This is a genomic window from Pseudoroseomonas sp. WGS1072 (assembly GCF_049340465.1).
In the GTDB taxonomy this organism is placed as follows: domain Bacteria; phylum Pseudomonadota; class Alphaproteobacteria; order Acetobacterales; family Acetobacteraceae; genus Pseudoroseomonas.
Genome location: NZ_JBMPSU010000001.1, coordinates 163,215 through 388,057, shown reverse-complemented (window position 1 = coordinate 388,057; position 224,843 = coordinate 163,215). Strand labels below are relative to the sequence as shown.

Sequence of the window (224,843 nt, the reverse complement as noted above, 5' to 3'; positions counted from 1 at the left end):
GAGATCTGGGTCACGGACGGCACCCGCGACGGCACGAATCTGATGCTCGAGATGACGTCAGGCGCCGAAGGCACGCGCTTCTACGGTCCGATCCATGCATGGCCGGACGGCCGGTTCGTCTTCAGCACCCTCGAATCCACGACCGGTCCGGCCACCAAGGCCACGCTCTGGGTGAGCAACGGGACCGCCGAGGGTACGGTGGCCCTGTCGGACCTGCGGGAGCAGAGCGTCATGCTGGCGGATGGCCGCCTGTTCCTCGATAACGGCAGCCACATCACAGTGACGGACGGGACGCCCGAGGGCACCCGGATCATGGAGGGCACACCTGGAACGGATGGCGCCAGGCTTCTGAACCCCATCGGCGAGGACGGGATCCTGTTCCGTATCATCGCCGAGGGTGCCTCGGCCACGAATGCAACAGCCAGGGACGCCGTCAGCTACTTCGTGACAGACGGAACCAGCACGCATCTCCTTCTCAAGGTTGACCTGACAGCGAATCTGAGCAACGCCGTTCACGACCTCGGCGATGGCAAGACCCTGTTCAAGGTGACCGTCGACGGCGCGGAGCAGATCATCGTCACGGATGGCAGCGCGGAGGGCACGGGGACGCTCCTGTTTGGCCAGGAGGCGAGCCAGGTCGGCAACGTGGCTTCCCTCGGCGATGGCCGCGCGCTCATCATCAAGGGATATTCGGAGGAGACGCGCAGTCTCCTGCTGGTCGATGGCATGGGCACGACCGAGATCCTGAGTGGGAGCGACGTACCGAGAAACCTGTCCGCCGACAGTGTCACGAAACTCGCCGACGGCAGCTTCATTTTCCAGGAAGCCGCCTGGGGGATCTCGGACGCCGTGATCTGGCGCACCGACCTGACAGCCGAAGGCACCCATGTCGCACCCGAACTGGCGGGCATCCAACTGGGCAAGAACTTCCTTGAGCTCGGCACCGCTCCGGTTGTTCCCGAGACGCCAACTGACCCGCAACCGCCGACCCTGCCGCAGCACGACTGGTCATCCGTGTTGCCGCTGTTCGATGTGGCCTACTACCTGAAGAACAACGGTGACGTGGCGGCCTCCGGCGTCGATCCCCTCCAGCACTTCCTGCAGTTCGGCGCCGCCGAGGGGCGCGATCCCAACAGCCACTTCGACATCTCCTTCTACCTCAACCAGAACCCGGACGTGCTGGCCGCCGGCGTCAGTGCCTTCGACCACTACATGGCCTCGGGCTGGAAGGAAGGCCGCGACGCCAGCTTCTCCTTCGACGGCGCCGCCTATCTGACGGCGAACGACGACGTGGTGAGGGAGGGCCTGAACCCCCTGCTGCACTACCTGCTCCATGGTGAGGCCGAGGGGCGCGACGCCATCCAGGCGACGCCGCACGCGACCGGCGCGCAGAACCCCCTGGTCGATGCCACCTTCTACTACGCGACCTATACCGATGTGGCGAAGGAAGGCGTGGACGCCACGCAGCACTACATGGACTTCGGCTGGCAGGAGGGGCGCGACGCCAACGCCTTCTTCGACACCGACTGGTATCTGGCTCGGTATGATGACGTGCAGAAGGCGGGGGTGAACCCCCTGGAGCACTACCTGCAATTCGGTGCGGCGGAGCACCGAGGCCCGAGCGCGGCCTTCGACGGGGACGCCTATCTAGCCCGTCATGATGACGTTGCCCAGGCCGGCCTCAATCCGTTGGCCCACTACATCCAGCACGGCCAGTTCGAAGGGCGGGATATCTTCCCGGCCTGACCTCTGAAGACAGGGCCGCTCCGCCTCGTCGGCGCAGCCCTGTCCTCATCCTTCAGCGGAAGCAGGTGAGGCGCAGCGAGGCAGTTTGGCGCAGTCATGACCGAAGCGGTCCCTGTATTCATCTGACGTGATTCAACTGTGGAAGGGCACAGGTGAAGAGGCGCGGCGTGACCGTCTTGTCGTGCGCAAGCAGCACGATGGTAGTGTCGTCGCCGGGCGCTCGACGACCGGGACATGCACCCTGATAAGCGCATGGACACTTCGAAGAACCTCGTTCTTGACGCGCCAATCTGATTCTCTGGCTCTGATCAACGGAGGCGGTAGGAATGGCGAGGCAACCCGGCTTCTTCGATGTTGATGAGCGGTATGCGGCGCTATCTGCTGCGGGTGATCCGCTGGAGCGGCTTGCAGCGGTGGTCGACTTCGAGATCTTCCGCCCCGTGTTGGATGCAGCCCTGGCGCGGTCGGACCGTAGCCGCGGCGAGCGTCCGTCCTATGACGCTGTGCTGATGTTCCGCGTCCTGGTGCTGCAGGCGCTCTACGGTCTCTCGGACGATCAGGCCGAGTTCCAACTGCGGGACCGGCTATCCTTCATGCGCTTCGCGGGCCTTGCTCTGCACCAGGCGGTGCCGGATGCCAAGACGATCTGGCTCTATCGCGAACAGCTCAAGCAGGCCGGTGCCATCAAGGGCCTGTTCCGCCGCTTTGACGAGGTGCTGGCGTCCAAGGGTTATCTGGCCATGGGCGGGCAGATTATCGACGCTACGATCATTGCCGCACCGCGCCAGAGACTCAGCATCGAGGACAAGGCGACAATCCGGGAGGGCGGTACACCCGAGGACTGGTCGCCAGCCAAGCGGGCGCAGAAGGACCGGGATGCCCGCTGGACGCTCAAGCGCGGCAGGACCAAACCCAAATCAGAAGGCCATCAGCGGCAGGCCATCCAGATCGCGGTGCCTATCTTCGGCTACAAGAGCCACATCGGCATCGACCGACGGCACGGGCTGATCCGTTGCTGGACGGTGACCAATGCAGCCCAACACGACAGCCGCAGCTTTGCTGGCCTGCTGGACTCCTGAGAACACCGCCAGCCGCGTCTGGGCCGACACCGCCTACCGCACCAAGCGCAATCTGGAAGCGCTGGAACGGCGCGGCCTGAGCAAGCGCATCCTGTTCCGCCGACCACCTCGGCGCGAACTCTCTGAGCAGCAGGCGAAGGCCAATGCCTCACGCGCCCGGATCCGCTCGGGTATCGAGCATGTTTTTGCTGCTCAGAAGCACCGCATGGCGCTGTTCGTCCGCACCATCGGCATGGCCAGGGCGCGGGTGAAGATCGGCATCGCCAATCTGGCCTATAACTTCACCCGCCTCGCCTGGCTCAACAGCCGAACTGCGCCCGCATAGCCCGGCGGCTCCACAAAGAGTGGCGCCAGCGGCGCCAAGCCCATCATCCAGCTCCATCAGCAGGGGCGCGTCACGACCGGACACAACCATCCCGCTCCCAACGGCCATGCAGCAGCGGATATTTCGAGGTGTCCATCTGCGAACGGACAAGTTCAAAAATGATGTCTTTTGAATACAGTATTACAACATTGCTTTGTTTGACTGTCGCCCCTGATAAAGCGGAGGGCTAATAAACCAGATCAGCCTCTAGGACCTTACAAATCCTCGGTGAACTTCGTGATCGGCTAGAAAGTCCCTGTGGCCCCATTCTCCGGCGCCCGGATGGAACCGCATTTAAATCCGTTGACGAGTTCGGCAGCCTCATGAACCAGCAGCTAAGGCTCACGGCGGAAGCTGCTGGGCTGCCTAAACCCGAGGAGATTAGCCTTCACGTTCTGAGGCACTCCTGTGCAAGCTGGCACTACGCCTTCGAGGAAAAAGGAGAGTACGTCCGGCATAGGATGGATTGGAAAACCCAAAGAATCCTCATGACGTACATCCACCCGATACCCAGGAAAGTTATTTCTGAGATTCTGGCATATCTCGGCATGAGCACGGACTGACCCATAGAGGGTCCACATTGGACGATTCTGACACAGAGTGCGGTGGAGCATTCCCTTGAGGGACGGCTTTAGCCTTCCGAAACAAGGGGGTAGATGGTGCTGCTGGACAGGATTGAACTGTCGACCTCTCCCTTACCAAGGGAGTGCTCTACCACTGAGCTACAGCAGCGGGCGCCGGGAAAGCGAGGCGGTTCCTAGGGGGATGCGCGGCCCCGCGCAAGCCCCTTTGTGCCGCGCGGCGGCGGAATCCCGCGTCGCGCGGCCGGCCCGTCTCAGCGCATCGGCCAGGCGTAGAGCAGGCCGCCCTCGGTCCAGAGGGCGTTCATGCCCCGCTCCAGCCCGAGCGGCGTCTTCGGGCCGATGTTGCGGTCGTAGATCTCGCCGTAGTTGCCGACCTTGCGGATGGCGTCATAGGCCCAGTTCTGCGGCAGCTTCAGGTTCTGCCCGGTGTCGGGGGTGACGCCCAGCAGGCGGCGCACCTCGGGATTGCTGCTCTCGGCCCGCATCTTCTCCGCGTTGGTGCTGTTCACGCCCAGCTCCTCCGCCTGCACCACCGCCATGGTGACCCAGCGGATGACGTCGAACCATTCCGGGTCGTCGCGGCGGACCACGGGGCCGTAGGGTTCCTTGGAGATCCGCTCGGGCAGGATGACGTAGTCGCCCGGGTTGGGGGCGGTGGAGCGGGCGGAGGCGAGCTGCGTCGCATCGGTGCCGATGGCGTCGCAGCGGCCGGAGAAGAAGGCCTGGGCGGCGACGTCGATGCGGTCGAACAGCACCGGCTGGATCTGCACCCCGGCGGTGCGCGCCCAGTCGGCCGTGACCACCTCGTTCGTGGTGCCCTGCAGCAGGCAGACGGTGGCGCCGCCGAGTTCCGCGATGCCGCCGAGATTGGCCGCCTTCCTCACCATGAAGCCGTGGCCGTCATAGAGGTAGGGATGCACCATCCGCAGGCCGAGGGTGGTGTCGCGCGACAGGGTCAGGGTGGTCTGGCGGATCAGCACGTCCACCTCGCCGGCCTGGGCGGCGGTGAAGCGCTGCTGCGCCGTCAGCGGCAGGAAGCGCACCTTGGCCGGATCGCCGAACAGGGCGGTGGCGACGAAGCGGCAGAGATCGGCGTCGAGCCCGCGCCAGACGCCCTGGCTGTCGGGCTGCGAGAAGCCGGCGCTGCCGACGTTCACGCCGCAGTTCAGGGTGCCGCGCGCCTTGATGGCATCGAAGGTCGCGCCGGCGCGGGCGGCCCCGGGCAGGGCGGACAGGCCGAGCAGCGCCGCGGCGGCGAGCAGGCCGGCGCGGAGGGATCGCAGGGACATCGGAAGCCTCGTTGTTCTTGTCTGGGGACGATCCTTCCGGTCCGCGGGCGAGGCGTCAATCGGGTGCATCCTGAAAAGGCCGGCGCGGCAGGGCGCCGCGCCGGAGTGCCTGCCGGCTAGCCGCCGGCGTCCGGCCCGGCCCGGCGCGCCGTCACCTCCCGGCGCAGCGCCTCGTAGAGACCCAGCGCCGCGACGGCGAAGTTCGGCAGCGCGCTCTGCAGCTCCGGCGAGAGGGTGATGCCGAAGCCCGAGGCCATGATGAGGAACAGGCCCCGCCAGGTGCTGGGCTGGGCGATCTGGTTGCGGATCCATGCGCTCATGGGGAAGGCGCTCCTGCTGGAAGGGCGGAGGGTCAGAGGCTGTCGATGGTCAGGGCGTTGGCGGCGACCGTGACGGTGCCGGGGCCGGTGATCGCGGCCGGCTGCGCCAGGCTGCCATAGGCGAGGGGGTTGCCGCCCGAGAGGGCGTCGTAGAGGCAGAGATGCGTCAGGTTGAGCGTCGTCGCCACGCCGTTCACGGTGAAGCTGGCATTGAAGACGAAGCGGATGACGTCGGCGTTGCGCTGCAGCCCGGTGCCGGTGAAGGTCACGCGCTGGCGGGCATAGCCGTTGCCCACGGGCTCGCCGCTCAGGCCGGCGGCGGTGGCGCCGGTGCCGAGCGCCAGATAGACCGTCGAGGGCAGGCTGGGCGAACGGGCGCAGAGCGCGCGCGCCAGCATGTTGCGGGCATAGTCGGTCAGGGTGGGCATGGGTCTCGGTCCTTGTCGGGAGAGGGGGGACGGGAGGCCGCGCTCAGGCCGCGGCGGTCAGGGCCTGGAGCGCGGCGTCGGGCAGGCGCACCGGCCGGTGCTCGATGGCCTCGATCTCGCCATTCGCCGCCCGGTCGAGGGCGGCGGCGGCATGGCCGGCGAGCAGGCGGCCGAGGCCGCCCGGCAAGGCCGCCGTGGCGCCGGCGACGACGCCGCCGTTCAGGCAGGCGGCGAGGCCCGTGGCCGACCAGGCGAGGCCCAGCCGGAACGGCACGCCCGGCGTCATCTCGCCCAGGGCCAGGCTGGCGAGCGTGGCGCCGCCCGCCTGCGCCAGGGCGCGCAGCGCGGTGCCGCCGGCGGGGTTGAGCAGGGCGAGGCGGTTGCCATCGGTGCCGTCGTCGAGCTGCAGCAGCCCCTGATCCGCCAGGGCGTTCGTGGCCGGCAGCAGGGCGCGCAGCAGCACCGTGCCGGCGCCGCCGAGCCCGCCCTGCGGCGTCCAGGAGGGCTGGTCGGCCGCGCGCGCGGCGACGCCGGGCTGGCCGGCCGGCGGCAAGACCGGCGTGGTGGCGCGCCCGCCCGCCTCGAGCTGCGGCGCGCCCAGGCGCAGCGTCACGTCGAGCGCCACGCCCCCCTCCACCGACAGGGTGAATTCCGGCGTCACCTGCGTGGTGGCGGCGAGGGCGACGCTGTGCTGATGCACCGACCGCTGCCCGGCCAGCGCGCCGGGGCCGGGTGCCATGGCCGGCCCCGTCGTGCTGGTGAGGAAGCCGCCGCCGCCGCTGCGCTCGACGATCTGCGTGCGGGCGACGGAGGTGCCGAGATTGCCGGCGAGCAGCCGCAGGAAGCAGGAGAGCGTCCAGCCCTGCCCCTGCGCCGCCGCCGCGTTGGCGGCTTCCATCGACAGCCGCACGGCGCCGGTGGCGGTGGGGGTGCCGTAGAGGCGGAGGTCCATGCAGGGCAGGCCGTCCTCGCTGCCGACATCCATCACCCCGATCCGCAGGCCGAGCGAGATGACGGTGGCCCAGAAGCTGGGCAGGCTGGCGCCGGCGCCGAGCTGGCTGCCCACCGCCGCGCCCTCCATCCGCGGGTTGCGGATGGCGTTGCCGCCCGCCGCCTCGACCAGCAGGCGCCCGGCGGGCCCCTGGAAGCGCGGCTGGTTCGCCGCCACCGGCCGGAAGGCGCCGGAGGCATCCGCCGCCAGCGCGCCGCCGGCGCGCAGCGTGGCGAGCCGGCCGGCATAGCCGGGCCCGAGCAGGCGCAGCCCGCCCGGCCCGCCGAGCAGGCCCGGCATGACCATCCCCGGCGTCATCAGGGCGCCCCCGCCCCGGCCAGGTGGCAGATCCGGGTGGCGCCTCCGTCCGGGGAATAGGTCATCAGCGTGGCGACGCCGCCGGCGCGGATGCGCGTGTAGCCGTCGCTGTTGGTGGGCGCGGTGTTGCCGGTGAAGCCCGCGAGGCTCAGCGCCAGGTCCGCGCCGGTGCGGTTGATGACGCTGCAGCTGAAGCCGTCGCCGGTGTTCGCCCAGCTCAGCGACAGGGCGGCGCCGGGATTGGCGATCAGCATCCGCCCGTTATGCGCGGCATGGGTCAGCACGGTGGTCGTGGCCAGCGCCAGGGTGGTCATGCGCCGCGCGGTGAACTGGCTGTCGACATACTGCTTGGTGGCGGCCTGCAGGGCCGATGTCGGGTCGGCCGGCAGGACCACCGGGCCGGCGACCGTCAGCGTGCCGTTGCCGGCCAGCCGCAGGCGCTCCGCCACGCTGCCGCCGGAGCGCGTCTCCAGCACCAGCGCGCCCGATTCGCTGCCCGCCGCCACCGTCTCGGCGACCGCGACCAGCCGGCCGAAGACCTGCTCGCTGCCGCCGCTGTTGTTGCCGCTGGCCTCCAGCACGGCGAGGCGGTCGTTCGCCGCCGGCGTGGTGGAGAGGCGGCGCAGGCGCAGGGTCTGTGCCGCGGTCATGCCGCTGCCGCCGAAGATGAAGGACGGGTTGAGGTTTCCGCTGTCGCCGGCGAAGACGCAGTCGTTGCCGCTGACGGCGATGCTCGCCGCCGTCACCGCCGCGGTGGCGGCGCCCGCCTTGTACAGCCGCAGCTGGGCGCCGGCGGAGGTGCCGCGCTGGTGCAGGTTGACGGCGCCGTCGGTATCGGCCGAGAGCCGCGTCTCGATGGCGCCGGCCGCGCTGACAGAGGCGAGCTCGACGCGCCCGGCGGCGATGCGCTGCGTGGTCTGCACCGCGCCGCGGTTGCCGAGCAGCTGCAGCCGGCGCATCGCCGCCGCGCTGTCGGCGGTGAAGGTGACGGCGCCGGTGTCGCAGCCGGCGACGATCACCGGCCCGGCCGAGGCGCCGAGATGGATGGTGCTGCCGGTCACGTTGCTGGTGCCGGGAGGGCCGGTGAAGTCGCAGCCGATCAGCGAGACCTGGCCGGACAGCACCTCGGCGACGCGGCGCGCGCCGCCGGTGACATTGACGCCGATCACCTCATGCTGCTCGGAGCCGGTGGTCATCACCTGCAGCGAGCAGCCCTTGGAGGAGATGAAGCCGCCCATCCACTTGTTGCGCAGCGCGGTGCCGCGAATGCGGATGCCGATCGTCTGCGGGTCGGCCATGTCCACCCAGGCATCGGTGCCGGTGTTGATGAAGCTGCAGGAATGCACCTCGTCGCCGATGTCGAAGCCGATGTCGTGGCCGTACTCGAAGCAGTTCTCGAAGCTGGCCATGTCGCAGTCATAGGCCTGGTAGGCGATGCCGGGGCGGCGGTTCGCCGTGAAGTAGACCGCGCCGCCCGAGGTCCAGCCCGCGGTGAAGCTGCTGCCCTGCAGGTCGAGGGTGGTGGCGTCCACCGCCGTCACGGTCCAGCGGCCCCAGAGCGAGGGCGCGCCGGAGGCGCCGACCTCGGCGATGTTGACGAGGTCGCCGGTCGCCAGCCCGTGCGCCGTGGCGGTGGTCACGCGGAACAGCCCCGCCGGGCCGGCCGCGATGCCGGCGACGGGGACGCGCTGCGCCGACCAGCCGCGCGAGGCGGTGACCAGCGGGTGCCAGTTCACCTCGCTGATGCGCGAGACATCGTAGGAGCGGCCGAGGTAGAGGCCGTTGGTGCAGTCCCCGAGCACCTGCTCGACGCGCAGGCGCGCGTTGCCGTCGCTGCGGATGCCCCAGTCGAAGCCGAGGATGAGCAGCCGCGAGAGCAGCGCGTCGGCGCCGTTGCCGGCGGAGTTGCCGCTGCCGCCGTCGCCCACGGTGATCGCCGTCCCGGTGAAGGCGGCGGCGGCGGCGAAGCCCTCGCGCAGCGTCCGCGGCGCCGTCAGCCCCTCGCGCAGCACGGCGATGCCCTGCAGCCCGGCGTTGCGGCGGATGCGGATGGTCCGCGCGGGGCTGAGCAGGATCGCGTAGCCGAGGGTGGTGAAGTCGCCGTCCTGGCGCCAGCCGCCGCTGCCCGGGCGGCCCTGCAGGAAGACGCCGTCCTTCACCTCCAGCTCCGCCGCGGCCACCCGGTAGCGGCGCGGGCCGAGCAGGACGGCGCCGCCGCCCGCCGCGGCCGCGGCATCGAGCGCGGCCTGGATCGCCGCCGTGTCGTCGGTGAGGCCGTCGCCCACGGCGCCGTAGTCGCGCACATGGCGGGCGCGTTCCACCAGGATGCCGCCGCGCAGCTCCGCGATGCTGGCGCCGCGCGTCTCGGCCAGCGTGGCCGCGCCCTGCACCACGGGCGTCAGATCGGCGTCGCTGAGGGTGGCGGCGGCGGGCAGTTCGCTGATCTTCTTGTCGGACATCGGGAGATCCTTGGGGGGAGGGGCGGGAAGGGCGTGCCGGGTCAGAGCAGGAGTTCGCCGCCGCTCTCTCCGGAGATGCTCGCCCCCGTCTCGGTCAGCAGGGCGAAGGGCTCGGTGACGACGAAGCTGGCGGAGGTGTGCGTCGCCAGCGGCTCCAGCGGGTCGCGGACGCGGATGCGGTAGCCGGTGCCGGGCGCGGGGGCGGTGAAGCTGGCCGAGGCCGCGCCATTGGCGACGCTGCTGGTCACGGGCCCGGCCACCACGCCGCCGCCGGCATCGAGGATGCTGAACTCGAGCGCCGCGATCGGCCCGCCGACGCGCGCGCTGACGGCGAAGCCCCGGCCGATGTAGAGGCCGGCCGGCACCGCATCGAGCGCCACGCTGCGCGTCGCCGCATCGACCGGCGGCAGGCTGAAGGCGAGGCCGAGGGCGGAGGAGGCGGCCAGCCGCAGCGGCGCCGCCGAGGCATCCAGCACCACGCCGTTGCCGACCCGGCCGCTGCTCTGCACCGGCAGGAAGTTCAGCGAATCCGCCGCCTGCGCCACGAGGATGTGGCCGGGCAGCAACCGGTCCGCCGCGCTGGCGAAATAGCCCTGCGCCAGGATGGCGGCGCGGGTGTCGGTGGTGACGTAGAGCCAGAGCGTGAAGCTGCCGGTGCTGCTCAGCGGCGACAATCCGCGGGGATCGAAGGGCATGCGCATCTCCTGGTGCGGGCGCGGCGACCGGCACGAAAAAAGCCCCGGCGCCGGGGGGGCGCGCGGGGCGGGAGGGACGGGGCTCGAGGACCTCGGGGGGCGGGCCGGGGCGCGGGCGGTGGGCGCAACTCGGCCGTTGATGCAGCGGAGTTAGCGGAGGGGGGAGGGGATGTCAAGAAAATAATCCTAGATTGATGGGTACATTTTCTTTCCGGCCCGGCCCTTCCGGCGTGGACCCGCGCCGCGCCCGCCACTAGCCTGGGCGCGCTCCGCAACGCCGCAGGATCACCGCCGCATGCTCCGACGCTTCCTCGCCCTGACCTTGCCCGTCCTTCTGGCCCTGGGGGCGCCAGGTCCGGTGGCGGCGCAGCAGCCGCCGGTGCTGAACGTCTACAACTGGTCCGACTACATCGATCCCTACGCGGTGGCGCGCTTCCAGCAGGAGACCGGCATCCGCATCCGCTACGATGTCTTCGACAGCCTGGAGACGCTGGAGGGCAAGCTCTCCGCGGGGCGCTCGGGCTACGACATCATCGTGCCGACGAGCGAGCCGACCTTCGCCCGGCTGGTGCGCGCCGGCGCGCTGCTGCCGCTCGACCGCGACCGGATCCCGAACTGGGGCAACCAGGATCCCCTCCTGCTGCGCCAGGTGGAGGCGAGCGACCCGGGCAACCGCCATGGCGCCATCTACCTCTATGGCACGGTGGGCCTCGGCATCCGGATCGACCGCGTGCGCGAGCTCCTGCCCGGCGTGCCGCTCGACAGCCTGGACCTGCTGATGAAACCCGAGAACGCGCAGCGCCTCGCCCGCTGCGGCATCGCCGTGATGGACAGCGCGACGGATGTCTTCCCCTCGGTGCTGCGCTGGCTGGGCCGCGACCCGAACGCCACCGACGCCGCCTCGCAGCGCGCCGCCGAGGAGGCGCTGCTGGCGATCCGCCCCTATGTCCGCGCCATCACCGCCAGCGGCAACATCATGGACGCGCTGGCCACCGGCGAGTACTGCGTCGCCCTGACCTATTCCGGCGATGTCATCCAGGCGCGGGCGCGCGCCCAGGCCGCCGGGCGCGGCGTCGATATCGGCTACGTGCAGCCGAGGGAAGGCGCGCAGCTCTGGTTCGACATGCTGGCCATCCCGGCCGATGCGCCGAACCCCGCGGCGGCGCATGCCTTCATCGACTTCCTGCTGCGGCCCGCGGTGATGGCCGGCATCACCAACCAGGTGCGCTACCCCAACGCCGTCCCGGCGGCGACGGCGCTGGTCGATCCCGCCGTGCGGCAGGACCCGAATGTCTATCCGACGACCGAGATGCTGCAGCGGACCTTCATCGCCACCACCCTGGCGCCGGCGGTGGAGCGGGGGCGCAGCCGCAGCTGGAACCGCATCAAGGCCGGGCGCTGAGCCTTGCCGGCCATCCCGCCGCTGCTCTCGCTGCGTGGCCTGGTCAAGCGCTTCGGCGACCATCTGGCGCTGGACGGGCTCGACCTCGACGTCGCGCCCGGCGAGTTCCTGACGCTGCTCGGCGGCTCGGGCTCGGGCAAGTCCACGCTGCTGCGCGTCATCGCCGGCTTCGAGACGGCCGATGCCGGCCGGCTCGACCTCGCGGGGCAGGACCTCGCGCCGCTGCCGCCGCATGCGCGGCCGCTGAACATGATGTTCCAGTCCTACGCGCTGTTCCCGCATCTGAGCGTCGCGGCCAATATCGCCTATGGCCTGCGGCGCGACGGCGTGCCGCGGGCCGAGCGCGAGCGCCGCGTGGCCGGGGCGCTCGCCCTGGTCGGGCTGGAGGGGCTGGAGGGCCGCATGCCGCAGCGCCTCTCGGGCGGCCAGCGGCAGCGCGTCGCTCTGGCCCGCGCCCTGGTCAAGCGGCCCCGCCTGCTGCTGCTGGACGAGCCGCTGGGCGCGCTGGACGCGCATCTGCGCGAGCGCACCGGCTTCGAGCTGCGCGCCCTGCAGCGGGCGACCGGCGCCGCCTTCATCATGGTGACGCACGACCAGCAGGAGGCGCTGTCGCTGGCCGACCGCGTGGCCGTGCTGGAGGCCGGGCGGCTGGTGCAGCAGGGCCCGCCGCGCGCCGTCTACGAGCGCCCGGCGACGCGCTTCGTGGCCGGCTTCCTGGGCGGCGCCAATGTGCTGGAGGGGCGGCCGGACGGGCGCGGCGGCTTCGACTGCCCTGCCCTCGGCGTCGCGCTGCGCCCGGCGGCGCTGCCGGCGGCGACCACGGCCCTGGCGCTGCGGCCGGAGCGCATCGCCCGCGCCACGGTCGCGGGCGAGAACACGGTGGAGGGCGTGGTGGAGGAGGTGGCCTTCCGCGGCGATGACAGCCTGCTGCTGGTGCGCGCCGGCGGCGGCGCCCTGCTGCGCGTCGGCCATGCCGAGGAGGACGGCCCGCCGCCGCCGCGCGGGGCCGTGCTGCGCCTGGGCTGGGAGGCGGCCGCGCTGGTGCCGCTGGCCGCGTGAGGGCGACGCCCGCCGCGCTGCTGACGCGGCTGCTGCCGGCCGCCTGGCTGCTCGCGCTGGTCGCGGCGCCGCTGCTGCTGGTGCTGGCCATCGCGCTGTCCTGGCCGGCCGACGGCGTGCCGCCCTTCACCCTGCCCTGGAGCGGAGGGCAGGGGAGCGAGGGGCGGGGCGCCAATCCGGAGGCCTTCGCGCTGATCCTGGGCGACGGCTTCTACGGCGGCGCCTTCCTGGGCTCGGTCCAGGCCGCCGGCGCCACGGCGGCGCTCTGCCTGCTGCTCGGCTTCCCCATGGCGTTCGGCATCGTCCGCGCCGGCCCCGCCTGGCGCGGGCCGCTGCTGCTCGCCATGCTGCTGCCCTTCTGGACCGGCTTCCTGCCCCGCCTCGGCGCCTGGATCGGCATCCTGCGCGACGAGGGCTGGATCAACGGCGTGCTGCTCTCCCTCGGGCTGATCGAGGCGCCGCTGCCGCTGCTCTACTCCACCCCGGCGCTGCTGCTCGGCATGCTGCACGCCTACCTGCCCTTCGCGGTGCTGCCCCTCTACGCCAGCCTCTCCCGCCTCGACCCGGCGCTGGAGGAGGCGGCGGCGGATCTCGGCGCCGGCCGCTGGACCGCCTTCGCCACCGTGACCCTGCCGCTGGTGGCGCCCGGCGCGGCGGCGGCCTTCCTGCTGGTCTTCATCCCCGCCGCCGGGGAATACGTCATCCCCGAGCTGCTCGGCCCGCCGGGGGCGCAGATGGTCGGGCGGGTGCTGTGGCAGGAGTTCTTCCAGAACCGAGACTGGCCGGTGGCGGCCGCCCTGGCGGTGCTGCTGCTGCTCGCCCTGCTGCTGCCGATCCTGCTGTTCCAGCGGCTGGAGGCGCGGCGGTGAGGCGCCGGCCCCTGTCCCTGCCCTGGGCCTGGATCGGCCTCGGCTGCGGCCTCGCCTTCCTCTGGCTGCCGGTCGTGCTGCTGGTGCTCTACGCCTTCAGCGCCGACCGCATCCCGTTCCAGTGGGGCGGCTTCTCGCTGCGTTGGTTCGAGGCCCTGGCGGCGAACGGGCGGCTGCTGGAGGCGGCCTGGTTGTCGCTGCGGGTGGCCCTCGGCGCCGCCAGCCTGGCCACGCTGCTGGGCGGCGCCCTCGGCTGGGTGCTGGCGCGGCATGGCCCGTTCCGCGGCCGGGCGATCCTCGGCGGGCTGGCGGGGGCGCCGCTGGTGCTGCCGGACGTGGTGATCGGCCTTTCGCTGCTGCTGCTCTTCGTTCTGCTGGAGGGGGCCACCGGCTGGCCGGCCGAGCGCGGCGCGCTCACCATCCTGCTGGCGCACGCCACCATCGGTGCCGCCTATGCCGCGGTGCTGGCGCAGGCGCGGCTGGCCGAGATGGAGCCGGAGCTCGAGGATGCCGCGCGCGACCTCGGCGCCGGCCCGGCCACCGCCTTCCTGACCGTCACCCTGCCGCTGATGGCGCCGAGCCTGCTGGCCGGCTGGCTCCTGGCCTTCACCCTGTCGCTCGATGACGTCGTGGTGGCGAGTTTCGTCTCCGGCCCGGCGGGGACCACCTTGCCGATGGTGATCTTCTCCATGCTGCGCCTCGGCCTGACGCCGGAGGTGAACGCCCTGGCCGTGGTGATCCTGGGGCTGGCCGGGCTGGCAGGCGGGCTCGGGCTGCTGGCGCTGCGCCTCCTGCGGCGGCGGTGAGGCCGCGCCGCGCCGCCGCTTGTATCGGCCACGGCACGACCCAGATGCCAGAAATGTGGACGACCCGGCCGGGCTGACGGCGCGGCGGTCAGACCTCCATCGGGCCCTCCGCAGCGAGGCACAACGCCGCCGCGCCATGACGCGGCGCGAGGGGAGGCTGACCATGGCGACCACCTTGATCCTGGAGCGCGGCGGGGTGCCGAGCGTGCCGGCCATCCGCCGCATCGGCGTGGCCGATGTGCGGGAGGCGCTGGCCGCCGGCTGGCGTGACTTCAAGGCCAACCCGACCCAGCTCGTCTTCCTGGCGGTGATCTACCCGGTGATCGGGCTGATCGCCGCCCAGGCCATGGCCGGGCGGTCGGTCATGCCGCTCTTCTGGCCGATGCTTTCCGGCTTCGCGCTGATCGGGCCGGTGGCGGCGCTCGGCATCTACGAACTCAGCCGGCGGCGCGAGCGCGGCCTGCCGGTGAGCTGGTCGAATGCCTTCGACGTGCGCCATTCGCCGGCCATCCTGTCGATCCTCGGGCTCGGGCTGATGCTGCTCGGCCTCTTCCTGCTCTGGCTGCTCGCCGCCCGGCTGATCCATGGCATGACGCTGGGGGCGCTGCCGCCGGCCCTGTCGGTGGCGGAGTTCGTCCAGCAGCTGTTCCGCACCCCCGAGGGCTGGCGGCTGATCGTGCTGGGCAACCTGGTGGGCGGGGTCTTCGCCCTGGCGGTGCTGGCGCTGACGGTCGTCTCCTTCCCGCTGCTGCTCGACCGGGCGGCGGAGGGCCGCGCGGTGGATGCGGGGACCGCGATCCGCACCTCGCTCCGGGCGGTGCGCGCCAATCCGGGGCCGATGCTGCTCTGGGGCCTGATCGTGGCGGGCCTTCTGGCGCTGGGCAGCCTGCCGCTCTTCGTCGGCCTCGCCGTCGTGCTGCCGGTGCTGGGCCACGCCACCTGGCACCTCTATCGCCGCGTGGTGGCCGACTGAGCGGCCGGCCGAGTCGTCCGGCCGGGGCCGCCATGCGGCGGCGGGGAGGGCGCTCCGGCCCTGGCGCGGGTTGCCGCCGCCGCCCGGAGAGGGGTAGGGTCCGGCGTCTTTTCGTCCTGGATCCGTCCCTACCATGAAGCTGACCGCCGAGCGGCTCGACCGCATCGCTCCCTCGCAGACCATCGCCATCACCGCCAAGGCGCGGGCGCTGAAGGCGGAGGGCAAGAACGTCATCGGCCTGTCCTCCGGCGAGCCGGACTTCGACACGCCGCAGAACATCAAGGACGCGGCGATCGCGGCGATCCAGAAGGGCGAGACGCGCTACACGGACGTCTCCGGTACCCGCGCGCTGCGTGAGGCCTGCGCCACCTACTTCCGGCGCGAGCACGGCGTCGACTACAAGCCGGAGGAGATCGTCGTCTCCACCGGCGGCAAGCAGGTGATCTTCAACGCGCTGCTCGCGACCATCGACGATGGCGACGAGGCCGTCATCCCCGCCCCCTGCTGGGTCAGCTATCCGGACATCGTCTCGCTGGCCGGCGGCAAGCCGGTGATCGTGCCCGCGGGCCAGAACCAGGGCTTCAAGATCACGCCCGAGCAGCTTGAGGCCGCGATCACGCCGAAGACCAAGTGGCTGATCCTGAACAACCCCTCCAACCCGACCGGCGCCGCCTACGCGCCCGCCGAGCTGAAGGCGCTGGCCGAGGTCCTGCTGCGCCACCCGGATGTCTGGGTCTTCACCGACGACATCTACGAGAAGCTGGTCTATGGCGGCTTCAAGGCCAGCACGCTGGTCGCCGTCGAGCCGCGGCTCAAGGACCGCACCGTGACCATGAACGGCTGCTCGAAGGCCTATGCCATGACCGGCTGGCGCATCGGCTTCGCCGGCGCGCCGCTGGCGCTGATCAAGGCCATGGACAAGCTGCAGGGCCAGTCCACCTCCAACACCTCCTCGATCTCCCAGGCCGCCGCCATCGAGGCGCTGACCGGGCCGCAGGATTCGGTGGAGGCGATGCGCAAGGTCTACGAGCGGCGGCGCGATCTGGTGGTGGGGCTGCTGAACCAGGCGCCCGGCATCCACTGCCTGACGCCCGAGGGCGCCTTCTACGTCTTCCCCTCGGTGCATGGCTGCCTCGGCAAGACCACCGCCTCGGGCAAGCGGATCGAGACGGACGAGGATTTCGTCACCGCGCTGCTGGAGGATGAGGGCGTCGCCGCCGTGCACGGCTCGGCCTTCATGTTTCCGGGCCACTTCCGCATCAGCTACGCGACCGACGATGCCTCGCTCACCGAGGCCTGCGCGCGCATCCGGCGCTTCTGCGCCGGCCTGAAGTAGGCGGGAACGGGGACGGGGCGCATTTCCGCCCCGTCCCCCCTCGTTCCCATCGTCGCGCTCAGGCGGCGCGGCGGTCGCCGTGGCTGCCTTCCTTCACCTCCTCGACGATCTTCGCCACGAAGGCTTCCAGGTCGCCGGGATTGCGGCTGGTGACGATGCCCTTGTCGGTCACCACGGGCTGGTCGCTCCACTCGGCGCCGGCATTGACCACATCGGTGCGGATCGAGGCGAAGGAGGTCATCTTGCGCCCCTTCGCCAGCCCGGCCTCGACCAGGATCCAGGGCGCGTGGCAGATCGCCGCCACCACCTTGCCGCCGCTGGCGAAGGCCCGGACGAGATCCAGCACCGCGGGCTCGGCCCGCAGCTGGTCGGGGTTCATCTGGCCCCCCGGCAACACGATGGCGTCATAGTCCGCGGCCTGCACCTCGGCGAGCCCGCGGTCCACCGGGACGGCCTGGCCCCAGTCGGGCGGCGTCCTGGACCCGTCCCAGCCGCGGATGCGGCCCGGCTCGCGCGTGCCCTCGGGCGCCGCGACATGCACCTCGGCGCCCTGGGCGCGGAGCTTCTCCAGCGGCACGGTCAGCTCCGATTCCTCGAAGCCGTCGGTGGCCAGGATCAGGATCTTCGCCTGCTTGATATCGGGCATGGTGAGCCTCCTTCGCGGTCTGGGGTCGCGAGGGAAACGGCGTTCCCCCCGGCCGGGTTCCGCGACCGCCACCCGATGCGGACAGGGCTGGGTGGCGGTGGCCGCACGGCAACCGCCACGGCGGAAACGGTCAGGGGACGTCAGAGCGCCTTGTAGAAGAACAGCTGGTCGCCCAGGCTGCCATCCGGATTGCGCACGAAGCCCGGGATGCGCCCGGCCTCCACCCAGCCCAGCGCGCGATAGAGCCGCTCGGCGGCATCGCCGGCGCGGCCGTCCAGCGTCAGCAGGCTGCGGCCGATGCCGCGCGCCGCCTGCTCGGCCCGCTGCAGCAGCGCCCGGCCGACGCCCTGGCGGCGGAAGTCGGGATGCACCAGCAGCTGCGCCACCACGGCACGGTGCGGCTGGGTCTGGGGGGTGCCTAGGTCGAGCTGCACGGAGCCGGCCATCCGCCCTTCCTTCCAGGCCACCAGCAGCAGGCGCGAGCCCATCGCCACCTCGGCCGAGACGCGGCGCCAGGCGGCGCGCGCCACCTCGGGCGCCAGCGGCGCGCGATAGTCGAGGCAGGCGCCGTCGGCCACGCAGGTGACCAGCATCTCGGCCAGGTTGCGCTCGGCGCTGGCGGCGGCGGCGGCGTCCAGCGCCTCCACCACCAGGCCCCGCGCCGGCTTGGCGTAGCGGAACTCCAGCGATTTCGAGATGTCGTCGAGGATGCGGATCGAGCCGGCCCGGACATAGCCGCGCTTCTCGTAGAAGCGGTGCGCCGCCTCGAAGCGGGTGTCGGTCCAGAGCACCAGCCGCTCGGCGCCCTCTGCCTGGGCATGCGCCTCGGCGCCGCCCAGCAGGGTATGCGCGAGGCCGCTGCCGCGCTGCGACGCCTCGACATACATCTTGCAGATCTCCCAGGCGCGGTCGGAGCCGAGCGGGCGGGTGGCGACCATGCCGACGATCCGCCCGCCCGCCTCCGCCACCCAGACGGCGCCACCCGCCGTGGCGAAATAGGTGGCCAGCGCGCGCAGCTCCGGCACCTCGCCATCCACGTCCAGCACGCAGTTGGGGTACTCGGCCCAGGCCGTGCCGATCAGCCGGATGTAGCCCTCGGCATCCTCGTCGCGGCCCGGCCGGATGGAGAGGGGATGGGGCAAGGGACGGGTCGTGGGCGAGACGGCGGTCACGACAGCTCCCGGCAGAACTCCACGATGCGGCGGCAGGCCTCGCGCAGGCTCTCCGTATCGGTGGCGTAGGAGACGCGGATATAGGGGCTCATGCCATAGGCCGCGCCCTGCACCGTCGCCACGTGCTTCTCCTCCAGCAGCGCCAGGGCGAAGTCGGTGTCGTTGCCGATCGCGCGCCCGCCCTTGCTGGACTTGCCGAGGCAGCCGGCGATGTTCGGATAGACGTAGAAGGCGCCCTCGGGCTTGTGGCAGGACAGGCCCGGCGCCTCGGCCAGCAGCCCGCAGACCAGGTCGCGGCGCTCGCGGTAGATCGCGGCGCGCTCGGCGATGAGATCCTGCGGCCCTTCCAGCGCGGCCACGGCGGCGGCCTGGCTGATCGTGCTGATGCCGCTGGTGAGCTGGCCCTGCATGTTCGCCATCGCCTTGATCAGCGTCTTCGGCCCGCCGGCGAAGCCGACGCGCCAGCCGGTCATGGCATAGGTCTTGGAAGTGCCGTTGACGGTCAGCACCCGCTCCTTCAGCCGCGGCTCGACCTCGGCGATGGTGCAGAACTCCAGCCCGTCATAGACCAGGTGCTCGTACATGTCGTCGGTCATGATCCAGACATGCGGATGCCGCAGCAGCACCTCGGCGATGGCCTGCATCTCGGCGCGCGAGCAGGCGGCGCCGGTCGGGTTGTTCGGGAAGTTCAGGATCAGCCACTTGGTCCTGGGCGTGATCGCCGCCTCCAGATCCTCCGGCCGCAGCTTGAAGCCGTTGTTCTGCGGGCAGCTGACGAAGGTCGGCGTGCCGGTGGCGAGCTTCGCCATGTCGGCGTAGCTGACCCAGTAGGGCGCCGGGATCAGCACCTCGTCGCCGGGGTCGCAGGTGGCCAGCAGCGCGTCCATGATGATCTGCTTGCCGCCATTGGCGACCAGGATCTCGTCCAGCGCGTAGTCGAGGCCGTTGTCGCGGCGGAACTTCATCTGCACCGCCTTCTTCAGGGCGGGCGTGCCGTCGGTCGGCGGATACTTGGTGTCGCCCTTCAGCGCCGCCTGGTGCGCCGCCTCGATGGCGTGGTCCGGCGTCGCGAAGTCGGGCTCGCCGCTCGCCAGGCTGATGACCTTGTGGCCCTCGGCGGCGAGCGCGCGGGCGCGCACGCCCATGACGACCGAGGCGGAAACGGCGATGTCCTTCAGGCGACCGGCGAGGGCAGGCATCAGCGGGATGAACTCCGACATGTCAGCAAGGGGATGCAGCCTAGGCCCGCCGCCGCCCCGCGCCAAGCGCCCCGGACCCCGATCGGCGCCGCCCCGCTCAGGGCCGGGCGGCGCCGACCCGCCAGCCGGCGGCCTGCATCCCGGCGATCGCCGCGTCGAAGGAGGCGATGCGGTCCGGACCGGCCGGATGGGTCGAGAGCAGGCCGGTCTCGCTGCGGCCGGACAGGCGCGCCATGGCCAGGAGCATGCTGCGGGCCTCGGCCACGTCGTAGCCGGCGCGCCGCAGGATGGCGGCGCCGAGCGCATCGGCCTCGCGCTCCTGCGCCTTGCTGTAGGAGATCACGGCGAGCTGCGAGCCGATTCCCGCCGCCCCCTGGGCCAGCCCGTCCGTGGCGACGCCCGCATAGGCGCCGGCGAGGGAGGCCAGGATGCCGCCCAGCGCGGCGCCGAGCTGGGCGCGCTGCGTCGTGCTCTGGACGTGGTTGGCGGCGTGGTGCGCCATCTCGTGCGCGATGACGAAGGCCAGCTCGCCATCCGTGCGGGCATATTCGGCGACGCCGCGCTGGACGACGATATCGCCCTCGCCGGTCGCGGCGGCGTTCAGCTCGCGGCTCGGATCGTAGATGAAGCGCCACTGGCAGCTCCGCCCGAGCTCCTGGCAGACGGTGCTGCCGGCGGGCGCCAGGCGGCGCGCCACGCGGGCGATGGCCAGGCGGGATTCGGCATCGCCCAGCTCGCGCCGGACCGGCGCCTGGCCCTGGCCGATCTCGGCGAGGACCGCCTGCTGCTCGGCGGCCGAGATGGCGGGGGGCTGGTACAGGGCCGGCGCGCAGCCGGCGAGAAGCGGCAGGAGCAGCCAGGGCAGGGCAGGGCGGATCATGATCCTCCGTCCGGTGTCAGGTGTTGTCCGTATGGGGCGGGGTCAGGCGGCGGGGTCGAGGAAGCCGTCGAGCGCGGCCAGCACCGCCTCCGGCGCCTCCTCCGCCAGGTAATGGCCGCTCGGCACCGGCCCGCCGGAGACGGGGCCGGCGGCATAGGCGCGCCAGATGTCGAGCGGGGCATACCACTGGCCGATCCGGCCCCTGGCGCCCCAGAGCGCCAGCAGCGGGCAGCGGATCCTCTCCCCGGCGGCACGGCTGGCGCGGTCGTGCTCCAGGTCGATCCCGGCCGCGGCGCGATAGTCCTCGCAGATGGCGGCGACGGTGCCGGGCTGCCGCAGCGCGGCGAAATAGTCGGCGCGCGCCTCGGGGTGGAAGAAGCTCCGGTCCTTGGGCTCGCGCGAGGTCTGCAGGTCGAACCAGTCCTCGACGTCGCGCAGGATCATGCGCTCCGGCAGGTCGTGCCGCTGGGCCAGGAAGAACCAGTGATAATAGCCCAGGGCGAAGGCCATGTCGGTCCGCTCGAAATGCTCGAGGGTCGGCACGATGTCGAGCACCGCCAGGCGATGGACGGCCTCCGGCGCGTCCAGCGCCAGGCGGTGCGCCACGCGGGCGCCGCGGTCGTGCGCCATCACCTGGAAGCGCGCATGGCCCAGGCCGCGCATCAGCCCCAGCATGTCGGCGGCCATGGCCCGCTTGGAATAGGCGGCGTGGTCGTCGCTGACCGGCGGCTTGCCGGAGAAGCCGTAGCCGCGCAGGTCGGGGCTGATCACCGTGAAGCGTCGCGCCAGGGCCGGGGCCAGCCTGTGCCACATCAGATGGGTCTGCGGATTGCCGTGCAGCAGCAGCAGCGGCGGTCCCTTGCCGCCATGCCGCAGGCGCAACCGCTGCCCGGCGATGTCGCGTTCCTCCAGCGTGAAGCCTTCGAAGAGCATGGTCTTCCTTTCCTCCGCCCGTGAGAGGGCCGCGACGCAATGTCAGCCAAGCACGGTATAGAGGCCGCAGCCCAGGCCCAGCACGCAAAGCACCATGGACAGGCCGGGCCAGACCGGCCGCGGGCCGCGCAGGGCCAGCAGCAGGTTGAACAGCAGGGAGAGCGCGAAGCCGAGGCCGACCACCAGCAGCGGCCGCATGTAGAGCCCCCAGACCAGCAGGCCGATCCAGAGGAAGAAGGCGAAGCGCGCCAGCAGGCGCCAGGCGGCGTCGGCGCCGTCCGAGGCGGGGCGCAGTTCCGGCACGCTGGCGCGGCTGTGGATGAAGGCGCCGCCGGAGAGCAGCATCAGGGCAGGCAGGAAGGGATCCATAACCGTCGCGGTAGCTTGGCCGCGCCGGATTGCCAAGCCGTCATGTCGGGCCATGCCCGCCGCCGCCCGGCCGGCCGGATCGCGGCGCGGCGCGGGAGAGGGGGCAGTGGCCGCACTCCCCACGGCCGGGCAGGCGGTAGAGCAGGCAGCAGACGGTCCGGCGCGGCTCCGGGCCGTGCGGCCCCTCGACCAGCCGCAACGGCTCGCGCAGCGGGTTCGGCGTCCCGTCGGGGCGGTGGTCCGCCGCCAGGATCGCGAGGCCGGGCCGGGCGGCTTCGGCATCCTCCGCCGCCGCCTCCCGCACGGCCCAGGCGAAGTAGCCGGCGGCATTGGCCCAGAGCAGACGGGGCGCGACCCGCAGCTCCGCCGCCCAGGCCGCGATCAGCGGGGCCAGATGCTGATCGGCCAGCGCGGCGAAACGCCGGAAGGGATCCTCGGGGGCGGGTGCCGGCCGCCCGCCATGGGGCAGCACCACGGCGACCGGAAAGCCCTGCGGATCGAGTTGCACCGCGGCCCCGGCGACGGCCAGCGGAAGCCGCCGGAAGGCCAGCAGGCTGGTCACCACCACGGGCGGGATCAGGGTGTGGAAGTAGTGGCGGCTCCAGAGGGAGAGCAGGGCGCGAGGGTCGCTGCCGGCATGGCCGGAGCAAAGGTCAAGGCTGCGGCGCATGCCCCCCGGCGCCATCAGCGCGCGCAGCGGCACCGCCTCCGCCGCCGCCTCGTCCTGCCTCCGGGGCGGCACCAGGCGCCGGCCCGCCCGGCCGGCGGCGCCCCGCAGGAAATCGAAAGGCTCACTCTGCAAGGCGGTCTCCGGGCTCGGCCGACGGGACAATGATGAGGATGAGAGGCGTTTGCAAGAAGCCTCGGTGCGGTGCCGTGGCCCTTCAGAGAGGATAGGAGGCGCACCCGTCGTTCCGGTTTTATTAAGGAATCAATTGCAACTATAGGTAGCTATGCTAGAGAGGCTTCGCGTTTGGAGGTTCGGGATGAGCGAGACCTGGATCATAGCTTTCCTGTCGATGGTGATTGCCGCGCTGTCCGGCGGGTGGCTCGCCACCATCATGTGAGGTGGCGGCCGCCTGTCGTTCCGGGCTCTTCTTCCGCCGCCCCGCGCGGCCTGCCGAAGCCCTTCTGGAAACGCGATGCCCGACGAGACATTGTCCCTCCGGACCGATCTCGTGGAAGGCGCGCGCCATGTTCTCCTCTTCTGCCTCTCGGATGGCCTGTGTTGCCCTCCTGACCCTTGCGGCCTGCGCGGGACCCGATGCGGGCACCTTCGATCAGCGCATGGCGACCTATGTCGGTGGACCGGAGTCGCGCCTGATCGAGGATCTCGGCGTTCCGCAGCGCGTCTATGAGACGGAAGGCCGGCGCTTTCTCCAGTTCCAGACGGCCTCGGCGCCGGCCAGCACCGTCAGCCCCAGCCTCGGGATCGGCTTTGGCGGCGGCAGCGGGCGCTGGGGTAGCGGCGTCGGCGGTGGCCTCGGCCTGGGCTTCGGTTTTGGCGGAAGTTCGGTACCGGAGTTCTGCGCCGTGACCTTCGAGGTGCGCGACAGTCGCGTGCTGAACTTCGATCGACGGGGCGACGGCTGCCGCTAGGGCGGCACCGGACCCGAGGGCGACCGGAATGCCTGACCGGAATGCCTGACCGGGGCTGGGCTGTTTGCTAGCCTGCGTCCCGCGGCGCCACTCCGGCGACCGCAGGAGGATGACCATGAATCGCTTGGCGAAGGCCATGATCCTGACCTGCCTGCTCGCCGGCTGCGCGCCGCCGGGCGAAGGGCCCGCGACGACCCAGGCCGTCGAAACCACGCGCAAGGCCTATCCGGTCTATTTCGAGGCCTGGTCGGGCGCACTGGATGCGCCGGCGCGGGAAGGGCTGCGGCAGGCGGCGGCGCTGGCCCGGGCGTATCCGCAGGTTCCGCTGCTGGTGGTGGGCTTCGCCGATCCGGCCGGGACGCCCGAGGCCAATACCCAGCTCTCCCGGCTGCGCGCCACCGTGGTCGCGGATGAACTCAAGGCGCAGGGCGTCGAGGCCGCGCGCATCCGCACCGAATGGCGGGGCGCCACCACGCCGGCCATGTCTTCGATCGAGAGCCGCCGGGTCGAGGTGCGCATCGATCCGGGCTGAGCGCCCAAAAAGAAGGCCGCCAACCCTCGCGGGTGGCGGCCAAGTCATACAGGGAGGCTTCACGTCTGGGAGCCACGGAACTCGTCGGTGGTGTTCTGGATGGCGTCCTTGGTGACCGAGATTCAGGAGATTCTTTCGGGAAATCCGCGAGATAGGATACGCCTCCCCAAGCTTCGACGTGTCCTTGGACGTGCCCCTGATGAATATGACGGTCTCGCAGGTCGTGGGCGGCAAGGCGTCCTTGCCTGCTGGGCGGACCTCCCGCCGAATCGCCCTGACGGACCGGCGCCTTGATGACTGGGCCACCAAACGGCTCATCAAGCCGGTGGACCTGAGCGACACCACCGTCCGGGGCCTCTCTGCCCGCATTCATCCGTCCGGTCGGCGCACCTTCTATATGCGCTGGCGTGTAGGCGACGTATTTCACCGTGTTCGACTCGATGCGGCGACGGTGGCGGAGGCGCGGCAGAAAGCGGTTGAGGCCAAGGCCGCTATCGCCATTGGCCGGGACCCGAGGGCAACCAAAGCGGCTCATGGCCCGGCCACGGCCCTCACCGTCTCGGAGGCGATCCAGACCTACACCGAAGACGAGCTTCTGATCCGGCGGAACCGGGACGCCCGTTACGTCGAGAACGTCCGGCGGCTGTTCCGAAACCATGTCGAGCCGCATATCGGTCACCTCCGGCTGATCGATCTCGGCCACGCCGACCTGTCCCGGCTGTTCACGCTTCTGGTGAAGGGCACCTCGGCCAAGGCCAGAGGAGAAGTGGTCGGCCCCTCAGCAGACCGGCAGCGTCGGTCCAAGCGCCCCATCGACGGCCGCGCCAAACGGGTTTCGGTCATGCCGAATAGGGTTCATGCCCAGATCATGGGCCTGCTGCGGTGGGCGGAGGAGGACGGCAGGCTGCCGCCCGGCGTGACGCCCAAGATCAGGAAGCCCATCCGGATTGAGCCCAGCCTCCGTCGCCTGCAACAGGGCACCAAGCGGGTTCTCGATCTCGCGCATCTGGCGGGGCTCTGGCTCGCCGTCGAGGACGAGCCGGATCACATCCGGAGCCTGATCCGGTTGCTCCTGCTGTTGCCGCTCCGGCGGCAGGAGGTCACCGGTCTGGAATGGAACGAGGTGTTGGGCCTGACGAGCACCACGACGACCATGGACAACACCATGTTCTCGGGGCCGAGGCTCGACATCTCGGCCACCCGGATGAAGGGTAATCGGCCGCATCTGGTGCCCCTGCCACCGCTCGCGACCGACCTGTTGAAGGCCATGGCGCAGCGCCGGGGCAATGCTGGACCTTATGTATTCTCGACGACTGCGGGGCGGACGCCATTCGCGGGATGGCAGAGCCTCGTGGTCCGGCTCCGGCGTCGATGCCCGGAACTGCCAGCCGGATGGACGATCCATGATTTCCGGACCGCCATCGCCACCGCCATGGGTGAACGGCTCGACGTGGACGAGATGCTGATCGCCCGGCTGCTGGCCCACAGCATCGAGGCCAAGATCGGCATCACGTGGCGCTACGACCGCAGCCGCCGGATCAAGCCCATGTTGGACGTGCTGGTGAAATGGGAGGGCCTGCTGCTGGACGCGGTCGAGCAGCAGAAACACCACGGCCGCCTCAAGGGCGGCCAGTGCTGAAAGCTCAAAGGTGTTTCTCCCGGTCATCGGGATGGTGCCCTGACGAGACCAATGAGGTTCGAGGGCACCAAGGAGGTTGGCTGGCCCAGATCAGGCCAGCCCCGGACCTTAAAGGAGGTTGTCGGACCAGTGGTCAAACTCAGACTGGACCCGGCGGGAGGCGCAGCCCACGTAGACCGTCCAGCGGTCGGGCTGCCTGTCGAGAGTTCCGAGAACCCGGAGTTCGGGGCGGCTATCAACCATTCGGGTAAGACGGCGGTGGTCCGCAGGATCGATCTGGGTGACCGACACGTAGGGATGGGATTCAGGGATCGTGAAGAACGGCCTTAACTCGGCGTAGCGCATGGTATGGAACTTCTTGAAGGGGTTTGGCACCGCAAGGTGCGACCCTATTTAGCCGTGCAGCAAAACGACGTTCTGGTGCACCACCAACGTGGCGGCGTCGCGCGGCGCTCCTGAAAAAGGTTCGCCGCCTCCACGTTATGGTTGAACTTCAAGGAAGCCGTTCCGTAGGATGCTTTCATGCAGTGAACAGTTCCTGCATTGCAGCCAATGGTAGCTGCATTTTGGAAGACTATCGTGACTAACCCTTTAGACCTTTCGGCCTCGACTGACGTGACGGGCCGCGACTACGACATCCTCGTCAAGGCTTTGGCCTACGCGATCACCGCCATCGACAGCCTGCCGCGCATTCGGCAGGAGGTGAGTGACTGCGATGACATGCGGCGCCTGCTCGCTGCCATGAGACCGAACACGAGGTGGCATCGCGAGGAGATCATGGCGGCGCGGCGGCACATGGGATTCGAACCGTTTTTCTTGGACCCGCAGGATCACCAGCGTCACCTGAACTAAGGTGCTGTCAGAGGGCGAGCAGCTTTGCCTCGCCCTTGGACTGCTTGGTCTCGATAACGTTCTGGAAGACCAATCCCTCAACCTCGTTGAAAGCCGAGCGGCCAGTCCGGGTTCAAACCTCGTTGGAAGTCGAGGTCGATGACGGGCTCTCGGCGTCGGTCTGATTGTCCGACATCATGGTCTCCGTCTCGGCCAGCCACTCGATGATGGCCTGCTCAAGCGTGCGCACGACCTCGTCCCAATCCTCCTCAGTCATCGGCTGCCGAAATTGGTCCAGAAAGTTTGGACCCGGCATGGCGTCGTCGTCGAGATCGGGTTCGTGGTGCTGGTCGTGGTCATCGGGCGGGTTCATGCGGTGAGCCTCTTGAATGGTCTCCGTATTTACCCGCGCGACGGATACCCATTTTGGGCGGACCGTGCAGCGCCGACCCGGTCTAGGTCTCGAAGCCGGTCAGGGGAGCGGCATACTCTCAGTCCAAGGACGTGTCGGCGTCGATCTCCGCCACCAAGGCGGCGAGGTTCCGCTCAAACTCCTGCATGGCCTCGTCGAGTGCGGCCGTGGGCAGCGAACGATAGGACTGGATCAGTTCGTCAGGGCTCACCCAGAACAGGTCCTCATGGTCGAGACCGTCGTCTAGGGGCTGAACGGCGTCGGGCCGCAAACGAGGTTGGCGCGCACGGTCCATGTCACGCCGCCTCCTTGTCGAGTGCGCCTCGGCCGCCGGGCAGGTGCCGATACAGGGTGGACGGCGCACAACCCAGTTGGCGCGCAATCTCCGTAGTGGTCATGGTGCCGGAAGCCAACATCGCCTTGGCGGCGCGAACCTTGGCCTCGTCGAGAACGGGCGGTCGGCCGCCACGACGGCCACGCGCAGCAGCGGCAGCAAGACCAGCTTTTGTTCTCTGGATCAGGACCTCCCTCTCCATGGAACTGAGGGCGCCCAGAATGGAGAACATGAACCGCCCACTAGGCGTGGTCGTGTCGATCTGCTCGGTCAGCGATTGGAAGCCAACACCTTGTCGCTCAAGGGTCTCGGCGATCTCGATGAGATGCTTCAAGGAGCGCCCGAGACGATCCAGACGATACACTGCGATTACGTCGTCCCGCCGAACCATCTCAAGGAGCTTGGCAAGTTCCGGTCGGTCCGTCCGGCTCCCGCTGGCGGTCTCGATGAAGACCTTCTCGCACCCGGCCGCGTGGAGGGCGTCAAGCTGAAGCGCATGGTCCTGAGAATCAACAGAGACCCGCGCATATCCAATTTTCATCCCGTTCTCCTAGAACTCGTCACTGGACCACGAAGTCGGAAAGCGAGTTCTAGGATAGCATATTGAGATGAACCTGAGTCGAATTCTTCAGGTATCAGCCACCACTACGTCTCGCCATTTGCAGGACGTATTTCAGACACCGATATCCGACCGTTTCCTCGACGGTCCAGACTATCCCCCCGCCCAACCATGGCGATGATGATAGGACGGGTGAACAGGTCAGAGGCGGTCCAAATCGATCCGGATACCCTGCTTGTGCATTTCTTTCGCCAATTGCACCGCAGCATCGCTCGGGTCGTTCTCGAACGGGATGTAGAGCAATCCCTGAATATCCGATGGGCGCTCCATCCCTACCGCATCCTTCAACAAAATAGCTACCCGGCTACGGCCGAGTTTCGCCAGCATCATACCTAATTCCAGCACGACGTTCTGGCGGGCGCGGAGCATCTTCTCGTTGTCCTTGTCGCGCCGATGGCCCTGATCATCAGGTGTCGCAAGAACGACTGCAAAGCACGGCCTGTCCATCGTGCTTTCAAGCTTCTCGATGATCGTCTGACCTTCGGAAGGCAACTGGTCCAAAATGACTGGCTCCAAGTGCCAACGTCGAAGCATGGCCTCTAGCGAAGTGCGCGCGGGGGTGTCATGACCATAAACCACAAAGACGCGCCGGTTCGGTGGAGCAGCGACATTGGCTTGAGCCGTAGGCTTAGAGGCGCGCTTTCCATTCCGCTCAGCGAAAAGCGCCCTAAGCTTTTCGTCAGCCCTTCCTTGCACGTTGATGGTGCCTGTATTGTAGACATTAACGATGCTGCCACCTTCAAGGTCGAGCCTCGTGAACTGCCCATTCGCCATCTCCCTCTCATGAGAGATGACGAAACCATTCAGCAGCAACGTGTCACGGACTTCTTGAAGGTTCATCGGACTGTCTCCATCAAGCTCTGTTCTCCTTCATGCCGCCCACGCTGCCGACAACGCCTCGGCCTGTTGGAGCACGGTCTGGACCGCCGCGTCCTGAAGGTCGGGCGGATAGCCATATCGGCGCAGGATACGCTTCACGAGGACACGGATGCGGGCGCGAGCCGTCTCGCGGTGCATCCAATCCACCGAGACATTGCTCTTGATGCTTCTGACCAGTTCCAGCGCGATCACCCGCAGCGCCGGTTCGCCCATCGCGGTCCGGGCGCTCTCGTTCTCGGCGAGCGCATCGTAGAAGGCAATCTCCTCATCGCTCAACCCAACATCCTCGCCGCGAGACCGCGCCGCCTTGATGTCCTTGGCAAGCTGGATCAATTCCTCCAACACCTGCGCCGTCGTCAGGGCGTTGGTGTGATAGCGCGCGATGGCCGCTTCCAGTCGCTCGGTGAACGCCTTTGATTGGGTGACGTTCCGCTGCGCCTGCGACCGCACGTCGCCGTTGATCAGCTTCCTCAGCGCCTCGATAGCGAGATTCTTCTTCGGCGTTTCGCGGACTTCGGCCAAGAATTCATCGCTCAGGATGGAGATGTCCGGGCTTTCAATCCCGGCCGCCTTCATGATGTCCACGATCTCTGTCGAGACCACCGCCCGACTGACAATCTGTTGGATTGCCATCTCCCGGTCGGCGCCTGTGCGGAGGCCACCGCCACCCGTCGAGGTGCTCTTGAGCAGGGCGATCCGCACCGCCTGAAAGAAGCCGACCTCGTCCCGGATGGCCTGCGCCTCGTCGCTGGCCGCCGCCAGCGAGAATGCCTTGGAGAGGGCTACCACGGCATCAGCGTAGCGGCGGTGTGCCCGCTTCTTGCCCTCCTCCGTCGTCTCCTTGGTGGCCTGCTCCTGTTGAAAGGTGAGCACCCAATCCATCGCCCCAGCCAAGAGGCTGAGGCGGTCCTGTGGCGGTGTCTGGGGATCGAGCGCAGCCCGGTAATCAAAGCCGCCCGCCATGTCCGGACGGAACATGGCGCGGACGACCTCATACTTCTCCTGAAGGACCCGGATGGCCTCGGTTTCGTCGATGCCGGTCTGGTCCTGATCGCCTGCGGAATACTGGCTCAGAGCTTCCTTGAGGTTCTGGGCGATGCCGATGTAATCCACCACCAACCCAGCGGGCTTGTCCTTGAACACCCGGTTCACACGGGCGATAGCCTGCATCAGCCCGTGGCCGCGCATCGGCTTGTCGATATACATCGTGTGCATCGACGGCGCGTCGAAGCCCGTGAGCCACATATCCCTGACGATGACTAGCTTGAGCGGGTCCTTTGGGTTCTTGGTCCGCTTGGCAAGCAGTTCTCGCCGGGGCTTCGGCCGCTTGCCGATGTGCTGCTGCCACTCGGCCGGATCAGAGGCGGCACCGGTCATCACCACCTTGAGGGACCCGGCTTCGTCATCCTCACTGTGCCAGTCCGGGCGCAGCCTAATGATCGCGTTATAAAGTGCCACGCAGATACGGCGGCTCATGCAAACGATCATCCCCTTGCCGTCCAAGGCAGTGATCCGTGCCTCGAAATGCTGGACTATGTCCTCGGCGATCAGAGCGATGCGCTTCTCGGCGCCGACCAGCGCCTCGACGCTGGCCCACTTGCGGCCGAGCCGGTTCTGCTCGGTCTCGTCTTCCTCGCAGACGAGGTCCTCGATCTCGGCGTCGATCTTTGGCTTCTCGTCCTCGTCCAACTCGATGCGAGCAAGGCGGCTTTCGTAGTAAATTGGCACTGTGGCACCGTCTTCGACGGCTCGGCTGATATCATAGACATCGATGTCGTCACCGAAGACAGCGCGGGTGCTGACATCGCCGCTCTCCACCGGGGTGCCAGTGAAGCCGATGAAGGAAGCGTTCGGCACACCGTCGCGCATGTATTTGGCGAAGCCGTAGGAGATGCTGCCATCTCGGCTATCCACCTTGGCCTTCAGTCCATACTGGCTGCGATGCGCCTCGTCCGCCATCACCACCACGTTCCGCCGGTCAGTTAGCAACGGGTAATCGGTGGAACCCGGCTCCGGCGTGAACTTCTGCAAGGTGGTGAAGATGACGCCGCCCGAGGGCCGGTCCAGCAACTGGCGCAGGTGCTCGCGATCCTTGGCCTGCTGCGGGGTCTGGCGCAGCAGGTCGCGGCACATCGAGAAGGTGCCGAACAACTGGTCGTCGAGGTCGTTGCGGTCGGTCAGGATGACGAGGGTCGGGTTCGCCATGGCCGGGTGCTTGATGACGCAACCTGCGTAGAAGGCCATAAGGAGGCTTTTGCCCGAGCCCTGCGTGTGCCAGATGACGCCAACCTTGCGGTTGCCCTCTGGCCGGGTCGCTTCGACGGTGCAGTCCACGGCCCGGCGCACGGCGTTGAACTGGTGGTAGCCTGCCAAAATCTTTAGGACACCCCGCTCGGTCTCACCAAAGGCGATGAAGTCCCGCAGCAGGTCGAGGAAGCGCCGCTGCTCGAACACGCCGTGCAGCACCGTCTTGAGTTCGGGAGAGCCCTTCGGCACCACGTCCTCGCGGCCCACCGTCCGCCACGGCATGAACCGCTCCCGGTCCGCCGTGAGGGAGCCGATGCGCGCTGACAAGCCGTCCGAGATGATCAGGGCCGCGTTGGTGCGGAACAGGGAAGGAATTTGCGCTTTATAGGTCTGAAGCTGGTTGTAGGCGCCATCCAGCGTGGCGTTCTGAGCACCGGGATGCTTGAGTTCCAGCACCGCAAGCGGCAGGCCGTTGACGAACACCACCACGTCCGGCCGACGATTGGCCTTGTTCTCCACCACGGTAAACTGGTTCACCGCCAGCCAATCATTCGTAGACGGGTCATTGAGATCGAGCAGGCGGACATGCTCGCCGCTGATCGTGCCATCGGGCCGTCGGACTTCGACCGGCACGCCTTCCACAAGGAAGCGGTGTAGGCGGCGGTTTTCTTCCAGAAGGGCGTGGGTCTCGCTTCGCAGCACCTTGGCGCGGGCTTCTGCCAGTGCCTCCTCCGGTAGGCCGGAGTTCAGGCGGCGTAGCGCAGCATTGAGGCGACCGACGAGCACCACGTCGCCATAGCTGGCACGCTCCGGCGCCGGGGCGTCCGGCCCGATGGTCAGGCCGTTGACCGTGGCGTAGCCAAGCTCGGCCAGCCACGCGAGGGCGGCTTCTTCAACGTGACTTTCGCCGATCTGGCCCATGCCCAGCGTCCCGAATGTTACAAGAGGTCCGAAGCGGTGACGCTCCGGAGGCGGTCAATGATCTCGCCGATCTCGGCGAAAGATTCGGGCGCGAAGCACACCAAATCGGCTTCGCCCAGTTGGTTCATCCGCTCGAGCGAGCTATGGCGGCCATACTGGACCTTGCCATCAGGCCCATAGGAGGTCCTCAGCTTGCTGGCCGGTGACGGTTTTGGTTTGAGCCGGGCGATCAGCGCCGGACCTGCGGCCTTCTCAAGGCACCAAAGGTTCGGTGGGCTTTTTATGTTCTTCTCGAACATGATCTCGACGTTCACGCCGTGGCGGGAAGTGAGGACGAAGCGTGCCGCCTTGCTGGGCTGGTGGCCGAGAGGGTGTTCCTCTGCGGTGGCGGTCAGCAGCCCAACCGCGCCGTCTTTGAGAAGCTGCCGGTCATCCATCAGGCGACGGCGCCCAGCAGGTTTTCGGCGTCCCGCACCCGGACCTCGCCGGACATCAGCTTCGGAAGGAGCAGATCACGTGTCGATTCGAGTGTTCGGCTCTCATGCATATTCTGAGCAATACGTGAATGCAGTGGCCTCACCATCCTATCGAATGCCCGGAGCAGATCATCCGAGGGCATGATGACCGGAATGGGTCGGAAGTTGGCCTTGCTGATCTCCAAGAAGGTCGAGCCGTTGGCGCGCTGCTTGATCTCCTCCATGTTGAAAATAGACCAGAGCCAGCAGAAGACGTTGGAGAGGCGCCCGTCGCACACCATGGCGATGAAGCCTTGGTTCACCGCAACAGGGACCTGTGAGATGGCGAGGTAGCCAATCGGAGCGCGTGAGGAAAGTAGGAGTGTTCCGCTTGGGAGCAGCCCGGACCCAATCTGCGTCAGTCCCTGTTCAGTGATCTGCCTTTCCGTATGGGTCAGCACCGGAGAACTCAGGCGGGACAAGTCCTTCGGTGTGGCCCATGAGAAGGTTCCATCCCAGTAGGCCGGATTGGTAGTGCTCGGCGTGCTGCCGCCCAGAACCTTCACCTCGCTGCCTATCGTTGAAAGGTCCCACCCCTCCGGCTTCCCTTCTTCATCGAGCCGATCCGGGAACAGCGCCCAGAGGTCAGGGGCGAGGTAGGGCGGGCGGGCGTCCATCTTGGCGCGGGTCGGGCCAAACTCGACGAACCAGTCCTTGAAGATCGCCCGCGCCATCGCTTCCAGCGTCTCGTTCATCCGCCGGTTCAGGTCGATCTTGTCGTCGAGAGCACTGAGGATCGAAACGATGGCATCTTGTTCGGGGAGCGGAGGCACAGGAAGTGCTATCACGGCAAGGCCATCTTTGTTCAGCCCGGCCTGAGCACTTCTGCCACCCATCGCAAGCAGCGGCCCCTGAAAGTAAGCCGACTTCAAGAGGTAGTAGGCAAAGCTGCGCTTGATCTCGTCAGTAACGACTACCTTGGCGAGGGCGACATTGTAAGCGCCGTCCAGACCACGACATATGCGGCCAAGTGCGGCGCCATACCGCGCAATTAGCACATCATCCCTGCCGCACTTGCGCCATTTTCGGCTGTCTGGAATGTAAGTAAGATGAGTGTCTGAATCGAAGTCCCTGATCTGGACTAGGCGGACGTATCCGGGCCTTGCCATGGCGGCAAAGGTGCTGGCGGGTGGCTGCGTGCCGCCCTCGATGTCCATCACGTCGGTGAACCACCGCCATGCCCAACCGGCTGGTAGTGGGTGAAGGTCCTTCCTGAGGACTGCGCGCAGATCAGTCATATGCAGCAACGCGCTCCAACTGCATACGAATAGCTGCTGTCAGTCGGCCTCCTTCGGCGAACTGCTCCTCAAGCTTCGCCTTCAACGCAGCAAGCCGTTCCTCGAACGGCACTTCATCATCCTCGATATCGGCCGCGCCGACGTAGCGACCCGGCGTCAGGACGTAGTTGTGGCCTCTGATCTCATCAAGCGAGGCCGCCTTGCAGAAGCCCGGCACGTCCGCATAGGCACCCGCGTCGGGCTGGCCGCGCCATGCATGGTAGGTGTCGGCGATCTTGGCGATGTCTTCGTCCGATAGCTCTCTGCGGGTTCGATCCACGAGTGCGCCGAGCTTGCGGGCGTCGATGAACAGCACTTCGCCACGCCGGTCCCACAGGCCACCGCCGGGGTTCTTGTCACGGGCAAGGAACCAGAGGCAGGCCGGAATCTGAGTCGAGTAGAAAAGCTGGCCGGGCAGCGCGACCATGCAGTCTACCACATCGGCTTCCACCATGGCCTTCCGGATTGCGTCTTCGCCGTTCTGACCGGAAGACATGGAGCCATTGGCGAGCACCACGCCCGCTCGGCCGCCGGGCGCAAGGTGCCAGAGAATATGTTGAAGCCAGCCGTAATTGGCGTTTCCGGCGGGCGGCACGCCATGAACCCAGCGCGCATCCTCTCGTAGTCGCTCGCCGCCCCAGTCGGAGATGTTGAAAGGCGGGTTGGCGAGGATGGTATCGAAGCGCAGGTCGCGCAGTTCGTCCTTGTGGAAGGAGCCCTCGTTGTTCCAGCGGATGTCGGCGTCGATGCCGCGCACCGCGAGGTTCATCTTTGCCAACCGCCACGTGGTGTAGTTGCTCTCCTGCCCGTAAATGGCGATGTCGCCGAGGCGCCCGCCATGGCTTTCCACGAACTTCTCGGACTGCACGAACATGCCGCCCGAGCCGCAGCAGGGATCGTAGACGCGGCCCTTGTAAGGTTCCAGCATCTCGACCAGCACCCGCACGACTGAGCTTGGAGTATAGAACTCGCCGCCCCGCTTGCCCTCGGAACCCGCAAAGCCGCCAAGAAAGTATTCGTAGACCCGGCCCAGCACGTCCTTGGCCTTGTCGCCGGGCTCGCCCATGGCAATGCCGGAGATCAGGTCAATCAACTCGCCCAGCATGACTTTGTCGAGGGCCGGGCGGTTGTAGTCCTTGGGCAGCACGCCCTTCAGCCGCTCGTTCGCCGCCTCGATGGCCGCCATGGCGTCGTCGATGATCTTGCCGATGCTGGGTTGCTTGGCATTGGCCTGAAGGTGCGACCAGCGCGCCTCCTTCGGCACCCAGAAAACGTTCTCAGCTAGATACTCGTCCGGGTCCTCCGCCGCCGAGGCGTCCTCCGCCAGCAGCGCCTCGCGCTTCGCCTCGAAGGCGACCGAGATGTGCTTCAGGAAGATCAGTCCAAGGGCGACGTGCTTGTAGTCCGAGGGCTCCAAGTTCTTCCGCAGCTTGTCGGCGGCCAAAAACATCTGAGCCTCGAAGCCCAGTGTCGCGCCGCTCTCCTTGGCCTTCTTCAGCGCCGTGGCCGGAACGGCTTCCGGGTTCTTCTTTGGGCGTCCACGCGGCATCGTCAGGTAGTCCTCGTCATCAAGTCAGCGGTCATGCGGCGCTCTCCTCGACGAGATCGTCCACAAGAATGGTCATGCCGAAGGCTTCGGCCATCGAGCGCCCGCCCACCGGGCGGCCAGTCGCATCGGTGATCAGCGCGGCCAGCGCCTCGGCCCGCGCCACCATCATGCCCATCAAGTCGTCAGCGCGCAGGCGCGCTGGGTCAATGAGGTGCGAGGCCAGAAAGCCGTCCACCTGCTCCGGCGTCAGCTTCTGGCGGTCTTGCAGGCGCCGGAGGTAGGTGGAAGGCGCATCGCCACCGAGGAAGCGGTTGGTCGGTGCCGAGAGCGCCGTCTTGTTGGCGATGGAGTTGTAGAGGCTCCGGCTCAGCTTGTTCTTCTCACACCACGCGCGTGGGAAGATGTGGTGGATGTCGATGCTCTCGTCGAAGTAGGTCTGCTCCTGCACCGTCGATCCCGTCCGCCAATCCAGCGCCCGACCGCCCTGCATGGTGAGCGCGTGCAAGCCCTTGTAGGCAGCGGATTGGCGGGATTGCAGAGTGCGCAGCCGGTCGGTGACGAAGTTGCTCTCCTGCACCGTCTGCGGCAGCACCTCGCCGCCCAGCGCCCACGCCACCACCTCTGGCAGGTCGCGGGCGAAGCGGCTCTCGATGGCACTGCCGTAGAGTTCGCCAAAGACGCCGCACCAGAACCAGTTCCGGACGCGGGCGCGCACTGAAGCGTCGTTCCAACGGTCACCGAGGCTGACGAGGATGGCGGCCAGCGGCACCAACTGCGTCCGGTAGGGCAGGTCGTAGCCGCTGAAAACCATCTCCCGCCACAGGAACTGGCGGGCGCGCTTGAACCCTTCCTCGGCCCGATCCGCATGATCGCGATAGCCCTTGAGCGGCAGGTCGAGGATGGACTGCCGGGTGCAACTGATGGCCGAGGGAATGCCTTTGCCGCCCTGCCCGGCTTCGGTCTGCTCCCTGCTCGCCGCCGTGTAGAGCAGGCTGACCGCTTGCAGGAAGTCGGTGGCTTCTATGGCCTCCAACACCTTGCCCGCTTCGGCCATACGTGCCTTGCGCCCTTGCACGGGTGGGGCCGCCTTGGGATCGCCCAGCCAGTCCTCGCGCAGGTTGAAGCCGTCCGCCGCGTAGGTGGCGGTCAGCAACTCAAAGGCGGTGAGCGCCACGCCGCCCGTGTTGACCTTCTCGAAGACGCGGCAGACTGCCTCCTTGCTGGCGGTGCGACGAAGCTGGATCACCGGCACCGCGTAGCTCTTAAAAGTGTCGATGAACTCCTTACGGAAGGGCTTGAGCAGGTCCTTCTTGGCCTTGTCGCCGTCCCAGTGGTCGCGGAAGCCATCGAACCAGTCCTCGCAGGAAAAGGTATGGTTCAGTGGAAACATCAGAGCCGCGTATTCCTGCTCGGGCGTGCTGAGGTCCAGCAGGACCTTGCGCCCGAAGTCGGTGGTCCGGCGCTTGTCGGCCGGAACGCTGAACACGGCGTCCTCGCGCTCCTCCGGAGTGCCAAGTGCCTTGGCAATGTCCACGTAGTAGAACACGTCCACCAAGCGCCGCTTGCCGTCGCGGGTGCGGATCGCGTGCTTCAGCATGAGCGCCTGAAACATCGAAGTGAGCCGCTGCTGGCCGTCGAGCAACAGGCGGTCGGGCAGAGGAGGCTCGCCCTTGAAGGAAACGCCTTCCACCGGGCGCGGCTGGAACCGCACCTCGCCGCCGGTTTGCAGCGTCATGACGGCCCCGATGGGAAAGGAGCGCGCCACGCTGGTGATCACCGCCGCAATGTGCTCGTCGTCCCAGACCCAGCCACGCTGGAAATCCGGCAACTGAAGCCGCCCCACGGACACTTCGCTCAGAAGGTTCGACAGGGTGTCAGAGGTCGCGTCGAAGGTGGTTTCGGCGGTCATGAAGTGTTTAGGTCCGTGAACGAGGCGAGGCGGATTGCATCATGCTTTGCGGATGGGAAGGACGGTGCCGCGCTGGTTCTGGAACAGGTTGTGCCAATGAAGGCGCGCTTGTCCCAGAGCCCGCAAGCCGGGCGTCGGCAGCCCATGCTTGCCAGCCGCCATCTTCGCCCATGTGCCCACCACGCCACCGACTTCGAGGGTGATGACGGCACCAGCCTCAAGAGCCAGAAGTTCATCACGCAGGGGGCCATCGCCGTGGATGTGCTTCGGCCAGAGGACGTAGTCCCGGACCTCCACGACCCCGTTCACCATGACGGCCCCCTATAGCCCCCGAGGGCCCTATGATGCCTCACGGGCAGGTGAATTGTAAAGGTTCTGCTGCCGCATCGGTTGATGCGGGATCGACCTGTTCACCCGTCCTATCATCATCGCCATGGTTGGGCGGGGGGATAGTCTGGACCGTCGAGGAAACGGTCGGATATCGGTGTCTGAAATACGTCCTGCAAATGGCGAGACGTAGTGGTGGCTGATACCTGAAGAATTCGACTCAGGTTCATCTCAATATGCTATCCTAGAACTCGCTTTCCGACTTCGTGGTCCAGTGACGAGTTCTAGGAGAACGGGATGAAAATTGGATATGCGCGGGTCTCTGTTGATTCTCAGGACCATGCGCTTCAGCTTGACGCCCTCCACGCGGCCGGGTGCGAGAAGGTCTTCATCGAGACCGCCAGCGGGAGCCGGACGGACCGACCGGAACTTGCCAAGCTCCTTGAGATGGTTCGGCGGGACGACGTAATCGCAGTGTATCGTCTGGATCGTCTCGGGCGCTCCTTGAAGCATCTCATCGAGATCGCCGAGACCCTTGAGCGACAAGGTGTTGGCTTCCAATCGCTGACCGAGCAGATCGACACGACCACGCCTAGTGGGCGGTTCATGTTCTCCATTCTGGGCGCCCTCAGTTCCATGGAGAGGGAGGTCCTGATCCAGAGAACAAAAGCTGGTCTTGCTGCCGCTGCTGCGCGTGGCCGTCGTGGCGGCCGACCGCCCGTTCTCGACGAGGCCAAGGTTCGCGCCGCCAAGGCGATGTTGGCTTCCGGCACCATGACCACTACGGAGATTGCGCGCCAACTGGGTTGTGCGCCGTCCACCCTGTATCGGCACCTGCCCGGCGGCCGAGGCGCACTCGACAAGGAGGCGGCGTGACATGGACCGTGCGCGCCAACCTCGTTTGCGGCCCGACGCCGTTCAGCCCCTAGACGACGGTCTCGACCATGAGGACCTGTTCTGGGTGAGCCCTGACGAACTGATCCAGTCCTATCGTTCGCTGCCCACGGCCGCACTCGACGAGGCCATGCAGGAGTTTGAGCGGAACCTCGCCGCCTTGGTGGCGGAGATCGACGCCGACACGTCCTTGGACTGAGAGTATGCCGCTCCCCTGACCGGCTTCGAGACCTAGACCGGGTCGGCGCTGCACGGTCCGCCCAAAATGGGTATCCGTCGCGCGGGTAAATACGGAGACCATTCAAGAGGCTCACCGCATGAACCCGCCCGATGACCACGACCAGCACCACGAACCCGATCTCGACGACGACGCCATGCCGGGTCCAAACTTTCTGGACCAATTTCGGCAGCCGATGACTGAGGAGGATTGGGACGAGGTCGTGCGCACGCTTGAGCAGGCCATCATCGAGTGGCTGGCCGAGACGGAGACCATGATGTCGGACAATCAGACCGACGCCGAGAGCCCGTCATCGACCTCGACTTCCAACGAGGTTTGAACCCGGACTGGCCGCTCGGCTTTCAACGAGGTTGAGGGATTGGTCTTCCAGAACGTTATCGAGACCAAGCAGTCCAAGGGCGAGGCAAAGCTGCTCGCCCTCTGACAGCACCTTAGTTCAGGTGACGCTGGTGATCCTGCGGGTCCAAGAAAAACGGTTCGAATCCCATGTGCCGCCGCGCCGCCATGATCTCCTCGCGATGCCACCTCGTGTTCGGTCTCATGGCAGCGAGCAGGCGCCGCATGTCATCGCAGTCACTCACCTCCTGCCGAATGCGCGGCAGGCTGTCGATGGCGGTGATCGCGTAGGCCAAAGCCTTGACGAGGATGTCGTAGTCGCGGCCCGTCACGTCAGTCGAGGCCGAAAGGTCTAAAGGGTTAGTCACGATAGTCTTCCAAAATGCAGCTACCATTGGCTGCAATGCAGGAACTGTTCACTGCATGAAAGCATCCTACGGAACGGCTTCCTTGAAGTTCAACCATAACGTGGAGGCGGCGAACCTTTTTCAGGAGCGCCGCGCGACGCCGCCACGTTGGTGGTGCACCAGAACGTCGTTTTGCTGCACGGCTAAATAGGGTCGCACCTTGCGGTGCCAAACCCCTTCAAGAAGTTCCATACCATGCGCTACGCCGAGTTAAGGCCGTTCTTCACGATCCCTGAATCCCATCCCTACGTGTCGGTCACCCAGATCGATCCTGCGGACCACCGCCGTCTTACCCGAATGGTTGATAGCCGCCCCGAACTCCGGGTTCTCGGAACTCTCGACAGGCAGCCCGACCGCTGGACGGTCTACGTGGGCTGCGCCTCCCGCCGGGTCCAGTCTGAGTTTGACCACTGGTCCGACAACCTCCTTTAAGGTCCGGGGCTGGCCTGATCTGGGCCAGCCAACCTCCTTGGTGCCCTCGAACCTCATTGGTCTCGTCAGGGCACCATCCCGATGACCGGGAGAAACACCTTTGAGCTTTCAGCACTGGCCGCCCTTGAGGCGGCCGTGGTGTTTCTGCTGCTCGACCGCGTCCAGCAGCAGGCCCTCCCATTTCACCAGCACGTCCAACATGGGCTTGATCCGGCGGCTGCGGTCGTAGCGCCACGTGATGCCGATCTTGGCCTCGATGCTGTGGGCCAGCAGCCGGGCGATCAGCATCTCGTCCACGTCGAGCCGTTCACCCATGGCGGTGGCGATGGCGGTCCGGAAATCATGGATCGTCCATCCGGCTGGCAGTTCCGGGCATCGACGCCGGAGCCGGACCACGAGGCTCTGCCATCCCGCGAATGGCGTCCGCCCCGCAGTCGTCGAGAATACATAAGGTCCAGCATTGCCCCGGCGCTGCGCCATGGCCTTCAACAGGTCGGTCGCGAGCGGTGGCAGGGGCACCAGATGCGGCCGATTACCCTTCATCCGGGTGGCCGAGATGTCGAGCCTCGGCCCCGAGAACATGGTGTTGTCCATGGTCGTCGTGGTGCTCGTCAGGCCCAACACCTCGTTCCATTCCAGACCGGTGACCTCCTGCCGCCGGAGCGGCAACAGCAGGAGCAACCGGATCAGGCTCCGGATGTGATCCGGCTCGTCCTCGACGGCGAGCCAGAGCCCCGCCAGATGCGCGAGATCGAGAACCCGCTTGGTGCCCTGTTGCAGGCGACGGAGGCTGGGCTCAATCCGGATGGGCTTCCTGATCTTGGGCGTCACGCCGGGCGGCAGCCTGCCGTCCTCCTCCGCCCACCGCAGCAGGCCCATGATCTGGGCATGAACCCTATTCGGCATGACCGAAACCCGTTTGGCGCGGCCGTCGATGGGGCGCTTGGACCGACGCTGCCGGTCTGCTGAGGGGCCGACCACTTCTCCTCTGGCCTTGGCCGAGGTGCCCTTCACCAGAAGCGTGAACAGCCGGGACAGGTCGGCGTGGCCGAGATCGATCAGCCGGAGGTGACCGATATGCGGCTCGACATGGTTTCGGAACAGCCGCCGGACGTTCTCGACGTAACGGGCGTCCCGGTTCCGCCGGATCAGAAGCTCGTCTTCGGTGTAGGTCTGGATCGCCTCCGAGACGGTGAGGGCCGTGGCCGGGCCATGAGCCGCTTTGGTTGCCCTCGGGTCCCGGCCAATGGCGATAGCGGCCTTGGCCTCAACCGCTTTCTGCCGCGCCTCCGCCACCGTCGCCGCATCGAGTCGAACACGGTGAAATACGTCGCCTACACGCCAGCGCATATAGAAGGTGCGCCGACCGGACGGATGAATGCGGGCAGAGAGGCCCCGGACGGTGGTGTCGCTCAGGTCCACCGGCTTGATGAGCCGTTTGGTGGCCCAGTCATCAAGGCGCCGGTCCGTCAGGGCGATTCGGCGGGAGGTCCGCCCAGCAGGCAAGGACGCCTTGCCGCCCACGACCTGCGAGACCGTCATATTCATCAGGGGCACGTCCAAGGACACGTCGAAGCTTGGGGAGGCGTATCCTATCTCGCGGATTTCCCGAAAGAATCTCCTGAATCTCGGTCACCAAGGACGCCATCCAGAACACCACCGACGAGTTCCGTGGCTCCCAGACGTGAAGCCTCCCTGTATGACTTGGCCGCCACCCGCGAGGGTTGGCGGCCTTCTTTTTGGGTGGAAGGCGATAAATGGCACCACAAGTGCCACGACGGCCTTAGCGGGCCGTTTGGCTAACGATGTTTGATGGTGGGTGCCGAGGCGAGAAGCATGGTCGGCTCCATCGTTCAGGGCCTCGGCCACCAGATGATGCCGACGACGGTCTGGGCGGAAGGTGTTCTCGCGATCAGATCGGAGGCGGTGTTGCCGAGGGTCCGGGAGACGGTGCCAAGAACGGTGGCGGATCGATGCCGCGCTGGCCTCCGCTGTCTCCACGAAGATCGAGGTCACGGTCCGCATCACGGTTCTGGCGACGCTTCCGCTGACGCTCTGCGGCCTGAAGCTTCTCCCGCTCCTTCTTGGCGGTGGCCTCGACCACCGTCAGGTCCTTCTTGGGTCTGCCGGTCTTCCGAGGCTTGAAGGCGTCCAGTCCGAGATCGATCTGCTCAAGAGTTACGGCGACGTGCGGCGCGGCCTGCGCCATGAAGCCGAGCAGCAACTCGGCCTGCTGCTGGTCATAGACCCGGAACTCGACCGACCGGGTATCGGCCGCGTCGCGCACATCAAGGCAACTTGGTTCGCCACCTTCTGGGAGGTGGCGCTGCGCGCCAAGGAGTTCTTCTTCATGACCGAGGTGGGATCAACCCGGACAACCAACAACCACGAGGAAGCCCTGCTGTTAGTGGACATGGACTTGTAGACCGCCGTCCCGCGCGGCCTTCTGCCGCGCAGGAAGACGGGCCGGTGCGGCTCTGTTGGCCGGGGCGAGCCCGACCAACCCGCCTTCCGGCGAACCCAGAGAGATGAGAGGCCCGGAAGCAAGGAAGCCGCCCGAACAAGGCACGTCAGTGCCGCAGAGCAGGGCGGCTTCCCGGCCCGCCAAGGGGGGCCGTAGGCCCGTCTTGGTGGCCGCCTATCAGGAGGTCTCCGCTATGGGAGTCACGGGAAAACCCTTCTATTAGAAGTATTTGCGTGACATGGAATTGCGGTATCAGAATGAAGATGGTGATCGCACTTTATGGTTGAAAAGCCTCGCGGCACTTCCATAAGGTGGCGACACCCAAGAACGGCGCGCTGCGCGGGAATAACCCAGTCGAATGAATCGTTCTTCGTTCGAGATACTATGAGCTTTCTTTGTTAAAGATTCGATACAGCGCCGAACTCTGCGGTGCTGGCAAAACGTGGTGGGCCTGCCGCCACATCGCCGAAAAGGCCGGGCGCTACCTCCTCGTCGTTGATCGACGTGCCGTCTTTTCCGACCGCAAGAACCTGATCAGCCGGTTTGCGTCCGAGGTCGGCACCTTCCCCAAGATCGTCGAGATTTTCAGTGCCTCGGATGAATGGATTGGAGGCCGCCCTGACGTGCGTCGGGCGGTGCGTGAGGCAGGCTGTGAGCACGCGAGCCAGAAACATGTTGTCGTCCTTCTGACGCACGAGGCGTTGAAGTCGTCGGACCTGAGCACCTACCGGGACAACTGGCATTGCATCATCGACGAGGTGCCGACTTTGTGGACGCATTCGGAAGTTTGCAGCCCGGTGCTCGGTCAGCTTCTTGAAAAGACTTACAACCTTGAGCCGATACTCAAGGAGGGCTGGTCGGCCTTGAGGGTCAAGGCGGATGGCCCCTCGCTCACCGACTACTACGCCGATACCGTTCTTTCTGGATGGGGCGACATCCATCGTCAGATCAGGGACCGAGACGCCTTTGCTAAGATTGGTTCATGGCAGGATGCAGCCAGTCGGTCCTCGTGGTCATTGGTCTCTATCTGGAATCCTGAGTCTCTGCGCGCCTTCTCGCAGGTGACGCTGCTCGGAAATGCCTTTGAGCACACCGTTACCTATAAGCTGCTCGAAAGACACTTCGGTGATGTGGTGAAGCTTGAACCTTTCGCCGTTCCGACGACGCGACACGTCACGTGGCAGCCGAGGAAGCTGTTGATCCGATACTTTGCAAAAAGCCACCGGGCTGGAAGCGCATTCTGGGCAACGGCTGACGGACGCGAATGCCTCCGTCGTATCCCGTGGTGGGTCAACGCCCACACGCAGCGAGGGGCACACTACTGGTCCTGTAACAATTCGCTTTACGGAAGCGGTCAGGTGATGGACGGACGGAGGGTGTCTCCGAAGATTGCCGGAGAGAATGGCCTACGCAACCTGACCTGCGGCACCTTCATCTATAGTGCCAAGCCGAGCCAGCGTGAGCGGGAGGCTCTCAGCCTGTTCGGCATCTCCTTCGACGAAGTGGTCAGGTCTCGCGAATATGAGGACCTGATTCAGATGCTCTGGCGATCCTCTCTGCGCGACGCGGCCGATACCCGGTCGGTCGAGTTCCGGGTCTATGACCAGCAGCAGGCCGAGTTGCTGCTCGGCTTCATGGCGCAGGCCGCGCCGCACGTCGCCGTAACTCTTGAGCAGATCGATCTCGGACTGGACGCCTTCAAGCCTCGGAAGACCGGCAGACCCAAGAAGGACCTGACGGTGGTCGAGGCCACCGCCAAGAAGGAGCGGGAGAAGCTTCAGGCCGCAGAGCGTCAGCGGAAGCGTCGCCAGAACCGTGATGCGGACCGTGACCTCGATCTTCGTGGAGACAGCGGAGGCCAGCGCGGCATCGATCCGCCACCGTTCTTGGCACCGTCTCCCGGACCCTCGGCAACACCGCCTCCGATCTGATCGCGAGAACACCTTCCGCCCAGACCGTCGTCGGCATCATCTGGTGGCCGAGGCCCTGAACGATGGAGCCGACCATGCTTCTCGCCTCGGCACCCACCATCAAACATCGTTAGCCAAACGGCCCGCTAAGGCCGTCGTGGCACTTGTGGTGCCATTTATCGCCTTCCACCCAAAAAGAAGGCCGCCAACCCTCGCGGGTGGCGGCCAAGTCATACAGGGAGGCTTCACGTCTGGGAGACGTAGGGTCCTGGGACCCCCCGGCCAAAATCGCCGGACACCGGCAACTTAGGCATGGCGGCGCCATGCTCCCAGCCCGATTATTGCCGTCCCGCCATGCGCTCAGAGCATGGAAGCATCAGGACTGCAGATTCGCCAGCTCCGACACCAGGAAATCACGGAACACGCCGACGCGCTTGGAGTGCCGCATCTCCTCGGGATAGACGAAGTAGGAATCGACGCGCGGCGACTTCAGGTCGGTCAGCACGGGGACCAGGTCACTGAGCTCCTCCCCCATGTAATCGGGCATGGCCGCCAGGCCGAGGCCCGAGCGCACCGCATGCAGCATCGCCGGCAGGCTGTTCACCTCGACCGCGGCGCGGCGCGGGCTGCCCGGACGCCGCCCGGCCTCCAGCAGCCAGTTGATGCTCTCCACCGGCGGCCGGTAGTCGCCATAGACGATCAGCCGGTGGGCATCGAGATCCTCGGCGCGCTGCGGCGCGCCGGCCTGCTTCAGGTAGTCCGCCGAGCCGACGATGCGCCAGCCGAAGGTCGCCACATGGCGCTGGATCAGATCGGGCTGCTTCGGCGGATGCATGCGGATGGCGACATCGGCCTCGCGCATGGCGAGGTCGAGATCGGCGTCGTCGAGCAGCAGCGTCACCGTCACGTCCGGATGCTGCGACATGAACTTGCGCAGGCGCGGCGCCAGCCAGGTGGCGCCGAAGCCGGTGGTGGTGGTGACCTTGAGGCGCCCGGCGGCGCGCTCGCGGCTCTCCGTCAGCAACGCCTCGGTCATCGCCAGCTTGGCGAAGACCTCGCGCACCGTGCGGTTCAGCGTCTCGCCCTGTTCGGTGAGGATGAGGCCGCGCGCATGGCGGTGGAAGAGCGGCACCTGGAGGGCCTCCTCCAGCGCCTGGATCTGGCGGGAGACGGCCGATTGGCTGAGGTTGAGCGATTCACCCGCATGGGTGAAGCTGCCTGCCTCGGCGACCGCGTGGAAGACCCGGAGCTTGTCCCAATCCAGCGGCATGGCGTCAGGCGGCTTCGGCCTGGGCGGCATCCTCGCCGAGGGCGAGGAACTTCTCCGCCTCCAGCGCGGCCATGCAGCCGGTGCCGGCGGCGGTCACCGCCTGGCGGAAGACGCGGTCCTGCACGTCGCCGGCGGCGAAGACGCCGTCCCGGCTGGTGCGCGTCGAATCAGGCGCTGTCACCACATAGCCCTCCGCATCCATCTCGAGCTGCCCCCTGAACAAGGCGGTGGCCGGCGCGTGGCCGATGGCGACGAAGACGCCATCCACCGCCAGCTCCCGCCGCGTGCCATCCTTCTGCCGCAGCCGCAGGCCGCGCGCGACGGGCGTGCGCCCGCCGGTCTCGGCCAGCACCTCCTCGACCGCCGTGTCCCAGTGGATGGTGACATTCGGCCGGGCGAAGAGGCGCTTCTGCAGGATACGCTCGGCGCGCAGCGAGTCGCGGCGGTGGATCAGCGTCACCGACCTCGCCAGGTTGGAGAGGTAGAGCGCCTCCTCCACCGCCGAATTGCCGCCGCCGATCACCGCCACATCCTTGCCGCGGTAGAAGAAGCCATCGCAGGTCGCGCAGGCCGAGACGCCGAAGCCGGACAGCTCCTTCTCCCCCGGAATGCCCAGCCACTTGGCCTGGGCGCCGGTGGCGATGATCAGCGACTCGGCCTCGTAGATGTCCCCGGAATCGCCGGTGCAGCGGAAGGGGCGGACGGAGAGATCGACCGCGGTGATCAGGTCATGGCGGATGGCGGCGCCGACATGCTCGGCCTGCTCGCGCATCTGCTCCATCAACCAGGGGCCCTGCACCGGCTGCGCGAAACCCGGGTAGTTCTCGACCTCGGTGGTGATGGTCAGCTGGCCGCCCGGCTGCATGCCCGCGACCACCAGGGGCGACAGCCCGGCGCGGGCGGCGTAGATCGCCGCCGTGTATCCGGCGGGGCCGGCACCGAGGATCAGGAGGCGGGTGCGGTGCAGTTCGGGCAAGGCTTATGGTCCTGGGAATCGCTCTGGTGACGCAGGATATCGGAAAGATAGGCGCCTGCCGCAACCCGATGCCTTGAATACAGGGGCGCGTGCAAGGATATTGCGCCTCGAACGCCGCGTGAGCAATGAAACGGTTCCGATGAAGCCCGAGACGACCGACAATCTTGATACCGTGGATCGGCAGATCCTTGCCGAGCTGCAGAATGACGGTCGGATGACCAATGTGGAGCTGGCGCGGCGCGTGGACCTCTCCGCGCCGCCCTGCCTGCGGCGGGTGCGGCGGCTGGAGGAAGCGGGGATCATCCGCGGCTATCACGCCGATATCGACCCGGTGGCGCTGGGCTGGGAGATCACCTTCTTCGCCCTGGTCGGGCTGGAGAGCCAGAAGCACGCCATCCTGGCCGGCTTCGAGGCGGATGTGACCACCTGGCCGGAGGTGCGGGAATGCCACATGATCCGGGGCGGCGGGGACTTCCTGCTGCGGCTGGTGGCGCGCGACACGGCGCATGAGAACCAGCTCACCAACCGGCTGACCGCGGCGGCGCATGTCGGCCGGGTGACGACGCTGCAGACCATCCACACGGCCAAGGAGGTGCCGGGCGTGCCGCTGGAGCGGTGATCCCGGCCGGGCGGCCTATTGCGCGCGGCGCACGGCGTAGCCCGCCGCCATCATGGCCGAGACGATCGCCTGGCCCTGAACGGCGTCGCGCACCTCGATCATCAGCTCCAGCTCGGTCGACTGCACGGTGGGCGCGCCGAAGAGCTGCTGGTGCTTCACCTCGATGACATTGCCGCCGGCATCCGAGATGCGCTTCGAGATATCGGCCAGCACGCCGGGCCGGTCGGGGATGTCGAAATGCAGCCGCATGATCCGCCCGTCCCGCAGCAACTGGCGCAGCAGCACGTTGGACAGCGCCCGGGCATCGATATTGCCGCCGCAGACCGGCGTGCCGACGCGCCGGCCGGCGAAGCGGGCCGGATGCGCCAGCAGCGCCGCGACGCCGGCCGCCCCGGCGCCTTCGGCCACCACCTTGGCGCCCTCGGCCAGCAGGGCGATCCCCTGCTCCACCGCGCGCTCCGGCACCACCAGCACCTCGATGCCCAGGCGCCTCAGCAGGGCATAGGGCGTCTCGCCGACATCGCGCACCGCGATGCCCTCGGCGATGGTGGGGCCGCCCACGGCCACCGCCTGGCCGGCCAGGCGCTGCGCCATGGCCGGATAGCCCTCGACCTCGACGCCGTAGACCTTCAGGGCCGGGTTCGTCTCCAGGGCCGCCACGGCGCAGCCGGCCAGCAGCCCGCCGCCGCCCACCGGGAAGACCAGCGTGTCCAGCCCCGGCGCCTCCTCGATCATCTCGATCGCCATGGTGCCCTGGCCGGCGATGATCCCCGGATCGTCATAGGGGTGGATGAAGGTCAGCCCCTCCCGCAGCGCCAGGGCATGCGCATGCGCCGCCGCCTCGGCCAGGGTCTCGCCATGCAGCACCACCGTCGCGCCCCAGCCCTCGGTGCGGACCACCTTGGTGGAGGGGGTGAACCGCGGCATGACGATGGTGGCGGCGATGCCGAGCAGGCTGGCGTGGCGCGCCACCGCCTGGGCATGGTTGCCGGCGGACATGGCGATGACCCCGGTGGCCCGCTCGCGCGCCGTCAGCAGGGCCAGCCGGTTGGCCGCCCCGCGCTCCTTGAAGGCGCCGGTGGCCTGGAGATTGTCGAGCTTGAGCCAGACCTCGCAGCCGGCCACCCGATCGATGGCCGGGGCGCGCACCAGGGGGGTGCGCGACACCGCGCCCCGGATGCGCGCGGCGGCCTCCCGCACCTCGGCCAGGGTCACGGCGGTGTCGAGGGGGGCTTCGGCCAGGGCTCCCGGCAGGCTGCGTCCCGGCATGGCGGTCAGCGGAAACGGACCTTGGTGATCTCGTAGGCGCGGGCGCCGCCCGGCGCCGGCACCTCGACCGTGTCGCCCACCGACTTGCCGAGCAGCGCCTTGGCCAGCGGCGAGGAGAGCGAGATCGAGCCCTGCTTGGTGTCCGCCTCGTGCTGGCCGACGATGCGGTAGGTCTTCTCCTCCTCCGACTCGTCGTCGATGATCGTCACCGTCGCACCGAAGCGGACCTGGTCGCCGGAGAGCTTGGAGACGTCGATCACCTCGACCGAGGGAATGACGCTCTCGAGTTCGGCGATGCGGCCCTCGATGAAGGACTGCCGCTCGCGGGCGGCATGATACTCGGCGTTCTCCGAGAGGTCGCCATGGGCGCGCGCCTCGGCGATCGCCCGGATCACGGCGGGGCGCTCCTCGGACTTCAGGTGCCGCAGCTCTCCCTCAAGCCGGTTGAGCCCCTCGGCGGTCATCGGGAACTTCTGCACGGCAGTCCCTTCCTTCATACGCAGCAGTGACCGCCGGGCAAGATGTCCGGCGGTTGTGCGGCGCCCTTGCCAGTCTCCACGACTGCCGGCGCCCACGACGGAAAGACAGAGCGGGCGGAGCCCGGGTCCGACCCGGACCCGCCCCCGCCCCGCGAATGATCGTTCTGTTTCAGAACGAAGGAGGAAAATAGGCCTGGAGCGGCGCCACATCAAGGGTTCCGGCCCGGAGCGCGGCGATGGCGTGCACTGCCGCGCGGGCGCCCGCCATGGTGGTGTAGTGCGGCACGCCCTGGGTCAGGGCGCCGCGGCGGATGTCGAAGCTGTCGGCCACCGCGCGGCCGGAGCCGGTGGTGTTGATGACGAGCTGGATCTCGCCGTTGCGGATGGCGTCCACGCAATGCGGCCGCCCCTCCATCACCTTGTTCACCACCGAGACGCCGAGCCCGGCCTCGCGCAGCGCCGCCGCGGTGCCGCGCGTCGCCATCACCTGGAAGCCCATCTCGTTCAGCCGGCGGGCGAGCGAGATGACCGACTTCTTGTCGCTGTCCTTGACCGAGAGGAAGGCGGTGCCGGCCTCAGGCAGCTTCACCCCGGCGCCGAGCTGGGACTTGGCGAAGGCGCGCTCGAAGGAGGCGTCGAGGCCCATCACCTCGCCGGTGGACTTCATCTCGGGACCGAGGATGACATCGACGTTGGGGAAGCGGTTGAAGGGGAACACGGCCTCCTTCACCGCGACGTGGCGGCTGATCGCCTCGTCATCCAGCGTGAATTCGGCGAGCCTCGCGCCGGCCATGACGCGGGCGCCGATCTTGGCCACCGGCACGCCCGTGGCCTTGGCGACGAAAGGCACGGTGCGCGAGGCGCGGGGATTGACCTCGAGCACATAGATCTCGTTGTCCTTCACCGCGTACTGCACGTTCATCAGGCCCTTGACCTTGAGGGCCTTGGCCATCGCCTCGGTCTCCGCCTTCAGCTCGGTGATGATGGCCGGCGAGAGGGAATAGGGCGGCAGGGAGCAGGCGCTGTCGCCGGAATGGATGCCGGCCTCCTCGATATGCTCCATGACGCCCGCGACATAGACCTCGCCCGCCTCGTCGGCGATGCAGTCCACATCGACCTCGATGGCGTCCTGCAGGTACTGGTCGATCAGGATCGGGTTCTCGCCCGAGACCTTCACCGCCTCCTGCCCGAAGCGCAGCAGCTGCTCCTTGTTGTAGGCGATCTCCATCGCGCGGCCGCCGAGCACGTAGGAGGGGCGGACGACGACGGGGTAGCCGATGCGCTCGGCCTCCTCCACCGCCTCGTCCAGCGTGCGGACGATGCCGTTCTGCGGCTGCTTCAGGCCGAGACCCTTCAGCAGCTGCTGGAAGCGCTCGCGGTCCTCGGCGATGTCGATCGCCTCGGCCGAGGTGCCGAGGATGGGGATGCCCGCCTTGTGCAGCGCCTGGGAGAGCTTCAGCGGCGTCTGGCCGCCATACTGCACGATGCAGCCCAGCACCTCGCCCTTCTCCTGCTCGCGGCGGATCAGGCTGATCACGTCCTCGGCGGTGAGCGGCTCGAAATACAGGCGGTCGGAGGTGTCGTAGTCGGTGGAGACTGTCTCGGGGTTGCAGTTGACCATGATGGTCTCGAAGCCCGCGTCGCGCAGCGCGTAGCAGGCATGGACGCAGCAATAGTCGAACTCGATGCCCTGGCCGATGCGGTTGGGACCGCCGCCCAGGATGATGATCTTCTTCCTCTCCGTCGGCCGGCTTTCGCAGACCGGCGTGCCGAAGCCGCCCTCGTAGGTCGAGTACATATAGGGCGTGTCGGAGGCGAACTCGGCCGCGCAGGTGTCGATGCGCTTGTAGACCGGCAGCACGCCGAGCCGCTCGCGCAGCGCCTGCACCGCCGCCTCGGCCTGGCCCGACAGCACGGCGAGGCGCCGGTCGGAGAAACCCATGGCCTTCAGGCGGCGCAGCCCGGTCGCGTCCCGCGGCAGGCCATCGGCGCGCACCGCCTCCTCGGCGCGGACGATCTTCTCGATCTCGCGCAGGAACCAGGGCTCGAACTTGCAGGCCTGGTGGATCTCCTCGACCGTCAGGCCGGCGCGGAAGGCCTGCGCCACGTCCAGCACGCGGTCGGGCTTCGGCGTGGCCAGCGAGGCGATATGCGCCTCCTTCGAGCCGTCGCCGGGATTGCCGATGTCGTCGAGACCGGAGAGGCCGGTCTCCAGCGAGCGCAGCCCCTTCTGCAGCGCCTCATTGAAGGAGCGGCCGATGGCCATCGCCTCGCCCACCGACTTCATCGAGGTCGTCAGCGTCGCCGGCGTGCCGGGGAACTTCTCGAAGGTGAAGCGGGGGATCTTGATGACGACATAGTCGATGGTCGGCTCGAAGCTCGCCGGCGTCACCATGGTGATGTCGTTCTTCAGCTCGTCCAGCGTGTAGCCGACGGCGAGCTTGGCGGCGATCTTGGCGATCGGGAAGCCGGTGGCCTTGGAGGCGAGCGCGGAGGAGCGCGAGACGCGCGGGTTCATCTCGATGACCACCATGCGGCCATCGGCGGGGTTCACACCGAACTGCACGTTGGAGCCGCCGGTATCGACGCCGATCTCGCGCAGGCAGGCGATGGAGGCATCGCGCATGCGCTGGTATTCCTTGTCGGTCAGCGTCAGCGCCGGGGCGACGGTCACGGAATCGCCCGTGTGCACGCCCATCGGGTCCAGGTTCTCGATGGAGCAGACGATGATGCAGTTGTCCGCGCTGTCGCGGACCACCTCCATCTCGTACTCCTTCCAGCCCAGCACGCTTTCCTCGATCAGCACCTCGCTGGTCATGGAGGCGCTGAGGCCGGCGGAGACGATCTGCTCGAACTCCTCGCGGTTGTAGGCGATGCCGCCGCCCGTGCCGCCCAGCGTGAAGGAGGGGCGGATGACGCAGGGGAGCTTGACCTCCTCCAGCCCGGCGCGCGCCTCCTCCATCGTGTGCGCGATGGCCGAGCGCGGGCTCTCGATGCCGATCTTGGTCATGGCATCGCGGAACTTCAGCCGGTCCTCGGCCTTGTCGATCACCTCGGCCTTGGCGCCGATCAGCTCGCAGCCGTACTTCTCCAGCACCCCGGCCTCGGCCAGCTTCAGCGCGGTGTTCAGCGCGGTCTGCCCGCCCATGGTGGGCAGCAGCGCATCGGGGCGCTCCTTGGCGATGATCTTCTCGACCATCTCGACCGTGATCGGCTCGATATAGGTCGCGTCCGCCAGGCCGGGGTCGGTCATGATGGTGGCGGGGTTGGAGTTCACCAGGACCACCCGGTAGCCCTCCGCCCGCAGCGCCTTGCAGGCCTGCGCGCCGGAATAGTCGAACTCGCAGGCCTGGCCGATGACGATGGGGCCGGCCCCGATGATCAGGATGGACTTGATGTCGGTACGCTTCGGCATCGGGGGGACCCTATCTGCGAAAGTGCCGGCCGGGGGCCGGGATCAGCCGTGGACGGACATTCCGCCATCCACGGGGATGGCGGTGCCGGTGATGAAGGCGGCGGCGTCGCTCGCCAGGAAGGCGGCGATGCCGCCGAAGTCGCCGGGCCTGCCCCAGCGCTTCTGCGGCGTGCGGGCGAGCACGCTGTCGTTCAGCGTCGGGATGTCGCGCTTGGCGCCGGCGGTCAGATCGGTCTCGATCCAGCCGGGCAGGATGGCGTTGGCGGTGATGCCGTCCGGCCCCCAGGCGACCGCGAGGGAGCGCGTGTACTGCACGATGCCGCCCTTGCTGGCGCCATAGGCCGGGGAGAGCGGCAGGCCGAAGATCGACATCATCGAGCCGATGCAGAGGACGCGGCCATGGCCGCTGGCCTTCAACGCCGGATAGGCCTCGCGCGTCAGGCGCATGGCGCTGGTCAGGTTGATGTCGATCACCGCCGCCCAGTCCTCGTCGGTCACGTCCTGCGGCAGGCGGCGGATGTTGGTGCCGGCGTTGTTCACCAGGATGTCGAGCTGCCCGCTGGTCTCGGCCAGTGCCGCCTGCATGACCCGCGCCGGCTCGCCGGGCCGGCTGAGATCGGCCTCGAGCGCGAAGGCGCCCTGGCCCAGCTCCGCCACGGCCGCGGCGTTCTTGTCCGGATTGCGGCCGACCACGATGACCCGCGCCCCGGCCGCGGCGAGGCCGCGCGCCATGCCGAGCCCGATGCCGCCATTGCCGCCCGTGACCAGGGCGACGCGCCCGGTCAGATCGAACATCCCAGACATTCCTGCTCTCCCTCTCGCGGCGGCCCCGCGCTTCAGGCCGCCTTGTGCTTCTCGATCATCTCGACAAAGCGGTGGAAGAGATAGTGACTGTCGCTCGGGCCCGGGCTGGCCTCGGGGTGATACTGCACGGAGAAGGCCGGGCGGTCGCTCGCGGCGATGCCCTCGTTCGAGCCGTCGAAGAGGCTGACATGCGTCACCCGCACCCCGGAGGGGAGGGACTTCTCGTCCACCGCGAAGCCGTGGTTCTGGCTGGTGATCTCCACCTTGCCCGTCGCCAGGTCCTTGACCGGCTGGTTGGCGCCGCGATGGCCGCGCTCCAGCTTGTAGGTCCGGGCGCCCAGCGCCAGCGCCAGGAGCTGGTGGCCGAGGCAGATGCCGAAGACCGGGGTGCCGGCCTCCAGCACGCCGCGGATGGCCGGCACGGCATAGGCGCCGGTCGCCGCCGGGTCGCCCGGGCCGTTGGAGAGGAAGACGCCGTCCGGCTGATGGCGCAGGATCTCCTCCGCGGTGGCGGTGGCGGGCAGCACCGTCACGGCGCAGCCGGCATCGGCCAGGCAGCGCAGGATGTTGCGCTTGGCGCCATAATCCACGGCGACCACCTTATGCCTGCGCACCGGGTTATTCTCGAAGCCCTGGCCCCAGGACCAGAGGCCCTCCTCCCAGGCATAGGGCTGGCGGCAGGAGACCTCGCGCGCCAGGTCCATGCCCTCGAGCCCGGGCCAGCCGGCGGCCTGCGCCTTCAGGGCCGCGAGGTCGAAGCGGCCATCCGCCGGATAGGCCAGCACGCCGTTCGGCGCGCCGCCGTCGCGGATGCGGGTGGTCAGCGCCCGCGTGTCCACCCCGGCGATGCCGGGGATGCCGTGGCTCTTCAGCCAGTCGTCCAGGTGGCGGGTGGCGCGGTAATTGGCCGGCTCGGTCAGGTCGAGCTTGACCACCAGGCCGCGCGCGGCGGGGGTGATGCTCTCGCTGTCCTCCGCATTGGCGCCGACATTGCCGATATGCGGGAAGGTGAAGGTGATGATCTGCCCGGCATAGGAGGGATCGGTCAGGGTTTCCTGATAGCCCGTCATGCCGGTGTTGAAGCAGATCTCCCCGACGCTCGCCGTCCGCGCGCCGAAGCCCACGCCCCAGAAGACGCTGCCATCGGCCAGCACCAGGACCGCGGTGGCGCCCGCCGGCGGCTGGCCCGGCGGGGTGCCGGACGCGTCGGGGGTCGGGGTCGCAGCGGCCATGCTCGTCGTCTCCGGGCTCGGGTCGGGTTGCGGGGCGGGGGGCATGTCCTGGCTGGTGGCGGCCAGGACGGCCAGCGGCAGGCCCGAGGCGGCGCTGAGGGCGGCCCAGTGCTTGGGCGGGATGGCGCGGGCCTGTCGCCACTTGCGCACGGCCTCGGTGCCGACGCCACAGGCCTTGGCCACCGCCTCGGCGCCACCCATCAGGGCAAGGATGTCTTCCACGGTCCGCATGGAGCGGTTATCTGGGAAAAAATTTCCCAAAACAAGGATTCCTTGAGGCAGTTCGATGACTCTTCGTCCGTCAGGCAGATAGGGGAAAAATTTCTGGGAAGAATTTTCCCAGGCGACGAGGCTGTGTGTCGCCCTTCACCATTGTCCTGCCGGGGCGGGCGGGCTTTATAGCCCCGCATCAGGGCCGGCCGGCCTCACCTCCCGGCGAGCCGGCCGCGAGAAGGAGAAGACCGATGAGCCTGCGCGCGCGCTTCACCGAGAGCCTGAAGGCCGCCATGCTGACCAAGGACGCGGCGCGGACCTCCGCCATCCGCATGATCCTGGCGAAGCTGAAGGACACCGACATCGCCGCGCGTCCGGCCGGGGTGGAGCAGGTGCCGGAGGAGCAGATCGTCGCCATGCTGCGCGGCATGGTGAAGAGCCGGCGCGAGAGCGAGGCGATGTACCGCCAGGGCAACCGTCCCGAGCTGGCGGAGAAGGAGGCGGCCGAGATCGCGGTGATCGAGGGCTTCCTGCCGCAGCAGATGGACGAGGCGGCGATGCGCGAGGCGGTGGCCGCCGCCGTGGCCGAGACCGGCGCCGTCTCGGTGAAGGACATGGGCAAGGTGATGGCGGCGCTGAAGGCGCGGCACGCCGCGACGATGGACATGGCCAAGGCGGGGCCGATGGTGAAGGCGGCGCTGGGCGGCTGAGGCCGTGCATCGGGGCGGTGAACCCATTAAGGGTGGACCGCCATGTCGCTTCCGCCCGATTTCCTGGAGGAGCTCCGCCTCCGCACGCCGCTCCCGGGACTGATCGGGCGCAATGTCCGGCTGACCCGGGCCGGGCGGAACTGGCGCGGCTGCTGCCCCTTCCACGGCGAGAAGACCCCCTCCTTCTACGTCTATGACGACCACTACCACTGCTTCGGCTGCGGCGCGCATGGCGATGCCATCGCCTATGTCATGCAGAGCCAGGGCGCGAGCTTTCCCGAGGCGGTGGAGCGGCTGGCCTCCGAGGCCGGGATGGAGGTGCCGAAGGCGACCCCGCAACAGGCCCGGCGGGAGGCGCGGCAGCGCGACCTGCATGCCGTCATGGAGGCCGCCGCGGAGGCCTTCCAGCGCCGGCTGCGCCTGCCGGAGGGCCGCGCCGGGCTCGACTACCTGCGGCGCCGGGGGCTGACCGAGGAGACCATCCGCCGGTTCGGCCTCGGCTGGTCCGGCGGCGGGCGCGGCGCCCTGGCGGCGGACCTGAAGCCGCAGGGCATCGAGCCGCGCCAGCTCGTCGAGGCCGGGCTGATGCGGGCCGGCGAGGACGAGGCGGCGCCCACCGACCTGTTCTTCAACCGGGTGATGTTCCCGATCCGCGACCGGCGCGGCCGCATCGTCTCCTTCGGCGGCCGCCTGCTGGGCGACGGGCAGCCGAAATACGTCAACGGGCCGGAGACCGGGCTGTTCTCCAAGCGGCGCAACCTCTACGGCATCGACCTGGCGCGCGACGCCGCCTTCCGCGGCGCGCCGGTGGTGGTGGTGGAGGGCTACATGGATGTCATCGCCCTGCACCAGGCGGGCTTCGGCGGCGCCGTCGCCCCGCTCGGCACGGCGCTCACGGAGGAACAGCTCACCACGCTGTGGCGCCTGACGCCGCAGCCCGTGCTCTGCTTCGACGGCGACGCCGCCGGCGCCCGGGCCGCCGCCCGCACCGCCATCGAGCTGGCCCTGCCGATGCTCGACAGCCCCGAGCGCCGGCTGGGCTTCGTCACCCTGCCGGCGGGGGAGGATCCGGACACGCTGGTGGGGAAGGGGGGCGCGCGCGCCTTCCAGGCCGTGCTGGACGCGGCACGGCCGCTCTCCTCGGTGCTCTACGACATGCTGGCGGCGCAATCCCCCGGCGCCTCGCCCGAGGCGCGGGCGGCGCTGCGGCACCGGCTGGTCGCCGCCGCCGGGAGCATCCCGGACAAGATCCTCGGCGCCGAGTACCGCCGGCAGCTGCTCGACCGCTTCTTCGAGGAGGGCCGCCGCGCCGCGCCCGCCCGGCCTGTCTCCCGCGCGGCCGGTCGGGAGATGGGGCGGGCGGGCGGGCGCCAGGGCTGGGGCGCCCCGCCGCCGCTCAACCTGCCCCGCCCGGACATCGACCCCGCCCGGGTGCGGCTGGAGCAGGCGCGCTGCCTGCTGGCGCTGGTCGTGGCCCATCCCTGGCTGCTGGCCGAGGTGGAGGAGGCGCTGGGGCAGCTCGACCTGCCCTCCGGCCTGCCGGACCGGCTGCGCGGCGTCCTTCTCGCCTGGCATGGCGGGGCGGAGGCGCCGGACCCCGAGGCCCTGGCCGGGCACCTGCGGCAGGCCGAGCCGGAGGGGCTCGACTGGGTGCGGCGCTTCGACGGCATGCCGGCCGCCGCCGCGGCCGATGCCCTGCCCAAGGCGGTGGCCGAGGCCTGGTGGCACTTCTTCGGCCGCTTCCGGGGCGAGGCCGCGCTGCTGCAGGAGCGGCAGGAGGCGGCCCGCGACTTCGCCGCCTCGGGCGATGCGGCGGCGCAACGGCGCCTGATCCGTCTGAACGAATTGCTGGCGGCGCAGCGGCGCGGCGAGATGGAGGACGAGACCGCCGGCGAGGGCGGCTGAACGGGGGCGTGGCAATCTCCGGGGTGCTCTTGTGCTGCGGGGTGCGGGGGCGTTATGGCCCCGGATGGAGGCGGCGATCGGGGGTGCAACCCGGCGCGGTATTCGGCCCCCGCTACGGCGGGGCCCTGGGACCCAGACGAGAGTTCCGGTTGTCCTCGCGGGCTGCCGGACAGCGTCAGACGGAGCGGATCGGCATGGCGAGCAAGGTCGCGAACAGCACCGACACGGTCGAGAACCGCGATGAGGCCGTCGAGGGGGCGCTCCTCGACACGGTCGCGGCGGCGGTCAAGAAGCTGGTCGTGCGCGGCAAGGAGCGCGGCTACGTCACCTATGACGAGTTCAACCAGGCGCTGCCGGACAGCCAGGTCTCCTCCGAATTCATCGAGGACACCATGGCGATGCTGAGCGATCTCGGCGTCAATGTGGTGGAGGCCGAGGAGCCCGAGGACACCGAGACCGCCGCCGCCAAGCCCGCCGCCAAGGCGGAGGGCGAGGAGGAAGAGGAGGAGGAGGACAGCTCCGGCAACGTCAACGAGGAAAGCCTCGGCCGGACCGACGATCCCGTCCGCATGTACCTGCGCGAGATGGGCAGCGTCGAGCTGCTGTCCCGCGAGGGCGAGATCGCCATCGCCAAGCGCATCGAGGCGGGGCGGGACGCGATGATCGGCGGGCTCTGCGAGAGCCCGCTCACCTTCCAGGCCATCCTCACCTGGCACGAGGCGGTCAAGGACGGCCGCATGCTGCTGCGCGACGTGATCGACCTCGAGGCGACCAACGCCGCCGACAGCCCCGACGTGCCGCCCGCCGCCGAGGCGGAGGAGTTCGAGGAGGGCGAGGAAGGCGAGGGCATGGGCCTCTCCCTCTCCGCCCTGGAAGAGAAGCTGAAGCCCGAGGCGCTGGCGACCTTCGAGGCCATCGAGGACCTCTACACCAAGCTGCAGAAGCTGCAGTCGAAGCGGATGGAGGCCTATACGGCCGGCGAGGAGTTCGCCGCCCGCACCGAGAAGACCTATGAGCGGCAGCGCCAGGAGCTGGTCGCGCTGGTGCAGCGGGTGCAGCTGCACAACAACCGGATCGAGGAGCTGGTGGACCAGCTCAAGGGGCTGAACCGCCGCATCACCGGGCTGGAGGGGCAGGTGCTGCGCCTGGCCGAGGCCAGCAAGGTCAAGCGGGACGACTTCCTGGACCACTGGCGCGGCGCGGAGATCGACCCGGCCTGGTTCGAGCGCATCGCGGCCCTGCCGCAGAAATCCTGGAAGAACTTCGTCGAGCGCTCGCGCGCCGAGGCGGAGCAGATCCGCGGCCAGATCGGCCAGACCGCGGCGCTGACCGGCCTGCCGGTCGGCGAGTTCAAGCGGGTCTATGCCACGGTCAGCCGCGGCGAGCGCGACATGACCCAGGCGAAGAAGGAGATGATCGAGGCCAACCTGCGCCTCGTGATCTCCATCGCCAAGAAGTACACCAATCGCGGCCTGCAGTTCCTGGACCTGATCCAGGAGGGCAACATCGGCCTGATGAAGGCGGTGGACAAGTTCGAATACCGCCGCGGCTACAAGTTCAGCACCTACGCCACCTGGTGGATCCGCCAGGCGATCACCCGCTCCATCGCCGACCAGGCGCGCACCATCCGCATCCCCGTCCACATGATCGAAACGATCAACAAGCTGGTGCGGACCAGCCGCCAGATGCTGCACGAGATCGGCCGCGAGCCGCAGCCGGAAGAGCTGGCCGAGAAGCTCGGCATGCCGCTGGAGAAGGTCCGCAAGGTCCTCAAGATCGCCAAGGAGCCGATCAGCCTCGAGACGCCGATCGGCGACGAGGAGGACAGCCACCTCGGCGACTTCATCGAGGACAAGGCGGCCATCATCCCGCTCGATGCCGCCATCCAGTCGAACCTGCGCGAGGCCACCACCCGCGTCCTGTCGAGCCTGACGCCGCGTGAGGAGCGCGTGCTGCGGATGCGCTTCGGCATCGGCATGAACACCGACCACACGCTGGAGGAGGTCGGGCAGCAGTTCAACGTGACGCGCGAGCGCATCCGCCAGATCGAGGCCAAGGCGCTGCGCAAGCTCAAGCACCCGAGCCGCAGCCGGAAGCTGCGCTCCTTCCTGGACAGCTGAGGATGGCCCTGTCCCTGGTCGAGCCGGCGCAGCGGGTGGTGGTGGATGTCACCTTCCTGCGCATGGCCGCCCCGCCCCGGGAAGCGGCGCCCGCCCTGCCCGCCGGGCTGCGGCTGGAGCGCCTGGCGCGGTGCAGCGTGGCCTTCTACCGCTACCTCTACAACACCGTGGGGCAGGATTACGTCTGGTGGCTGCGCCGGGCCGCCAGCGACGCCGAGATCGCCGCCATCCTGGCCGATCCGGGCGTCTCCATCCATGTGCTCTACGAGGGCGGCGAGCCGGCGGGCTTCTTCGAGCTGGAGCACCGCGCCGCCGCAGGCCAGACCAACATCGCCTATTTCGGGCTGCTGCCGCATGCGGTGGGCCGCGGGCTCGGCAAGGCCTTCCTGCGCGCGGCGGTGGATGCCGCCTGGGCCGAGGGCGGCTCGCTGGTCACGGTCAACACCTGCACCGCCGACCATGCCCGCGCCCTGCCGAACTACCTGGCGGCGGGCTTCACCCGGCTGCGGACGGTGCGGGAGGTCTGGCCGGTGCCGCTGCGCCTCGGCCTGAAGGTGCCGGAGCGGCTGCTGGCCTGACCCGGCCCCGCCCCCTGGCCGGTGGGGAGAGGCACCGCCGTCATCCCCCCCGCCCGGCCGGGGCCCGTTACTTCGCCGCGGCGATCTGGCGGGTCAGGATCTCGGCCGCCTGGGCGGCGTCGCCCCAGCCCTTCACCTTCACCCACTTGCCGGGCTCCAGGTCCTTATAGCGGGTGAAGAAGTGCTCGATCATGTCGCGGGTGATCTTCGGCAGGTCGTCCATCTCCTTCACCTCGGTGAAGACGAGGGAGATCTTGTCGTGCGGCACGCAGATGAGCTTCTCGTCCTGGCCGCTCTCATCCTCCATGAACAGCACGCCGATCGGCCGGGCGCGGATCACCGCGCCGGGCACCACCTGGGCGGGCACCAGGACCAGGGCGTCGGACGGGTCGCCGTCATCGGCCAGGGTGCCGGGGACGAAGCCATAGGCGGCCGGATAGGCCATCGGGGTGAACAGGAAGCGATCGACGATGACGGCGCCGCTCTCCTTGTCCACCTCGTACTTCACCGAGCTGCCCTGCGGGATCTCGATCACGACGTTGATGTCGTGCGGCGGGTTCTTGCCGGTGGAGAGCTTGGTCACGTCCATAAGGGGCCATCCATCATCTGGCGTCGGAGCCACGGCTGTTAGCAGGGGGCGGCGGCGGCGTCCATGCGGGAGGCCGGGTTGGGATGCCTGGGCGTCTGGGCCCTTGCCGGGCCCCCGGCCGGTCGCGCAGCATGGCGGCCGGAGGATACGAGCATGACCACCCGCCGCCGCCTGCTGGCCACCAGCCTGGGTCTTCCCCTGGGTCTTCCCGTGGGTCTCGCCCTGGCCGCTGCCGGGCCGGGGCGGAGTGCCGGGGCGCAGGAGGCCGCGCCGCCGGTGCCGCGCCGCGACTTCACCGTCCAGGGCTACACGACGCGCGGTGGCGCCACCCTGCCGGCCATCCGCACCGGCTACCAGACCGCCGGCAGGCTCAACGCCGCCGGCGACAACGCCGTGCTGATCACGCATTTCTTCAGCGGCAACGGCCAGGCCTTCGGCCGTAACGACCCGGACGGGCCGCTCGGCTGGTGGGACGCCGTCATCGGCCCCGGCCGCCCGATCGACACCGACCGCTACTTCGTCGTCGCCGCGGACAGCCTGGTGAATCTCAACGCCCCCGACCGCTACACCGTGACCACCGGCCCCGCCTCGGTGAACCCCTCGACCGGCCGGCCCTGGGGCATGAGCTTCCCGGTGGTCTCGATCCGCGACTTCGTCGAGGTGCAGAAGCGGCTGCTGGAGCATCTGGGCGTGAGGCGGCTGGCCCTGGTCGCCGGGCCGAGCATGGGGTCGCTGCAGGTCATCGAATGGGCGGCGGCCTATCCCGAGATGGTCGAGCGCGCCATGCCGGTGATCGGCACCGGGGAGATGGATGCCTGGATGCTGGGCTGGCTCGACCTCTGGGCGGCGCCGATCCGCACCGATCCGAACTGGCGGGGCGGCGACTACTACACCCAGGGGCGCGACCCGCCGATCCGCGGCCTGACCGAGGCGCTGAAGCTCGTGACGCTGCATTCGCGCGACCGCGGCTGGGCGGCGGCGCAGTTCGGCCGCCGCCCCGCCGAGGGGCAGGACCCGGCGCGGCGCATCCAGGACCGCTACGCCATCGAGACCTGGCTGGAGGGCGCGGCGGCGGCGCGGGCGCGGCTCTCGGACGCCAATTCCTTCCTCTACCTGGTGCGCGCCAACCAGCTCTTCCTGAGCGAGTACGGCAGCACGGCGGAGGCCCTGGCGCGCAGCCGGGCGCGCTGGCTGGTCGTGCCCAGCCGGGGCGACCGGGTCTTCCCCCTCGAATACAGCCGCGAGCTGGTGGCCGGGCTGCGCGCCGCCGGCCAGGCGGTGCAGGAGGCCGAGCTTTCGGGCGGGCTCGGGCATCTGGAGGGCGTGGCCAACATCGCCCAGGCGGGAGAGGCCATTCGCGGCTTCCTTGCCGCCTGAGCGCCGCCGGTCTAGCTCTTGGCCGGAAGGGGCGCGAATTCGCCGCCCCCGCCCTCCCGGCGCGCCCGTAGCTCAATGGTCAGAGCGGGCCGCTCATAACGGCTTGGTTGCGGGTTCGAGTCCTGCCGGGCGCAGGGGAGGGGGCAGGGGAGGGGGCAGGGAAGGGCGCGGGGAAACCCTTACGCTTGGCGCGCGGCGCCATGCTGGCTAGAACCGGGGCCGAACCTCTGCCCCGGGATATGTCCGACCATGGCCGCTCACCAGTACGTCTACGTGATGAAGGATCTCACCAAGTCCTACCCGGGCGGGCGCGAGATCTTCAAAGGCATCACCCTCTCCTTCCTGCCCACCGCCAAGATCGGCGTGCTCGGCCCGAACGGCGCCGGCAAGTCCACGCTGATGCGGATCATGGCGGGCATGGACCGCGAGTTCGGCGGCGAGGCCTGGGCGGCCGAGGGCGTCAAGGTCGGCTACCTGCCGCAGGAGCCGCATCTCGACCCGGACAAGACGGTGGGCGAGAACGTCCGCGACGCCTTCGGTTCGCTGGCGGCGGATCTGGAGCGCTTCAACGAGATCTCGATGAAGTTCGCCGAGGAGATGAGCGAGGAGGAGATGAACACCCTCCTCGCCGAGCAGGCCGAGCTGCAGGAGCGGATCGACGCCGCCAATGGCTGGGATCTGGACCGCACCATCGACATCGCCCTCGACGCGCTGCGCTGCCCGCCCGCCGACAGCCCGGTGACCAACCTCTCGGGCGGCGAGCGGCGCCGCGTCGCGCTCTGCAAGCTGCTGCTGGAGAAGCCCGACCTCCTGCTGCTCGACGAGCCGACCAACCACCTCGACGCCGAGAGCGTGTCCTGGCTGGAGAAGACGCTGCGCGAGTACCAGGGCGCGGTGCTGATCGTCACCCACGACCGCTACTTCCTCGACAACGTCACCAACTGGATCCTCGAGGTCGATCGCGGCCGCGGCATCCCGTATGAGGGCAACTACTCCGCCTATCTCGCCGCCAAGCGCAAGCGGCTGCAGCAGGAGGAGAAGGAGGAGAGCACCCGCCAGCGCCAGCTCGCCGAGGAGCAGGAGTGGATTGGCCGCAGCCCCGCCGCCCGCCAGGCCAAGAGCAAGGCGCGCATCCAGGCCTATGAGGAGCTGCTGGCCAAGAGCCAGGAGCGCGCGCCCGACCCCACCGAGATCCAGATCCCGCCCGCCCCGCGGCTGGGCAACACGGTCATCGAGGCCGAGGATCTGCGCAAGGGCTTCGGCAACAACCTGCTGATCGACGGCCTGTCCTTCAAGCTGCCGCCCGGCGGCATCGTCGGCGTCATCGGCCCGAACGGCGCCGGCAAGTCCACCCTGTTCAAGATGATCACCGGCAAGGAGAAGCCGGATGGCGGCACGCTGCGGATCGGCGAGACCGTCTCCCTCGGCTATGTCGACCAGTCGCGCGACACGCTGGATGACAAGCGGACCGTCTGGCAGGAGATCTCCGACGGGCAGGACCTGATCACCATGGGCAAGCGCAGCGTGCCCTCGCGCGCCTATGCCGCCGCCTTCAACTTCAAGGGCTCCGACCAGCAGAAGCCGGTGGGCGTGCTCTCGGGCGGCGAGCGGAACCGGGTGCATCTGGCGAAGATGCTGAAGGAGCCGCACAACGTCATCCTGCTCGACGAGCCGACCAACGACCTCGACGTGGACACGCTCCGCGCGCTGGAGGAGGCCTTGCAGGACTTCGCCGGCTGCGCCGTGATCATCAGCCACGACCGCTGGTTCCTCGACCGGCTGGCCACGCACATCATGTCCTTCGAGGGCGACAGCCACGTCGAATGGTTCGAGGGCAACTACCAGGCCTACGAGGCCGACCGACGTCGACGTCTTGGCGCGGCGGCCGATCAGCCGCACCGGATCAAGTACCGGCCGCTCACCCGGTAAGCCGGTGGACATGCCGGCGCGGGTGGAATCCCCGCACACGGCGCGCACCGCCCGCCTGGTGCTGCGCCCCGTCGAGCCGCGGCATCTGGCCGATCTTGTCGCCCTGAAGGGGGACGAGGCGGCCTTCGGCCTGATGCTGCACGGCCTCCGCACGCCCGAGCGGGCAGCGGAGGAGTTGCGCGACGACATCGAGTTCTGGTCGGTGCGGGGCTACGGCACCTGGGCGGTGCATCGTGGCGAGGACGAGGCCTTCCTGGGCATCGTCGGCCTGATGGAGCGGCCGGACGGGCGGGGGGTGGCGCTGCGCTTCGCCCTCTGGCCCTGGTCGCGCGGGCGTGGCTATGCGCGGGAGGCGGCCCGTGCGGCGCTGGACTTCGGTCATCGCGCCGGGCTGCCGCGCATCATCGCGGTGGCGCGGGAGAGCAACCTGGCCTCCCGCGGGGTGCTGGGGGATCTTGGCCTGCGGGCCTGCGGCCGCTTCATGCACCAGGGCCATCCGATGATGGTATTCGAGAGCCTGCGCGCCCCGCCGCCCCTGGCGCAGCAGGGGGGCTGAGGAGAAGGGGAGGATTGTGGCGACGCGGTCACAGCCCACGATGAACACAATCCCGCCACAATTCTTTCCATCGAGATTATCGAGTTTTTTCAATTGATTATGATCGAGATGTAAGGTTTCGCTTGGATGAAATAAGGCGGTCCCGCCTTATTTTCACTTGTGTCGCTGCGTCGCACAAAAGATAAGGAGGCCGGGGAGCAAACGGACCAGAGCCTGAGGGGGCCTGATGTCGTCGTTCCGCAGCATCCTGACCGGTCTTTTCGTCGGCCTCCTGGCGCTGGGCGCCAGCCCGCCCCTTCGCGCCCAGTCGGTGGAGCCGCTGTCTCCGGCCGAGGCCGGCTTCACGCTGCGCGCCGCTTTCGGAGGCGCCATGCCCTATGCCCGGCGGGAATCCTTCGTGGTGGCGACGCTGGCCGGTCCCGCCGCCGGCCGCCGCCTCTCCCTGGCCAGCACCCTGCCGCTCTCCGGCCTGGTCCGGCCGGTCTTCGACGCCCGGCCGCAATACGTGCTCGGTGCCGGCCTCGGCCTGGCCGAGATCGGCGGCGCCCGGCTGTCGCTCGACGGGCTGATCTCGGCGGGGGCGGAGCCGCCCGCGGGGGAGGAGCGCCGCCCGCTCCTGGGCCTCGCCCGGTTGCGCCTGGTGTTCTGAGCCGGCGCCTCAGCCGGCGGCGGCCAGCCGGGCCATCGCGGTGGCGGTGGCGTCGTCGGCCGGGAAGAAGGCCTCGATCGTCACTTCCGACAGCGTCACATCCACCGCCGTGCCGAACACGGTCGTGGTGCTGAGGAAGCTGAGCGGCCCGGCCACGCCCGCCAGCCGCAGCGGCACGGCGATGCCGCCCTCCTCCACCGGCGCCGCCCGGGCGCCTCTCGCCTGCGGCGGCGGTGGATAACCCTTCAGCTCCTCCAGCAGCCGCAGCAGCGCGGCGTCCGATGAGGCCTGCACCTCGTGCGCCAGCCGCGCCAGCAGGTGCGCGCCCCACTCGGCGAAGTTCAGGATGCGCGGCGCCAGCCCTTCCGGGTGCAGGCTGAGGCGCAGCACGTTCACCGGCGGCTGCATCAGAGGGCCGGACAGGCCGCCCAGCAGCCGGAACACGGCGGCATTGGCCGAGAGCAGGGTCCAGTGCCGGTCCACCGCCAGCGCCGGATGCGGCATGTGGCCATGCAGGATGCGCTCCACGGCCTGCCACGCCGCCGCCAGCTCCGGCGCCTGCAACGGCCGCTCGCCATAGGCCGGCGCGAAGCCCGCCGCGGCCAGGATGGCGTTGCGCTCGCGCAGCGGCACGCGGAGCTGCTCCGTCAGGTGCAGCACCATCGCGCGGCTGGGCATGGCGCGGCCGGCTTCCAGGTAGCTCAGGTGCCGCTGCGAGATCTCGGCCTCCAGCGCCAGCGCCATCTGGCTCAGCCGCCGCTGCTGCCGCCAGTGGCGCAGCAGCGCGCCGGCGGTGGGACGCTCCGTGCTCATCATGCGCCGAACCTAGCCAGCCCTCCCGCCGCCCGACAATGACCTCCGAGGTTATCGCGCCGCTCCCGCCTCCCGGCCCAGCATCGGCCCGCCGGCACCGCATCCCGTGGCGCCGCGAGCGACCGAGGAGCCTGCCATGACCACGCCTATTCCCTCCCTCCGCGCCCTGCTGGGGCTCGATGCGCTGAGCTGCGCCGGCATGGGCGCCGTGCTGCTGGCGGCCCCCTCCGCGCTGGGCGGCTGGATGGCATTGCCGCCGGCGCTGCTGAGCGGGGCGGGGCTGGCGCTGCTGCCCGTGGCGGCCTTCATGGCCTGGCTGGCGCGCGGGCCCGGCGTGCCGCGCTGGGGGCTGCGCCTGGTGGTGGCCGGCAACCTGCTCTGGGTGGCGGCGAGCCTGCTGCTGCCGTTGCTGGGGCTGGTCTCCCCCAACGCGGCGGGCTGGGCCTTCCTGCTGGGCCAGGCGGGCTTCGTCGGCATCATGGCCTGGCTGGAGGCCACGGCCGGGCGCGCCCCGGCGGTGGCGGCCTGATGCGCGCGGAGGATCGGGCCATGACCTGCCATGCCGTCGGTCTGCTGCACGCGGTGGAGATGGGCCCGGAGATCGTGGCCTACCTCGAAGGGATCGACGCCACGCTGGCGCCCTTCGGCGGCCGCTTCCTGATCCATGGCGGGCCGCGGGAGGCGCTGGAAGGGCAGTGCGACCGCGACCTGATCGTCATCGCCTTTCCCGACCGGGCGGCGGCCCGCGCCTGGTACGCCTCGCCAGCCTACCGGGCCATCCTGCCCTTCCGCCAGCGCCATGCGAAGGGAGAGGTCTTCCTGATCGACGGGGTGGAGGAGGGGCACCGCGCGGCCGACATCCTGCGCGGGGCCTGAAGCCTCAGGCGCCGCGCCGCCGGCGCAGCAGCCGCACCCCGAGCAGGGCGCCGCCGATCACCAGGAAGGACAGGGCGGTGGAGACGGTGCCGAGCGCGTAGAGCACCGGCGTCGTCACCGTTGTGGTCATGCCCAGGATCTCCAGCGGCAGGGTGTTGCCGCTGCCGGCCGTGAGCAGGGTGCGGGCGAATTCGTCGAAGGACAGGGTGAAGCCGAACAGGGCGATGCCGACCACGCCGGGCGCGATGATCGGCAGCACGACGTGCCGGAAGCCCTGCCACGGCGTGGCGCCGAGGTCGCGCGCCGCCTCCTCCCAGCTGCGGTCGAAGCGGTTGAACACGGCGAAGATGATCAGCAGGCCGAAGGGCAGCGTCCAGGTGAGCTGCGCGCCGAAGGCCGAGGAATACCAGGCCGGCTCCCATTCCATCAGCGTGAACAGCAGCCCGATGCCGAGGGAGACCAGGATCGAGGGCACGATCAGGCTGGCCAGCGTCAGGTAGAACAACGCGCCGCTGCCGGCGAAGCGGCGGCGGAAGGCCATGCCGGCGGCGAGCGAGACGACCACCGTGCAGGCCGTGACCATTGCCGCCAGGGCCAGGGTGCGGCGCATGGCGGCGCCGAGGTCGCCCACCGCCTGGGGCTGGAACAGCCGCGTGAACCAGACCGTGCTGACACCGTTCATCGGGAAGGTCAGCCCGCCATCCGGCCCCTGGAAGGAGAGGATGGCGATGGTGATGGTCGGGCCGTAGAGGAACAGCAGGAAGGCGGCGAAGAGCGCGCCGAGCAGCAGGCGCGCGGCACGGCCGGGCATCTCAGAGCTCCTTGCGGATATCGATGGCGCGCAGCATGGCGGCGACCAGCAGCAGCACCATGGCCAGCAGCACCACCGCATTGGCCGCGGCGGCGGGATACTGCATCAGCCCGATCTGGTTCGAGATCATCAGCCCGACCGAGGCGCTCTGCCCGCCGCTCATCAGCCGCACCGTGGCGAAGTCGCCCATCACCAGCACGACGACGAAGATCGAGCCGATGCCGATGCCCGGCTTGCAGAGCGGCAGGATGACGCACCAGAGCGTCTGCCAGAAGCCGGCTCCCGCATCGCGCGCCGCCTCCAGCAGCCGGTGGTCGATGCGCATCATGGTGTTGAAGACCGGCACCACCATGAACAGCGTGTAGAGATGCACGAAGGCGAGGATGACGGCGAAGTCGGAGAACAGCAGGAACTCCAGCGGCCGGTCGATGGCGCCGAGCCCGATCAGCGTGTTGTTCAGGATGCCGTTGCGCCCGAGGAAGGGGATCCAGGCGATCATGCGGATCAGGTTGGAGGTCCAGAACGGCACCGTGGTCAGCACGAAGAGCAGCATGCGCCAGGTCGGGTCCCGCACCACGAAGGCCAGGAAATAGGCCAGCCAGAAGCCGAGCAGCAGCGTGATCGCCCAGGTCAGGCCGGCGAACCAGAGGGTCTTGAGATAGGTCTGCCACGTGACCCAGGAGGAGAACACCTCCCGGTAGTTGGTCAGCACGAAGTCGGGGATCAGGCTGAAGCTGTCGTAATCGTAGAAGCTGACGACCACCAGCATCGCCATCGGCACGACGAGGAACACGGCCAGCACCAGAGCCAGCGGCGCGGCCTGCAGCCAGGGCATCCATCGGGACATGAAGGGCATCACTCCGGGCCGGAAGCCCGGGAGGGCGCGCGGCCCCCCGGGTCGGTGTCGCGCGGGACAGGCCGCGTGGGAAGCCTCAGGCGGCGATGAACTCGTTCCACTTCTGGACCATGTAGCGGTCCTGATCCATCACCGAGTTCCAGCAGACCACCCGGCCCATGCGCTCGGCGAAGGCGCCGCCGTCGCGCACCGCGCCCGCCTTCTCCATCTCGCGGCCATCGGGCGAGAGGATCGGGGCGGTGGCGGGCTTGCCCTCCATCCAGTAGCCCCACTCATTCTCGCTCATGTTCTGCTTCGCCGTCTCCAGCACCGCCGAATAGTAGCCCTGGCGGTTGAGGAAGGCGCCGGCCCAGCCGGAGAGATACCAGTTGAGGTATTCATAGGCGGCGTCGAGCTGCAGCCCCGAGACGTGGCGCATGACGCCGAGGCCCGAGCCCCAGGCGCGGTAGCCCTCCGCCAGCGGCTGGTAGGTGCAGGGGATGCCGCGCGAGCGGACCGCGGCGACGGCGGGCGACCACATGGACTGGATGACCACCTCGCCCGAGGCCATCAGGTTGACGCTCTCGTCGAAGGTCTTCCAGAAGGCGCGGAACTGCCCGGCGCGCTTGGCCTCGATCAGGAAGGCGATGGTCCTGTCGATCTCCTCGCGCGTCATGTTGCCCTTGTCGCCGTATTTCACGACGCCGGCGCTCTCGGCCACCATGGCGGCGTCCATGATGCCGATGCCAGGGATGTTGAGGATCGAGGCGCGGCCCTTGAAGGCCGGGTCCATCAGGTCCTTCCAGTGGCTGATCGGCCGGCCGACCAGATCGGGGCGGATGCCGAGCGTGTCGGCGTTGTAGATGGTGGGCAGCAGCGTCATCAGCTCGGTGCGCTTGCCGGCGAAGCTCTTGGCATCCCTGCTGTCCACGAAGCCGACGGAGAAGGGCGAGGTGCCCTGGCCCATCTGGCTGTCCGGCGTCAGCTTCCCCGTGGTGAAGATCGGCACGAGCTTGTCGATCAGCTTGATCCGCGTCGTGTCGATCGGCTGCACCGCGCCGGTCGGATAGACCTTCTTGATCGAGAAGTACTCGATGTCGGCGATGTCGAAGCTGCGCGCCTGGGTGGCGGCGCGCTGCGCCACGGCATCCGTGTCGGTCACGGTGAGCTGCAGGGTAAAGCCGAGATCCTTCTTCACCTGCTCGGCGATCGGGTTCAGCCCGGACACGCCGGTGCCGATCTGGCGCAGCGTCACATCCTTGATGTTCTGCGCCCAGATCGTCGGGAATCCGGTGATGGCGCCGCTGCCCAGCGCGGCGCCGGCCAGCGCCAGGGCGCCGCGGCGGGTGAGGGCGGTCTTCGTCTCGTGCATCGTCAGGCGCTCCTGTCAGGCGGGGGGCAGGGCATGCGCGTCCTGCGCAGACCAGCCGAGGGTGGCGGCCTCCCCGGGCGCGACCGGGGCGGCGTGGAAGCTGGCATCGGGCAGCAGCGCCTCGGCCGTCTGCCCGTCCGCCGCGCGGAGCACGACGCGCACCGCGCTGCCCTGGTACTCGACGGCGGTGACCTGTCCGGCGAGGTTGAGCCCGGCGCGGTCAGGCCCGGCGCGGTCAGGCCCGGCGAGGTCAGGCCCGGCGGCGGCCGGGGCGAGGCGCGTGCGGTCCGTGCGGATGGCGAAGCGGCCCTGCGGCAGCTCCAGCACGTTGTGGCCGCCGATGAAGCGGGCGACGAAGGCGCTGGCCGGGCGCTCGAAGATCTCGCGCGGCGGCGCGGCCTGGGCAATGCGGCCATGATCCATCACCACGGCGAGGTCGGAGAGCGCCATGGCCTCCTCCTGCCCGTGCGTGACATGGATGAAGGTGATGCCGAGCTCGCGCTGCAGCCGCTTCAGCTCCTCGCGCATCTGGCCGCGCAGGAAGGGGTCGAGGGCGGAGAGCGGTTCGTCGAGCAGCAGCACCTTGGGGCGGGTGATCAGGGCGCGGGCCAGGGCGACGCGCTGCTGCTGGCCGCCGGAGAGCTGCGCGGGCAGACGGTCCGCCATCGTCTCGAGCTGCACCAGGCGGAGGAACTCCCGCGCCCGCGTCAGGCGCTCCGCCTTGCCCACCCCGCGCATGCGCGGCCCGAAGGCGATGTTCTCGAGCGCCGAGAGGTGCGGGAACAGGGCGTAGCTCTGGAACATCATCGCCGTGCCGCGCTCGGCCGGCTTCAGGTCCGTGACGTTGCGCCCGGCCAGGAGGATGTCTCCCGCGCTGATGCTCTCATGGCCGGCAATCATCCGCAGGGTGCTGGTCTTGCCGCAGCCGGAGGGGCCGAGCAGGCAGCAGTAGCTGCCGCCAGGGATCAGGAGGGAGAGGCCGTCCACCGCGACGGTGGCGCCATAACGCTTGGTGACGCCGATCAGCTCCACATCCGGCCGCAAGCCCGTCCTCCTCCTGCCATCCGCCGCCCCCATGCAAGCGCCGCACCAGGGAGGCGCCCGCCGGCGCGCCGGCGATCGGCACCACGGGCGGAAGGGCGGATTGCCCAGGATGAAGGCAGATGCTCCCGCCACCGGCCGGGGCTCTGCCGGCCTCCTGGGCACCTCCTTCATTCTGAGGATGCGAGGAGGACTTGTGTCTTTTAATCTGGAAGGGCAGGACAAAGGACCTTCATGCCGGACCCCACCTCCACGATCTGCGGGACCTGCCCGTCCCTGGCGGACATGGCCTGTTTGGCGCCGACGCTGAATGCGGTGGTGGACGCGGCCTGGCATCCCGGCTGGGCGCCTGCCGCCCTGGTGCGCCTGGTCCAGTTCTGCGGAGCGCTGCGCGAGGGGACCGATCCCGAGAAATGGGCGATGCTTCGGCACAGCCTGCGGCAGCATCCCGTGCGCCGCCTGGTGATGGAGGACCCGCTGGCCCGGCTGGCGCTGGAGCATCCTGGCGACACGGCCGGCCATCCCCTCCTGCGTGACCTGCTGCTGGGCCTGGGCGAAGGGCCGCGGATGCTGGAGCAGGCCTCGCGGGCCGGGCGGGATCTTTTCGCGGTCTCCTCGCAGATCGGCCTGCCCGCCGGGTTGAGGGGCCAGGCCGCCTTCCTGGCCAGCGTGGTCGAGGGGGTGCTGGAGCGGCAGCCGGGGGCGGAGATCCTCACGCTCGGCGCGGGCCATCTGCGCGAGGCCGCCCTGGTGCGGCAGCGCGGCGCCATCGGCCGCTGGGTGGCGCAGGCCACGGAGCAGGACGTCCTGACGCGGATGCGGGACAGCCTGCCGTCTGGTCTGCCGGTGCGGAGCCTGCGCTGCAGCCTCGGCGGCTTCGTGCGCCGGCCCTACATGCGCGGCTGCTTCGACCTCATCCTGCTGCCCCTGCTGCCGGATGCGCTGGATGCCAACGGGCTGCGGAACCTGGCCGATGCCGCCTTCGCGGCGCTCAAGCCCGGCGGGATGCTGCTGATCGGCAGTCCCGCCGGGCCGGCGCCGGAAGCGGCCTGGATGGAGGCCTTCCTGCACTGGCGCCCGACCTGGCGCACAACGCAGGACCTGCTGGCGGCTTTCGCGGTGCTGCCGCCGGCCCAGCTCACGACCTGCCGCGCCTTCAGCAGTCCGGAGGGCCGGCTGGTCTATGCGATGGCGGAGCGCCGGCGGCGCTGAGGCTCAGCGCCCTTCGCGCGCCGCCAGGGCGGCGATCTGCCGCCGCATGGCGTCGAGCAGGGCGGAGACCTGCCCGCCATTGCGGCTGATCACCGCCGAGTACTCGCTGCGCTGGGTCAGGCGGAGCGAGGTGCCCTCGGCGATCACGTCCACCACGCGCGGCTGGCCGCCGACCTCGCTGACCCGCCAGTCGAGGCTGAAGGGGGCGCTGTTGGGCCGCTCGATGACGGTGTTCACCAGCGCGTCATCCTCCGTGCGCTGCTGGCTGCGGCCCAGGCTGAAGCGCACCCCCTGATACTCGCCGAAGCGCGCCGAGAGGTTGCGGATCAGGGTCTCCTCGAAGAGCCGCATGTATTCCTGCTGCTCGGCAGGCGTGGCCACGCGCCACCACCGGCCGAGCACGAAGCGGCCCACGCCCTCGACATCCACGGCGCGGCGCAGGATCGCGGCCACCTGCTGGCGCCGCGTGGCGATGTCCTGCTGCGCGTTGATCGCGCTCACGAGATCCCGGCCGGTGGTCTCGATGAAGCTGCCGGCGCGCCCGATATCGACCTGCGCGCGGGCGGCGCCGGCGGCCAGGAACTGCGCGGTGAAGGGAAGGGCCAGCGCGCTGGCCAGGAGAAGGCGGCGGTTCATCCGGTTCGATCTCATTCCTTGCCGAGCGGAGCGGGGGAGGGGCGCGTGTCCAGCGCCCCGCCGATGCCGAAGCCGGTGGCCCGGGCCTCCGGCGCGGTGCCGCCTCCGTTGCGGATCTCGTAATTGCGGCCCTGGCGGTAGGCGCTGCGGATGGTGCTGTAGGGGTCGAGGCTGGTCGCCCTGACGTCCGCGATGGTGTCCAGCAGCCCCTCACGCGTATCCAGGATGGTCAGCCCGGTCTGCACCCAACCCAGTGTCTCCGCCGTGTTGTCCCCATTGGCCACCACCCAGGTGATCGGGTTGGCGGCGATGTCGACTCCAAACCCCACAAGGTCGCGCGGGTTGCTGGGGCCGAGCACGGGGATGAACAGATAGGGGCCTTCGCCCAGGCCCCAGACGGCGAGGGTCTGACCGAAATCCTCGCCATGGCCGGGCAGGCCGACCTCCTTCGCCACGTCGAACAACCCGCCGATGCCGAAGCTGCTGTTCATCAGGAAGCGGGCCAGGGTGGTGGCGCTGCGCTCCACGCTGCCCTGCAGCACGTCGTTCATGAAGATCACCGGGCTGCGCAGGTTGGTCAGCACATTGCGCACGCCGCCCCGCACCGGCTGCGGCAGGACGAAGCGGTAGACCCGCGCCGCGGGCTCCAGCACGACGGTATCGATGCCCTCGTGCACCGCGTACATGCCGCGGTTGAAGGGCTCCAGCGGGTCGTTGTTCTGCTCGAACTCCGCCAGCGCCTCGGGATCGCTGGCCGGCGGCCGCGTGGCGCAGGCGGACAGGGCGAGCAGGCCGAGCAGCAGGAGAAGCGGGCGGCGGACGGGCATGGTGGGCAGGGTTCCTGACGGCGCGCGGCACGGCGCTGGCTACGGGTACATACATCCGCGGATGGATGTATGGAACAGGCTATGGCCAAGTCTCAGTGAACAACGTTCCGCGACGGCGAGGGATAGCATTCTTCCTGACCACGGGATTCAATTTCTCCCGGACGTTCCATTTCCCCTGGACGTTCAAATCTTCCTGGTTCTGCGGTAGAGAGGAGGCATGAGCCATCTCCCCGACCACGCCAATGTTGCCCCTGCCGCCGCGGATCTCTCCGCCGGCGCGAGTCCCGGGACCCTGCAACGCTGGCTGACGGGACCCCGGGTCGCCGGCCTGCCCCTGCCGACCGAGCTGCCGCCGCCGGCGCTCTCCTTCGAGTTCTTCCCGCCGCGCACCGAGAGCCTGGAGCAGCAGCTCTGGGCCTGCGTGCGGCGGCTCGAGCCGCTGGCGCCGCGCTTCGTCTCCGTCACCTACGGCGCGGGCGGCACCACGCAGGAGCGCACCCATGCCACGGTGGCGCGGCTCGTGCGGGAGACCTCGCTGACCCCCGCGGCGCACCTGACCTGCGTCGGTGCCAGCCGGGCCGAGGTGGACGAGGTGGCGCACCGCTACTGGGCGGCGGGCGTGCGCCATATCGTCGCCCTGCGCGGCGACGCGCCGGCCGGGCAGGAGAGCTACGTGCCGCACCCGCAGGGCTATGCCTATGCCGCCGACCTGGTGGCCGGGCTACGGCGCGCGGGCGATTTCGAGATCTCGGTCGCCGCCTATCCCGAGACGCATCCCTCCGCCCGGTCGGCGCAGGAGGACCTCGACAACCTCAAGCGCAAGATCGATGCCGGGGCGACCCGCGCCATCACCCAGTACTTCTTCGACACCGAGGTCTATCTGCGCTTCCTCGACCGGGCGCATGCCGCCGGCATCACCGTGCCGATCGTGCCGGGCATCCTGCCGGTCTCCAACTTCACCCAGGTGGCCAAGTTCTCGGCCATGTGCGGCGCCAGCGTGCCGGCCTGGATGGGCCGCCTGTTCGAGGGGCTGGACGATGATCCCGAGACCCGCCGCATGGTGGCGGCCGCCCTCGCCGCCGAGCAGGTGCGGCTGCTGCAGGCCAACGGGGTGGACGAGTTCCACTTCTACACCCTGAACCGCGCCGACCTGACCTATGCCATCGCCCATATCCTGGGCGCCCGGCCGATGCGGCAGGCGCCGGCCGACCCGGCCTAGGCCGGCCGCGCCGGGCTCTCCGGCGCCAGCCGGCGATAGACCGGGCGCAGCAGGAAGGGGCTGAGGAAGAGCGGGAACTGGCAGAGCGCGCAGAAGATCAGGATGCGCGCATCCGCCGTCGCCGGCAGCACCGCGAGGTAGAGCGCCATGTTGCGGTTGCCGGAGAGCAGCCCGGCCGACAGGCCGAGCCGCCATCCGGCCGGGCGGAAGGCCAGGGCGGTCAGGGCGTTCAGTCCGAAGCAGGTGGCGAAGGCCAGCAGCAGCCCGCCCAGCATCATCGCCGGCGCCTGCAGCATCCGCCCCAGCATGCCGTCCATCACCCCGAAGCCGTAGACCACCACCAGCAGCACCGAGGCGCCATCCACCGCCCGGCCCCAGCGGGCCAGCCGCGCCGGCCCGGCCAGGGCGCGGATGGCGAGCGAGACCAGCAGCGGCAGCCCCACCACCAGCAGCAGGCGGGCCGTCAGCCCGCCGACCGTCAGCGCCAGGTCGATGCCGAGCAGGCCGAGCGCCAGCGGCGGCGCGGTGAAGGGCAGCAGCAGGGTGGAGAGCAGGGCCACCACCAGCGCGATCTCGCCATCCAGCCCGACCAGGCGGGCGAAGGCGGGGGAGGAGGTCGCGGCGCAGCCGGTCGCCATCACCACCATGCCGGCGCCGAATCCCGCCTCCAGCCCGGCCGTCCGCACCACCGCGTAGGTGACCAGCGGGCAGGCCAGGAGCAGCCAGGCCAGCAGGGCGGCGACCAGCAGCGGGCGGCGCAGATAGGCCAGCACCTGCGCCGGATCGACCCGCAGCAGCACCAGCGTCATCAGCACCACGACCGAGGGGGTGAGCAGCGGCCGCGCGGCGCTGGCGAGGGGCGGCAGGAAGAGGCCCGCGAAGATGGCCAGGGCGAGCAGCGGCCCCCCCTGGCGCGCGGACCATTCCAGGGCACGAATCAGGCTGGCGATGGAAAGCGCTCCGGCTGCGGGCGGCCGGTGGTTGGCCGCGTTCGCTCCCCGTTCTATATCCAGGGCGTGCCCAGGCCAATCCCGCTTCCCCTCCGCCGCATTCTCCCGGTCCTGCTGACCCTTCCGCTCCTCGGCACGCCCGCCCAGGCGGCCTGTTCCGACGCGGCGGCGCCGGGGGTGGACTGGCGCCGCTGCCTGCAGGACGGCAAGGACCTGCGCGGCGCCGATCTCAGCGGGGCCGTGCTGCGCGACGCCAGCTTCGCCCGCGGCCGCCTGCAGGATGCCGTGCTGGACCGGGCGGAGGCGCCCGATGCCCGCTTCACCTCGGCCGAGATGAGCGGGGCGAGCCTGGCCGGGGCGGTGCTGCGCGGCGCCGACTTCACCCGCGCCGACCTGAGCCGCGCCGTCCTGCGCCAGGCCGACCTGCGCGGCGCCCGCTTCTTCCGCGCCGATCTCAGCGAGGCCGACCTGACCGGCGCCATCATCGCCGGCGCCGATCTCTCCACCGCCCGACTCGGCGGCGCCCTCTGGGTCGACGGGGAGACCCGTTGCGCCGCGGCCTCCGTGGGGTCCTGCCAGCGATGAGCGACGCCGGTTACCTGAGCCGCCTCAACCCCGAGCAGCGCGCCGCCGTCGAGACGGTGGATGGGCCGCTGCTGGTGCTCGCCGGCGCCGGCACCGGCAAGACCCGGGTGCTGACCACCCGCTTCGCGCATATCCTGATGACCCGCCGTGCCTTCCCCAACCAGGTGCTGGCCGTCACCTTCACCAACAAGGCGGCGCGGGAGATGCGCGAGCGTGTCGCCGCCATGCTGGGCCAGCCGGCCGAGGGCCTCTGGCTCGGCACCTTCCATGCCCTCTGCGCGCGCATGCTGCGCCGCCATGCCGGGCTGGTCGGGCTGGAGAGCAGCTTCACCATCCTCGACACCGACGACCAGATGCGCCTGCTCAAGCAGGTGATGGAGGCGGCCGGCATCGACCTCAAGCGCTGGCCGGCGCAGGGGATGATGGCCATCATCCAGCGCTGGAAGGATCGCGGGCTGATGCCGGCGCGCATCACCGCCGCCGAGGACACCGACTATGCCGGCGGCCGCGGCCGCGGCCTCTATGCCGCCTACCAGGAGCGGCTGCGCCAGCTCAACGCCTGCGACTTCGGCGACCTGCTGCTGCACGTCACGGAGATCCTGCGCACCCAGCCGGACGTGCTGGCCGACTACCACCGCCGCTTCCGCTACATCCTGGTCGACGAGTACCAGGATACCAATACGGTGCAGTACCTGTGGCTGCGGCTGCTGGCGCAGCGGGAGAACCCGGCCGAGCGCAACATCTGCTGCGTCGGCGACGACGACCAGTCGATCTATTCCTGGCGCGGCGCCGAGATCGAGAACATCCTCCGCTTCGAGAAGGATTTCCCCGGCGCCACCATCGTGCGCCTGGAATCCAACTACCGCTCCACCGCGCCGATCCTGGCCGCCGCCGCCGGGCTGATCGCCCGGAACAGCGGCCGCCTCGGCAAGACCCTGCGCCCGGGCCGCGACGATGCGGCGGGGGAGAAGGTGCGCGTCGTCTCGCTCTGGGATTCGGAGGAGGAGGCGCGGATGGTGGGCTCCCGCATCGAGGCGGCGCGGCGGGGCGGCCACGACCTCTCCGAGATCGCCATCCTGGTCCGCGCCGGCTTCCAGACCCGCGCCTTCGAGGAGCGGCTGATCACCCTCGGCATCCCCTACCGCGTCGTCGGCGGGCAGAAGTTCTATGAGCGCGCCGAGATCCGCGACGCCATGGCCTATCTGCGGGTGCTGAGCCAGCCGGCCGACGACCTCGCCTTCGAGCGCATCGTCAACACGCCCAAGCGCGGCCTGGGCGACACGGCGCTGCGCGCCATGCATGACCTGGCCCGGGCGGAGGGGCGGCCCCTGGTGGTCGCCGCCTGGCGGCTGATCGAGACCGGGGCGCTGCGGCCCAAGCCGCGCCAGGCGCTGCGCGAGCTGCTGGAGGGCTTCGCCCGCTGGCGCGAGATGCTGCCGCGCGAGGGCCATGTGGTGGTCGCCGCCACCCTGCTCGACGAGAGCGGCTACACGGAGATGTGGAAGCAGGACAAGTCGCCGGAGGCGCCGGGGCGGCTCGACAACCTGAAGGAGCTGCTGCGCGCGCTCGGCGAGTTCGAGAGCCTGGCCGGCTTCCTGGAGCATGTCGCGCTCGTGATGGAGAATGACGAGCAGTCGGAGGATGGCCGGGTCAACCTGATGACCCTGCATGCCGCCAAGGGGCTGGAGTTCGACAGCGTCTTCCTGCCGGGCTGGGAGGAGGGGCTGTTCCCGCACCAGCGCGCGCTGGACGAGGGCGGCGACAAGGGGCTCGAGGAGGAGCGGCGCCTCGCCTATGTCGGCATCACCCGCGCCCGGCGGCACTGCGTCATCAGCCATGCCGCCAACCGGCGCATCTACGCCAACTGGACCAGCGCCATCCCGAGCCGCTTCCTCGACGAGCTGCCGCCCGACCAGATCGAGCAGGAGGGGGCCGCCGGCGGCGCCCGCGCCCGCATGGCCGCGCAGCCCTCGGCCTTCTCCGGCCAGTTTCCGCTGGTGGCGCGGCGCCCCCGCGTCATCGAGGCCGGCGCCTGGGAGGTGGCGGAGCGCCCGGCGCGCGCGGCGGCCATTCCGGCCGGGCAGCGGGTCTTCCACCAGAAATTCGGCTATGGCCGCGTGGTGGCGGCCGAGGACAACAAGCTCGATGTCGAGTTCGACAAGGCCGGCCGCAAGCGCGTGCTCGATACCTTCGTGGAAAAGGCCTGACCGTGAACCGTCACCCTCCGACGCTCGAGACCCTGACCCTGGACGGCCTGCCGGAGGAGGCGGTGCCGGCCTTCGAGGCGGCCCTGCAGACGGTCTGCCCCAGCGTCGGCTACTTCAAGGACGACGCCACCGACACCTGGCGGCTCGAGGCGGTGCGCGAGACGGGATCGGGGGATGACGAGCTGCTGCCGGCCCTGGTCCTGGCCGCGGCGCTCTCCGGCATCGAGCCGCCCGAACTGCAGCGCGCCCCGGTCGAGGCGGAGGGCTGGCTGGCGCGCACGCTGCAATCCTTCCCCGAGCAGGAGATCGGCGCCCGGGTGCTGATCCGGCCGACGCACCTGCCCAACCCGCCGACCTATGGCCGCATCGTGCTGCGGCTCGACGCCGGTCTGGCCTTCGGCTCCGGCGAGCACGGCTCGACGCGCGGCTGCCTGATCGGCTTCGAGCGCATGGCCCACCGTCGGCCGCGCCGCATCCTCGATCTCGGCACCGGCTCGGGCATCCTGGCCATGGCGGCGGCGAAGCGGCTGCGGCGGCCGGTGCTGGCCACCGATATCGAGCCCTGGAGCGTGCGGATCACCGAGGAGAACGCGCGGATGAACGGGCTGCGCAACCGGGTCCGCTCCCGCCTGGCCGATGGCTGGCGCCACCGGGCGGTGCGCGCCGGGCGGTATGACCTCGTCTTCGCCAACATCCTCGCCCGCCCGCTCTGCGCCATGGCGAAGAGCCTGTCGGACCATCTGGCGCCCGGCGGCACGGCGATCCTGGCCGGCCTGCTGGGCACGCAGGTGCGGATGGTGCTGGCGGCGCACCGCCGCGCCGGGATGGTGCTGGAGCGCCGCATCGACCAGGGCGCCTGGTCGGCCCTGGTGCTGCGCCGGCGCTGAATGCGAAACCGCCCCGCATCTGGGGGGATGCGGGGCGGCCTGGCTCGATCCGGCGGGGGGAGGGGGGAGGAACCGGATCGTTGGTCTCTGCCCTGTCTAACGAAGGTCCGGCGGCGTGGTTGCGGGCCGGCTCCGGTTTTTCAGGACATATTCTCCGCTCAGGCGGCCAGGCGGTCCTGCGCCTGGGTGTTGGAATTGGCCGCCGGGCGGACGGTCATGGCGGGGGCCATCGCCGCCACCGGGGCCTCGCCGCGGCTCACAGCCTCGCCGCGCAGCACGCGGGGGATATCGGCGCGGGTCAGGCCGATATCGGCCAGCTCACGGTCGGTGAGGCTGGTCAGCTCGTCATGGGCGCGGCGGCGGGCCGGATAGTCGGCCACGGCGCGGAAGGCGGCGACCACGGCGTTGCGGATCCAGCTGCCGACCGCCTCGTCGCGCTTCTTCATGGCGGCGAGGGCAATGGCCTGGGCCTCGTTCAGCTTCATGGCGGGAAGCAGGGCGTCGGCGTCGAGCTGCGGCTTGGAGATGCGGGCGTTCATTGTCTAGCGTTCCGTCTCTTGCGCGGGGGCGGTCCGCGGGACCGGCTCCTGCCGTCAACCGCCCGCTCCAACTGCGTGGCCATGATGTAATATTGTGCGGGCGCGAAGAGGAGTGCTGGTGCTGAAGCTGAGATATGCGATTCGCGCATCGATACGTGAGGAAACATGTTCTTAACGGGATGCTCATCAAAGTGAAACAAGCTGATCGCCTGGCCGCCCTCCGCGCCGAGCTCGACCGCCTCGGGGTAGACGGTTTCCTGATCCCGCGCGGCGACGAATATCTGGGGGAATACGTGCCGCCCAGCGGCGAGCGGCTGGCCTGGATCAGCGGCTTCACCGGCAGCGCCGGGCTCGCGGTGGTGCTGCCGGATCGCGCGCTGCTCTTCACCGACGGGCGCTACACCACCCAGGCCCGGGCGCAGACCGATCCGTCGTGCTGGACTCTGCTGCACATCACCGAGCAGCCACCTCATGAATACCTGTCCAGCCATGCGCCTGACGCAAGGCTGGGTTATGATCCCTGGCTGCATCCGCAGGCGGCGGTGGAGCGTCTCGCCGCCGCCGGCCTCACCCTGGTGCCGCTGGCGGTCAATCCGCTGGACGCCATCTGGCGCGACCGCCCCGCGCCGCCGCGCGCCCCGGCGGTGCCGCAGCCGGCCGAGTATGCCGGGCAGGACGCGGCCTCGAAGCGGGCGGCGGCGGCCGAGCGGCTGCGCGAGGCGGGCGAGGATGCCGTGATCCTGGCCGACCCGCATTCGGTCGCCTGGCTGCTCAACATCCGCGGCGGCGACCTGGAGCACACCCCGCTGGCCCTGGGCTTCGCCCTGCTGCGCGCCGATGGCAGCGTCGACCTGTTCATGGAGCCGGCCAAGCTCGGCGAGCCGGTGCGCGCGCATCTCGGCAATGCCGTGACCTGCCTGCCGCCCGCCGCCCTGCCCGCGACGCTGGCCGGCATGGCCGGGCAGGTGGTGCGGATCGACCCCGACATCACCCCCGCCTGGTTCGCCGCCAGCCTGCGGGACGCCGGCGCCACGTTGCGGACGGGCGAGGATCCGGTGCGCCTGCCCCGCGCGCGCAAGAACCCGGTGGAGCAGCGGGGCAGCCGCGCGGCGCATCATCGCGACGCCCTGGCGCTCGCCCGCTTCCTGCACTGGTTCTCGCTGCGGGTGCCGCAGGGTGGGGAGACGGAGATGAGCGCCGCCGCCCGGCTCCTGGCCTTCCGCCGCGACCTGCCGCTGTTCCGCGCCGAGAGCTTTCCGGCCATTTCCGGCGCGGGCGAGAACGGCGCCATCGTGCATTACCGCGCGACCGAGGCGACCAACCGGCCGATCCACGCCAATGAGGCCTATCTGATCGACAGCGGCGGCCAGTTCACCGACGGCACCACGGATGTCACCCGCACCCTCTGGACCGGCCCTGGCACCCCGCCCGCCGATCTGGTCGAGCGCTACACGCGCGTGCTGAAGGGGCATATCGCCCTGGCGAGGCTGCGCTTCCCGCAGGGCGTCGGCGGCGCGCATATCGACGCCGTGGCGCGCGCCCCCCTCTGGGCGGCGGGGCTCGACTTCGACCACGGCACCGGCCATGGCATCGGCAGCTTCCTCTCGGTGCATGAGGGGCCGGTCAGCATCAGCCGGGCGGCGAAGCCGGTGCCGATCGAGGCCGGGATGATCCTTTCCGACGAGCCGGGCTTTTATCTGCCGGGCGCCTATGGCATCCGCATCGAGAACCTGCTGCTGGTCCGGCCCGCGCCGGAGTTGCCGGGGCAGGTGAAGCCCTTCCTGGAGTTCGAGACCCTGACCCTCGCCCCCTATGAGCGCCGGCTGATCGATCCTGCCCTGCTGACGCCCGGGGAGCGGGCCTGGGTCGATGCCTATCATGCCCGCGTGCTGGCCGAGCTCGGCGGCGAGCTGGAGGCCCCTGTGGCGGAATGGCTGTCTTGGGCCTGCGCCACGCTCTGAAGGCCCGGCTGCGCCGCTTCCGCCGCCCCACCATCCCCGCCGCGCCGCCGGTGCGGCCGCTGGATCTGGCGGGGCGGCGGGTGCTGCTGGTCTATGGCCTGCTGGGGGAGGGCGCGGCGCGGCTGGCCCCCCTCGGCATGGACTACATGGGCACGCAGCTGCGCTGGCTGCTGGCGCAGGGCGCGGTGGCGCAGGTGGTCAAGCTGCCGACCACGGCGCCCATCGCCCCCAACGCCGCCCTGCTGGCCGAGGCGATCCTGGCCTCGCCCGCGCCCTGCCTGATCGTGGCGCACAGCAAGGGGGGGCTGGAGGCGCTGGCGGCGCTGCTCGATCCCGCCGTCGCGGCCCGCTGCACCGGGCTGCTGGCGCTGCAGTCGCCCTTCTTCGGGTCGCCGGTGGCCGATGCCCTGCTGGCCCGGCCGCGGCTGCACCGCAGCCTGGCGGCGCTGGTGCGGGCGCTGCGCATGGGCGGCGGCGCCGGCCTGCCCGATCTCTCCACCACCGGCCGCGCGGCCTGGATGCGCGAGCACGCGGCGCGGGTGGCCGAGATCACCGCCGCCATGCCGGTGCTCTGCGTCGCCGCCCGGCTCTCCGCCGGGATCAGCGGGCCGGACCGGCGCTACCTGCCCATGGTGCGCTGGATGGAGCGGCAGGGGGCGGGGCCGAATGACGGGCTGGTCTCCGTCGCCTCCGCCCTGCTGCCAGGCGCCATGCACCGCGTGGTGACCGGCGGCCACCGCGTCTCGGTCTCGCAGGGCAAGGGGCGCGACCCCATCGGCATCCTGCGCCAGGGGCTCGGCCTGCTGCTCAGCCGGCGGATGGCGTCTCCGCTGCGTCCGGATGGGCCATCGCCCGCCACTCCGCCTCCGTCAGCGTCCTGACGCCGAGCTCCGCGGCCTTCTTCGCCTTCGAGCCGGCATCGGCGCCGATGATGACGAAATCGGTCTTCTTCGAGACGCTCTTCGTCACCTTGGCGCCGAGCCGCTCGGCCACCGCCTCCGCCTCGTCGCGCGAGGTGCGCTCCAGCGTGCCGGTGAAGACCACGACCTTGCCCGCGAAGAGGCTGTCGCCGCCGCCGAGGCTCTCCGCCGGGGCGGGCGAGACCTCGCGGAGCAGGTCGTCCAGCGCGGCCATGTTGCGCGGCTCCTTGAAGAACTCGGCGAGCTCGCTGGCGATGGCGGGGCCGACGCCCTGGATCGAGCCCAGCTCCTCCCGCGCCTCGGAGCCGATGACGGTCGCCTCCCGCATCCGGGCGCGCCAGTGAGCGACGTCGTGGTAGTGCCGCGCCAGCAGCTTGGCGTTCTGCGCGCCGATGCGGCGGATGCCGAGGGCGAAGATGAAGCGCTCCAGGGCCGGGCGGCGTCGCTCCTCGATGGCGGCCAGCAGATTGGCCAGCTTCTTCGAATCCCGCTTCGACGCCTTGCCCCAGCCCTCCCATTGCCGGATCGTCGCGGCATGGTCCTTCAGGCGGAAGATGTCGGCCGGGCTCCTCACCAGCCCCGCCTCGTGCAGGGCGATGATGTTCTCCTCGCCCAGCCCCTCGATGTCGAGCGCGGTGCGGCCGACGAAGTGCTTCAGCCGCTCCACCGTCTGCGCCGGGCAGACCAGGCCGCCGGTGCAGCGGCGCACCACCTCGCCCTCCGGCCGCACGGCATGGCTGCCGCAGGCGGGGCAATGCGTCAGCGGCTGCCAGGGCACGCTGTCCGCCGGCCGCCTCTCCGGCACGATGCCGACGATCTGCGGGATGACGTCCCCGGCGCGCTGCAGGATGACGGTGTCGCCCACCCGCACATCCTTGCGCGCGATCTCGTCCTCGTTGTGCAGCGTCGCGTGCTGCACCATGACGCCGCCGACATTGACCGGCTGCATCACCGCGCGCGGCGTCAGCGCCCCGGTGCGGCCGACCTGGATCTGGATCTCCAGCAGCACCGTCTCGGCCCGCTCGGCGGGGAACTTCCAGGCGATGGCCCAGCGCGGCGTGCGGCCGACGAAGCCGAGCCGGCTCTGCCAGTCCAGCCGGTCCAGCTTGTAGACGACGCCGTCGATGTCGTAGTCCAGCCCGGCGCGGCCCTCGGCCATGCGGGCCTGGAAGGCTTCCGCCGCCCGCTCGTCCGGCAGCAGCGCCGAGAGCGGGTTCACGCGGAAGCCCCAGCGCGTCAGCGCCCGCAGATAATCCCAGTGCGTCTCCGCCACCGGGCTGCTGGAAGCGCCCTGGGCATAGGCGAAGAGCTTCAGCGGCCGCCGCGCCGTCACCTCCGGGTCGAGCTGCCGCAGCGAGCCGGCGGCGGCATTGCGCGGATTGGCGGGGATGCGGATCTCGGGCCCCACCTTCTCGCCCCGCTCGCGGCGCTGCTCCCGCTCCTCGGCCAGCCGCGCCTGCTCCTCGCGGAAGGCCAGGAAGTCGGCCTTGGTCATGAAGACCTCGCCGCGGATCTCGATCTGCTCCGGCGCCCCGGGGCCCAGGCTGCGGGGCAGCTCGGCCTCGGGCAGGGTCAGCAGGTTGCGGGTGATGTCCTCGCCCAGCGTGCCGTCGCCGCGCGTCGCGCCCCGCGTCAGCACCCCCTTCTCATAGGTCAGGTTGACCGAGAGCCCGTCGATCTTGGGCTCGCCCACGAAGCGCAGCACCTCGGCCTCGTCGAGCCGCAGGAAGCGGCGGACGGTCCTGGCGAACTCGGTGAAGTCGCCGGCGCCGAAGGCATTGTCCAGGCTCAGCATCGGCGTGCCGTGGCGGGCCTTGGCGAAGCCCGCGGCCGGGGCCGCCCCCGGCGCCGCCTCGCTCGGGCTGTCGGCGCGCTTCAGCGCCGGGAAGCGCGCCTCGATGGCGGCGTTGCGGCGGCGCAGCGCATCGTATTCGGCGTCCGTGATCTCGGGCGCGTCGTTCTGGTGGTAGGCGATGTCGGCGGCGGCGATCTCGGCGGCCAGCGCGGCCAGATCGGCGGCGGCCTGGGCCTCGGTGAGATCCTCGACGGCGATGGCGCGGGGCGACGGGGTCATGCTGCCCTGCTAACCCAGCCCGGCCCCGGCGGGAAGCCGGCGGGCGCGCCGAGGCCTCCGGCGCCCTTGCCGTCCGTCAGGCCGGCCCGCCCAGCAGCGAATCCGCCGCCGCCCGCGCCGCCTCCGTCACCGTCTCGCCGGCCAGCATCCGCGCCAGCTCCTCGCGCCGGGCGGCGACGTCCAGCGGTTCCACCCGCGTCTCGGCGCGGTCGGCGCGCACGCCCTTGGACACCCGCCAGTGCTGGTCGCCGCGCGCCGCCACCTGCGGGCTGTGCGTCACCACCAGCACCTGCAGCCGCTCGGCCACGCGGGCGAGGCGCTCGCCCACCGCCGCCGCCGTGGCGCCGCCGATGCCGCTGTCCACCTCGTCGAAGACCAGGGTCGGCACCGGCGAGCCGCGGGCCAGCACCACCTTCAACGCCAGCATCAGCCGCGACAGCTCGCCGCCCGAGGCGATCTTCTCCAGCTGGCCCGGCTTCTGGCCCGGATTGGTGGTGACCAGGAAGGTGACGCGATCCTGCCCGTCGGCAGCCCAGGCGCGCTCCTCGCGCGGGGCCAGCTCGATATGCAGCCGGGCGCGGTCGAGCTTCAGCGGCGCCAGCTCCTGCGCCACGGCCTTCTCCAGCCGCCGGGCGGCGGCGGCGCGCGCGGCGGACAGCGCGCCGGCGGCCTCGGCATAGGCGGCGCGGGCGGCGCCGGCGGCGGCCTCCAGCGCGGCGGCGCGCTCCGCCCCGGCATCCAGCGCGGCCAGCCGGGTGCTGAGGTCCTGCAACAGGCCGGGCAGCTCCACCACGGCCACGGCATGCTTGCGCGCGGCGGCGCGCAGCGCGAAGAGCCGCTCCTCCACCTGCTCGAGCCGGCGCGGATCGGGGCCGAGATCGGCGCCCAGCCGCTCCAGCAGGGCCTCCGCCTCGGCCAGCGCGTCCTGCGCCTGGCCGATGGCCGCCAGCACCGGCGCCGCCTCCTCGTTGGGCGGCGGCAGGCGCTCCAGGGCGCGCGCGGCGTTGCGCAGCGCCGCGGCCGGGCCGGTGCCGCCGCGCCGGTCGCGCGGCTGCAACTCCGAGAGGGCGGAGGAGACCGCCTCGGCCCGGCGCTCGCCCTGCTGCATGGCCTGGCGCTCATCGGCCAGGGCATCCTCCTCGCCCTCGACCGGGGCCAGGCCCGACAGCTCCTCCACGGCGTGGCGCAGCCATTCCTCGTCGCGCTGCGCCTGGGCGATGGCCTCGCGCGCCTCGGCCAGCACCCGCTCGGCGCCGCGCCAGGCGCGCCAGGCGGTGCCGACCGCCTCGCGCCGGCCCTCCAGCCCGCCGAAGGCATCGAGCAGGCCGGCATGGGTGGCCGGATCGGCGAGGCCCACCTGATCGTGCTGGCCCTGCACCTCGACCAGCAGGGCGCCGAGCCGGCGCAGCAGGCCGACGCCGACCGGCTCGTCGTTGACGAAGGCGCGGGAGCGGCCATCGGCCTGCACCACGCGGCGCAGCACCAGATCCTCCTCCGCCTCGATGCCCTGCTCGGCGAGCAGGAGCTGGGCCGGGTGCTCGGCGGCGAGATGGAAGCAGGCGGCGACGGAGGCGTGCGGCTGGCCGGCGCGCACCATGCCGGCCTCGGCGCGCTGGCCCAGGGCGAGGCCCAGGCTGTCGAGCAGGATGGACTTGCCGGCGCCGGTCTCGCCGGTCAGCACGGTCAGGCCGGCACCGAGCGACAGGTCGAGTCGCTCGATCAGCACCACATCACGGATGGCGAGGGAGGTCAGCATGGGCCGCCCCGGCAACGCGGCTCAGAAGACAGAGTTCCAGGCGCGGCTCAGCAGGCCCGGACGCTCGGCATCCGCCGCGGGGGCGCCTTCCACCAGGAGGGCGTAGGAATCCTGGTACCAGCGGCTGCCGGGGTAGTTGTGGCCGAGCACGCTGGCGGTCTTGCGCGCCTCGTCGGTCAGGCCGAGGGAGAGGTAGATCTCGGTCAGCCGGTGCAGCGCCTCGGGCACGTGGTTGGTGGTCTGGAACTCGTCCACCACGCGGCGGAAGCGGCCGATGGCCGCGGCATAGAGCCCGCGCGACTGGTAGAAGCGGCCGATGTTCATCTCGCGCCCGGCCAGATGGTCACGCGCCAGATCCATCTTGAGCCGCGCGTCGCGGGCATAGGCGGTGTCGGGGAAGCGGTTCACCACCTCCTGCAACTGGGCCAGGGCGGTCTCGGTGGTCTGCTGGTCGCGCTGCGCGTCGACGATCTGTTCGTAGTAGCAGAGCGAGCGCAGGTAGTAGGCATAGGCGATGTCGCGATGCGCGGGGTGGAGCTGGATGAAGCGGTCCAGCGCGCCGATCGCCTCGGTGTAGCGGTTGCGCATGTAGTCGGAATAGGCCGACATCAGCCGCGCGCTGGTGGACCAGGTGGAATAGGGGTGTTCCCGCTCCACCGCGTCGAAGAATTCCTGGGCCTGCTGGTAGCGCTCCTGCCGCAGCGCGTCGATGCCGGCGGCATAGAGGGCCTCCGGCGTTTCCGCGGCGAGATTGGCACGGGCCTGCAGCGAGGAGCTGCGGCCGTCCCAGGAGCTGCACCCGACCGCGAGGAGCGGCGTGGCCAGCAGGAGAGAGAGGCGGAGTGTCCGGTTCAGGCGGCTGCGCATGGCGCTCGCTCCATACCACGCCTGCCCGATGAAGGCGATGGGGGGCAGGTCGGTGGCCGCCCTCAGGCCGCCACCGGCTCCGCGTAGGACGGCGCCAGGGCGCCATCCTGCTGCCAGCGCCAGGCCTGCTCGTCGGCGAAGAGGGCGCGCAGCAGGCGGTTGTTCAGCGCATGGCCGGAGCGGCTGCCGGAGAAGCGGCCGGACAGCGGCGCGCCCGCCAGGGCCAGATCGCCCACCACGTCCAGCAGCTTGTGCCGCACGCATTCATCGGCATGGCGCAGGCCGCCCGGGTTCAGCACCAGCGGCCCGTCCACCACCACGGCATTGGCGAGGCTGCCGCCCTGGGCCAGGCCGGCGGCCCGCAGGCGGGCGACATCCTCGGCCAGGGTGAAGGTGCGGGCATCGGCCAGAAGCTGGCGGAAGCTCGACTCGGTCACGCGCAGGGAGAGGCTCTGGCGGCCGATGGCGGTGGAGGGAAAGTCGATCTCGAGGGCGGCCTCGAAACCGGGGGTGGCGGAGGGCTCGAGCATGGCCCAGGCGGCGCCGGGGCCCTCGCCCTCCTGCACGCGGATGGTCTTGAGCACCTCGATGCCATGGCGGGGCATCAGGCTGGTCACGGTGCCGGCGCAGTCGATCAGGAAGACGAAGGGCGCGGCGGAACCGTCGAGGATCGGCACCTCCGGCCCGTCCACCTCGATCACGGCATCGTCGATGCCGCAGGCGGAGAGGGCGGCCATGACATGCTCGATGGTGCCGATGCGCGCATGCGGCTGGCCGGGCAGGGCGATGGCGGTGCAGAGGCGGGTGTCGAAGACGAGGTCGTAGCGCGCCGGGATCTCGAGGCCGAGATCGGTGCGGCGGAAGACGATGCCTTCGCCGGCCGCGGCCGGGTGCAGCGTCATCGAGGCGCGACGTCCGGAGTGCAGGCCAATGCCGACGCAGCCGATGGACGCCTTGAGCGTCCTGCGCCGTCCCATGCCTGCCACGAAGAATCCGTCCATCACTGCCTCTGGGTCACTCGGTCGATACAAGGGTCACGAAGGGGTCACTGGTCACGTCGGGCAGGCCCGAGAAGCTGCCTGCCTGAGTGTCTAGATGGCACCGGGACGCGTCACGGGCGAATAAACCCTTGTTTCCGTATATTTCTGTCGAGGTTAAGCAGGGAAGCTTCTGTTTCTAATAGGTTTTTGCGATGCAAAAAGAGCCCCGCATCCAGGATGCGAGGCCCTCTTGTTACGTCAGGAACGGTCAGGCTGGCGCCTGTCCGTCGCGCCGGCGTCAGTTGCTCTGGCGACGAAGGAAGGTCGGGATGTCGAGGCCCATCTCCTCGGCCGGCTGGGCGGCGCGCGGTGCGGCAGGCTGCGGCGCCTGCGGCTGGGGCGCCATCGGCTGCGGGGCGACCGGGCGGGGCGCCGGCGGCACTTCGGCATCCCCAACCAGGTTGCGGCGCATCAGCCCGGTGGCCTTGCGGAAGAGATTGAAGCCGCCACCCGCCGGCGGAGCCGAGACCGGCGTCGGCGCCATGCGCGGCTGCATCGCGCGGCCCTGCTCCGGCTGACCCACGGCGGCCGGCATCTCCTCGGGCGAGGGGGCCTCGACCGGCACCGCCGGGGCCTCATAGGCCGTCGGCTGCGGCGCCACGGCGGGGGTCACGGTCGCCGGTGTCGCCATGCCGGCCGGGCGGCGCGGTGCGCCGAAGGTGGGCGCGGCCTGCAGCGGCGCGCCGGGCGGGCCGACGCGGACCGGCGCGGCCGCCTGCGGCATGGCCGGGCGCGGCGCGGTCGGCGCCCCGATCACGCCGCGCGAGACCGGCGGCACCGTGGCGGTGCCGACCGCGGCGACCGGCGCGCCGCCGCCGATGGCGACGACCTTCACCGGCTTCTCCGCCGCAACGTCCTTCACCGCATCAATGCCGGTGGCGACGACGGAGACCCGCAGGCGTCCGTTCATCTCCTCGTCGACGGAGGAGCCGAAGATGATGTTCGCTTCCTCGTCCACCTCGCGGCGGATGCGGTTCGCGGCCTCGTCGACCTCGAACAGCGTCATGTCGTAGCCGCCGGTGATGTTGATCAGCACGCCGCGCGCGCCGAGCATCGAGGTGTCCTCGAGCAGCGGGTTGCTGATGGCGGCCTCGGCGGCCTTCACCGCCCGGTCCTCGCCCTCGGCCTCGCCGGTGCCCATCATCGCCTTGCCCATCTCCGCCATGACGGTGCGGATATCGGCGAAATCGAGATTCACCAGGCCGGGATTGACCATCAGGTCGGTGACGCCGCGCACGCCCATGTGCAGCACGTCGTCGGCCATCTTGAAGGCCTCGGCGAAGGTCGTGCGCTCATTCGCCTTGCGGAAGAGATTCTGGTTCGGGATGACGATCAGCGTGTCGACGTAGGTCTGCAGTTCGTCGAGCCCCGCCTCCGCCGCGCGCCGCCGCTTCGGTCCCTCGAAGTCGAAGGGCCGGGTCACGACGCCGACCGTCAGGATGCCACGCTCGCGCGCCATGCGCGCGATGACCGGCGCCGCGCCGGTGCCCGTGCCGCCGCCCATGCCGGCGGTGATGAAGACCATGTGCATGCCTTCGAGATGGCGCGCCAGATCCTCCGTTGCCTCTTCCGCGGCCGCGCGGCCGATCTCCGGCTTGGCACCGGCGCCCAGGCCCTGCGTCAGGTGCGGGCCGAGCTGCACGCGGCGCTCGGCGCGGCTGTTCACCAGCGCCTGCGCGTCCGTGTTGGCCACGAGGAACTCGACGCCGTCGAGACCCATCGCGATCATGTTGTTCACGGCGTTGCAGCCGGCACCGCCGACACCGACGACGGTGATGCGCGGACTGAAGTCCGTGTGCTGCTGGCGCGGGATCGTCAGGTTCAGCGTCATTGCAGCGAATCTCCTCGGGTAGCGGGCGTGTGGCGTGACGGATGAAGCGAATCGTGACCGCGTACAGATTGCATCAGACGCGCTCGCGAAGCCAGTTGACGAGACGAATAAATCGACCGTTTCCACGCTCGGGACCGGGGTCGATATCCAGGAGCGGACGGCCCTCTCCGGTGCCCCATGCGACTAGTCCCAAAGTTGTGGCAAAGTCGGGTCCTTGCGCGGATTCTGGAACGCCGCGCATCGGTTGCGGCCGCCCGATGCGCACCGGGCGATCCAGGATTCTCGCCGCCATCTCGCGCACGCCGACCAGCTGACTCGCGCCGCCGGTGAGAACGACGCGCGAACCGGCGTCGCGGCCGAGCGCGGCGGCGTCGAGACGGTCGCGCACCAGCTCCAGCGTCTCCTCGATTCGCGGGCGGATGATGCTGCCGAGCTGGCTGCGCGGGATCTGCACCAGATGATCCTCGTCCTCGCCGACGCGCGAGACGCCGATCATCGCCTTGGCGTCGTCGGCGCTGTCGAGCGCGCTGCCCTCCAGGATCTTGATGCGCTCGGCATGCGCGATGGGCGTCGCCAGACCGCGGGCGATGTCGTTGGTCACCTGCCAGCCACCGACCGGGATCTGCGCGGTGTGCAGCAGATGACCCTCGCCATAGACGGCGAGGCTGGTGGTGCCGCCGCCCATGTCCACCACGGTCGCGCCCAGCTGACGCTCATCCTCCACCAGGACAGAGAGAGCGGATGCGAAGGGCGCCGAAACAAGCTCCTCCACCTCCAGGTCGCAACCGGCGAGGCAGACGCCGAGATTGCGCAGCGAGGCGGAGGCCGCGTCGACAAGGTGCAATTGCGCGGCCAGCGTCTCGCACACCATGCCGCGCGGATCCTCGACGCCGGGCGTGGCGTCGATGGTGAAGCCGAGTGTGGTGGCGTGCACCGTCTCGCGCCCCTCATCGGCGGCGCGGCGGCGGCCCTCGCCCAACACGGCGCGCAGATCCGCCTCGGTCACGGCGCGGCCGCCGATCGGCCATTGAATGCTCATCAGCCGCGAACTCGGCTGGCCGCAGGAGAGGTTGACGATGGCGCCGGACAGCTTGATCTCCGCCGCCTCCTCGGCCTGGGCGACCGCGGCGCGGATGCAGAGCTCGGCTTCCTGCAGATCGACGATGTTGCCGCCCTTGATGCCGCGCGCGCGCTGCCATCCGCAGCCCAGGACGCGGGCATGGCCGTCGCCTTCGACGCGGGCGATCAGGCAGACGATCTTGCTGCTGCCGATATCGATCACGCCATAGGGGCCGCCGCGCGCGCGGCGCCGCTTGGGCGGCGGGGCGGGCGGCTCGCCCGGGCCGATGATGCGGGCCATCCGGCTCATCCGCGTCCGCTCCTTCGCCCCTTGGGCGGTTCGGCGATCGGTTCGGGCTGCGGGTTCTGCCGCACGACGAGCCGGTCGGGCAGGCGCATGTCGATGGCGACCAGCGGCCGGTCCATCAGCGCGCTGCTCCGCTGCAACTCGCCGAGGCGGTGGATCGCGGCGGCCTCGTGGGATTCCGGCAGCAGCACGTCGGTGCCGTTGTGCAGCCTGAGGTTCCAGCGCCGCTCGCTGACCAGCACCAGCGCCTGGGTGCGGCGGCGCACCTCGGGCTCGGTGGAGAGCGCGTCGTAGAGCGCCGCGCCGCGGTGGTGCGCGCCCTCGCCGACCAGCAGCGGCAGCGGGCCGAAGGCATCCAGCGTGTCTGCCGAGACCACGCGGCCGTCACGGTCGACCACGGCGAACTCGCCCTGGTGCTGCCAGATCGCGAAGGGCCGGCGCTCATGGATCTCGATGACGATGCTGCCGTTGAGCAGGCGCTGCACCTCGGCGCTCTCGATCCAGGCGATGCTCTCCAGCCGGGCCTTGGCCTGCTCGGGCGAGAAGCCCAGCAGCGGATCGCCGACGCGCGTGCCGATGGCGGCGCGGATCAGCTCGCGCGGCGTGTTCTGCTGGCCGCGCACGATGATCTCGCCCACCACCATGCCGGCCCCGCCGGTGGCCTCGGCCAGGTTCTCGGACAGCCAGGAGAAGCGCCCGGCGGGGTCCAGGGCCGAGACCAGCACGGCCCCGCCGCCCAGCAGCCCGAGGCCGAGCGCGACGTAGAACGCCGGCCGCAGCATCGGCCGGCGGCGGCGCAGCCAGAGGCGCAGGCCGCTCGGCCGGCGCGACGTCGCCTGGGCGCGGCCCTCCGCCGCCAGCCGGGCGCGGTCCTCGGTGCGCAGGCGGGTCGGGCTATGGGCCATGGCGCGCCTCCCGCACCAGCCAGGCGCAGAGCTCGGGGAAGCTGATGCCGCAATGCGCCGCCTGCTCCGGCACCAGGCTGGTCGGCGTCATGCCCGGCTGGGTGTTCACCTCGAGCAGGACCAGCCGGCCGGTGGCATCGTCGTAGCGGAAGTCGGAGCGGCTGATGCCGCGGCAGCCCAGCGCCTCATGGGCGCGGAGCGCGACCGACTTCGCCGCCGTGGCGATGGCGTCCGGCACCTCGGCGGGGATGCGGTGGCGGCTGCCGCCCTCGCCATACTTGGCGTCGTAGTCGTAGAAGACACGGCCGGTGTCGATCTCGGTGACGGCCAGCGCGCGGCCGCCCATGACGGCGACGGTCAGCTCGCGGCCGGGGATGTACTCCTCGACCATGATGGCCGGGCCGAAGCGCCAGCCGCGCGCGATCTCGGCGCGGCGGTTGTCGCCTTCGCGCAGGATGTGCACGCCGACCGAGGAGCCCTCGTTCACCGGCTTCGCGACATAGGGGCGCGGCATCGGATCGGCCGATTCCAGCTCGGCCGGCGTCACCACGCGGTGCTCGGCCAGCGGCAGCCCGTGCGCGGCGAAGACCGCCTTGGACGCCGCCTTGTCCATGGCGACCGACGAGGCGCGCACGCCGGAATGCGTGTAGGGCAGGCCGAGCCAGTCCAGCACCCCCTGCACGCAGCCATCCTCGCCGAAGCGCCCGTGCAGCGCGTTGAACACCGCGTCGGGCCGCGCCGCCTGCAGCGCCGCGATCAGGCCCGGCAGGTCCCGCGTCACCTCGATGGGCGTGACGGCGAAGCCCGCCTCGCGCAGCGCCGCGACCACCTGCGCCCCCGTCGAGAGCGAGACCTCGCGCTCCGCCGAGATGCCGCCGAACAGAACGGCGATGTGGTTCATGCCGAGACCTCCCCGATGCGGCGGATCTCCCAGTCCAGCGCCATGCCGGACCGCGCGGCGACGCGCGCGCGCACCTCTTCGCCGAGATCCTCAAGATCGGCGGCCGTGGCGGCACCGAGGTTGAGCAGGAAATTGCAGTGCTTCTCCGAAACCTGGGCATCGCCCCGCCGCAGCCCGCGGCAGCCGGCGGCGTCGATCAGCGCCCAGGCCTTGTGCCCCTCGGGGTTCTTGAAGGTCGAGCCGCCGGTGCGCGCGCGGACCGGCTGCGCCGCCTCGCGCGCCGCGCGGATCTCGTGCATCCGCGCGGCGATGGCGCCGGCCTCTCCCGGCGCGGCGCGGAACCGGGCGCGGGTGACGATGCCGCCCTCGGGCAGGACGGCCCGGCGATAGGCGAAACCGAGCTCGGCGGCGGTGAGGCGCAGCAGGCCGGAGGGTGTCGCGACCTCGGCCCAGTCCAGCACGTCCTTCACCTCCGCGCCGTAGGCGCCGGCGTTCATCGCCACCGCGCCGCCGATGGTGCCCGGAATGCCGCAAAGGAATTCGAGGCCGGCGAGGCCCGCCGCCGCGGCATGCTCGGCCACGGTCACGTCCAGCGCGGCGGCGCCGGCGACGAGGCCGTCCGCCTCGACGGCGACCTCCGAGAAGCCGCGCGCCAGCTTGACGACGATGCCGCGCACGCCGCCATCGCGCACCAGGAGGTTGGAGGCGGCGCCGATCGCCGTGACCGGGCAATCCCGCAGGCGGTCGCGCAGCAGCAGCAGGAGGTCCTCCGCGTCGGCGGGGCGGACCAGCCATTGCGCCGGGCCGCCGGTGCGGAACCACGTCAGCGGCGCGAGCGGCGGCGCCTCCTGCACGCGGCCGCGCAGCGGCGGCAGGGCGGGGAGGGCGTCCTGCGGCATGGCGCGGCTCACCGGCTGCCTCCGGCCAGGCGCGGCCCGCGCGGCTGCAGCGCGGCCAGCTGCTCCGGCAGGCCATGCGCCCAGCCGGTGATATTGCCGGCGCCGAGGCAGATCACGTAGTCGCCCGGCTTGGCGATGGCGTTCACCATCTCCGGCAGGCTGTCGGGGCCGGGCAGGGGGACGACGCTGCGGTGACCGTGGGCGCGCAGCCCGTCCACCAGCGCGTCACGGTCGAAGCCCGGGATCGGCGCCTCGCCGGCGGCATAGACGTCGGCCACGATGACGGTGCCGGCATCGTTCATGCACTGGCAGAAGTCCTCGAACAGCGCCTGCAGGCGGCTGTAGCGGTGCGGCTGCACCACGGCGATGACGTCGCGCGCCCCGGCCTGCCGCGCCGCCTTCAGCACGGCGGCGATCTCGACCGGGTGATGGCCGTAATCGTCGATGATCTGGATGCCGTTGGCCTCGCCGACGCGGGTGAAGCGGCGCTTCACCCCCTTGAAGCCGGCCAGGGCCGAGCGGATGGTGCCCTCGTCGATGTCCATCTCCATGCCGACGGCGATGGCGGCCAGCGCGTTCTGCACATTGTGCTGGCCGAGCATCGGCAGGCGCATCGGCTTCAGGCTGCGGCTGCGGCCCGTCGCGCGGTCCTGCACCGTGACCTCGAAGGTGGCGCCCATGCGGTCGGTGATCAGCCGTTCGGCCCGCACGTCGGCCTGTGGCGAGAAGCCGTAGGTGATCAGGCGGCGGTCGATCTGCGGGATCATCGCCTGCACGTTGGGATGGTCGGCGCAGAGCACGGCGAAGCCGTAGAAGGGGATGTTGCCGACGAACTGGGCATAGCCCTGCTTCATCGCCTCCTCGGTGCCCCAGTGGTCGAGATGCTCCGGGTCCATGTTGGTGACCACGGCGGCGACGGCGGGCAGGCGCAGGAAGGAGCCGTCGCTCTCATCCGCCTCCACCACCATCCAGTCGCCCTCGCCGAGGCGGGTGTTGGTGCCGTAGGCGTTGATGATGCCGCCATTGATCACGGTGGGGTCGAGCCTGGCCGCCTCCAGCACGGTCGCGACCAGCGAGGTCGTCGTCGTCTTGCCGTGCGTGCCGCCGATGGCGATGCCCCATTTCAGCCGCATCAGCTCGGCCAGCATCTCGGCCCGGCGCACCACCGGGATCAGCCGCTGGCGCGCCGCCACCACCTCGGGGTTGTCGCGCTTCACCGCCGTCGAGGTGACGACGACCTGGGCGGCGCCCAGATTGGCCGCGTCATGCCCGACCATGACCGAGATGCCGGCGGCGCGCAGCCGCTCGACATTGTAGCCCTCGGCGATGTCGCTGCCCTGCACCTGGTAGCCGAGATTGTGCAGCACCTCGGCGATGCCCGACATGCCGATGCCGCCGATGCCGACGAAATGAATGGGACCGATATTGAGCGGCAGGGCGCGCATCACGAAGCATCCTGGGACTGGCGCGCATCCGCGCGGGAGAGAACGAGATCGGCGAGGCGGGCGGCCGCGTCCGGGGCAGCCAGCCGCGCGGCGGCGGCGGCGGCCGCGGCCAGGCCGCCCGGCGCTTCGATCAGCCGCGTCAGCTCGGCGGCCAGCGCCGCGGGCGTGAAGCCCGGCTGCGGCATCACCGTGGCGCCGCCGGCGGCGGCCAGGGCGCGCGCATTGGCGGTCTGGTGGTCGTCGATCGCGTGCGGCAGCGGCACCAGGATGGCGCCGCGCCCGGCGCAGGCGAGTTCCGCGATAGTCGAGGCGCCGGACCGCGCCACCACGAGATGCGCCGTGTCGTAGAGCCGCGCGACATCGCCGAAGAACGGCGCGAGCTCGGCCGGCACGCCCATCTCCTCGTAGGCGGCGCGGACGCGCGGCAGATCCTCGGTGCGCGTCTGCTGCACCACGGCGAGGCGCGCGCGCAGCGCCGGCGGCAGCAGCGCGACGGCGGCGGGCACGATGTCGGAGAAGACACGCGCGCCCAGGCTGCCGCCCAGCACCAGCAGCCGCACCGGACCCTGTGGCGGGTGGAACTCCCGCCCGGCCAGCGCGGCCAGGGCCGGGCGCACCGGATTGCCGACCACCGCGGTGCGGGCACCGCGCGGCACCCGGCTCGTCGCTTCGAAGGATAGGGCCAGCGCGTCGACCCCGGCGGAGAGCAGGCGGTTGGCGCGGCCGAGCACGGCGTTCTGCTCGTGCAGGATGGTGGCCGGGCGGCGCGCGCCCCCCAGGCTGCGCGCGGCCAGCAGGGGCGGCACGCAGGGGTAGCCGCCGAAGCCCACGACGGCACGGGGGCGCAGGCCTTGCAGCAGCCGCCGCGCCTGCACCATGCCGGCCGCCATCGCCACGGCCCCGGCCGCGGCGCGCCGGAGGCCGCGGCCCGCGAGGCCCGCGCCCTTCAGGACGTAGCGCTCGCCCTGCGCGAAGGAGGGGGTGACGTAATCGGCGCTGCGCGCATCGGTCATCAGCGCGATGCGGTGGCCGCGCCGCAGCAGCTCCGCCGCCAGCGCCTCGGCGGGGAAGAAGTGTCCGCCGGTTCCGCCGGCGGCGATGACGATGGGAGCGCTCACGCGCCCTCCGCCATGCGGGCGATGCGCCGCCGCGTCAGGGCCAGCAGCATGCCCATGCCGGCGGCCACCGCGACGACGGAGGAGCCGCCGTAGGAGATGAAGGGCAGGGTCATGCCCTTGGTCGGGATCAGGTGCAGCGCCGAGCCCATGTTGATGAAGGCCTGCAGGCCGAACTGCGTCAGCAGCCCGGTGGCGGCCAGGATGATGAACATGTCCTTCTCGCCCAGCAGCCGCAGCAGGCCGCGCAGCACGATGAAGCCGAAGACGCCGAGGATCAGCAGCAGGATGACCAGGCCGAACTCCTCGCCGGCGACGGCATAGACGAAGTCGGCATGCGCGTCGGGCAGCAGGCCCTTGAGCCGGCCCTCGCCGGGGCCGACGCCGAGCAGCCCGCCATGACCGAAAGCCTCCATGGCGATGGTCACCTGGTAGGTGTCGCCCGAGGCGGGATCGAGGAAGCGGTCGATGCGCGACTGGAAGTGCGGCAGGGTGAAATAGGCGGCGATGGCGCCCAGCACGCCGGCCACGCCGCAGACGCCCACCAGCATCATGTTGATGCCGACGATGAAGAGCTGCGCGCAGAACACCGAGGCGACGACCAGCAGCATGCCGATGTCCGGCTGCTTGGCCAGCACCGCCACCACCATCAGGAACATCACGATGGCGGCCGCCGGCGCCCAGCGTCCCAGCGTCCTGGCCTCGGCCAGCAGCCAGGCGGCGACCACGGCGAAGCAGGGCTTCAGGAACTCGGAGGGCTGGATGGTCATGCCGGGAAGATGGATCCAGCGCCGCGCGCCCTTGATCTCGACGCCGATCGACAGCGTCGCGGCGGTCAGCAGCAGCGCGCCCAGGAAGCCCAGCAGCGCCACGCGCCGCACCTGCTTCACCGACATGAGCGAGATGGCGACCATGACGCCGGTGGCGGCGGCCAGGAAGAAGACCTGCTTCAGGATGAAGATGTCGCGCGAGGAGGCGCCGATGCGCTGCGCCACGCCCGGGCTCGCCGCCAGCAGCATGACATAGCCGAAGCCCACCAGCATCAGCAGCGCCGCGAGCGTCCAGCGGTCCACCGTCCACCACCAGCGCCCGACGACGGAGGTATCGGCACGGGAGAGGGCCATCACACGGTCTCCGGCAAGGCGGCGACGAGGGCGCGGAAGGCGTCGCCCCGCGCGTCGAAGCCGCTGAACTGATCGAAACTGGCGCAGGCCGGCGAGAGCAGCACCACGCCGGCGCCGAGCGCGCGGGCGGCGGCCAGCGCCGCCGGCACCGCCGCCTCCAGCGTGCCGGCGATCTCCACCGGCACGCCGGCGGCGGAGAGGGTGGCGGCGAAGTCCGCCGCGCTCTGGCCGATCAGCAGGGCGCGGGCGATGCGGGGGAAACACGGCGCCAGGCTGTCGATGCCGCCCGCCTTCGGCACGCCGCCGGCGATCCAGACGACGCGGTCGTAGCTGGCCAGGGCCCGCTCCGCGCTGTCGGCATTGGTCGCCTTGCTGTCGTTGATGAAGACGACGCCGTCGCGCGCGCCGACGCGCTCCTGCCGGTGCGGCAGGCCGGGAAAGCTGGCGAGGCCGGCTGCGAGGCCCTCGCGCGGCAGGCCGAGGGCGAGCGCCGTGGCGGCGGCGGCGGCGGCGTTCTGCGCGTTGTGGCGGCCGGGCAGGGCGGCGGCCTCGTCGAGATCAGCCAGGATGCCGCCGTCGTCGCGCAGCAGGCGACCCTCGGCCCAGACGCCGCCCGGCTGCGGCGTGCCGCCCGAGACGGGGATCACGCGCGCCGCGGTGGCGTGGGCGAAGCGCGGGCCGCTGGCATCGTCCATGCCGATCACCGCGGCATCGCCCTCGCCCTGGCGGTTGAAGATGCGCGCCTTGGCGGCCGCGTAGCCCTCCATGCCGCCATGGCGGTCGAGATGGTCGGGCGTCAGGTTCAGCTGCACGGCCACGTCGAAGCGCAGCGTCTCGACGCGCTCCAGCATGTAGCTCGACATCTCCAGCACGTAGGTGCCGTCCCCCGGCAGCAGCGGCAGGCCGAGGGCGGCCGGGCCGAGATTGCCACCCACGGCCGAGATCCGCCCGGCCTGCCGCAGCAGGTGGTGGATCAGCGCGGTGGTGGTGGACTTGCCGTTGGTGCCGGTGATGCCGACAAGGCGCGCCGTGCTGCCCGCGGCGCGCAGGGCGCGATGGAGCAGCTCGGCGTCGCAGAGCACGGGCACGCCGGCGGCCTCGGCCGCCGCGGCGGCGGGATGCGCCCGCGGCAGGCGGTGCGGGATGCCGGGCGAGAGCAGCAGCGCGTCGAAGGGAAAGCCCGGCCGCGCGGCGGGGTCGCCCACGGGCAGGCCCTCGGCCTCGGCCGCCGCGCGGCCGGCCGGCTGGTCGTCCCAGCACAGCAGCCCGGCGCCCCAGCCCCGCAGCCGCAGCGCCGCCGGCAGGCCGGCGCGGCCGAGCCCGACCACGGCGATGCGCTGCCCGGCGAAGGGCGCGAAATCCGTGCGTTCGGCGAGGGCGAGGGGCGCGGTCATCAGCGGATCTTCAGCGTGCTGAGGCCGACGAGGGCCAGGATCATGGCGATGATCCAGAAGCGGATGACGATGGTCGGCTCGGCCCAGCCCTTCTTCTCGAAGTGGTGGTGCAGGGGCGCCATCAGGAAGACGCGGCGGCCGGTGCGCTTGTACCAGAAGACCTGGATGATGACCGAGACCGTCTCCACCACGAACAGGCCGCCGACGATGGCCAGCACGATCTCGTGCTTCGTCGCCACCGCCACCGCGCCGAGCGCGCCGCCGAGGGCGAGGCTGCCGGTGTCGCCCATGAAGACCTTGGCCGGCGGGGCGTTGAACCACAGGAAGCCGAGGCCGGCGCCGATCAGCGCCGAGCAGAACACCGCCAGCTCGGAGGTGCCGGGAACGCCGTTGAGCTGCAGGTAGTCGGCGAAGACGCGGTTGCCGACGAGATAGGCGATGAGCGCGAAGACGGCGGCGGCCAGCATCACCGGCACGGTGGCCAGCCCGTCCAGCCCGTCGGTCAGGTTCACCGCGTTGGAGGCACCCATCATCACCAGCATCGCCAGCACGGGGAAGAAGATGCCGAAGTTGATCATGGCCTCCTTGAAGAAGGGCATGGTCAGGTGCGTCGACAGCTCGGCCGGCATCAGCAGGGTGATCCAGATGGCGGTGAGCAGGCCGACGCCCGCCTGCACCACCAGCTTCATCCGGCCCGAGACGCCCTTGGTGTTGCGCTTGGTGACCTTCAGCCAGTCGTCCCAGAAGCCCAGCAGGCCATAGCCCAGCGTGACCAGCAGCACCGCCCAGACCAGGCCGTTGCGCAGATCGGCCCAGAGCAGGGTGGAGGAGACCAGGCCGAGCAGGATCAGCACGCCGCCCATGGTGGGCGTGCCCTTCTTGGTCAGCAGATGGCCCTCCGGCCCGTCGGTGCGGATCGGCTGGCCGCCGTTCTGGAAGCTGCGCAGCCAGCCGATCACCCAGGGCCCCAGGAACAGGCAGATGAACAGCGCCGTCATGCAGGCCGCACCGGCCCGGAAGGTGACGTAGCGAAACAGGTTGAAGAGGATGAGCCCGTCCCCGAGGGGGGACAGGAGATTGAAAATCATGAATGCGCCCCTTCGCGCGCTTCCCCGCGCGCGGATGTCAGGGCCTTCACGACCGCCGCCATGCGGCTGCCGAGGGACCCCTTCACCAGAATGACATCGCCCGGACGCACGGCCCCCACGACCAGCGGGGCCAGTTCTTCGCTGCTCTCCCGATGCGCGCCGCGCCGGGAGGCCGGCAGGGCGTCGTACAGGCCGCGCATCAGTGCACCGCAGCAAAATACCAGATCGGCGGCGGCCAGAACATCCGGCAGCAGGGATGCGTGCAATGCGGGTCCGTGCTCGCCCAGCTCCCGCATGTCGCCCAGCACGGCGATGCGCCGCCCCGCCTGGGCGCCCAGCACGCCGAGCCCGGCGCGCATGGCCGGCGGCTGGCCGTTGTAGCTGTCGTCGATCAGCAGGGCGGTGCCGCCGGCCAGGACCAGGGTGGCGCGGCCACCACGTCCGGCGCCGGGGCGGAAGCCCGCCAGCGCCGCCAGGAAGTCGGCCGGATCGGCGCCGAGCGCCGCCGCCGTGGCCAGCGCGGCCAGGGCGTTGAGGGCGAGGTGGCGGCCGGGGGCGGCGAGCGGGAGGTGGTGGCGGGTGCCGTGGAAGGCGATCGCGGCCTCGCCCGATTCGGCGCCGCCGCGATAGTCGAGCAGCCGCGCCTCGGCCGCCGCATCCAGACCGAAGCCGGTCACGGCGAGGCCCGCGCGGGCGGCGCGCCGGGCCAGCAGCGGGTACATCGCGGAATCGCGCGGCAGGACGACCGGCGCGCCGGGCGCCAGCCCTTCCATGATATCGGCCTTCTCCTCGGCGATCTCCTCGAGGGAGCCGAGATGGCCGATATGCGCCGCCTCCACCGTGGTGATCGCCGCCACATGCGGCCGCGCCAGCCGGGCGAGGGGGGCGATCTCGCCCCGGTGGTTCATGCCGATCTCGATGACGCCGTAGGCCGCCCCGCGCGGCATGCGCGCCAGGGTCAGCGGCACGCCCCACTGGTTGTTGTAGCTGGCGACGGCGGCATGGGTCGGCGCCAGGGCGGAGAGGCCGTGGCGCAGCATCTCCTTGGTCGTCGTCTTGCCGACGCTGCCGGTGATGGCGGCGATGCGGGCCTGGCTGCGCGCGCGGCCGGCGGCGCCGAGGGCGGTGAGGCCGGCCAGCGTCTCGCGCACGCGAAGCAGCGGCGCGCCCGCCGCCACGCCCGGCGGATCCCGGTCCACCATGGCGCCGGCGGCGCCGCGCGCCAGCGCATCGGCCACGAAGTCGTGCCCGTCCCGCGCGTCGCGCAGCGCGACGAAAAGCTCGCCCGGGCCGGCCGCGCGGCTGTCGATGCCGATGGCGCGGATGTCGAGCCCGTCGGGCGCCGTCCCGCCGGTCGCCTCGCGCAACTCGCCAGAGGTCCAGAGCGGGCTCATGCACCGCCGCCGGCGAGGCGGCGCACCGTCCCGGCATCGTCGAAGGGCAGGGTCTCGGTGCCGATGGTCTGGCCGGATTCGTGCCCCTTGCCGGCGATGGCCAGCACATCCCCCGGCCCCAGCGCGGCCAGGCCGGCGGCGATGGCGGCGGCGCGGTCGCCGATCTCGGTCACCTCGGCCTCGCCCGTCATGCCGGCGCGCACGGCGGCGCGGATCGCCGCCGGGTCCTCGGTGCGCGGATTGTCATCGGTCAGGATGGCGTGGTCGGCCAGCCGGGCGCAGACCGCGCCCATCAGCGGCCGCTTGCCCGGGTCGCGGTCGCCGCCGGCGCCGAAGACCACGTGCAACCGGCCAAGCGCATGCGGACGCAGCGCGGTGAGCAGCCGCTCCAGCGCGTCCGGCGTATGGGCGTAGTCGACATAGACGGCGGCGCCGTGGGACAGCCGCGCCGCCAGCTCCATCCGCCCGCGCACGCCGACGAGGCGCGGCAGCAGGGCGAGCACCCGGTCGGCCGGCAGGCCGCAGGCGACGGCCAGGCCAGCGGCGAGCATCACGTTGTCGGCCTGGAAGCGGCCGGGCAGCGCCAGGATCAGCTCGGCGCGGCGGCCGAAGGCGTCCAGCGCGATCTCCTGCCCCTCGGGGCGCGGCGCGTGGCGCAGCAGGCGGATCTGCTCGCCGGCCTCGCCCACGGTGTGGAACTTCAGGTGCCGCCGCCGGGCGATGCGGCGCAGCGCCTCCAGCAGCTCGGGCGCCATGTCGGCATTGGCGACCGCGTGGTCGCCCTGGTCCAGCAGGGTGTCGAAGAGGCGCAGCTTGGCCGCGGCATAGGCGGCCATGTCGCCGTGATAGTCGAGATGGTCCCGCGTCAGGTTGCTGAAGCCGGCGGCGGTCAGCATCAGCCCGTCCAGCCGCCGCTGCTCCAGCCCGTGCGAGGAGGCCTCGAGCGCGGCGTGCTGCACGCCGGCGCGGGCCAGCCCGGCCAGGGTCTGGTGCAGCACCACCGGATCGGGCGTGGTCAGCGACGGCGTCTCGGGAAAGCCGGGCGCGCGCAGGCCGAGCGTGCCGAGCGAGGCCGCCTTGCTGCCGGCCAGGGTCCAGATCTGTCGCAGGAAATCGACCGTGCTGGTCTTGCCGTTGGTGCCGGTGACGGCGACGACCTTCGCCGGCTGCTGGCCGAAGAAGCTTGCGGCCAGGCGGGCCAGGGCGCGCCGCGGGTCGGCCACCGCCAGCAGCGGCCGCGGCGGCACCCCGGCGGGCCATTCGGTTCCCTCCGGCGCCAGCACCGCGCCGGCGCCACGGGCCACCGCCTCCTCGATGAAGGCGCGGCCATCGGCCCGCGCGCCGGGCAGGGCGGCGAAGAGATAGCCAGGGCGGACGGCGCGGCTGTCGGCGGTCAGGCCGAGGATCTCGGCATTGCCGCCGGGCCAGCCCTGGGTGGATGCCGGAACCGCCTGCCGCATCAGGTCACCGAGCCGCAAGGCCCGCTCCCTGGTTGGAGGTGAGGCGCAGCGGCACGGGCGGCGGCAGCGCCCCCGGCGCGGCGCGGCCGGGCAGGGTCGGCATCGGCACGGCGCGCGGCAGCACGGGCGGCGCGGCGTCATCGCGCGGCGTGGCGGCGGGGCGCGGCGCCGCCGCGCGGGGCGGCTCGGCGGCGCGGCTGGCGGCCGGGGTGGCGGCGCCGGCCGCCGCCGAGGCGCGCGGCCGACCCGGCTGCAGCGGGATGGAGGTGGCGGCGACGATCTGGGGATTGCCCGGATCCTCGGGCACCAGGCCGAGGATCGGCGCGATGCGCGCGATCACCGAGCCCGCCGCCGGCGCCGCCACCCAGCCGGCGGTGGCGTAGCCGTAGCTCTTGGCGTTCGGCTTCGGCTCGTCGACCATGACATAGAGCGCGTAGCGCGGCGCGTTCATCGGGAAGGCGCCGACGAAGGCGGCGATGCGCTTGTTCATCAGGTAGCCGCCGCGCGGGCCGGTCTTCTGCGCCGTGCCCGTCTTGCCGCCGACGAAATAGCCCGCGACATCGGCGTTCTTGCCCGAGCCGTCGGTGACGACCAGGCGCATCAGCCGGCGCATCGTCTCGCTGGTGCGCTCGCCGATCAGCCGCACGCCCTCGCGCTGCGCGCCGGGCGGCTGCGCCAGCAGCGTCGGCTGGCGCAGGATGCCGCCATTGGCGATCGCCGAGACACCGGTCACCACATGCAGCGGCGTCACGCTGATGCCGTGGCCGAAGGCGATGGTGAACATGTTGATGTCGCGCCAGCTGTTGGCCGGCGGGGCGAGCGGCAGCGCGGCCTCGGGCAGCTCGATCTGCTGCCGCGCCAGCATGCCGGCGGCCTTCATGAACTCGCGCTGGCGCTGCGGACCGAAGGTCTGCGCCATGTGCGCGGCGCCGAGGTTGGACGAATAGGCCAGGACCTCGGGGAAGGTGATCCAGCGGTTCTTGCCCTTGTAGTCGCTGATGGTGAAGCGGCCGAAGCGGATCGGGCGCGAGGCGTCGAAGCTCGAGGTGTTGACGTTGGCGGTGCCGTATTCGAGGGCGGCGGCGGCGGTCAGCAGCTTGAAGGTCGAGCCCGGCTCGTAGACGCCGACGGTGACGCGGTTGAAACGCTCGTCGGGCGTCGCGCCGCCGATGTCGCCGGCATCGTAGTCCGGCAGGCTGACCATCGAGATCACCTCGCCGGTGTTGATGTCGAGCACCACCCCCGCGCCGCCGATGCCGTTGAAGTCGGCGATGGCCTTGCTCACCGCGTCGCGCAGCGCGAGCTGCACGCGCACGTCGATCGACAGCCGCAGCGGCGTCTCGCGGTCGGTGGAGAGGCGCTCGTCGAAGCGCCGCTCGATGCCGGAGACGCCCTTGCCATCGACATCGACATTGCCGAGCACGTGCACGGCGGCGCGGCCCTGCGGATAGTAGCGGCGCTCCGCCTCCTCGAAGTCGAGCCCGGCGATGCCGAGGTTGATGACGCCCTGCTGCTCGCGCGGGGTCAGGGCGCGGGAGATGTAGACGAAGCCGCGGTCGCCGGAGAGCCGCTCGATCAGGCGCTCGCGTTCCAGCTGCGGCATCACCGTGCGCAGGCGGTCGGCCACTTCGGTCGGATTGTGGATGACGCGCGGATTGGCGATCAGCGCCGTGACGGGGAGGGAGATGGCCAGCATCTCGCCGTTGCGGTCGGTGATCGGCGCGCGGCTCGCGACATGCAGCGAGGGCGGCTGCAGGGCGCGCACGGCGGCGTTCAGCCGCTTCGGCTCGGCCGGGGCGATCACGGTGGACCAGGTGGCCTTCATCGCCACCGCGAGGAAGAGCGCGCCGAAGCCCAGCGCCGCCACCACCAGCCGCCCGCGACTCCGCTCCAGCTGGGCCCGGCGCTGCAGGTCCGGGCCGGTGACGCGCACGGTCACGCCGGGCAGCGACTCCTCATGCGGCGCCGGCCCGTCGCCGGTGGCGGACAGGACCGGGCGGCGCAGCGGCAGGGAATCGGGCGAGGGCGGCTGGATGGGCATCATGGCGGCCTACTGCCAGGTGCCGGGGCGAACGGGGACCGGCGCGGCCATCGGCACCGGCGGCGCCAGGCTGCTGCCGCCGACCATGCCGAGCGAGGAACCGCCCGGCGCGGCATTGCCGGGCGCGGCGACGGCGCGGGCGGCGGAGACATGGGCGGCGGTCCGCAGCAGGTCGGGGCGCGGCGCCGGGCGGGTGTCGGCGACCAGCGGGCCGCGCGGGACGGCGCGGACGGCCGGCGCCGCCACGACGGCCGCCGGGGCCTCGCGGGCGCTGTCCACCGCCGGCACCGGGCGGCGCGGCGCCGGCGCGGCGCGGGCGGCGGCGAGCTGGCTGGCGGCGTGCGGCGCCTCCCGGACGGTCTCCACGGCGCGGGGCGCGGGACGCGGGGCGGGCTCGGCGGCGCGGCTGTCCTGCGGCCGGGACTCGGCACGGGCCGGGCGGGCCTCCGGCATCCGCGCCGCCGCGGCGGCGACGGTGATCGGCGCCGGGCGCGGCGCCTCGGCCAGGGCGGGGGCCTCCGCCGGCGGCTCGGGCGGCACCGGCAGCGCCGCCTCGGCGAGGGCGGTCTCCGGCGCCGGCCCGAACAGGCTCACCGGGCCGGCGAAGGCCACGGCCACCGGCAGGCGGCGCTCCAGCTCGGTCATGCGGACGAACTGGGACGGCGTCATGGTGTCCAGCGCCAGATGCTTCTGCGCCACCTGGCGCAGCCGCTCCGGCTGGTTCAGCAGGGCCCATTCGGCGCGCAGCACCTGGCTGCGCTCGCGCGCCGCCTCGATGCGCCTGCTGACGTCACGCAGCTCGCGGTCGAGCTGCGCCGCCGCCTCCTCCGCGCGGTAGACGTGCCAGCCCACGGCGCTGAAGGCGAGGATGGCAACCACGGTCAGGGGGCGGAACATCAGGCCTCCTCCAGCTTCTCGAGAGCCCGCAGGCGGGCGGAACGGGCGCGCGGATTGGCCGAGACCTCGGCTTCCCCGGGACGCAGGGCATTGTTGGTGACGAGCCGGAACTCCGGCCGGCGCCCGGCCGCCAGCATGGCGGAGGGCGCATGGCGCGAAGCGCCTGGGGCGCGGCCCGCGGCGCTCTGCATGAAACGCTTGACGATGCGGTCCTCCAGCGAGTGGAAGGCCACCACCACCAGCCGCCCGCCGGGCGCGAGCAGCCTGGCGGCGGCGGCGAGGCCACGCTCCACCTCGCCCAGCTCGTCGTTCACCTTCAGCCGCAGCGCCTGGAAGGAGCGCGTCGCGCTGTCGATCCCGGAGGGATCGCGCGGCATCACCGAATGGATGATGCGCACCAGCTGGCCGGTGGTCTCGATCGGCGATTCGCGGCGGGCGGCCAGGATGGCGCGGGCGATGGGGCGGGAATGCCGCTCCTCGCCGAGCTGCCAGAGGATGTCGGCCAGCTCCGCCTCGGGCAGGCGGTTCACCAGATCGGCCGCCGAGGGGCCGCTCTTCTCCATCCGCATGTCGAGCGGGCCGTCGCCGCGGAAGGAGAAGCCGCGCTCCGCCTGGTCGAGCTGGAAGGAGGAGACGCCGAGGTCGAGCACCACGCCGTCGAGCGCCGCCACGCCGTGGCCGGCCATCAGCTCCAGCATGTCGCCGAAGCGGCCCTCGACCAGCTTCAGCCGCTCGGGGAAGGCGGCGAGCAGGCTGGCGCCACGGGCGATGGCGTCCGGGTCGCGGTCGATGGCGTAGAGGGTGCAGGCGGCGCGCTCCAGGATGGCGCGCGCGTAGCCGCCGCCGCCGAAGGTGCCGTCGAGGTAGGTGGCGCCGTCGCGCGGGGCGAGGCTGTCCAGGACCTCGGTCAGCATCACCGGACGATGCCCGCTCATGCCGTGCCCTCCGGCGCGCGCGGGCCGCGCGGCGGCAGGGTCAGGCCGCGCTCGCGCGCCTGGAGTCGGCTCTGGGCGACACGCTGCTTCGCGCCTTCCGGCTCCCAGATCTCGAAGATGCGGCCGCGGCCCATGAAGACGATGTTCTCCTGCAGGCCGGCGAAGGCGATGAGGTGTTCGGGCAGCATGATCCGGCCATCGGCGTCGGGGCGAAGCGGGCAGGCCTCGGCATAGAGCGCGGCGGAGAGGTCGTCCTGGTCCTCGGAGAAGACATCGAAGCCTTCCAACCGGTCCGCCAGCTCGTCGAAGACGGTGGCCGGCCAGCCCTCCAGGCAGCTGTGCTGGTGCGACGGGCGGAGGATCAGGTCCTCGCTCTGCAGCTGGGTCAGGACGGCACGAAACGGCGCCGGGACGGAGACCCGTCCCTTCTTGTCCAGCCGATTCGTGTGCATCCCCATGAAGCGGGTCATGAAGCCGCCCTGTCCCCCTGCGGCGGTAAGCCTGACCGGCCGGGGAAGCGGCTGGCGGGGCCCCCCGACCCCGCCAGCTACCCGACCATCCCCTTCATCGGCCCCTCGCCCCCCCGAGCTCCGAGCCGTTCATGGGATAATCTGGATTATCATGGGTTAACTCTGGGCAGCAAGCTTAAAACCCGCGTCGGTGCTTGTATAAAATTACGGAAAACATGCGCTTAGACGGCGCAGCGCCGAATCGACGTGAATCGGTAAATAAACGTGATGGGTGGGAGTCAAGAGCGTCAGACGGCCTGTAAGCCGGGTTCTGTCCAGAGCCTGGCGCAAGCCTGACCCTGGGGCGACCATTCCTCTGGGACACGCCTCGCGGCATGCCTCTCGCGGCCAACCCGGGTGGCGGGGCGGGAATGCCCCTGCGGCCGAGACCCTCGCGGATCTCCCGCCGGCCACCCCTATTCGGCCTTGCTCCCGGTGGGGTTTACCCTGCCGCCCCTGTTGCCAGGGGCGCGGTGCGCTCTTACCGCACCGTTTCACCCTTGCCGGGGCGGCAAGCCGGCCCGGCGGTTTGATTTCTGTGGCACTGTCCCTGGGGTCGCCCCCGCCGGCCGTTGACCGGCACCGTATTCCCGTGGAGCCCGGACTTTCCTCCAGCCCCGGAACCTGTCCGGGACCAGCGGCCGCCCGGCCGTCTGACGCGGTGTGCATGTGCGCCGGGGCCCGGCGGGTGTCAATGCGCCCGGTGCCCCACGCCCGCCGGTGGAATGCTTTTTTGGAATAAGGTGTATTATTGCTATGCTTCTACCCGCGACAGCCGCGAATGCCTGGAAGCTATATATTATTAAGGTGTGGCGTTGCCGGGTTCTTCCATCAGGGCGGCAAGCGATTCCAGGCGACGCAGCGTGCCGCTGCCGGCCCGGCCATCCACCCCTTCCGGGTGCCAGTGGCGCTGGAAGGCGGTGAGCGCCAGGTGCGGCGCGGCGGGATCGACGGCATAGCCGATCCGCCGCAGCAGCGTGGCGGCCGCCACCAGGTCCTCGCCGCTTCCATCCCCGGTGTCATCCCCGGCCGCATCGGGCCACAGGCCGATGCCATTGGCCGCCAGGCCGCGCCAGTCGAACAGCTCGCCCGGGTCCTGCTTGCGGTCCGGCGCGATGTCGCTGTGCGCCACCACGTGTCCGGGCGGGATCGGATGCCGGGACAGGATGTCGAGGCAAAGCTCGGCCACGGCCGCCATCTGCAGCGCGGGGAAGGGCCGGTAGCCCCATTCATGGCCCGGATTGACGATCTCGATGCCGATGCTGGTGGCGTTCAGCAGGCTGCGGCCGCGCCAGAAGGACAGGCCGGCATGCCAGGCGCGGCGCGATTCGGGCACCAGGCGCCAGATCGCGCCATCCTCCTCCACCAGATAGTGGCAGGAGACGCGCGGCAGCGGGGCCGGGGGCGCCGGGTCGCAGAGGCGGTCCAGCGCCGCGCGGCCCGTCGGCATGCCGGTGTAGTGCAGCACCAGCATATCGACCGGCGCGCCGCCGGGCCGCTCGTCGTGGTTGGGGCTGGGCCGGTCGCGGCAGGGCAGGGCGGTCTCCGCCGCCTGCCTCACAAGCCGCGTTCCCGCTTCACCCTGTCCCAGGCGGCATTGATCTCGGCCACGCGCTGGGAGGCCTGCCGCACCCCCTCGGCCGGGACGCCGCGCGCCGCCAGGCTGTCCGGGTGGTGCTCCTGCATCAGCCGGCGCCAGGCGAGGCGCACCTCCCGGTCGCTCGCCGTGGCGGAGACGCCGAGCACGGCATAGGCGTCGGTGACCGGGGGCGGCGCCAGGGTGGACCGGTCGTAGCCGGTGCGGAAGCTGCCGGCGGCATCGTTCAGCCGGAAGGACTGGCGCACGCGGGCGAGGAAGATCGCCTCCCCCCGCGTCATCGGCCCATCGGCGCGGGCGATATGGTGCAGCGCGGTCAGCACTTCCTCGAGCACGGTCGGGTTGTCGGCGAAGACCTCGCCGAGCCGCCGGGCGAAGGGCTCGTAGCCACCGGCCTCGTCGCGCGCCTTGTCGAAGAGCAGGCCGACCTGCCGCTGGTTCTCGGGCGGGATGCGGAAGACGCGCTTGAAGGCGTCGATCTCCTCCCGCTTCACCGGCCCATCGGCCTTGGCCAGCTTGGCGGAGAGCACGATGACGCTGACCGAGAAGATCTGGTCGCGGTTGGTCAGGCGGGACAGGGATTCCGGGCGGGCATCCAGCTCGTCCCGCGTGCCCTCGTCCGCGGCATGGCCGAGCGCCGCGCCGACGACGGCGCCGAACGGCCCGCCCATGGCGAAGCCGGTCATGCCGCCGAGGATCTTCCCCCACAAACTCAAGACTGGTCTGCCTCCATGCCCTGTCCTTCCCCTACCATGCGTCGGGCAAGGCTGCCATGCCATGTGGTGGCGAACGGGCTTGCATGCGCGGCGGGGCGGCGGCACAGGACAGGCGGAAACGGGCGGGTGGGCGGGCGGCGCGGGCGTCGATGCGCGGGGCCGCCGGGAAGGAGCAGGGATGAGCGGAGCGGGCTGGGAGTTCTGGATCGACCGGGGCGGCACCTTCACCGACATCGTGGCGCGCGATCCGGCGGGGCGGCTCTCCACCCGCAAGCTGCTCTCGGAGAATCCGGGCCGCTACCGCGACGCCGCCGTGGCCGGCATCCGCGCCTGCCTGGGCCTCGAGGAAGGCCAGCCGGTGCCGCCCGGCACCGTCGCCGCCGTCCGGATGGGCACCACCGTCGCCACCAACGCCCTGCTGGAGCGCAAGGGCGAGCGGGTCCTGCTGCTGGTCAATCGCGGCTTCGCCGACGCGCTCCGCATCGGCAACCAGGCCCGGCCGCGCCTGTTCGACCTCGACATCCGCCTGCCCGAGCTGCTGCATGAGCGCGCGGTCGAGGTCGGCGGCCGCATCGCCGCCGACGGCCAGGAGATCGAGGCGCTCGACGAGGCGGCCGCGCGCGCCGCGCTGGAGGCGGGCCTCGCGGAGGGCTTCCGGGCCGTCGCCATCGTGCTGATGCATGCCTGGACCAACCCGGAGCACGAGCTGCGCCTGGGCGCGATGGCGCGCGGGATGGGCTATACGCAGGTCAGCCTGAGCCACCAGGCCTCGCCGCTGCCGCGCATCGTGCCGCGCGGCGACACCACCGTGGTCGATGCCTACCTCTCCCCCATCCTGCGCCGCTACGTGGAGCAGGTGGCCGGGCAGCTTCCCGGCGTGCCGCTCTACTTCATGCAATCCTCCGGCGGGCTGATCCTGGCCGAGCGGTTCCAGGGCAAGGACGCCATCCTCTCCGGCCCGGCGGGCGGCATCGTCGGCGCCGCCCGCACCGCCGGCATGGCTGGCTTCGACCGGATCATCGGCTTCGACATGGGCGGCACCTCGACCGATGTCGCCCTCTATGCCGGGCAGTTCGAGCGCGCCTTCGAGACGGTGGTGGCCGGCGTCCGGATGCGGGCGCCGATGATGGCGATCAACACGGTGGCGGCCGGTGGTGGCTCGATCCTGGCCTTCGACGGCGCCCGGCTGCGCGTCGGCCCGGAGAGCGCCGGCGCCGTGCCGGGCCCGGCCTGCTACCGCCGCGGCGGGCCGCTGACCGTGACCGACGCCAATGTCATGACCGGCAAGATCCAGCCGGCGCATTTCCCGCCGATCTTCGGGCCGGAGGGGAATGCGCCGCTGGATGCCGCGGTGGTGCGCGAGAAGTTCGTGGCCCTGGCGCGCGAGATCGCCGCCGCCACCGGCCAGCCGGAGCAGGACCCGCGCGCGGTGGCCGAGGGCTTCCTGCGCATCGCCGTCGCCAACATGGCCCAGGCCATCAAGCAGGTCTCGATCCAGAAGGGGCATGACGCCGCCCGCCATGTCCTGACCTGCTTCGGCGGTGCCGGCGGCCAGCACGCCTGCCTGGTGGCCGACGCGCTGGGCATGGACACGGTCTTCCTCCACCCCTTCGCCGGCGTGCTCTCGGCCTATGGCATGGGCCTCGCCGACCAGAGCGTGATCGAGGAGGCGGCGGTCGAGGCGCCGCTCTCGCCCGAGGGCATGGCGGATCTGGTCGCCACGGCGGAGGCGCTGGGCGGGAAGGGCCGTGCCGCCCTGGCGGCGCAGGGCGCCGATCCCGCGCGGCTGCGCTCCGAGCCGCGCCTGCACCTGCGCTATGCCGGCACCGACAGCTTCCTGCCCGTTCCCCTCGATGACCACGAGACGGTGCTGGAGGCCTTCACGGAGGCGCATCGCCGCCGCTTCGGCTTCGCCACCCCCGAGCGGCCGGTGCTGGTCGAGGCCTGCGTGGTGGAAAGCATCGCGCCGGGCGAGGCGATCGACGAGCCGGCCCTGCCGCCGCGCGCGGCGGGCCGGGGGCCGGCGTCGATCGACACGATCAGCCTCTTCACCGCCGGCGCCGAGCAGGCCGCGCCGGTCTTCGACCGCGAGGCGCTGCGCGCCGGGGACCGCCTGCCGGGCCCGGCGCTGATCCGCGAGAGCACCGCGACCACGGTGGTCGAGCCCGGCTGGACGGCCGAGGTGACGGCGGCCAACCACATGATCCTGCGCCGCTCCGAGGCGCGGGCGGCGGCCGGCGCCGCGCCGGCGGAGGGCGAGGCGGCGCGGCCGGACCCGGTGCTGCTGGAGCTGTTCAACAACCTGTTCATGAGCATCGCCGAGCAGACCGGCACGGTGCTGCAGAACACCTCGCTCAGCGTCAACATCAAGGAACGGCTCGACTTCTCCTGCGCCATCTTCGACGCGCAGGGCCGGCTGGTGGCCAATGCGCCGCATGTGCCCGTGCATCTGGGCGCCATGGGCGAGAGCGTGCGCACCGTCATCCGCAGCCGCGGCCGGACGCTGAAGCCGGGCGATGTGGTGGCGCTGAACAATCCCTCCAACGGCGGCAACCACCTGCCGGACATCACCGTCATCACCCCCGTCTTCGACGAGGCGGGACGGGAGATCCTGTTCTTCACCGGCTCGCGCGGGCATCACGCCGATATCGGCGGGCTGACCCCCGGCTCGACGCCGCCGCAATCCCGCACCCTGGAGGAGGAGGGCGTCGTCATCGACGACTTCCTGCTGGTCGATGGCGGGCATTTCCGCGAGGCCGAGTTCCGCGCCCTGCTGGGCGGCGCGAAGTATCCCGCCCGCAGCCCGGATGTGAACGTGGCGGATGTGAAGGCCCAGGTCGCCGCCAACGAGACCGGCGCGCAGGAGATGCGCCGCGCCGTCCGCGCCTTCGGGCTGGAGACGGTGCGGGCCTATATGCGCCACGTCATGGACAATGCCGAGGCCAGCGTCCGCGCCGCCATCGACCGTCTGTCCGATGGCGCGTTCCACTACACCATGGACGACGGCAGGCCGCTGCATGTCGCGGTGCGGGTGAACCGGGCCGAGCGGTCCGCCGTCATCGACTTCACCGGCACCGGCGAGCAGAGCCCCGGCAACTTCAACGCGCCGCCGCAGGTGCTGCATTCCGTGGTGCTGTACTGCTTCCGCTGCCTGGCGGGCGGCGACATCCCGCTGAACGACGGCTGCCTGGTGCCGCTCACCATCGTCCTGCCGGAGGGCACCTTCCTCTCGCCGCGCCCCGGCGCCGCCGTGGTCGCCGGCAATACCGAGGTGTCGCAGGCCGTCTGCAACGCCCTGCTGGCGGCGCTGGATGCCTGCGCCTCCGCCCAGGCGACGATGAACAACCTGCTCTTCGGCGACGACACCTACCAGTACTACGAGACGGTCTGCGGCGGCGTCGGCGCCGGCCCGGGCTTCGACGGCGCCTCGGCGGTGCAGACGCACATGACCAACACGCGCATGACCGACCCCGAGATCCTGGAACTGCGCTACCCCGTCCGGCTGGAGGAGTTCTCGATCCGGCGCGGCTCGGGCGGCGCCGGGCAATGGCGGGGCGGCGACGGCGCGCGGCGGCGCATCCGCTTCCTGCGGCCGATGCAGGCCATCATCGTTGCCTCGCGCCGCGAGGTGCCGCCGCACGGGCTGCACGGCGGTGCCGATGGCGCGCCCGGCCGGCAATGGGTGGAGCGGGCCGATGGCAGCATCGAGCCGCTCGGCGGCCGTGACAGCGCCGAACTGGTGGCGGGCGAGTTGCTCGGCCTGGAGACGCCGGGCGGCGGCGGCTGGGGACGGCCCGCCCCCTGATGCGACAACGGCCCCGCCTTCGCCGGACCGGCTGGATCGCCCTCGCGTTGCTGCCCCTGCTGCTGCTGGCCGCCGCCTGGTTCGGCCCGCGCCTGACCAACTGGGACCAGCACCGCGACCGGCTGGCCATCCTGGCGGCCGGGCGGCTGGGCCAGCCGGTGGCGCTGGCGGGGCCGGTCAGCCTGACCCTGCTGCCGCAGCCGATGCTGGAGGCCGGCGGCGTGACGGTGGGCGGGCCGGACGCGCAGATCTCGGTCACCGCGCGCGCGCTGCGCCTGCGGCTCGACTGGCTGGCCCTGCTCGGCCTGCGGCTGGAGCCGCGCGAGGTCGCGCTGGTCGGCGCCGAGATCCGCCTGCCCTGGCCGCCGGCGCCGGGCCAGGCCTTCCGCCCGCCACCCTGGCTGACCGAGCTGCAGGGCCGCATCCAGGATTCCCGCGTCATGCTGGGCGGCATCACGCTGGAGCAGGTGCAGGCCAGCCTGGTCGCCGCCGGCCCGTCCGACGCGCTCGGCCTGCGCGGGCATTTCCGCTTCCGCCAGACCGAGTTCGACTTCGAGACGGTACTCGGCCGCGCCGGGCCGGACGGGGTGGCGCCGCTGAACCTGACGCTCAGCGGCGCCAAGGCCTCGCTGTCCGCCAGCGGCGTGCTGCTGCCGGAGGGCGGCTTCGAAGGGGTGGCGCAGGGGGGCGGCAGCGACCTCGCCGCCCTGCTGCCCGCGCCCCCCGGCAGCTTCCGCCTGCGCGGCCGGCTCAGCCTGACCGCCGAGCTGCTCACCGCCGACGAGCTCAACCTCGACATCGGCGGCAGCCCGGCGCGCGGCGCGGCGACACTGCGCCTGGCGCCCTCGCCACGCCTCGATCTCGCCCTGGCGACCGGGCGGGTCGACCTCGACCCCTGGATCGCGGCCCTGCGGAGCGCCGGGCCGCTGCCGCTGCCCTTCGGCGTCGATCTGTCGGCCGAGGCCGCCAGCTACCGCGGCCTGACCCTGCGTCGCCTGCGGGGCGCCGCCCTGCTGGAGAACGACCGGCTGACGCTGCGCGATGTCGGCGCCCTGCTGCCCGGCGACACCGAGGTGTCGCTGAACGGCGCCACCACCACGCGGCCGGGCCCCGGGCGCCCGGCGCGGCTGGAGGGGTGGCTGCGGTTCCAGGGCACCGCCCTGCGCACCACGCTGCTGGCGCTCGGCCTGCCGCTGGAGGGGACCGACCCGGCCCGCCTGCGCGAGGGGGAGGGCCAGCTGAAGCTGCTGCTCGACGAGGCGCAGCTGGCGGTCTCCGATTTCACCGGGACGCTGGATGGCGGCCGGGTGTCCGGGGCGGGCGTCTGGCGCTTCGGCGGCCGCCCGGCGCTCGGCCTCGGACTGACCTTCGAGGAACTGCGGCTGGACGGCTGGTGGCCGGAGGGCGCCGGCTGGACCGGCGCGCGTCAGCGGCTCGCCGCGATCGACCTCAACCTGCGCCTCAACGCCGAGCATGCCCGCTACGGCGCCCTGGTGCTGGAGGGGCTCAGCGCCGACGCCTCGCTGGAGAACGGCCGGCTGACGGCGCGGCGCATCGGCGCCCGGATGGCGGAAAGCGACTTGGCGCTCTCCGGCGTGGTCCAGCTCGGCGAGGCGCCCCGCTTCACCGATCTGGCCTTCGAGGTCACCGCGCCGCGCGCTGCGCCGTTGATGGCGCTGCTGCCCGGCCCATGGCCCGACGGGGTGGCGCTGGGCCAGGGCGCGCTGGCGCTCCGCCTCGCCGCCAGCGGGGCCTTCGAGGCGCTGGCCGTGCGGGGCAACCTGGAACTCGGCGACCTGCGGGGCGAGGTGAATGGCGCGCTGGACCTCCGCCAGCCGCGCTATGCCGGCGCGCTCACCCTGCGCCATCCGGGCGCGCCGCGCCTGCTCGAGGAGATGGGCCTGTCCGCCCCCGCCTGGCTGGGCCAGGGCTCCTTCTCGCTGATCGCCAATCTCGCCGCCGCGCCGCGGGAGCTGCGGGCCGAAGGCCTCGACCTCGTCGCGGCCGGGCTGCGCCTCGGTGGCCAGCTGGGGCTCGACCTGGCGGCGCCGCGACCCCGGCTGACCGGCCGCCTGGCCGCCGAGCGCCTGCCGCTGCCCGATCCCGACTGGCGCTCGCGCGAGCCGCTGCCGCTCGAGATGCTGGGATGGCTGGATGCCGAGCTGGCCCTCTCGGCGCAAAGGCTGGAGCCCGCCACGCTGCCGCCGCTGGAACAGGCCTCGGCCCGGCTGCTGCTGCGCGACCGCGCGCTGCGGCTCGAGGAGATGCAGGCGCTGCTGACCGGCGGCCGGCTGGCCGGGGCGCTGGAGCTGAACGCCGCCGCGATGCCCCGGGCGCTGGACCTGCGGCTGGACGTCTCCGACCTGGCGCTGACCGGACCGCTCACCGGCCTGCCCATCGATCTCACGGCCGGGCAGATGGAGGCCGGGCTGCGGCTCCACGCCACCGGCCACAGCCCGGCGGCGATGCTGGCGACCTTGTCGGGGGAGGGGCAGGTGGCGGTGCGCGATGGCGTCCTCCGCGGCGCCGACCTGCGGGCCGCGGCGATGGCGGCCGAGCTTCCGGCGCTGGATCAGGCCGAGGCGGGCCTCCGGGCCGCGCTGCTCGGCGGCGCCACCGCCTTCGAGGCGCTGGAGGCCGGGGTACGGCTGGAAGCCGGCCGCATCCTTCTGCAGGATGGCCGGCTGGCGGTGGGCGATGCCGCCGAGGCGGTGCCGGGCGGAGCCGCGCTGGCGGCGACCCTGTCGGGCGAGTTCGATCCGGCGCGCGGCGGCATGGAACTGCTGCTGGCCACCCGGCCGGCCGATCCGCCGGGTGGATCCCCGGGCGGGCCAGGCTTCGGCCTGCGGCTGACCGGTCCGCTGAACCAGTTGCGGCGCGTGCCGGAACTGGCCGACTGGCTGCGCTGGCGCGCCACGCGCTGAGCCCCGGCCTTCGCCCGGCTCAGCGGGCCGGCAGCATGACCTCCCCCTCGCCGAGGGCCGCCTCCGCCGCCTCCGCCTCCGGCCCGATGACCTGCTGCAGCGCATGCACGCGCAGCGCGCTCGCCAGCGGCAGGTCCGGGTCGGCGCGCCCGGCATCCACGCCCTGGACCAGGGCCGAGAGGGTCTGGGCCCGGCGGGCGGCGATCAGCTCCAGCGCCGTCCAGAAGGGCGCCTCCAGGGCCACGCTGGTGCGGTGGCCGGCCAGGGTGAAGGACCGCTTCAGCAGATGGCGCCCCGTCATCCCCGCCGCCTCAGCCCGCCCCGTCCAGCGAGGCGCCGGGGGAGACCATCAGCTCCGGCTTCACCCAGGCGTCGAAATCCTCGGGCTTCACATAGCCGAGCTGCTCCGCGGCGTCGCGCAGCGTCAGGTTCTCGGCCAGGGCCTTCTTGCCGATCTGCACCGCCTTGTCATAGCCGATGCGGGGGTTCAGCACCGTCACCAGCATCAGCGACTTGGCCAGGTTCTCGGCGATGCGGGGACGGTTGGGCTCCAGCTTGTCCACCATGTTGTGGGCGAAGCTCTCGGCGACATCGGCCAGCAGCGCGACCGACTGCAGGGTGGCGTTGATGATCACCGGCTTGAAGACGTTCAGCTCCAGATGCCCCTGCGCGCCGCCCACGGTGATGGTGACGTGGTTGCCCATGACCTGGGCGGCGACCATGGTCATCGCCTCCGACTGGGTCGGGTTGGTCTTGCCCGGCATGATGGAGGAGGAGAGGCCGTCGGCCGGGATGAACAGCTCGGAGAAACCCGAGCGCGGGCCGCTGCCGAGCAGCCGGATGTCGTTGGCGATCTTGTTCAGCGAGACGGCCAGGGTGTTCAGCACGCCCGACAGCTCGACGAAGGCATCCTCCGCCCCCATGCCCTCGAACTTGTTGGGGTTGGGCTGGAAGTCGAGCCCGGTCAGCGCCCGCGCCCGCTCGCAGAAGGCCGTGTCGAAATCCTTGTGGCGGTTCAGCCCGGTGCCGACGGCGGTGCCGCCCTGCGGCAGCAGCAGCAGGCGCGGCATGGCGCTCCGCAGCCGGTCCTGGCCATGCGCCACCTGCGCCGCCCAGGCGGCGAATTCCTGCCCCAGCGTCACCGGCACGGCGTCCATCAGGTGGGTGCGGCCGACCTTGACGATGTCGCCCCATTCCCCGGCGCGCTTCTCCAGCGCCGCCCGCAGCACGCCGAGCGCCGGGATCAGGCGCTGCTCCACCGCCTCGGCGGCGGCGATGTGCATCATGGTCGGGAAGCTGTCGTTGGAGGACTGGCCGCGGTTGACGTGGTCGTTCGGATGCACCGGCTTGCGGGTGCCGAGCGGCTGGCCCAGCATCTCGTTGGCGCGGTTCGAGATGACCTCGTTGGCGTTCATGTTGGTCTGGGTGCCGGAGCCGGTCTGCCAGACGGGCAGGGGAAAGTCGGCGTCGCGCCGGCCCTCGGCGATCTCGGCGGCGGCGGCGATGATCGGATCGGCGATCTCGGCCGGCAATTCGCCCAGCGCCTTGTTGGCCTCGGCGGAAGCCTGCTTCTGCAGGCCGACGGCGCGGATCAGGCCGCGCGGGAAACGCTCGGTGCCGATCCGGAAGAGCCGCCGCGCCCGCTCCGTCTGCGGGCCCCAGTAGCGGCCGGCCTCGATCTCGATGGTGCCCAGGCTGTCGGTTTCCGTGCGGACGGTTTCCGGGCGGGCGGTCTCGGTGCGGGTCTCGGCCACGGCGGCGCTCCTAATTGAGAGTAGTTCTCAATTGGTCCCGTCTGACGCCGTGACAAGGGGGCCGGTCCGGAAAGTGACCGCGCCCCTACCAGCCGCGATAGGGGCGCGGCGGCGGCGCGTAATAGGCGACCGGCGGCGGGGCGTAATAGGCCGGCGGCGGTGCGTAGTAGGCGACCGGGGGCGGGGCGTAATAGGCCGGGGGCGGCGCGTAGTAGGCGACCGGCGGTGGCGCGTAATAGGCCGGGGGCGGCTCGCGATAGACCACCGCCGGAGGGGCGGCGACGGCGCCGCCGATCAGCGCGCCGACGGCCAGCCCGCCGATGATGCCGGCGGCGACGGCGCCACCGCCGGGGCCGCGCCGGTGCCAGTCCCCGGCCTCCGCCGGCGGGGTGGCGAGGAGCAGGGCGGAGCCGGCGGCGGCGGCCAGGGCCAGGGTGCGGAAACGGGACTTCATGACGCCCTCCAGGGCTTGGACAGCGGCCATTCTATCCCGGATCCGAGCCAGATTGTGGCAGGCCCGGTAAAGGAATGTTTCCGCAGCCCCTCAGGCGCGCGGGCCGTAGGTGGCGATCTCGATCAGGTTGCGGTCCGGGTCGCGGCAATAGACCGAGGTGATCGGCCCCAGCGCTCCGGCCTTGGGCACCGGCCCCTTCTCGATGGTGACGCCGCATTCGTGCAGATGCGCGACCACGTCCTGCGCCGTCACCGCCACGACGAAGCAGAGATCCTGCGTCCCCGGTGCCGCGGCCTCGCCGCTGAACCAGGCCTCCTGCGTCGCCGTCTCCGGGCGCAGGTTGAGCTTCTGCCCGCCGAAGCGCAGCGCCGTCCGCCGCTCCTCGCCGAAGGCCTCGCGGTCCATGCCCAGCACGCGCTGGTACCAGGAGGCGCTGACCTCCACGTCGCGGCAGGTGATGACCAGATGGTCCAGCCGGTCCACCGAGAAACGCATCAGCCTTCCTTTCCTGGCGGCAGGGCGCTGCCGATCCGCGCCATGACCTCGATCTCGATCCGCATCGCATCCGTCTGCAGCCCGGCATGGAGCAGGGTGGAGGCGGGGCGCGCCCGGCCGAGCCACTTCCGCGTCACCGGCCAGCAGGGCTCCCAATCCTCGCGCCGCGGCACGATGAAGGTGGCGCGCACCACTTCGTCCAGGCTGGAGCCGGCCTCGGCCAGCGCCGCCTGGATGTTGCGGAAGCACTGCTCGGCCTGCTCCACCACGCCCTCCGCGATGGTCATGGTCGCGTAGTCGTAGCCGGTGGTGCCGGAGACATAGACGGTATCGCCCACGACCACGGCGCGGGAATAGCCGATGTCCTCCTCGAAGCGGCTGCCGGAGGAGATCAGGCGGCGTGGCACGGGCCTATTCCAACCCGTCGTAGAAGTCGTTGCCCTTGTCGTCCACGACGATGAAGGCCGGGAAGTCCTCCACCTCGATCTTCCAGATCGCCTCCATGCCGAGCTCCGGATATTCCAGCACCTCGACCTTGCGGATGCAGTCCTGCGCCAGCCGGGCGGCGGGACCGCCGACCGAGCCCAGGTAGAAGCCGCCATGCTCCTGGCAGGACCGGGTCACCGCCTTGGAGCGGTTGCCCTTGGCCAGCATCACCAGCGAGCCGCCGGCGGCCTGGAAGCCGGCGACATAGCTGTCCATGCGGCCGGCCGTGGTCGGGCCGAAGGAGCCGGTGGGCAGGCCCTGGGGCGTCTTGGCCGGGCCGGCGTAGTAGACGGGGTGGTCCTTGATGTACTGCGGCAGGCCTTCGCCACGGTCCAGCCGCTCCTGCAGCTTGGCATGGGCGATGTCGCGCGCCACCACGATGGTGCCGGTCAGCGAGACGCGGGTCTTGACCGGGTGGCGGCTCAGCTCGGCGCGGATCTCGTCCATCGGCCGGTTGAGGTCGATGCGGACCACTTCCCCGCCCAGGATCTCGTCGGTCGCCTCCGGCAGGAAGCGGGCCGGATCGTGCTCCAGCGCCTCCAGGAACACGCCCTCCGGCGTGATCTTGGCCTTGATCTGCCGGTCCGCCGAGCAGGAGACGCCGATGCCGATGGGCAGGGACGCGCCGTGGCGCGGCAGCCGGATGACGCGGACGTCGTGGCAGAAGTACTTGCCGCCGAACTGCGCGCCGATGCCGAGGTTCTGCGTCAGCTTGTGCACCTCCGCCTCGAGCTCGGGGTCGCGCAGGCCGTGGCCGGACCTGTCGCCCGTGGTCGGCAGCGCGTCGAGGTAGCGGGTGGAGGCGAGCTTGACGGTCTTCAGCGTCGTCTCGGCCGAGGTGCCGCCGATGACGATGGCCAGGTGGTAGGGCGGGCAGGCCGAGGTGCCGAGCGTCTTGATCTTCTCCTCCAGGAAGGCCAGCAGCTTCGGCTTGTTCAGCACCGCGCGGGTCTGCTGGTAGAGGAAGGTCTTGTTGGCCGATCCGCCGCCCTTCAGCACGAACATCATGTGGAACTCGTCCGCATGGTGGTCGCCGGGGGAGGCGTAGATGTCGAACTGGACGGGAAGGTTGTTGCCGGTGTTCACCTCCTCGAACATCGAGAGCGGCGCCATCTGCGAGTAGCGCAGGTTGGTCTCGGTATAGGTGCGGTGCACGCCGTAGGAGAGCGCCTCCTCCTCGTCACCCTCGATCCAGACCCGCTGGCCCTTCTTGCCGAAGACGATCGCGGTGCCGGTGTCCTGGCACATCGGCAGCACGCCACCGGCCGCGATCGAGGCGTTCTTCAGCAGGTCGAGCGCCACGAAGCGGTCATTGGCGCTGGCCTCGGGATCCTTCAGGATCCGCGCCAGCTGCTCCAGGTGGCCGGGGCGGAGGAAGTGGCTGACTTCCCTGCAGGCGGTGAAGGCCAGCTCCTCCAGCGCCTGCGGGCTCACCTTCAGGACCTTGCGGCCCTCGACCTCGATGACCCGCACGCCCTCGATCGGCAGCTTGCGGTAGGCGGTCCTGTCCTCGCCCAGCGGCAGCATCGGGCTGTAGCGGAAGCTCTCCGGGCGCTGCGAGACCGGCATCCCGGCATCGGTATCCTTGATCGGCGTGTCCGCGAGGGGGGCGGCGGGATCGACAGGGGGCATGACGGCGCTCCGGCAGGAGGGCGGGGGGGAGACCGGTGGGCCGGGCAGGGTCCCGGGCGCCACCGGCGGGTGGCGAACTCTGGGCTGGAGGTAGCGCAGCCGGGCGGGCAAGCCAACAGGCGAGCCCCGGGCCGCGGCCCGGACCGCGCGGCGGAGGGGCGGGAGGGCGCGGCTTCGCTGGACAGGCGGCACGGCGCATGGCTGCATGGACGTCCCCGGCCCGCCCGAGCGAGAGACGACCGATGGACCAAGCGATTCTCCTGGGCGCCAGCGACACGCCGCAATGGCTGCACCTGGCGCTCGCCAACCGGCACGGGCTGGTGGCCGGCGCCACCGGAACCGGCAAGACCATCACGCTCCAGGTCATGGCCGAGGCCTTCTCGCGCGCCGGCGTCCCGGTCTTCTGCGCCGACATCAAGGGCGACCTCTCGGGCATCAGCCAGCCCGGCCGGCCGAACCCCAAGGTGGAGCAGCGGGCGGCGGCGACCGGCGTCGCCGACTTCGCCTATGAGGGCGCGCCCGTCGTCTTCTGGGACGTCTTCGGCCGCCAGGGCCACCCGATCCGCGCCACGGTGGCGGAGATGGGGCCGCTCCTGCTCGCCCGCCTGCTGGAGCTGAACGACACCCAGGAGGGCGTGCTCAACATCGCCTTCGCCCTGGCCGACGATGACGGCCTGCTGCTGCTCGACTTCAAGGATCTGCGCGCCATCCTGGGCCATGTGGCGGAGCGCGCCGCGGAGCTTTCCGCCGAGTACGGCAATGTCAGCAAGGCGACCATCGGCACCATCCAGCGCCGCCTGCTGGTGCTGGAGCAGCAGGGCGCCGAGCATTTCTTCGGCGAGCCGGCCCTGGCGCTGACCGACCTGATGCTGCTGGCCCCGGACGGGCGCGGCGCGGTCAACGTGCTGGCGGCGGACGAGCTGGTGCAGCGACCGCGCCTCTACGCCACCTTCCTGCTCTGGCTGCTCTCCGAGCTGTTCGAGGAGCTGCCGGAGGTGGGCGACCTGGAGAAGCCGAAGCTGGTCTTCTTCTTCGACGAGGCGCACCTGCTGTTCAAGGACGCGCCCCGGGCGCTTCTGGAGAAGGTGGAGCAGGTGGTGCGGCTGATCCGCTCCAAGGGCGTCGGCGTCTATTTCGTCACGCAGAACCCGCTCGACGTGCCGCAGGGCGTGCTGGGCCAGCTCGGCAACCGGGTGCAGCACGCGCTGCGCGCCTTCACGCCCGCCGACCAGAAGGCGGTGCGCGCCGCCGCCCAGACCTTCCGCGCCAATCCCGGCTTCGATACCGAGGCGGCGATCACCGAGCTCGGCGTCGGCGAGGCGCTGGTCTCCACCCTGCAGCCGGGCGGCGCGCCCGGGCCGGTGCAGCGGACGAGGATCCGCCCGCCGCAGTCCCGCATGGGCACCATCACGCCGGAGGAGCGGCAGGCCCTGATCGGGCACAGCCCGCTGGGCGGCAAGTACGACACGCCGGTGGACCGCGCCTCGGCCTATGAGCTGCTGCAGCAGCGGGCCGCCACCGTGCCGGAGGAGGCCGGGCCGCACGCCTCGCCCTGGGGCGGGCCGGCGCCGGTGCGGGGCGGCCGCGCCTGGGGCAATGGTCAGGCAGGCGGCGCGGCGGAGGCGGGCGGGGAGGGCCAGGCCGGCGGCTGGAGCCCGGAGGCCTGGGGCCGTGGCGCCGGCACGCCGGCCCCGGGGCCCGCGCCGCGCCCTTCCGGCCGGCGGGCGCCGGCCCAAGCCGCGCCGCCGCAAGGCGCCGGCGGCGGGTTGTTGCAGGACATCCTCTTCGGCAGCGGCGGCGGGCGGCGCGACAGCCCGGTCGGCGCCCTGGCCAAGTCGGTGGCGCGCAGTGTGGGATCCCAGGTCGGCGGCCAGATCGGACGCGCCCTGGTACGCGGCATCCTGGGATCGATCAGCAAGCGCTGAGGCCCGCCGCCGTCGCGGGCGGGCCTTCCGGCGCTCAGGCGCCGTCGCGTCCCGGGCGGCGGCGGAAGGCGTCCAGGCTGACCACCTGGGCGGGACTCTCGGCCTCCTCGGCCGGGGCGGCGGCGGGCAGCTCCTCGGCCTGCTCGGCCATGGGGGCGGGTTGCGCCGCCTGCGCCGGCTCCCGCGCGCTGGACTCCGCCGAGGGGAAGCGAAGCCCGACCCGGACATGAGGATCCCAGAAGGCGGTGAGCGCCGCGATCGGGATGACCAGCGTGGCCGGCACACCGCCGAAGGACAGGCCGGCGGTGACGAAGCCCTGGCTCCGGTCCACCTTCAGGTCCCAGAACTGGTGCTGGAGGACGATGGTCATCTCCTCCGGATAGCGGGCCTTGAGATGCGCGGGGATGGAGACACCGGGAAGATCGGTGCGGAAGGTCAGGTAGAAGTGATGCTCGCCGGGCAGGCCGTGCTCGCTCGCATGGTCGAGCGCGCGCAGCGCGACCTCGCGCATCGCGTCCTCGGTCCAGCTGTCATAGGGGAGCAGACTCTCGGTCTGCCTCGTCTCTTCGGTCATCGGTCATATCCCGGCAGACGCTTCAAGGTAGACCCCCATACCGGAAGTCTCGGGCGGCCGGGAAGTAGGCCCCCGGCAAGAATCGCCTGACAGGAATCGAGAGGACCCGGGCGGGGTTGCCTCGTCTGCGCGGAAGTGGGGGGATTCTGTTGCCCGGTTCCCCCCGGACCGCGCTTACCTATGGTTAGGCAGCGAGCGCCATGGTCTCGCGACCATTATCGTTGGCACTTGTGATATAGCCCGATAACGGCGGTACAATGCCGGGCAAAAGACATGGCTTTACCACGCGCGTCGAGCCTGTTTCGCCCCCCTATGGTGGAGGCGCCGGGCACTGCCCCCGGGTCCGCAACGCTTATTCCACATGCCGTTTATCGCCATAGCCACCCGAAGGTGAGCAAAGCGCATATAGGACATTCCTCTGCCGATTGCGAGAGGGGAGGCGCCTCCGCCGGTGCCCTGTTCCCGGGCATGCTCTGTTCCCTTGGGGCGCCCGACGGGCTATGGGCAGGCGCCGGGCCGGTCCGCCGGCCCGCCACACCCTGGCTCAGCAAGGCGGTTCCATGGCGCTCACCCCATCCCAGCTTCAGGACCTCGCCGAGGCCAAGGCCTTCCGCGCCGAGACCCGCCGCCCCACCGTGCCGGCGCTGGAGGCCATGCTCTTCGAGCCCGTGCCGGTGCTCGACCACGGCTTCGTCCGCGTCATCGACTACATGGGCGACGACGCGGCGGTGGTGCAGGCGGCGCGCGTCTCCTACGGGCGCGGGACGCGGGCGGCGAATGAGGACCGGGGGCTGATCCGCTACCTGATGCGGCACCGCCACTCGACCCCCTTCGAGATGTGCGAGATCAAGTATCACGTGAAGCTGCCGATCTTCATCGCGCGGCAGTGGATCCGCCATCGCACCGCCAATGTGAACGAGTATTCGGCGCGCTACTCGATCCTGGACCGGGAGTTCTACCTGCCGGCGCCGGAGCAGCTCGCCGCGCAGTCGGCCAGCAACCGCCAGGGCCGCGGCACGGTGCTGCAGGGCGCCGAGGCCGAGCATGTGCTGCGCCTGCTGCGGCAGGACGCCATGACGACCTACGATCACTATGCCGAGATGCTGAACGAGGACGAGGCCGGTCAGCCGGCCGACCCCGCCCGCCAGGGGCTGGCGCGCGAGCTGGCGCGGATGAACCTGACGCTCAACACCTATACCCAGTGGTACTGGAAGACGGACCTGCACAACCTGCTGCATTTCCTGAGCCTGCGCGCCGATGCCCATGCCCAGTACGAGATCCGGGCCTATGCCGAGGCGATGATGCGCTCGCTGGAGGCCTGGGTGCCGGCGGTGGCCGAGGCCTTCCGCGACTACCGGCTCGGCGCGGTGACGCTGTCGGCGCAGATGCTGGCGGTGGTGCGGCGCCTGCTGGCGGGCGAGGTGGTGGAACAGGGCGGCAGCGGGCTCTCGAAGCGGGAATGGCGGGAGCTGATGGAGCAACTGGGCCGTCCCGCCTGATCCGCCGCCATGGCGCCCGCCCCGCGCAACGGCACCGGCGGTGCCTCCACGCCGCGCCGCGCCGCTGGTCGCCCCTCTGGCCGCCCACCGGCCCGGCGCGGGGCGCGCCGCCTGCGGGCGCCCTTCGCCGCCCTCTCCGGCGCCCTGCGCGATTTCCCCTGGCGCCGCTGGATGGCCGTGCTCATCTGCGTGGGCGTGCTGCTGATCGGCGTGCCGTTGGCGCATGCCCTGGTGGGCGACCTCGGGGCGCTGCTGCTGCTGACCGGGCTTGGGGGGTTCGCCCTCGGCCGGGCCACCGCGCGACGGCCGTCGCCTCCGGCCCGCAAGCCGCGCGGCCGTGCCTGACGCCGCTTTGACGAGAAGGAGAACCCGATGGGTTGGGTGGTGCTCTTGCTGCTGCTGATCGGCTTCCCGCTGATGCTGGTCTTCGCCGCGCTGTCGCTCAGCCTCTGGCTGGTCTGGGCGGTGCTGGGCCTGGTCTGGGCGGTGCTGACCTTCCTCTTCCACGATCCGGCCACGGCGCTGCTGATCGTGGCGGCGCTGTTCATCGGCTACCGCTACGGCCGCCGGCGGCAGGATGGGGTCCCCCGGGACGGGAGGCTGCCGCGCGGCCACTGAGCCGCGCGGCGCCGCCGTCACTCCACGATGATGCGCGGCCCGGCGGGCGCGGCGGTCAGCTTGGCCGACAGCCGCCGGGCGATGGCGCGGTAGCTCTCCGCCTCGTGGCTCTCGGGGCGCGCCATGACGATGGGCGTGCCGGCATCGGCGAGCTGGCGGATCTCCAGCTTGAGCGGCAGCTCGCCGAGGAACTCGACGCCCATCCGCTCCGCCTCCGCCCGCGCCCCGCCATGGCCGAAGAGATCGGCGCGGTGGCCGCATTGCGGGCAGCAGTAGTAGGACATGTTCTCGATCAGCCCGAGCACCGGCACGTTCACCTTCTGGAACATGCGGACGCCGCGGCGGGCATCGATCAGCGCCACGTCCTGCGGCGTCGAGACGATCACGGCGCCGGCCAGCGGCACGCGCTGGCTCATGGTGAGCTGGGCGTCGCCGGTGCCGGGCGGCATGTCCACCACCAGCACGTCGAGCGGCCCCCAGTCCACCTGGCCCAGCATCTGCTCCAGCGCGCCCATCACCATCGGGCCACGCCAGATCATCGCCGTCTCCGGCTCGACCAGCAGGCCGATCGACATGGCCCGGAGCCCCCAGCGCTCCACCGGCTCCAGCCGGCCGGCCGCGGCGCGGGGCCTCTCCCGCAGGCCCAGCATCTGCGGCAGGGAGGGGCCGTAGATATCGGCGTCCAGCAGGCCGACCCGCTTGCCGTCGGCGGCCAGGGCGACGGCCAGGTTGACCGCCGTCGTGGACTTGCCGACGCCGCCCTTGCCCGAGGCGATGGCGACGATGGCGCGGACATCCGGCAACAGCATCTGCCCCTGTCCGGGGGGCGGGCGGCTGAAGCGCGCCGGGCCGGCGGGGGCGGCCGCCGGGCGCGGCGGAACGCCCTGGCCTGCCTCCTGGCCCCCCTCCCGACCGCGGCCCGGCGTCGGCGCGTCGCGATGCGCGGTCAGCACGCAGGTGGCCGAAAGGACGCCGGGCACCGCCGCGGCGACCCGCTCGGCAGCGGCGCGGAGAGGCTCCATCTGCCGCGCCCGCTCCCGCGGCACCGTCAGCGTGAACTGCACCATCCCGTCCCGCGCCGAGAGGCCCTGCAGCATGCCCGAGGCCACCACGTCCTGCCCCGTCTCCGGATCGTGCACCACGCGGAGCGCCGCCCGTACCGCCCGCGCCAGGGGAGGTTCCGAAGGATCTGCCGCGGGAGTCGCGACGGCGTCAGGCATTGCTTGAAAACCCCTCTTCTGCGGACAATATCGGCCCGGCCCTCGCCATTACGTGATGTTCATGCATTGCGCCATGGCCCGGACAGGGCGACATATGGGCCGGCCCTGTCGCGCATGCATCCGCCGTGCGCAAGTACCGGGCGCCAGGACACGGATGCTGAGGGAGTAGAGCCAGTTTATGCCATGGAACAGTAGCGGCGGATCCGGCCAGGGCGGCAGTCCCTGGGGCAATCCTCGCCCCGGCGGTCCCTGGGGTCAGCCGCCCCAGGGCGGTGGCTCCGGTGGCCGGGGCCCTGGCGGCGGGCCCGATCTGGACGAGGCCATCCGCCAGGCGCAGGAGGCGCTGCGCCGCATCCTGCCGCGCGGCGGCCGTGGCGGCGGCAAGTGGATCGGGATCGGCCTGGCCGCGCTGCTGGCGGTCTGGGCGGCGAGCGGGCTCTACCGGGTGCAGCCGGACGAACAGGGCGTGGTCATGCGCTTCGGCGCTTTCAACCGCACCACCGCTCCGGGCCTGAACTACCGCATCCCCTGGCCCGTCGAGAGCGTCACCACGCCGCGCGTAACCCGCATCAACCGCATCGATGTCGGCTTCCGCGCCGCCAACGACTCGCCCCTAACCCGTCCCGTCTCCGCCCGCGACGTGCTGGAGGAGAGCCTGATGCTGACCGGTGACGAGAACATCATCGACATCGACTTTGCGGTGTTCTGGCGCATCCGCGATGCGGGGGAATACCTCTTCAACACCCGCAACCCCGACCAGACGGTCAAGCTGGCGGCGGAGAGCGTGATGCGCGAGGTTGTCGGCCGCACCCCGATCCAGCCCGCCCTGACCGAGGCGCGGGCGCAGATCGAGCAGGCGGTCCGCACCGGCACGCAGTTCATCCTGGACCAGTACGGCTCCGGCATCGAGCTGACGCAGATCCAGCTCCTCAAGGTCGAGCCGCCGTCCGAGGTCATCGACACCTTCCGCGACGTGCAGCGCGCCAATGCCGACCGCGAGCGGATGCGCAACGAGGCCGAGGCCTACCGCAACGACATCATCCCCCGCGCCCGCGGCGAGGGGCAGCGCATGATCCAGGAGGCCGAGGGCTACCGGGAGAGCCAGGTGGCCCGGGCGCGCGGTGAGGCGGCGCGCTTCGTCAGCGTGCTGAGCGCCTATCAGACCGCCAAGGATGTCACCATCCGCCGGCTGTACCTGGAGACCATGGAGGAGATCCTGCGCCGCAATCCGACGCTGGTGGTGGATGACCGCCTGCAGGGCGTGGTGCCCTACCTGCCGCTGGACGGCTCGACCCCGGCCGCGCCGCGCCAGCAGCAGCAGACGCCGCCCGCCCCGCCCTCGGCGCTCAGCGTGCCGCAGGCCCGCCCGCAGGGAGGCGCCCGATGAACCGCATGATGCTGCTCGGCGGCGTCGTCGTCGTCGGCCTGGCCGCCGCCGCCTCGGCGCTGTTCACCGTGCACCAGACCGAGCAGGTGCTGATCACCCAGTTCGGCGAGCCGATCCGGGTCATCGAGAAGCCCGGCCTGCACGCCAAGCTGCCCTTCATCCAGTCGGTGATCAGCTTCGACCGCCGCCTGCTGGACTTCGACGCGCCGGGCGAAGAGGTCATCCTCGGGGACCAGCGGCGCCTGATCGTGGACAGCTTCACCCGCTTCCGCATCACCGATCCGCTGGTCTTCTTCCAGACCTCGGGCGCGCAGGAGGCGGGCATCCGCGGCCGGCTCTCCTCGATCGTGGTCTCGTCGCTGCGCCGGGTGCTGGGCAACGAGCCGCTGCTCGCCGTGCTCTCCTCCGACCGCGCGCGGATCATGAGCGAGATCCAGCGGCAGGTGAACGAGGAGGCGCGCCGCTTCGGCGTGGCCGTGGAGGATGTCCGCATCCGCCGCGCCGACCTGCCGGAGGAGAACACCCAGGCGATCCTGTCGCGCATGAAGTCGGAGCGCGAGCGGGTGGCGCGCGAGGCGCGCGCCGAGGGTGCGGAGGTGGCGGCGCGGGTGCGCGCCGGCGCCGACCGCGAGCGCACCGTCATCCTGGCCGAGAGCCAGGCCCAGGCGGACACGCTGCGCGGCCAGGGCGACGAGGAGGCGATCCGCATCTTCGCCGGCGCGTTCCAGCGGGATCCGGAGTTCTATGGCTTCTACCGCACCATGCAGGCCTACCGGGACGCCTTCTCGGAGGGCGAGGCGCGGCTGGTGCTGACCCCGGATTCGGAGTTCTTCCGCTACTTCCGGCAGAGCCAGCCCGGCATGCCGACACCCGGCCTGACCCGGCCGGAGACTCTGGGGGCGCAGCCCGCGCCGGCCGACTGAGCCGGCCGGCGGCATGACGCTGACCGAGCTGATCGCCGGGGTCGCGGTGGTCGTGGCGCTGGAGGGGCTGCTCTACGCGGCCTTTCCGGACGCCATGCGCCGCGCCCTGGCGGGCATCCTGGCCGTGCCGCCGGAGCGGCTGCGGATGACCGGCCTGCTGGTGGCCGTGGCCGGCGTCGCACTGGCCAGCTTCCTGGTCGGCGGATAACCGATCCGTTACACGGACCGGTCTTGCTGGTGCTTCGTTACCCCGGTGCGGCGGGGGACGCTCTTTGTAACAGCTTTTCCCGCCTTTGAGGTGGCCTGCCACCTTCCTGATCTCTCTCCGGCGCCCCATTCTCCAGGTCATGCCGGGCAGCCGCCCGGACACCGTCCTTTCGCCGCACAGCGAGGAATGCCGATGCGTCTCGCCACCCTTCTCCTGAGTGCCACGGTTGCCGCGGCGCCTCTCGCCCTCTCGCCCTCCGTCCTGGCGCAGCCCGCCACCGTGGCGCCGAACGCGCCCAGCGCGCCGGGCCCGGTGGCCACCACGCCGGAGAGCTTCGCCCCGCTGGCGCGCAAGCTGCTGCCGGCCGTGGTCAACATCCAGACCAGCCAGACGCTGCAGGCCCGCGCCGGGCGGCCGGACGCGCCGGAGATGCCCCAGGCCCCGCCGGGCAGCCCCTTCGAGGAGCTGTTCCGCGACTTCTTCGAGCGCAACCGCCCCGGCGGCCCGGGCGCGCGTCCCGGCCAGCCGCCGCGCCGCGCGCAGAGCCAGGGCTCGGGCTTCGTCGTCGACGCCTCCGGCATCATCGTGACGAACAACCACGTTATCGACGGCGCCGACGAGATCAACGTGGTGCTGCAGGACAACACCACCCTGCGGGCCGAGCTGGTCGGCGTCGACCCGCGCACCGACATCGCCGTGCTGCGCGTCAAGCCGGAGAAGCCGCTTCCCGTCGTGCCCTTCGGCGATTCCGACAAGGCCGAGGTGGGCGACTGGGTGCTGGCGATCGGCAATCCGCTGGGCTTCGGCGGCAGCGTGACCTCGGGCATCGTCTCGGCGCGCGGCCGCAACATCAACGCCGGTCCCTACGACGACTTCATCCAGACCGACGCCGCCATCAACCGCGGCAATTCCGGCGGCCCGCTGTTCAACGTTCAGGGCGAGGTGATCGGCATCAACACCGCCATCGTCTCGCCCTCCGGCGGCTCGATCGGCATCGGCTTCGCCATTCCCTCCAATCTGGCGAAGAACATCGTCGCGCAGCTGCGCGACGACGGCCGGGTGCGGCGCGGCTGGCTGGGTGTGAACATCCAGCAGGTGACCGAGGAGATCGCCGAGAGCCTGGCCCTGCCGGGCGGCGCGCAGGGCGCCCTGGTGGCGCGCGCGCAGGAGGATGGCCCGGCCGCGAAGGCCGGCATCCGCAACGGTGACGTGATCCTGCGCTTCAACGGGCAGGATGTGCGCGAGATGCGGCAGCTGCCGCGCGTCGTCGCCGAGACCAAGGTCGGCAGCAAGGTGCCCGTCGAGCTCTGGCGCGGCGGCAACCGGCAGACCGTCGAGGTCACCGTCACCGAGCTTCCCGCCGAGCAGCAGGCCTCCGCCGGCAGCCCGCAGCAGGCACGGCCCGGCAGCGGCGCGGTCGAGCTGTCGGGCCTGGGCCTCAAGGTGGCGCCGCTCTCGCCCGAGACGCGCGAGCGCTTCAGCCTCGGCGAGGAGGCGAAGGGGGTGGTCATCACCGAGGTGGCGCCGAACAGCAGCGCCGCCGAGCGCGGCCTCAACGCCGGCGACCTGATCGTGGAAGTGCAGCAGAACCGCGTCACCACTCCGCAGGAGGTGCAGGAGCAGCTCACCCGCCTGCGCCGGCAGAACCGGCCAAGCGCGCTGATGCTGATCGAGAACGGGCAGGGCCAGCGTTTCGTGCCGCTGCGCCTGGGCCGGGAGCCCGGCAGCCCGGGCTGACGATGCGGGCCGGGAAGGGACCAAGCCTCTTCCCGGCCGCCTTCTCCGCGGGGCCGGGACCCTGCGTCAGCGCTGCCCGGAGCCCGCCGTGACGAACTCGGCGGCGCGGTAGCCCTGGACGAAGAGCAGGGCGCGCAGATCCGCGTGATCCACCCGCGCCCGCGCCGCCGCCGCCACCACCGGCTTGGCGCGGAAGGCGATGCCGAGGCCCGCCGCGCCCAGCATGGCGAGGTCGTTGGCGCCATCGCCCACCGCCAGGGTGTCGGAGAGCGGCAGGCCGAGATCGGCCGCGAGGCGCTTCAACGTGGCGAGCTTGGATTCGCGGTCGAAGACCGGCTCCTCGACGCCGCCGGTCAGGGCCTGGCCGTCATCCAGCAGGATATTGGCGTGGTGGCTGGTGAAGCCGAGCTGCGCCGCCACGCGGCCGGTGAACCAGGTGAAGCCGCCGGAGGCGAGGGCGCAATGCGCGCCGTGCGCGACCATCGTGCCGACCAGCTCGGCGGCGCCGGGCATCGGGTGGGTCTGCCGCCAGGTGGCCTCCAGCGCGGAGAGGTCGAGCCCCTTCAGCATGGCGACGCGCTGGCGGAGCGCGGCGGCGAAGTCGATCTCGCCGTTCATGCTGCGGCGCGTGATCTCGGCCACCCGCTCCTTCACCCCCGCATAGGCCGAGAGTTCGTCCAGCGTCTCGCTCTGCACGATCGTGCTGTCCATGTCGGCGATCAGCAGCCGCTTGCGGCGCCCCGCCGCCGGCTGGGCGATGGCATCGGCGGGGGCGCCGTCCAGCGCGCCGCGGGCGGCGGCGACGGCCTGCTCCGGCGCCAGCCCGTCGAAGGGAAGGTCCAGCGCCTCGGCCTCCGAGAGCCAGTCCGGCGTGCCGATATCGGCGCCGAGCGCCATCAGCGCGGAGCGGACCCGCGCGGCGAGGGGCGCCGGCAGCTGGCCTGCGGGCGCGATCAGGGTCAGAACATTCTGCATGCGCGGCGGACCATGCCGCCCGGACGGGACGGGATCAACAGGCGATGCGTGACGCTTTGGCGGTGCTGGTGGCGGGACCGACGGCGAGCGGCAAATCGGCGCTCGCCCTGGCCCTGGCGGAGCGCCTCGGCGGCGTGGTGATCAACGCCGACAGCATGCAGCTCTATGCCGGGCTGGCGGTGCTGACGGCGCAGCCCGCGCCGCAGGAGAGGGCGCGCGCGCCGCACCGGCTCTACGGCGTGCGCGACCCGGCGCTGGCCGGCAACCTCGCCGAATGGCGCGGCCTGGCGCTGGCCGAGATGGCGGCGGCGCGCGACGCCGGCCGCCTGCCCATCCTCTGCGGCGGCACCGGCCTCTACCTGCGCGGGCTGATCGAGGGCATCGTGGACATCCCGCCCATCCCGCCCGAGGCGCGGGCGGCGGCACGGGCGCTGCTGGCCGAGATCGGCCCCGCCGCGCTGCATGCCCGGCTGGCGGCGGCGGACCCGGAGACGGCGGCGCGGCTGCGGCCGACGGACAGCCAGCGGATCGCCCGCGCCTGGGAGGTCCGGCAGGGTACCGGGCGCGGGCTCGCGGCCTGGCAGGCGGCGGCCGGGGAGGGGCTGGCCGGGGACGCCGCATCCTGGCGCTTCGCCGCCCTGCGGCTCGACCCGCCGCGCGACGCGCTGCGCGCGGCGATCGGGCGACGCTGGCAGGCGATGCTGGCGGCGGGGGCGATGGAGGAGGTGCGCGCCCTGCTCGCGCGGCGGCTCGATCCCGCCCTGCCGGCCATGCGGGCGCATGGCGTGCCGGAACTCTCGGCCGTGCTGCGTGGGGAGGCCGGGCTGGAGGAGGCGGGGCGGCGCGCCTGCCTCGCCATCGGCCAGTACACCAAGCGGCAGGCCACCTGGTTCCGCCATCAGGCGCTGGCCGACCCCAGCGAAACGCATACGATCCATGCGCGAGTGACGGATATTGAGCAATTTTCGGAAAGAGAAAGTGAGGAAATTTTCTCGTTTGTTCGACGACGCGTTGACGCGACGGGGCAGGGGGCTTAGATCGGGGCGCCCGGCACGGCTGCCGCCGGGCCGAACCAAGGAAAGCCAGTACCCATCATGTCCTCCGCCACCCTTCCCGCCGGATCCGAGGCCCAGTCGATGACGGGTGCCGAGATCGTCCTCCGCGCGCTGAAGGATCAGGGCGTAGAGGTCATCTTCGGCTATCCGGGCGGCGCCGTGCTGCCGATCTATGACGCCATCTTCAACCAGAACGCCATCCGCCACATCCTGGTGCGGCACGAGCAGGCGGCGGTGCACGCGGCCGAGGGCTATGCCCGCTCCACCGGCAAGGTGGGCTGCGTGCTCGTCACCTCCGGCCCCGGCGCCACCAATGCCGTGACCGGGCTGGTGGACGCGCTGCTGGACAGCATCCCGATCGTCTGCCTGACCGGTCAGGTGCCGACCCACCTGATCGGCAACGACGCCTTCCAGGAGGCCGACACCACCGGCATCACCCGGCCCGCGACCAAGCACAACTATCTGGTCAAGCAGATGGACAAGCTGGCCAGCACGGTGCACGAGGCCTTCTACGTGGCGCGCTCCGGCCGCCCCGGCCCGGTGGTGATCGACCTGCCGAAGGACATCCTGATCGGCAAGGGCCGCTACACCCCGCCGCCCACCGCCGAGCACCGCTCCTACCGCCCGCAGTTCGAGCCCGACGCGGCGCAGATCCGCAAGGCGGTGGCGCTGCTGAAGGGGGCGAAGCGGCCGGTGGTCTATGCCGGCGGCGGCGTGATCAATGCCGGCCCCGAGGCCTCGGAGCTGCTGACGAAGTTCGTCCGCATGGCGGGCCTGCCCTGCACCAACACGCTGATGGGCCTCGGCTGCTATCCCGCCAGCGACCCGCAGTTCCTCGGCATGCTGGGCATGCACGGCACCTACGAGGCGAATCTCGCCATGCACGGGTGCGACGTGATGTTCAACATCGGCGCCCGCTTCGACGACCGCGTGACGGGGCGGCTGAACGCCTTCGCGCCAGGGTCTGTGAAGATCCACGCCGATATCGATCCCTCCTCGATCAACAAGAACGTCAAGGTCGAGGTGCCGATCGTGGGCGACGCCGCCGCCGTGCTGCGCGCGCTGATCGCCGCCTGGGAGGCCGATGGCGCGCCCCAGGACCGCGGGGCGCTGGCCGGCTGGTGGCGGCAGATCGATCAGTGGCGCGGCCGGGACTGCCTGCGCTACGTGCACGAAGGCCGGATCATCAAGCCGCAGCACGCGGTGAAGCGGCTCTACGAGCTGACGCGGGAGAGCGGGCGCGAGACCTTCATCACCACCGAGGTCGGCCAGCACCAGATGTGGGCGGCGCAGTACTTCGGCTTCGAGAAGCCGAACCGCTGGATGACCTCGGGCGGGCTCGGCACCATGGGCTACGGCCTGCCGGCGGCGATGGGCGTGCAGGTCGCGCATCCGGATGCGCTGGTGATCGACATCGCCGGCGAGGCCTCGATCCTGATGAACATCCAGGAGATGTCGACGCTGGCGCAGTATCGCCTGCCGGTGAAGGTCTTCATCCTGAACAACCAGTACATGGGCATGGTGCGGCAGTGGCAGGAGCTGCTGCATGGCGGCCGCTATTCCGAGAGCTACAGCGAGGCGCTGCCCGATTTCGTCAAGCTGGCCGAGAGCTTCCACGGCGTGGGCCTGCGCGCCACCGGCATGGACGACCTCGACCGCGTCATCCGCGAGATGATCGCCATCGACCGGCCGGTGATCGTCGATGTCGCGGTCGACGAGAAGGAGAACGTCTTCCCGATGATCCCCTCCGGTGCCGCGCACAACGAGATGCTGCTGGCGCCGGGGCAGATCGCCGCGGGGGCGGGCGTCACGGATGAGGGGACGGCGCTGGTCTGACGCCGCGCCGCCATCCCTCCTTTCGCTCCGCGCCCCCGATCCCCGACTGGACGAACCATGCCCGATCCCACCGACAACAGCTTCCGGGCCGCGACCATCGCGGTGCTGGTGGAGAATGAGGCCGGCGTGCTGGCGCGCGTCATCGGCCTGTTCTCCGGCCGCGGCTACAACATCGACAGCCTGACCGTGGCGCCGGTCGATGCCGAGGGCCGCCTGTCGCGCATCACCGTCGTCACCTCCGGCACCGAGATGGTGATCGAGCAGATCAAGGCGCAGCTCGACCGGCTGGTGCCGGTGCACAAGGTGGCCGACCTGACGCTGGAGGGGCCGCATCTCAACCGCGAGCTGGCGCTCGTCAAGGTCGCGGGCTCCGGCTCGGCGCGGCAGGAGGCGCTGCGCCTGGCCGACGCCTTCCGCGCCCGCGTCGTCGATGCCACCATCGAGAGCTTCGTCTTCGAGATGACGGGCAGCGGCGAGAAGCTCGATGCCTTCATCAACCTGATGCGGCCGCTCGGCCTCGTGGAGGTCAGCCGCACCGGCGCGGTGGCGATCGCCCGGGGCACCGCCGCGCTGCAGGCCTGACCTTCCTTTTCAGCCAACCCACTGGGAGTGCGCGAGATGCGCGTCTACTACGACCGCGATGCGGATGTGAACCTGATCAAGGCCAAGAAGGTCGCGGTCATCGGCTTCGGCAGCCAGGGCCATGCCCATGCCATGAACATGCGGGACTCGGGCGTCTCCGAGGTGGTCATCGGCCTGCGCCCCGGCGCCTCCGCGAGGAAGGCCGAGGCCGCCGGCTTCAAGGTGCTCTCCCCGGCCGAGGCGGCGAAGTGGGCCGATGTGGTGATGGTGCTGACGCCCGATGAGGGCCAGGGCGACCTGTACCGCGACCATCTGCACGAGAACATGAAGGAAGGCGCGGCGCTCGCCTTCGCGCATGGCCTGAACGTGCACTTCAACCTGATCGAGCCGCGCGCCGATATCGACGTGTTCATGATCGCGCCGAAGGGCCCCGGCCACACCGTGCGCGGCGAGTACCAGAAGGGCGGCGGCGTGCCCTGCCTCGTGGCCGTGCACCAGAACCCCTCGGGCAACGCGCTGGAGATCGCGCTCTCCTACGCCTCCGCCGTCGGCGGCGGCCGCTCCGGCATCATCGAGACCACCTTCAAGGAAGAGTGCGAGACCGACCTGTTCGGCGAGCAGGTCGTCCTCTGCGGTGGCCTCGTCGAGCTGATCAAGGCGGGCTACGAGACGCTGGTGGAAGCTGGCTACGCGCCCGAGATGGCCTATTTCGAGTGCCTGCACGAGGTGAAGCTGATCGTCGACCTCATCTATGAGGGCGGCATCGCCAACATGAACTACTCCATCTCCAACACCGCGGAGTACGGCGAGTATGTCACCGGCCCGCGCATCATCACCGCCGAGACCAAGGCGGAGATGAAGCGCGTGCTGAACGACATCCAGTCCGGCAAGTTCACCCGCGACTGGATGCTGGAGAACAAGGTCAACCAGGCCTCCTTCAAGGCGACCCGCCGCCGCCTGGCCGAGCACTCCATCGAGGAGGTCGGCACCAAGCTGCGCGGCATGATGCCCTGGATCACCAAGGGCGCGCTGGTCGACAAGACGCGGAACTGAGCCCGCGATCAGGTTCGGACAGGGGAGGGGCGCTTCGGCGCCCCTTTTGCGTTCGGCGAGGAGGAGATGCGCGATTGCGGCATCGCAACCACCCGCCCATGGTGCCGTTCCAGCCAGGACCCGCGCCGGAGGACCCCCCATGCGTCTGTTCAACTGTGAAGTCTGCGGCCAGCTGCTCTATTTCGAGAACACCCAGTGCATGAAGTGCGGCGCGACGCTCGGCTATCTGCCCGGGCGGAACCGCCTCTCGGCGCTGGACCCGATAGAGCCGGAGGAGGGCATCCCGCAGGAGGTCTCGCCGGAGGAGGCTGACAAGCAGGCGGCGGGCGACCTCGACGGCGAGCAGACGGGGACAGCCTCGGCACCCCCCCGCCAGCTCTGGCGGCCGCGGGCCGATCCGGACAGGCTCCACCGCTTCTGCGAGAATGCCGCGCAGGATGCCTGCAACTGGCTGGTGCCGGACGATTCCCCCGAGCGCTTCTGCCTGGCCTGCCGGCACAACCGCACCATCCCCGATATCTCCGATCCGCTGAACCTGGCGCGCTGGCAGAAGATCGAGGAAGCGAAGCGGCGCGCCTTCTACGGCTTCATCCGCCTGGACCTGCCGCTGCCCAACCGGGTCGACGATCCGCAGAACGGCCTGGTCTTCGACTTCCTGGCGGATATGCCGGATGGCGGCCCGAATGTGATGACCGGGCATGACAACGGCCTCATCACCCTGGCGCTCGCCGAGGCCGACGATGCCGAGCGGGTGCGCCGGCGCGAGGCGATGGGCGAGCCCTACCGCACGCTGCTCGGCCATTTCCGCCATGAATCCGGGCATTACTTCTGGGATCGGCTGGTGCGGGATGGCGGCCGGCTGGAGCAGTGCCGTGCCGTCTTCGGCGATGACAGTCAGGATTACGGGGCCGCCCTGCAGCGCCACTACAACGAGGGGCCGCCGGCGGACTGGCAGGAGAACTTCGTCTCCACCTATGCCACCGCGCATCCCTGGGAGGACTTCGCCGAAACCTGGGCGCACTATCTGCACATCGTCGACACCCTGGAGATGGCGCGCGCCTTCGGCCTCGGCATCGACCCGCATGCCGACAAGTCCGGCACGCTGACCGCCGAGGTGGATTTCGACCCCTATCGCGAGACCCGCATCGAACCGCTGATGGAGGCCTGGGTGCCGCTGACCGCGGCGGTGAACAGCCTCAACCGCTGCATGGGCACGCCGGATCTCTATCCCTTCGTGCTCTCGCCGGCGGTGGTGGCGAAGCTGGCCTTCATCCAGTCCCTCGTGCATGGCGAGCTGCCCGGGGCCCAGGCCGAGGCGGTGCCGGTGGCGGCATGACCGGGAGCGATTGACCCGCGGGCCCCGGCCGATCCAGGCTGGGGCCGCCATGACCATCCTCGCACCCGACAGCCCCTATCCCCGCGACTTCACCGGCTACGGCCGCAACCCGCCGGACCCGCGCTGGCCCGGCGGCGCGCGGCTCGCCCTGTCCTTCGTGCTGAACTACGAGGAGGGCGGCGAGAACAGCGTGCTGAACGGCGACCCGGGCAGCGAGATCTATCTGAACGAGACGCCGGGCGGCGATCCGGTCCTGGGCGCCCGCGACATCGGCAAGGAAAGCCAGTTCGATTATGGCGCCCGCGCCGGGGTCTGGCGCGTGCTGCGGCTCTTCGCCGAGCGTGGGCTGAGGCTGACCGTCTATGGCGTCGGCCGCGCGCTGGAGCTGAACCCCGCGATCGGCCGTGCCTTCGCCGAGGCGGGGCACGAGGTGGCCAGCCATGGCTGGCGCTGGATCAACTACCAGGCGGTGGATGAGGCGACGGAGCGCGCGCATATCGCGCGATGCGTCGAGACCATCGAGAAGGTCGTCGGGAAGAAGCCCGTGGGCTGGTACACCGGCCGCATCAGCCCGCGCACGCGCCGGCTCGTCGCCGAGCATGGTGGCTTCCTCTACGACAGCGACGCCTATGACGACGATCTGCCCTACTACGTCACTATCGCCGGTCGGCCGCTCCTGATCATCCCCTACACGCTCGACAACAACGACATGAAGTTCGCGGTGCCGCCCGGCTTCTCGGCCAATGACGGCTTCACGCAGCACCTGACGGACGCCTTCGACTTCCTGCGGCGGGAAGGGGCGACGGCGCCGAAGATGATGAGCGTCGGGCTGCATTGCCGGCTGGTCGGCCGGCCGGCGCGCGCGGCGGCGCTGGAGCGCTTCCTGGATCACGTCGTGGCGCAGGAGGATGTCTGGGTGGCGACGCGGGAGGAGATCGCCCGGCACTGGATGGCGGTGCATCCGCCAGGCCCCCTAGAACCGGGAAGCTGAGACCGGGGACTGTGGCCCCCGGCCTCTTCCTCACGCGGCCTGTCGCACCACGGCAGCCGGGGCGCGGCGGGGGATGGCCCGGCCGTCCAGGCTGAGCGCGAGCGGCTTCACCAGCGGCACGCCCTCGGGGCAGGTGGTGCAGCCCTCCCAGTGGCCGGGCTGGAAGCCGGACCGGCTGTAGAAGCCCAGCGCCGGCCGCCGCGCGTTGACGCAGAGCCGGGTGGCGCCGGCGCGCCGCGCGAAGGCCTCGGCCTCGGCCAGCAGCGCCCCGCCGAGCCCCTCGCCGCGGTATTCCGGCGCGATGGCGATCAGGCGCAGCACGGCGCGGCCATCCGGCTTCATGTCGATGCGGATGGTGCCCGCCACCGCGCCATCGAGGCACAGCACCAGGGGGTGGTGCCCCGGCGCGGATTCATCCGGATGTCCAGGGTCGTAGCGGCAGGGATAGGGCCCGTCCGCATGGTGATACAGCTCGAAGATGCAGGTTTCGCGGATGGCGTGGTAGCGGGTCCGCTCGGCATCGCTCCGCATCGCGCGGAGCTCGATAGTTCGGGGGCGCACAAGGCACCTTGCTGTTGTGACGGAGACCGCCTGCGGCGGCCCTTGTCGGCGCGGCGCGCCCTGGCGCCGCACGGTGCCAGGATAGCGGGGCCCGGCGGGGGGCCGCCAGCCATCCGGCGAGCCGTCAGAAAAGCTTCATCAAAGCCGATTTCCGCCGCCGCCCGGCGGCCGCGACTTGCATCCCGCCGCGGCTCTGCCTATCGTTCCGGCCATGATCGCGACCCCGCGCGCCTTCGAGCTGCAGCACGGCCTCACCGCCGTCCTCGGCGCGCGCCCGCTGGCCGGCCTCCTCCTTCGACTTAGCCGCCCCTGGGCGTGACGCCCGGCTGACCGGCCGGCATCGCTCAGGGGAGGTCCCCTCAGGGGAGACCCGGGCGCCGTCGCGCCCCCACCGGCACCGTCACGGCCGCGCCCGCCAGGGCCCAGAATCGCGGCAGGAATTATCGAGGGACGCTCTCCATGGCCATCCATCATCCCAGCTTCGGCAAGCTGGACGACAACCGCATCATCTTCTTCGACACCACGCTGCGCGACGGCGAGCAGTCGCCCGGCTTCTCCATGAACCTGGAGGAGAAGCTGCGCATGGCCGAGGCCCTGGCCGAACTGGGCGTCGACGTCATGGAGGCCGGCTTCGCCATCGCCTCGCCGGGCGATTTCGACAGCGTGCATTCCATCGCCACCCGCTTCGCCAAGGACGGGCCGGTGGTGGCCAGCCTGAGCCGCGCCGCCCAGGCCGACATCCTGCGCTCGGCCGAGGCGGTGAAGCCCGCCGCGCGGGGCCGCATCCACATCGTCCTCGCCACCTCCGACCTGCACATGCGCGTCAAGCTGCGCATGTCGCGCGAGGAGGTGCTGGAGCTGATCCACAGCAGCGTGACGCTCGGCCGCAACCATGCCGAGGATGTCGAGTGGAGCGCCGAGGATGGCAGCCGCAGCGACATCGACTTCCTCTGCCGCTGCGTCGAGACCGCCATCAAGGCGGGCGCGACCACCATCAACATCCCCGACACCGTCGGCTACTCCATGCCGGAGGACATGGCGGCGATCTTCCGGGCGCTGCGCGAGCGGGTGCCGGGCGCGGATCAGGTGATCCTCTCGGCGCACAATCACAACGACCTCGGCATGGCGGTGGCCAATACCATCGCCGCCATCCAGGCCGGCGCGCGGCAGATCGAGAGCACGATCAACGGCATCGGCGAGCGGGCCGGCAATGCCAGCCTGGAGGAGGTGGCGATGGCGCTGCGCACGCGCCATGACGCGCTGCCCTACCGGACCAACATCGTCACCCAGAACATCCTCCGCACCAGCAAGCTGCTGGCCACCATCACCGGCTTCGACGTGCAGCCGAACAAGGCGATCGTCGGCCGTAACGCCTTCGCGCACGAGAGCGGCATCCACCAGGACGGCGTGCTCAAGGACAAGTCCACCTATGAGATCATGACGCCCGAGAGCGTCGGCTGGACGACCAACTCCATCGTGCTCGGCAAGCATTCCGGCCGCGCCGCCTTCCGCGACAAGCTGGCCGGGCTCGGCTACACGCTGGGCGACAATCAGCTGAACGATGCCTTCCGGCGCTTCAAGGACCTGGCCGACCGCAAGAAGACGGTGTTCGACGAGGACATCATCGCCCTGGTCGATGACGAGGTGGTGCGCATCAAGGACCGGGTGAAGCTGCTGGCGCTCACCGTCGCCACCGGCATCGGCACGCGGCCAACCGCGAGCGTCGCGCTGGAGGTGGATGGCGAGCAGTGCGACGGCGTGGCCGGCGGCGACGGCGCGGTGGATGCCACCTTCAACGCCCTGCAGCAGGTGGTGCCGCACCGCGCCGAGCTGAAGCTCTATGCCGTGCAGTCCGTCACCGGCGGCACCGATGCCCAGGCCCGTGTCACCGTGCGGCTGGAGGAGGACGGCAAGCTCGTGGACGGGCAGGGGGCGGATACCGATACCATCATCGCCTCGGCCCGGGCCTATGTGCACGCCCTCAACAAGCTGCTGGCCAAGCGCGCCCGCACCGCGCCGCCGGAGATCATGCGCAGCGCCTGATCCGGCGCGCCGAGACAAGAAAAGGCCGGGGAAGTCGCCCTCCCCGGCCTGTTCCGTCCCTGGTGGCCGGGTGTGCGCTCAGCGCCCGGGGCTTAGCGCCAGGCCGGCCGGCCCAGATTGACCTGGTCCGAGCTGGTGGCGGCACCGCCCAGGGCACCGACGCCACCGCCGATCAGCGCGCCCGTGCCGGCATTGCCGGAGAGGGAGCCGATGGCGGCACCCGTGCCGGCGCCCAGCAGGCCGCCCGAGGCGGCGCGATCACCGGTGCTGTAGCCGCAGGCCGAGAGGCCGAGGCCGGCCAGGGCCAGAAGCAGGAGAGGGGCTTTCCGCATTCGCTGTGCTTCCTTTGTCTGCAGGAACTTGCGGCTGTGTAACGCGCTCCTGGGTTGAAGGTTGCCGGGGTGTCATTCTTGGCACGGCATGGCTCACGATTGCGGCTTGAGGCCGGCGGTGCCGAAGGGTAAGCCTCTGCGCCCTTTCGCTGTGTCCCGGCCCGGGGGCGGCTGATCCCAGGGCGGCTGATACCAGGAAGGTGCGCTGCATGCTCTCCCGCTTGTTCGGCTTCCTCTCCGCCGACATGGCCATCGATCTCGGCACCGCGAACACGCTGGTCTACGTGAAGGGGCGGGGCATCGTGCTGAACGAGCCCTCCGTCGTCGCCATCGCCGAGATCCGGGGCCGCAAGCAGGTGCTGGCGGTGGGCGAGGAGGCGAAGATGATGCTGGGCCGCACGCCCGGGAACATCGCCGCCATCCGGCCGCTGCGCGACGGCGTCATCGCCGATTTCGAGGTGGCGGAGGAGATGATCAAGCACTTCATCCGCAAGGTGCACAACCGCCGGGGCTTCGCCTCGCCGCTGATCATCGTCTGCGTGCCCTCCGGCTCCACCACCGTCGAGCGCCGCGCCATCCAGGAGAGCGCCGAATCGGCCGGGGCGCGCAAGGTGCTGCTGATCGAGGAGCCGATGGCGGCCGCGATCGGCGCCGGCCTGCCGGTGACCGAGCCCTCCGGCTCGATGATCGTCGATATCGGCGGCGGCACCACCGAGGTGGCGGTGATCTCGCTGGGCGGCATCGTCTATGCCCGCAGCGTGCGCGTCGGCGGCGACAAGCTGGACGAGGCGATCATTTCCCACATCCGCCGCCACTTCAACCTGCTGATCGGCGAGAGCACGGCGGAGCGGATCAAGCTCGAGATCGGCGCCGCCGCCTATCCGGACTATGGCGGCGAGGGGCCAATGACCGAGGTCCGGGGCCGCGATCTGATGAACGGGGTGCCGCGCGAGATCGTCATCAGCCAGCGCCAGATCGCCGAGGCCATCGCCGAGCCCGTGACGCAGATCGTCGAGGCGGTGAAGGTGGCGCTGGAGAACACGCCGCCGGAGCTCGCCGCCGATATCGTGGACAAGGGCATCGTGCTGACCGGCGGCGGCGCGCTGCTGCAGCGGCTGGACCAGGTGCTGCGCGAATCGACCGGCCTGCCGGTGTCGGTGGCGGAGGACCCGCTGGCCTGTGTCGCGCTGGGCACAGGACGGGCGCTCGATGAGATGAAGCGACTGCGCCACGTCCTCTCCACCATGTACTGAGGTATAAAGGCGCCGGGCCCGCCCAAGGCGGGTTTCTGGAGGCCGCTTGATCCGTCTCAGCATACCGCTGCGCCAGGCCCTGTCCCGCCTGTTCCTGCCGATGCTCCTGGCGGTGGCGCTGGGCCTGGTGCTGCTCGGCAAGGCCGATCCGGCGCTGGTCGAGCGCGGGCGCATGGCCCTGGCCGACGCCCTCACCCCCTTCTACGTCCTGCTGACCCGGCCGGCCGGGGCGGTGCGCGGCGCCCTGCAGGAGCTGCGCCAGATTTCCGAGATCCAGGCCGAGAACCGGCGCCTGCGGGAGGAGAACGGGCGGCTGCACCGCTGGCAGGCCGCCGCCCTGGCGCTGGAGACCGAGAACGCCCTGCTGCGCCGCCAGCTCCGCTTCATCCCCGATCCGCCCGCGGCCTTCCAGACCGCCCGTGTCGTCGCCGATGCCGGTGGCACCTACGCCCGGGCGGTGCTGCTGGCCACGCCGCCGGGCGTCACGCTGCGCAAGGGGCAGGTGGCGCTGGACGAGAACGGGCTCGCCGGGCGCGTCACCGAGGTCGGCAGCCGGTCGGCCCGCGTCCTGCTGCTCACCGACATGAACAGCCGCCTCCCCGTGGCGCTGGAGGACAGCCGGTCCCGCGCCATCCTGGCCGGCACCAACGGCGCCCGGCCGCGCCTGCAGCACTGGCCGGAGGGCAGCCCCCCGCGCGAGGGCGAGCGGGTGGTGACCAGCGCCGAGGCCGGCATCTTTCCCGCCGGCCTGCCGGTGGGCGTGGTCCGCTGGCCGGAGGGCGGGGCGCCCGAGGTGGAGCTGTTCGCCCGTCTGGAGCGGCTGGACCTGCTGCGGATCTTCGATTTCGGGCTGTCCGGCATCCTGCCGCCCGAGGCGGTTGCCCGGCCCGAAGCGCGCGGCCGCCCTTGAGCCGGGGCGGGCGGGCATGGTGCTGAGCGGCGGCCAGCAATCGCCCCCGGGGCTGCTGACGCGGCTCGATGTCCTGGCGCGCGCCGCCTGCCCGGCGGCCGGCACGGCCCTGCTGATGGTGCTGCTCTCCGCGCCCACCGGCCTGCCCTCTGCGGTGCCGGCCGTGGCGCTCGGCTGCGTCTTCTTCTGGTCCCTGTTCCGCCCCGCCGTCATGCCGCCGCCCGCCTGCTTCGCCCTGGGCCTGCTGCAGGACCTGCTGGGCTTCGCGCCGCTCGGCATCGGCGTGCTGACCCTGCTGCTCACCCATGGCACGGTGCTGCGCCTGCGCCGCCTGCTGGCCCGGCAGCCCTTCGCGCTGGTCTGGCTGGCCTTCTCGGGCTTCGCCCTGGCCGCGGCGGGGCTCGGCTGGCTGCTCACGGCGCTGCTGGGCTGGCGGCTGCCCTCGCCGGTTCCGGCGCTGGTGCAGGGCGCCCTCAGCCTCGGCCTCTATCCCGCCCTTGCGGCGCCACTCACCGCGCTGCACCGGGCGATGCGCCGGGCCGAGGAGACGGCCGGGTGAGCCGGCGCGAGGAGGAGCGGCGTCGCGCCCTCTTCACCCGCCGCGCCCTGCTGCTCGGCGCCGGGCAGCTCGGCCTGCTCGGCTTCCTGGGCTACCGGCTGCAGAAGCTGCAGCTGGAGGAGGGCGAGCGCTATGCCACCCTGGCCGAGGAGAACCGCATCTCCACCCGGCTGCTGGCACCGCCGCGCGGCCGCATCCTGGACCGCGCCGGCCGCGTGGTCGCCGCCAACACGCTGAACTGGCGCGTGCTGCTGACCGCCGAGCAGGCGGAGGATGTCGGCGCCACGCTCGCGACCCTTAGCCGGCTGCTGCCCCTGGCCGAGGGCGAGGTGGCGCGGATCGAGCGCGACATCCGCCGCCGCCGCCGCTTCGTGCCGGTGGTGGTGCAGGAGTTCCTGAGCTGGGAGGAGATGGCTCGCATCGAGGCCAATGCCCCCGACCTTCCCGGCATCAGCGTCGATGTCGGCACCACGCGGACCTATCCGCTGGCCGAGCATCTGGCGCATGTCGTGGGCTATGTCGCCCCTCCGGCGGAAGCCGACATGGATGGCGACCCGCTGCTCAGCCTGCCCGGCATCCGCGTCGGCCGCGCCGGCATCGAGCGGCATCACGAGCGCGTGCTGCGGGGCCGCGCCGGCACGGTGCAGATGGAGGTGAACGCGGTGGGCCGCGTCATCCGCGAGCTGGACCGGCGGGAGGGCGTGGCGGGGCGGGAGGTGCGGATCTCGGTCGATGCCGGGCTGCAGAAGGCGGTGCGCGACCGCATCGAGGAGGGCACCAGCGTCGTCGTGATGGATGCGCGGAACGGCGAGGTGCTGGCCATGGCCAGCCAGCCGGGCTTCGATCCCAACCTGTTCAGCTCCGGCATCTCGGCGGCGCAATGGCGGGAATGGACGCGCAGCCGCGCCACGCCGCTGATCAACAAGACCACCAATGGCCTCTACGCGCCCGGCTCCACCTTCAAGATGGTGGTCGGCCTGGCGGCGCTGGAGGCCAGGGTCATCACGCCCACCGATCGCCTGACCTGCCCGGGGCATTACGACCTGGGCGACAGCCGCTTCCACTGCTGGAACCGGCGCGGCCACGGCGCGCTGGACCTGCGCGGGGCGCTGAAGCAATCCTGCGACGTCTACTTCTACGAGGTGGCGCGGCGGCTCGGCATCGACCGCATCGCCGCCATGGCGAAGCGGCTGGGCCTCGGCGTCGAGCTGGAGATCGAACTGCCCGGAACCCGCCCCGGCTTCGTGCCGACGCGGGAATGGCGCACCCGGCAGGGCAAGCCCTGGAACCTGGGCGACACGGTGGTGCACGGCATCGGCCAGGGCTTCTATCAGCTCACCCCGCTCTCGCTCGCCACCATGGCGGCGCGGCTGGCCAGCGGGCGGGCGGTGCAGCCGCACCTGACCCAGGCCATCGGCGGCCGGCCGGTCATGGGCGCCCGGGCGGAGGACTGGCCCTCCCTCGGCCTGGCCGAGCGTGACCTGAAGCTGGTCCGGGAGGCGATGTGGGCGGTGGTGAACGAGGCCGGGGGCACCGCGCGGGTGGCGCAGCTGCCGCCGGGCCTCGGCGCGCTGGCCGGCAAGACCGGCACCACCCAGGTGCGGCGCGTCAGCCGGGAGCAGCGGGAGCGGGGCTTCCGGGTCGAGAGCCAGCCACGCGAATGGCGGCCGCACGCCCTCTTCGTGGCCTTCGCGCCCTATGACGATCCGCGCTACGCCATCTCGGTGGTGGTCGAGCATGGCACCAGCGGCTCGGGCGCGGCGGCGCCGCTGGCGCGGGAGGTGATGGTGGAGGTGATGACCCGGCTGCGGCCGCCCGCCGCGCCGCAGGCCGGAGGCGCCGCGGAGGCGGGGCGGCTCGCGGAGGCGCCGCCGACGGGAGGCCGGCCGTGACGGTCTTCGAGCGCCGCCTCCTGACGCGCAACCGCGGCCCCGGCCTGCTGGAGAAGTTCTGGCTGATCCCCTGGGGCTTCGTGCTGCTGCTCTGCGCCATCGCCGCTGTCGGCTATGTCGCGCTCTATTCCGCCGGCGGCGGCTCGCCCGAGCCTTATGCCGGCCGCCATGCCCTGCGCTTCGGCTTCGGCCTGGTGCTGATGCTGGGTCTGGCCATGACCGATCTGCGGCTGGTCGCGCGGCTGTCCTGGGCAGGCTATGCGCTGGGCGTGGGGCTGCTGGTCCTCGTCGCGCTGCACGGCCAGGTGGGGAAGGGGGCGCAGCGCTGGATCGAGCTGGGTCCCTTCCAGCTGCAGCCTTCCGAGCTGATGAAGATCCTGCTGGTCCTGGCCTTGGCGGCGTGGTTTCACCGCGCCGGCGAGGAGCGGATCGGGCAGCCGCTGTTCCTCGTCCCGCCGCTGCTGGCCGTGCTGCTGCCGGTCGGGCTGATCCTGAAGCAGCCCAACCTGGGCACTGGCCTGATCACGCTGATGGTCGGCGGCGCCGTGTTCTGGGCGGCCGGGGTGCGGTGGTGGAAGTTCGCCCTGGTGGGCGGCGCGGCCCTGGCCATCGCGCCCCTGGCCTATGAGCGCCTGCGCGACTACCAGAAGGCCCGCATCCTGGTCTTCCTCGATCCGGAGAGCGATCCGCTCGGATCCGGCTACAACATCATCCAGTCGAAGATCGCGCTGGGCTCGGGCGGGCTCTGGGGCAAGGGCTTCCTGCAGGGGACGCAGGGGCACCTGAACTTCCTGCCGGAGAAGCAGACCGACTTCATCTTCACGATGTGGGCCGAGGAGTTCGGCCTGGTCGGCTCGCTGGCCGTGCTGGCCCTGCTGGCGCTGGTGGTGATCTTCGCGCTGCTGACGGCGCTGCGCTGCCGCAGCCAGTACGGGCGGCTGGTCGCCCTGGGGCTCGGGGTGAACTACTTCCTCTATGTCTTCGTGAACATCGCCATGGTCACCGGCAGCATTCCGGTGGGCGGTGTTCCGCTGCCGCTGATCAGCCATGGCGGCTCGGCCATGCTGACCAGCATGGTGGGCTTCGGCCTGCTGGCCTCCGTCCATGTGCATCGGGACACGGAATTTGGCGCGGGCGGCGATTAGGGGGTTGCCAAGCCGGGCGGATGCGGTAAAAGCCGCCCCCACGGAACGGCGGCCATCACCGCCGAGATCCGGGTGGGGCGCATAGCTCAGTTGGTAGAGCAGCTGACTCTTAATCAGCGGGTCCTAGGTTCGAGCCCTAGTGCGCCCACCAACACTTTCAATGACTTAGAGTGCTTTAGAAGAGCGGCCAAGTGCGGGTAGCCTCTTCTGCGGACTCACTGCGGACTCAGCGGCAGCTCACTCTTCTCCATCGTGTCGCCAGCTGGCCGGGGCTGCTCCATACCTGACATCAGGTGCTGAAGGTCGCGGACCAAGTTCCTCTGAAACGTGTCCACTGAGCCACGGATCGAGCGCACAACAGGCTCGGGTAGCCCATGCGTGCGGCCGATTTGACCAGGAAGGCTCTGGAGTGCCTTGCCGAGGGTTGAGAAAGCCGCGCCTAGAGCAGTTTCCGCGTTCACCGATTCAGAAGAGGATTCCCTTCTGCGGCGGGATGTGATTCGCTTTTCCTCCTGCGAGGGAGGACAGGATGGCCCGAGCCTACAGCCAGGATCTCCGGACGCGTGTGCTCGACGCAACGGCACGCGGGATGTCGGCACGGCAGGCCGCAGCCCATTTCGGAGTGGGTGTGGCAACAGCCGTTGTGTGGGTACGGCGAGCGCGGGATGAGGGTGAGACGGCGGCACGCCGCCAGGGGCAGCCCAGAGGCTCCAAGCTTGATGGGCAGGCCGATTTCCTGCTCGACCTGGTCGCCGTCAGGCCCCTCATTACCCTCCGCGAGATGCAGCAGCGGCTGCATGACGAGCGCGGCCTCTCGGCGGGGATTGGCACGCTCTGGCGCTTCTTCGCGGCACGGGCGATCACCTTCAAAAAAAACCGCGCACGCCGCCGAGCAGGACCGGCCGGACATCGCCGCGGCCCGCGAAGCCTGGTTCGATCGGCAGCCTGACTTTCATCCTGATCGCCTGGTGTTCATCGATGAAACCGGTGCCAGCACCAAGATGGCGCGACTGCGGGGCCGTGCCCCACGTGGCGAGCGCCTGCGTGCAGGCGTGCCGCACGGACATTGGAAGACCACCACCTTCGTCGCCGGTCTCCGCCTCACAGGCCTGACCGCGCCTATGCTGCTCGATGGGCCCATGACCGCGCAGGCCTTCCAGGCCTATGTCGAGAAGGTCCTCTGTCCAACCCTGTGCGCCGGCGACACCGTCATCCTGGACAACCTGGCTGCGCATAAGCGCCACGAGGCCCGCCGGGCTATCGAGGCCACGGGTGCGTCCCTGCTGTTCCTTCCGCCCTACTCGCCGGACTTCAATCCAATCGAGAATGCCTTCTCCAAGCTGAAGGCGCTCCTGCGCAAGGCGGCGGAGCGCACCCTGGACGGGCTCTGGGCCACCATCGGCCAACTCCTCGATGCCTTCACACCAGCAGAATGCGCCAACTACTTCACCGCCGCCGGATATGAGCCGGAGTAGATGGAAAATGCTCTAGAGCTTCCCGCACCTCCGAGGCTTGCACGAGGAAGCCGGCCTCCCGGGCCATCTCCAGCTCCAGACGGCGCTTACGGACCAGCGCCAGGGCCTGCTGCGGCGTGAAGTCGGTGTCATTAGCGGCGGCGCCTTCCTGGCCAGTGAGCGGCAATCGGTACTGCTCCAACCGCTCCCTTCGCTCCCGCTGCGCCTCCAGCTCGGCTTCCTCTTTGTGCTGCAGGTGCGCCATCACTTGGTCGGCATCGAACTGCCACTCGACGCCATAACTTCCGCGCGTATGAACAGGAAAAGAAGGGTCCTTGCGGATCCATTCGTGCAGCGTAGACAAAGAGACAGACAATATCGTCGCCAGCTCCGATTTATTGACTAGCATTCCAGATCCTCCAATCATCGACGCAGTCCACAACTTAGGGTCTGTCTTTCTATATCAGACGGAGCCTGAAACCGGGCGCGAATTACCCCCCGGTCCAGGACCCCCTTTGGAAGGACCCGTTGGGGGGGGTGGGGGAGGCAGGCAGATCGCCTGCCATCCGTGGCCTACCGCCTCCTAGCCGTCGCTAGAGCATGGCGCAGCGCCTTGCGGAACTCGTCAGTCAGCGCAGCTTCAGCAGCCTCGCGCACGATGCCGTAGAGGTCGAAGATCGGTTCGTAGCGCGGCTGCGATCCGAAACCGTAGACGGGCACCACGTTCCGGCCGATCCGCTCGTAGACAGCCGGCTTCAGCCCGCCACGATTGGTGCCGGGACGGATCGCGAAATACTTTTCATTGCGACGCTTTCCCTGTCCGCGACGTCGGAATGCGCTTGTGCCGTCCAATGCCTTGACGACCGACAGGACCTTCGTGAGTTGCCCTTTGTTGATGTTGCCGTAAGCATCGAGTTCCGCAGCCAGCCCAGGCATCAGGAACTTTCCCGGCGCCAGGATGCCCGCGGCGCGGAGGATGAGCTCCGACTTCTTGAGAGCCCGCGGCCCTCCGATGATGTTCGGCGCCAGATACCGACTGGTGGCCGCGCCGTTTGACGCCCTGTCGCGCAGATGTACCGCCGCGACCAGATCCGTTCTGGTCGCTGGCTTGACGTAGTTGCTCCGCATGGTGAAGGGCGTCGGCTTGTCGAAGATGCTGGGCATCTCCCGTGCGACGGCCCTCTGACCAGCCTGCGCCGACCTAGTCAGCGCCAGCGCCGTGGCGAATGGAATCTGCCGTTTCTCCAGATCATTCAGCGTGCGGATAAGAGGGCGAAAATCCGCCTTGATGTCGAACATTCGGAAGCCTCCTGAGCTTTCCATGATGGCCGCCAGCGACAATGCACGACGGTCGATACACAACCTAAGAGAGAAATCCCTGACCGTGGAATTAGCCCTACCCCTCAACTATTTAGTGTGTTCAGCGTGAGGCCAATTGCCCCGGATCGGACCCAAATTCCTCTCTCATTCTCCCACCTTTCTCCCTTTATCTATCCAGAAATCCGTGTTCCAGTGTTCCCGTGTTCCAACCGTTTATTATCAATGACTTGTAGGGAACACCGGATTCCCCTCCGTGTTCCAAGTAGGGGTTTTTGGCACACAAACCGGGGTCAAAGGTCGGCTTCGTCCTCCGAAAACAGCTTGTCGGCGATGACATAGAGCCTCTGCTTCGGCTCCCCGGTCGGCCTCAAGGACTGTGAACTGCGGCCATTCTGATCGCTGACCAGGAACCCGCGCTCAGTCAAAGACGCAACTGATTGGCGAAACTGAAGGCCGACCAATGCTTCGTTCATGCCCGTGCTGGTTGCATAATAGACCCATCGCCAGCGAGTGCCTTTGCCCTCCTGGACGGGCTCCCAGCGGCGAAATCCAGCGCGATTGACAGTGCGAAAACGCTCATGCGGCGGGGTATCTGGATGCGCGTCGGGATCATCTTGCGCGTCCTCCGGCGCCTTGCCCCACAGCTGAAATCGACCAGGTCCGTGAAGTTGGATGAAGCGTCGAAGCTGGGTTTCGGCCTGCTGGTCCTCCCGTGCGCCGATACCGCCCCTGTCGCGGATCCAGGCTCCAAAGCAGCGGAAGGCGGCGTCCTCGGCCTCCGTCTCCGGCCAGGGCAGGACACCCGCCTCTGCCGCCAGTTCACCGGCAACCCCGACCAGGGCAAAGAGGGCGGCCACGCTGGCAACCTGACCGCCCGCGCCCGCGGGCAGCATCCGTTTGGCGGCCTCGCCGCGACGTCGGATCAGGTTGGTCCGAAACCCTTCCTCGTCTTCCGCGAGTCGCCCGACAAGCCATGTCAGCCAAGCTGGTGCCGCCGAGCCGAACTGCGCGGTTGTCGCCGCAGTGATGTGTTCGGCAAAGTCCGCTGGACTGGTATGGGCGTGGATATTCTCGAACAGGCCCAGCTTTGCCCCCGCATCGGCTTCGATGTCGATCAGGCGGACTTCTTGGCCCGCCCGCATGATCTTGCCAGCTTCCTCGCTCTTCTCGGCGATCCCCACTTCACCGCTGCTCAAGATCATTGCACGCCAGCGTAGTTCGGGTCGTGCTAGGCCATTACGACTGGCGCGCACCTTCCCCTTGCCATTCGCCAACATGTAGGCTGCCTCCCCCGCCTCTCGGCCATCGAGCTGACCCAGCTCATCGAGCACCAGCAGGGTGTCGGAATGCGCGGCGGCGGTGCTCTCGACGCCGTTGCTGGTGGTGCGCCACGTCTTGATGAACGCGCTGGCACCGGTGGCTGGATCGCCGCCCCAGACCGACGCCGCCAGGCGCAACGCCGTGGATTTGCCGAGCCGGGAGGCGCCCTTCAGATTGAAGCCAGCGCCGTCCACCGCGGCGAGCTGCAGCAACGGTCCGGCCAGCGCACAGGATACGCTGAAAGCCAGCCGGCTGTTGCCTATACAGAGGGCCGCGACGTTCTGCTTCCAGTCATCGAGCGTGCCCTGCTGCTGGAAGGCATGCGGTGCCCTAGCGGCTTGATCGATGAAAACATGGTCGCCCGTCGCGCCGATCGCCAAGTTCGGAAGGACAAAGACCATCCGGCCTCCAACACGATGCCAACCTCCGCAAGGAACTGAGGTCGCACGCGTGGGCGAGCGAGCCCCGGTCAGGAGTTCCAGCAGGGCGACGCGCGCTGCCTGGCTCGCGCCCAGCACCAGCCCGGCATCCGCGAGGAGCTCGCGAACAGCGGCGCCGTCGCCCGCCAGCAAGCGCCGGGGGACAATCACTTCCTTCTCAACGCCATCGCGGTCGGAGAACCGGAGCAACAATCCCCAGCTCAGCCCTTCCGTCGAGCGGGTCTCAGCTACCACCTCCAGCGGCGCGCAGACCCAGGTCGCGGCCTTGTCGGGATCGCTTGATGGCTTCCAGATACCCTCCGTGTCGACGCGGAAGTGCCGACCGAAGCTGGGCATCGGCACGACATTTGAGCTGAGCGCTGTGCTAACCGCAGGCTTCGCTTCGGCGATGGCTGCCTTGATGCGACTTTTTCCAGGCTTCTCATCGGACATTGTTGTCTCCTCACCCCTCAGGGTGCGCATAAGGCGTCATTGAAATCAGAGCCGATCGGCGAACGGGCGATGCGCACTTCGCGGCCTTCGGCGATGAAGCGATCGACGGCACGCTGCAGAGCTTGCGCAGCGGATGAGTTGTGATCGTCGTTATCGGCGCCGATGACCACTTTGGTGATCGCAGGCGGCAGGTTGATCGAGGCCATATTGCCTAATGAGATCGCGGAGATGATGCGCATCTCCGGCACTGCGGCGGCAATCGATAAGGCGGTTTCTATACCTTCAGCGACGACAACTTCTTCGCCCATCGCCGCCAACTTAAGTGGCTGACCGCTGCTGCCACGCCAAAGTGGAACAATGCCACCTGCAAAGGAGCCGATCACCTTCTTCGCGTTCTTAAGGGGTGCTTTTCGCCAGACTCCGGTCCTATCTGGAGCAATCCAGATGCGCTGCGTCGCGACATGGCGCCCGCCCGGTTCGCATATCGCGGCGAGTAATGCTGGCAAAGGTCGACCCACTTCGGCGCACCAGAGCTCCGCATGATAACGAAGAGCTGCCGGCTGGCGGCCGAGATCTCGAAGATGAATCCCTCGCCCGGACAGATAGAGTTCAGCGGGTGTGTCAAGAATCTGTCGTTGGCCGGCGAGGAACAGGCTAAGCGCCTGGCGACGTCGTCGCATCGCGTCTTTATCAGGCTCCACATCGGAACGCGCGCGACCAGCTTGTCGTGGCTTGGCAATCGGGACCTCGCCGCTGTTCAGGCCGAGCCATCTGGAAGCCCATTGTATCGCGTCGCGCTTGCTGCCGGAGAACAGTGTCTGTGCGACCAGGTCGAGTGCGTCACCACGCTGACCGCTGGCGAAGTCGGCCCATACTCCGGCCTTCTCACCACGGATCCGGACAGCTAAAGATTGCCCGCGCTCTCCATGAAGGCTTCCGCAACGCCATTCCGGTCCTTCGCGCCGGCCAGCAGGAAGAAGCTCGCGTGCCAGCTCAGGGGCGCGCGCCGCCAGCATGCGCGCGATCTCGTACGCGCCTGGTCCACGCATCATGCGACACCGCCCTGCGCAGGAGCGTCCGACCAATCGTATCGGCTTAGAGCCTCATTGACCCAACGGATCCGTACTGATAGCGGAAGAAGCCTGACCTGCTCTGCAAGCGCGTCGCGCGCGGCCATCTCCAGACGTAGCAGCAGGCTGCTGACGTCATGGCGACGTCCTCTGAAGCTGCGCACGATGGAGCGCGCGATCCACATCGGAGTGATCAGGGCGATCTCGCCACTTAAGTAGACACGGCAAACCTCGTGACTCGCACCGGAACGAAGACGGCGGACGAGAGCCATCCGTTCGGCTGCTTCGAAGCCGAGAACGGCCAGAACATCGCCGAGCACGATATGCGGCATGTCCGGGTGAGGCTTCGGGCTGGCGGCGAAGCGGACGCCGTCATGTCCGATTGCAGCGATGAAAAGGACCTCGGTCCTTCGGGAGGGCATTGCGATGCCTCGCTTCTACAATAAGGAAATGGGAGCCACGCTGCTGCGCGGCTCCCGTCAATTACTCGCGCGTCGGAAACATCGCCTTCGGCATGCCGCGCGCAGAGTACAGCGGCAGATCGACCTCGGAGATCTCAAATTCGTCACCGGCCTCGACGATGCGGCCGTCGGGATGCAGATCATCCACGATGGTAAAGCCGGTGATGGCGACCAGCGTGATGCGCGGCGAGGCCGCGCGTGCACGGTCCCTCTCGTCCGCCTCACGGCTGATGCGCTCGCGCTCGCGCCGCCAAGACAGCTCGGTCTCCGACACCGCGACGCCGGTCGGTGCGGCGATGGGCGATGCCAGGGTAAAGGCGCCCGGCCGGTTCGTGCTGCTCATCTATTGCTTCCTTCAATCAGATATCGGTGTCGCGGAACTGGAGCGGCGCCAGCAGCACCTGCTCCTCAATAGTCACCCTCAGTCGGGTATGCGGATCGGCCTCCCGCAGTGTCTTGGCCTCCAATGCCTTGCGCTCCGCATGCTCATTGAGGAGCCGGCGTTCATCCGAGGCCAACTGCATTCCCCACACTCCATTTGCGGACAGCGGAACGGCCGACCGGCCGCCGATGCTGATCGTGGGGCCGTCCGGCGTCGGCAGCACCGGCTTCACCGTGCCGTTGTCAGGATGCAGGATCTGCCGCCGCTCATAGAGCAGAACCGCTTCGGCGCGGGTGACCTGGAGCGTTTCTCCTGCATTCAACAGAAGATCCGGCAGTCCGCTCCATCCGGAGGGATGCGGATGGAGGCGTACGCGCGCGCCCGGCGCGACCGTGACACGGATGCTGTCATCGCTCTGCATCACGTGATCCTCCAGGTCGGAAAGACGGCGCGCGGCAGAAGATCCGGCATCACCGGCTGCTTCAGCGACAGGGCGCCCCGCGCGCGGATGATCGGATCCTGGTAGGCGGCCTCGACCGCCTCCATCAGTTCTACCCGCGCGCGCTCAGCCTGATCGTGCAGCCGCAGGCCGCGACCGATAAGGTTTCGGATCTCCTCGTAGTCCTCCGCCCAGCCCTTCAGCGCCTCGATCGCCGCCGCGGCCGAAGCATGAAGCGCCTCGATCTCGGCCAACATCCTGTCCGTACGCTCGCGCTGCGAAGCCGCGGCGTGCCGCTGGTTCAGGCCGTTCAGAAGAGTGGCCACTCGCTCAGCCGAAAGCTCCAGGCTGGCAACCCGCGCATCGATCGCCAGGATGTCGGCATGCGCCGCGTGCAGCAGCATGTCGGCGCGTCGGCCGCGTAGGGCATCGAGCTGCAAGGCCAGCTTCTCCGAAACCCGCTTGGCCGAGGCGACGGCCGCCGCCAGCGAGGCCGCCGTCTCGTCAGCAGGCTGGAGCGCCCGGATGTCGATCTCCGTGGCGTCGCTTTCGTCAACTACATCAATGCTGTCTGTCGTCACGCCGCGATACTCCCCTTCAGGACGATCCCGGCATCGCGCAGAGGATCGCGGACGGAGACCAGGGTGTGGCCGGCGCCAAGGATGACGGCGTTCTCGTTGAACTCACCCTTGACGTAGACGCCGACATTGCCGAGGTCGACGGCGCTGGCGTCATAGTCGTCGGCGAGGATGCCGAAGGGCACCTGACTGCCGTCCGAGCTGGCCGAGGCGCTCAACGTGACCTTGCCGGACGCCGTGATGCGGCCGACGACCGCGCCGCGCTTGAGGTTCTGGCCGGAGATCAGCACGCCGTTCCAGGTCGCGATCTGGGTCAGGCCGGCGATCAGCTTATCGGGCGTGTAGATCTCGGAGTGCTGGAAGATGCTCTGCGACATGATCAACCACCCCTCGCTCGGGCCTTCGCGCCCGCGCGCAGGATGGCGGCCGCCGCGGCCTCGGCGCTGGAATAGCGCACGTTGCCGGCCTTGAAGGGATTTCCTCCCTTCATAGCGGCATGCCGCGGCACCTGGCGGTCGGGCTCAGCAGCCTGTGCCAACCAGGGGAGCCGCACGCCTCGAAGATGCGCAAAGCGGTCCGCTGACGCGCCCGTGTCCGCGTTCGACGCCTTGGACTTGAGCAAGGCCTGCTTTAGGCGCTTCTTCACGAGAGGTTTCGACAGTTTGGACTTCTGCTCCTGCGAGAGCACCTGACGGAGCGGCTTCTTCGTCTGCATGTTCTGCGGCGCCGGCTTGCCCATCTGGTTGCTGCTGCGCTGGCCATTCACCCCGCCGACGCCATGGAGCGCAGGCAGCGTACGCGGGCTGCTCTTGGGCAAGGAGACGCCATTCCTCGCCGGATCCCGGCGAAGTGGTTTCGTCATCATTTCAATTCCTCGAATTATGGGTTGGCGGATTTATCGCTCACTGGTGCTGGCCACCTTGCGGCCGTTTAGCCACCGATCAATTTCCCCCAAGTCGTACACAACTCGCCGGCCGATCTTGCAGAAGGGCGGCCCGTCGCCGGTAATGCGCAGCCGCTCCAGGTAGCGAGCGGACAGGCGCGCATATCTGGCGGTCTCGTCACACGATGCCCAGCGGTGGGAGGCCTGAGGCAGCTCGCCTACCGAGGCCTTGCCATCGGAAATCTTCTGACTGTGCCTTTTCACCGGGACCTCGATCATGGAGCGCCATCACGTCTGGCGCTTCATGTCAGTGCCCTCCGGGATGACCGGTGTGGAAGCGGTGCATCCGGTGTGCCAACGATTACACTGGTGGCTGGCTATCCCTTCTGCTTCCTCCAGCCCAGATAAACGCTCTTCGGTTCGAATTCGGCTTCGGCCGGCTGATTCCACTGGCGCGCAGCGAAGAGCTGCATGTCGTTAAGCTCCCGAAGCGGCGGAACCTCGGCAAGGCCGGGGAAGTGGATGTGGATTGCCTCCGCAGGAGGAATGTAAGGGTCCTTCGAATTCGGCGCGATGGTCGTCGTCGCCCAGTTCGTCAACCACGTCGCCCAGGATAGGATCTGGCGTATCGAATGCGGCGCTAGCACCATGCGATCAATCTCTGCATCGCCCAGCCTCGGCATGTAGATTTCCCGAGTGTGCCTCATGTGGAGGAGCAAAGCGGCGTATAGAGGTGCTGCGCCGCGCCATTTGCCCCATTGCCGCAGGAAGTTGCTCTTGCCTGAGGTGACCGCAATATCCCCAGCTGCTGCCCCTACCGTCATGATTGCGTAGGCTCGAGTCAGTGACGGAGAAAGGTCTTTATGGTGGTGTGCGATACTGGCAGCCAGATACAGCGCGATGCCAAACATACTGCCCTTCGTATTGGCTTCGCGGAGTTCCTTGAGAGTCTGTTCAAGGCTATGGGCATTCTTCAGTGTTCTACGGCCGCCGAAGTGCTCATAAACCTTATTGGCGCTCAGCTTCTCCGCTATGGGCCAAGCGCCATTGAGCAAAGAAGCTTCCCTGGAGAAGTGAGGTCGGCGCAGGACGTCTCCGGGGGTGGAACCGAGCTTGCTAGCGATGCCATCGATCACGATTTGCATCTCTACCCGCTGCCGCGCCATCTCCGTCGGCGTGAGATCATCTAGAGCATTTTCCATCTACTCCGGCTCATATCCGGCGGCGGTGAAGTAGTTGGCGCATTCTGCTGGTGTGAAGGCATCGAGGAGTTGGCCGATGGTGGCCCAGAGCCCGTCCAGGGTGCGCTCCGCCGCCTTGCGCAGGAGCGCCTTCAGCTTGGAGAAGGCATTCTCGATTGGATTGAAGTCCGGCGAGTAGGGCGGAAGGAACAGCAGGGACGCACCCGTGGCCTCGATAGCCCGGCGGGCCTCGTGGCGCTTATGCGCAGCCAGGTTGTCCAGGATGACGGTGTCGCCGGCGCACAGGGTTGGACAGAGGACCTTCTCGACATAGGCCTGGAAGGCCTGCGCGGTCATGGGCCCATCGAGCAGCATAGGCGCGGTCAGGCCTGTGAGGCGGAGACCGGCGACGAAGGTGGTGGTCTTCCAATGTCCGTGCGGCACGCCTGCACGCAGGCGCTCGCCACGTGGGGCACGGCCCCGCAGTCGCGCCATCTTGGTGCTGGCACCGGTTTCATCGATGAACACCAGGCGATCAGGATGAAAGTCAGGCTGCCGATCGAACCAGGCTTCGCGGGCCGCGGCGATGTCCGGCCGGTCCTGCTCGGCGGCGTGCGCGGTTTTTTTTGAAGGTGATCGCCCGTGCCGCGAAGAAGCGCCAGAGCGTGCCAATCCCCGCCGAGAGGCCGCGCTCGTCATGCAGCCGCTGCTGCATCTCGCGGAGGGTAATGAGGGGCCTGACGGCGACCAGGTCGAGCAGGAAATCGGCCTGCCCATCAAGCTTGGAGCCTCTGGGCTGCCCCTGGCGGCGTGCCGCCGTCTCACCCTCATCCCGCGCTCGCCGTACCCACACAACGGCTGTTGCCACACCCACTCCGAAATGGGCTGCGGCCTGCCGTGCCGACATCCCGCGTGCCGTTGCGTCGAGCACACGCGTCCGGAGATCCTGGCTGTAGGCTCGGGCCATCCTGTCCTCCCTCGCAGGAGGAAAAGCGAATCACATCCCGCCGCAGAAGGGAATCCTCTTCTGAATCGGTGAACGCGGAAACTGCTCTAGGACGTCCATGGCATGCGCGGTCATGGTGACCAGTGCCCTAGCGCGCGCCTCCGGGTCGAATGGCCATCCCAGGACGGCGGCCAGCATGTTGCCGGCAGTTGGATGGTCGGGATCGATGAAGATGGAGAGCGGCCCTGGTTCAGCCGCATGTTGCTTGGCCACGCTCATTCTTCCTTGTCGTTGAGAGCAGCGATATCCCGGCGGCATATTAGCGTGCTTGGCGGCAGCGCGTGGAATCTGGGCTGGTCTCTACCCTGGCATTCCGGCGCAATAGATAGCGCCCTGCGCCGGGCCCGACGCAGGCCCTCTATCCCTCCCCTGCGCCGGGCCCATGCCGCCCTCCTTACAGGCCGGGAATCAGCCGGCAGGCATCCGCCCGCAGGCTGTCGGCGACCAAGCTGCCCTCGACCGAGAGCAGGTCGCCAGCCTCTCGGGCGACGATGGTGCCCTTAACGGCAAGGCCCAGCGCGCCCCGTGCCGGCTCGGCCGCCATCCGGCGCATCGCGGCTTCGTAGCGCGCCACGGCGGCGCTCAGCTCTGCAGCCTCAGCCTCCCCACCCTCATTGCGAGAATGCGCCACCACCGCCCGCTCGACGGCGGCATCCGCAGCGTCCACCTCCACCAGCAACTCGAGGAAGGGCGACACGGTTGGGAGAGCGAAGCCGGGAGACAGGATGTCGCAAGCCAGCGAATCCATGATGGCATCTTCCTGCCCGTATGGACTCCCATCGCGATAACGTTGAACCTTCGTCAACGCCACGACGGCCTTCGCCTTGGCACCTTCTGCCGTTCGGGCCGGGATGTCCATGATGTCGAAGAGCAGGTCCCGCATCACGGGAACGCGGATGTCTTGTTCTTTGCTTAAGGCATCCTCGGCCGCCTGGTCACCGCGCTCTTCGGCAGCCAGCATCTCCTCAAGGCAGCGGTTGTAGGCCTCCTCCATCACCATGTAGCGGCGGCAGAGGGCAATCAGCTTAACGTCCGGGTTCTCGCCCCGCGGCGCGTAAATGTGCCCGCTGGGCATATTTTCACCAGAGCTGGGGGAAATATGGGAATTCCCCATACTGGCGGCTGAGGCCGCAGGCCGGGCGGATGCCAGTAGGGCGGCGGCGATCATGGTGGTCATGGTGTGTCTTCTTCCGATCGAGTCCATCAGATGACCCCCGCCCAAGTGCCGAGGCCGGCGGCGAGGGCCGCCATGGCGTAGGCAAAGATGCGGAGGCCGCGGTCACCGGCCGGCACGGGATCGGCCGGACGGTGGAGGATGGAAAGCGGCGGAAGGTCGCCATTGGCAACATAGGCGAGCGACATCTGGGCGCGGCTGGGGCGGATCATCGGCCAGCCTCCAGCGGTGCGGGCTCGCTGAAGTTAGCGCGGGCCCGCCGCGGCCCGGGAAGCCGGATGACATCGTTCACCGCCGGATGCTGCGCCGGCTGCAGTGAGGCTTCGTCGGCCTCAGCCTCGCCATCGGCGTCCGGCTCCAGGTCGGGATCGCCGTCCAGGGCATCGGCCTGGGCCAGCAGGAGCTCCACCTGGTCGAGGAGGTGCTCGATCTCGTCTTGGAGCCGGCGCTTCTCCAGGAGGTAGGCGGCCGCCCACGGTCGGAGGACGGCTCTTCTTCTGCTGGACGCACTAAGGGCGTCGGGGGTATGGGCGCGTTCAGCCATAGCCAGCTCCGTTCACGAGCAGGTTGCGGTCAGGCCGAAGGCATAGGGTTCCAGCCTCTGCTTTCGGCCGCTTTATTTGCCGTCATCGCCATCATGCGATAACGTGGTGCTAACTTAGTGACCTAGCACGCGCGCTGTCAACGGGGTGATCGCATGATAACAGGAGCACAATGCCGTATGGCGCGTGCAGCCCTCAGGCTTGGTGTCAGGGAGTTGGCTCAGGCCGCCAAGGTGTCTCCAGCTACCGTGACACGCATCGAGGGAGACATGCCGGCGAATGCGGCCACTCTGTCTGCCATCCGCGCCGCCCTGGAGGCGGCCGGCATCGAGTTCATCCCGGAGAACGGGGGAGGGGCGGGGGTGCGGCTTGTCCGGGCGACACCTGCTGAGGATCCGTCCGGCCGCCCCGACTTCGCCAGCACCATCGGTACCGCCCTCGACCGGCTCAAGCCCGACGACGACTAGGCAAGAAGAAGCCCAGCACGGGCTGGGCCAATTTCACACGCAGAAGGCAATAGGCAATGCGCTGCGGGGAGGAATTGTGCGGCGCGATAGATCAACTGGCCAGATTGCTTTTGGTTGCGGCGCAGCAGGCCCAGCGGAAGGCGGCCGTCGCCGCCAAGAACGAGTGCGAGCTGGTGGTGCTGCTGGCCGAGGCGCGGATCGGCACGGAACTCCGCGCGGCGCAGGAGCGGGGCGAGGTGGCCGGCAAAGGCAATCCGACCGGAGCAAACCAGCATGGAGGAAATGTCCGAGGTTCGGACATTTCCTCAGCCACCCTGCAGGGGATCCTCCACCTGTCCCGCGAGCACCTCCGCCGCGAGCGGGAGGAGCGTGGAGGGGAGCGGCAGTTGCGGGCGGTGCGTCCGGAGGACCAAATGCGAGGCCGCGATGAGGCGCTAGAGGGGTGAGGATGGATGTCGACGCAGGTTGTGAATCGGCCGGTGTTGAGTGCATTCCGAACATTCGAGGGGTCGCAGGAAAGTTAATCTATGACAGTCGATAGCGCATCACCCGGGATGTGCAAGGTGTCGGAATCAGGTGGGAGGGGCGTAGGTAACCGTGGATCCTAACAACAGAACGGATGGCGAGCGCCTTCCGCCGGATGTGCAAACACTGCTTTATCATACATCCTATCCTGCTGCGGCTCTGCGCCATTGGCGCGACGCTGAGTATCTTCGTAGCGCAGGGAAGCATGATAGTGCTGGTTACCACTATGGCTTCGCTGCCGAGTGCGCCCTGAAGCTAAGCATGGAGCAGCGGCAGCAGGACACACAGCCGATCCCACATGAGCATATTTTCTGCCCATCAACTCGTTCAGGTACGAAGTTACCCGATCTAAGAGCAACGGCCTTGAGGCGCTTGCGAGGTCGGCGGGCACAAGGACTGCTCGTATTACTAAAAATGGAAGATTACTTTCGCGGTTGGGCAGTTGATATGCGGTATAGCTCAGACGGAATAGTCACCCAGACAACGTGCGCCGCGTGGCAAGATCAAGCGCGGCGCACCCTGAGAGCAGTAGGATTGGTGCTGTGACTGACATCGCAACCTTCGACACCAGCCTTCCGCTATTCGTCCAAGCGGTGCGTGACGTCCTTGGGTCCGAGGCACTAGAGGCCGGACAGTTCCTGCGTGACGCCACCGGCGCACTTACCTTCATCGTCCCGAGCATTACCGATCAGGATGCCAGCTTGCTTACGGCAAAGGTCCTTGAGCGGCTGAGCCCGTACGCGGACGCCACTCGGGGTGTTGTCATTACCGCTGACGCGATGACAGAAGACGACGGAGCGCCTTCATTCCTCAACGTCCAAGTTCGTGTACCGGATGAACGTCAATCGCGAATGGTCAAGTTGATTGACCGTCGCGTAGTTGGACAGGATTGGACCCGCACACCGAGACGCGCTTGGCATGCTCCCGAGCCAGCGCGCGTTGTGTTTTGGAGCCTCAAGGGCGGCGTTGGACGCACGACAGCCCTCGCCGTCGTTGGTGCGCATCTTGCCAGGTTAGGAAAGAAAGTTCTGGCAATGGACCTGGATCTAGAAGCGCCAGGTCTTGGTTCAGTTCTTCTTGGTCCGAATGATCGCCCCCCGTTTGGTGTGCTGGACTGGTTTGTCGAACGCGCACTGACGACGGAGGTACCATTCACAGCCGATCAGCTGATAGGGCCGGTTCGCCTCTCCGAAGCAGCAGGCTTGTTTCATGTGGCTCCAGCAATGGGGCAGATGGCAATCGACAACCCTCAGCACGTCGTCGCCAAACTTGGTAGAGCCTACCTCGAAAGCATGAGCAAGCATGGCGCCCTGGAGACCTTTCTTGACAAGGCAGAAGAGCTTTCAACCTTCCTTCTAAGACAAGGTGAGTACGACGTCCTGCTCGTCGACGCGCGAGCAGGTCTCAATGAGGCTACAGCTGCTGCTATACTCGGCTTGGGTGCCGATGTGCTCATGTTTGGCAATAACACACCTCAGACATTTGAAGGCTATCGATATGCGTTGAGTCATTTGAATGGCTTTCCGGCAACGGCAACCGACGACTGGCGCCTTAGACTTAAGATGGTTCATGCCCGCGCATCCGCATCTAAAGCTGGCCGAGAATCCTTCCGGGATCGAGCATACGATCTGTTCCGAGAATGCATTTATAAGGAAGATGCGGACCCATTCGGGGATGATTTTACATTCGGCATCGATGACCAAGATGCCCCACACGCGCCCTGGGTCGTGCTTGATGATGAAAGGTTCCGCGAGTTCGAACCGCTGGAAGCTTCTGACCTGCTTACCGAAAAGTTGGTTCAGGCAACCTTCGGTGACCTGATCAGTGGCCTTATGAGGCGGACCGATCCATGACAACGGACGTAATGGCAATCCGCGAGGAACTGCGCTCCATCCCAAATGATGTATCTGCGACTGTCGCAGATCCGCCGAAGCCGACCGATGTCTATGCGCCCCCTGGGCACACCGCTGCACTGGACCCAGCGCGCAGCATCGTTGTCGGTGCGCGAGGTGCTGGCAAAACGTTTTGGAGCGCCGCGTACCTTACTGCGAGTACTCGGGAATTCATGGCTGCGGAGTATCCGTCTTTACGGCTTGCCTCAGTCATGGCTGTCGCTGGCTTTACAGGCGAAGAAGGTGGCACCGCTCCTTCGCCACGTTTGTTGCTTTCCTTGTCTAGGAGCATCGAAGATGCCGCGGATTTGTGGCGAGCTGTGTTCCTACAGGGGCTCGTACGCGCCCTTGATATGAACCGAAATGAGCCGGGAGATGCGTTACCCAATGTAGAAGACCTTCTAGAATTAACGCAGAATATTTCGGAATCAGAAACTCTGTTTAAAAGATTCAACCACGTTCTTGAAGCCACAGGCAGGCGCATTGTCATTGTCTTCGATGGCCTAGACCGCATCCCGGCCGACTGGCGTACTGTTCGTCGCCTAGTGGGCAGTCTGATGCGCGTGGTGCTTGACCTGCGGCCTTATCGTGCCCTTCGTCCAAAGGTACTACTTCGGCCAGACCAATTCGAAGATGAAGAAGTATTCGGTTTTGTTGATGCTTCTAAACTTAAGGCTGACGCGGTACGCCTCGACTGGAGGCCCATCGACCTCTACGGCCTGCTTTTCACCCAACTAGCTCGCTCGAATAGAAGCCGTGCTGCCTTCGAGGAAATCTGCATTGGGTCTGGCATAGCGTTACCACCTATTGGCGATCAGAGCCCTGCTGCCATTCCCGAATCTTTGCGAAGAGAGGCGCACGATCAGGAAGCTGTTTTCACGCGAATTGCCGGGCGCTATATGGGAGCAGATCATAGGCGTGGGCGAACTTATAGCTGGATTCCGGCGCACTTAGCGGATGCCAGGGGTGAAATTAGCCCGCGCAGCTTTCTTCGAACGCTCGGCGAAGCTGCCGAACATTCCTCCCTTACATCAAGAACGCCGCTAGATCCGGCAGGGCTAAGAAGCGGTGTGCGTGCTGCCTCGGGGGTCAGACTGTCTCAGCTACAAGAGGACTATAAGTGGGCAACTTCTGCTCTCGAGCCCTTAGCGGATTTAAAGGTTCCCTGCGGAGAGAAAGAGTTCATCGAGCGATGGCAGCAGCTTGGGGTAGTTGAGACAATTTCGACCAACGCAGCAGTAGGCCAGTACCTCGGGCCGGTGGAGTTTGAAGCCACGGGCCCCGACAAGAACCGCCTACTACTGCAAGCCTTGATCCGCCTTGGAGTTTTGGAACGTAGAGCAGATGGGCGCGTAAACATGCCGGACATCTACCGTGTAGCGGCTCAGCTCCTGCGCAAGGGAGGCGTAACTCCCGGGCCACGTCGTTACTAGAGGGGGTGGCGGCCCTTTTGGTGCCCAGATGGGCCGTGTCCCTTGCTGTTCTCTAATCGCAGTCGTCAGACACATCGGATGATCGGCACCACCCGGCTCATGGTTCTCTCCCTGGTCAGTGGGTGCCGCCACACCATGGCCTTGGATAGGTCTGGGTGGACCAATGTGGTGTTTGCCGTCGCCTGCTTCGACAGGCTGGCCTTCCAGGGCTCGGTCTCAACCCTCGCCCTCGTCCCGGTGACGACGAACTTCTCCGGCCGACGACGGCCGAGTCAGGGTCAGGCGCTGGCGGCAATGATCCAAGAGGCTTTGGTCCAGGGCATCTCGACTTGCCTAGGTCGCCCCTCCGTGGAGGTTATGAGATTGCGGCGTGTTGCCCAGTGACCAGGCGGAACGCATTGCCCGACGTCGCTGGAATCGTGGGGCTAACCCGCCACGCCGCCCCCGCCGCACTGGCTTCGGCCTGCGCCACCAGGCTCGGCCAAAGAAACATCGCCCGCCGCGTCAGCTCCGCCAAGGGCAGCTTGCCCCAGGCCTTGCCCATCAGAAAAAGCATCACGCCCCCATCTCGCCAAGCGCCGCGCTGAATGACCGGCTCCAGCATGCTGCCATCGCGCGTCACGAGGACCGGACGCGCGTGCCGACCAAGCTTGACCAGCAAATCGGGATCCAGTGTTCCAGCCGGAATGCCGAGTTCCCGCAGGTCGATCAGATCTTCATGCGCCACAGCCCGTGCCTGCCGAAGCAGATGTAGAAGGCCGCCGGAGTTCTCGTCGAGAACGAACGTCAGGCGGCCTTGGGTGTCTGCCATTGCGCTTCCGCTGCCAGGGCATCCCGCACGCCTGCCTCCGCAATGCCGAACCAGCTTGCTACCCTGGCGATCGCCGCCTCGCTGCCGCCCTCTGCGGTCACCGCCTCGGCGATGACATCGGTCCTGACCCCACTGTCAGCCACGTGCGGTGCGCCGAAGGCACGATCCGGCCGGATCACCACCGCATGCTGCCGGCCCAGAGGGAACCACTGACTCGGCACATCACCGGTGAAGACCACGTCTTGAAAGAGTGACGGCTCAACGACCTCCCGGAACTGGTGCTGACCGGTCAGGGCGTTGACCATGAGTTGCTCGTCACCTCGCAGGTCTCCGCGCTTCGTCAACTCGATGAAAACAGACCGGCCGTCCGAGCGAAAGGCCCGAGAAACGAAGGGATTCTTGATCCCGTACCGGGTAACGGCTTCCTGAGCAGCCTTCTTGATCGTCGGCAAGCCCAAGCCCTTTTCGCGGAACGCACGCACAAGCCGCAGGGTCAGGAGCTGCTCGAAGGTCAGCCCGAGCTGCCCTTCCTTCCCCGCCGGCGCCAACTGCAGGACCGGCGCCCCCTGTCGCCTTTGGCCCTTCGGGCCATAGGCGTAGCCTCGCACCCACCGCCGCGCGGTGTTGGTGTCGAGACCGGCTAACCGTGCCGCATAGGCAACAGGGTAGATGACCATCGGGGCGGGGGCCATGCTCACGCGAGGAATCTGTCAGTCGGGCCGCCTTGGGGCAAGACCTGCCTTAGGACCCGCCGGCCACAGCCAGCACATGCGCCGCCCAGGTCTCGCTCGCCGCCCGGCGCTCCGCCAAGAAGTCATGCCGCTGGTAGACCGCAGCCACGCCCTGGATCCCGGTTGCCTCGACATGGTTCAGTAGCCGATCCGCCACATGCGGCGGCGTTCCCAGCCGCGCCAGGGCGGTGACACCTGTCCGCCGCAGGTCGTGCAGCCGCCAGGACAGCATGGCCGCTGGCGAGGTATTCTGGCCGCGCCGGGCGGCCTCCTGGGCGCGGGCCTTATGGATCAGCTCGTCCAGCCGGGCCTTCGCCTTGCTGATGCCGGAGACGGGCGTTTCACCGTTAGTCGTGAAAACCAGATCGGAGGGAGGGCTATCTTCGGCATAGCCCGCAGTCATCCGTCCGGTAAACGGACGCTTGCCAAGCCCGTGCGGCACATGAGGAAGGGCTGACAGGATAGCCCTGGCTGCCTCCGGCAGGTGCACCAGATGCGCCCGCCGGTTCTTCGCCCGGTCGGCCGGCACGGTCCAGGTCGAGAGGTCAGGCGACAGCTCGCTCCAGCGCATGCCCGCCACCTCGGTGCGCCGCTGCAGGGTCAGGATCAGGATCCGCATGTAGGGGCCAAAGGGCAGGCCGAGGCCCTCTGTGGCGAGCCACACCTGGCGCAGCTCGTCATCGCTCAACACGCGGTCGCGGGACACCTCGCGGCCCTCAGTGTGCACGTCGCCGAAGGGATTGGCCGGCACCAGGCGGCGCTTCATCGCCCAGTTGTAGAGAGCCCGGGCATAGGCTCGGGTGCGCCGGCCCATGGATTCGCCGCGGTCGGCCGTCACGGCGTCGATGCTCCGCTGCGCTTCCTCGTGATCGATGGACGAGGCGGCAAGCGGAAGCAGGGTCGCCAGGTTGACCCGCAGGGCCCGCACAGCCTCACGCCGATAGGCCGGCGCATTGTCCTTCAGCGCCATCTCGGCCCAGCGCTCGATCAGCACGCTGACCGTCAGGGAGGCTGCGGCCTTCTGCCGCTTCACCTGGGCCTCGGCGGCCACAGCGGCCGCCTGGCTGGCCTTACGCTCGCCAAGGGGGTCGCGGCCTTCCCGGACCTTCCCACGGGCCTCCTCAGCCTTCGCGCGCGCCTGGGACGGCGTGATCACCCCGTAATCGCCCAGCACCATCCGCTTCACCGCGCCGCCGGCTCGGTACTGCAGGATGAACACCTTCTTCCCGGACGCGGTCACCCGCAGCCCGAAGCCGGGAAGGGCGTCGTCGAAGACCAGGACGTCCTTCTTCTCAGGCGGGCAGGTGAGGGCATCGATCTCGCGTTTCCCAAGCTTCACCGGCCCTGCTCCCGGCTCGGATCCGCAGTCAGGAACACCGGCACACGACGCGGACTCATTGGTGTTCCAGCCCGATTTCCGGCCAAGAACCTGAAAAGACTATATAAATATATGTGTGGAACACTAGAACACATAGAACACCAGCTTTCTGTGTGTCCTGCCTCAGGCCATTCTTCCTGACGGCCCCCTGATTTCGGCTGGCGGACTCCTCGCGGACTCAGCAAAAAGTGGGCTATGGACGGTGTCATGTGGCTCATTGGCCCATGGTCCATCCACAACCCGCTGTTCCGCAACGATTCGGTGTAGGCTAGCGGGCTTCATGAGCCTGCTGGCGGCGTCGAAACGCCTTCTCTTAATCAGCGGGTCCTAGGTTCGAGCCCTAGTGCGCCCACCATTCCACCGGACCGCGATCCGGCCACCCCGTGAAAAGTTGATAGTCCGGCATGTGATCCAGGCCCGTCCCCGACGGGCCTTTTGGCGTTTCGACGTGGCCCGTCCGGGTCGCTGGCGGCTTTGCCTTCGTGGCGGGGCCCTGCCTATTTCTCGGACTTGGTCGGAGCGTCCTCGACGGGCCGCCGGAGCCAGTTGTTCATGTAGCTCGCGAAAGCCACGGTCCGGGGCTCGGCGTCGGCCGCCATGGTCTCCGGCGGCTTCCGGTTCGAATTGGCGGGGTCAGGAATCGGATCCATGGGATCGACATCCGGAACAATGACTTGCAGGACTATGCATAACTTCTGGTTAAAAGGCGAGTGAAAAAGCGGAACTCAACCTGGAATTGTATTTTGTCGTGTTGCGATATCTCCTGTCCCCTTTCCTCGTGATCGGCCTCCTGAACCCGTCTCCTGCCTGGTCGGACAGCGCGATGCGGCCGCAGGGCCGGATTCTCACGGTCGTTGCCGGGTCCTGTCCGTCATGGTCCGGTCCGTTCACCGCCGCCCCGCGTCAGGAGCCGGAACGGCCCCGCTGCCAGCAAGGACGGCAGGCTTTGGCCTTCGGCTGGTGGCTGATCGCTCTCGGGGTGGAGACGCTGAAATATGTCGTGGGCCTTCTGCTGATCATGCTGGGCTCCCTGTTCCTCGCCGTCGGGGGTGTGTTGAGCCTGCTGGAGATGCTGTTCTGCTGAGGCGCGCGGGGCGGCTGTCCACCGGGCCGAACCGATTATCCCTCGACTTGCCCACAGGGCTGTCCACGCAAACTGGGGATAACTCCGGTTTCCGGTCCTCCGCAGAGTCCGCCGCCGGAGAACCGAGGATTTTCAACGCTATGAAAGGTTTCAGCTGCGTTCCGCGGAGGTTGATGATAGGAACATAACAAGAACATTGCCGGGCCGGCGCAGGCATGGCAGATGCTGTCGGCGAGGAGGTGGCGATGGAGAACCTGGCGCGCTGGACGCTGGCCCAGGCCTTCGGCCTTCTGGGGACGCTGACGGTGATGTTCCGGGACCATTACCGAATGCCCGTGCCGTCCGCGGAGCTCGGGGACCTGCTGGTGCGCTATGGGTTGCAGGCCTCGGCCCTGGGCCTGACCCTGGCCTTCTGGCCGGTCTCGGACCTGGTGTTCCGGGCCTGCGCGCCGGAGCGTGCCTGGCAATGCGCCGGCGGGCTCAACCGCTGGCTCTGCGCGATGCTGCTGTTCTTTCTCTGCGGCCATGCGGCGGCGCTGGGGCTGGTCGCCATGTCGGACCCGCCGACCCTGGCCCGGGTGCTGGAGCCGAGCCTGTTCCACGCCTATGGCGCCGCCCTGGCGGCGACGGCGGTGATGTCGCTCGCCTATGTCGTCAGGCTGGAATTCGTCCTCGCCAGCGGCCATACTTCGCCGAAGCTGGACGGGGACGGCATGGTCGATGGGACCGCAGGATATCCTCGCCGCCGTGATCTGGGGCGCTAGTCTCCTTGGGATCGGCCTCGGTGGCTATGGGCTGGTCAGATACGGTCGGGGCCTTGTCCGCCTCGGCCGGGACCGCCGGGACCTTGCCTCCCGCGCCGCCCTGCGCCCCGCCCGGAGCCTGCCCTGCCATCTTCGCGACTGAGCGGGTTCCAGTCCTTCGGGACTGACCAAGCGGTCGATCCACTCTCCCGCCTTGTCAGGCCACACGCCGATGTCCCTGGCCCGTTGCTCCTGCGCGCCGCCTCGCCGGGACTCGGCGGCGGCGCGCCGGCGCCGTATCCCGGCCTCTCCCGCAGGAGGACGACCCGGCGGAACAGCGGGTGGTGCCGCGCCGGATGCCCCGCCCGGTAGCTCCGGCGCAATGGCCATTCATCTCTCAGGTGAGTTTCTGTGACATCAGAGCAACAGTGTGTCCATGAAGACAGGAGGGGGGTGGCCGAGGGCTTTTCTGCCCGGCCGCTTCGCTTACGCTTCCCGGCAGCCGAGGACCCCCAGACTTCACTTCGGCATGTCTCCGCCCCCGGAGGCATTCCGCGGCGGCCCGGACACCCCCGTCCAGGCCGCCGCCCCCCCCTTCGCCCATCTTCCCGAGGATTGATCTGGAGCAAGGCGGGCAGCGCAGCATCGCGGCAATGTAACGGGTGTCATCGCGGTGTTGCGTCTAAGCCGGGATGACGCCACCCGATGAGGGAAGATCCATGCTTCTGTCTTCGCCCGCCGAACCGACCTCCAACCGCAAGCTCGCCTTCCTGGCCCTGGCCCTCCTGGTCTATGGCGCCGTGCTGATGCTGCCGACGCCGGCCGGCCTCAACCCGGCTGGCCAGGTCGCGCTTGGGCTGCTGGCGCTGGTGATCATCCTCTGGGTCACCGAATGCGTCTCTCCGGCCGCCAGTGCCATCGTGCTGACCGGCATGGCCGTGCTGGGGCTGATGGGCAAGTCGCTCACCCCGGGGGGCGAGCCCATGACCTCCTCCTCCGCCCTGGCGGTGATGCTGACGGGCTTTTCCTCCTCCGCCGTGCTGCTGGTGGCGGGCGCGCTCTTCCTGGCCGTCGCGCTGAAGATCACCGGGCTGGACCGCCGCGTGGCGCTCCTGGTCATGAGCAAGGTCGGCATCTCGCCCGCGCGGCTGCTGATCGGCGCCATGCTGGTCGGCTTCGTGCTGGCGCTCTTCATCCCCTCGGCCACGGCGCGGGTCGGCGCGGTGATCCCGATCATGGTCGGCATCGTCACCGCCCTCGGCCTGCCGGTCACCAGCAGCCTCGGCGCCACGCTGATGATCGTCACGGCGCAGGTCTGCTCGGTCTTCAATATGGGCATCAAGACCGGCGCGGCGCAGAACCTGATCAGCCTGAGCTTCATGCAGGGCGCCTTCGGTGAGACCGTGACCTGGGGCGGCTGGTTCATCACCGCGCTGCCCTTCACCCTGAGCATGTGCGCGGTGCTCTTCTTCACCGCCCTGTTCCTGCTGCGCCCGCATGTGCCGGAAGCCGGCGAGGCCAATCGCCGCCTGCAGGAGGAGCTCGCCGGCCTCGGCCCGGTGACGCCGGCCGAGCGGCGGCTGATGCTGGTCGCCGTGATGCTGCTGATCCTCTGGTCCACCGAGGGCTGGCTGCACCCGCTCGACACCACGACGACGACCCAGCTCGGCATCGCCCTGCTGCTGATGCCGCGCATCGGCGTGATGAACTGGGCCCAGGCGGAGAAGCAGGTGCCCTGGGGGACGGTGGTGCTCTTCGCCGCCGGCATCTCGCTCGGCATCCTGCTCTCGCGCAGCGGCGCCGCCGCCTGGCTGGCCGGCGTCACCCTGGGGCAGCTCGGCCTGGCCGGCATGTCGGTGGTCATGGTGATCGTCGCGCTGTCGCTGTTCAGCATCATCCTGCATCTCGGCTTCGCCTCGGCCACCGGCCTCGCCAGCACGCTGATCCCGATCATGATCGCCTTCGCGCAGACCCTGCCCCTCCCGCAGCACACCATCTTCGGCATCGTGCTGATCCAGAGCTGGGTGGTGTCCTTCGGCTTCATCCTGCCGACCAACGCGCCGCAGAACATGCTCTGCTACGGCACCGGCGCCTTCAGCACGACGCAGTTCGCCAAGGTCGGGCTGGTGATGACGGCGGCGGGCGTGGCCTTGATCGCGCTGTTCTCGGCGACGATCTGGCCCTGGATGGGAGCGCTGTGACATGAACGGCAAGGTGGGCATCATCGGCGCCGGGCTGGTCGGCGCGGCGGCGGGCTATCTCCTGGCGCTGACGCCGGGCGTGGGCGAGATCGTGCTGGTCGACCTCGACCGCGCGCGGGCGCAATCCGAGGCCCAGGACATCGCCCATGCCGCGGCCTTCGGCGGCAGCGGCCATATCCGCGCCGGCGACTACGCCGATCTGGCGGGCGCCGACGTGGTGGTCATCACCGCCGGCACCAGCCTGAAGCCGGGGCAGACGCGGCTCGATCTGATGGCGGCCAATGTCCGCGTCGTCGCCGCCATCATCGAGCGGGTGCTGAAGGTGGCGCCGGAGACGGTGCTGCTCTTCGCCACCAACCCGGTCGATGTCATGCCGGCCATCGCGGTCCGGCGCTTCGGCGTGCCGCCAGGGCGGGCCATCGGCACCGGCTGCGCGCTGGATTCCGCCCGCTTCCGTGACCGGCTGGCGCAGCATCTCGGCGTCTCGCCCGGCTCGGTGCATGCCAATGTCCTCGGCGAGCACGGCGATTCCGAGGTGCTGCACTGGAGCGGCGCGCATGCCGGCGGCATGCCGCTCGAACGCTTCGCCGAAACCCTCGGCCAGCCGATCCCGCCGCCCCTGCGGCAGGTCATCTCGCAGGAGGTTCGCACCTCGGCCTATCGGATCAAGGAAGGCAAGGGCGTCTCCAATTTCGGCATCGGCGGCTGCATCGCCCGGCTCACCCGCGCCATCGTCGCCGATGAGCATGTGCTGTTCAGCGTCTCCACCTTCATGGACGAGGTGCTGGGCGTGCCCGAGACCTGCATCTCCCTGCCGCATGTGCTGGGTGCGCGCGGCGCCTCGCGCCCGCTGCTGCCGCCGCTCGACGAGGCCGAGACGGCGGCGCTGACGCACAGCGCCGGCGTGCTGCACGAGGCGATCCGGCAGGGGATGACCTAGGGGCTGGCCGGCCCGGCCTGATCGGGCCGGATCTGCCTGGAGCCTGGGCGCCCGGCCTGCCCGGCTGCCCCGCCCGTGGTCAGGCCCGGTCCGGGGGGCGCCGGATGGCGGCAGATAGGCCCTGCCGCCGCCACGGCTTTTGCGGAAAGCTGGCCGGATGTCCGACTCCTCCCCGCGCCGCGCTCGCATCGAGGGCGAGGCTGGCGCCGTGTCCGCCGCGCCGCCCCGCCCCCCGCTCTGGCTCCTGGTGCTGATCACCACCTCCGGCACCGTCGGTATCCATATCTTCGTCCCGGCCCTGCCGCAGGCGGCGGCGGAGTTCGGCGTCAGCACCGGCGCCATGCAGCTGACCATCAGCCTCTACATCCTGGGGCTGGCGCTGGGGCAGCTCGCCTATGGCCCGGTCTCGGACGCGCTGGGGCGCCGGCCGGTGCTGCTGGCCGGGCTCGCGCTCTACAGCCTGGCCGGGCTGGCCGCCGCCCTGGCGCCGGAGGTGCGCTTCCTGATCGGCGCCCGGTTGCTGCAGGCGCTGGGCGGCTGCGCCGGGCTGGCGCTCGGCCGCGCCATGGTCCGCGACACCGCGGAGCCGCGCGAGGCCGCCTCGCGGCTCGCCATGCTCAACCTGGCCGTCTCGGTGGGGCCGGGCATCGCGCCGCTGCTCGGCACGGCGCTGTCCGAGACCCTCGGCTGGCGCAGCATCTTCGTCACGCTCTGCGTCGTCGGCGCCCTGACCACCGGCCTCGCCTGGTGGCGCCTGCCGGAGACGGGGCGGCAGGTGAGGGGCAGGGGGGTCGCCGCCCTGGCGCGGGACTACCGGCAGCTCATCGGCTCGCCGGCCTTCCTGGGCTTCGCCATCGGCGGGGGCTGCGCCACCACGAGCTGGTATGCCTATCTGGCGGCCATGCCCTTCATCCTGGTGCAGCAGCTCGGCCGGCCGGTGCATGAGGTCGGCCTGGTCTATGTGGTGCTGGTGGCCGGCACGGCGCTCGGCAATATCCTGGCCAACCGGCTGGTGGCGCCGGTCGGGCTGGCGCGGCTGCTGCGCCTCGGCAGCCTGATCGGCGTCGGCGGCGCGCTGCTCTTCCTCGGCGCCGTGCTGCTGGACCGGCTGAACCTCGCCATCGCCGTGGGCGGGCCGCTGATCTTCGCCATCGGCGTCGGCCTGGCCAGCCCGCTGGCCCTGACCAAGGCGGTCAGCGTCAACCCGAAGGTGATCGGCTCGGCCGCCGGCCTCTATGGCTTCAGCCAGATGGCGGTGGGCGCGCTGTGCGCCGCCCTGGCCGGCATCGGCGGCGACCCGGCGCTGGCCGCCGCCGTGGTGCTGGCCGCCGCCGCGCTGATCGGGCAGGCTGCCTTCCGGCTCGCCCTGCGGCGGGAGGCCGGCTGAGCGGAGCGAATTGAGGAGGGGAACACAGGATGGATCTCGGGCTGCGGGGCCGACGCGCCCTGATCACGGGCGGGTCGCGCGGCATCGGCCGGGCGACGGCCGAGGTGCTGGCGGCGGAGGGTTGCGACCTGCATCTGGTGGCGCGGGACGCCGCCGCGCTGGAGGCGGCCGCCACGGCGATCCGCGCCCGTTACCAGGTGGCGGTGACGGTGACGCCCGCCGACCTCTCGCGGGAGCCCGAGGCGCGGCGGATCGCCGAGGCCGCCGGGCCGGTCGATATCCTGGTGAACAATGCCGGCGCCATCCCGCCGGGCACGCTGCAGGCGGTGGACGACGCCACCTGGCGCGGCGCCTGGGACCTCAAGGTGTTCGGCTTCATCACCCTGACGCGGGCGCTCTATCCGGCGATGGCGGCGCGCGGGGGCGGGGTGGTCGTCAATGTCATCGGCGCCGCCGGCGAGCGCTTCCCGCCGGGCTATATCGCCGGAGCCACGGGCAATGCGGCGCTGATGGCCTTCACCCGCGCGCTCGGCAAGGCGGCACCGAAGGACGGGATGCGCGTGGTCGGCATCAATCCCGGCCCGGTGGCGACCGAGCGGCAGGAGATGCTGGCCCGGCACCGGGCGCAGACCGAGCTGGGCGACGCGGAGCGCTGGCGCGAATTCCAGGCCGCCATGCCCTTCGGCCGGGCGGCGAAGCCGGAGGAGATCGGCCAGGCCGTCGCCTTCCTGGCCAGCCCCTGCTCGGGCTACACGACCGGCACCATCCTGACCATCGACGGCGGCGGCGGGTAGCCGGCCGCCTCACTCCAGCCGGAACGCATCGGCGATCCGCCGCATCCGCCCGGCCGCATCCACCAGCACGAGGTCGAAGCGCACTCCCGCCGCGCCGTAGCCGGGATGCGCCGCCAGCCAGGCCTCCGCCCCCGCCAGCAGCCGGGCCTGCTGCGCCGGGGCGAGGGTCAGCGCCGCCTCCGAGAGCCGGGCGCGCCGCTTCACCTCGATGAAGGCCAGCAGCCCCTCGCGCTCGGCGATCAGGTCGATCTCGCCGGCCGGACCGCCGCGCCCGGCGCGCTGGCGGCGCGCCAGCACCCGCCAGCCCTCCGCCTCCAGCCGGGCGGCGACACGGGCCTCGGCCTCGCGGCCACGCGCCTCCGCGGCACTGCGGGTCTCCTCGGGCATGGCGGCGCTCCTGGTCACCTTCCGGGGCCTCCGATGAAATTGCACGGCCCCGGCTGTGGCGCCGCCGGTTCTGCCCTACATCGGAAGCCATGCGAAGAGATGCCGGCCGCCAGGCCCCCTCGCGGCGCCGCCCGCTGCGCCTGATCCTCCGGCGGGGCCTCTGGGCCGGATCAGCCGTGCTGGTCCTGGCCGGGGCGGCGGTGGCGGGGCTGCTCTGGGCCAGCCTGCCGCCGCGCCAGGGGCGCTTGGTCCTGGCCGGGCTGGCGGCGCCGGTGGAGGTGGTCGAGGATTCGCACGGCATCCCGCGCATCACCGCCGCGAGCGAGCGTGACGCCGCCCTGGCGCTGGGCTGGCTGCATGCGCGTGACCGGATGTTCCAGATGGAGCTGATGCGGCGCAACGCCGCCGGCCGGCTCTCCGAGATCGCCGGCCCGGCCGCGCTGCGCGCCGATCGCTTCAGCCGCACCCTCGGCCTGCGCCAGCGCGCCGAGGCGGATGTCCTGGCGCTCTCGCCCGAGGGGCGCGACATGCTGGAGGCCTATGCCGAGGGGGTGAATGCCTGGATCGGCGAGCGCGGCCGGCTGGCGGCGCCGGAGTTCCTGCCGCTCGGCGCGCCCGAGCCCTGGCGGCCGGCGGATTCGCTGCTCTGGGCCAAGACCATGGGCCTGTGGCTGTCGAACAACTGGCGCACCGAGCTGGACCGGGCGCGGCTGGCGGCGCTGCTGCCGCCGGAGCGGCTGGCCGAGCTCTGGCCGGCGGATGAAAGCCCCGGCCGCGCCGATCTCGCCGGCTTGGCGCGGGACCTGCCGCCGGCGGCGCGCCTCGCGCGCCTGGCCGCCGCCCTGCCGCGCTTCCCGCTCGACGCCCCGCTGCCCTCCACGGCCTCGAACGCCTGGGCGCTCTCCGCCGCCCGCTCGGTGACGGGGGCGCCGCTGCTCGCCTCCGACCCGCATCTCGGCTTCCAGGCGCCGATCCTGTGGTATCTGGCGCGGATCGAGCTGCCCGGCGGCCGCTTCCGCGCCGGCGCCACCGCGCCTGGCATCCCGCTGATGCCGATCGGCCGCAACGAGGCCCTGGCCTGGGGCTTCACCACCACCCATTCCGACACCCAGGACCTGTTCGTCGAGCGCCTGGCCGGGCCGGCGGGCTACGAGACGCCGGAAGGGCCGCGGCCCTTCACGATCCGCGAGGAGGTGATCCGCGTCCGCGGCCGGGAGCCGGAGGTGCTGCGGGTGCGCGAGACCCGGCACGGGCCCGTGGTGAGCGACCTGGATGGCGCGGGGGGCGAGGGGGCGGAGGTGGGGACGGTGCTCGCCGTCAGCATGGCCAATCTGGCGCCGCAGGACCGCGCGGCGGATGGCCTGCTGGCGCTGAACCGGGCCACCTCGCTCGCGGCGGCACGGGCGGCGGCGGCGCTGATCTCCTCGCCGCCGCAGAACCTGATGGTGGCCTCGGCGCGGGAGGGGATCGCCCTCTATCTCACGGGCCGGACGCCGGTCCGCCGCGCCGGGGATGGCGGCCTGCCGGCGCCCGGCTGGGACGGCAGCCATGACTGGCTCGGCTTCGTCCCCTTCGACGACCTGCCGCATCGCGAGAACCCGCCCGGGGGCGCGCTGGCCAATGCCAACAACCGCATCCAGCCCGAGGGCGCCGGGCCCTATCTCGGCCGCGACTGGTATGGCGACTGGCGCTTCCGCCGCATCGGCGAGCTGCTGGCGCAGCGCGAGCGCCACGCGCCCGGCGACCTGGCGGTGATGCAGCGGGACGCGGTCAGCCTCTTCGCCCGCGAGATGCTGCCGCTGCTGCGGGCCCTGCCGCGCCCCGAGGGACCGGCCGGGGCGGCGCGCGACCTGCTGCTGGGCTGGGAGGGGGAGATGGCGCCGGACCGGCCGCAGCCGCTGATCTTCAACGCCTGGTGGCCACGGGCGGCGCGGCTGGCGCTGGCGCATGGCGGCGTGCCCGAGGGCGGCTGGCCGCCGACGGCGGAGTTCCTGCGCTTCGTGCTGCATCCGGACGGGCGCGGGGCGCATTGGTGCCGCCCAGCGAAGGCCGGAGCCGGGGCCGGGGCGGGGGCCACCGAGGCCGCGCCGCCCTTCGCCGAGGGCGGCGCCTGCGCCGCGCTGGCCGCCACGGCCCTGCGCGAGGCGGTGGCGGATCTCGCCCGCCGCTTCGGCCCCGAGCCCGCCGCCTGGCGCTGGGGCGCGGCGCACCAGGCCCGGCTGGAGCATCCCCTGCTGCGCTTCCTGCCTGTGCTGGGCCCCTGGAGCGGCATCGTCCTGCCCACCGCCGGCGACGACCACACCATCAGCCGCGGCGGCATGCGCGGCGACTTCGCCCATGTGCAGGGGGCCGGGCTGCGCGCCGTCTTCGACCTCGGCGACCCGGAGGGAGCCATGGCCGTCATCGCCACCGGTCAGTCGGGCCATCCGCTCTCGCCGCACTGGGCCGATCAGGCGCCGCTCTGGGCGGGGGGCGGCGGGGCGGAGGGGCGGCCGCTGCTGCCACTGGGGACCGCCCCGCGCCAGTCGGGGGGCAGGCTTTCCCTGGTTCCTGGGGAATGAGGCGTATCTGTCGTTGCGTCCGGCGTCGGGGCCGGGGAAACTGCCGGAAACATGCTCCACCGCTCCGCCCGCCGACCGCAGTTCTTCTATACGACCGCGCCGCTGCCCTGCCCTTACCTGGCCGGGCGGATGGAGCGGAAGATCGTGACCGAGCTGACCGGCCCGGACGCGGAACCCCTGCACGACCGCCTCTCCCGCGCCGGCTTCCGCCGCAGCCACAACATCGCCTATTCGCCGGTCTGCCACGGCTGCCAGGCCTGCATCCCGATCCGCATCGACGCCGCCGCCTTCGCGCCCGACCGGACCCAGCGCCGGGTGCTGCGCGCCAATGAGGGGCTGGAGGGCCGCTCCACCCCGGCCCGGGCCACGGCGGAGCAGTTCGCCCTGTTCCAGCGCTATCAGCGGGCGCGCCACCAGGATGGCGACATGGCGGCGATGGGCTTCTACGACTACCGCGCCATGGTCGAGGACACGCCGATCTCGAGCGGCGTGGTCGAGTTCCGCGACGCCAGCGGCGCGCTGCTCGCCTGCTGCCTGACCGACTGGCTCAGCGACGGCCTCTCCGCGGTCTATTCCTTCTACGAGCCGGAGCTGGAGAAGCGCTCCTTCGGCACCTTCGTCGTGCTCTGGCTGGTGGGCCGCGCGGTGGAGCTGGGCCTGCCCTATGTCTATCTCGGCTACTGGGTGCCGCAGAGCCGCAAGATGGCCTACAAGTCCCGCTTCCGGCCCAGCGAGATCCTGAGCGGAGGGGCCTGGCGCCGGCTCGAGGAGGCCGATATCGCGCTCGGCGCGCCCGCCGCCGGGGAGCGCGAGGCCGGCGCCGCGGCGCGCCTCACCCCGCTGGGCGGCTGAGGCGCCGCTCCACCGGACAATTCCACCGGGCCTTCCCCTCCACCGGGCCTTCCCCCGCCGCGCGCCACGCCCAATATGCCGGGCAGGGATGACGGGAGACCGCGCATGGACCAGATCACCTATCCAGTGACCCTCAGCGAGGAGGAATGGCGCCGTCGCCTGACCCCCGAGCAGTACCGCGTGATGCGGGGGCATGGCACCGAGCGGCCCGGCAGCTGCGCCCTGCTGCACGAGAAGCGCCCCGGCACCTTCCTCTGCGCCGGCTGCGGCCAGCCGCTTTTCGCCTCGGGCGGCAAGTTCGAGAGCGGCACCGGCTGGCCGAGCTTCGGCGCGCCGGTCGAGGGCTCCGTCGGCACCACCACGGACCGCAGCCACGGCATGATCCGCACCGAGGTGCATTGCGCCCGCTGCGGCAGCCATCTCGGGCATGTCTTTCCCGACGGGCCGCCGCCCACGCACCAGCGCTACTGCATCAACGGGGTGGCGATGGATTTCCGGCCCGACTGACGGCGCGCCGCCCCGCGGGAAGGGGCGGTGCCCCCTCCCGGGTGCGGGCCTCACCCCTTCTTCACGTCCCAGAACAGCGGCGCCGGCCCCTTGGTGATGCCGGAGACGTTGCTGCGCCAGGCCTGGTAGGCCATGAACTGCCCGAGGGGCGCGAAGACGACATCCTCCACGGCGGCGGCGTTGATCCTGTCGATGGCGGCCTGCTCGGCGGCGGGGGTGGCGGCGGCGTACCATTCGGCGATGCCCGCCTCCGTGGCCGGGCTTTCGGGCCAGCCGAACCAGGCCTTCTCGCCATTGCCCCGGATCGCCGAATAGCCCACAGGCGAGGCGCAGTCGGCGCCCGAATGCCAGGTGTGGAACATGTTCCAGCCGCCCTGGCCCGGCGGCGTCCTCTGCGCCCGCCGCCCGACCACCGTGCCCCAGTCGGTGGCGACGAAGTCGAGGGTCATGCCGAGGCGCTTCAGCAGGTCGGCCGTGACGTCGCCCATCGCCTTGTGCGGCGCCAGGTCCTGGCTGACCATGCAGGTGACGGGCTGCCCGGCATACCCGCTCTGCTCCAGCAGGCGCTTCGCCGCGTCGAGGTCCGGCCGGCGCTTCAGGATCTCGCCGCCGGCCTCGCTGTAATGCGGGGTGCCGGGGGCGAAGAAGCCCGCCATCGGCTTCCAGAGGGAATCGTCGCTGCCGACGATGGCCCGCATGTAATCCTCCTGGCTCATCGCCATCAGGATGGCGCGGCGGGCGCGCACGTCGTTGAAGGGCGGGTGCAGGTGGTTCATGCGGAAGGCGCCGACATTGCCGAGCGGATCGGCGATATCGACCGCGATGTTGCGGTTGCGCCGCATCACGGGGATCAGGTCGGCCAGCGGTGTCTCCAGCCAGTCCACCTCGCCGCTCTGCAGGGCGCCGGCGGCCGTCGCGGCATCCGGGATGATCACCCATTCGACCCGTTCCACGGCGACGCGCTTGCCGCCGGCCAGCCAGGAGGCCGGCTCATCGCGCGACACGTAGCCGTCGAAGCGCTGGAAGACGGCGCGGGCGCCGGGCAGCCATTCGTCGCGCAGGAAGCGCATCGGGCCGGAGCCGACATACTCGGTGATCTGCTGGAACGGATCGGTCCGCGCGATCCGCTCCGGCATGACGAAGGCGCAGGGCGCGTTGTTCTTGCCGAGCGCCAGCAGCATCTTCGGGTAGGGCTGCTTCAGCACCCAGCGGAAGGTGCGGTCGTCGACCGCGACCAGCTCCTGCTGGAGGGCGCGGATCATCAGCCCCATGCCGTCCCGCGCCGACCAGCGCGCGAGGCTGGCGACGGCGTCCTTCGCCAGCACCGGCTCGCCGTCGTGGAACCTGAGGCCCGGGCGCAGGCGGAAGGTCCAGGTCAGGCCATCGGCCGAGACCTCCTCCGCCTCGACCATCTGCCGCTGCGGCCGCATCGCGGAATCGACGCCATAGAGCGTGTCCCAGACCAGCATGCCGGCATTCCGCACCACGTACTGGGTGCCCCAGATCGGGTCGAAATTGGCCAGGTCGGCATGTGGCACGAAGCGCAGCGGGGCGGCGGCCTGCGCCAGGGCGGGGGCGGCGAGGCCGGTCATGGCCAGGGGAGCGGCCAAGGGGAGGGCCAGGCTGGCCTGCAGGAACTGTCTGCGTCGCACGGAAGCGGATCTCCTCAGAGGGGCCGGTCGTACCGGGCCTTTGCCATCCCGCCGGCGCCACGGCCGCCGCCCTCTGCCGGGGCGGCTTCGCCGATGGGCCGGATCTCGCGGGCAGTGTGCGGCCTCGTGCGGCGTGGCGGCAAGGCGCCGTGGGATGGCGTTTCTCCCCTTGTGGGCGACAGGGGGCTTCGCTACGCTCCCCGCATGATCACGCGCATCCAACCTGCAAGCTGGTGGTGGCCCCTTTCATAAGGCGGCCGTGTGATCTCGAACCTTTTCATGGCCGCCTCGGGGTACCGGGCGGCCATCTTCATATCCTGACAGCCGATGCGCACCGGACCCGAGGCAGCCCAGCCCGGAGCGACCGATGCAGACGCGTTACCAGACCCAGGGCGGTCTCACCATCCAGCGCCAGACCCTGGATCTCGCCAGGGAAGGGGCCGGCGGCCCTCCCGTCGGGCAGGTCCTGGCCGAGCTCGCCGGCCGGCTGGACCGGCAACGCGGCGTTCTGCTCTCATCCTCCTTCGAGTTCCCCGGCCGCTACACCCGCTGGGACCTGGGCTTCGCCGATCCGCCGCTGATGATCGCGGCCCGGGGGCGGGAGATGGTGCTGCGCGGGCTGAACGAGCGGGGCCGGCGGCTGCTCGGCGTCATCGCCCCGGCGCTGCGCGGCCTGCCGGCGCTGGCCGCGATGCGGCGGGAGGCGGATAGCCTGCATCTTTCCCTGCGCGAGCCGGAGGCGCAGTTCGCCGAGGAGGAGCGCTCCCGCCAGCCTTCCGTCTTCTCCGTGCTGCGGGCGCTGCGCGATCTCTTCGGCAGCGCGGAGGACCCGCATCTCGGCCTCTACGGCGCCTTCGGCTATGACCTGGTCTTCCAGTTCGAGCCGATGCCGCTGCGCCTGCCGCGCGACGCCGGCCAGCGTGACCTGGTGCTCTACCTGCCGGACGAGATCCTGGTGGTGGACCATATGCGCGGCACCGCCCGGCTGCACCGCTACGACTTCCTGCTCGATGGCGGCTCCACCGAGGCGCTGCCGCGCGCGACGCCGGCCGACCCCCACCGGCCCGGCGGGCAGGCCACCCCGCCAGAGAGCGACTTCGCGCCCGGGGAATACGCCGCCATGGTGGAGCGCGCGCAGCGGGCCTTCGCGCGCGGCGACCTCTTCGAGGTGGTGCTGGGCCAGACCTTCTCGGCCCGCTGCGACGAGGCGCCGAGCGTGCTCTTCGAGCGGCTGCGGCGGGTCAATCCCTCGCCCTATGGCGCGCTGATGAACCTGGGCGAGGGCGAGTTCCTGGTCGCCGCCAGCCCGGAGATGTTCGTCCGCGTCGAGGAGGGACGCATCGAGACCTGCCCGATCAGCGGCACCATCCGGCGCGGCGCCGACGCGCTGGAGGACGCGGCGAACATCCGCGCCCTGCTCAATTCCGAGAAGGAGGAGAGCGAGCTCACCATGTGCACCGACGTGGACCGCAACGACAAGTCGCGCGTCTGCGTCCCCGGCACGGTGAAGGTCATCGGCCGGCGGCAGATCGAGATGTACTCGCGGCTGATCCACACGGTGGACCATGTCGAGGGCCGGCTGCTGCCGGAGATGGACGCGCTGGACGGCTTCCTCTCCCATGCCTGGGCGGTGACGGTGACCGGCGCGCCGAAGCGCTGGGCGATCCGGCATGTCGAGGCGGAGGAGCGCTCGGCGCGGCGCTGGTACGGCGGCGCCATCGGCCGCATGACCTTCGACGGCAACATGAACACCGGCCTGACGCTGCGCACGATCCGGCTGCGGGACGGCATCGCCGAGGTGCGCGCCGGCGCCACCCTGCTGCATGACAGCGACCCGGCGGCGGAGGAGGCGGAATGCCGGCTCAAGGCCAGCGCCATGCTGGCCACACTGCGCGGCGAGGCGGCGGTGGCGGCCACGCCCGCCGCGCCGCGCCCGGCCATGGGGGCGCGGGTGCTGCTGGTCGATCACGAGGACAGCTTCGTGCATACCCTGGCCGGCTACCTGCGGGCCGCGGGTGCCTCGGTCCGCACACTGCGGCCAGGGATGGCGCGCCAGGCGCTGCGGGAGGGGGAGGCGCCGGACCTCGTGCTGCTCTCGCCGGGGCCGGGCCGGCCGGCGGACTTCGCCATGTCGGACACGCTCGACCTCCTCATCCGGCGCGGCCTGCCGGGCTTCGGCGTCTGTCTCGGCCTGCAGGGCATGGTGGAGCATTTCGGCGGTACGCTGGACCTGCTGTCCCGCCCGATGCACGGCAAGCCCTCCCGCATCCGCAACCTCGGCGGGCGGCTGCTGGCGGGGCTGCCCGGGACCTTCACCGTCGGGCGCTACCACTCCCTGCACGCCCGGCGCCTCGACCTGCCGGCGGAGCTGGTGGCGACGGCGGAGACGGAGGATGGCGTGGTCATGGCGATCGAGCACCGGCGCCTGCCGCTCTCGGCGGTGCAGTTCCACCCCGAGTCGCTGATGACCGACCCGGCGCGGATCGGCATGCCGCTGATCGCTGCGGCCCTGCGGCAGCCGGCGGCGGTGGCGTAGGGGCGCGTTGGCGCCCGGAGTCGGGAGGAGGGAGGGGGTCGCGCCCCCTCCCGCGGAAAGGGTCGGAAGGAGCGGACTTTCACGATCGCGCCAAGCGTGCCCCGGCCATGGGGTTTATAGTTGATATCAACCTAAAATCGCGGCAGGAAGCGTGGGTCAACGGGAGGAGGAAACCCAGGCATGGCTTATGTGGAAGGCTTCGTGGTCACCGTTCCCACCGGCAGCAGGGAGGCCTATGCGCGCCACGCCGCCGAGGCCGCGGCGCTGTTCCGTGGCTTCGGGGCCACCCGCTGCGTCGAGGCCTGGGGTGACGATGTGCCGAGGGGCAAGCTGAACGACTTCTGGGGCGCGGTGCAGGCGACGCCGGAGGAGACGGTGGTCTTCTCCTGGGTCGAGTACCCCGATCGCGCCACGCGCGACGCGGCGAATGCGCGCTTCCGCACCGACCCGGCGATGCAGGCCCTGGGCGCGGCCATGCCCTTCGATGGCAGGCGGCTGATCCATGGCGGCTTCGCCCCGCTGATGGACGAGGGCGGTGGCACCGGCGGCTATGTCGATGGCTTCGTCCTGCCGGTCCCGCAGGGGCGCAAGGCGGATTACGTCGCGATGGCGCGCGGGATCCTGCCGGTCTTCCGGGAGCTCGGCGCGCTGCGCGTGGTCGAGGCCTGGGGCGATGACGTGCCGGAGGGTCAGCGCACCGATTTCCGCCGCGCCGTCCATGCGACGGAGGAGGAGGCGGTGGTCTTCGCCTGGATCGAGTATCGCGACCGCGCGGCGCGCGACGCCGCCGTCCAGGCGATGATGACGGATGAGCGGATGAAGGAACCGCCCAAGGACATGCCCTTCGATGGCAAGCGCATGATCATGGGCGGCTTCAGCGTGCTGCTCGACGCCTGACGCGGCCGGCGCGCGGCCGGGGCTTCCCCTTTCCGCCCGCGCGCCGAAGAATGCGCCCCACCCACCGGCGAGGAGCGCAGGACCATGCCCGACTGGAATGCCGCCGCGGCGGAGGCCGCCGCCCTCGCCGGCGCCTGGTCGGAGGCACGGGGGCCGGGCGGGGCCATCCTGCTCTTCGACACGGCCGGCATCCGCCATGCCGCGGCCGGCGGCTTCGCCAGCCTGGAGCACGGCCTTCCCTTCACCCCCGACACGCCGAACCGCCTGGCCTCGATCAGCAAGCACTTCCTGGCCGCCACGCTGCTGCTGGAGGAGATCCCGCTGGAGGCGCCCCTGGGCACGCTGCTGGACGGGCTGCCGCCGGCGGTGGCGGCGGTCCCGCTGGAGCGCGCGCTCGACATGACCGGCGGCCTGCCGGACATGATGGAGCTGCTCTGGCAGCAGGGCGTGCCCTTCACCGCCAGCCTGACGGCGGAGGAGGTGTTCTCGGTCGCCCGCCGCATCCCCGCCCTCAATGCCGCGCCCGGCACCGAGATGGCCTATTCCAACACCGGCTGGCGGCTGGCGCAGCGCATCCTGCCGGAGCGGCGCGCCGTCAGCTATCCCGAGGCGCTGCGCCGCCGGCTCTTCGCACCGCTGGACCTGCCCTTCGCCTTCCCCGAGGATGAGAGCGTGCCCGTGCCGGGCCTCGCCACCGGCTACTGGTGGGATGGGGCCGGCTGGCGGCGCGGGCGCTATGGCCTGCACTTCTCCGCCTCCGGCGGCCTGGCCGGCAGCGCCACGGCGCTGGCCCGCTGGGCGGCTGCGCTGATGGCCGGGCGGGGGCCGCTGGCCGGGATCCTGGAGCGGCTGGCGGCGCCGCGCCGCTTCGCCGATGGCAGCGAGAGCGTCTATCACCTGGGACTGGTCCGCAGCGCGCTGGGCCGGGTGGCGCTGGTGGGGCATGGCGGCTCGCTGCCGGGGTATCGCAACCATGTCCTGATGGCGCCCGAGCTGGGTCTCGGCGTGGTGGTGCTGACCAACCGGGAGGAGGAGGCGCTCTGGCCGGCGCTGCGCGTCATGGCCGCCCTGACCGGCGAGCCGCTGCCCGCGGCACCCCTGGCGGTGCCGCCCGGCCTCTTCGCCGCCGCCGAAGGTCCCTTCTGGGCCGAGCTGGCGGCGGATTCGATCAGCGTCATGGGCGGCTTCGAGCGGCTGGTGGCGGCGCCGGGCGGCGAATGGCGCAGCCTTCCGGCCTATCTCGACATCCGCCTGCGCGCCGAGGGGCCGGATGCGCTGGCCGGCATGGTGGGCGGGGTGGCGCGGCGCCTGCTGCGCGTGCCGGAGGGGCTGGCGCCCGATCCGGCCCTGGCGGGCGAATGGACCGATCCCGTCCTCGGCACGGGGCTGCGCGTCACGCCGGAGGGCGAGGCCCGCTTCGACTGGGCCGGGGGCATCGGCGCGCGCTGCCGGCTGACACCCCTGCCGGGCGGCCGCGCCCTGGCCGACCTGTCGCACGGACCCTGGCGGCACCGCCCCTGCCTGTGGCTGCAGCCCGATGGCAGCCTGCGGCTTGCCAGCCACCGGGCACGGGTCTTGCATCTTCACCGCAGATCCTGATTCGGAGAGCCTCCTTGACCCATTCCCGCCGCGCGGCCCTGCTCGCCCTGCCGCTGCTTCCCGCCCTGATGCTGGCCGGGGCGCCCGGCGCCGCGGCGCAGCCCGCGCCGAAGAGCGTGCTGCGCGTCGCGCCACATGCCGACCTGAAGTCGCTCGACCCTGTGCATGGCTCGATCCTGATCACCCGCATGCACGGGCTGATGATCTACGAGACGCTCTTCGCCTGGGATTCGAAGCTGCAGCCGCAGCCGATGATGGTGCAGGATTACAGCGTCTCGGACGACAAGCTGGTCTGGACCTTCCGCCTGCGCGAGGGGCTGAAGTTCCACGATGGCCAGCCGGTGACGACGAAGGATGTCATCGCCTCGCTGAAGCGCTGGATGGCGCGCGACACGGTCGGCGTGAAGCTTGCCGAATACACCGCCGCGCTGGAGGCGGTGGACGGGCGCAGCTTCACCCTGCGGCTGAAGACGGCGACGGGCATGGTGCCCTTCGCGCTGGGCTCCGGCGTCGGCCAGATCCCGGTCATCATGCGCGAGAGCGATGCCCTGACCGACCCGATGAAGCCGGTGACGGAGACCGTCGGCAGCGGCCCGTTCCGCTTCAACCGGGGCGAGTGGCAGAGCGGCGCCCGTGTCGTCTATGACCGCAACCCCGACTACGTGCCGCGGGCCGAGCCGCCGGACGGGCTGGCCGGGGGCCGGGTGGTGAAGCTCGACCGCGTCGAATGGGTGATCATGCCCGATGCGGCGACGGCGGCGGCGGCGATCCAGACCGGGGAGATCGACCTCTGGGAACAGCCGAGCCAGGACCTGGTGCCGGTGCTGGCCCGGAGCCGCGACGTGAAGGTCGAGACCTATTCCAGCCTGCCCGGCCAGGCGATGCTGCGCCCCAACCACCTGCACCCGCCCTTCAACGACCCGCGCGCGCGGCTGGCGCTCGCCTATGCCACCGACCAGGCCGACTTCCTGACCGCCGGCTTCGGTGACGAGAAGTGGTGGAGGCGCTGCGACTCCTACTTCGTCTGCGGCAGCCCGAACGGCACCGAGGCCGGCGCGGCGGGCTATGCGAAGCCCGATCTGGCGACCGCCCGCCGCCTGCTGGCCGAGAGCGGCTACAAGGGCGAGCGGGTGGTGCTGACCTCGACCTACGACATCGCGCCGATCGGCCGCATGGCCGAGGTGGCGGCGGAATCGCTGCGCAAGGCCGGGCTGAATGTCGACCTGCAGTTCTCCGACTGGGGCACGGTGACGACCCGGCAGCAGAACCGCGGCACGCTCGACCAGGGCGGCTGGAACCTCTTCGTCACCTTCGCCTCCGGCGCCACCATGCAGTCGCCGATCACCAATATCGGCACCAACATGGCCTGTGAGCGCGCCTGGGCCGGCTGGCCCTGCGATGCCGAGGCGGAGCGGCTGCGCAACGGCGTGGTCGAGGCGGTGGACGCCGCCTCGCAGAAGGCGGCGACCGAGGCGCTGCACCGGCGGCTGGCCGAGGTGCAGCCCTACCGGGTGCTCGGCCAGTACGACCAGCCCTATGCCCGGCGGAGCAATGTCTCGGGCGTGCTGACGGCGCCGATCCTGGTCTTCTGGAACATCGAGAAGAAGTAGCCGGCGCGGGCCGGTGGCGGAGGGGAGGGCGGTTCCGCTTGACCCCCCGCCGCCGATCAACTACATCGCCCCGGCCCGGGCCTGTGCCCGGTCATCATGGTCGGACGCCTCCCGGAGAGGCCCGGCTCCGTCGCTCCGCGAAGGCTCGCGCAGCGGCGCGTTTTGTTTTGGGCGCTCGGCAGGGCGCCGGCAGTGAGGGCGGATGTTCGAGGCGCTTTCGGGCAAGCTGAACGGGGTGTTCGACCGGCTGCGCCGCCGTGGCGCGCTGACCGAAGCCGACGTGGCCGAGGCCTCGCGCGAGGTGCGCATCGCCCTGCTGGAGGCCGATGTCGCGCTGCCGGTGGTCAAGGACATCGTCGCCAAGGTGCGCGAGCGCGCCGTCGGCGCCGATGTCATCCGCTCCGTCTCGCCGGCCCAGCAGGTCATCAAGATCGTCAACGACTGCCTGGTCGAGGCGCTCGGCGGCGGCGAGGGGGTGGAGCATGTCCCCGGCCTCAGCCTGGCCGCGGCGAGCCCGGTGCCGATCCTGATGATCGGCCTGCAGGGCTCGGGCAAGACCACCACCTCGGGCAAGATCGCGCTGCGGCTGCGCACGCGCGACAAGAAGAAGGTGCTGCTGGCCAGCCTCGACGTGCACCGCCCGGCGGCGCAGCTGCAGCTGGAGACGCTGGCGCGGCAGGCCGGCGTCACCTCGCTGCCGATCGTGCAGGGCCAGACCCCGCTGCAGATCGCCGAGCGCGCCATGAAGGTGGCGCGCGGCGAGCTTTACGACGTCGTCATCCTCGACACCGCCGGCCGCCTCTCGATCGACGAGGCGCTGATGGCGGAGGTGGCCGAGGTCAAGGCCGCGGTGCGGCCGCATGAGAGCCTGCTGGTCGTCGATGCCATGACCGGCCAGGACGCGGTGCAGACGGCGCGCGCCTTCAACGAGCGCGTCGGCCTCACCGGCATCGTCATGACCCGGATCGACGGCGATGCGCGCGGTGGTGCCGCGCTGTCCATGCGGGCCGTGACCGGCGCGCCGATCAAGCTGCTCGGCGCCGGCGAGAAGCTGGACGCGCTGGAGGATTTCCACCCCGACCGCATCGCCAGCCGCATCCTGGGCATGGGCGACATCGTCTCCCTGGTCGAGCGCGCCGCCGAGACGATCGACAAGGCCGAGGCGGAGAAGCTCGCCGCCAAGATGCAGAAGGGTCAGTTCGACCTGGAGGACTATGCGGCGCAGCTGAAGCAGATCGGCAAGATGGGCTCGCTGTCCGGCATCCTCGGCATGCTGCCGGGCATCGGCAAGCTGAAGGGCCAGATCGACGAGGCCAAGCTCGACAACAGCATCCTGAAGCGCCAGGCGGCGATCATCGGCAGCATGACGCCGAAGGAGCGCCGCAGCCCGGAGATCCTGAAGGCCTCCCGCAAGCGGCGCATCGCCGCCGGCTCCGGCACCTCGGTGCAGGAGGTCAACCGGCTGCTCAAGCAGTTCGACGACATGTCCGCGATGATGAAGCGGATGAACAAGCTCGGCCAGAAGGGCCTGATGCGCGGCGGTCTCGGCGCGCTCCTTCCTGGCATGGGGGGCGGCAAGCGCCCCTTCTGAACCACCGACGACACCCACTACGGAGCCAAAGATCATGGGCCTGAAGATCCGCCTCGCGCGCGCCGGCGCCAAGAAGCGCCCCTACTACCACATCGTGGTGGCCGACAGCCGCTCCCCGCGCGACGGCCGCTTCATCGAGAAGGTGGGCAGCTACAACCCGATGCTGCCCTCCGACCACGCCGAGCGCGTGCGCCTGTTCGACGAGCGCATCAAGCACTGGCTGAGCAACGGCGCGGTGGCGACCGACCGCGTGGCGAAGTTCCTCGGCCGCGCCGAGCTGGCGCCGATGCCGGTCTTCCGCGAGCAGCCGAAGCAGGCCGCGCCGAAGAAGAAGGCGCAGGAGCGCGCCGCCGCGGCCGCCGCGGGCTGAAGTCCGGGCGGCTGATCGTCACGCGCCATGGGCAGCAAGCGTATCCTGGTGGGGGAGATCGGACGGCCGCACGGTGTGCGGGGCCTTGTCCGTGTCCAGTCCTTCACCGCCGACCCGGCGGCCATCGCCGCTTACGGCCCGCTCTCCGACGAGAGCGGCGGGACGCGCTTCGTGCTGCACTGGCTGAGTGGCGGTCTGGCGCGCATCGAGGGCGTCGCCGACCGCGAGGCCGCGGCGAAGCTGACCGGCACCCGGCTCTATCTGGCGCGCGACCTGCTGCCGCCACCGGAGGAGGAGGAGTTCTACCTCGCCGACTTGATCGGCCTCGACGTCCGCGATGCGGAGGGTCGGGCGCTCGGCCAGGTGCGGGCGGTGGAGGATTACGGTGCCGGCGCCTTCCTGACCGTCGCCGCGGATCAGGGGCGGGAGCTGCTGCTGCCCTTCACCCGGGCCGCCGTGCCGGTGGTGGATCTGGCCGGGGGCTTCCTCGTCGCCGCGCCGCCCGAGGCGGTGATGGCGGCGCCGGAAGCCGAGGCCGGCGCGCCGCCGGAGCCGCTGCAGTCGCTGCCGCGCCGGCAGGACGCGCCGCGGCGCAGCGGGCCGCGCGGCGTGCGGGGGGGCGGCGCGTGAGCTGGCACGCCACCGCGCTCACCCTCTTCCCGGAGATGTTTCCGGGCACGCTCGGCCATTCCCTGGCCGGCCGCGCCCTGCGGGAGGGTCTCTGGCGCCTGGACACGCTGCAGATCCGCGACTTCGCCACCGACCGCCACCGCAGCGTGGACGACACGCCCTGCGGCGGCGGCGCCGGGATGGTGATGCGGCCGGACGTGGTCGATGCCGCCTGCGCCGCCGCCCTGGCGGAAGGGCCGGCCCGCCCGCTGATCTACCTGACCCCGCGCGGGCGCCTGCTCGATCAGGCGCTGGTGCGGGAGCTGGCGGCGGGGCCGGGCCTGGTCCTGGTCTGCGGCCGCTACGAGGGCCTGGACCAGCGGGTGATCGAGGCGCGCGGCCTGCGCGAGGTCTCGGTGGGCGACTTCGTGCTCTCGGGCGGCGAGCCGGCGGCGCTGGTCCTGCTCGATGCCTGCGTGCGGCTGCTGCCGGGCGTGATGGGCGGGGCGGAGAGCGCCACCGAGGAAAGCTTCGCCGAGGCCGCGGCGCCGCTGCTCGAATACCCGCACTACACCCGCCCGGTGGAGTGGCAGGGGCGGCGGGTGCCGGAGGTGCTGCTGTCCGGCCACCACGCGGCGGTGGCGCGATGGCGGCGGGAGCAGGCGGAGGCGGCGACGCGCGAACGGCGGCCCGACTTATGGGCCCGGCGGGGCGGCCCGCATGGCCGGCTTGTTGAGACACAGGATTGAACGGGCGGCCCGCGCCGCCTAAACGGATTGACGAGAGGATTTTTGCCATGAACCTGCTGCAGCAGTTCGACACGGAACAGAAGGAGCGCCTGCTCTCTGCCCGTGCCGTGCCCGAGTTCGCCGCCGGCGACACCGTCCGCGTGATGGTGAAGGTGGTCGAGGGCGAGCGCACCCGCACCCAGGCCTATGAGGGCGTGGTGATCGCCCGTTCCAACAAGGGCCTGCACAGCAACTTCACGGTGCGTAAGCTTTCCTACGGCGAGGGTGTCGAGCGCGTCTTCCCGCTCTACAGCCCGAACGTGGCCGAGATCGCCGTGCTGCGCCGCGGCAAGGTGCGCCGCGCCAAGCTGTATTACCTGCGTGGCCGGACCGGCAAGTCCGCCCGCATCGCCGAGAAGGCCGCTCCGCGCGCCAAGGAGTGAGCCCCTTGCCTCCGCCATCGGGGATCGCAACCTGATGGCGGGAGCCGGTCCCCGAGAGGGGCCGGCGCCGGCCCTGGGGTCTCGGCCCCCGGGCGAATGGCTACCCGGGCGGTATGGGCCCCAGCCCCGCGCCGCGCGGGCATGAACCACCTGCCACGAGGAAACCACACGATGTCGGCCACGAAGCCGCGGACGCTGTACGACAAGATCTGGGACGCCCATGTCGTCGAGACACTCCCGGACGGCACCGCGCTTCTCTACATCGACCGGCATCTCGTGCATGAGGTGACCAGCCCGCAGGCCTTCGAGGGGCTGCGCATGGCCGGCCGCTCCCTGCGCCGCCGCGAGGGCACCATGGCGGTGGTCGACCACAACATCGCCACCGACGCCTCCCGCTACACCGGCATCGAGGACCCCGAGAGCCGGCTGCAGGTCGAGACGCTGGAGAAGAACGTCAAGGCCTTCGACGTTCCCTATATCCCGCTGACCGACGCCCGCCAGGGCATCGTGCATGTCATCGGGCCGGAGCAGGGCCTCTCGCTGCCCGGCATGACCATCGTCTGCGGCGACAGCCACACCTCGACGCATGGCGCGATGGGCGCCCTGGCCTTCGGCATCGGCACCTCCGAGGTCGAGCATGTGCTCGCCACCCAGACCCTGCTGCAGAAGCGCGCCAGGAACATGCGCGTGACGGTGGACGGCACCCTGCCGCCGGGCTGCACGGCGAAGGACATCGTGCTGGCCATCATCGGCAGGATCGGCACGGCGGGCGGCACCGGCCATGTCATCGAGTTCGCCGGCTCGGCCATCCGCGCGCTCGACATGGCGGGGCGCTTCACCGTCTGCAACATGTCGATCGAGGGCGGCGCCCGCGCCGGCATGATCGCGCCGGACGAGACGACCTTCGAGTACATCAAGGGCCGCCCCTTCGCGCCGCAGGGCGAGATGCTGGAGCGGGCCATCGAATGGTGGCGCAGCCTGCCGACGGATGAGGGCGCGGTCTTCGACAAGGAGGTGGTGCTGGACGCCGCCGAGATCGTGCCGATGGTCTCCTGGGGCACCAGCCCCGAGGACGTGCTGCCGATCACCGCGACCGTGCCGGACCCCGAGAGCGGGCAGGACGAGGCGCGCCGGGCGCAGCTCCGCCGCATGGTCGAGTACATGGGCCTGACGCCCGGCCAGAAGCTGACCGATCTCAAGGTCGATGTCGTCTTCATCGGCTCCTGCACCAACAGCCGCATCGAGGACATGCGCGCTGCCGCCGAGATCGTGCGCGGCCGCCGCGTGGCCGAGGGCGTGCGCGGCATGGTGGTGCCGGGCTCGGGCCTGGTGAAGCAGCAGGCCGAGCGCGAGGGGCTGGACGCCGTCTTCCGGGAGGCCGGCTTCGAGTGGCGCGAGGCGGGCTGCTCGATGTGCCTCGGCATGAACCCGGACAAGCTGACGCCGGGCCAGCGCTGCGCCTCCACCTCGAACCGCAATTTCGAGGGGCGGCAGGGGCCGGGGGGGCGGACGCATCTCTGCTCGCCGGCCATGGCCGCCGCCGCCGCCATCACTGGCCACCTCACCGATGTGCGCCAGCTCGCCGCCCAAGGGAGGCACTGATCCATGGACGCCTTCACCACCCTGACCGGCATCGCCGCGCCGCTGCCGATGGCCAATGTCGATACCGACAAGATCATCCCGGCGCGCTTCCTCAAGACCATCGAGCGCACCGGCCTCGGCAAGGCCGCCTTCGCCAATCTGCGCTATCGCGAGGATGGCAGCGAGAATCCGGACTTCGTGCTCAACCAGGAACCCTACCGCCGGGCGGAGATCCTGATCGCGCACGAGAATTTCGGTTGCGGCTCCTCGCGCGAGCACGCGCCCTGGGCGCTGCTGGATTTCGGCATCCGTTGCGTCATCGCGCCCGATTTCGCCGATATCTTCCACAACAACAGCTTCAAGAACGGCATCCTGCCGGTGAAGCTGCCGCGCGAGATCTGCGATCAGTTGATGGAGGATGCGCGCATGGGCGAGAATGCGCGCCTCACGATCGATCTGGAGCGGCAGGTGGTGGTGCGCCCGAACGGGGAGGAGATCCCCTTCGAGATCGACCCGCTGCGTCGCCACCTGTTGCTGAACGGGCTCGACGATATCGGCCAGACCATGCAGCGTGCCTCGGCCATCGATGGCTATGAGGCGAAGCGGCGCGCGGCGCAGCCCTGGCTGTACCAGGACGCCGCCGAATGAGGGTGGCCCGCCGGCTGGCGGCGGGCCCGGAGAGAAAGAGGGACGAGACACGCCCATGTCGGCCAACAAGAAACTGCTGGTTCTCCCCGGCGATGGCATCGGCCCCGAGGTCATGCGCGAGGTGCGCCGCGTCATCGAATGGATGGACCGGCGCCGGCATGTGAGCTTCGCGCTCGAGGAAGGGCTGGTCGGCGGCGCCGCGCTGGATGCCGAGGGCTCGCCCTGCCCGGATGCCACGGTGGAGCGCGCGCTGAACGCGGATGCCGTGCTCTTCGGCTCGGTCGGCGGCCCGAAATGGGATGGCCTGCCCTTCGAGAAGCGGCCTGAGCTCGGCATCCTGCGGCTGCGCAAGGAGCTGGGTCTCTTCGCCAATCTGCGTCCGGCGCTCGTGCTGGAGCCGCTGGTCGATGCGTCGAGTCTGAAGCCCGATGTGGTGCGCGGGCTCGACCTGATGATCGTGCGCGAGAGCACCGGCGGCATCTATTTCGGCGAGCCGCGCGGCGTCGAGACGCTGCCCAACGGCAAGCGGCGCGGCATCGACACCGAGGTCTATACCGAGGACGAGATCGCCCGCGTGGCGCGCGTCGCCTTCGACCTGGCGCGCAAGCGCACCGGCAAGATGACCAGCGTCGAGAAGGCGAATGTCATGCAGTCGGGCCGCCTCTGGCGCGCCGTGGTGAGCGAGGTCGGCAAGTCCGAGTATCCGGATGTCGAGCTGAGCCACATGTATGCCGACAATTGCGCGATGCAGCTCTGCTCGCGGCCGAAGCAGTTCGACGTCATCGTCGCCAGCAATCTCTTCGGCGACCTGCTCTCCGATCTCGCCGCGGCGCTGACCGGCTCCCTCGGCATGCTGCCCTCGGCCACGCTGGGCGCGCCGGATTCCTCCGGCCGCCGCCACGCGCTCTACGAGCCGGTGCACGGCTCCGCGCCGGACATCGCCGGTAAGGGCATCGCCAATCCCTGCGCCCAGCTGCTGTCCTTCGCCATGCTGCTGCGCTGGTCCTTCGGCATGGAGGAGGATGCGGCGATGATCGAGCAGGCGGTGGAGAAGGTCCTGGCCGGCGGCCTGCGCACGGCCGACATCATGGGCCATGGCACCGCGCGCGTCGGGACCAGCGTCATGGGCGATGCGGTGCTGCGCGAGCTGGACAAGCTGGCCGCGTAACGACGCAAAAATGCCTCTTGCGCGGGGGAAGGGCCTCGGTTATTCCCCCGCCACTGGCCAGCGCCCGTAGCTCAACTGGATAGAGCGCTAGACTACGGATCTGGAGGTTAGGGGTTCGAATCCTCTCGGGCGCGCCAGAAATTCCCCGAAATACTGATTCAGTGCCGGTTTCTTCCGGTTTGCGAGTTTCGGTGGATTTGGTTTGCAAGCCGCCGTTCTCCATTCGGGCCATGGCGGCCTGGACCAGGCGCGGCTGTTCCGCCGCCCGCGTGTATCTTTCCACCTCCGACAATGTGCGATGGCCGGTGATGGCCGCGATCTGATGGATGGCCGCTGCGGCCTCTGCCAGGCGTCGCGCCGCTGTCCTGTCGTATCAGGAAGGTGATCCGGTCGGATGGCACATGGGCCAGCTCGACCGCCAGGGCCGGATGCATGGGGACCTGCAGCGGGCTTCCCGCTTGACCTGCCGCACCTCGATCACGCCGTTGCGGAGATGCCGCCGCCCTGCTGGGTGCGATCAACGCCGAGGCCTATGACCAGCGCGACAAGCTCTCCGGCGACGCGGCGGCGCTGATCCGCTGGGTCGAGGATGCCGTCTATTGGACGACCAAGGGCGCGGCCACGGCGCCGGCGGGCAAGGAGACCGATCCGCTTAAGGCGCTGCTGGCGATCCACGACCGCCTCACCGACGCGCCGACCCTGCCAGAGCCGGACTGAGGGCACCCGGAGGCCGGGCCTAGGCAGAGGTCCGGACTGTCGGCTCCTCAATGATATATCATATGTTGCAAGAGGACATCTATGGCCTAGGATGAGCGCAGAGGCACCGGGGCCGTCAGGAACCGCCCCGGCAGACAGGGGGATGTCCATGTTCGAGCTGAGCACCACGCGCCGCGGTCTTCTCCGGGCGGGCGCCGTCGCCATGCCGGCGCTTCTCGCCGCGCCGCGCCCGGCGCGCGCCGCCGGTTCCATCACGGTGATGCTGGAATCCGAGGTGGTGGTCCTCGATCCCCATGCGACCACGGCCGCGATCACGCGCAGCTTCGGCTATCATGTCTTCGACACGCTCTTCGCCCAGGATTCCGGCGGCACGGTCCGGCCGCAGATGGCGGAGGGCCACACCGTCTCGGCCGACGGGCTGGAATGGCGCTTCACCCTGCGCGACGGCCTGGCCTTCCACGACGGCGCGCCGGTGACGGCCGAGGACTGCGTCGCCTCCCTGCGCCGATGGGCCTCGCGCGACAGCCTCGGGCGCATGCTGCTGGCGGCGATGCGGACGATGCGGGTCGAGGATGCGCGCAGCTTCAGCATCGCCCTGAAGGAGCCGTTTCCGCTGATGCTGGAGGTGCTGGGCAAGCCGAACGCCCCGGTGCCCTTCATCATGCCCGCCCGCATCCTCCCCGCCGGCGATGCGCGCATCACCGAGATCATCGGCTCCGGCCCCTTCACCTTCGCGCGCGACCAGTGGCGCACGGGCGACCGGATGGTGCTGCGGCGGAACGCGCGCTACGTCCCGCGGGCCGAGCCGGCGGACTTCCTGGCCGGCGGCAAGGCGGTGAGGATCGACGAGCTGGTGCTGAAGACCATGCCCGATGACACCACCGGGGTGAACGCGCTCATCGCCGGCGAGATCGACTACATGCAGTACCTGCCCTTCGACTTCCTCGACCTGCTCGGCCGCAACCGCGACCTGCGGCTGATGGAGCTGAAGGGCATTGACATGTTCCAGGGCAATTTCCGCCTGAACCATGCGAGCGGCCCCTTCGCCGATCCCGCCGTGCGGCGGGTGATGTGGAAGCTCGTCGACCAGAAGGAGATCCTGGGCGCCATCGGCATTCCGCCGCGCTTCCGGGTGGAGAACTGCCCCTCCTTCTGGATGTGCGACGCGCCGCTGGAGACCGCCGCCGGCGCGGAGGTCGCGCGCTTCGATGTCCGGGCCGCGAAGGCGGAGCTGGCGCGCACCGGCTACAAGGGCGAGCCGGTGGTCATGCTGGAGGTCTCCGGCTCGATCTCGCAGACCGCCGGGCATGTGCTGGCCGAGAACATGAAGCAGGCCGGCTTCGTGGTGGACGAGCAGGTGATGGACTGGGGCACGGTGCTGGCGCGCCGCGCCCGGCCGGATGGCTGGAGCCTGTTCCCGGTCTATGCCAATGGCGTGGACATGATGTCGCCGCTGAACCACTTCTACGTGGCGAACAACTGCTCCGACTATCCCGGCCGGAGCTGCGACGCGCGGATCACCGCCCTGCTGGCGGACTTCGCGCGCGCGCCCGATGCGGCGGCGCGCCGCGGGGTGGCCGAGCGCATCCAGCGGGTCGCCTACGAGCTGGTGCCGAGCGTGATGTGGGGCCAGTTCTCGCGTCCGGCCGGATACCGCGCGCGGTTGCGGAACCTGATCCAGTCGAGCTTCCCGCTGTTCTGGCAGGTGGAGCTGTAGGGCGCGCTGGCCCGCCGGCTAGCCGCGGGCCACCGCCTGGAACCCGGCCTCCGCCGCCTCCAGCGCGCGGTCGATATCCTCTTCCGTGTGCGCGCAGGAGAGGAACATGTTGTGGCGGGGGTGGAAGTAGGCCCCGTGCCGCAGGGCCGTGGCGCAGAAGGCGTCGCCCTTCGCCCAGTCCGGATCGTTGTCGAAGATCATCAGCGGCATCTGCGCCGGCCCGGTCTGGCGGACGGGCAGCCGGTACCGGCGCGACAGGGCGTCGAGCCCCGCGCGCAGGCGCTCGCCCATGGCGCGCATGTGGGCCGGGCCGTCGAGGCGGCGCAACTCCTGGATGGTGGCCACGGCGGCCGCCATGGGCACGGCGCCGCACCAGAAGGAGCCGGTGGTGTAGACCTCGGTCGCGGCCTGGCGGAAGCGGTCCCGCCCGGTGACGGCGGCGAGCGGATGGCCGTTGGCGATGGCCTTGCTGAAGGCGGAAAGGTCGGGGCGGACGCCGAGCGGCTCCCAGGAGCCGCCGAGATCGATGCGGAAGCCGGCGCGCACGTCGTCCAGGATGAGGGCGGCGCCGGTCGCGTCGCACAGCGCGCGGAGGTGGCGCGCGAATTCAGGCGTGGGCAGTTCCTGGTGGCGACCGAAATCATGGCGGAACGCCGTGACGATCACCGCGGCCAGATCGCCTTTCGCGGCCTCCGCGGCGGCTTCCAGGCTGGCGGTGTCGTTGTAGTCGAAGGGCAGGATATGGGCGCGGTCCTCCGCCGTGACCCCGGCCAGCGAGGGGGAGCACCAGGGCACCGCGCCATGATAGGAGCCGCGGGCGACCAGCACCTTGCGCCGGCCGGTTGCGGCGCGGGCGATGGTGACGCAGGCCGTGGTGGCGTCGGTGCCGTTCTTGGCCAGGAGCGCCCAGTCGGCATGGGCGACGGTGACGACCAGCAGCTCCGCCAGCTCGACCAGCACCGGGGCGGGGCCGTTCATACAGTCGCCCTGCCCGGCCTGGCGACGCGCGGCGGCCTCCACGGCGGGATGGCGGTGGCCGACAACCACGGGACCCCAGGCGCACATGAAGTCGATGTACTCGCGCCCGTTGACATCCCGCAGGCGGCAGCCCTCGGCCGAGGCGAAGTATTGCGGATATCCCTCGGGCAGCCTGGCCGCGTTCAGATGGCCCCAGAGGCCGCCGGGAATGACGGCGCGGGCGCGGGCACGCAGGGCATCGTCCGGCGGGATGGCGCCCGGCTTCGCGGGGAGGAGAGCCTGCGACATGGGAAGGATCCTTGGCTGCGTTTACTTTGATATATCATATTTCCATGCTGGGCGGGAAGGGCCCCTCACGCCGTCAACCGCCGCAACGCGGCCTCGATGCCGGCGGCATCCCCCAGCGCCGCGAGATTGAGCGGGCGCGAGACGACGGGGGCGGCCGTGCCGCCGGTGACGCGCAGGATCTCCGTGTCCAGCCAGTCGAAGCAGCGCTCCTGGATCTCCTGCGCGATGCGCGCGCCATGGCTGGTGCCGCGCGCCGTCTGCTCGGCGATCAGCACGCGGTTGGTGCGGCGGATGCTGGCCTCGATGGCGGGCCAGTCGAGCCCGCCGGGATCGAGGCTGCGGAGATCGAGGATCTCGGCGTCCACGCCCGCCGCCTCGGCGGCCCGGAGGCTGGCCGGCACCATGGTGGAATAGGTGAGCACGGTGCAGGCGCGGCCCGGGCGCGCGGTGCGGGCGCGGCCGAGCGGGACGATGTAGTCCAGGTCGTCCTTCGGCACCGGGCCGGTGGTCTGGAACAGGTCCTGATGCTCGATCACCAGCACCGGGTCGTCGCAGCGGAGCGCCGCGTTCATCAGGCCGATGTAGTCGTGCGGGGTGGAGGGCGAGACGATCCGCCAGGCCGGGTAGAGCGCGAAGAGGGCCGAGGGGTCCATCGAGTGCTGCGAGCCATAGCCCGCCTGCGGCGAGACGCGGGCGCGCACCACCACCGGCACGCCGAAGCCGCCGCCGAACATGTGCGAGAACTTGCCGATGCCGTTGAACATCTGGTCGGCCGCGACGATGCAGAAATCGCCGAACATGATGTCCACCACCGGACGCAACCCGCAGACGGCGGCGCCGAGCGCCATGCCGGTGAAGCCGTTCTCGCAGATCGGCGTGGGGAAGACGCGTTCGGGGAAGCGTTCCATCACGCCGCGCGTGGAGCCCGAGACGCCGCCGCGCAGCCGGTGCACATCCTCGCCGATGACGACGATGCGCGGGTCCCGCTCCATGTTGCGCAGCAGGGTGGCGGCGATGGCGTCGATATACTTCATCTCCGCCCGCGCCCCGGCCGGCACGGAGGCCGCCTCCAGCACGCGCGCGCCGGCCAGTTCGGAGAGGTCGCCCCGGATGCCCTTCTCGATCTCGGCCGTGCCGGGGAAGGCGCCGGCGCGGATCTGAAGGGTGTTGGAGTCGCGCGGCACCTCGGTCAGCGCCGCGGCGGCCTCCGCCACCATGCGGGTCGCGCGCGCATCGAGGGCGGCAAGCCCGGCCTCGTCCAGCACGCCCAGGGCCTTCAGCCGGGCGGGCATGGTCGCGAGCGGGTCGCGGGCCTGCCACGCCGCCTCCTCCTCCCTGCCGCGATAGCCAAGCTGGCTGCCCAGCAGCGGGCCGCTCTGGTGCAGGAAGCGGTAGAGGATGGCCTCGACAAAGACGGGGCCGCCGGTCTCGCGGATGGTCCGCACCGCCCATTGCATCGCACGACGCACGGCGACGAGGTCCATCCCGTCGCATTCCACCGAGGGCACGCCGAACATGGCGCCGCGCGTGGTCAGCCGCGTCTCCCGCGTCTGCTCCCGCACATGGGTGGAGACGGCGTAGAAATTGTTCTCCAGGAAGAAGATGACGGGAAGGTTGTAGAGCGCGGCGAGGTTGATGGCCTCCATCGACTGGCCGGCCATCAGCGTGCCATCCCCGAAGAAGGCGACGGAGACCTGCTCGCGCCCCAGCACCTTGTCGGCCAGGCCGTAGCCCACGGCATGGGGCAGGTTGCCGCCGATGATGGCGCTGGTGCCGACGATGCCGGCGGGGGCCCAGCGCATGTGCATGGAGCCGCCACGCCCGCCGCAGAAGCCTTCCGCGAGGCCCATGATCTCCGCCATGGCGCGGCGGACGAGGTCGCCCGCCGGCGCCACGGGCGCGTCGCGGCGCGGATCGTAGCCATCGGGCAGGGCGCTGTTGACCAGCTTCGCCAGGATCTGGTGATGCGCGCGGTGCGTGCCGTTCAGCTTGTCCCCTGTGCCGAGCACCGACATGGCGCCGACCGCGCCGGCCTCCTGGCCGATCGAGGCATGCGCCGGGCCATGGACGAGCCCCTGGCCGTGCAGCTCCAGGATCTTCTCCTCGAAGCGGCGGATGAGCAGGAGCTGTTCCATCCAGCGGGCGAGGGCGGCGGGATCCTGCGCCGCCCAGTCCGCATCGTCGACCTCCAGCCGGAACCAGGGGGTGTCGGTGGCGATGGGGATGCGCTGCATGATCGGACCTGTTCCTCTCTGGCGCCCGGACGGCGTCGTGTTGGCGGGGGCCCTGTTCGCCCCGGGCTCAGGGCGGGGCCGTCCAGGCGGCGTCGCGTTCCTGGCGGCCGAGAAGTGCGACGAGGTTGGCGCCGCCCTCCATCAGGTCCGCGCGGAGGGCGGCGCGGGTCGCCTCGGGGTCGCGCGCGCGCAGGCCCTCGATGATGTCGAGGTGCCGGTGGCGGCCCGGATAGGTCGGCCGCGCCTCGGGGTAGAGGAAGGCGTGCATCGGGCCGTTGCGCAGCCAGATGCTCTCGATCAGCGACAGCAGCTCCGGCATGGCGGCGGCGGCGTAGAGGGTGTGGTGGAAGGCCCAGTTGGCGCGGTTGGCGGCGGTGGCCTCCTCCGCCGCCTCGGCCGCGGCCAGGGCGGCATGGGCGCGCTCCAGCGTCCCGAGGTCGCCCGGGGTGATGCGGAGCGCGGCGGCCTCGGCGGCCAAGCCCTCAAGCTCCAGGCGGATGGTGCGGAGCTCGAGATACTGCTGCAGGCTGAGACCGGCCACGGTGATGGAGCGGGCCGCCTCCAGGCGCAGCGCGCGCTCGCGGGCGAGCTGCACCACCGCCTCCCGCACCGGCGTCTCGGACACCTGCATGGCGGCGGCCAGGTCGCGGATCTTCAGGCGCTGGCCGGGACGCATGCGGCCCTCGAACAGGGCCGTGCGCAGCTCCTCGTAGACGCGGCCGGCCAGGTTCTCCCGGCCGACCGGGGCGACGAAATCGAGCACGTTCGTCGCTTCGGGCATGGTCTTCATGGTCCTGTCTTCCATCGCCGCGCCGGCCGTTCCCCCGTCCCGGCTTCCGCGCGCCTTATGGCGCTCCGGCGACCTTCGCGCCATCGGCGAGGCGATGCTGTCGAAACATAGTATTTGATATATCGACAACGGCCGCAAGTCGGTTCCAAACTCCCCCGAACAGGGAAGAATGGACATGGATGTCGTGGACGCGCGCAGGCTGCGGGCGGCGCTGCCGCCGCTCGAGGGCGTGCTGGAGGTGCCGGGACTGGCTGCGCCGGTGGAGATCCTGCGCGACGCCCATGGCATTCCGCATCTGCGCGCCGGCCCGACCGGCGATGCCTGGTTCGCCCTCGGCTTCGTGCACGCGCAGGACCGCCTGTTCCAGATGGAGCTGACACGGCGGCGCGCGCTGGGGCGGGCGGCCGAATGGCTCGGGCCCGGTGCCGCGGAGGCGGATATCCTGGTCCGCCGGCTGGGGATGGAAGCCGCCTGCCGGCGCGACCACGCGGCGCTGGGGGAGGCGGCGCGGGCGATGCTGGAATCCTACGCCGCCGGCGTGAACGCCTTCCTCGCCTCGGACGCGCCGCTGCCGGTGGAATACGCGCTGCTGGAGGCGCGGCCGGAACCCTGGGAAGGCTGGCACAGCATCGCGGTGATGCGGCGGCTGGGCCTGTTGATGGGCTCCGTCTGGTTCAAGCTCTGGCGCGCGGCGGCGCTGCCGGTGGTGGGCGCGGCGCGTGTCGGGGCGCTGCGCTACGACGATGGCGGGCGCGACCTGCTCTGCATCCCTCCCGGGGCGGAGGCGGCGCGCTTCGAGGCCGAGCTGGAGGTGCTGGCGCCGGCCATCCGCGCGCTGCTGGAGTCGCTCGGCCTGCAGGGGGACGAGACCGGCGGGGGCAGCAACAACTGGGCGGTGGGCCCCGCCCGCAGCGGCACCGGGCGGCCGGTGCTGGCCGGCGACCCGCACCGGGTCTTCGAGATCCCGAACATGTACGCGCAGCACCACGTGGCCTGCGACGCCTTCGACATGATCGGGCTGACCGTGCCGGGCGTGCCGGGCTTCCCGCACTTCGCGCAGAACGGGCGCGTCGCCTATTGCGTGACGCATGCCTTCATGGACATCCACGATGTCTTCCTCGAACGCTTCGAGGCGGATGGCGCGCGGGTGATGCAGGCGGGCGAGTGGGTTCCCGCCCGCCGGCGCGAGGAGACGATCGCGGTGCGCGGCGAGGCGCCCCGCCGCTTCGAGGTGGTGGAGACACCGAACGGCCCGGTGATCGCGGGCGATGCGCGCCACGGCACGGCCCTCTCGCTGCGCTCGGTGCAGTTCGCGGAGACGGACCTCTCCTTCGACTGCCTGCCGCGCATGACGCGCGCCACGAATGTCGAGGACCTGTTCGAGGCGACACGCGGCTGGGGGCTGATCGACCACAACCTGGTCGCCGCCGACACGGAAGGGCATATCGGCCACCTGGTGCGCGCGCGCGTGCCGCGCCGGGGGCGGCAGAGCGGCTGGCTGCCGATGCCGGGATGGACGGGGGAGCACGCCTGGCGCGGCTGGATCGCGCATGACGACATGCCGCGGGCGATCGACCCGGAGGAGGGCCTGATCGTCACCGCCAACAACCGCGTGGTGGCCGATGACCACCCGGACTATCTCTGCACCGACTGCCATCCGCCCTACCGCGCGGCGCGCATCCTGGAACGGCTGCGCGGGACGCCGGGCTTCGGGCCGGAGGACGCGGCGGCGATCCATGGCGACACGCTCTCGCCCAACGCGCTGCTGTTCCGCGAGCGGCTGGCCGCGCTGGCGCCGCTCGAAGGCGAGGCGGAGGCCTTGCGGCAGCGCCTGCTGGCCTGGGACGGACGGATGAGCGCCGACGCCACGGCACCCACCGACTATGTCGCGCTGCGTCGGGCCCTGACGCGCATCCTGGCCGAGCGCAGCGGCCTCGGCGGCGCCGGGGGCCATCCCTGGCTGGCGGTGGCGCCGGGCGTCGCGCCGATGAACCAGCTCTGGTGGACGCTGCCGAACCTGCTGCGACGGAATGACGCCGCGCTGCTCGATGGATGGCGCTGGGAGGAGGCGATCGGCGCCGCGCTTCGCGAGGTGGCGGGCGCCGCGGAGCAGCCCTGGGGCGAGACGCATCGGCCGCGCTTCGCGCATCCCCTCTCCGCCCTCTTCCCCGCGGCGGCGGCGCTGCTGGACCCGCCCGCCCTGCCGATCGGCGGCGACAACGACACGGTGCTGGCGAACGGCCTGCTGGCCGCTTCCGGCCCGGCCGCCGGATACGGCGCGCTGGCGCGCTACGTCTTCGATGTCGGGGACTGGGACAACAGCCGGTGGGTGGTGTTCCATGGTGTCTCCGGCCGTCCGGGCAGCCCGCACTACGCCGATCAGCATGCCGACTGGGCGGCGGCCCGCATGGTGCCGATGCTCTACGGGTGGGATTCCGTCCGCCAGGCGGCGCGGTCGCGCCAGGTGCTGCGGCCGTGAATGGCGCCCGGCTGCCCCGCATGACGAACGCTCGGGAGAACGAGACATGAAACGTCGCGAGATGCTGGCCCTCTCGGCCGCGGTGCTGGCCGCGCCCTCGGTCGTCCGGGCCCAGGGGACGGCCGGCGCGCGGAGCCTGCTCCGCTTCGTGCCCCAGGCGGACCTGGCCCTGCTGGACCCGGTCTTCAACACGGCGCTCGTCACGCGCAACCATGCCATGATGGTCTATGACCAGCTCTACGGTCTCGACGAATCCTACGAGCCGCGCCCGCAGCTCGCGGCGGGCCATGTCATCGAGGATGAGGGGCGGCGCTGGCGCATCACGCTGCGCGAGGGCATCACCTTCCACGACGGCACGCCGATCCGCGCGGCCGATGCCATCGCCAGCATCGCGCGCTGGAGCCAGGCGGATGTGCTGGGCCAGAACATCCGCGCCATCACGGAGGAGATGGTCGTCGTCTCGGACCGGGTGTTCGACATCCGGCTGCGCCGACCCTTTCCCCTGCTCGCCGCCGCCCTGGCCAAGCCCTCCTCCTTCTGCCCGGTGATGCAGGAGCGCCTCGCCCGCAACCCGCCCTCGACACAGGTGACGGAGATCGTCGGCAGCGGCCCGTTCCGCTGGGTCGCGGCGGACCGCATGGCCGGGGTGCGGGCGGCCTATGAGCGGTTCGAGGGCTATGTGCCGCGCGACGAGCCGCCGAGCTTCCTCGCCGGCGGCAAGCGCGCCCATCTCGACCGGGTGGAATGGCACACGCTGCCCGACGCCTCGACGGCGGCGGCCGCCCTGCAGCAGGGCGAGGTGGACTGGTGGGAACAGCCGACGCCCGACCTGCTGCCGCTGCTGCGGCGCAACCGCAACATCCGGCTGGAAGTGAAGGACAGGACCGGCTCGATGTCCATGATCCGCTTCAACCACCTCCAGCCGCCCTTCGACAATCCGGCCATCCGCCGCGCCTTCCTGCCCGGCATCCGGCAGGCCGACTACATGACCGCCGTGATGGGCGAGGACCGGGCTCTCTGGACCGATCGCTGCGGCTTCTTCCTGCCCGGCAGCCCGCTGGCGACGGAGGCGGGGCTGGAGGCGATGGACGGGGCGCCGGACCACGAGCGGGTGAAGCGCAACCTGGAGGCCGCCGGCTACCGCGGCGAGCGGGTCGTCTTCGTCGTGCCCACGGACAATGCCCGGTTGAACGCCATGAGCGAGATCGCCGGCGACATGTTGCGCCGCAGCGGGGTCAACCTGGACTACCAGACCGGCGACTGGGGCACGATCGCGGGTCGGCTGACCAATCGCGGCCCGCTGGAGCAGGGCGGCTGGAGCGTCTGGTGCAACACGATCCCCGGCATCATCGCCACCAGCCCGGCCACGCAATCCTACCTGCGCGGGCCGGGACGGGCGGGCACCTACGGCTGGCCGGACCTGCCGAGGATCGAGGCGCTGCGCGACCGGTTCATGGACGCGGAGGACCCGGCGGAGCAGAAGCGCCTCGCCGAGGCGCTGCAACGCCAGGCCTTCGAGGATATCCCCTACCTGCCGACGGGCGCCTTCACTCAGCCCACCGCCTTCCGCGCCGCTGTCACCGGCATGCTCAACGGCTTCCCGATCTTCCACAACATCCGCAAGGGATGATCCTGGGCCGGGCCGCCGGTCATTCCCGCCGCGCCAGGGGCGGCCGGCGGTCGGCCCAGGGGCGCGCCTTCTCGAACAGCGCGGAGGCCTGCAGCACGCCCAGATCGTCGAAGCGCCGCCCCACGACCTGCAGCCCGACCGGCAGCCCCTCGGCGGTGAAGCCGCAGGGCAGGCTCGCCGCCGGGTTGCCGGAGAGGTTGAAGGGATAGGAGAACTCCGCCCAGGCCAGCCAGTCCCAGGCATGCTCCGGCCAGTCCGCGGGGCGCAGGCGCGGCAGCGGGAAGGCGGGCACCGAGACGGCGGGGGTGAGCAGCAGGTCCACCTCCTCGAAAAAGCGGTGGATCTGCGCGACATAGGCGTATTTGCGCGGGCGCATGCGCTGGTACTCGGACAGGCTGTGGGTCAGCCCCTGCTTCACGCAGGCGACCAGGCCGGGGTCCATGCGCGCCGCCCAGTCGGGCAGCAGGGGCGCCAGCCGCGTCAGGTGCGAGGACCAGAAGAAGCGGCCGATCTCGGGGCCGAGCGGGCCCCAGCCCGGCGTCACCTCGACGAGCGCGGCGCCGGCGGCGGCGGCCAGATCCTCCGCCGCCTTGCGCGCCAGCCGCGCCACCTCGGGATCGACACGGGCATGGCCGAGATCGGCGCTGTAGGCGATGCGCAGGCCCGCGCGCGGCTCGTGCAGCCGCCCGGAATAGTCGGCCGGCGCCGCCTCGAGCGAGGTGTGGTCCCAGGGATGCGGCCCGGCCATGACCGAGAGCATCAGCGCCGCATCGGCGACGGTGCGGGTCATCGGGCCGACATGCGAGGCGTAGTCGCCGCCATTGACCGGATAATAGGGCACGCGCCCGAAGCTCGGCTTCATCCCGAAGATGCCGCAGAAATGCGCCGGCATCCGCACCGAGCCCGCGCCGTCGCTGCCCTGGTGCAGCGGCCCGAAGCCCGCCGCCGCCGCCGCGCCCGCCCCGGCCGAGGAGGCGCCGGCGTTGTAGCCATGCCTCCAGGGATTGTGCGTCTCGCCGGTCAGCGGGCTGCGGCTGACGCCGGTCCAGCCGAATTCCGGCGTCGTCGTCCTGCCGAGCGGCATCGCCCCCGCGTTCAGCAGCCGCGTGACGACGGGCGCGTCCTCGGCCGGCACCACGCCCTCCTGGGTGAGCGAGCCGCTGCCCATGCGCAGCCCCCGCATCACCGTCAGGTCCTTGATGGTGACCGGCACGCCGTGCAGCGGGCCGGTGGCCTCGCCGGCCATGACGGCGCGCTCGGCCTCCCGGGCGGCGGCCAGGAAGCGCTCCGGCAGAAGCTCGCTGAAGGCGTTGATGCGCGGCTCGCAGGCCTCGACCTGGTCCAGCACGGCCCGGGCGATCTCCACCGGGGAGACCGCCTTGCCGCGCACCAGCGCCGCCATCTCCACCGCCGGGAGCCAGTTCAGTTCCGTCATGCCGTTCTCTCCGGGTTCACGCATGGGCCGGGGACGGGGCCTTGGCCAGCCGCGCCGCCTCCGCGAAGGCCGTGCCGGCCTCGGTGATGTCGCGCGCGTCATGCGCCAGCGAGACGTAGATCTTGCCCTCGCTCTTGAAGACGCCCCGCGCGCGCAGGAAGGCGTTGAAACGCCCGCTCATCGCCTTGTCGGTGTCGAGCATGCCGCGATGCTCGGTGATGGTGGCGCGCGTGGTGAAGACGGCGTCGAACATCGGCGGCTCGCCCAGGATCAGGGCCGGGATGCCGGCTTCCGCCAGGGCCTCGCGCAGCGCCGCCTGCAGGGCGCGCCCGGTGGCGAAGATCCGTTCATAGGCGCCGGGGCGGCGCAGGATCTCCAGCGTGGCGAGGCCGGCCGCGGCGGCCACCGGATTGCCGCTCAGCGTGCCGATCTGCGGCAGGAAGGCATCCCCCGCCCGGGCGCGGTCGAAATGCGCCATGATCTCCGCCCGGCCGGCGATGGCGGAGAGCGGATGGCCGCCGCCGATCACCTTGCCCAGCGTGCAGAGGTCCGGGACCACGCCGTAATACTCTTGCGCGCCGCCATAGGCGAGGCGGAAGCCCGTGACCACCTCGTCGAAGATCAGCAGGATGCCATGCTCGGCGGTGAGGTCGCGCAGGCCCTGCAGGAAGCCGGGGCGCGGCGGGATCAAGCGCTGCATCGGCTCGACGATGACCCCGGCGATCTCGTCGTGATGCGCGGCGACCAGTGCCCGCGCCGCCTCCAGGTCGTTGTAGGGACAGACCAGCATCTCGCCACGCAGGCTGTCGGGAATGCCGGCGGAATCCGCGACCGGCGTGGCGGAATTGCCGGGCGCGGCGGACCAGAGGCTCATCAGCGCATAATCGCTCATGCCGTGATAGCCGCCCTCGAACTTCAGGATCTTCGGGCGGCGGCGATGGGCGCGGGCCAGGCGCATCGCATAGGCATCGGCCTCGGTGCCGGTGGAGGCGAAGCGCACCTGCTCGGCGCAGGGCACCGCCGCGACGATGGCCTCCGCCAGCCGGATGCCCGGCTCGTTGCTGGCGAAGAAGGTGGAGCCGCGCCCGAGTTGCTCGATCACCGCCGCGTTCACCTCGGGATGCGCGTGGCCCACCAGCATGGGGCCCGAGCCCAGCAGGAAGTCGATGTAGTCCCGGCCCTCGGTATCCCGGACGCGGCCGCCGCGGCCCTCGCGGATGACGATCTCCCCCGCCATGTTGCCGAAGCCGCCGCCCGGGAGGACCCGCCGGGCCGTCTCGGCCAGGTCGGCAGGAGACAGGTCGGCGGGAGGCATGCCGGGGAGGGGCATGCCGGGCGGGGAAGCCGGGCGGGGGTCGGACATGGCGAGGGATGCTCCGTTCGAATGGAGCCGCTTTGGACCGGCCAGCCTCCCGGCGCGGCCGATGCCGCGACTGTTACCGCGCCGAGGCTATGGTCCGGGGCGCCCTCTGTCCACCACCCCCCCCTGCCTGGGGCGCCGCGCGGGAGGCGGCCGTCAGGTGCCGCAGAAGGTGCGCTCGACGCGTTCCTCCGGCTGGGGCGGCAGCATCAGCGCGCGGTGCTCCGGCTGGTCGTCGAAGGGACGGGACAGGACGCCGAGCAGGGTCTCGAAGGGGCCGAGGTCGCGTTGCCAGATCGCCGCCCCCAGCGCCGCCTCGACCCGGTGGTTGCGCGGGATGAAGGCCGGGTTGGCGGCGCGCATCGCGCCCGCCCGCGACGCCGGCGACAGGGGCTCCTGCGCCAGCCGGGACCGCCAGCGCGCCAGCCAGGCGGCGGCCGGCTCGCGCTCGGCGAAGAGCGCGAGAAAGGCCTCTTCGCCGGCCCCGGCCGCATCGGCCCCGGCGGTGTCGGCCAGGGCGCGGAAGGCGAGGGTGAAGTCGGCCTGCTGCGCCGCCATCAGGTCCAGCAGGGCCTGCATCGTCTCCGCATCGTCCCGCCGCGCCGAGAGCAGCCCGGTCTTGCGGCGCAGGCCTGCCAGATAGGCCGCCTCGAAAGCGGGGCCGAAGCCGGCCAGGGCCTCCTGCGCCGAGGCGATGGCGGCCTCCTCCTCCTCGTCGAGCAGGGGCAGCAGGGCCTCGGCCAGCCGCGCCAGGTTCCAGTGCATGGCGCGCGGCTGGTTGCCGTAGGCATAGCGGCCGCCGAGGTCGATCGAGGAGAACACCTTGCCGGGCTCATAGGCATCGAGGAAGGCGCAGGGGCCATAGTCGATGGTCTCGCCGGAGATGCTGGTGTTGTCGGTGTTCATCACGCCGTGGATGAAGCCGAGCAGCAGCCATTGCGGCACGAGGGCGGCCTGCCGGGCCACCACGCCGTCGAGCAGGGCGCGGGCGGGCCGGGGCGCCCCGGCGGCCCCCGGATCGTGGCGCGCGATGGCATAGTCGGTCAGCCGGCGCAGCGCCGCGACATCGCCCCGTGCGGCGAAGAACTGGAAGCTGCCCACGCGCAGGTGGCTCGAGGCGACGCGGGCCAGCACGGCGCCGGGCAGCGGCGTCTCGCGCAGCACCGCCTCGCCGGTCGAGACGGCCGCCAGGGCGCGGGTCGTGGGCACGCCGAGCGCCGCCATGGCCTCGCTGACCAGATATTCCCGCAGCACCGGGCCGAGCGCCGCCCGCCCGTCGCCCCGGCGGGAGAAGGGGGTGGGGCCGGACCCCTTGAGCTGGATGTCGCGCCGCAGCCCGTCGCGCCCCACCACCTCGCCCAGCAGGATGGCACGGCCATCGCCAAGCTGGGGCACGAAGCCACCGAACTGGTGTCCGGCATAGGCCATGGCCAGCGGCTCCGCGCCTTCCGGCACGGCATTGCCGGCCAGGATGGCGACGCCCTCGGGGCTCGCGAGCGCCTCCGGGTCCAGGCCGAGCAACTCGGCCAGCGGCCGGTTGAGGCGGATCAGCCGTGGCTCGGCCACCGGGGTCGGCGCCAGCCGCGCGTGGAAGCCTCCGGGAAGGCCCCCTGGCAGGCGGGCGAAGCTGTTGTCGAAGGCGAAGCGCGGGGTCATGCGAGGCTAGATCGCGACGCGCGCCGCCAGCCGCAACCCCCGCCGCATCCCTCAGGCGGACCCGGCTTCGCGCCGCGGCTCCGGCACCTCCTCCAACGTGCGGCAGAGCGCCGCCAGCTCGCCGAGGGAGGTGACGATGACCTCGCCCGCCTTCTCGCGGCGCAGCGCCTCGAGCAGCGCGCTGTCCGGGGCGGCGTGCCAGAGGCCGACGACGATGCGGGCTCCCGGCAGCAGGCGCTGCCAGCGCCGCACCAGATAGCGGATGCCGGCCGCGCTGCTGCCGGATTCCAGCACGGCGATGCAGCAGAGCGCGAGGTTCGGCACGAGGCCGGGCGGCGGCTCGGCACCCTCGGCCAGCGCCAGGGCGGGCAGCCCCTCGGAGCGCAGCGCCTGGGCGGCGAAGGCGGCGGCGAGGTCGTCCAGCCGGCCGCGCCCGGCGGTGCAGAGAATACGCGGCGCTACCTCCCGGTCGCTTTCCTCCCCGTCGCTTTCCTCCCCCTTCAGCTCCTCCAGCAACCCGGCGAGGGAGAAGCGGATATCCTCCAGCTTCTCCGCCTCCAGCACCTCGCGCGACCAGTCCTGATCGGCCATCACCAGTGCGCGCAGCGCCACGCCGTCGTGATAGGCGGTGAGGGAGGGTTCCAGGCGCAGCTGTTCCCGCGCCTGCCGGATCAGCCCCTCGGGGTCCCGGCTCAGCGCGCGCTGGTAGAAGCGTTCCTCCGGCAGCAGCGAGGGCCGGTCGCCGAGGATGACGTCGAGGAAGCCGAGGCTCGGCGCGTGGCGGCCCAGCACCACCAGGCAGAGCGTCAGCGGCATGGCCAGCAGCAGGCCCATCGGGCCCCAGAGGAAGGTCCAGAAGATCGCCGCGATGATGACGGCGACGGGCGAGAGGCCGGTGCTGTGGCCATAGATCGTGGGCTCCAGCACCTGCCCCATCAGCGGTTCCGCGATCAGGAACAGGCCGAGCACCCAGAAGGCCAGCGACCAGCCGGGATCGACGGCGAGCGCGAGCAGCAGCGTCGGCAGCAGGGCGATGAACAGGCCGAGGAAGGGCACGAAGCGCATCAGCCCCGCCAGGATGCCCCAGAGCGCCGGGCTGGGCATGCCGAGGGCCCAGAGCGCCAGCCCGACCATGACGCCCAGCCCCGCATTGAGGGCGACCTGCGCCAGGAAGAAGCGGGAGAGCCGCCGGGCCGCGTCGTTCAGCGCCACGGTGGTGCGGTGCAGGTCGCGGCTGCCGGCCAGCCGGATCACCCTGTCCCGCAGGTCCTCGCGGTAGATCAGCACGAAGATGGCGAAGAGCACGACCAGCCCGGCGGTGGCGAAGGGGGCGAGGACCGGGGCGGCGACCCCCTGCAGGATGTCGAGCGGCGTGGTCCCGCCCTCGGCCGTGGGCGGTGCCGAGGAGGCGGCGCCGGGCAAGGGCATGATGACGCCGTCGCCCATGAAGCCGGTCAGGTCTTCGATGGCGCGCCGCGCATCGGCCAGCAGTTCGGAGAGCCGCAGCCCCTCCAGCTTGGCGCGCAGATTGGCCTGGTACTCGGGTAGGTTGACGACCAGCGCGGCGGCCTGCCGCCCGATGACGATGCCGAGACCGAGGATGGCGCCGGCGCCGAGCAGCACGGTCAGCACCACCGCCAGGGCGCGCGGCAGCCAGAGGCGGGTGAGCAGCGACGCCACCGGGGCCAGGACGAAGGCCAGCAGCGTCGCCAGCACCAGCGGCATGATGATGTCGCGGCCATAATACAGGGCGGCGATGGTCAGCGCCGCGGCCAGCAGGCCCAGGATGCCCTGCAGGCAGCGCAGGATGGCCGTGGCGGGCGGGGAGGGCGTCGGGTCGGGAAGCGATTGGGGCAGGTTCACGGGCGGCATCCTGGAGAAGGCGCCGGTCCCCACCGGTCGGGCGCGCCGGGACAACGCCCGTGGCGGTGCCGGAGTTGAAGCCTGGACGTGGCTTCTTCTCTTTTTCGAGAACCCGCCGCGCGATCGCGGCGTTACGACCCCATCGCCTGGAAACCAATGCCTTGCCTGACGCCGCCTCGGCCACCGCCGCCTTCCTCTCCCGCCCGCGCGGCCGGCTGCTGGCCGGCGCCGCCCTGCTGGCCCTGCTGGCCGTCGGCGCGGGCGTCGCCGCCTGGATGGCGGCCGACCGCGCCCGCGCCCTTCAGGTGGCGGGCAACGCCCATGTGCTCGATGCCGAGGCGCTGCTCTCGGCGCTGAAGGATGTCGAGACCGGGCAGCGCGGCTTCGTCCTGGTGGGCGACGACACCTATCTCGAGACCTCCATGGGGGCGCGGCTCGCGCTGGGCCCCACGCTGGACCGCCTGGAGCGCGCCGCCTCGCCCGAGGCCGGCGGCTTTCCGTCCGACCGGCTGCGCGCCCTGACCGAGGCGAAGCTCGCCTGGTCGGACCGGGTGGTGGCGGCGCGCCGGCAGGAGGGGCTCGAGGCCGCCATCCGCCTGACCGCGACGGGAGAAGGGAAGGCGGTCATGGACGCGGCGCGCCGGGCGGTGGCCGAGGTGCAGTCGACCACCCGCGCCCGGATGGCGGTGCTCGAGGCGGAGAATGACCGCAGGACGCTGCTGCTGATCGCCTTCGCCGCCGCCGCCGCCGGCGGCGCCGCCCTGCTGCTGCTGCTGTATGGCCTCGCCCGCCGCCGGGCCGAGCGCCATGCCGTGGCCCTGCTGGGCGGGGTGATGGCGCATGCGCCGGTCGGGCTCGGCTTCCTGGACCGGGGCCTGCATGTCACCCATGCCAACAAGGCCCTGATGGCGCTGAGCGAGAGCCTCCTGGGCGGCGCCGGCCGCGCCCTGCCGACGGAGGTGCGGTCGCAGATGGAGCCGCATCTGCGCCGCGTCCTGCGGGACGGCCGGGCGGAATCCGGCGTCGAGGTGCGGATCAGGCCGCCGGGGCGGCCGGAGCGGCACCTGGTGATGGATTTCTTCCCGCTCGGCGGCCCGGCGGCGCGGGGCGACGGCGTCGGCCTTGCCGCCAGCGACGTCTCGGCGCGGCGGCGCATGGAGGAGAGGCTCCGGCGCAGCGAGGCGCGGCTGCGCATGACGGTCGACTCCATTCCGCAGCTGGCCTGGATGACCGACGACCAGGGGGCGGTGCAGTGGTTCAACCGCCGCTGGTTCGACTACACTGGCGAGACGCTGGAGAGGATGCATGGCTTCGGCTGGCAGGTGGCGCTGCATCCCGACCATGCCGAGGCGGTGGCGGCCGGGCTGCGCGCCGCGATCGCCGCCGGCGAGGGCTGGGAGGACAGCTTTCCGCTGCGTGGCGCCGATGGCCGCTACCGCTGGTTCCTCACCCGCGCGCTGCCCTTGCGCGAGCCGCCGGACGAGGAGTTTCCCGAGGGCCGCCTGATCGGCTGGTTCGGCACCAACACGGACATCACCGCGATGCGCGAGGCCGAGGAGGCGCTGGCCGTGGCCAAGGGCGCGGCGGAGGAGGCCAACCGCGCCAAGAGCCAGTTCATCGCCAATATGAGCCACGAGCTGCGCACGCCGCTCTCCGCCGTCATCGGCTATGCCGAGATGCTGGAGGAGGAGGCGCAGGACCTCCCCGGCACCGCGGCCTTCCGCGAGGACCTGGTGAAGATCCGCGCCAATGCGCGGCACCTCCTCTCGCTCATCAACGATGTGCTCGACCTGTCGAAGATCGAGGCCGGCAGGATGGAGGTGCAGGCCGAGGATTTCGACCCGGCGGCGCTGCTGCGGGAGGTCGCGGAGACGGTGCGCGGCCTGGTCGAGAAGAAGGGCAATGCGCTGGAGCTGCGGATCCCCGAGCGGTTGCCGCGGATGCATTCGGACCCGGTCAAGCTGCGGCAGTGCCTGTTCAACCTGATCGGCAATGCCGCCAAGTTCACCGAGGGCGGCCGTGTCACCCTGGCGGCCGAGCTGGAGCCGGGGGAGGCGGAGGGCCACCCCGGCTGGCTGCGGCTGCGCGTGGCCGATACCGGCATCGGCATGACGGAGGAGCAGCTCGCGCGTCTCTTCGAGCGCTTCGCCCAGGCCGATGCCTCGACCACCCGGCGCTTCGGCGGCACCGGCCTCGGCCTCGCCATCACCCGCGCCTTCGCGGCGATGATGGGCGGCGGCATCGCCGTGGAGAGCCGGCCCGGGGAGGGCAGCCTCTTCACCCTGCGCCTGCCGCTCGACCTCGGGGCGCCGGCGGCGGCGGCGGTGCCGGAGGCGCCTCCCGCCGGTTCCGAGGGGCGGGCCGGGCTGGTCCTGGTGGTGGACGACGACCCGGCGGCGCGGGAGCTGCTGTCGCGCTTCCTGAACCGGGAGGGCTTCGCCGTGCGCCTCGCCGCTGACGGCCAGGAGGCGCTGCGCCAGGCGCGCGCGCTGCGGCCCGATGCCATCCTGCTCGACGTGATGATGCCGCGCATGGATGGCTGGGCGGTGCTGGCGGCGCTGAAGGCCGATCCCGTGCTGGTCGAGACGCCGGTGGTCATGGTGACGATGGTGCGGGAGAGGGGCCTGGCCTTCTCGCTGGGCGCCGCCGACTATCTCGACAAGCCCGTGGAATGGAGCCGCCTGAAGCGCGTGCTCGACCGGTTCCGCGCGCAGCCCCAGCCGGGGAGCGCGCTGCTGCTGGAGCAGGACGCGGCGCATCGCGGCGAGCTGACCCGCCTGCTGGAGGCGGCAGGCTGGGTGGTGGAGCCGGTGGCCGATGCCGCCGCCGCGCTGGCCCGGCTGGCCCTGCCGCCGCCGCCCGCCCTGGCGCTGGTCGCGGTGCAGCAGGGCGGCGGGGAGGGCTTTGCGCTGATCCAGGAGCTGCGGCGGCGCGAGGAATGGCGGGCGCTGCCGATCATCGCCCTGGCTGGCGGGGCGGTGGAGGAGGAGGCGCTGGAGCGGCTGCGCGACCGGGTGCAGGGCCTGCTGCCGGCCGAGGAGGGCATGCGGGAGGAGTTGCTGCGCGAGCTGCGCCGCATCGCGACCCTCGTCCCGCGCGTTGTTGCGCCATCCGGCCCGGCGGAGATGGCGCGGCCCGCCGTTGGCGGGGAGAACCTCCGGGACGGGGGTCGGCAGGATCTGGATACGGAAGGACGAACCGCATGACCACGCTTCTCCTGGTGGAGGATCACGAGGAGCTTTGGGACTTCCTCTCCCGCCGGCTGCGCCGCCGGGGCTTCGAGGTGCTGCTGGCGCATGACGGGCAGGAGGGGGTGGACAAGGCGGCGCAGGCCCTGCCGGAGATCATCCTCCTCGACATGAATCTGCCTGTCATGGACGGCTGGACCGCGGCGCGGCAGCTGCGCGGCCGGCCCGAGACGGCGCATATCCCCATCATCGCGCTCACCGCGCATGCCATGGCCGGCGACCGCGCCAAGGTGATCGAGGCGGGCTGCGACGACTATCATCCGAAGCCCGTCGATTTCGCCCGGCTGCTGGAGCAGATCGACGCCGCCCTGCTGCGCCGGGAGGAGGGTCAGGACCGCCCGCCCGCCGCGTGAGGATCCCTTGTTGATGTGACGGTTTTGTTGCATTCCTGCGACAAGCCGGCGATGGCCGGTCCGGGAAGGTCGCCGCGTCGGCCTCCCGCCAGGGAGAGAACACCGATGCCGATCACCCTCCGTCACATCCTGCCGGGCGCCATGGCCCTGCTCGCCCTCTCGGCCGCCCCCGCCCTGGCGCAGGGCAGCCTGAACATCTACTGCTCGGCGCAGGTGGAATGGTGCCAGGCGGCGGCCAATGCCTTCGCCAAGGAGACCGGCATCCGCGTCAGCATGGCGCAGAAGGGCAGCGGCGAGGTGCTGGCGCAGATCCGCGCCGAGGCCCAGAACCCGCGCGGCGATGTCTGGTACGGCGGCACCGGCGACCCGCATCTGCAGGCGGCGGAGGACGGGCTCTCGGCCGAGTACCGCTCTCCCGTGCTGGGCGAGCTGCACGACTGGGCGCAGAAGCAGGCGCGTGATTCGAAGTACCGCACGGTCGGCATCTACGCCGGCGCGCTGGGCTTCGCCTACAACACCGAGCTGCTGGCGCGCCGCAGCATCACGCCGCCGGCCTGCTGGAAGGACCTGCTGAAGCCGGAGTTCCGCAACGAGATCCAGATGGCCAATCCGCAGTCGAGCGGCACGGCCTATGTGATGATCGCGACCATGGTGCAGGTGATGGGCGAGGAGGCGGCCTTCCAGTACCTCAAGGACCTGCACCGCAACATCAACACCTATCCGCGTTCCGGCACCGGCCCGGTGAAGGCGGTGGCGCGGGGCGAGACCGGCGTCTCCATCTCCTTCGTGCACGACGCGGTGACCGAGAAGCTCGGCGGCTTCCCGGTCGGCTACGCGCTGCCCTGCGAGGGGACGGGCTACGAGATCGGCTCGATGTCGATCATCAAGGGGGCCAGGAACGAGCGCAACGCGCGGCGCTTCTACGACTGGGCGCTGACCCCGGCGGCGCAGAAGCTCGGCGCCGAGACGAAGCAGTTCCAGACCCCCTCCAACCGCGCGACGCCGGTGCCGGCCGAGGCGCCGCAGATGGATCAGATCAAGCTGATCGACTACGACTTCGCGAAGTTCGGCACCAGCGCCGAGCGCCGCCGGCTGATCGAGCGCTGGGACCGCGAGGTGAACAGCCTGCCGCGCTGAGGCCGGGCCATGCGCGCCGCCGGCCTGACCGGCGCGGTGATCGCCCTGGTCGCCGCGCTTCTCCTCCCCTGGTACCTGACGCAGGACGGGCTCGGCCTGCTGCCGGAGCTGGGCCTCGGCTGGTTCGCCGATGCCGATTACGGACCGGCGCTCGGGCAGGCGCTGAGCCAGGGCCGCTGGTGGCTATGGCCGGCGGTGCTGGCGCCACTCGCCGCGCTGGCCGCGACGCTGGCGCCGCTGTCCCGCCGGGCGCGGGCCGGGTGGCTGCTGCTGGCGGGCGGGCTCGGCCTGGCGCTGCTGGTCGCGCAGGGCGAGGCGATCGGCGTGCGCGGCTGGCGCTTCGCCGGGCTGGAGACGCTGTTCGGCGTGCTGGACGACCGGCAGTTCGGCATCGGCTGGGGCGGCAGCCTGACGGCGATGGGGCTGGCGCTGGTGCTCGCCGCCGGCCTCGCCGGCCGCGGCGCCTTCCGGGGCGATGCCTTCACCGCCGCGGCCGCGACGGCGGTGGCGATTGGCGTGCTGCTCTTCACCTTCCTGCCGATCCTGGCGCTGCTGACCGACGCCTTCCGCGACGCCGCCGGCGCGGTCAGCCTGACCGCCTCGGTGCCGCGCCTGGCCGATGAGCGGCTGTGGGGGCTCGGCTGCCTTGCCGGGGCGCCGCGCTGCGGCGTGGTCTGGAACACCATTCTCCTGGCGGTCCTGACCGGCGCCGGCACCACGGCGCTCGGCCTCGCCTTCGCGCTGCTGGTGACGCGCGGGCGGCTGCGCTTCGCCCGCGCGCTGCGCTGGCTCACCGTGCTGCCGATCGTGACGCCGCCCTTCATCCTGGGGCTGGGGCTGATCCTGATCTTCGGCCGCTCGGGCCTCGTCTCGATCGCCGCCGCCGAATGGTTCGGGCTGGAGCTGGGGCGCTGGATCTACGGCCTGCCCGGCATCTTCCTGGCGCAGCTCTTCGCCTTCACGCCGATCGCCTTCCTGGTGCTGATCGGCGTCGTCGAAGGGCTGTCGCCGACGCTGGAGGAGGCGGCGTCGATGCTGCGCGCCTCGCCGGCGAAGATCTTCCGCACCGTCACCCTGCCGCTGCTGATGCCGGGGCTCGCGAATGCCTTCCTGCTCGGCTTCATCGAGAGCATCGCCGATTTCGGCAATGCGGTGGTGCTGGGCGGCGGCTTCAACGTCCTGGCCACCGAGATCTTCTTCACCGTGGTCGGCGCCCAGGCCGATCCGGGCCGCGCCGCCACGCTCTCCCTGGTGCTGCTGCTGATCGCCGGGCTGGTCTTCCTGGCGCAGAGCCGGCTGACGGGGCGGAAATCCTATGTCTCCATCGGCGGCAAGGGCGATTCCGGCCTGCCGCCGCCGCTGCCGCGCGGGGTGCGGCGCCTCTGCCTCGGCGTCGCGCTGCCCTGGGCGGGGCTGACCGTCGCGCTCTACGCGCTGGCCGTCTCGGGCGCCTTCGTCGAGGTCTGGGGCCGCGACTACACGCCGACGCTGCGCCACATGGTCAAGGCCTTCGAGATCGAGTGGAGCGGCGGCGCGCCGCGGCTCACCGGCCTTGCCTGGAACAGCGTGCTGACGACGCTCGAGCTCGCCGCGATCGCCGCGCCCGTCACCGCGCTGCTCGGCATCCTGGCGGCCTGGCTGTTCAGCCGCGCCCGCTTCGCCGGCAGGGGGCTGCTGGAATTCGCCACCCTGCTGTCCTTCGCCGTGCCCGGCACGGTGATCGGCGTCGCGTATCTGCGCGCCTTCAACCTGCCGCCGCTGGAACTGGCGGGGACGGGGGCGATCATCGTGATCTGCTTCATCTTCCGCAACCTGCCGGTGGGCCTGCGCTCCGGCATGGCGGCGATGGCGCAGATCGACCGCTCGCTGGACGAGGCCTCCCACACGCTGGGCGGCGGCGGGCTGGACGCGTTCCACCGCGTCCTGCTGCCGCTGCTGCGGCCGGCGATCATCGCCGGGCTGACCTATGCCTTCGTCCGCGCCATGACGACGATCAGCGCCGTCATCTTCCTGGTCACGGCGGAGACCGAGCTGGCCACGGTGTTCATCGTCAACCGCGTCATCAACGGCGATTACGGCCTGGCCATCGCCGTCGCCGTCGTGCTGATCGTGCTGATGCTGGCGGTGCTGGGGCTGGCGCAGCTCCTGGTCGGCCAGCGCCGCATCGGCCGCCGCGCCGTCCTGCCGGTGGCCACGGCACCCACCGCCACGCCAGGAGCCGCCGCATGACCCGCGCCGCCGAGATCCGCTTCGAGCACGTCACCAAGCGCTTCGGCGCCGCGACGGCAGTGCGCGACGTGTCCTTCGCCATCCCCGCTGGACAGCTCTGCACCCTGCTCGGCCCCTCGGGCTGCGGCAAGACGACCATCCTGCGGATGATCGCCGGGCTCGACTATCCGAGCGAAGGGCGGGTGATGATCGGCGGCCGCGACGTCTCCTCGCTGCCGCCGGCCGAGCGCGACGTCTCCATGGTGTTCCAGTCCTACGCGCTGTTCCCGCACATGACGGTGCTGGAGAATGTCGGCTACGGCCTGGTCGTCTCGGGCCGCGGCAAGGCGGCGGCGGGGGAGGCGGCGCGGGCCGCGCTGGCCTCGGTCGGGCTGGCGGGCTTCGAGGCACGGCTGCCCTCGGAGCTCTCGGGCGGGCAGCAGCAGCGTGTCGCCGTGGCGCGCGCCCTGGTGCTGGAACCCTCGGTGCTGCTGTTCGACGAGCCGCTGTCCAACCTCGACGCGCGGCTGCGGCGGCACATGCGCGAGGAGATCCGCGAGTTGCAGCAGCGGCTCGGCGTCACCGTCGCCTATGTGACGCACGACCAGAGCGAGGCGCTGGCGATCAGCGACAGGATCATCGTCATGAACACCGGCGTCATCGCCCAGGAAGGCACGCCGGCCGAGCTTTACGACGCGCCGCTCAATGCCTTCGTCGCCGGCTTCATCGGCGATGCCAACCGGCTGAAGGGGGATCTGCGGCGGCTGGATGCGCGGCAGGGCGAGGTGCGGCTCGGCCGGGCGCGGCTGACCCTGCCGCATCGCGGCCGCCCGGACGGGCCGGTGGAGGTGGCGCTGCGGCCGGAGGCGATCCGCCTGCTCGCGGCTGGCGACGCGGCGGCGGCCGTGGAGGGGCGGGTCACCAAGGCGGCCTATCTGGGCGGCGTCATGGAATACACGCTGGAGACGCCGCTCGGCCCGGTCTTCGCCATCGCGCCCTCGAGCGAGACCCGCCGGGCGCCGGGCGAGGCCGTCGGGCTCGGCCTGACCGGCCACGGCGTGGCGGTGCTGGCGGGATAGCGGGCCGCGCCGTCAGGGATGCGTTAACGGAAGTGACGGATAACGACAGGCGTTCTCAACGACAGGGACGCCTCTCATGGCCCGCCTCGCCCCGACCTCTCCGCCGCTCCGGCGCCGCGTGACCCGCCTGCTGCGCCGCTGGCTGGGCCAGGACGCCTACCGCCCGGAGCGGCATTACATGCGCGGCGGCCGCGCCGCGCCGCCGGGGTGAGCCGGACCCTCACGCGAAGAGGAAGCCGATCCGGTCCTCCTCCAGCACCGCACAGGTCAGCGGCCCGCCGGACCAGGCGGCCGTGTCGAGATTGATGCGGTTCGGCAGCACCTCTGGCTCAGCGCGGGCGGTATGGCCATGCACGACGACGAAGTCATGCGGCCCGGTCCAGGAGAGGAAGGGCTGGCGGATGCGCGTCAGATCCTCCGGCGCCTGGGCCGGGAAGGGTGTGCCGGGGCGCAGCCCCGCATGGACGAAGCAATAGCCGCCCTCCTGATGGAACAGGTCTAGCCCTTGCAGGAAGGCCTGGTGCGCGGGCGGGATGGCCGCCGCCCAGTCCGCCGCCGCCGCCTCGGGCGAGAGGCCGTAGCTTTCGAGCGTGGCCCGGCCGCCGCACCAGAGCCAGTCGGCCACATCCCCCGGGCCGCCCTCCAGCGCGGCCAGCATCGCCACCTCGTGATTGCCGGTCAGGTTCTTCACCGCGAGGTTCCGCGGCAGGGCGGCGCCGGTCATCCAGCGCAGCACGCCGGCGCTGTCGCCGCCCTTGTCGACGAAATCGCCGAGATGCAGCAACAGGCCCGACGGACCCGGCCGGGCCGCGTGGTCGGCGGCGATCAGCCCGTGCAGCGCGGCGAGGCGGTCGGCGCAGCCATGGATGTCGCCCACCGCGTAGATGCGCCGCCCGGCCGGCAGGCGGGCGGGGGCGGGACGGAAGGCGGGCACGCGCCTCAGCCCCCGATGCCCAGCCGCCGCAGCCGGTGCGCCGCCTCGGGATTCAGCGCGCCTTCCGGCATCCGTCCGGCGGCGAGGGCGGCGACCTGGCGCACCGTGTCCATCGCCTGATGCTCCGCCGCCTCACGCGTCAGCCCGCCGATATGCGGCGTGGCGACGACATCGGGGCGGCGGGCCAGGCGCGGGCTCGGCTTCTGGTCCGGGGCGCGGCCGACATCCATCGCCGCGCCCGCCAGATGGCCGGATTCGAGCGCCGCCTCCAGCGCCGCCTCGTTCACCAGCTCACCGCGCGCCAGGTTGATGAAGAAGCTGCCGCGCCGCATGGCCGCGAAGGCGGCGGCGTTCATCAGATCGGTGGTCTCCGGCGTGGCGGCGGCGAGGCAGACCACGAAGTCGGCGCCCGCGAGCAAAGCCTGGCGCGAGACCGGCTCGGCCTCCCCCTCCGCGATCGTCGCCGCCGGATCATGCGCCAGGACGCGCATGCCGAAGGCGCGCGCCAGCACCGCCATGCGCCGGGCGATGCGGCCATAGCCCAGCAGGCCCAGGGTCGCGGTGGAGAGCTGCAGGCCCGGGCGCGCCGGCGGCGCGGCGCTGTGCTGCCAGGCCGCGCTGGCCCGGGAGATGCCACGGGCCAGGTCGATCATCAGGCCGATGCCGAGTTCGGCGACGGCATCGACGAAGCCCGGTGTCGCCTGCGTCACCAGCACGCCGGCCTCGGAGGCGGCCGGCAGGTCGATGGTGCTGACATCCACCGCGCCGCGCAGGAAGGCGACGAGATCGGGCGCGGCGGCGAAGGTCTCCGCCAGGCCGGGCGTGGCGCGGTGGGCGATGATCGCCTGGCAGCCGGCCGCGGCCTCGGCCAGCGCGGCGCCGGCCAGCACGCGGCCGCTGGTGTTGCGGACCACCTCGGCATGCTCGCGCAGCGCGGCCAGCGCGCGGTCGCCGAAATAGCCCGCGAAGGCCTCGTCGGTATGGGTGAGATAGACCTTCATTCCGGGCATCGTCCTGGGGCCGGCGGCTTGGGCATGTTCGTCGCTCCCTGTTCCCGGACCCTGCGTGTCCCTGGATCGGCCCGGCGTCCGGCCAGAGTGGGCGCCGGCTCCGCCCGGGGCAAGCGGCGGCTCAGCGATGGCGGCGCCAGAGGCGGGGACGCCAGAGGCGGAGGCGGCGGAACAGGCCGCGCCGGGAGGGCGCCTCGAACATCTCCTCCGGCCCTTCGGGGTCGAGGATCTCGTTGTCGGCCAGCCAGGCCTCCACCGCGTTGAGATCGGGCGTCTCGTAGGGGCGCAGGCTGCGGCCGGGTCCGCGCAACGCCTCGATGGTGTCGATCAGGGAGCCGCCCTCCGCCAGCCGCCGGGTGATCTCCGCGGGGGGAACGCCAAGATGCTCGGCCAGCAGCCCGTCGCGGATCGCCGCGATGGCGGGGCCGGCCGCGGCATTGGCGGGGCGCGCCGCATCGATCACCACGTCGCATTCGGTGTCGAGCCGCAGCGAGCGGTTGTTCAGGTTGGAGGAGCCGATGCGCAGCACCTCCTCGTCGATCACCAGGATCTTGGCATGCACGTAGATCGGCGTGCCGCCCGCGGTATAGGGATGGTAGAGGCGGAAACGCCCGTTCCGGTCGTGCCGGCGCAGGGCCTCGCGCAGCCGCGCGCGCGCCGTGTCCATGGCGATGGGCTCAAGCCAGCCCTGGGCGGTGAGCGGATTGATCAGCACGATCTCCGGCCCGTCCGGCTCATCCAGGCGGCGCGCGATGGCCTCGGCGATGCGGCGCGAGGAGAAGTACTGGCTTTCGGCATAGATCCGCCGCCGGGCCCGGGCGATCAGCGCGAGGTACAGCGCCTCGATCTCGTGCACCGCCTCGGTATCGCCGTTGCCGGGCAGGGTGCGCGCGATGCCGACCTCGATCTCGGTGAAGTCCGGGCCCAGCCCTTCCGGCCAGAAAGGCCCGCGCGTCGGCACCGGCGCCAGCGCCGCGCCGCCGGCGCAGCGCCAGCGCTCGCGCGCCAGGTCGCCGATCGCCCGCGCGGCGGCGCCTTCCAGCGCGGTGGTGGCGTCGTGCCAGGGCGGGTAGGGCCGGCCGCCGGGCTTGCGGCGGCGCGGCTCGTCGTCGCGGTGCTCGCGCCGGTCCCAGCGGTCGGCGGTCATGTCGATGCCGCCGCAGAAGGCGAGGCTGTCGTCGAGCACGACGATCTTCTGGTGGTGCGAGGCGCCCGGCGGGTGCGCGCCGTCGAGCTGCAGGGTGATGCGCGGGTGGTGCATCCAGCGCAGCACGTAGAGCAGGGTATTGCCGCGGAACAGCGCGGCGAGGGCGCCGAGCCGCCAGCGCAGCACATTGACCTCCAGCGCCGGCCGGCGACGCACCAGCCAGAGGATGAAGTCGCCGAGGCGCTCCGGCCCGCCATCCTCCTCCGCCCCCGGCAGGACGATGCGGGCGTCGAAGTCCCAGCCGACCAGCATGATGCGCCGCTCGGCGGCCAGCATGGCGGCGCGGGCGGCGCGGAAATAGGCGTCCGCGTCGATGATGACGGCGACGCGGCTCGCGGGCTCGATGCGCCAGCAGGCGGCGCCGGGCTGGAGGAGGGTATCCGGGGCGGCCGGCTGCAGATCCATGCCTCCTCCATCCCATTGCCGCCGGGTGCCGGGCAAGCCCCCCAGGCGCGGGGGCCGGATCGAAGTCCGCACGGAAAGGCGGGCTGGCAGCGGCTTGGCAGGCCCCGGCTTGGCAGGTCCCGTCCGGCCATGCCACTCTGCCGCAGAGAGCCGATTCAAAGGCCATGCTGGAGGAGTGTCCGAATGTCTGAGATCGTTTCCACGATCCCCCCCGCCTTGTCCGGACGTCCGGCCCATCCCGGGCGCCGCGCCCTGCTCCAGGGGGCGCTGGCCGCCGGCAGCCTGGTGCTGGCAGGACGGCACGCCCAGGCCCAGACGCAGAAGCCGGCCGAGATCAAGGTCGGCATCGCCACCTATCTCTCGGGCCCGGCCAGCGTCTTCGGCGTGCCGGCGCGGCAGGCGGCGGAGATGCTCTTCGAGCAGCTCAACGAGGCCGGCGGCATCGGCGGCGTCAAGGCGCGGCCGATCTTCGTCGATGAGGGGCCGGGCGTGGACCATTTCGTCGGCGAGTACCGGCGGCTGGTGCAGAGCGAGAACGTCAACCTGATCTTCGCCGGCATCTCGTCGGCGGATTGCCTGGCCTGCGCGCCGCTGGCCGATGAGCTGAAGCGCCCGACCCTGCTCTGGGACTGCGGCACGCAGCGCATCTTCGAGGAGGGCAAGTACGGCTATGCCTACCGGCCCCAGGCCAATGCCACGCCCGAGGTGCTGGCGGCGGTCCTCTACCTCCTGAAGGTGAAGCCGGACTTCCGCTCCATCGCCGTGGTCAACCAGGACTACGCCTGGGGCCGGGATTCCTGGGAGATCTTCCGCACCGCGCTGAACACGCTGAAGCCCGGCGTGCGCGTCGCCGCCGAGCTCTTCCCCCGCTTCGGCGCCACCGACTACTCGACCGAGGTGACGCGTCTGCTGGCGCTGCGCCCGGATGTCATCTTCTCCACCCACTGGGGCGGCGACCTCGACGCGCTGATCCGGCAATCCTCCGACCGCAGGCTGTTCGAGCGCAGCACCTTCGTGCTGCCGCTGGCGGAATCCTCGCTGGAGCGCGTCGGCCGCGCGCTGCCGCCGGGCCACATCATCGGCGCCCGCGGCGACCACTGGTTCCTGCATCCCAGCCCCCGCGACCCGGCGCTGCTGAAGCGCTTCACCGACGAGTACCGCAAGCGCTTCAACACCTACCCGATCTACTCGACGCACCACATGGCGCAGGCCGTCTTCGCC

The 224,843-nt window shown here is 70.5% G+C and carries 204 protein-coding genes, 4 tRNA genes, 2 other RNA genes and 1 pseudogene (2 of these 211 cut by a window edge); 97 read left to right on the top strand and 114 right to left on the bottom strand.

The features are described from left to right. Together ACF3NH_RS01860 and ACF3NH_RS01855 are read left to right on the top strand one after the other, a co-directional pair. Positions 1-1,746, top strand: the 3' portion of a protein-coding gene (locus ACF3NH_RS01860; protein WP_422921652.1) for a hypothetical protein. Its footprint begins 456 nt before the window's first position; only the last 1,746 of its 2,202 coding nucleotides appear in the window; its start codon lies off the left edge, out of view; its stop codon occupies positions 1,744-1,746. A 326-nt stretch (positions 1,747-2,072) separates the two neighbouring features. After that, positions 2,073-3,150, top strand: a pseudogene (locus ACF3NH_RS01855) (IS5 family transposase). 696 nt (positions 3,151-3,846) lie between these two features. Here ACF3NH_RS01855 and ACF3NH_RS01850 read toward each other — a convergent pair. From ACF3NH_RS01850 to ACF3NH_RS01820, 7 genes are all read right to left on the bottom strand, one after another. Then, positions 3,847-3,921: transfer RNA gene (locus ACF3NH_RS01850), tRNA-Thr, on the bottom strand. A gap of 103 nt (positions 3,922-4,024) precedes the next feature. Continuing rightward, positions 4,025-5,062, bottom strand: a complete 1,038-nt coding sequence (locus ACF3NH_RS01845; protein WP_198366047.1) for an amino acid ABC transporter substrate-binding protein — start codon at positions 5,060-5,062, stop codon at positions 4,025-4,027. 116 nt (positions 5,063-5,178) lie between these two features. Beyond that, complete coding sequence (locus tag ACF3NH_RS01840) at positions 5,179-5,382, bottom strand: hypothetical protein (protein WP_198366048.1); 204 nt, start codon at positions 5,380-5,382, stop codon at positions 5,179-5,181. A 32-nt stretch (positions 5,383-5,414) separates the two neighbouring features. Next, entirely contained in the window at positions 5,415-5,810 is a 396-nt protein-coding gene (locus tag ACF3NH_RS01835; RefSeq protein ID WP_198366049.1) for a phage tail fiber protein, read from the bottom strand. Positions 5,811-5,853: 43 nt separating this feature from the next. Next, entirely contained in the window at positions 5,854-7,119 is a 1,266-nt protein-coding gene (locus ACF3NH_RS01830) for a hypothetical protein (RefSeq protein ID WP_422921651.1), read from the bottom strand. Next, complete coding sequence (locus tag ACF3NH_RS01825) at positions 7,119-9,578, bottom strand: glycosyl hydrolase family 28-related protein (RefSeq protein ID WP_422921650.1); 2,460 nt, start codon at positions 9,576-9,578, stop codon at positions 7,119-7,121. The genes ACF3NH_RS01830 and ACF3NH_RS01825 overlap by 1 nt, the downstream gene beginning before the upstream one ends. Before the next feature lie 41 nt (positions 9,579-9,619). Beyond that, positions 9,620-10,273 (bottom strand): hypothetical protein, encoded by a 654-nt coding sequence (locus ACF3NH_RS01820; protein ID WP_198366052.1) that lies wholly within the window; start codon positions 10,271-10,273, stop codon positions 9,620-9,622. Between the two features lie 295 nt (positions 10,274-10,568). Here ACF3NH_RS01820 and ACF3NH_RS01815 point away from each other — a divergent pair, with 295 nt between their 5' ends. The 6 genes from ACF3NH_RS01815 to ACF3NH_RS01790 all read left to right on the top strand — a co-directional run bounded on the left by ACF3NH_RS01815 (position 10,569) and on the right by ACF3NH_RS01790 (position 16,718). Further along, positions 10,569-11,675, top strand: coding sequence for an extracellular solute-binding protein (locus tag ACF3NH_RS01815; protein WP_422921649.1), 1,107 nt, complete (start codon positions 10,569-10,571; stop codon positions 11,673-11,675). Between the two features lie 3 nt (positions 11,676-11,678). Continuing rightward, the gene (locus ACF3NH_RS01810; protein ID WP_422921648.1) at positions 11,679-12,734 is read left to right on the top strand and encodes an ABC transporter ATP-binding protein; all 1,056 of its coding nucleotides are present in this window, start codon (positions 11,679-11,681) and stop codon (positions 12,732-12,734) included. Beyond that, positions 12,731-13,603 carry an ABC transporter permease gene (locus ACF3NH_RS01805; RefSeq protein WP_422921647.1) on the top strand — a complete coding sequence of 291 codons (873 nt, stop codon included), beginning with the start codon at positions 12,731-12,733 and terminating at the stop codon, positions 13,601-13,603. Before ACF3NH_RS01810 ends, ACF3NH_RS01805 begins: the two co-directional genes overlap by 4 nt. Then, on the top strand, positions 13,600-14,409 hold the full coding sequence (locus tag ACF3NH_RS01800; protein WP_422921646.1) for an ABC transporter permease: 810 nt from the start codon (positions 13,600-13,602) through the stop codon (positions 14,407-14,409). Before ACF3NH_RS01805 ends, ACF3NH_RS01800 begins: the two co-directional genes overlap by 4 nt. A gap of 163 nt (positions 14,410-14,572) precedes the next feature. Continuing rightward, complete coding sequence (locus ACF3NH_RS01795; RefSeq protein ID WP_422921645.1) at positions 14,573-15,382, top strand: DUF2189 domain-containing protein; 810 nt, start codon at positions 14,573-14,575, stop codon at positions 15,380-15,382. A 133-nt stretch (positions 15,383-15,515) separates the two neighbouring features. Then, the gene (locus tag ACF3NH_RS01790) at positions 15,516-16,718 is read left to right on the top strand and encodes a pyridoxal phosphate-dependent aminotransferase (protein ID WP_198366055.1); all 1,203 of its coding nucleotides are present in this window, start codon (positions 15,516-15,518) and stop codon (positions 16,716-16,718) included. Positions 16,719-16,776: 58 nt separating this feature from the next. Here ACF3NH_RS01790 and ACF3NH_RS01785 read toward each other — a convergent pair whose 3' ends face one another. The 7 genes from ACF3NH_RS01785 to fhuF form a co-directional block, all read right to left on the bottom strand. Beyond that, positions 16,777-17,364, bottom strand: coding sequence for a type 1 glutamine amidotransferase domain-containing protein (locus ACF3NH_RS01785; protein ID WP_422921643.1), 588 nt, complete (start codon positions 17,362-17,364; stop codon positions 16,777-16,779). Positions 17,365-17,504: 140 nt separating this feature from the next. Continuing rightward, on the bottom strand, positions 17,505-18,536 hold the full coding sequence (locus ACF3NH_RS01780) for a GNAT family N-acetyltransferase (RefSeq protein ID WP_422921642.1): 1,032 nt from the start codon (positions 18,534-18,536) through the stop codon (positions 17,505-17,507). After that, positions 18,533-19,735: a pyridoxal phosphate-dependent aminotransferase gene (locus ACF3NH_RS01775; RefSeq protein WP_422924703.1), complete on the bottom strand. Its 1,203-nt coding sequence runs from the start codon at positions 19,733-19,735 to the stop codon at positions 18,533-18,535. The genes ACF3NH_RS01780 and ACF3NH_RS01775 overlap by 4 nt, the downstream gene beginning before the upstream one ends. A gap of 97 nt (positions 19,736-19,832) precedes the next feature. Next, complete coding sequence (locus tag ACF3NH_RS01770; protein ID WP_422921640.1) at positions 19,833-20,615, bottom strand: M48 family metalloprotease; 783 nt, start codon at positions 20,613-20,615, stop codon at positions 19,833-19,835. A 42-nt stretch (positions 20,616-20,657) separates the two neighbouring features. After that, positions 20,658-21,548 carry an alpha/beta fold hydrolase gene (locus tag ACF3NH_RS01765; RefSeq protein ID WP_422921639.1) on the bottom strand — a complete coding sequence of 297 codons (891 nt, stop codon included), beginning with the start codon at positions 21,546-21,548 and terminating at the stop codon, positions 20,658-20,660. A 42-nt stretch (positions 21,549-21,590) separates the two neighbouring features. After that, positions 21,591-21,917, bottom strand: coding sequence for a multidrug DMT transporter permease (locus ACF3NH_RS01760; RefSeq protein WP_198366060.1), 327 nt, complete (start codon positions 21,915-21,917; stop codon positions 21,591-21,593). Positions 21,918-21,957: 40 nt separating this feature from the next. Beyond that, positions 21,958-22,719 (bottom strand): siderophore-iron reductase FhuF, encoded by a 762-nt coding sequence (fhuF, locus tag ACF3NH_RS01755; RefSeq protein WP_198366061.1) that lies wholly within the window; start codon positions 22,717-22,719, stop codon positions 21,958-21,960. 485 nt (positions 22,720-23,204) lie between these two features. On the opposite strand from fhuF, the gene ACF3NH_RS01750 reads away from it, so the two are divergent. The 3 genes from ACF3NH_RS01750 (at position 23,205) to ACF3NH_RS01740 (ending at position 25,687) form a co-directional block, all read left to right on the top strand. Next, a complete protein-coding gene (locus ACF3NH_RS01750) occupies positions 23,205-23,516 on the top strand; it encodes a hypothetical protein (protein ID WP_198366062.1) in 312 nt (103 codons plus the stop codon). Between the two features lie 115 nt (positions 23,517-23,631). Further along, the gene (locus ACF3NH_RS01745; RefSeq protein WP_198366063.1) at positions 23,632-24,048 is read left to right on the top strand and encodes an OmpA family protein; all 417 of its coding nucleotides are present in this window, start codon (positions 23,632-23,634) and stop codon (positions 24,046-24,048) included. A 199-nt stretch (positions 24,049-24,247) separates the two neighbouring features. Continuing rightward, a complete protein-coding gene (locus ACF3NH_RS01740) occupies positions 24,248-25,687 on the top strand; it encodes a tyrosine-type recombinase/integrase (protein ID WP_422921626.1) in 1,440 nt (479 codons plus the stop codon). Positions 25,688-25,795: 108 nt separating this feature from the next. Here ACF3NH_RS01740 and ACF3NH_RS01735 read toward each other — a convergent pair whose 3' ends face one another. Then, complete coding sequence (locus ACF3NH_RS01735; protein WP_422921627.1) at positions 25,796-26,032, bottom strand: hypothetical protein; 237 nt, start codon at positions 26,030-26,032, stop codon at positions 25,796-25,798. A gap of 270 nt (positions 26,033-26,302) precedes the next feature. Here ACF3NH_RS01735 and ACF3NH_RS01730 point away from each other — a divergent pair, with 270 nt between their 5' ends. Further along, a complete protein-coding gene (locus ACF3NH_RS01730) occupies positions 26,303-26,539 on the top strand; it encodes a hypothetical protein (protein WP_422921628.1) in 237 nt (78 codons plus the stop codon). Positions 26,540-26,651: 112 nt separating this feature from the next. Here ACF3NH_RS01730 and ACF3NH_RS01725 read toward each other — a convergent pair whose 3' ends face one another. The 10 genes from ACF3NH_RS01725 to ACF3NH_RS01680 form a co-directional block, all read right to left on the bottom strand. Further along, complete coding sequence (locus ACF3NH_RS01725) at positions 26,652-26,891, bottom strand: hypothetical protein (protein WP_422921629.1); 240 nt, start codon at positions 26,889-26,891, stop codon at positions 26,652-26,654. 118 nt (positions 26,892-27,009) lie between these two features. Further along, positions 27,010-27,225: a hypothetical protein gene (locus ACF3NH_RS01720; protein WP_422921630.1), complete on the bottom strand. Its 216-nt coding sequence runs from the start codon at positions 27,223-27,225 to the stop codon at positions 27,010-27,012. Between the two features lies 1 nt (position 27,226). Continuing rightward, positions 27,227-27,805 carry a recombinase family protein gene (locus ACF3NH_RS01715; protein WP_422921631.1) on the bottom strand — a complete coding sequence of 193 codons (579 nt, stop codon included), beginning with the start codon at positions 27,803-27,805 and terminating at the stop codon, positions 27,227-27,229. Between the two features lie 219 nt (positions 27,806-28,024). Beyond that, entirely contained in the window at positions 28,025-28,723 is a 699-nt protein-coding gene (locus ACF3NH_RS01710; protein WP_422921638.1) for a TIR domain-containing protein, read from the bottom strand. 30 nt (positions 28,724-28,753) lie between these two features. Then, positions 28,754-31,930: a type I restriction endonuclease subunit R gene (locus ACF3NH_RS01705; protein WP_422921637.1), complete on the bottom strand. Its 3,177-nt coding sequence runs from the start codon at positions 31,928-31,930 to the stop codon at positions 28,754-28,756. Positions 31,931-31,947: 17 nt separating this feature from the next. Next, on the bottom strand, positions 31,948-32,367 hold the full coding sequence (locus ACF3NH_RS01700) for a hypothetical protein (RefSeq protein WP_422921636.1): 420 nt from the start codon (positions 32,365-32,367) through the stop codon (positions 31,948-31,950). Further along, positions 32,367-33,683, bottom strand: a complete 1,317-nt coding sequence (locus tag ACF3NH_RS01695; RefSeq protein WP_422921635.1) for a restriction endonuclease subunit S — start codon at positions 33,681-33,683, stop codon at positions 32,367-32,369. Before ACF3NH_RS01695 ends, ACF3NH_RS01700 begins: the two co-directional genes overlap by 1 nt. Then, entirely contained in the window at positions 33,676-35,271 is a 1,596-nt protein-coding gene (locus tag ACF3NH_RS01690) for a class I SAM-dependent DNA methyltransferase (protein WP_422921634.1), read from the bottom strand. The genes ACF3NH_RS01695 and ACF3NH_RS01690 overlap by 8 nt, the downstream gene beginning before the upstream one ends. Positions 35,272-35,302: 31 nt before the next feature. Beyond that, the gene (locus ACF3NH_RS01685; protein WP_422921633.1) at positions 35,303-37,180 is read right to left on the bottom strand and encodes a GmrSD restriction endonuclease domain-containing protein; all 1,878 of its coding nucleotides are present in this window, start codon (positions 37,178-37,180) and stop codon (positions 35,303-35,305) included. A gap of 39 nt (positions 37,181-37,219) precedes the next feature. Beyond that, on the bottom strand, positions 37,220-37,492 hold the full coding sequence (locus tag ACF3NH_RS01680) for a hypothetical protein (RefSeq protein ID WP_422921632.1): 273 nt from the start codon (positions 37,490-37,492) through the stop codon (positions 37,220-37,222). A gap of 312 nt (positions 37,493-37,804) precedes the next feature. Between ACF3NH_RS01680 and ACF3NH_RS01675 the strand changes: the two genes are divergently transcribed. From ACF3NH_RS01675 to ACF3NH_RS01665, 3 genes are all read left to right on the top strand, one after another. Beyond that, positions 37,805-38,383 (top strand): recombinase family protein, encoded by a 579-nt coding sequence (locus ACF3NH_RS01675; RefSeq protein ID WP_422921631.1) that lies wholly within the window; start codon positions 37,805-37,807, stop codon positions 38,381-38,383. A 1-nt stretch (position 38,384) separates the two neighbouring features. Beyond that, on the top strand, positions 38,385-38,600 hold the full coding sequence (locus tag ACF3NH_RS01670) for a hypothetical protein (protein WP_422921630.1): 216 nt from the start codon (positions 38,385-38,387) through the stop codon (positions 38,598-38,600). Positions 38,601-38,718: 118 nt separating this feature from the next. Beyond that, on the top strand, positions 38,719-38,958 hold the full coding sequence (locus ACF3NH_RS01665; RefSeq protein WP_422921629.1) for a hypothetical protein: 240 nt from the start codon (positions 38,719-38,721) through the stop codon (positions 38,956-38,958). A 112-nt stretch (positions 38,959-39,070) separates the two neighbouring features. Here ACF3NH_RS01665 and ACF3NH_RS01660 read toward each other — a convergent pair whose 3' ends face one another. Beyond that, positions 39,071-39,307 carry a hypothetical protein gene (locus tag ACF3NH_RS01660; protein ID WP_422921628.1) on the bottom strand — a complete coding sequence of 79 codons (237 nt, stop codon included), beginning with the start codon at positions 39,305-39,307 and terminating at the stop codon, positions 39,071-39,073. 270 nt (positions 39,308-39,577) lie between these two features. Here ACF3NH_RS01660 and ACF3NH_RS01655 point away from each other — a divergent pair, with 270 nt between their 5' ends. Continuing rightward, positions 39,578-39,814: a hypothetical protein gene (locus ACF3NH_RS01655; protein ID WP_422921627.1), complete on the top strand. Its 237-nt coding sequence runs from the start codon at positions 39,578-39,580 to the stop codon at positions 39,812-39,814. Positions 39,815-39,922: 108 nt separating this feature from the next. Here ACF3NH_RS01655 and ACF3NH_RS01650 read toward each other — a convergent pair whose 3' ends face one another. Both ACF3NH_RS01650 and ACF3NH_RS01645 read right to left on the bottom strand, forming a co-directional pair. Next, positions 39,923-41,362, bottom strand: a complete 1,440-nt coding sequence (locus ACF3NH_RS01650; RefSeq protein ID WP_422921626.1) for a tyrosine-type recombinase/integrase — start codon at positions 41,360-41,362, stop codon at positions 39,923-39,925. Between the two features lie 364 nt (positions 41,363-41,726). Then, positions 41,727-42,038 (bottom strand): hypothetical protein, encoded by a 312-nt coding sequence (locus tag ACF3NH_RS01645; RefSeq protein WP_422921625.1) that lies wholly within the window; start codon positions 42,036-42,038, stop codon positions 41,727-41,729. Between ACF3NH_RS01645 and ACF3NH_RS01640 the strand changes: the two genes are divergently transcribed. Continuing rightward, positions 42,003-42,239: a hypothetical protein gene (locus tag ACF3NH_RS01640; RefSeq protein ID WP_422921624.1), complete on the top strand. Its 237-nt coding sequence runs from the start codon at positions 42,003-42,005 to the stop codon at positions 42,237-42,239. The genes ACF3NH_RS01645 and ACF3NH_RS01640 overlap by 36 nt on opposite strands. A 434-nt stretch (positions 42,240-42,673) precedes the next feature. Further along, the gene (locus ACF3NH_RS01635; RefSeq protein WP_422921623.1) at positions 42,674-44,209 is read left to right on the top strand and encodes a hypothetical protein; all 1,536 of its coding nucleotides are present in this window, start codon (positions 42,674-42,676) and stop codon (positions 44,207-44,209) included. A gap of 355 nt (positions 44,210-44,564) precedes the next feature. Here ACF3NH_RS01635 and ACF3NH_RS01630 read toward each other — a convergent pair whose 3' ends face one another. After that, the gene (locus ACF3NH_RS01630; RefSeq protein ID WP_198366064.1) at positions 44,565-45,458 is read right to left on the bottom strand and encodes a LysR family transcriptional regulator; all 894 of its coding nucleotides are present in this window, start codon (positions 45,456-45,458) and stop codon (positions 44,565-44,567) included. Positions 45,459-45,462: 4 nt separating this feature from the next. Next, on the bottom strand, positions 45,463-46,434 hold the full coding sequence (gene trxB / locus ACF3NH_RS01625; RefSeq protein ID WP_198366065.1) for a thioredoxin-disulfide reductase: 972 nt from the start codon (positions 46,432-46,434) through the stop codon (positions 45,463-45,465). 139 nt (positions 46,435-46,573) lie between these two features. Between trxB and ACF3NH_RS01620 the strand changes: the two genes are divergently transcribed. Further along, complete coding sequence (locus tag ACF3NH_RS01620; RefSeq protein ID WP_198366066.1) at positions 46,574-47,053, top strand: Lrp/AsnC family transcriptional regulator; 480 nt, start codon at positions 46,574-46,576, stop codon at positions 47,051-47,053. A 15-nt stretch (positions 47,054-47,068) separates the two neighbouring features. On the opposite strand, the gene ACF3NH_RS01615 is transcribed toward ACF3NH_RS01620, so the two are convergent. From ACF3NH_RS01615 to carA, 5 genes are all read right to left on the bottom strand, one after another. Beyond that, positions 47,069-48,322: a threonine ammonia-lyase gene (locus ACF3NH_RS01615; protein ID WP_422921622.1), complete on the bottom strand. Its 1,254-nt coding sequence runs from the start codon at positions 48,320-48,322 to the stop codon at positions 47,069-47,071. A 5-nt stretch (positions 48,323-48,327) separates the two neighbouring features. After that, positions 48,328-48,801 (bottom strand): transcription elongation factor GreA, encoded by a 474-nt coding sequence (gene greA, locus ACF3NH_RS01610; protein WP_198366068.1) that lies wholly within the window; start codon positions 48,799-48,801, stop codon positions 48,328-48,330. A 169-nt stretch (positions 48,802-48,970) separates the two neighbouring features. Beyond that, on the bottom strand, positions 48,971-52,216 hold the full coding sequence (carB, locus tag ACF3NH_RS01605; protein ID WP_422921621.1) for a carbamoyl-phosphate synthase large subunit: 3,246 nt from the start codon (positions 52,214-52,216) through the stop codon (positions 48,971-48,973). A gap of 42 nt (positions 52,217-52,258) precedes the next feature. After that, positions 52,259-53,011: an SDR family NAD(P)-dependent oxidoreductase gene (locus ACF3NH_RS01600; RefSeq protein WP_422921620.1), complete on the bottom strand. Its 753-nt coding sequence runs from the start codon at positions 53,009-53,011 to the stop codon at positions 52,259-52,261. Between the two features lie 41 nt (positions 53,012-53,052). After that, positions 53,053-54,483, bottom strand: coding sequence for a glutamine-hydrolyzing carbamoyl-phosphate synthase small subunit (gene carA / locus ACF3NH_RS01595; RefSeq protein WP_422921619.1), 1,431 nt, complete (start codon positions 54,481-54,483; stop codon positions 53,053-53,055). A 233-nt stretch (positions 54,484-54,716) separates the two neighbouring features. On the opposite strand from carA, the gene ACF3NH_RS01590 reads away from it, so the two are divergent. The 4 genes from ACF3NH_RS01590 to ACF3NH_RS01575 all read left to right on the top strand — a co-directional run bounded on the left by ACF3NH_RS01590 (position 54,717) and on the right by ACF3NH_RS01575 (position 59,778). Continuing rightward, positions 54,717-55,175, top strand: a complete 459-nt coding sequence (locus ACF3NH_RS01590) for a GatB/YqeY domain-containing protein (protein ID WP_422921618.1) — start codon at positions 54,717-54,719, stop codon at positions 55,173-55,175. Between the two features lie 42 nt (positions 55,176-55,217). Then, a complete protein-coding gene (gene dnaG / locus ACF3NH_RS01585) occupies positions 55,218-57,080 on the top strand; it encodes a DNA primase (RefSeq protein ID WP_198366073.1) in 1,863 nt (620 codons plus the stop codon). A gap of 194 nt (positions 57,081-57,274) precedes the next feature. Beyond that, on the top strand, positions 57,275-59,200 hold the full coding sequence (gene rpoD / locus ACF3NH_RS01580) for an RNA polymerase sigma factor RpoD (protein WP_198366074.1): 1,926 nt from the start codon (positions 57,275-57,277) through the stop codon (positions 59,198-59,200). A 2-nt stretch (positions 59,201-59,202) separates the two neighbouring features. After that, positions 59,203-59,778: a GNAT family N-acetyltransferase gene (locus tag ACF3NH_RS01575; protein WP_422921617.1), complete on the top strand. Its 576-nt coding sequence runs from the start codon at positions 59,203-59,205 to the stop codon at positions 59,776-59,778. A 67-nt stretch (positions 59,779-59,845) separates the two neighbouring features. Here ACF3NH_RS01575 and ppa read toward each other — a convergent pair whose 3' ends face one another. Continuing rightward, positions 59,846-60,367 (bottom strand): inorganic diphosphatase, encoded by a 522-nt coding sequence (ppa, locus tag ACF3NH_RS01570; protein ID WP_422921616.1) that lies wholly within the window; start codon positions 60,365-60,367, stop codon positions 59,846-59,848. A gap of 153 nt (positions 60,368-60,520) precedes the next feature. On the opposite strand from ppa, the gene ACF3NH_RS01565 reads away from it, so the two are divergent. The 5 genes from ACF3NH_RS01565 (at position 60,521) to ACF3NH_RS01545 (ending at position 64,878) form a co-directional block, all read left to right on the top strand. Beyond that, a complete protein-coding gene (locus ACF3NH_RS01565; protein WP_422921615.1) occupies positions 60,521-61,744 on the top strand; it encodes an E22 family MetX-like putative esterase in 1,224 nt (407 codons plus the stop codon). A gap of 61 nt (positions 61,745-61,805) precedes the next feature. After that, positions 61,806-61,878, top strand: a tRNA-Ile gene (locus ACF3NH_RS01560). A gap of 115 nt (positions 61,879-61,993) precedes the next feature. Beyond that, on the top strand, positions 61,994-63,673 hold the full coding sequence (gene ettA / locus ACF3NH_RS01555) for an energy-dependent translational throttle protein EttA (protein WP_198366078.1): 1,680 nt from the start codon (positions 61,994-61,996) through the stop codon (positions 63,671-63,673). Between the two features lie 10 nt (positions 63,674-63,683). Then, the gene (locus tag ACF3NH_RS01550) at positions 63,684-64,229 is read left to right on the top strand and encodes a GNAT family N-acetyltransferase (RefSeq protein ID WP_422921614.1); all 546 of its coding nucleotides are present in this window, start codon (positions 63,684-63,686) and stop codon (positions 64,227-64,229) included. Between the two features lie 226 nt (positions 64,230-64,455). Further along, the gene (locus tag ACF3NH_RS01545; protein WP_198366080.1) at positions 64,456-64,878 is read left to right on the top strand and encodes a hypothetical protein; all 423 of its coding nucleotides are present in this window, start codon (positions 64,456-64,458) and stop codon (positions 64,876-64,878) included. Positions 64,879-64,887: 9 nt separating this feature from the next. Here ACF3NH_RS01545 and ACF3NH_RS01540 read toward each other — a convergent pair whose 3' ends face one another. Further along, entirely contained in the window at positions 64,888-65,694 is an 807-nt protein-coding gene (locus ACF3NH_RS01540; RefSeq protein WP_422921613.1) for a helix-turn-helix domain-containing protein, read from the bottom strand. A gap of 133 nt (positions 65,695-65,827) precedes the next feature. Here ACF3NH_RS01540 and ACF3NH_RS01535 point away from each other — a divergent pair, with 133 nt between their 5' ends. Beyond that, positions 65,828-66,220: a hypothetical protein gene (locus ACF3NH_RS01535; protein WP_422921612.1), complete on the top strand. Its 393-nt coding sequence runs from the start codon at positions 65,828-65,830 to the stop codon at positions 66,218-66,220. Between the two features lie 20 nt (positions 66,221-66,240). Next, complete coding sequence (locus tag ACF3NH_RS01530) at positions 66,241-66,567, top strand: DUF1330 domain-containing protein (protein WP_198366082.1); 327 nt, start codon at positions 66,241-66,243, stop codon at positions 66,565-66,567. A gap of 4 nt (positions 66,568-66,571) precedes the next feature. Here ACF3NH_RS01530 and ACF3NH_RS01525 read toward each other — a convergent pair whose 3' ends face one another. The 4 genes from ACF3NH_RS01525 to ACF3NH_RS01510 form a co-directional block, all read right to left on the bottom strand. Then, positions 66,572-67,378, bottom strand: coding sequence for an ABC transporter permease (locus ACF3NH_RS01525; RefSeq protein WP_198366083.1), 807 nt, complete (start codon positions 67,376-67,378; stop codon positions 66,572-66,574). A gap of 1 nt (position 67,379) precedes the next feature. Next, a complete protein-coding gene (locus tag ACF3NH_RS01520; protein ID WP_198366084.1) occupies positions 67,380-68,225 on the bottom strand; it encodes an ABC transporter permease in 846 nt (281 codons plus the stop codon). A gap of 85 nt (positions 68,226-68,310) precedes the next feature. Next, positions 68,311-69,585 carry an ABC transporter substrate-binding protein gene (locus tag ACF3NH_RS01515; protein ID WP_422921611.1) on the bottom strand — a complete coding sequence of 425 codons (1,275 nt, stop codon included), beginning with the start codon at positions 69,583-69,585 and terminating at the stop codon, positions 68,311-68,313. Between the two features lie 15 nt (positions 69,586-69,600). Continuing rightward, complete coding sequence (locus ACF3NH_RS01510) at positions 69,601-70,629, bottom strand: ABC transporter ATP-binding protein (RefSeq protein WP_422921610.1); 1,029 nt, start codon at positions 70,627-70,629, stop codon at positions 69,601-69,603. A gap of 231 nt (positions 70,630-70,860) precedes the next feature. Between ACF3NH_RS01510 and ACF3NH_RS01505 the strand changes: the two genes are divergently transcribed. Beyond that, positions 70,861-71,838, top strand: coding sequence for a hypothetical protein (locus ACF3NH_RS01505; protein WP_422921609.1), 978 nt, complete (start codon positions 70,861-70,863; stop codon positions 71,836-71,838). Positions 71,839-71,841: 3 nt separating this feature from the next. Here ACF3NH_RS01505 and ACF3NH_RS01500 read toward each other — a convergent pair whose 3' ends face one another. Together ACF3NH_RS01500 and ACF3NH_RS01495 are read right to left on the bottom strand one after the other, a co-directional pair. Then, the gene (locus ACF3NH_RS01500; protein WP_232477032.1) at positions 71,842-72,474 is read right to left on the bottom strand and encodes an MlaC/ttg2D family ABC transporter substrate-binding protein; all 633 of its coding nucleotides are present in this window, start codon (positions 72,472-72,474) and stop codon (positions 71,842-71,844) included. Between the two features lie 11 nt (positions 72,475-72,485). Further along, a complete protein-coding gene (locus ACF3NH_RS01495) occupies positions 72,486-73,301 on the bottom strand; it encodes an MlaA family lipoprotein (RefSeq protein WP_422921608.1) in 816 nt (271 codons plus the stop codon). A gap of 217 nt (positions 73,302-73,518) precedes the next feature. Between ACF3NH_RS01495 and metF the strand changes: the two genes are divergently transcribed. Beyond that, the gene (metF, locus tag ACF3NH_RS01490) at positions 73,519-74,520 is read left to right on the top strand and encodes a methylenetetrahydrofolate reductase (protein WP_422921607.1); all 1,002 of its coding nucleotides are present in this window, start codon (positions 73,519-73,521) and stop codon (positions 74,518-74,520) included. Here metF and ACF3NH_RS01485 read toward each other — a convergent pair. Then, positions 74,517-75,329 carry a hypothetical protein gene (locus tag ACF3NH_RS01485; protein WP_232477033.1) on the bottom strand — a complete coding sequence of 271 codons (813 nt, stop codon included), beginning with the start codon at positions 75,327-75,329 and terminating at the stop codon, positions 74,517-74,519. The genes metF and ACF3NH_RS01485 overlap by 4 nt on opposite strands. A 207-nt stretch (positions 75,330-75,536) precedes the next feature. Between ACF3NH_RS01485 and ACF3NH_RS01480 the strand changes: the two genes are divergently transcribed. Genes ACF3NH_RS01480 through ACF3NH_RS01470 form a run of 3 tightly spaced genes read left to right on the top strand, consistent with a single transcriptional unit; the run spans position 75,537 to position 79,149 of the window. After that, on the top strand, positions 75,537-76,055 hold the full coding sequence (locus ACF3NH_RS01480) for a pentapeptide repeat-containing protein (protein ID WP_370591971.1): 519 nt from the start codon (positions 75,537-75,539) through the stop codon (positions 76,053-76,055). After that, complete coding sequence (locus ACF3NH_RS01475) at positions 76,052-78,262, top strand: ATP-dependent helicase (protein ID WP_198366091.1); 2,211 nt, start codon at positions 76,052-76,054, stop codon at positions 78,260-78,262. The genes ACF3NH_RS01480 and ACF3NH_RS01475 overlap by 4 nt, the downstream gene beginning before the upstream one ends. Next, positions 78,259-79,149: a 50S ribosomal protein L11 methyltransferase gene (locus ACF3NH_RS01470; protein ID WP_198366198.1), complete on the top strand. Its 891-nt coding sequence runs from the start codon at positions 78,259-78,261 to the stop codon at positions 79,147-79,149. Before ACF3NH_RS01475 ends, ACF3NH_RS01470 begins: the two co-directional genes overlap by 4 nt. Positions 79,150-79,307: 158 nt before the next feature. Here ACF3NH_RS01470 and ACF3NH_RS01465 read toward each other — a convergent pair whose 3' ends face one another. Beyond that, positions 79,308-79,688, bottom strand: coding sequence for a DUF1127 domain-containing protein (locus tag ACF3NH_RS01465; protein ID WP_198366092.1), 381 nt, complete (start codon positions 79,686-79,688; stop codon positions 79,308-79,310). A gap of 191 nt (positions 79,689-79,879) precedes the next feature. Here ACF3NH_RS01465 and ACF3NH_RS01460 point away from each other — a divergent pair, with 191 nt between their 5' ends. Both ACF3NH_RS01460 and ACF3NH_RS01455 read left to right on the top strand, forming a co-directional pair. Then, entirely contained in the window at positions 79,880-81,649 is a 1,770-nt protein-coding gene (locus ACF3NH_RS01460; protein ID WP_422921606.1) for an aminopeptidase P family protein, read from the top strand. Beyond that, positions 81,619-82,530: a hypothetical protein gene (locus tag ACF3NH_RS01455; RefSeq protein ID WP_422921605.1), complete on the top strand. Its 912-nt coding sequence runs from the start codon at positions 81,619-81,621 to the stop codon at positions 82,528-82,530. Before ACF3NH_RS01460 ends, ACF3NH_RS01455 begins: the two co-directional genes overlap by 31 nt. On the opposite strand, the gene ligA is transcribed toward ACF3NH_RS01455, so the two are convergent. The 23 genes from ligA to ACF3NH_RS01340 form a co-directional block, all read right to left on the bottom strand. Next, positions 82,457-84,643, bottom strand: a complete 2,187-nt coding sequence (ligA, locus tag ACF3NH_RS01450) for an NAD-dependent DNA ligase LigA (RefSeq protein ID WP_422921604.1) — start codon at positions 84,641-84,643, stop codon at positions 82,457-82,459. The two genes, ACF3NH_RS01455 and ligA, sit on opposite strands and share 74 nt — an antisense overlap. Before the next feature lie 76 nt (positions 84,644-84,719). Continuing rightward, the gene (recN, locus tag ACF3NH_RS01445; protein ID WP_422921603.1) at positions 84,720-86,399 is read right to left on the bottom strand and encodes a DNA repair protein RecN; all 1,680 of its coding nucleotides are present in this window, start codon (positions 86,397-86,399) and stop codon (positions 84,720-84,722) included. A 21-nt stretch (positions 86,400-86,420) separates the two neighbouring features. Then, positions 86,421-87,266 carry an outer membrane protein assembly factor BamD gene (locus tag ACF3NH_RS01440; protein WP_198366097.1) on the bottom strand — a complete coding sequence of 282 codons (846 nt, stop codon included), beginning with the start codon at positions 87,264-87,266 and terminating at the stop codon, positions 86,421-86,423. A 62-nt stretch (positions 87,267-87,328) separates the two neighbouring features. Next, positions 87,329-88,267 carry a UDP-3-O-acyl-N-acetylglucosamine deacetylase gene (lpxC, locus tag ACF3NH_RS01435; protein ID WP_198366098.1) on the bottom strand — a complete coding sequence of 313 codons (939 nt, stop codon included), beginning with the start codon at positions 88,265-88,267 and terminating at the stop codon, positions 87,329-87,331. A gap of 277 nt (positions 88,268-88,544) precedes the next feature. Then, entirely contained in the window at positions 88,545-90,137 is a 1,593-nt protein-coding gene (ftsZ, locus tag ACF3NH_RS01430; RefSeq protein ID WP_198366099.1) for a cell division protein FtsZ, read from the bottom strand. Positions 90,138-90,210: 73 nt separating this feature from the next. Beyond that, complete coding sequence (gene ftsA, locus ACF3NH_RS01425) at positions 90,211-91,506, bottom strand: cell division protein FtsA (protein WP_198366100.1); 1,296 nt, start codon at positions 91,504-91,506, stop codon at positions 90,211-90,213. Continuing rightward, entirely contained in the window at positions 91,503-92,408 is a 906-nt protein-coding gene (locus ACF3NH_RS01420) for a cell division protein FtsQ/DivIB (RefSeq protein ID WP_422921602.1), read from the bottom strand. Before ACF3NH_RS01420 ends, ftsA begins: the two co-directional genes overlap by 4 nt. Beyond that, positions 92,398-93,309, bottom strand: coding sequence for a D-alanine--D-alanine ligase (locus ACF3NH_RS01415; protein ID WP_422921601.1), 912 nt, complete (start codon positions 93,307-93,309; stop codon positions 92,398-92,400). Before ACF3NH_RS01415 ends, ACF3NH_RS01420 begins: the two co-directional genes overlap by 11 nt. Next, positions 93,306-94,208, bottom strand: coding sequence for a UDP-N-acetylmuramate dehydrogenase (murB, locus tag ACF3NH_RS01410; RefSeq protein ID WP_422924700.1), 903 nt, complete (start codon positions 94,206-94,208; stop codon positions 93,306-93,308). The genes ACF3NH_RS01415 and murB overlap by 4 nt, the downstream gene beginning before the upstream one ends. An 8-nt stretch (positions 94,209-94,216) precedes the next feature. Then, positions 94,217-95,653: a UDP-N-acetylmuramate--L-alanine ligase gene (gene murC / locus ACF3NH_RS01405; RefSeq protein WP_422921600.1), complete on the bottom strand. Its 1,437-nt coding sequence runs from the start codon at positions 95,651-95,653 to the stop codon at positions 94,217-94,219. Further along, positions 95,653-96,771 carry an undecaprenyldiphospho-muramoylpentapeptide beta-N-acetylglucosaminyltransferase gene (murG, locus tag ACF3NH_RS01400; RefSeq protein WP_422921599.1) on the bottom strand — a complete coding sequence of 373 codons (1,119 nt, stop codon included), beginning with the start codon at positions 96,769-96,771 and terminating at the stop codon, positions 95,653-95,655. The genes murC and murG overlap by 1 nt, the downstream gene beginning before the upstream one ends. Beyond that, entirely contained in the window at positions 96,768-97,892 is a 1,125-nt protein-coding gene (locus tag ACF3NH_RS01395; protein ID WP_198366104.1) for an FtsW/RodA/SpoVE family cell cycle protein, read from the bottom strand. The genes murG and ACF3NH_RS01395 overlap by 4 nt, the downstream gene beginning before the upstream one ends. Further along, entirely contained in the window at positions 97,892-99,286 is a 1,395-nt protein-coding gene (gene murD, locus ACF3NH_RS01390) for a UDP-N-acetylmuramoyl-L-alanine--D-glutamate ligase (RefSeq protein ID WP_422921598.1), read from the bottom strand. The genes ACF3NH_RS01395 and murD overlap by 1 nt, the downstream gene beginning before the upstream one ends. After that, positions 99,286-100,374 carry a phospho-N-acetylmuramoyl-pentapeptide-transferase gene (gene mraY / locus ACF3NH_RS01385; protein WP_198366106.1) on the bottom strand — a complete coding sequence of 363 codons (1,089 nt, stop codon included), beginning with the start codon at positions 100,372-100,374 and terminating at the stop codon, positions 99,286-99,288. Before mraY ends, murD begins: the two co-directional genes overlap by 1 nt. After that, on the bottom strand, positions 100,371-101,768 hold the full coding sequence (locus ACF3NH_RS01380; RefSeq protein WP_422921597.1) for a UDP-N-acetylmuramoyl-tripeptide--D-alanyl-D-alanine ligase: 1,398 nt from the start codon (positions 101,766-101,768) through the stop codon (positions 100,371-100,373). Before ACF3NH_RS01380 ends, mraY begins: the two co-directional genes overlap by 4 nt. Further along, positions 101,765-103,228: a UDP-N-acetylmuramoyl-L-alanyl-D-glutamate--2,6-diaminopimelate ligase gene (locus tag ACF3NH_RS01375; protein WP_422924698.1), complete on the bottom strand. Its 1,464-nt coding sequence runs from the start codon at positions 103,226-103,228 to the stop codon at positions 101,765-101,767. Before ACF3NH_RS01375 ends, ACF3NH_RS01380 begins: the two co-directional genes overlap by 4 nt. A gap of 4 nt (positions 103,229-103,232) precedes the next feature. Beyond that, positions 103,233-105,272 (bottom strand): peptidoglycan D,D-transpeptidase FtsI family protein, encoded by a 2,040-nt coding sequence (locus tag ACF3NH_RS01370; protein WP_422921596.1) that lies wholly within the window; start codon positions 105,270-105,272, stop codon positions 103,233-103,235. A gap of 6 nt (positions 105,273-105,278) precedes the next feature. Beyond that, positions 105,279-106,166 carry a cell division protein FtsL gene (ftsL, locus tag ACF3NH_RS01365; protein ID WP_198366108.1) on the bottom strand — a complete coding sequence of 296 codons (888 nt, stop codon included), beginning with the start codon at positions 106,164-106,166 and terminating at the stop codon, positions 105,279-105,281. Continuing rightward, positions 106,166-107,101, bottom strand: a complete 936-nt coding sequence (gene rsmH, locus ACF3NH_RS01360; RefSeq protein WP_422921595.1) for a 16S rRNA (cytosine(1402)-N(4))-methyltransferase RsmH — start codon at positions 107,099-107,101, stop codon at positions 106,166-106,168. The genes ftsL and rsmH overlap by 1 nt, the downstream gene beginning before the upstream one ends. Beyond that, a complete protein-coding gene (gene mraZ / locus ACF3NH_RS01355) occupies positions 107,098-107,571 on the bottom strand; it encodes a division/cell wall cluster transcriptional repressor MraZ (RefSeq protein ID WP_198366110.1) in 474 nt (157 codons plus the stop codon). Before mraZ ends, rsmH begins: the two co-directional genes overlap by 4 nt. Before the next feature lie 283 nt (positions 107,572-107,854). After that, positions 107,855-108,267, bottom strand: an RNA gene (gene rnpB / locus ACF3NH_RS01350) — RNase P RNA component class A. 145 nt (positions 108,268-108,412) lie between these two features. Beyond that, positions 108,413-109,171, bottom strand: a complete 759-nt coding sequence (locus ACF3NH_RS01345) for an N-acetylmuramoyl-L-alanine amidase (RefSeq protein WP_422921594.1) — start codon at positions 109,169-109,171, stop codon at positions 108,413-108,415. Further along, positions 109,168-109,923, bottom strand: a complete 756-nt coding sequence (locus ACF3NH_RS01340) for a TerB family tellurite resistance protein (protein ID WP_422921593.1) — start codon at positions 109,921-109,923, stop codon at positions 109,168-109,170. The genes ACF3NH_RS01345 and ACF3NH_RS01340 overlap by 4 nt, the downstream gene beginning before the upstream one ends. Before the next feature lie 178 nt (positions 109,924-110,101). Here ACF3NH_RS01340 and ACF3NH_RS01335 point away from each other — a divergent pair, with 178 nt between their 5' ends. Next, on the top strand, positions 110,102-113,728 hold the full coding sequence (locus ACF3NH_RS01335; protein ID WP_422921592.1) for a hydantoinase B/oxoprolinase family protein: 3,627 nt from the start codon (positions 110,102-110,104) through the stop codon (positions 113,726-113,728). After that, positions 113,728-116,652, top strand: coding sequence for an AsmA family protein (locus tag ACF3NH_RS01330; RefSeq protein WP_422921591.1), 2,925 nt, complete (start codon positions 113,728-113,730; stop codon positions 116,650-116,652). The genes ACF3NH_RS01335 and ACF3NH_RS01330 overlap by 1 nt, the downstream gene beginning before the upstream one ends. A 19-nt stretch (positions 116,653-116,671) precedes the next feature. Here ACF3NH_RS01330 and ACF3NH_RS01325 read toward each other — a convergent pair whose 3' ends face one another. From ACF3NH_RS01325 to ACF3NH_RS01300, 6 genes are all read right to left on the bottom strand, one after another. Then, positions 116,672-116,953: a ribbon-helix-helix domain-containing protein gene (locus ACF3NH_RS01325; RefSeq protein WP_422921590.1), complete on the bottom strand. Its 282-nt coding sequence runs from the start codon at positions 116,951-116,953 to the stop codon at positions 116,672-116,674. Between the two features lie 10 nt (positions 116,954-116,963). Then, positions 116,964-118,406, bottom strand: a complete 1,443-nt coding sequence (locus ACF3NH_RS01320; RefSeq protein ID WP_422921589.1) for a class II fumarate hydratase — start codon at positions 118,404-118,406, stop codon at positions 116,964-116,966. An 85-nt stretch (positions 118,407-118,491) separates the two neighbouring features. Then, positions 118,492-118,860: a hypothetical protein gene (locus ACF3NH_RS01315; protein WP_422921588.1), complete on the bottom strand. Its 369-nt coding sequence runs from the start codon at positions 118,858-118,860 to the stop codon at positions 118,492-118,494. Between the two features lie 90 nt (positions 118,861-118,950). Next, the gene (locus ACF3NH_RS01310) at positions 118,951-119,355 is read right to left on the bottom strand and encodes a VOC family protein (protein WP_198366117.1); all 405 of its coding nucleotides are present in this window, start codon (positions 119,353-119,355) and stop codon (positions 118,951-118,953) included. Beyond that, positions 119,355-119,762: a RidA family protein gene (locus tag ACF3NH_RS01305; RefSeq protein WP_198366118.1), complete on the bottom strand. Its 408-nt coding sequence runs from the start codon at positions 119,760-119,762 to the stop codon at positions 119,355-119,357. The genes ACF3NH_RS01310 and ACF3NH_RS01305 overlap by 1 nt, the downstream gene beginning before the upstream one ends. 4 nt (positions 119,763-119,766) lie before the next feature. After that, complete coding sequence (locus ACF3NH_RS01300) at positions 119,767-121,410, bottom strand: fumarate hydratase (RefSeq protein ID WP_198366204.1); 1,644 nt, start codon at positions 121,408-121,410, stop codon at positions 119,767-119,769. Positions 121,411-121,715: 305 nt separating this feature from the next. Here ACF3NH_RS01300 and ACF3NH_RS01295 point away from each other — a divergent pair, with 305 nt between their 5' ends. Beyond that, the gene (locus ACF3NH_RS01295) at positions 121,716-123,398 is read left to right on the top strand and encodes a helicase HerA-like domain-containing protein (RefSeq protein ID WP_422921587.1); all 1,683 of its coding nucleotides are present in this window, start codon (positions 121,716-121,718) and stop codon (positions 123,396-123,398) included. A 34-nt stretch (positions 123,399-123,432) separates the two neighbouring features. On the opposite strand, the gene ACF3NH_RS01290 is transcribed toward ACF3NH_RS01295, so the two are convergent. Further along, entirely contained in the window at positions 123,433-123,972 is a 540-nt protein-coding gene (locus ACF3NH_RS01290) for an SspB family protein (protein WP_198366120.1), read from the bottom strand. A 134-nt stretch (positions 123,973-124,106) separates the two neighbouring features. Beyond that, positions 124,107-124,407: a transfer-messenger RNA gene (ssrA, locus tag ACF3NH_RS01285) on the bottom strand. Between the two features lie 125 nt (positions 124,408-124,532). Between ssrA and thyX the strand changes: the two genes are divergently transcribed. Genes thyX through ACF3NH_RS01270 form a run of 3 tightly spaced genes read left to right on the top strand, consistent with a single transcriptional unit; the run spans position 124,533 to position 126,089 of the window. After that, positions 124,533-125,471: an FAD-dependent thymidylate synthase gene (gene thyX / locus ACF3NH_RS01280; protein ID WP_422921586.1), complete on the top strand. Its 939-nt coding sequence runs from the start codon at positions 124,533-124,535 to the stop codon at positions 125,469-125,471. A 9-nt stretch (positions 125,472-125,480) separates the two neighbouring features. Next, a complete protein-coding gene (locus ACF3NH_RS01275) occupies positions 125,481-125,816 on the top strand; it encodes a hypothetical protein (protein ID WP_422921585.1) in 336 nt (111 codons plus the stop codon). Between the two features lie 27 nt (positions 125,817-125,843). Next, positions 125,844-126,089 carry a hypothetical protein gene (locus ACF3NH_RS01270; protein ID WP_198366123.1) on the top strand — a complete coding sequence of 82 codons (246 nt, stop codon included), beginning with the start codon at positions 125,844-125,846 and terminating at the stop codon, positions 126,087-126,089. Positions 126,090-126,106: 17 nt separating this feature from the next. On the opposite strand, the gene ACF3NH_RS01265 is transcribed toward ACF3NH_RS01270, so the two are convergent. Continuing rightward, positions 126,107-127,309 carry an Mrp/NBP35 family ATP-binding protein gene (locus ACF3NH_RS01265; RefSeq protein WP_422921584.1) on the bottom strand — a complete coding sequence of 401 codons (1,203 nt, stop codon included), beginning with the start codon at positions 127,307-127,309 and terminating at the stop codon, positions 126,107-126,109. 178 nt (positions 127,310-127,487) lie between these two features. Here ACF3NH_RS01265 and hflK point away from each other — a divergent pair, with 178 nt between their 5' ends. From hflK to ACF3NH_RS01245, 4 genes are all read left to right on the top strand, one after another. Beyond that, a complete protein-coding gene (hflK, locus tag ACF3NH_RS01260) occupies positions 127,488-128,696 on the top strand; it encodes an FtsH protease activity modulator HflK (protein WP_422921583.1) in 1,209 nt (402 codons plus the stop codon). Then, positions 128,693-129,619, top strand: a complete 927-nt coding sequence (gene hflC / locus ACF3NH_RS01255) for a protease modulator HflC (RefSeq protein ID WP_198366126.1) — start codon at positions 128,693-128,695, stop codon at positions 129,617-129,619. The genes hflK and hflC overlap by 4 nt, the downstream gene beginning before the upstream one ends. A 13-nt stretch (positions 129,620-129,632) precedes the next feature. After that, positions 129,633-129,827: a DUF2065 domain-containing protein gene (locus ACF3NH_RS01250; RefSeq protein ID WP_198366127.1), complete on the top strand. Its 195-nt coding sequence runs from the start codon at positions 129,633-129,635 to the stop codon at positions 129,825-129,827. A gap of 192 nt (positions 129,828-130,019) precedes the next feature. Then, positions 130,020-131,564: a DegQ family serine endoprotease gene (locus ACF3NH_RS01245; protein ID WP_198366128.1), complete on the top strand. Its 1,545-nt coding sequence runs from the start codon at positions 130,020-130,022 to the stop codon at positions 131,562-131,564. Between the two features lie 66 nt (positions 131,565-131,630). Here ACF3NH_RS01245 and serB read toward each other — a convergent pair whose 3' ends face one another. Continuing rightward, positions 131,631-132,539, bottom strand: coding sequence for a phosphoserine phosphatase SerB (gene serB / locus ACF3NH_RS01240; protein WP_422921582.1), 909 nt, complete (start codon positions 132,537-132,539; stop codon positions 131,631-131,633). A gap of 44 nt (positions 132,540-132,583) precedes the next feature. Here serB and miaA point away from each other — a divergent pair, with 44 nt between their 5' ends. The 6 genes from miaA to puuE all read left to right on the top strand — a co-directional run bounded on the left by miaA (position 132,584) and on the right by puuE (position 139,392). Next, positions 132,584-133,576, top strand: coding sequence for a tRNA (adenosine(37)-N6)-dimethylallyltransferase MiaA (miaA, locus tag ACF3NH_RS01235; RefSeq protein WP_422921581.1), 993 nt, complete (start codon positions 132,584-132,586; stop codon positions 133,574-133,576). Between the two features lie 57 nt (positions 133,577-133,633). Then, positions 133,634-135,430 (top strand): acetolactate synthase 3 large subunit, encoded by a 1,797-nt coding sequence (locus ACF3NH_RS01230; RefSeq protein ID WP_422921580.1) that lies wholly within the window; start codon positions 133,634-133,636, stop codon positions 135,428-135,430. 57 nt (positions 135,431-135,487) lie between these two features. Beyond that, on the top strand, positions 135,488-136,012 hold the full coding sequence (gene ilvN / locus ACF3NH_RS01225; RefSeq protein ID WP_198366132.1) for an acetolactate synthase small subunit: 525 nt from the start codon (positions 135,488-135,490) through the stop codon (positions 136,010-136,012). Positions 136,013-136,048: 36 nt separating this feature from the next. Further along, the gene (gene ilvC / locus ACF3NH_RS01220) at positions 136,049-137,065 is read left to right on the top strand and encodes a ketol-acid reductoisomerase (protein WP_198366133.1); all 1,017 of its coding nucleotides are present in this window, start codon (positions 136,049-136,051) and stop codon (positions 137,063-137,065) included. A 139-nt stretch (positions 137,066-137,204) separates the two neighbouring features. Further along, positions 137,205-138,401 carry a zinc-binding metallopeptidase family protein gene (locus ACF3NH_RS01215; protein ID WP_422921579.1) on the top strand — a complete coding sequence of 399 codons (1,197 nt, stop codon included), beginning with the start codon at positions 137,205-137,207 and terminating at the stop codon, positions 138,399-138,401. Between the two features lie 49 nt (positions 138,402-138,450). Next, on the top strand, positions 138,451-139,392 hold the full coding sequence (puuE, locus tag ACF3NH_RS01210) for an allantoinase PuuE (protein ID WP_422921578.1): 942 nt from the start codon (positions 138,451-138,453) through the stop codon (positions 139,390-139,392). A gap of 30 nt (positions 139,393-139,422) precedes the next feature. Here puuE and ACF3NH_RS01205 read toward each other — a convergent pair whose 3' ends face one another. Continuing rightward, positions 139,423-139,953 carry a GNAT family N-acetyltransferase gene (locus ACF3NH_RS01205; RefSeq protein WP_422921577.1) on the bottom strand — a complete coding sequence of 177 codons (531 nt, stop codon included), beginning with the start codon at positions 139,951-139,953 and terminating at the stop codon, positions 139,423-139,425. A 459-nt stretch (positions 139,954-140,412) separates the two neighbouring features. On the opposite strand from ACF3NH_RS01205, the gene ACF3NH_RS01200 reads away from it, so the two are divergent. Further along, the gene (locus ACF3NH_RS01200) at positions 140,413-141,996 is read left to right on the top strand and encodes a 2-isopropylmalate synthase (RefSeq protein WP_422921576.1); all 1,584 of its coding nucleotides are present in this window, start codon (positions 140,413-140,415) and stop codon (positions 141,994-141,996) included. A 92-nt stretch (positions 141,997-142,088) separates the two neighbouring features. Here ACF3NH_RS01200 and ACF3NH_RS01195 read toward each other — a convergent pair whose 3' ends face one another. Beyond that, on the bottom strand, positions 142,089-142,328 hold the full coding sequence (locus ACF3NH_RS01195) for a YMGG-like glycine zipper-containing protein (protein ID WP_198366138.1): 240 nt from the start codon (positions 142,326-142,328) through the stop codon (positions 142,089-142,091). A gap of 209 nt (positions 142,329-142,537) precedes the next feature. Here ACF3NH_RS01195 and ACF3NH_RS01190 point away from each other — a divergent pair, with 209 nt between their 5' ends. From ACF3NH_RS01190 to ACF3NH_RS01160, 7 genes are all read left to right on the top strand, one after another. Next, positions 142,538-143,581 (top strand): rod shape-determining protein, encoded by a 1,044-nt coding sequence (locus ACF3NH_RS01190; protein ID WP_198366139.1) that lies wholly within the window; start codon positions 142,538-142,540, stop codon positions 143,579-143,581. A 46-nt stretch (positions 143,582-143,627) separates the two neighbouring features. Continuing rightward, a complete protein-coding gene (gene mreC / locus ACF3NH_RS01185) occupies positions 143,628-144,491 on the top strand; it encodes a rod shape-determining protein MreC (RefSeq protein ID WP_198366140.1) in 864 nt (287 codons plus the stop codon). A 16-nt stretch (positions 144,492-144,507) separates the two neighbouring features. Further along, positions 144,508-145,050, top strand: a complete 543-nt coding sequence (gene mreD / locus ACF3NH_RS01180; protein WP_422921575.1) for a rod shape-determining protein MreD — start codon at positions 144,508-144,510, stop codon at positions 145,048-145,050. Next, complete coding sequence (mrdA, locus tag ACF3NH_RS01175; protein ID WP_422921574.1) at positions 145,047-146,942, top strand: penicillin-binding protein 2; 1,896 nt, start codon at positions 145,047-145,049, stop codon at positions 146,940-146,942. Before mreD ends, mrdA begins: the two co-directional genes overlap by 4 nt. Continuing rightward, positions 146,939-148,087, top strand: coding sequence for a rod shape-determining protein RodA (rodA, locus tag ACF3NH_RS01170; RefSeq protein ID WP_198366143.1), 1,149 nt, complete (start codon positions 146,939-146,941; stop codon positions 148,085-148,087). Before mrdA ends, rodA begins: the two co-directional genes overlap by 4 nt. Positions 148,088-148,162: 75 nt before the next feature. Further along, a tRNA-Lys gene (locus tag ACF3NH_RS01165) sits at positions 148,163-148,238 on the top strand. A 378-nt stretch (positions 148,239-148,616) separates the two neighbouring features. Further along, positions 148,617-149,562 (top strand): IS630 family transposase gene (locus ACF3NH_RS01160; RefSeq protein WP_198368402.1). Its coding sequence is split into 2 segments (ribosomal slippage): positions 148,617-148,957 and positions 148,956-149,562, totalling 948 coding nucleotides; the frame shifts between segments, so codons are not numbered across the junction. Here the strand turns inward: ACF3NH_RS01160 and ACF3NH_RS01155 are convergent. From ACF3NH_RS01155 to ACF3NH_RS01075, 17 genes are all read right to left on the bottom strand, one after another. Then, positions 149,534-149,950 carry a hypothetical protein gene (locus ACF3NH_RS01155; RefSeq protein WP_422921573.1) on the bottom strand — a complete coding sequence of 139 codons (417 nt, stop codon included), beginning with the start codon at positions 149,948-149,950 and terminating at the stop codon, positions 149,534-149,536. The two genes, ACF3NH_RS01160 and ACF3NH_RS01155, sit on opposite strands and share 29 nt — an antisense overlap. A 164-nt stretch (positions 149,951-150,114) precedes the next feature. Continuing rightward, positions 150,115-150,840 (bottom strand): hypothetical protein, encoded by a 726-nt coding sequence (locus ACF3NH_RS01150; protein ID WP_422921572.1) that lies wholly within the window; start codon positions 150,838-150,840, stop codon positions 150,115-150,117. Positions 150,841-151,151: 311 nt separating this feature from the next. After that, positions 151,152-153,053 carry a DUF927 domain-containing protein gene (locus ACF3NH_RS01145; protein WP_422921571.1) on the bottom strand — a complete coding sequence of 634 codons (1,902 nt, stop codon included), beginning with the start codon at positions 153,051-153,053 and terminating at the stop codon, positions 151,152-151,154. Positions 153,054-153,070: 17 nt separating this feature from the next. Then, on the bottom strand, positions 153,071-154,069 hold the full coding sequence (locus ACF3NH_RS01140; protein ID WP_422921570.1) for a DUF7146 domain-containing protein: 999 nt from the start codon (positions 154,067-154,069) through the stop codon (positions 153,071-153,073). Positions 154,070-154,101: 32 nt separating this feature from the next. After that, positions 154,102-154,455, bottom strand: coding sequence for a hypothetical protein (locus ACF3NH_RS01135; RefSeq protein WP_422921569.1), 354 nt, complete (start codon positions 154,453-154,455; stop codon positions 154,102-154,104). A gap of 151 nt (positions 154,456-154,606) precedes the next feature. Beyond that, positions 154,607-154,927 (bottom strand): hypothetical protein, encoded by a 321-nt coding sequence (locus ACF3NH_RS01130; RefSeq protein ID WP_422921568.1) that lies wholly within the window; start codon positions 154,925-154,927, stop codon positions 154,607-154,609. A 16-nt stretch (positions 154,928-154,943) separates the two neighbouring features. Next, positions 154,944-155,387: a hypothetical protein gene (locus tag ACF3NH_RS01125; protein WP_422921567.1), complete on the bottom strand. Its 444-nt coding sequence runs from the start codon at positions 155,385-155,387 to the stop codon at positions 154,944-154,946. After that, positions 155,387-155,986, bottom strand: coding sequence for a hypothetical protein (locus ACF3NH_RS01120; RefSeq protein WP_422921566.1), 600 nt, complete (start codon positions 155,984-155,986; stop codon positions 155,387-155,389). The genes ACF3NH_RS01125 and ACF3NH_RS01120 overlap by 1 nt, the downstream gene beginning before the upstream one ends. Further along, entirely contained in the window at positions 155,983-156,360 is a 378-nt protein-coding gene (locus tag ACF3NH_RS01115) for a head decoration protein (protein ID WP_422921565.1), read from the bottom strand. The genes ACF3NH_RS01120 and ACF3NH_RS01115 overlap by 4 nt, the downstream gene beginning before the upstream one ends. A gap of 2 nt (positions 156,361-156,362) precedes the next feature. Beyond that, positions 156,363-156,800, bottom strand: coding sequence for a hypothetical protein (locus ACF3NH_RS01110; RefSeq protein WP_422921564.1), 438 nt, complete (start codon positions 156,798-156,800; stop codon positions 156,363-156,365). A 78-nt stretch (positions 156,801-156,878) separates the two neighbouring features. Further along, the gene (locus ACF3NH_RS01105) at positions 156,879-157,145 is read right to left on the bottom strand and encodes a helix-turn-helix transcriptional regulator (protein ID WP_422921563.1); all 267 of its coding nucleotides are present in this window, start codon (positions 157,143-157,145) and stop codon (positions 156,879-156,881) included. Between the two features lie 98 nt (positions 157,146-157,243). After that, positions 157,244-158,068, bottom strand: coding sequence for a hypothetical protein (locus ACF3NH_RS01100; RefSeq protein ID WP_422921562.1), 825 nt, complete (start codon positions 158,066-158,068; stop codon positions 157,244-157,246). Then, positions 158,069-159,014, bottom strand: a protein-coding gene (locus tag ACF3NH_RS01095; protein ID WP_198368402.1) for an IS630 family transposase whose coding sequence is annotated in 2 segments (ribosomal slippage) — positions 158,069-158,675 and positions 158,674-159,014 — 948 coding nt in all. Because the reading frame shifts where the segments join, the coding sequence is not laid out codon by codon here. A gap of 30 nt (positions 159,015-159,044) precedes the next feature. Beyond that, positions 159,045-159,272, bottom strand: a complete 228-nt coding sequence (locus tag ACF3NH_RS01090; protein WP_422921561.1) for a hypothetical protein — start codon at positions 159,270-159,272, stop codon at positions 159,045-159,047. Between the two features lie 175 nt (positions 159,273-159,447). Then, complete coding sequence (locus ACF3NH_RS01085) at positions 159,448-160,230, bottom strand: hypothetical protein (RefSeq protein ID WP_422921560.1); 783 nt, start codon at positions 160,228-160,230, stop codon at positions 159,448-159,450. 26 nt (positions 160,231-160,256) lie between these two features. Next, the gene (locus ACF3NH_RS01080) at positions 160,257-160,439 is read right to left on the bottom strand and encodes a hypothetical protein (protein WP_422921559.1); all 183 of its coding nucleotides are present in this window, start codon (positions 160,437-160,439) and stop codon (positions 160,257-160,259) included. Continuing rightward, positions 160,436-160,771 (bottom strand): hypothetical protein, encoded by a 336-nt coding sequence (locus ACF3NH_RS01075; protein ID WP_422921558.1) that lies wholly within the window; start codon positions 160,769-160,771, stop codon positions 160,436-160,438. The genes ACF3NH_RS01080 and ACF3NH_RS01075 overlap by 4 nt, the downstream gene beginning before the upstream one ends. A gap of 246 nt (positions 160,772-161,017) precedes the next feature. Between ACF3NH_RS01075 and ACF3NH_RS01070 the strand changes: the two genes are divergently transcribed. The 4 genes from ACF3NH_RS01070 to ACF3NH_RS01055 all read left to right on the top strand — a co-directional run bounded on the left by ACF3NH_RS01070 (position 161,018) and on the right by ACF3NH_RS01055 (position 165,086). Next, a complete protein-coding gene (locus ACF3NH_RS01070; protein WP_422921557.1) occupies positions 161,018-161,236 on the top strand; it encodes a hypothetical protein in 219 nt (72 codons plus the stop codon). A gap of 56 nt (positions 161,237-161,292) precedes the next feature. Beyond that, a complete protein-coding gene (locus ACF3NH_RS01065; RefSeq protein WP_422921556.1) occupies positions 161,293-161,682 on the top strand; it encodes a hypothetical protein in 390 nt (129 codons plus the stop codon). Positions 161,683-162,303: 621 nt separating this feature from the next. Further along, positions 162,304-163,614 carry a ParA family protein gene (locus ACF3NH_RS01060; RefSeq protein ID WP_422921555.1) on the top strand — a complete coding sequence of 437 codons (1,311 nt, stop codon included), beginning with the start codon at positions 162,304-162,306 and terminating at the stop codon, positions 163,612-163,614. A gap of 251 nt (positions 163,615-163,865) precedes the next feature. Next, complete coding sequence (locus tag ACF3NH_RS01055) at positions 163,866-165,086, top strand: hypothetical protein (protein ID WP_422921554.1); 1,221 nt, start codon at positions 163,866-163,868, stop codon at positions 165,084-165,086. Positions 165,087-165,441: 355 nt separating this feature from the next. On the opposite strand, the gene ACF3NH_RS01050 is transcribed toward ACF3NH_RS01055, so the two are convergent. The 4 genes from ACF3NH_RS01050 to ACF3NH_RS01035 all read right to left on the bottom strand — a co-directional run bounded on the left by ACF3NH_RS01050 (position 165,442) and on the right by ACF3NH_RS01035 (position 168,656). Then, positions 165,442-165,897: a PIN-like domain-containing protein gene (locus ACF3NH_RS01050; RefSeq protein WP_422921553.1), complete on the bottom strand. Its 456-nt coding sequence runs from the start codon at positions 165,895-165,897 to the stop codon at positions 165,442-165,444. Beyond that, positions 165,873-166,595, bottom strand: a complete 723-nt coding sequence (locus ACF3NH_RS01045) for a hypothetical protein (RefSeq protein WP_422921552.1) — start codon at positions 166,593-166,595, stop codon at positions 165,873-165,875. The genes ACF3NH_RS01050 and ACF3NH_RS01045 overlap by 25 nt, the downstream gene beginning before the upstream one ends. A gap of 43 nt (positions 166,596-166,638) precedes the next feature. Beyond that, complete coding sequence (locus ACF3NH_RS01040; RefSeq protein ID WP_422921551.1) at positions 166,639-167,967, bottom strand: tyrosine-type recombinase/integrase; 1,329 nt, start codon at positions 167,965-167,967, stop codon at positions 166,639-166,641. A 536-nt stretch (positions 167,968-168,503) separates the two neighbouring features. Next, positions 168,504-168,656: a hypothetical protein gene (locus ACF3NH_RS01035; RefSeq protein WP_422921550.1), complete on the bottom strand. Its 153-nt coding sequence runs from the start codon at positions 168,654-168,656 to the stop codon at positions 168,504-168,506. Between the two features lie 296 nt (positions 168,657-168,952). On the opposite strand from ACF3NH_RS01035, the gene ACF3NH_RS01030 reads away from it, so the two are divergent. From ACF3NH_RS01030 to ACF3NH_RS01005, 6 genes are all read left to right on the top strand, one after another. After that, complete coding sequence (locus ACF3NH_RS01030) at positions 168,953-169,090, top strand: hypothetical protein (protein WP_422921549.1); 138 nt, start codon at positions 168,953-168,955, stop codon at positions 169,088-169,090. A 215-nt stretch (positions 169,091-169,305) separates the two neighbouring features. Continuing rightward, positions 169,306-169,854 (top strand): hypothetical protein, encoded by a 549-nt coding sequence (locus ACF3NH_RS01025; protein ID WP_198364359.1) that lies wholly within the window; start codon positions 169,306-169,308, stop codon positions 169,852-169,854. 698 nt (positions 169,855-170,552) lie between these two features. Continuing rightward, on the top strand, positions 170,553-172,034 hold the full coding sequence (locus tag ACF3NH_RS01020) for a DASS family sodium-coupled anion symporter (protein WP_198364360.1): 1,482 nt from the start codon (positions 170,553-170,555) through the stop codon (positions 172,032-172,034). A gap of 1 nt (position 172,035) precedes the next feature. Continuing rightward, positions 172,036-172,974 (top strand): lactate/malate family dehydrogenase, encoded by a 939-nt coding sequence (locus ACF3NH_RS01015; RefSeq protein WP_198364361.1) that lies wholly within the window; start codon positions 172,036-172,038, stop codon positions 172,972-172,974. A 157-nt stretch (positions 172,975-173,131) separates the two neighbouring features. Next, a complete protein-coding gene (locus ACF3NH_RS01010) occupies positions 173,132-174,361 on the top strand; it encodes a multidrug effflux MFS transporter (RefSeq protein WP_198364362.1) in 1,230 nt (409 codons plus the stop codon). A 29-nt stretch (positions 174,362-174,390) separates the two neighbouring features. Beyond that, positions 174,391-175,155, top strand: a complete 765-nt coding sequence (locus ACF3NH_RS01005; protein ID WP_422921548.1) for a short-chain dehydrogenase/reductase — start codon at positions 174,391-174,393, stop codon at positions 175,153-175,155. 9 nt (positions 175,156-175,164) lie between these two features. On the opposite strand, the gene ACF3NH_RS01000 is transcribed toward ACF3NH_RS01005, so the two are convergent. Then, the gene (locus tag ACF3NH_RS01000) at positions 175,165-175,542 is read right to left on the bottom strand and encodes a YraN family protein (RefSeq protein WP_422921546.1); all 378 of its coding nucleotides are present in this window, start codon (positions 175,540-175,542) and stop codon (positions 175,165-175,167) included. A gap of 89 nt (positions 175,543-175,631) precedes the next feature. Here ACF3NH_RS01000 and ACF3NH_RS00995 point away from each other — a divergent pair, with 89 nt between their 5' ends. The 3 genes from ACF3NH_RS00995 (at position 175,632) to msrB (ending at position 179,462) form a co-directional block, all read left to right on the top strand. Further along, positions 175,632-178,103, top strand: a complete 2,472-nt coding sequence (locus tag ACF3NH_RS00995; protein WP_422921545.1) for a penicillin acylase family protein — start codon at positions 175,632-175,634, stop codon at positions 178,101-178,103. A gap of 51 nt (positions 178,104-178,154) precedes the next feature. Continuing rightward, the gene (locus ACF3NH_RS00990) at positions 178,155-178,955 is read left to right on the top strand and encodes an arginyltransferase (protein WP_422921544.1); all 801 of its coding nucleotides are present in this window, start codon (positions 178,155-178,157) and stop codon (positions 178,953-178,955) included. 105 nt (positions 178,956-179,060) lie between these two features. Continuing rightward, complete coding sequence (msrB, locus tag ACF3NH_RS00985; protein ID WP_198364367.1) at positions 179,061-179,462, top strand: peptide-methionine (R)-S-oxide reductase MsrB; 402 nt, start codon at positions 179,061-179,063, stop codon at positions 179,460-179,462. Positions 179,463-179,512: 50 nt separating this feature from the next. On the opposite strand, the gene ACF3NH_RS00980 is transcribed toward msrB, so the two are convergent. Beyond that, complete coding sequence (locus ACF3NH_RS00980; protein ID WP_422924696.1) at positions 179,513-181,054, bottom strand: ABC transporter substrate-binding protein; 1,542 nt, start codon at positions 181,052-181,054, stop codon at positions 179,513-179,515. Between the two features lie 427 nt (positions 181,055-181,481). Between ACF3NH_RS00980 and ACF3NH_RS00975 the strand changes: the two genes are divergently transcribed. From ACF3NH_RS00975 to ACF3NH_RS00915, 13 genes are all read left to right on the top strand, one after another. After that, on the top strand, positions 181,482-183,650 hold the full coding sequence (locus tag ACF3NH_RS00975) for an anthranilate synthase component I (protein ID WP_422921543.1): 2,169 nt from the start codon (positions 181,482-181,484) through the stop codon (positions 183,648-183,650). A 180-nt stretch (positions 183,651-183,830) separates the two neighbouring features. After that, a complete protein-coding gene (locus ACF3NH_RS00970) occupies positions 183,831-184,547 on the top strand; it encodes a DUF1428 domain-containing protein (RefSeq protein WP_422921542.1) in 717 nt (238 codons plus the stop codon). Positions 184,548-184,631: 84 nt separating this feature from the next. Further along, on the top strand, positions 184,632-186,146 hold the full coding sequence (locus ACF3NH_RS00965; protein ID WP_422921541.1) for a serine hydrolase domain-containing protein: 1,515 nt from the start codon (positions 184,632-184,634) through the stop codon (positions 186,144-186,146). Between the two features lie 14 nt (positions 186,147-186,160). Next, a complete protein-coding gene (locus tag ACF3NH_RS00960) occupies positions 186,161-187,756 on the top strand; it encodes an ABC transporter substrate-binding protein (RefSeq protein ID WP_232476780.1) in 1,596 nt (531 codons plus the stop codon). Positions 187,757-187,958: 202 nt separating this feature from the next. Continuing rightward, on the top strand, positions 187,959-189,347 hold the full coding sequence (gene ffh / locus ACF3NH_RS00955) for a signal recognition particle protein (protein ID WP_422921540.1): 1,389 nt from the start codon (positions 187,959-187,961) through the stop codon (positions 189,345-189,347). Between the two features lie 34 nt (positions 189,348-189,381). Further along, positions 189,382-189,717 (top strand): 30S ribosomal protein S16, encoded by a 336-nt coding sequence (gene rpsP, locus ACF3NH_RS00950; protein ID WP_198364371.1) that lies wholly within the window; start codon positions 189,382-189,384, stop codon positions 189,715-189,717. Between the two features lie 27 nt (positions 189,718-189,744). Continuing rightward, on the top strand, positions 189,745-190,347 hold the full coding sequence (gene rimM / locus ACF3NH_RS00945) for a ribosome maturation factor RimM (protein WP_198364372.1): 603 nt from the start codon (positions 189,745-189,747) through the stop codon (positions 190,345-190,347). Then, positions 190,344-191,075: a tRNA (guanosine(37)-N1)-methyltransferase TrmD gene (gene trmD, locus ACF3NH_RS00940; protein ID WP_422921538.1), complete on the top strand. Its 732-nt coding sequence runs from the start codon at positions 190,344-190,346 to the stop codon at positions 191,073-191,075. Before rimM ends, trmD begins: the two co-directional genes overlap by 4 nt. A gap of 47 nt (positions 191,076-191,122) precedes the next feature. Beyond that, a complete protein-coding gene (gene rplS, locus ACF3NH_RS00935; RefSeq protein WP_198364374.1) occupies positions 191,123-191,497 on the top strand; it encodes a 50S ribosomal protein L19 in 375 nt (124 codons plus the stop codon). Between the two features lie 171 nt (positions 191,498-191,668). After that, positions 191,669-193,099: a 3-isopropylmalate dehydratase large subunit gene (leuC, locus tag ACF3NH_RS00930; RefSeq protein WP_198364375.1), complete on the top strand. Its 1,431-nt coding sequence runs from the start codon at positions 191,669-191,671 to the stop codon at positions 193,097-193,099. Between the two features lie 3 nt (positions 193,100-193,102). Further along, positions 193,103-193,726, top strand: a complete 624-nt coding sequence (gene leuD, locus ACF3NH_RS00925; protein WP_198364376.1) for a 3-isopropylmalate dehydratase small subunit — start codon at positions 193,103-193,105, stop codon at positions 193,724-193,726. Between the two features lie 55 nt (positions 193,727-193,781). Then, positions 193,782-194,894, top strand: coding sequence for a 3-isopropylmalate dehydrogenase (leuB, locus tag ACF3NH_RS00920; RefSeq protein WP_198364377.1), 1,113 nt, complete (start codon positions 193,782-193,784; stop codon positions 194,892-194,894). Positions 194,895-194,954: 60 nt separating this feature from the next. Then, positions 194,955-195,031, top strand: a tRNA-Arg gene (locus tag ACF3NH_RS00915). A 340-nt stretch (positions 195,032-195,371) separates the two neighbouring features. Here the strand turns inward: ACF3NH_RS00915 and ACF3NH_RS00910 are convergent. Next, positions 195,372-195,569: a hypothetical protein gene (locus ACF3NH_RS00910; RefSeq protein WP_422921537.1), complete on the bottom strand. Its 198-nt coding sequence runs from the start codon at positions 195,567-195,569 to the stop codon at positions 195,372-195,374. A gap of 190 nt (positions 195,570-195,759) precedes the next feature. Here ACF3NH_RS00910 and ACF3NH_RS00905 point away from each other — a divergent pair, with 190 nt between their 5' ends. Continuing rightward, entirely contained in the window at positions 195,760-197,328 is a 1,569-nt protein-coding gene (locus ACF3NH_RS00905) for an ABC transporter substrate-binding protein (RefSeq protein WP_422921536.1), read from the top strand. Positions 197,329-197,346: 18 nt separating this feature from the next. Here ACF3NH_RS00905 and ACF3NH_RS00900 read toward each other — a convergent pair whose 3' ends face one another. From ACF3NH_RS00900 to ACF3NH_RS00890, 3 genes are all read right to left on the bottom strand, one after another. Continuing rightward, a complete protein-coding gene (locus ACF3NH_RS00900) occupies positions 197,347-198,594 on the bottom strand; it encodes an aminotransferase class III-fold pyridoxal phosphate-dependent enzyme (RefSeq protein WP_422921535.1) in 1,248 nt (415 codons plus the stop codon). Positions 198,595-198,659: 65 nt separating this feature from the next. Next, a complete protein-coding gene (locus ACF3NH_RS00895; RefSeq protein WP_422921534.1) occupies positions 198,660-200,828 on the bottom strand; it encodes an alpha-ketoacid dehydrogenase subunit alpha/beta in 2,169 nt (722 codons plus the stop codon). Positions 200,829-200,895: 67 nt separating this feature from the next. Beyond that, positions 200,896-201,609, bottom strand: a complete 714-nt coding sequence (locus ACF3NH_RS00890) for a GntR family transcriptional regulator (protein ID WP_422921532.1) — start codon at positions 201,607-201,609, stop codon at positions 200,896-200,898. A gap of 184 nt (positions 201,610-201,793) precedes the next feature. On the opposite strand from ACF3NH_RS00890, the gene ACF3NH_RS00885 reads away from it, so the two are divergent. Then, positions 201,794-204,097: a penicillin acylase family protein gene (locus ACF3NH_RS00885; RefSeq protein ID WP_422921531.1), complete on the top strand. Its 2,304-nt coding sequence runs from the start codon at positions 201,794-201,796 to the stop codon at positions 204,095-204,097. A 46-nt stretch (positions 204,098-204,143) separates the two neighbouring features. Next, positions 204,144-205,727, top strand: coding sequence for an ABC transporter substrate-binding protein (locus tag ACF3NH_RS00880; protein ID WP_422921530.1), 1,584 nt, complete (start codon positions 204,144-204,146; stop codon positions 205,725-205,727). 19 nt (positions 205,728-205,746) lie between these two features. Here the strand turns inward: ACF3NH_RS00880 and ACF3NH_RS00875 are convergent, their stop codons facing one another. The 4 genes from ACF3NH_RS00875 to ACF3NH_RS00860 all read right to left on the bottom strand — a co-directional run bounded on the left by ACF3NH_RS00875 (position 205,747) and on the right by ACF3NH_RS00860 (position 212,041). After that, on the bottom strand, positions 205,747-207,162 hold the full coding sequence (locus ACF3NH_RS00875) for an amidase (RefSeq protein ID WP_422921529.1): 1,416 nt from the start codon (positions 207,160-207,162) through the stop codon (positions 205,747-205,749). A gap of 16 nt (positions 207,163-207,178) precedes the next feature. Further along, positions 207,179-208,525 carry an aspartate aminotransferase family protein gene (locus tag ACF3NH_RS00870; RefSeq protein WP_422921528.1) on the bottom strand — a complete coding sequence of 449 codons (1,347 nt, stop codon included), beginning with the start codon at positions 208,523-208,525 and terminating at the stop codon, positions 207,179-207,181. A 153-nt stretch (positions 208,526-208,678) separates the two neighbouring features. After that, entirely contained in the window at positions 208,679-210,178 is a 1,500-nt protein-coding gene (locus tag ACF3NH_RS00865; protein WP_422921527.1) for a protein adenylyltransferase SelO, read from the bottom strand. Positions 210,179-210,229: 51 nt separating this feature from the next. Beyond that, complete coding sequence (locus tag ACF3NH_RS00860; RefSeq protein ID WP_422921526.1) at positions 210,230-212,041, bottom strand: AI-2E family transporter; 1,812 nt, start codon at positions 212,039-212,041, stop codon at positions 210,230-210,232. 161 nt (positions 212,042-212,202) lie between these two features. On the opposite strand from ACF3NH_RS00860, the gene ACF3NH_RS00855 reads away from it, so the two are divergent. The 6 genes from ACF3NH_RS00855 to ACF3NH_RS00830 all read left to right on the top strand — a co-directional run bounded on the left by ACF3NH_RS00855 (position 212,203) and on the right by ACF3NH_RS00830 (position 220,277). Continuing rightward, entirely contained in the window at positions 212,203-215,247 is a 3,045-nt protein-coding gene (locus ACF3NH_RS00855) for a response regulator (RefSeq protein ID WP_422921525.1), read from the top strand. After that, complete coding sequence (locus ACF3NH_RS00850; RefSeq protein ID WP_422921524.1) at positions 215,244-215,642, top strand: response regulator; 399 nt, start codon at positions 215,244-215,246, stop codon at positions 215,640-215,642. Before ACF3NH_RS00855 ends, ACF3NH_RS00850 begins: the two co-directional genes overlap by 4 nt. A gap of 105 nt (positions 215,643-215,747) precedes the next feature. Further along, entirely contained in the window at positions 215,748-216,779 is a 1,032-nt protein-coding gene (locus tag ACF3NH_RS00845; protein WP_422921523.1) for an ABC transporter substrate-binding protein, read from the top strand. A gap of 9 nt (positions 216,780-216,788) precedes the next feature. Next, complete coding sequence (locus tag ACF3NH_RS00840; RefSeq protein ID WP_422921522.1) at positions 216,789-219,008, top strand: ABC transporter permease; 2,220 nt, start codon at positions 216,789-216,791, stop codon at positions 219,006-219,008. After that, on the top strand, positions 219,005-220,066 hold the full coding sequence (locus tag ACF3NH_RS00835; protein WP_422921521.1) for an ABC transporter ATP-binding protein: 1,062 nt from the start codon (positions 219,005-219,007) through the stop codon (positions 220,064-220,066). Before ACF3NH_RS00840 ends, ACF3NH_RS00835 begins: the two co-directional genes overlap by 4 nt. A 76-nt stretch (positions 220,067-220,142) precedes the next feature. Further along, on the top strand, positions 220,143-220,277 hold the full coding sequence (locus ACF3NH_RS00830) for a hypothetical protein (RefSeq protein WP_422921520.1): 135 nt from the start codon (positions 220,143-220,145) through the stop codon (positions 220,275-220,277). A 9-nt stretch (positions 220,278-220,286) separates the two neighbouring features. On the opposite strand, the gene ACF3NH_RS00825 is transcribed toward ACF3NH_RS00830, so the two are convergent. From ACF3NH_RS00825 to ACF3NH_RS00815, 3 genes are all read right to left on the bottom strand, one after another. Further along, positions 220,287-221,000 (bottom strand): metallophosphoesterase, encoded by a 714-nt coding sequence (locus tag ACF3NH_RS00825; protein WP_422921519.1) that lies wholly within the window; start codon positions 220,998-221,000, stop codon positions 220,287-220,289. Positions 221,001-221,005: 5 nt separating this feature from the next. Then, on the bottom strand, positions 221,006-222,001 hold the full coding sequence (locus ACF3NH_RS00820; protein WP_422921518.1) for an NAD(P)-dependent oxidoreductase: 996 nt from the start codon (positions 221,999-222,001) through the stop codon (positions 221,006-221,008). 130 nt (positions 222,002-222,131) lie between these two features. Beyond that, positions 222,132-223,622 (bottom strand): phospholipase D-like domain-containing protein, encoded by a 1,491-nt coding sequence (locus ACF3NH_RS00815; RefSeq protein WP_422921517.1) that lies wholly within the window; start codon positions 223,620-223,622, stop codon positions 222,132-222,134. Between the two features lie 183 nt (positions 223,623-223,805). Here ACF3NH_RS00815 and ACF3NH_RS00810 point away from each other — a divergent pair, with 183 nt between their 5' ends. Next, positions 223,806-224,843, top strand: partial view of an ABC transporter substrate-binding protein gene (locus ACF3NH_RS00810; RefSeq protein ID WP_422921516.1) — the 5' portion only. The gene runs 327 nt beyond the window's last position; 1,038 of the gene's 1,365 nt are visible here — the first part of the coding sequence; it begins with the start codon at positions 223,806-223,808; its stop codon lies beyond the right edge, outside the window.

Excerpts from the sequence above, each read along its gene's own strand:
- ACF3NH_RS01790 (WP_198366055.1), top strand. The coding sequence starts at position 15,516 with ATGAAGCTGACCGCCGAGCGGCTCGACCGCATCGCTCCCTCGCAGACC.
- ACF3NH_RS01820 (WP_198366052.1), bottom strand. The coding sequence starts at position 10,273 with ATGCCCTTCGATCCCCGCGGATTGTCGCCGCTGAGCAGCACCGGCAGC.
- ACF3NH_RS01495 (WP_422921608.1), bottom strand. The coding sequence starts at position 73,301 with ATGCCCGTCCGCCGCCCGCTTCTCCTGCTGCTCGGCCTGCTCGCCCTG.
- ACF3NH_RS01140 (WP_422921570.1), bottom strand. The coding sequence starts at position 154,069 with ATGCTGGCGGCGCGCGCCCCTGAGCTGGCACGCGAGCTTCTTCCTGCT.
- ACF3NH_RS01215 (WP_422921579.1), top strand. The coding sequence starts at position 137,205 with ATGCGTCTGTTCAACTGTGAAGTCTGCGGCCAGCTGCTCTATTTCGAG.
- ACF3NH_RS01135 (WP_422921569.1), bottom strand. The coding sequence starts at position 154,455 with ATGCCGCATATCGTGCTCGGCGATGTTCTGGCCGTTCTCGGCTTCGAA.
- ACF3NH_RS01290 (WP_198366120.1), bottom strand. The coding sequence starts at position 123,972 with ATGACCGAAGAGACGAGGCAGACCGAGAGTCTGCTCCCCTATGACAGC.
- ACF3NH_RS00890 (WP_422921532.1), bottom strand. The coding sequence starts at position 201,609 with ATGCCCGAAGCGACGAACGTGCTCGATTTCGTCGCCCCGGTCGGCCGG.
- ACF3NH_RS01465 (WP_198366092.1), bottom strand. The coding sequence starts at position 79,688 with ATGAACGCCCGCATCTCCAAGCCGCAGCTCGACGCCGACGCCCTGCTT.
- ACF3NH_RS00980 (WP_422924696.1), bottom strand. The coding sequence starts at position 181,054 with ATGACCGGCCTCGCCGCCCCCGCCCTGGCGCAGGCCGCCGCCCCGCTG.
- ACF3NH_RS01525 (WP_198366083.1), bottom strand. The coding sequence starts at position 67,378 with ATGCCCGGCCGTGCCGCGCGCCTGCTGCTCGGCGCGCTCTTCGCCGCC.
- ACF3NH_RS01090 (WP_422921561.1), bottom strand. The coding sequence starts at position 159,272 with ATGAGCGTGGCCAAGCAACATGCGGCTGAACCAGGGCCGCTCTCCATC.
- ACF3NH_RS01550 (WP_422921614.1), top strand. The coding sequence starts at position 63,684 with ATGCCGGCGCGGGTGGAATCCCCGCACACGGCGCGCACCGCCCGCCTG.
- ACF3NH_RS01010 (WP_198364362.1), top strand. The coding sequence starts at position 173,132 with ATGTCCGACTCCTCCCCGCGCCGCGCTCGCATCGAGGGCGAGGCTGGC.
- ACF3NH_RS01760 (WP_198366060.1), bottom strand. The coding sequence starts at position 21,917 with ATGGATCCCTTCCTGCCTGCCCTGATGCTGCTCTCCGGCGGCGCCTTC.
- ACF3NH_RS01515 (WP_422921611.1), bottom strand. The coding sequence starts at position 69,585 with ATGCACGAGACGAAGACCGCCCTCACCCGCCGCGGCGCCCTGGCGCTG.
- rpoD (WP_198366074.1), top strand. The coding sequence starts at position 57,275 with ATGGCGAGCAAGGTCGCGAACAGCACCGACACGGTCGAGAACCGCGAT.
- thyX (WP_422921586.1), top strand. The coding sequence starts at position 124,533 with ATGGCGCTCACCCCATCCCAGCTTCAGGACCTCGCCGAGGCCAAGGCC.
- ACF3NH_RS01020 (WP_198364360.1), top strand. The coding sequence starts at position 170,553 with ATGCTTCTGTCTTCGCCCGCCGAACCGACCTCCAACCGCAAGCTCGCC.
- murC (WP_422921600.1), bottom strand. The coding sequence starts at position 95,653 with ATGCGCGCCCTGCCGCTCAATATCGGTCCCATTCATTTCGTCGGCATC.
- ilvC (WP_198366133.1), top strand. The coding sequence starts at position 136,049 with ATGCGCGTCTACTACGACCGCGATGCGGATGTGAACCTGATCAAGGCC.
- ACF3NH_RS01630 (WP_198366064.1), bottom strand. The coding sequence starts at position 45,458 with ATGCCGCTGGATTGGGACAAGCTCCGGGTCTTCCACGCGGTCGCCGAG.
- ACF3NH_RS01735 (WP_422921627.1), bottom strand. The coding sequence starts at position 26,032 with ATGCGCTACGCCGAGTTAAGGCCGTTCTTCACGATCCCTGAATCCCAT.
- lpxC (WP_198366098.1), bottom strand. The coding sequence starts at position 88,267 with ATGGACGGATTCTTCGTGGCAGGCATGGGACGGCGCAGGACGCTCAAG.
- ACF3NH_RS01420 (WP_422921602.1), bottom strand. The coding sequence starts at position 92,408 with ATGGCCCATAGCCCGACCCGCCTGCGCACCGAGGACCGCGCCCGGCTG.
- ACF3NH_RS00875 (WP_422921529.1), bottom strand. The coding sequence starts at position 207,162 with ATGACGGAACTGAACTGGCTCCCGGCGGTGGAGATGGCGGCGCTGGTG.
- ACF3NH_RS01145 (WP_422921571.1), bottom strand. The coding sequence starts at position 153,053 with ATGTCCGATGAGAAGCCTGGAAAAAGTCGCATCAAGGCAGCCATCGCC.
- ACF3NH_RS00870 (WP_422921528.1), bottom strand. The coding sequence starts at position 208,525 with ATGTCCGACCCCCGCCCGGCTTCCCCGCCCGGCATGCCCCTCCCCGGC.
- ACF3NH_RS01825 (WP_422921650.1), bottom strand. The coding sequence starts at position 9,578 with ATGTCCGACAAGAAGATCAGCGAACTGCCCGCCGCCGCCACCCTCAGC.
- mreD (WP_422921575.1), top strand. The coding sequence starts at position 144,508 with ATGGTGCTGAGCGGCGGCCAGCAATCGCCCCCGGGGCTGCTGACGCGG.
- ACF3NH_RS00885 (WP_422921531.1), top strand. The coding sequence starts at position 201,794 with ATGGATGTCGTGGACGCGCGCAGGCTGCGGGCGGCGCTGCCGCCGCTC.
- ACF3NH_RS00880 (WP_422921530.1), top strand. The coding sequence starts at position 204,144 with ATGAAACGTCGCGAGATGCTGGCCCTCTCGGCCGCGGTGCTGGCCGCG.
- metF (WP_422921607.1), top strand. The coding sequence starts at position 73,519 with ATGAGCCATCTCCCCGACCACGCCAATGTTGCCCCTGCCGCCGCGGAT.
- ACF3NH_RS01270 (WP_198366123.1), top strand. The coding sequence starts at position 125,844 with ATGGGTTGGGTGGTGCTCTTGCTGCTGCTGATCGGCTTCCCGCTGATG.
- ligA (WP_422921604.1), bottom strand. The coding sequence starts at position 84,643 with ATGACCCCGTCGCCCCGCGCCATCGCCGTCGAGGATCTCACCGAGGCC.
- ACF3NH_RS01530 (WP_198366082.1), top strand. The coding sequence starts at position 66,241 with ATGACCTGCCATGCCGTCGGTCTGCTGCACGCGGTGGAGATGGGCCCG.
- miaA (WP_422921581.1), top strand. The coding sequence starts at position 132,584 with ATGCGTGACGCTTTGGCGGTGCTGGTGGCGGGACCGACGGCGAGCGGC.
- ACF3NH_RS01725 (WP_422921629.1), bottom strand. The coding sequence starts at position 26,891 with ATGAACCCGCCCGATGACCACGACCAGCACCACGAACCCGATCTCGAC.
- ACF3NH_RS00895 (WP_422921534.1), bottom strand. The coding sequence starts at position 200,828 with ATGCAGCGCATCCCCATCGCCACCGACACCCCCTGGTTCCGGCTGGAG.
- ACF3NH_RS01300 (WP_198366204.1), bottom strand. The coding sequence starts at position 121,410 with ATGCCGGTCTCGCAGCGCCCGGAGAGCTTCCGCTACAGCCCGATGCTG.
- ACF3NH_RS01540 (WP_422921613.1), bottom strand. The coding sequence starts at position 65,694 with ATGATGAGCACGGAGCGTCCCACCGCCGGCGCGCTGCTGCGCCACTGG.
- ACF3NH_RS01620 (WP_198366066.1), top strand. The coding sequence starts at position 46,574 with ATGAAGCCCGAGACGACCGACAATCTTGATACCGTGGATCGGCAGATC.
- ACF3NH_RS01835 (WP_198366049.1), bottom strand. The coding sequence starts at position 5,810 with ATGCCCACCCTGACCGACTATGCCCGCAACATGCTGGCGCGCGCGCTC.
- ACF3NH_RS01440 (WP_198366097.1), bottom strand. The coding sequence starts at position 87,266 with ATGCGCAGCCGCCTGAACCGGACACTCCGCCTCTCTCTCCTGCTGGCC.
- ACF3NH_RS00830 (WP_422921520.1), top strand. The coding sequence starts at position 220,143 with ATGGCCCGCCTCGCCCCGACCTCTCCGCCGCTCCGGCGCCGCGTGACC.
- ACF3NH_RS01815 (WP_422921649.1), top strand. The coding sequence starts at position 10,569 with ATGCTCCGACGCTTCCTCGCCCTGACCTTGCCCGTCCTTCTGGCCCTG.
- ettA (WP_198366078.1), top strand. The coding sequence starts at position 61,994 with ATGGCCGCTCACCAGTACGTCTACGTGATGAAGGATCTCACCAAGTCC.
- ACF3NH_RS00865 (WP_422921527.1), bottom strand. The coding sequence starts at position 210,178 with ATGACCCCGCGCTTCGCCTTCGACAACAGCTTCGCCCGCCTGCCAGGG.
- ACF3NH_RS01250 (WP_198366127.1), top strand. The coding sequence starts at position 129,633 with ATGACGCTGACCGAGCTGATCGCCGGGGTCGCGGTGGTCGTGGCGCTG.
- puuE (WP_422921578.1), top strand. The coding sequence starts at position 138,451 with ATGACCATCCTCGCACCCGACAGCCCCTATCCCCGCGACTTCACCGGC.
- ACF3NH_RS00820 (WP_422921518.1), bottom strand. The coding sequence starts at position 222,001 with ATGAAGGTCTATCTCACCCATACCGACGAGGCCTTCGCGGGCTATTTC.
- ACF3NH_RS01325 (WP_422921590.1), bottom strand. The coding sequence starts at position 116,953 with ATGACGGGGCGCCATCTGCTGAAGCGGTCCTTCACCCTGGCCGGCCAC.
- ilvN (WP_198366132.1), top strand. The coding sequence starts at position 135,488 with ATGCCCGATCCCACCGACAACAGCTTCCGGGCCGCGACCATCGCGGTG.
- ACF3NH_RS00970 (WP_422921542.1), top strand. The coding sequence starts at position 183,831 with ATGGCTTATGTGGAAGGCTTCGTGGTCACCGTTCCCACCGGCAGCAGG.
- rpsP (WP_198364371.1), top strand. The coding sequence starts at position 189,382 with ATGGGCCTGAAGATCCGCCTCGCGCGCGCCGGCGCCAAGAAGCGCCCC.
- ACF3NH_RS01505 (WP_422921609.1), top strand. The coding sequence starts at position 70,861 with ATGCCGGACCCCACCTCCACGATCTGCGGGACCTGCCCGTCCCTGGCG.
- ppa (WP_422921616.1), bottom strand. The coding sequence starts at position 60,367 with ATGGACGTGACCAAGCTCTCCACCGGCAAGAACCCGCCGCACGACATC.
- ACF3NH_RS01245 (WP_198366128.1), top strand. The coding sequence starts at position 130,020 with ATGCGTCTCGCCACCCTTCTCCTGAGTGCCACGGTTGCCGCGGCGCCT.
- ACF3NH_RS01050 (WP_422921553.1), bottom strand. The coding sequence starts at position 165,897 with ATGGCAGACACCCAAGGCCGCCTGACGTTCGTTCTCGACGAGAACTCC.
- ACF3NH_RS01015 (WP_198364361.1), top strand. The coding sequence starts at position 172,036 with ATGAACGGCAAGGTGGGCATCATCGGCGCCGGGCTGGTCGGCGCGGCG.
- rimM (WP_198364372.1), top strand. The coding sequence starts at position 189,745 with ATGGGCAGCAAGCGTATCCTGGTGGGGGAGATCGGACGGCCGCACGGT.
- ACF3NH_RS01665 (WP_422921629.1), top strand. The coding sequence starts at position 38,719 with ATGAACCCGCCCGATGACCACGACCAGCACCACGAACCCGATCTCGAC.
- ffh (WP_422921540.1), top strand. The coding sequence starts at position 187,959 with ATGTTCGAGGCGCTTTCGGGCAAGCTGAACGGGGTGTTCGACCGGCTG.
- ACF3NH_RS01795 (WP_422921645.1), top strand. The coding sequence starts at position 14,573 with ATGGCGACCACCTTGATCCTGGAGCGCGGCGGGGTGCCGAGCGTGCCG.
- ACF3NH_RS01750 (WP_198366062.1), top strand. The coding sequence starts at position 23,205 with ATGGCGACCTATGTCGGTGGACCGGAGTCGCGCCTGATCGAGGATCTC.
- ACF3NH_RS01395 (WP_198366104.1), bottom strand. The coding sequence starts at position 97,892 with ATGGCCCTCTCCCGTGCCGATACCTCCGTCGTCGGGCGCTGGTGGTGG.
- carB (WP_422921621.1), bottom strand. The coding sequence starts at position 52,216 with ATGCCGAAGCGTACCGACATCAAGTCCATCCTGATCATCGGGGCCGGC.
- ACF3NH_RS00850 (WP_422921524.1), top strand. The coding sequence starts at position 215,244 with ATGACCACGCTTCTCCTGGTGGAGGATCACGAGGAGCTTTGGGACTTC.
- ACF3NH_RS01575 (WP_422921617.1), top strand. The coding sequence starts at position 59,203 with ATGGCCCTGTCCCTGGTCGAGCCGGCGCAGCGGGTGGTGGTGGATGTC.
- ACF3NH_RS00990 (WP_422921544.1), top strand. The coding sequence starts at position 178,155 with ATGCTCCACCGCTCCGCCCGCCGACCGCAGTTCTTCTATACGACCGCG.
- ACF3NH_RS01025 (WP_198364359.1), top strand. The coding sequence starts at position 169,306 with ATGGCAGATGCTGTCGGCGAGGAGGTGGCGATGGAGAACCTGGCGCGC.
- murB (WP_422924700.1), bottom strand. The coding sequence starts at position 94,208 with ATGCCGCAGGACGCCCTCCCCGCCCTGCCGCCGCTGCGCGGCCGCGTG.
- ACF3NH_RS00840 (WP_422921522.1), top strand. The coding sequence starts at position 216,789 with ATGCGCGCCGCCGGCCTGACCGGCGCGGTGATCGCCCTGGTCGCCGCG.
- ACF3NH_RS01075 (WP_422921558.1), bottom strand. The coding sequence starts at position 160,771 with ATGGCTGAACGCGCCCATACCCCCGACGCCCTTAGTGCGTCCAGCAGA.
- ACF3NH_RS01150 (WP_422921572.1), bottom strand. The coding sequence starts at position 150,840 with ATGTTCGACATCAAGGCGGATTTTCGCCCTCTTATCCGCACGCTGAAT.
- ACF3NH_RS01685 (WP_422921633.1), bottom strand. The coding sequence starts at position 37,180 with ATGACCGCCGAAACCACCTTCGACGCGACCTCTGACACCCTGTCGAAC.
- ACF3NH_RS01005 (WP_422921548.1), top strand. The coding sequence starts at position 174,391 with ATGGATCTCGGGCTGCGGGGCCGACGCGCCCTGATCACGGGCGGGTCG.
- ACF3NH_RS01265 (WP_422921584.1), bottom strand. The coding sequence starts at position 127,309 with ATGCCTGACGCCGTCGCGACTCCCGCGGCAGATCCTTCGGAACCTCCC.
- ACF3NH_RS01380 (WP_422921597.1), bottom strand. The coding sequence starts at position 101,768 with ATGAGCCCGCTCTGGACCTCTGGCGAGTTGCGCGAGGCGACCGGCGGG.
- ftsL (WP_198366108.1), bottom strand. The coding sequence starts at position 106,166 with ATGTTCCGCCCCCTGACCGTGGTTGCCATCCTCGCCTTCAGCGCCGTG.
- ACF3NH_RS01195 (WP_198366138.1), bottom strand. The coding sequence starts at position 142,328 with ATGCGGAAAGCCCCTCTCCTGCTTCTGGCCCTGGCCGGCCTCGGCCTC.
- ACF3NH_RS01455 (WP_422921605.1), top strand. The coding sequence starts at position 81,619 with ATGGCTGTCTTGGGCCTGCGCCACGCTCTGAAGGCCCGGCTGCGCCGC.
- ACF3NH_RS01710 (WP_422921638.1), bottom strand. The coding sequence starts at position 28,723 with ATGAACCTTCAAGAAGTCCGTGACACGTTGCTGCTGAATGGTTTCGTC.
- ACF3NH_RS01105 (WP_422921563.1), bottom strand. The coding sequence starts at position 157,145 with ATGATCGAGGTCCCGGTGAAAAGGCACAGTCAGAAGATTTCCGATGGC.
- ACF3NH_RS01085 (WP_422921560.1), bottom strand. The coding sequence starts at position 160,230 with ATGACCACCATGATCGCCGCCGCCCTACTGGCATCCGCCCGGCCTGCG.
- ACF3NH_RS01200 (WP_422921576.1), top strand. The coding sequence starts at position 140,413 with ATGGCCATCCATCATCCCAGCTTCGGCAAGCTGGACGACAACCGCATC.
- ACF3NH_RS01535 (WP_422921612.1), top strand. The coding sequence starts at position 65,828 with ATGACCACGCCTATTCCCTCCCTCCGCGCCCTGCTGGGGCTCGATGCG.
- ACF3NH_RS01520 (WP_198366084.1), bottom strand. The coding sequence starts at position 68,225 with ATGTCCCGATGGATGCCCTGGCTGCAGGCCGCGCCGCTGGCTCTGGTG.
- ACF3NH_RS01310 (WP_198366117.1), bottom strand. The coding sequence starts at position 119,355 with ATGCGTTTCTCGGTGGACCGGCTGGACCATCTGGTCATCACCTGCCGC.
- ACF3NH_RS01590 (WP_422921618.1), top strand. The coding sequence starts at position 54,717 with ATGAGCCTGCGCGCGCGCTTCACCGAGAGCCTGAAGGCCGCCATGCTG.
- ACF3NH_RS01130 (WP_422921568.1), bottom strand. The coding sequence starts at position 154,927 with ATGAGCAGCACGAACCGGCCGGGCGCCTTTACCCTGGCATCGCCCATC.
- ACF3NH_RS01705 (WP_422921637.1), bottom strand. The coding sequence starts at position 31,930 with ATGGGCCAGATCGGCGAAAGTCACGTTGAAGAAGCCGCCCTCGCGTGG.
- ACF3NH_RS01125 (WP_422921567.1), bottom strand. The coding sequence starts at position 155,387 with ATGCAGAGCGATGACAGCATCCGTGTCACGGTCGCGCCGGGCGCGCGC.
- ACF3NH_RS00905 (WP_422921536.1), top strand. The coding sequence starts at position 195,760 with ATGTTCGAGCTGAGCACCACGCGCCGCGGTCTTCTCCGGGCGGGCGCC.
- leuC (WP_198364375.1), top strand. The coding sequence starts at position 191,669 with ATGTCGGCCACGAAGCCGCGGACGCTGTACGACAAGATCTGGGACGCC.
- ACF3NH_RS01415 (WP_422921601.1), bottom strand. The coding sequence starts at position 93,309 with ATGAACCACATCGCCGTTCTGTTCGGCGGCATCTCGGCGGAGCGCGAG.
- carA (WP_422921619.1), bottom strand. The coding sequence starts at position 54,483 with ATGCGGACCGTGGAAGACATCCTTGCCCTGATGGGTGGCGCCGAGGCG.
- ACF3NH_RS01315 (WP_422921588.1), bottom strand. The coding sequence starts at position 118,860 with ATGAAGTCCCGTTTCCGCACCCTGGCCCTGGCCGCCGCCGCCGGCTCC.
- serB (WP_422921582.1), bottom strand. The coding sequence starts at position 132,539 with ATGCAGAATGTTCTGACCCTGATCGCGCCCGCAGGCCAGCTGCCGGCG.
- ACF3NH_RS01370 (WP_422921596.1), bottom strand. The coding sequence starts at position 105,272 with ATGATGCCCATCCAGCCGCCCTCGCCCGATTCCCTGCCGCTGCGCCGC.
- ACF3NH_RS00995 (WP_422921545.1), top strand. The coding sequence starts at position 175,632 with ATGCGAAGAGATGCCGGCCGCCAGGCCCCCTCGCGGCGCCGCCCGCTG.
- ACF3NH_RS01375 (WP_422924698.1), bottom strand. The coding sequence starts at position 103,228 with ATGCGGCAGGCGGTTCCGGCATCCACCCAGGGCTGGCCCGGCGGCAAT.
- ACF3NH_RS01655 (WP_422921627.1), top strand. The coding sequence starts at position 39,578 with ATGCGCTACGCCGAGTTAAGGCCGTTCTTCACGATCCCTGAATCCCAT.
- msrB (WP_198364367.1), top strand. The coding sequence starts at position 179,061 with ATGGACCAGATCACCTATCCAGTGACCCTCAGCGAGGAGGAATGGCGC.
- ftsA (WP_198366100.1), bottom strand. The coding sequence starts at position 91,506 with ATGAGCCGGATGGCCCGCATCATCGGCCCGGGCGAGCCGCCCGCCCCG.
- ACF3NH_RS01600 (WP_422921620.1), bottom strand. The coding sequence starts at position 53,011 with ATGTTCGATCTGACCGGGCGCGTCGCCCTGGTCACGGGCGGCAATGGC.
- ACF3NH_RS00845 (WP_422921523.1), top strand. The coding sequence starts at position 215,748 with ATGCCGATCACCCTCCGTCACATCCTGCCGGGCGCCATGGCCCTGCTC.
- ftsZ (WP_198366099.1), bottom strand. The coding sequence starts at position 90,137 with ATGACGCTGAACCTGACGATCCCGCGCCAGCAGCACACGGACTTCAGT.
- leuD (WP_198364376.1), top strand. The coding sequence starts at position 193,103 with ATGGACGCCTTCACCACCCTGACCGGCATCGCCGCGCCGCTGCCGATG.
- ACF3NH_RS01500 (WP_232477032.1), bottom strand. The coding sequence starts at position 72,474 with ATGAACCGCCGCCTTCTCCTGGCCAGCGCGCTGGCCCTTCCCTTCACC.
- ACF3NH_RS01715 (WP_422921631.1), bottom strand. The coding sequence starts at position 27,805 with ATGAAAATTGGATATGCGCGGGTCTCTGTTGATTCTCAGGACCATGCG.
- ACF3NH_RS01650 (WP_422921626.1), bottom strand. The coding sequence starts at position 41,362 with ATGAATATGACGGTCTCGCAGGTCGTGGGCGGCAAGGCGTCCTTGCCT.
- ACF3NH_RS01330 (WP_422921591.1), top strand. The coding sequence starts at position 113,728 with ATGCGACAACGGCCCCGCCTTCGCCGGACCGGCTGGATCGCCCTCGCG.
- ACF3NH_RS01055 (WP_422921554.1), top strand. The coding sequence starts at position 163,866 with ATGGCTGTCGCTGGCTTTACAGGCGAAGAAGGTGGCACCGCTCCTTCG.
- ACF3NH_RS01565 (WP_422921615.1), top strand. The coding sequence starts at position 60,521 with ATGACCACCCGCCGCCGCCTGCTGGCCACCAGCCTGGGTCTTCCCCTG.
- ACF3NH_RS01485 (WP_232477033.1), bottom strand. The coding sequence starts at position 75,329 with ATGACGCTGGTGCTGCTGCGGGTCGATCCGGCGCAGGTGCTGGCCTAT.
- ACF3NH_RS00900 (WP_422921535.1), bottom strand. The coding sequence starts at position 198,594 with ATGTCGCAGGCTCTCCTCCCCGCGAAGCCGGGCGCCATCCCGCCGGAC.
- ACF3NH_RS01740 (WP_422921626.1), top strand. The coding sequence starts at position 24,248 with ATGAATATGACGGTCTCGCAGGTCGTGGGCGGCAAGGCGTCCTTGCCT.
- ACF3NH_RS01690 (WP_422921634.1), bottom strand. The coding sequence starts at position 35,271 with ATGCCGCGTGGACGCCCAAAGAAGAACCCGGAAGCCGTTCCGGCCACG.
- ACF3NH_RS01230 (WP_422921580.1), top strand. The coding sequence starts at position 133,634 with ATGTCCTCCGCCACCCTTCCCGCCGGATCCGAGGCCCAGTCGATGACG.
- dnaG (WP_198366073.1), top strand. The coding sequence starts at position 55,218 with ATGTCGCTTCCGCCCGATTTCCTGGAGGAGCTCCGCCTCCGCACGCCG.
- ACF3NH_RS01275 (WP_422921585.1), top strand. The coding sequence starts at position 125,481 with ATGGCGCCCGCCCCGCGCAACGGCACCGGCGGTGCCTCCACGCCGCGC.
- ACF3NH_RS01065 (WP_422921556.1), top strand. The coding sequence starts at position 161,293 with ATGCGCTGCGGGGAGGAATTGTGCGGCGCGATAGATCAACTGGCCAGA.
- ACF3NH_RS01115 (WP_422921565.1), bottom strand. The coding sequence starts at position 156,360 with ATGTCGCAGAGCATCTTCCAGCACTCCGAGATCTACACGCCCGATAAG.
- ACF3NH_RS01675 (WP_422921631.1), top strand. The coding sequence starts at position 37,805 with ATGAAAATTGGATATGCGCGGGTCTCTGTTGATTCTCAGGACCATGCG.
- ACF3NH_RS01720 (WP_422921630.1), bottom strand. The coding sequence starts at position 27,225 with ATGGACCGTGCGCGCCAACCTCGTTTGCGGCCCGACGCCGTTCAGCCC.
- ACF3NH_RS01700 (WP_422921636.1), bottom strand. The coding sequence starts at position 32,367 with ATGGATGACCGGCAGCTTCTCAAAGACGGCGCGGTTGGGCTGCTGACC.
- ACF3NH_RS01000 (WP_422921546.1), bottom strand. The coding sequence starts at position 175,542 with ATGCCCGAGGAGACCCGCAGTGCCGCGGAGGCGCGTGGCCGCGAGGCC.
- ACF3NH_RS00975 (WP_422921543.1), top strand. The coding sequence starts at position 181,482 with ATGCAGACGCGTTACCAGACCCAGGGCGGTCTCACCATCCAGCGCCAG.
- ACF3NH_RS01545 (WP_198366080.1), top strand. The coding sequence starts at position 64,456 with ATGTCGTCGTTCCGCAGCATCCTGACCGGTCTTTTCGTCGGCCTCCTG.
- ACF3NH_RS01475 (WP_198366091.1), top strand. The coding sequence starts at position 76,052 with ATGAGCGACGCCGGTTACCTGAGCCGCCTCAACCCCGAGCAGCGCGCC.
- ACF3NH_RS01100 (WP_422921562.1), bottom strand. The coding sequence starts at position 158,068 with ATGGAAAATGCTCTAGATGATCTCACGCCGACGGAGATGGCGCGGCAG.
- leuB (WP_198364377.1), top strand. The coding sequence starts at position 193,782 with ATGTCGGCCAACAAGAAACTGCTGGTTCTCCCCGGCGATGGCATCGGC.
- ACF3NH_RS01695 (WP_422921635.1), bottom strand. The coding sequence starts at position 33,683 with ATGACTGATCTGCGCGCAGTCCTCAGGAAGGACCTTCACCCACTACCA.
- ACF3NH_RS01680 (WP_422921632.1), bottom strand. The coding sequence starts at position 37,492 with ATGGTGAACGGGGTCGTGGAGGTCCGGGACTACGTCCTCTGGCCGAAG.
- ACF3NH_RS01035 (WP_422921550.1), bottom strand. The coding sequence starts at position 168,656 with ATGGATCCGATTCCTGACCCCGCCAATTCGAACCGGAAGCCGCCGGAG.
- ACF3NH_RS00815 (WP_422921517.1), bottom strand. The coding sequence starts at position 223,622 with ATGGATCTGCAGCCGGCCGCCCCGGATACCCTCCTCCAGCCCGGCGCC.
- ACF3NH_RS01190 (WP_198366139.1), top strand. The coding sequence starts at position 142,538 with ATGCTCTCCCGCTTGTTCGGCTTCCTCTCCGCCGACATGGCCATCGAT.
- ACF3NH_RS01765 (WP_422921639.1), bottom strand. The coding sequence starts at position 21,548 with ATGCTCTTCGAAGGCTTCACGCTGGAGGAACGCGACATCGCCGGGCAG.
- ACF3NH_RS00835 (WP_422921521.1), top strand. The coding sequence starts at position 219,005 with ATGACCCGCGCCGCCGAGATCCGCTTCGAGCACGTCACCAAGCGCTTC.
- ACF3NH_RS01295 (WP_422921587.1), top strand. The coding sequence starts at position 121,716 with ATGGACCAAGCGATTCTCCTGGGCGCCAGCGACACGCCGCAATGGCTG.
- ACF3NH_RS01080 (WP_422921559.1), bottom strand. The coding sequence starts at position 160,439 with ATGATCCGCCCCAGCCGCGCCCAGATGTCGCTCGCCTATGTTGCCAAT.
- ACF3NH_RS01745 (WP_198366063.1), top strand. The coding sequence starts at position 23,632 with ATGAATCGCTTGGCGAAGGCCATGATCCTGACCTGCCTGCTCGCCGGC.
- ACF3NH_RS01830 (WP_422921651.1), bottom strand. The coding sequence starts at position 7,119 with ATGACGCCGGGGATGGTCATGCCGGGCCTGCTCGGCGGGCCGGGCGGG.
- rplS (WP_198364374.1), top strand. The coding sequence starts at position 191,123 with ATGAACCTGCTGCAGCAGTTCGACACGGAACAGAAGGAGCGCCTGCTC.
- ACF3NH_RS01785 (WP_422921643.1), bottom strand. The coding sequence starts at position 17,364 with ATGCCCGATATCAAGCAGGCGAAGATCCTGATCCTGGCCACCGACGGC.
- recN (WP_422921603.1), bottom strand. The coding sequence starts at position 86,399 with ATGCTGACCTCCCTCGCCATCCGTGATGTGGTGCTGATCGAGCGACTC.
- ACF3NH_RS01670 (WP_422921630.1), top strand. The coding sequence starts at position 38,385 with ATGGACCGTGCGCGCCAACCTCGTTTGCGGCCCGACGCCGTTCAGCCC.
- mraY (WP_198366106.1), bottom strand. The coding sequence starts at position 100,374 with ATGATTTTCAATCTCCTGTCCCCCCTCGGGGACGGGCTCATCCTCTTC.
- ACF3NH_RS01615 (WP_422921622.1), bottom strand. The coding sequence starts at position 48,322 with ATGCCGGGACGCAGCCTGCCGGGAGCCCTGGCCGAAGCCCCCCTCGAC.
- ACF3NH_RS01845 (WP_198366047.1), bottom strand. The coding sequence starts at position 5,062 with ATGTCCCTGCGATCCCTCCGCGCCGGCCTGCTCGCCGCCGCGGCGCTG.
- ACF3NH_RS01155 (WP_422921573.1), bottom strand. The coding sequence starts at position 149,950 with ATGCTAGTCAATAAATCGGAGCTGGCGACGATATTGTCTGTCTCTTTG.
- ACF3NH_RS01840 (WP_198366048.1), bottom strand. The coding sequence starts at position 5,382 with ATGAGCGCATGGATCCGCAACCAGATCGCCCAGCCCAGCACCTGGCGG.
- murD (WP_422921598.1), bottom strand. The coding sequence starts at position 99,286 with ATGACCGCGCCCCTCGCCCTCGCCGAACGCACGGATTTCGCGCCCTTC.
- hflK (WP_422921583.1), top strand. The coding sequence starts at position 127,488 with ATGCCATGGAACAGTAGCGGCGGATCCGGCCAGGGCGGCAGTCCCTGG.
- ACF3NH_RS01770 (WP_422921640.1), bottom strand. The coding sequence starts at position 20,615 with ATGATCCGCCCTGCCCTGCCCTGGCTGCTCCTGCCGCTTCTCGCCGGC.
- ACF3NH_RS00965 (WP_422921541.1), top strand. The coding sequence starts at position 184,632 with ATGCCCGACTGGAATGCCGCCGCGGCGGAGGCCGCCGCCCTCGCCGGC.
- mraZ (WP_198366110.1), bottom strand. The coding sequence starts at position 107,571 with ATGACCCGCTTCATGGGGATGCACACGAATCGGCTGGACAAGAAGGGA.
- ACF3NH_RS01775 (WP_422924703.1), bottom strand. The coding sequence starts at position 19,735 with ATGCCTGCCCTCGCCGGTCGCCTGAAGGACATCGCCGTTTCCGCCTCG.
- ACF3NH_RS01335 (WP_422921592.1), top strand. The coding sequence starts at position 110,102 with ATGAGCGGAGCGGGCTGGGAGTTCTGGATCGACCGGGGCGGCACCTTC.
- hflC (WP_198366126.1), top strand. The coding sequence starts at position 128,693 with ATGAACCGCATGATGCTGCTCGGCGGCGTCGTCGTCGTCGGCCTGGCC.
- rsmH (WP_422921595.1), bottom strand. The coding sequence starts at position 107,101 with ATGAGCGGGCATCGTCCGGTGATGCTGACCGAGGTCCTGGACAGCCTC.